Source organism: Ramlibacter henchirensis (assembly GCF_004682015.1).
Classification (GTDB): Bacteria; Pseudomonadota; Gammaproteobacteria; order Burkholderiales; family Burkholderiaceae_C; genus Ramlibacter; species Ramlibacter henchirensis.
This window is the reverse complement of sequence record NZ_SMLM01000002.1, coordinates 667298-894154: the sequence shown is the minus strand read 5'-3', so window position 1 is coordinate 894154 and position 226857 is coordinate 667298. Positions and strand designations below refer to the sequence as shown.

Sequence of the window (226857 nt, the reverse complement as noted above, 5' to 3'; positions counted from 1 at the left end):
ACGGGGGCCGGTGGACGCTGGAGACGACCGTCGGCACTCGCGGGCCTTTCGACGTCGTGATCACTGCGATGGGCATCCTGCGCCAGCCGGCACTGCCCGATATCCCGGGCCTGGACAGCTTCGCAGGAACCATGTTCCACACGCTGCACTGGCCCGCAGGCCTGCAGCTCGAAGGCAAGCGCGTCGGCATCATCGGCACCGGTTCCACCGCGACGCAGATCGTTTCAGCAATCGTCTCGAAGACGTCGAAGCTGTCGGTGTTCCAGCGCACGGCGCAGTGGATCATGCCGCTTCCCAACACCCCGGTTCCCGACGAGGAAAAGGAGCGCTTCCGCCGGGACCCGGTGCTGATGCAAAAGCGCTACGACGACCTTGCAGACGACTTCAACAACAAGTGGGCTGCCGCGATTGTCGGCCAGGCGCCGCGTGTGTACGCCCACATCGAACGCACCTGCCGCGAAAACCTGGAGCAAAGCGTCAAGGACCCGGTGCTGCGCGAAAAGCTGCGGCCGGACTACAAGGTGGGCTGCAAGCGGCTGGTTATGTCTGACAGCTTCTACAACGCCATACAGCAACCGAATGCCGAGCTGGTGACCGATCGCATCGAAGCAATCGAGCCCAACGGCGTGCGTACGGTCGACGGCCGCCTGCACGAACTGGACGTGCTGATCCTCGCCACGGGCTTCAACGCGCACGCAACCTTCGAGCCCATGAAGATCATCGGTCGCAACGGCCTGACGCTCGAAGATGCCTGGAAGGACAGCGCGCAGGCTTACCTGGCGGTGGCGATCCCCGGCTTCCCCAATTTCTTCATGATCGGTGGGCCGAACAGCCCGATCGGCAACTTCTCCTTCCTGATGACAGCCGAACGGCAGTGCGGCTACGCGACCCGCATGATCCAGCACATGGTGGTCACTGGCGTCAAGGCGGTGGCGCCGAAGGCGGACGCAACCCGCGAATTCAACGAGGCTGTCCGCAAGCAGATGGGCTCGACGATCTGGAGCAGCGGCTGCAGGAGCTGGTACATGGACAAGAAAGGGAACATCGCCTCCTGGCCGTGGACGTTCCAGCGCTTCGAGGACATGATGGGCATGCCCGAGCTCGATCACTACGAGCAGTACGACGAGGCCCACGCATGAGAACCGAAGCCGTCATGGCCACGGGCCCCGACAGCCCTTGTCCCTACCGTGGGACGACGCCGCCGCGTGACGAGTGCGTGCTGCGTGACCTGCTGCAAAAACGGGCCGAGACTCACCCCGACGCACCTTTCATCCGCACCGTGGACGGCGGCAAGATCAGCTACGCGGAGTTCGCGCGCCAGGTTCGCAACGCGGCGGCCGCGCTGCAGCGCCTGGGCGTGAAGCAGGGCGACACGGTCACGGTGTGGCTGCCCAACGGCACCGACATGCTGCGCGTGTGGTTTGCGATCAACTGGCTGGGCGCGGTCTACGTGCCGATCAACACCGCCTACCGGGGCGGCGTGCTGCAGCATGTGCTGGAAAACGCCGGCTCGCACCTCCTCGTGAGCTGCGCCGACTTGACGCCGCGTCTGCCCGGGCTGCAGCTGGGCGCGCTGCGCACGCTCGTCGAATTCGGTGACGGCGGCGTGTCGCTGCCGGACGTCGAGCGTCACGACGCGTCGGTGCTGCTGCAGGCGGGCGAGCCAGCCGACCCCGAACGGCCGATCGAGCCGTGGGACCCGCAGTGCATCATCTTCACCTCGGGCACCACGGGCCCTTCGAAAGGCGTACTCAGTTCCTACGCGCAGCTCTGGGGCACCAGCGGCAGCCGCAGCTTCTACATGCTGGATGGCAGCGACTGCGCACTGGTCTTCGGACCGTTGTTTCACATTGCCGGCACGGTCCCGGTGTACGCGATGCTGCAGCACGGGGGCAGCATCGCCCTCGCCGAATTCGTCACGAACCGCTTCTGGGACGATGTGCGCGCCACCAACGCCACCTTCACGATCCTGCTCGGGGTGATGTGCGACTTCCTGTGGAAGCTGCCGCCGTCGCCCGAAGATCGCTCGCACCCGCTGCGGAAGGTGATGATGATCCCGCGGCCCGACAATGCGCAAGCGTTCGCCGATCGGTTCGGTCTGCGCTTCTGGACCATGTACAACATGACCGAGCTCAACGTGCCGCTCATGTCCGAGCCCAACCCGGCAACACCCGGTGCGTGTGGCCGCGTGCGGTCAGGCACCGAACTGCGTATCGTGGACGCCTTCGACCGCGAGGTGGAGCCGGGCGCCACGGGCGAGCTGGTGGTGCGCTGCGACTCACCCTGGCGGCTGAACTCCGGCTATTTCCGCAACCCCGAGGCCACGGCTGCTGCGTGGCGCAACGGCTGGTTCCACACCGGCGACGCGATGCGGCGCGACGAACACGGGAACTACTTCTTCGTCGATCGCATGAAGGACGCGATCCGGCGGCGCGGCGAGAACATCTCTTCATTCGAAGTCGAAGTCGAAATCCTGGCGCACCCCGCGGTGCGCGAGTGCGCGGTGGTCGGCGTGCGCGCCGCCTCCGAAGACGAGGTGCTCGCCGTGGTTTCGACTGTGCCCGGCACCAGCCTCGACCCGGCCGAACTGCTGGACTTCTTGCGGCCGCGCCTCGCGCACTTCATGCTGCCGCGATACGTGCGCGTGCTCGAGGAATTGCCGCGCACGCCGACACAGAAAGTCGAGAAGTACCGCCTGCGCGACATGGGCGTGACACCCGACACATGGGATCGGGAGGCCAGCGGCATCAAGGTACAGCGGGACCGGATCAAGCTTTCATGAACGCTTCGACGGACGAAAGCGGGCCGCTCGCCGGCCTGAAGGTGCTCGAATTCTCGGGCCTGGGTCCTGGCCCCTTCGCGGGGATGCTGCTGGCCGACATGGGCGCCGACGTCGTGCGGGTGGACCGGCCCACTGGTCGCCAGGCTGACCCGGCGGACATCACGGGTCGCGGCAAGCGCTCTGTCGCACTCGACCTGAAGTCCGAGGCGGGCCTTGCCACTGCGCGCGGCCTGGCTGGCAAGGCCGACGTGCTGATCGAGGGCTTCCGTCCCGGCGTGATGGAGCGCCTGGGTCTCGGACCCGACGAGCTGCTGGCCGCGAATCCGCGCCTGGTCTACGGGCGCATCACCGGTTGGGGCCAGCACGGGCCGCTCGCGCACGTCGCGGGGCACGACCTGAACTACATCGCGATCACCGGCGCGCTGGACGCCATCGGCGAACGCGGCGGGCGGCCGGTCCCGCCGCTGAACCTAGTAGGCGATTTCGGCGGCGGCTCGATGTTTCTGCTCTTCGGCGTGCTGTGCGCGTTGCACGAACGGACGCGTTCGGGCCGTGGCCAGGTCATCGACGCGGCGATGACGGACGGGGTCATGGCGATGCTCGCACCGATCCTCGCGCTGCGCGCCGCGGGGCAGTGGGCCGGGCCGCGGGGCAGCAACCTGCTCGACGGCGGCGCGCCGTTCTACAACACATACCGCTGCGCCGATGGCAAGTACATCGCGCTGGGGCCGATCGAGCCGCAGTTCTACCGGTTGCTGCGCGAGAAGCTCGGCCTGCTCGATGCGCCGGAGTTCGATGACCAGATGGACACAGCGCGCTGGCCGAATCTCGCCCGGCGCCTGGAGCTCGTCGTCGCCACGAGGACGCGCTCCGAATGGACGGCGCTGCTCGAAGGCACGGACGTGTGCTTCGCGCCCGTGCTGGACTTCGAGGAGGCGCCCGGCCACCCGCACAACCGCGCGCGCGGCTCGCACTACGTCCAGGACGGCGTCACGCAGCCAGCGCCGGCACCGCGCTATTCGCGCACGCCGACCCGGCAGCCGCTGTCGCCTCGCGGCATCGGCGCAGACGCCGCCGCCGTGTGCGACGACTGGGGTTTGGAGAGACAGTCATGACAAACGAAGATCTTCCGCTGCTGGGCGACTTGCCCACGCGCGCCGCTGCGAAGTGGCCGCAGCAGCAAGCCCTGAAATGGGCGACAGGCGCGATGAGCTATGCCGAACTCGATGCGCACATCGACCGGGTGGCCTGCGGCCTGATGCGCAACGGCGTGAACGCCGGAGACAAGGTGGGCGTGCTGGTCAGCAACGGGCCGGAGTACGTGGAAGCCGTCTTCGCCCTCTGGCGAATCGGTGCCGTGGCGGTGCCCTTGAACCTGCGCTACCGCGAAGCGGACCTTGCCGACGTGGTGCGCCGTGGCGGCTGCAAGGTACTGATCTTCTCCGGCCGCGCGGGTCCCATCGACTTCGTCGGCCTGGTGCAGCGCAGCCTGGGCTCGGACCTGGAGCAGGGCAGCCTGCGCACGATCCTGGTCGGTGAAGGCAGCATGCCCGGCGCCACGACCTGGGCCAGCCTCGTGGACACCCAATACTCGCCGGCGGAGCAGCTGGCTCTGCGCGAGCGCCGCGCGGCTTGCAAGGCGAGCGACCTCACGCTCATCGTCTTCACCTCGGGGACGACAGGTCGCCCCAAGGGCGTGATGCACGACCACAGTTGCGTGCGCAGCGTGCGCGAGCGCGCGCTGCTCTGGAAGGTGCAGCCTGGCGAGGCCATGCTGAACTATCTGCCGATGTTCCACCTCTATTCGCTCAGCGAAGCGGTGCTGCAATGCGTGTACAGCGGCTGCCGGCAGGTCGTGATGGAGAACTTCGACGCGAACACGGCGCTTGACCTGATCGAGCACGAGTCGGTCAACATCCTCCATGGCTTCGAAACCCATTACGGCGACCTCCTGCGTGTGCAGGCCGAGCTCCCTCGCGACGTCGGCAGCCTGCGCTTCGGCACGCTGCCTTCGGGCCTCGAGACCTCGGCCGCGATCGCCGTCCAGGTGCAGCGCGTGTTCTGCCCCACCGTGACCGGAACGGGCATGTCGGAGTCCTGGGCCTGGATGTGCACCTGCGCCATCGACGAGCCCGAGGAAATGCGCTGCCACTCGTCGGGCCGACCGCTGCCCGGGATGGAGATGCGGCTGGCAGACCCCGACACCGGCAAGGACGTGCCGCAGGGCACGCCGGGCGAGATCCTGTTCCGCGGGTACTCGGTGATGAAGGGCTACTTCGAAGACCCCGGGGCCACCGCTGCCGTGCTGGACGCGGACGGCTGGCTGCACAGCGGCGACCAGGGGGTGATGCGGCCCGACGGCAGTATCCGCTTCACGGGCCGGTACAAGGAAATGCTCAAGGTCGGCGGCGAGAACGTCTCGCCGCAGGGCGTTGAACAGGAATTGAGCGCGTTGGTCCCCGACATCCTGCAGGTCGCCGTGATCGGCGTTCCCGAGCCGAGACTTGTGGAAGTGCCCGTGGCCTATGTGGTCCTGCGCCCCGGTGCGACGGCTACGGAAGAATCGATCATTGCCGCCTGCAAGGGCAAGATCGCGAGCTTCAAGGTCCCGAGACGGGTGGTCGTCGTCGCAGAGCTGCCGCAGACCGCCACCGGCAAGGTGCAGCGGGCGGTTATTCGCAAGGCGGCACTCGAGGGCGGTCTTCAATTGAAGACGGGAGCGCAATGAGTGCGGGTGAACGCCTGCCGGGCACGCCGCAACCGATGCACCGCTGGAGCGGCGCAGGCGGCGTCTCCATCGCGGGCGATGCCTGGGGCGATCCCCGAGACCCACTGGTGATCCTGCAGCATGGCGGCGGCCAGACGCGGCACGCCTGGAAGGGCACGGGCCGCGCGCTCGGCGCTGCGGGTTACCACGCGGTCGCTTTCGATGCGCGCGGCCACGGCGACTCCGATTGGGCAGAAGACGGTGCCTACAGCCAGGACGTGATGGTCCAGGACCTGCGTTGCGTGGTGCATGCACTGGGAGACCGGCCGTGCATCCTCGTCGGCGCCTCGATGGGCGGCGGCACGAGTCTTGTCGCGGCGGGGGAGGGGGCGGTGGATGCCCGCGCACTGGTGCTCGTCGACATCGCGCCGCGCATCGAGCCCGAAGGTGTTGAGCACATCCATGCGTTCATGTTCCGCAACCCCGACGGCTTCGCCTCGCTGGAGGAGGTGGCAGACGCCATCGCAAGCTACCAGCCGCATCGGCCACGCGCCGCGAACCTGCTCGGCTTGGCGAAGAACGTCCGCCGTCGTGAGAACGGCAGGCTCTATTGGCACTGGGATCCGCGCTTCCTGCTAGGGCACCGCAACCTCACGCGGCGCCAGCAGCGCCTCGAGGAATGCGCGCGTGCCCTCACGATCCCAACGATGCTCGTGCGGGGCGCCCAGTCCGACGTGTTGAGCGATGAAGGCGTCGAGCAATTCAAGGCGCTGGCACCCCATAGCGAGTTCCTAAGCATCTCGTCGGCCGGTCACATGGTGGCGGGGGACCGAAACGACGTGTTCGGCGACGCGGTCGTCAAATTTCTCGGCCGGACACTCCCGTCGGGCGCTCGTGCCGCAGGCGGCCTGCAGGCCACGCAAGACCGTCCCGGGCGCGAGTACCCCGACCTCAACGACATTCCCTGAGACACCTGGCTCCTTCGCGATGCTGCAAACCCACTTCTTGAGAAACGGCACGATGCCGCGACTGGATGCGACCGAAATCGACGCCAAGGCCCAGATCAAGGAATACAAGGAATCCTTGATCGTCGAGTCGGCCGCCAAGCTGTTCCATGAAAAGGGGTTCGAGCGCACGACCATCGATGACATCGCGGCCGAGCTGGGGTTCACGAAGCCGTTCATTTATACCTACTTCGCCTCCAAGGACAGCATCCTCGAACGGGTGTTCGACCGCATCTACGAAGAGGTGGTCTCCGCCGCCAGCACAGACCGTCTCGAAGAGGCCTCGCCAGACCAGCGCCTGCGGCATTTCGTTTCCGGATTCATCCGGAAGAACCTGGAACACCCGGAGTTCTCGGCGGTGCTGCTGGAGGACGAAAAGAGCCTCAGCGCCGGGAAGCTCGAAGACATGCGGATTAAACAGCGGCGCTTCCACGATCAGCTGACGGGGCTGATCAAGGATTGCGCCCGCGCGGCTGGTGCCGAGATGAATGAACCGGGGCTGGCGGCGCTGGCCATCGCCGGGATGGTCAGGTGCCTGCACCGCTGGTATTCGCCCAACGGGCGTTTGGGCATCGAACATGTCTGCGAGGAACTGACCGAGGTCGCGATGCGGATTGCCGGTATCGCGACACCTTCCGGATCCACTCTCCCCCATTCCCGTTGAAGAGGAATGACCATGCTTAATAGTCTCTTGGCAAAGATCGGCAGCATCGCCGTGTTGAACCGCAGGACCGGATGATGAGCGTGCTCGACACGCTGAAGCTGACCCGCATACCCGAGGAGGACGAGGCATTGCGCACCGAAGTGCGTGCCTTCCTCGCCGACGCGGTCCGCGATCTGCCGAAGCACGTGCGCGCCCGCTCCTGGGGCGGCTACAGCACGGAGTTGAGCCGCGAGCTGGGTCGCAAGGGCTGGATCGGCATTACCTTGCCGAAGGAGTACGGCGGCGGCGGGCGCAGCGCATTCGCACGTTACGTGCTGGTGGAGGAATACCTCAACAGCGGGGCGCCCGTGGGCTCGCACTGGATCGCCGACCGCCAGAGCGCGCCGCTCATCCTGAAGTACGGCACCGAAGCGCAGAAGCGTTTCTACATCCCGACAGTGTGCCGCGGCGAGGCTTTCTTCTGCATCGGCATGAGCGAGCCGGGCGCGGGCTCGGACCTTGCCAGCGTCAAGACGCGCGCCGTGCCGGACGAGCAGGGCTTCGTTCTCAACGGGCAGAAGATCTGGACCACCAACGCCCACCACTGCCACTACATGATCGCGCTCGTGCGCACCTCGGGCAGCCCTGAAGACCGGCACAAGGGACTGTCGCAGCTGATCGTCGACCTCACGCTCCCCGGCGTGACGGTGCGACCGATTCGCGACCTGTCGGGCGACAGCCATTTTTGCGAAGTCTTCTTCGACGATGTGCGGCTCGCCGCCGACGCCCTGATCGGCGCCGAAGGACAGGGATGGGAGCAGGTAACGGCCGAGCTGGCTTTCGAGCGCAGCGGGCCCGAACGGCTCTTCTCAAGCATCGTGCTGTTCGACCAGTGGCTGGACTGGGTCCGCACGCCTGCGGGCCGCAGCGATTCGGCGCAGCGGCTGGCCGGCAAGGTGCTGACGCAACTGGCGCCGCTGCGCGCGATGTCGGTCTCGGTGCAGGAGAAGCTCACGCGCGGCGAAAGCCCGATTGTCGAGGCCGCGCTGGTGAAGGAACTGGGCACTACGCTCGAGCAGTTCATCCCGGCCGCGATTGCCGACGACCTCTTTGCGCGCGACGAGGACGTGCCCGTGGAGCTGTTGATGACGCTGAAATATGTGACCGAAGCCTCGCCGTCGTTTTCGCTACGCGGCGGCACGCGCGACATCTTGCGCGGAATGATCGCGCGTGGCCTGGGCCTGCGCTGAGAGGATCAACCATGAACGACGACCTCTTTGCCGACGCGGCCCGCGAGGTTCTGGCCGACCAATGCACGCCTGCGGTGGTGCGCTCGATCGAAGAGGGCGGCCGCAGCGCCGCGGCCACCGCGGTGCTCTGGGAACAACTCGAAGCCACCGGCCTTGCAGACGCCTTGCTGCCCGAGGAACACGGTGGCGCGAGCCTGGCCTTGCCGCAAGCCTTCGGCATCCTTGAGCAGTGCGGCGCGCACGCGCTTCCGCTTCCCCTGGGCGAGACACTGATCGCGCGTGCGGTGCTGTTCGCTGCCGGCGTCGACCGGCCAGCCGGCAGCATCGCGTTGGCGCGGGCAGAGCGCAGCGAGGGCGGGGGGCTGCGTTGCGCGCTCGTCCGCAGTGGCGCGGTCGCGGTCTCGGTACTGGCGCAGGCCGGGGACCGCTGACATTTGCTACCGGTCGACGGCACGCAGGCAAAGCCTCAGGCACTGGCCTTGGACGCCGCACTCGAATGGACGGCGGCGCAGGTGCAGGACGCGCCGGGCCTCGAGTGCAAAGAAATCGAGCACGTGGACGTGCGCACGCTGCAGGCGGCCATAGTCGCCCCGCAGATGGCCGGGGCGCTGCTGGCGGTGTTCCAGCGGACGCTGCAGTTCGCCAACGAGCGCCAGCAGTTTGGCCGGCCGATCGGCAAGTTCCAGGCCATCCAGCACCAGCTGGCCGTGATGAGCGAGCACGTCTTCGCCGCACGCATGGCGGCGCAACTGGGCTGCAGTGGCGCCGGGGCGTGGCCCGACGCGCTGCGGGTCGCGACCGCGAAGGCGCGCTGCAACGAAGCCGCTCTGGCCGTTTCGGAGGCCGCGCACGCGATCCACGGCGCAATCGGTTTTACCGAGGAGTACGACCTCCAGCTGTTCACTCGCCGCTTGCATGGCTGGCGGCAGACTGCAGGCAGCGAAAGTCATTGGCACGACGTCGCAGGGCGGGCTCTCTTGGCCCACGCCGGCCTGACTCTGGACCTCGTGCGCCGCATCACCGACGTCGAAGCACAGGCTTGACCTAGCACCCAGGAGACCACGTGCCTTTCTTGAACATCCAGCGTGACGGCAGCATCGTCACGGTCACCATGGACCAGCCCGAGACGCGCAACGCGTTGACGGGAAACACCGCCGTGCAGGAGTTCGTGCAACTCTGTGACGACGTGCGCAAGGACACCGGCATCAAGGTGCTCATCCTCACCGCCTCGGGTGCGGTCTTCAGTTCCGGCGGAAATGTCAAGGACATGCGGCGCTTCTTCGACGACGCTCTCTTGCCCGACGTGATCCGCGAGGAGTACCGGCAGGGCATCCAGCGCATCCCACGCGCGCTGATGGAGCTCGACGTGCCGGTGATCTGCGCGGTGAACGGCCCCGCCGTCGGCGCGGGTCTGGATCTCGCGTGCATGTGCGACATCCGGATCTGCAGCGAGACGGCCACATTTGCTGAGAGCTTCGTGCGCGTCGGTATCGTACCCGGCGACGGGGGCGCGTGGCTGCTGCCGCGAGCGGTGGGCATGGCCAAGGCGTCCGAGATGGCCTTCACTGGGGAGGCCATCGACGCGCGAGACGCGCTGGCCTGTGGCCTGGTGAGTCGCGTGGTGCCGACCGAACAGCTGCTGCGGACGGCCCGCGCGCTAGCGGCGAAGATCGCCGCGAACCCGGGTGCCGTGATGCGGATGACGAAGCGGCTGCTGCGCGAAGGGGAGCGCGGAACGCTCGATTCCGTCCTCGAACTGTCGGCCGCCTGCCAGGCCATCGCCCACAAGACCGCGGACCATCGGGAAGCCGTCACTGCGTTCATCGAGAAGCGCACGCCGCGATTTTACTGAACACTCTGCGAATGGTCTTCAGACGTCGATCACTATTTCGCGCGGGCGTGCGATTCACGTCCGATATATGGGAGCGGTGCCGCGGCTGCCGCATCTTCCACGCCACCAGCGACCGGAAGCTGCTCAGCGCCGGCTTCCGACAGGTGATCGAGTGCCTTCGCGCGCCTGCTCCGCGGCTTCCGCAAGCGATTCTCAAAGGATAGCCGCGGCACTGCGCAGTTGCGCCCGCTCTTCAGCAGAGAAACCCCAGTCCGACAGAACCTGGTCGGTGTGTTCTCCTGGCCGTGGCGGTGGTCCCTGGATGGCGGAGGGTGTGCGTCCGAAGCGTGGAGCGGGTGCCGGTTGCACCACCTCGTCGATCTCGAGCAGGACGCCGCGATGGCGCAGGTGCGGATGAGCTCCAGCCTGCACTGGATCGAGAACTGGCGAGTAGCATGCGTCGCTGCCTTCGAACACCTCGTCCCAATGGGCGCGGCTCTTGCGGGCGAAGGCCGCGGCCAGCAGATTTCGCATGCGGGGCCAGCTCGCTCGGTCATCGCGATCGCGGAACAGGCGCTCGTCGAGCTCCAGGCGCCGGAGCAATTCCACGAAGAACGGCGGCTCGATCGCTCCGATAGCGACATGCAGGCCGTCCGCAGTTTCGTAGACGCTGTACCACGGTGCACCGCCATCGAGAAGATTGTCGGCTCGCTGGTTCGACCATTCTCCGCGGGCCATGGAGGATCTGAGCCCGGTCATCAGGGAAACGACTCCATCGATCATCGAGGCATCCACCACTTGGCCGCGCCCACTGTTGCGCGCTTCATAGAGCGCGCTGACGATGCCCAGGGCGAGATAGAGGGCACCGCCCCCATAGTCACCGACCAGGTTCAGGGGCGGCACGGGTGCTTCGCGCGAGCCGGTGATGTGCAGCGCGCCTGCAGCGCGATGTAGTTGATGTCATGTCCCGCACGCGGCGCGAGAGGGCCGTCTTGGCCCCAGCCGGTCATGCGCGCATAGACCAGCCGCGGATTTTCGCCGAGGCACGCGTCAGGACCCAGCCCGAGCCGCTCCATCACGCCGGGCCGGAATCCCTCGACGAGCACGTCGGCTTGTCGGGCAAGGCGGCGCACGGCAGCACGCCTGCAGGCGACTTCAGGTCTACCGCTGCGGAGCGTCGCCCCCGATTGATCAGGTCCAGGCGCGGATCCCGGGACGAGGGCCTGGATTTCGCGCGATCGATCCGGACAATCTCGGCGCCCATGTCCGCGAGGAGCATGCAACAGAATGGCGCCGGTCCGATTGCCCCAATTTCAACTACTTTCACTCCAGAAAGTGCGCCCATCGCTTAGCTTTCGGTCCACGCAAGCGTTGCCTCGCACGACAGGACGCCGCGGCAGACGGTCACGAATTCGGCGGACGGTTAAGGAAGCATTCGCCGACCGTACGGGCGGCGGCTTGGAAAGGCTTGGGCCAGTGAACCGGCCAGGCCAAGGAACAGGATAGCCGTGAGCTTTGTCATGGCATGCCTTCTTCAGTTGACCTGCGCGTTGGCACGCCGGATGAGATCGCCCCAGCGGGGAATGTCCTTCTCCAGAAAGCGAGTGAACTCGTCTGGTGTCATCGGCGCGGGCATGCCGCCAAGCGAGACGATCCTGCTGGTCACCGCAGGGCTCTTGATGATGTCCACGATGGTGGCGTTGAGCTTGTTGACGATTTCGCGCGGCGTCCCCCGCGGCGCGGCGATGGCGAACCACGAAACGATCTCGTAGTTTGGGTAGCCCGCCTCCGCCATCGTAGGCACCTCGGGCAGCATCGGGCTGCGCTTGGACGACGTCACCGCCAGCAGGCGCAGCTTGCCCGCCTGGGCCTGTGGGATCGCACTAACCAAGCTCGTGAAGGTCATCGGCACGTGGCCGGCAACCACGTCGGCAATGGCTGGGGCGTCACCCTTATAAGGGACGTGGTTGAGTTTCACGCCCGTCACCATCTGGAACAGCTCGCCCGAGAGGTGCTGGCCCGTCCCTTGCCCGCCAGACGCATAGTTATATTTTCCGGGGCTGGCTTGCGCGAGCTTGACCAGCTCGCCCACCGTGTTGACCGGCTGCGTTGGGTTAACCGCCAGGACCGATGGCGCAAAGGACACCATGGTGATCAGACTGAAGTCCTTCAGCGGGTCATAGCTCATGTTCTTGAACATGCTGACATTCGCGGCAAGCGGCCCTTGGTAGCCAAAGAGCAGCGTGTAGCCATCGGCCGGCGCCTTGACCACCATCTCAGCGGCAATCATGCCGCCCGCGCCGCCGTAGTTCTCCACCACCACGGTCTGGCGCAGCCGCAAGTACATCTCTTGGGCGATGAGCCGTGCCTGCACGTCCGAGGAGCCGCCGGCCGCTCCTGCGACGAGCATACGAATCGGCTTGGTTGGATAGTTCTGGGCGAAGGCACCGCTAGCGGCAAGGCAACCGGCCATCACCACGCCGACTAGGATCCGTTGAATGATGGCTGGACGCTTCATGTGACCAAGTCCCTTCGCATCGATTTCCGTGCCGATCCCCAAAGACAGCTTGCGCGTTTTCATCACTCTGTGTCTCCTCTTCTGCTATGCAGCACGCTGCACTCTATGCAAATTGCGCAACGAGGGCCAATAGTAATTGCTACGACCTGACATAACGAGCGCGAATGGCGAGCGCCAATCGGTCTGACTTTGGCGAAGCGGCGTGGGCCCGCTTCATTCGCTGTCGTTAAAGGTGTGGGCGCCGTGCCGCGCGGAAACTCGGAGGCCAGCACGAAGTCCGGCTGCGAGGTGGCTTCGGCTCCCCGCGCGGTCCGCGCCCATCCCCGCAAGGATTTTCTCGGTGATGATGTGGCCCATGGTCAGATGACTCCGTCAGCCCGCATGGAGGCCGTGTTCCGGTCCGTCAGGCCGAGCAATTCGCGCAACACATCATCCGTGTCTTCGCCCAACGTAGGCGCGGGCCGGATCTGAGGGCCGGGAGTGCCTGCCATGTGCGGCACCACACCCTGCATCCTCAACGGGCCGAGGCGCGGATGTTCGATCGTGGCGATCGTCCCCCGTGCTGCATAGTGCGGATCGTCCACGATGTCCTTCACACCGCACAGGGCCGTGGCGTAGATTCCGGGCTCGACGGCATCAAGCTGCGTGCGGAAGCAGCGCGGCGAGTACCTGTCGTTGTGGGCCGCCATTGAATCCTTGCGCCGCAGATTGGCTACGGTGGCCCAGGTCCAGACCTTCGCCGCGGTTATATCTGCTGACAACAATTGGTATTGGCGAGTCTGCGGCGAACGACATAGATTCGCCATGGTTCATTTTGTATTGGCCGACGTTCTTCACCCCAAGTACAGGGAACGAGGCAACATTCGCGCAAGCAGGCGGTGCAGTCAAGCTTCCGCGAGAAGTGCGTCAACAAGGATAGGAGAAATAAGTGATGTCGAAATTCGGTTTCGCTTTTCTGGCACTATTAATGTCGTGTCAAGCTGCAGCGCAAATCTCGGACGATGTGATTAGGATTGGCTTAATAACGGACCTGTCCGGGCCCTACGTGGATGTCGATGGTCCTGGGGGTGTCGAGGCAATTCGCATGGCCATTTCCGATCTTGACGGACAGATTTTGGGAAAGAAGGTCGAGCTGATCACGGCGGACCATCAAAACAAAACAGATATTGCCGTTAGCAAGGCGCGGGAATGGCTAGACACGCGGGCCGTCGATGCAATATTCGCAGGAGGCGCCTCAGCTGCCGTGCTGGGCATATCCCGGGTCACAGCGGAGAAGAGGGTTCCACTCATTGTGAATGGCGCGGGGAGCTCGCGATTGACAAACGAGGATTGCACGCCGTATACGGTCCACTATGCATACGACACTGTATCTTTAGCAAAGGTTGGGGGTGCGGCCCTTGTGCAGCTGGGTCTAAAGTCATGGTACTTCATTGCACTAGACACCGCATTCGGTGCTTCGACAGTGAACGACACAACGACCGTGATCAACGCAAGCGGCGGCAAGGTGGCTGGTGTGAGTAGACACCCGGCGAATTCGCCAGACTTTGCATCGTATGTGACTCAGGCAATTGCATCAAAGTCGCAAGTTCTAGCGCTGGCCAACGCCGGATCCGATGCTGTTAACGCGATCAAGAGCGCGAAGGAATTCGGCGCAACGAAGGCAATGAAGCTTGCGGGATTACTGTTATTCATCGGGGATGTCCATGGACTTGGCTTGGAGACCACACAAGGCATGTACTTGACTGACAACTGGTATTGGGATTTGAATGATCAGTCCCGCACTTGGTCGCGTCGCTTCTTCAGCATGATGAAGAAGATGCCTGCAGGCACTCAGGCTGCGCAATACTCTGCGGCGACGCATTACCTGAAAGCCGTCAAGGCTGCGGGGACTGACGCTGGCGAGAAGGTGATGGCAGCGATGAAGGCGGCGCCAATCAACGACATGTATGCACAAGGTGGGAAGATCCGCGAGGACGGTCGAATGGTCCACGAGATGTACCTCATGCAGGTGAAGGCACCAGCGGAATCGAAGTACCCATGGGATTACTACAAGATCGTGAAGCGGGTTTCGGGCGAGCAGGCGTTCACTACGAAGTCGGAGTCTAAGTGCTCCCTTTGGAAGTGATCACCCAAAGGAAATGCGTTGTGCATTCAGCCGGTGCCGCGTACCACCCTGTTTCCGGCGCTCGCGTGAGCCCACATCGGCTTCCCCCCATCTGCGCCACCCATACGCCCTCCGTTGCTGCGCCTGGCGCGTTTGACCTTCCGACGCCCGACGGTAGCGGGCACTGTGTGGAGGTGCGAGCGGGGAGGTTTGACGATGGTAGCCGCGGGCAACGTTGCGGTGAGCAGCAGGGGGTCCGGGCTACCCAGGGCGTGGCGCTCCGCTGCGTCCCGGGATGACCGTCGGGTACATCCCATCGTGCCGGCTGTTCAGCAAGCGGCTAGCCCGGATGTTTCAGCGACTTTCGCACAAGCAGGTCGGCACCGCCCTTTGTTCGCCCGTTAATCGGCCTTCGCCCCCGAAGCTTTCACTACAGGGCCCCACTGCTCGATCGCGACTTTAATCATTTGGTTCATCTGTTCCGGAGTGCTCGCGACAATGTCCATGCCGACCTCGACCATGCGCTTGCGGAACGCCGGCGACTTGCTGCCCTGAAGCGCCGCAGCATTCAACTTAGAAATGATCTCCTTCGGCGTGCCTGACGGCACGGCGAGGCCCATCCACACGGAGGCTTCGTAGCCGGGTACACCCGACTCGGCGATGGTCGGCACATCGGGCAGCAACGCCTCGCGCTTCTCACCGGAAACGCCAAGCGCGCGCATTTTGCCCGCCTTGATTTGTGCCAGCGTGCCGGGAATGTCACCGAACATCATATCCACGTGTCCACCGAGCAGATCGGCCTGAGCCGGTGTGCTGCCCTTGTAGGGAATGTGCGCGATGTCTACTCCCGCCATCTGCTTGAACATTTCTCCCGCCATGTGTGTCGTCGAGCCGCTTCCACCCGAAGCAAAGGTGAGCTTGCCCGGCTGCGCCTTAGCCAACTGGATGATGTCCTTCACCGAACGGGCATTCATGGTCGGCTTCACCAGGAGGACGTAGCGGTGCGCCACCAACACAACTACCGGTGCGAAGTCCTTGTTCGGGTCGTAGTTCAGCTTTGTGTAAAGCGCCGGGATGATGCCGTGCGTGCTGCTGGCGGTGAGGACCATCGTGTAGCCGTCGGGTGCGGATCTGGCCGCCATCTCGCTGCCGACGTTGGGGCCCGCGCCCACTCGATTTTCAACGATGAACGGTTGACCCAAAACTTCACTCATCTCTTGCGCTATGGCACGGGAAATAATGTCAGTGGATCCCCCTGCCGCGTAGGGGCAGATCAGTCGCACAGGCCTGGAAGGATAACCTTGGGATTGGGCGCTTACGATTTGCGGTAGCAGCAGGCCGGTAGATGCGGCGCCCAAGACGGCGGCACCTCGGGTAAGGACACGGCGGCGTGTGGTCATCTAGATGTTCTCCTGATTGATTCGGGTTGAGCTGTTTAAAGCTCAGTTGACGGATAAGCTCTTGCAATCAACAGATCGTTGACCGCGAAGGACGTCCAGTCTGGCAACGTGTCATATGCAAGGTACACAGGTGCCTGGCCTACCTGATTCCGAGTCGTTGACGTTCCGCGAACACAAAGTCTTCTTGATCCCGCCGTGCAACGGTCCATTGGGGCAGCATCTGCGGGCCATTCGGATCAACGTCGACGATGGTCCTCCACCCCATAACAACAGTCCGATGGATAATTTTCCAAAGGCCGTCGCGTCGTTCGAAGCGATCTATATATCGATGTGCCCCGAACATATCGCTCTCGCCGCCGGGCTTGCCCTCTGCCCCGCCAGACAATTGAGCTAAACTCGCTTTTCCATCAGCAGAATATCGCTGCACGCTCCAGATGTAAGTTTCGGCCAACGCACTATCCGGACTTGCAAACTCAATGAGCATGTTGCTTACTTGATGCATCGAGAACGGGATCTTCTCGTGACGCTGCCGGATCCATGCGACCAACCCCTCTACGTTGCCGGAGTAGATGCCGTGATCATCAATTGCGTCAGGGTGGAACACTTCTTTGATAGCCGAGAAGTCAAGTCTATCGACTGCTCGGCACCATCGAAACATTACGTCCTGGATGGCGAGTCGGTCGGCTACGCGCTCGGCTGAGTAATCGTCATTGATCCGTGTATCCATGTTGTCATCCAATAAAAAAAACGCGGTGGAGTTAGGGTGCGGGGGGCGGGGCACTCAATTCGCGACAGCCTCGCCGGTGGCGAGCAGTTGCACTGCCGTCGGTGCATCCGCATAGGCGTCGGCGCGCGGCGGAATGGACAGCGTCAGTACTTCGGCGCCGCCCTTGCCTGCGGCCATGCTCGCCGTTTCGCCCTGAGGCAGGAAGAAGTGTTCCCACTGTCCGTAGCTGCGGCCTTCATGCTCGAGCGTGCCGTTGATCACGAAGATGAAGCAGCCTTCGCTGCCGTCGACGTGGTGGACGGGATAGCTCGAGCCGAGCGGCATACGGTTCAGGCGCGCGCCCATGCCGGCTTCCGCCGGGATGACCACTTCTTCCGACATCGCGGTGCGCGCGGCGAGGGCCTCGGGCGTGGAGCGTTGCAGCGCGTCGGACGTGGCGTGCCGCTTGGGACCCCGCGGCATGCGCGTGCGCGCTTCGGTCGACGGAACCATGCCCATGTCGAAGCGGGAGCGGATGGTGAAGTACTTGAGGCCCTGCGGACCCGAATCGATCGGGCCGTAGCCTGTGAACGCGCCCGCATAGTGCACGACCACGGGGCCGAGCTCCCGCTTGCCGATGCTGCCGGCACCGTCGATGAAGAGCTGGAACTGGTTCTCGCGATGGAAGTGCGACTGCAGGTGGTAGTTGGCGGGTTGCTCGGCCAGGAACACGGTGGGCGTGACGCCGGGCTTCTGGCCCGAGTCCATCCATTCGCTCTTGTGAAACGTGCCGCCGTCGACCTGGACGGGGCGGCGCTTGGCTGTGCCCGAAGCCCGAGTGCCTGTGGTGATCATGCTGGTCTCCTCGGAACAACGCCGGCGCCACGCCAGCGCCTCGCAGAACGTCATTCCTTGATTTTCGAAATGGCGGTCATCTCGCTCCACGCGGTGACCTGGGCTTTGATGAATTCGCCGAAGGCAGCCGGGTCGAGGTATTCGACTTCCCAGCCGAACTTGCGGTTGATGGTGTCGACGGCATCGGCCTGGTTCAGAACGGTCCGGCAGGCACCGTCGAGCCTGGCGACGATGGCCGGGGCCGTGTCCGCGGGCAGGGCCAGCCCGGCCCAACCCGCGACGGAAAAGTCGTAGCCCGCTTCCTTCATCGTGGGGACGTTCGGCAGACCGGGCAGGCGCTTCGTGGACGACGTGGCTAGCGCGATGAGCTTGCCGGTCTGCACGTGCTGCGCCACCGACGAGACGGTTTCGAACACGATCGGCACGTGGCCGGCGAGCACGTCGGTGACCGCCGCTGCGGAGCCCTTGTACTGGACATTGAGGAGGTTGATGCCTGCCTTGTGCTGCAACATCTCCATGCTCATGTGGCTGCCGCCGCCGTTGCCGGGCGACGCATAGGCGAGGGGCTTGCTGCTGGACTTGGCCAGGTCGACCAATTCCTTCACGGTCTTCACGCCCAGCGTCGGCGAGACGGTGAGGATGTACGAGATCGTGCCGACAAGGCAGACGGGCTCAAAATCGTTGACGGGCGAGAAGGGCATGTTCTTGGCGCCGCCGGCGAACGCGTTGGAGCCCGCCCACACGAAGGTGTAGCCGTCGGGGCGCGACTTCGCGACGTAGTCGGTACCGACGATGCCGCCGGCACCGGCCTTGTTCTCCACCACGACCACCTGGCCGAGCAGGGCCGAGAAGCGCTCCGCCATCAGGCGCGCGGCTCCATCGCTCGAGCCGGCCACGGCAAAGGGCACCACGAATCTCAGCGGCCTGTTGGGGTAGGGCTGGGCTGCGATGCCGCATGCGAGTGAGACTGCGGCGACGCCAAATGCGATGCGAATGAAATCCATGCCTGTCTCCTTCGCTTGCGCCAAATCCTGCGTAAAACGCCCGCAATCGTTATGCGGAGGGCGGCTTGAAGTCCCCTTTGTAGCCGGGTAGTTGGATTCCCATTGCCGGATTTGATCCGACGATGCCCGCATTCTTCGGAAGGGCAGCAAGGACACCACGAGCGTGCGCATCGACCGTGTCAACGTCCCAGAACGGTTCATGAAACAGCTGATGTGTGGGCTGGCTCGTACCATAGATGGTCACCTTTGGTCCGTCGATGCCGATCAAACGCCCTGTCACGTGAGCAGCCGCTTCCGAGGCAAGCCATACGACCGGACCCGCTGCCTCATGGGGTTCAAAGAACCCAAGGTCGCGCGCGCTTGGCACCGCTGATTGACCCAATTCCTTAAGCTTGGCCCGCATTTTCTCGATCCTCGGCATGGTCGTTGCGGTGCGGACGCCCGCGCGGACGGCGTTGACGGTTACGCCGAACTCAGCCAATTCCAAAGCCCAACTGTAGGTCGCAGTGAGAACGGCACCCTTACCTGATGCGTAAGCGGAGGTGCCCGCCATCCCATAGAGTCCGGTTGCTCCAACCATGTTGATGATTCGACCACCGCCTCCCTGCGCAACCATTGCTCGCGCCGCAGCCCTGCACCCGTAAAAGACGCTGTTCAGCACGGACGCGATCCTTGAGTCCCAGTCCTCGTTCGTCATGTCCAGCAAGGAGGATGGCGCATTGCTACCGGCCGCATTGTTGATCATGATGTCGAGTCGCCCGAACTTCGAGCGCACAGTATCGATGAGTCGCTCTACCTGCGACACATCGGACACATCGGCGGGCACCCCGATGGCTCGACCACCGGCGGCGTTGATCTGGGACACGGCCTCATCGATAGCGGCTTGCTGACGGCCGTTGATCGCCACATACGCTCCTCGCTCGGCCAAGCATTCCGCAATACTGCGGCCCCACCCTGCGGCGGAACCGGTCACTATTGCTACCTTGCCGTCCAGCCGGACAGGCTTCCCTGGCGTCGCATCCTTAGTCATGTCCATAGACTCCATTCTTGTTTCCAGCAGATTCGGTAGAACGTCGAGGGGCGACAAGTCGTCACGGTGCTCCCTCGCTGAACAAAAAATGTAGGTTGGGACGCGACCGGTAGCAAATACCAAGTAATCCCAGCAGCTATAACCTGGCCTAATGGGACGACGGGACTCACACATCGACTGGACCCGCCGCCGAGGGAAAGCACTAGCTGACCGGGATGAATCGCGCAGCGAAGTGGATTTTCGGCGGTGCATTCCCAGGGCGGCGCAGGCTGGCGCTGAGAATGCGGTGAAAGGTCCGGACAGCGAAACTACAAACCGTCCTTGGGGGCTGTCTGAATTTTGTGTTGAAGGCGCTGGGACTTGCCCACGGGCGGCGAGCGTCGCTTGCTACGAGCGACGGACGCGGTAGCAAGTCGGTCTGCGTCTCATGCTGGTGTTTTCGTGAATCGCTCTTCGTAGAAGATCGCGAACTGGTTCGTTGCCTCTTTACAGTTTTGCGCCGCTCGCCCCCCGGCGGTTATGTTGCGCAACGCCACCAGGTCAGCTTGCTCGGCAAGCGTCATCGCTCGGGAAGTGCCCGCGTGACTTGATGATCTTGCGGAGCCTCGCGTTGATGCTCTTGATCGCATTTCGTGTGCATCACCCTCCGGATCTGACGGATCTGAGGCGGAACGCGAAAACGCAATCACTGGGCTCCGCGCACGTCGTCGCGAGGCGACCGTGCGTTCCATTAGGCTGGGTTATAGCTGCTGGGATTACTTGGTATTTGCTGCCGGTCGCGTCCCAACCTACACTTTTTGTTTAGCAAGGAACACCGTGACGCGATGCGCACGTTCGTGATGTGATTGCTGCCCTTCCGAAGAATGCGGGCATGGGTGGATCAAATCCGGCAATGGGAATCCAACTGCTTGCGGTCGGGTGGGATCGCGAACACATCACTCGCGTGGCCAGCAACATCGAAATGGGGCCGCGTGTGTCCTGGCTCCAGCCTGCGCCACAGGATCGCACTCTGCTTAGCCAAGGATGTGATGCACCGCGAACGTGACCCCTGCTCAGGAGAAGATGCTTGGACCATCCGACTGCTGTAAGCGAGCTCAACTTAAAGCTTTTCCACCGGTCGCCGGTCGGCAGCCTTGACTTGGAGATCCAATTCGGTCCCTGACCTGGAGACATAGATGCACAAACTAATCAAGATCGTTCTTTATCCCGTGGCCGTGGCGGCGGCTCTCGCCGTGGGCGTGGCCTCCGCGCTCGCGCAGAGCGACTACCCCAACAAGCCCATCCGCATGGTAGTGCCGGGCCCGGCCGGCGGCGCCACCGACCTGATGGCGCGCGACCTGGCAGCCAAGCTGTCGGAGTACCTGGCGCAGCCCATCGTGATCTTCAACCAGGCCGGCGGCGGCGGCATGATCGCCGCGACCACTGTGGCGAAGGCGCCCGCGGATGGTTACACCGTGCTGTTCGGCAACCAGGGCCCGCTCGCGGCCAACTACGCGCTGTACGACAAGGTGCCCTACAACGTGCAGACGGACTTCGCGCCTGTCTCCCGCTGGGCCATCATCCCGAACGTGCTGCTAGTGAACAACAAGGTTCCCGCCAGCAACGTGCAGGAGCTGATCGCCCTGATCAAGAAGGGCGACACGTCCTGGAACTACGGCTCCGGCGGTAATGGGACCGGTACACACATCGCGGGCGCGGTGTTCGTCAAGCGCGCGGGCGTGCGGGCCACGCACGTTCCATACAAGGGCACACCGCCCGCGCTGATGGACCTGATCGGCGGCCAGATCCCGATGGCCATGTCAAATACGGCGGACTCGCTGTCGCACATCACGGCTGGCAGCTTGAAGCCCCTTGCAGTGACGTCGCTGACGCGCGTTCCGGCATTGCCGAACGTGCCGACGCTCGCCGAATCGGGCCTGCCCGGTTTTTCCGTCGCGCCGTGGTTCGGCGTGGTCGCGCCCGCCGGCACGCCGCCGGACGTGATCGAGAAGCTCAACTCCGCCATCGCACGGGCCGGCAAGGTCCCGCAGCTGGTCGCAAAAATCAATGGCCTGGGCGGCTCGATCGCCACGGGTACCTCTGCCGAGTTCGCCGACTTCATGAAGAAGGACGTGGACCACTGGGCGGTTCTCATCAAGGAATCCGGCGCGAAACTCGACTAGACCTCCGCGGGTCCCGCCGCGTGAAAGCATTGATCTGCGGGCGCTACGGCCCGCCACGCGAGATGCTCGCCATCGAAGAGGTGGCGGCGCCGTAATCCCCCGCGCAGTTCAGCCCGGGCACCGAATTCGCGGGAACGGCCTCGCCTTCGGCGAGGGAGTGGACTCTTTCGCGATGGGGGACCGCGTGATCGGCTTCGACGGCCATGGGGGCCTCCCGCAGTATTGCGCCAAGGACGCCGGCAATGTCGTAGCGCTCGTTTCAATGGCGCGGATGCGTGCCGATAAACGAGTCATCACGGTACTGCGGTCACTGCACAGACCATCGGCGCTCATTGATCAGCCTCTCTCCGGAATAGCTCGCAGCAGAGCATGCCTCCGCCTTTAAGAGCCGAAGGACTCAGAACCCAGTAGCGTACTGCCGTTCCTCTTTAACGAACTCCTCCAGGCCGAGCACATGGTTGAGCTCGTGCAGGGTCATGACGTCCGGCCTGGAGTGGTCGTATCGGCCCGCGTCGCGTAGTTCGTCCAGGCATTCCGATACGGCTTGGGTGGCGCGCCGCATCGTGGTAAGAGGGTAGAGAACGAGTTGGTACCCCAGGGCCAGGAGTTCCTCGCTGGAGACGTCGAACGCCCAGCTGCCCATCGTGACCACCAACGGTCCTTGTACGGCTTCCCTGTAGCGCACCAGGTCGTCTCGGCTACGAGGTCCCATGACCATGATTGCGTCTGCCCCCGCTTCGCGATAACGGGCGCCGCGCTCGATAGCAGCTTCGAGCCCCTCATTGGGAATGGCATCGGACCGCGCAATGATTAGGAAATCCGAGCTGGCCCTTGCGTCGGCGGCCGCGCGCAACTTTCCGCACATCTCGCCCGCATCGATCAGCTTATGACCTTGCATGTGGCCGCATTTCTTGGGCAGCGACTGATCTTCCAAGTGGATTGCCGCAGCGCCAGTGCGCTCGAACTCGCGAACGGTCCTCATAGTGTTGAGCGCGTTGCCGTGACCGTTATCCCCGTCGACGATGACAGGTAAATCGACCGCAGCGCATATGCGTGCAGCCTGGTCTACCATCTCGTTCAATGTCACCAAGCCGATATCTGGGTAGCCGAATGTGGCTGCGACTTGAAAGCCGGACATTGAAACGCAGGGAAAGCCTGCCCGCGCCACCAAGCGCGCCGTCAGCGCATCGCCGACGCCTGGGGCCGTGATCAGCCCTCCTCGGTCCAACAATTCAGTCAACTTTGCGGCCATACCGTGCCTCTTTCTGTTGTTACATCGTGCGTTATTAGATACCTTGTCCCGCCGCACTCTGGCTATCTCGTCTTCGGACATCCCCAGCATGCGCGCGGACGGTTGACCACCGCAAGTGCGCCGAATGCCGAGAGCAGCGGACGAAGCGTCAGGTGACGATTTCGGCCGGCTGGGCCAACCGGCCCGACACCTCACCAAGTACCGTCGTTCGATAAAGACGGCGCGCGTATCCGAAGTCGTAGTCGTCCAGCGCCAAGTGAGTGGCGCTGCGGTTGTCCCAAATGATCAAATCTCCGGGAGCCCAACGGTGGCGATAGGTGAACTCCGGGCGCGATGTGTGCCGGAACAAGAAGTCGAGCAGCGGGCGCGACTCTTCCAGAGTCATGCCGACGATGCTTGCGGAGGCGAACTCGCTCACATACAAGGCCTTGCGCCCATTCTCCGGATGCACGCGTACGAGGGGTTGGGCGACCGGCGGCTGGCGCTTGCGCACTTCCTCGTACTTGCCAACATTGTGGCGTGCAATCGTGAGGTCGTGAATGCACCACAACGGATCGACGACCTTCTTCATCGTGTCTGAGAGCTCGTCGTAGGCGAGGAACATATTGCTGAACATGGTGTCGCCCCCGATCGGCGGAATCTCCTCGCAGCGCAGCAGCGAAGCTTGGGGTGGGTTCACCGAATGAGACAGGTCCGAATGCCACTGCGCACCGACGCGCAGGCGATTCTCTCCCGGAATGTTGAGCACAGGAAGAATCTCGTGGGCATCGGGATCCCGCAAGCGCGCAATCGCGTCATGGTTGTCTAGGGTGCCGAAGCGCCGGCTGAATGCCACATGCTGTTCGTTATTGAGCGTTTGGTTGCGGAACAACAGGATCACGTTGTCGGTCCACGCTTTGCGGATATCCTTGAAGGTGGCCTCGTCGATGTTCGACCTAAGGTCTAGGTCCAAAACTTCGACGCCGATTCCTGAGGAAAGCTGGCGCGTCTTGATTGGCACTTTTAAAGTCTCCTTGTACCGCATTCGCGGTAACTTCAGCTGTTGTGGGAAGCAAGCACTTTAGCTTCCTCCGTACGGCATGGCCAATAGAGTTCGCATCCGGTAGGTATAACCTCGAGTGATGGCGGCGCCTGTTCGCGCTTGCTTGTCGCGATCATGTCGACGGTCGGCCCGGAAGCTATGAGGCCGGTGAACTCAAATGACCCCAGTCAACGTTTCTTCTTAATCTGATCCGCGCGGCTCCCACTCCTTCGGGGCGTGTCAGGGGCTTGGGGCGACAACAGAGAAGCGCTTTCCGCTGAGGCCGAATGTTCCGAATGGCGGACGCGGGATTTCCCGCTGTTGAGGCGGCCTCCTGGTCTGCACTTGCAGGCCCCGCGGGAGCGCCGGCAGACATCATCAGACAGATAACGGGGAAGTTAATCGGACTGATTAAAGCACCCGAATTTCGCAATGAAGATGGTGGAGAGGAGGTCGACCGTTCACCGGAAAAATTCCAGAAATACATAGCCTTTGAGGTCAAGAAATGGGGCAAGGTTGCGCACAGCATCGGTCGCACCATCGACTGAACACTGGTCACCCTCGCACCGCCGTCCGCACACGACTCGACGAGATCGCCGTCAGGTCCATCAAGTCCGCCGCCCTACCGCTGCTGAATGTGTACTTGCTTTGACGGTGGCTGCGTCAGCTGTTTCGCCCCACGAGGCGCGCAGTCCAGGAGCCGGAGCGAACCTTTTTCGTGACTTCGGCGCGCAGCAGCTCGAGAACGACCTCGGCAGCGGGAGTAAGCGACCGAGTGCTCGAATAGCAGACGGAGACTTTCCAGCTGAGGGCAGGGTTGATGATGGGCAGTGCGACAACGTCCCCCGCGCGTTGCGCAACGTCTACCGACGCTTGCGGAAGAATGGCAGTACCCAACCCGCATCGGGCGAGCTCGACCATGACGGACGTCGCACTGACCTCAATGATATGAGGTTTGGTGAACTGCAGGCCATCCAGTAGGTCACGTAGCACGTGCGGCCTGTGCGGGAGAACCAACGGCGTCGATTGGAGCTCCTGCGCTTCCATAAAAGTCTGGCCGGCATTGATGCTCTTGACACTCCGTATCGCGCAAAGGTCTTCAACCAAGAGAGGCTCGTGCGTCAGGATCTTGCTAGGGCGCGGCTCGAAAAGGATCGCCAAGTCAAGGCTGCCGCTCAGCAGCCATTCATGAAGCAGTGCGCTAAAGCCCTCTGCAATCCGCACTTGCACCATGGGGTACGCAGTTCTCAGATCCTCCAAGAACTCGGCCGAGATGAAGCGGGTTGCAGGAACTGGCAAGCCGATACTGACGGCTCCGGAAGCAGTGCTGCTTTTGCCCTTCAACAAGAAGTCGTGCCGCAATGACTCGAAGTCGGCCAACATGCGCTGGCACCGCTCAAGAAAGTCTATTCCATCAATGGTGAGTTCCACGCCGTGCCCAAACCGGTGGAAAAGCTTCAAGTTGAGCTCTTCTTCCAGCAGTCGGATTTGCCGACTCAAGGCTGGCTGACTGACGTGCAGAAACGTCGCGGACCGCGTGAAGCTACGGAGTTCGGCAATATGGACAAAAGTGCGAATTTGACGGAGATCCAAGCATCTTCTCCTGAGCAGGCGTCACGTTCGCGCGGCATCACCCTTGGTTATACCGCATGCGACTTGTTCCATCGCCTCCTCAGCTGGCGACACCGCAGCAAGATGTCTAAGGCGCGCTACCGAGCCGGGAAATGGGCGACTGTGTCGCGGAAGTACTTCAGCACCGCAGATTGATCGGAACCTACGATAAAAAAGCTGATGCCCTCGCCCATGAAAGTCGAGCACTCGGAAGGGTCAGTAACGAAAATGCCTAGCGGCTTTCTCGCCTCCGCACATAGCCGGGCGACCCGGGCGACGGCCGCGCGAACCGGCGCGGCATCGATCGAAGTACAGCCGTAGGACACGGCAAGGTCCGCTCGACCGATGAGAAAAGCGTCCGCCCCGGGATGGGAGACAGTCTGCTCGAACGCGTCCACCGCAGCCGCGTCCTCGATCTGGCCAATGATCGCAATAGCGGCGTCTGCCTCGGCCAACAGCTGCGGCATCGGGCGCGTCCCATAGCCGCCCGCCCGCGGGGAGTTGGAGTAGCCACGGCTGCCTCCGTATGTGGAGGCGTGCCGTACAGCAGTGATTGTGTCGGCATCCGTGATGTGCGGCACGATGATGCCGTTCGCTCCCAGATCCAACACGTCCTGAATCGTGTGTGCAAGAGTGTTGGGCAGTCGCACGACCACGCCCAACCCCGCGGCTCGGCCCGCCATGACGCAGACATCCAACTGGGCACGGTCGAACGGCGCGTGTTCCGCGTCGAGTGCGACAAAGTCGAGGCCGGTCTTGCCCAAGACCTCAACGACGGCGTGCGCGGGCGTCTTTACGAAAGTCCCAACCGTGGGTAGCCGCGCGAGCAGCCGCGAGCGGAAGCCCTCTGCGCTCACCTGGACTCCTGTTGCTGAACTTGCCAAGTCACATCTTTGACCGTGCCTCGGTCGGCGCGGCGAGGGCGGCTTTCATTCGGTTCCTCGGTCACGTCTCTTGAGTTTGTTCGATTCATCCCCGGAAGGTGCGGCCATCGGATCGACGGCGAAAAATGCCCGTGACCCACCTACGGAGCCATGCAGCCATTCCCACCGGAGGATCGTTACGCACAGCATCATCGGTTGCGGTGGCGGTCTCCGCAGTGGACGACGCAGCCTCCGGCGGCCCCCCCAGCGCAGATTGAAGGTTCTGCGAAAAATCGTTGGCGATCCGCTCGAGGACAGGCACGGCCATCGCAGTCAACATTTTGCTCATGGACCCTGTGACCTCGGCGCTGAGGATCATGCGCATCGTCGTTCCCCCGAGCGCTGGCGATAGACGGAACGAACCTTCGCCGTGGAATGGCTCGTAGGTAGCCTTTAGCGTAAAGTCCGCACCTTCGCCCGGCAGCCATCGCGCGACATGCACCGCCAGCTCGACGGGGCGAGAGAAAGGGCCCATCTGAATGTCTAGCGTCCACAGCGAGTCGTCCGAGCCGCTTTCTTCATGCCTGACATAGCCGGGCATCTGGGCGGCCCAATTGCCGACCTCCTTCACGAAGTCCCATACTTCCGTCGCCGGGGTGCGGACAATGACCTCGCGTTGCGCGGAAATCATCGTTGGACCTTCGGGGCGAGCCGCTTCGCCTCTCTGGCCGCCTCGATACCGGCGATGTAGCCGAATGTCATCCCAGGTCCCAACGTGGCACCGCGACCGGGATAGCCGGGTCCCATAATGCTCGCTGCCACGTTGCCCACCGCGTACAGGCCGTCGATTGCCTGGCCGCGAACATGAAGCACTTGTGCGCGCGTGTTGGTGCGCGGACCGCCTTTTGTGCCGAGTGCGCCGATGTGGATCTGCACGGCATAAAAAGGCGCCTTCTCGATGGTTCCGAGGTTGGGAAACGTCGCCTCCTTGTCGCCCTGCGACTGGTCGTAGCGGCTCATACCTTTCTGGAACTTAGAGTCCCTTCCGCCGCGCACGTCAGCGTTCCACTGCTCCACAGTCGCCAGCAACTGCTTGCTGTCTATGCCGGTCTTCTGCGCGAGTTCCTCTATGGAGTCGGCTTTGATCAGCCACGGAGGATCGCGATCTTCCGGCATGGTGGTGCCTAGCACGTATTGGGCGCGGTACTGGCTGTCCATCACTGCCCAGGCGGGCAGGTTCTGGAACACTGGACCATCTGTTCGGATTTCGCGGAACACGCGGCCCAATGAGTTGTAATTTGCGGCCTCGTTCGCGAAGCGCCGTCCGCCCGCGTTGACCCAAATGACATGCGGCCCGTTTCGTTCCGCGAGCGTGGGGCGGCTGAGCGGCCTTCCCTCGTAGGTCTCGCCCGGAATCATCAACGAGGGGTAATGCCAGATCTCCGCCATGTTCGCGAGGTCTGCGCCCACCTCCATTGCCATCAAAAGGCCGTCGCCCTCATTGAAGGGGGGGGAATTCGGGCTCTCGATGGGTGACGGCAGGAATTGCGCCTGCAAGCGTGGATTCCACTCGAACCCGGCGCTCGCGAGGATGACGGCTGCGCGGGCACGCACGCTCATCTTACCGCCCGCGGCCTGCTCGCCCTCCACTCCAACGACCCGATCGCCCTCCATCAGCAACTTGCGTACCCGAGATTCGAGCAAGATCGGAATGCCGCGATCCAGCACGGCCTTGAGGAGCCCGGCCGCCAGTGCCTGGCCAATCGTGACGATGCCCTTCATCATGCGATCGGCGGCCAGATCCTGCGGCACAAGCCACGGCCGATAGAAAGCGTCGTATTCGCCGAAAGCTTCTTGCCGTGTTAGCGGAAACGAGAAAGAACTCGGCGGTCGCAGGCGCGTCTTCCACTCCCCGAGCAAGTTGGTGTCGAAAGGCTGGGGCTCCATAGACCTGCCGCCGAACTTGCCCCCAGGCAACTCAGGCTGGTAGTCGGTTGCCGTCATAGCGTCGAACACGAGCGGTGTATGGGCCTCAAGATACTTGATCATCGTCGTGGCCGTGTCGACGAAGGTCTCAAGCATCTTCGGGTCGGTAGTTCCCATGACCAGTTGATTGAGGTAGGTCAGGGCTTCCGCGCGCGAGTCGGAAAACCCGAGCGCACCCATCCGGTGATTCACGGGGATCCAGATGCCGCCTCCGGAAACGGCGGTCGTGCCGCCCACCTTATTCGTACGCTCGATGATCACGACCTCGGCACCATTGTCGTGCGCAAGGATCGCTGCCGTCATTCCCGCAGCCCCCGATCCGACGACTATGACATCCGTCTCCTGATCCGCGGGCGGGTGCCCCGTAACAGCGCGGTCGCTCATGCTCAATCCAGTAGGTAAATCACGATTTGAAATCCGCAGCCTGGTGCTCCACCAAGTGCTTGTAGTCGTCTCGCATCGGCGCAAAAACGTCCAGATTGAGCGCGACCTCGTCGCCCACCGGTTCCACGTAGTGCACCACACGCGGTGGAACACGCAGCATGCATCCTGGCGTCATGTAGAACACTTCATTGCCCACGTGGTAGTTGAATCTACCTTGTACGCAGACGACCAGTTGCTCGAACTCGTGCTGGTGCGGTCGCACATCAAGCCCCGGAGAGAGCCAGTTCATCACGAGGATGCTGTCCTCGCCGCGAAAACCGCAGCGCTCCACGCCCTGCCGCACCACTTCGCGCGGCATCTCGTTCCAGTTGTACATCGTCGCCATGTCAGAGCTCGTCTACGACGGCCGTTCCGAACCCTGCGGGCGACACGATCTCCAGCACCTCGAGGTCGTCGCTGTGGCGGATTTCCCGATGCTTCACGCCCGGTGGCTGGAATGCGGAATCGCCGGCTTCCAGCATGACCTTGCCGATGTCTTCGTACTCGAACTCGACCCAGCCTTTCAGCACGTAAAAGAGTTGGAAACCGACCGTATGGGTGTGCCAGGTAGGCTTCGCTTCCTTGCCTGGGATCGCACGGATCACATGCGCTCCGAACATCCCGCCAGTGGCGTCGTTGACTCCCGTATCACGGTATTCGAAGAATTCGCGCAGGCCGCGGTCGAAGCCCGTTCCGTCCCTGGGCGCATGTTTGATGGTCGTTTGAAGTTTCATGGAGGCTCCTGTCAAGCTTGCGTGGGCCACTCTGCGGCAAGCGCCTCGAGCGCCTCGTTCGCGGCGGGCCAGCCGCCGTAAAGTGCTGTGGTGAGGATACTTTCCTGCACCTCAACGCGAGAGAGGCCGATTCGCTTGGCAGCGCCCATCCAGCGCCGGGCCATCTTGATTCGGCCGATCACCGTGCTCATGACGATGACGGACAGCACCTTCGCACGCAGCGGGATTAAGTTGCGCTCCGTGAAGAGGTAGCCGAATACCCACGTTACCATCTGCTTTCGGAAGTTGTCTCCCTTCGGCAAGGAGATATCATCGAAGTCCCCGTCAGGATTACCAAACAGGGTCTCTGCCATCTTGCAGGCTTCAACGTAAAGGTCGCGGCGCGTTTCGCGGCTAGGTCCGGTGCCTGCCTGCTCGCCAGTGATGTTGCGTCGCTTCTCGAAGACTTCGTCCATCATCATCAAGGAACCGCGCGATACGGGGAAACCGCCCACATGGGAGATGACTGCACCAAGTTCTTTGAGTTGGTCTTCCGACCATCCGAGATTGCGGCACGCATTCGTCCATGTAGGCAGCACACCTTCGCGCATCAGCACGCCCAATGCGGAAACGACCAGAAGGCCGCGCGTCTTCAGGTCCAGCCCGTCACGTCCGTAGTACTGGCCGAAGATGTACACACTGCAGCGATCTGCGTAGATGTCGTTGCCCCCCTTTTCCCCGATCAGGCCCCACCTCCCAAACAACGGGTACTGCACCTGCTCAAGCGCCTCGTCCAAGAATTCGGGACTGAAGCCCTCGTTGTGCATGCTCCGAGATGTGACATGCGGGTTGTTGATGAAATCTGGGTCGAATTCGCCCACATAGAGGCTGTGAACATGATGACCTTGCGCCACCATTTCGGTCTTTGGTTTAACGACTGCCATTGTGTCCGCCTTCCTGCGATGTGATAAGCCGGGCGGTGCATTCGCACGGCTTGGACGTCAGGGACTGTAGGCGCGTAAGCTGCACGCTGCCAATATCAAGTGCCCCCACCTGCTATAACCAATTTCGATGGGGCGTCGCTGCGGACCTCTCGGTCGCGCACACGGCGGGGGCCCGAGCAATTTAGACAGCTCACATGCGGGGCATGCTCAGGTGATGCGCGACCATCGCGGCCGCCGTAGTTCCATAGTGGTCCAGCAGGTACGCCTCGCGGGTGCCGCTGCGCTGGCCCTCGAGAGCCTGCCGCACCGAGCGCTGCATCCGATTCCAGGCCTCCACCAGCTCGGGCGCGCGCGGCAAGCGTTTCCACGCGGCCGGCATGGGTCGTATGCGTCCATTCGCGCTGCCCACCGCGTCGTGCGTTCGTCGCAAGCGACGCTCGCCGCCGTTGACATTTCTGCACCCTTGGCAGCTTCACGGAATCCACTTAAAAATCCGGAAAAGCTTTTTAGAGAATCGGAGCCACTGCTCAGGTAAGTACGCGCGCGTCTTCACCAACGTGTCGCGACAATGTCGGTGGCGCCGTGCAGGGCGGCGCATCCTCACCGACTGGCCGGATCTCATCGCGGGCAACCTGTTCCATGGACGCGACCTGAAGCGGACGATCGCGCTCGACGCGCTGTCGCATCGACCTGCGCGGAGGGGTTCAAGCTCGACCCGGAGCGCACGGTCCGCGTGCTCTTTCCGGACCCCCGGCGCGTACGGCGGGCCGAAGCTTCTGCGCGTTTAGGCGACGCTCCTGGTTTCCCGAAGGTCACGTCGAGGGATCTGAACGGTGGTTCCTGCCGCACCCGTACGGGGGACCAAATTGAGGTTAGCGCGCCTTAGCTCTCCGCCGTCTCCAGGCTGGATCTGATTGTCTCTACTGCGGCGTCATCTCGACATCTGCCTTCGCCGACGCTGCCTTGAGACCGCGGACACGACATGGGGTGGAGTGCTTCTGGAGCCTGCAAGGACTGGCCATCCCGCCAGCGATTCGTGCGACAGCCAGCGCACCGGATCTTCGAGCACCGCCTACGTAAGAGCGTCGCACGCAGGACGGAAGTGTTCGGCTACCCGGCGGAGCAGAGGCCATTTGGTGTATCCAGTCACAAGGACTGCCTGCTTGGTGAGGCTGCCGCAGCGGAATAGTTCAAGTGGTGTCCATTAATCGTGGGGAGAGGCATTTGAGTGGGTCTTCCGGCTGTCAACGTATACCTGGGGCACGGACTCCATATGAGCGGTGTTCCATCAACACTCCGATGAGTGCTTCAGCATACGGCGGCAAGGCCTCGAAGCCCCTGGTGTAATCCTTGAGGTCGCTGCGCCGGGGTGCCTTGCGGCCTCTTGCGCCAGCAGAAAGGAACCCTTCAAATTCGTGTCGAACACGCGCTGCACTTGCTCGGGGTTCTGCGAGAGGAAGCGCTCGACGTAGATGATGCCCGCGCAATTGAGATCGGCACCTGACGCATGACCTCGGCGGCGGTCCCGTTTTCGTCGAGTTGGCTCGGCAGGCGCGAGCGGCGATTTCTACAACCTGCGGAGCGGGCGGCGGACGACCGCGAAGGCACGCTTGTTGGAGTGCTTCCGGCAACTGGACTCAAGAGATCAGGCGGCCGTTCTTACGTTGGCGACTGGACTTGCGAGCTGGTACTTACCTCTGCCGAGCACGCCTGATTGAGCTGACGAGCGCGCGCAGCCCTGCGGGGCACTCGGGGCACCGCGCCCTTGCCCCGGCTCGGAGCGAACCGCTCCAGCCTTCCGAGACGACGAGGCACTAGCCCTGGTTCGAACTGTCCGTGGTGGAACGAATTGGACGCACCTGCATCTCCGACGGGCGATGTGTGCAGGGTAGGGAGCACCGGAGCGTTCCCCGAGCTGTTCCCCTAAGGTGGCCGCGTCGAAGCTCCTGAGCCAAGACCTACGCATTGCGAGTCCGTCGGTGAGAGTCCGAGATTCACGGCGAACGTACTGCATCACGCTGCGGCCGCCGACGGCTGAAGTGCGGGTCACATCCAGGTGAGAAGCTGGCCCCCGTCGACCGGAATCACGGCGCCGGTGATGTACCGACCCGCGTCCGCTGCGAGCAGCAGGCTCGCTCCGTCCAGGTCACCCATGTCGCCGAAGCGCCGCTGCGGAATGCGTTGCCGGATGTGCTCAGCCAAGCCGGCGTCTTCGAACTGATCGTGCATGTCCGTCTCGATGTTTCCAGGTGCCAGTGCGTTCACGCGGACGCCCTTGGATGCGAGTTCGAGCGCCATGATCGAGGTGAGATGCAGGAGCCCCGCCTTGCTCGCGCCATAGCTTGCCAGCCGACCCGCCGCGCGCAAGCCCGACGTCGACGCGACATTGATGATCGAGCCCGACCCACGTTGCGCCATGTGCTTCGCAGCCTCTTGTGCAAGCAGGAACGCGCCCTTCAGGTTCGTGTCGAACACGCGTTGCACTTCCTCGGCGTCCTGCAGCAGGAATCGCTCCACGTAGATGATGCCTGCGCAGTTGAACAGGACGTCTATAGGGCTGCCGAGGAGCTGTTCAGCCTTGCCCCACGCCTGAAGGATGCTCGCCGGCTGTGTGACGTCGAGCGCCACGGGCCATGCGGCCAAGCCCTCACCACGCATGCCTTCAACGGCATGCGCGAGCTTGTCTTCGCGGCGGGCGGCGAGCACCACCCGCGCTCCCGCCCTGGCCAGCGTCCGAGCCGTGTGCTGGCCGATACCGCTCGACGCGCCCGAGATGAAGGCCGTCTTCCCGGAGAGGCTGAACAATTGTTCCTGGATGCTCATTTCTTCAGTCCTTCCGATGGAGTCCGGGTACCCGTACGTAGGGGGTCTTTGCCGGGTCCGGCGGGGCTGTCATGCACGATTCGGCCCGCGTCCAGCGTGTTGATCTTGTCGCCCGGGATGTCCATCAGGATCCGGCTGCGTTCGGGCGACAACAGGGCGGTCAGATGTTGGACGGGGCGCGCGTCCCGGTCGTGCATGAGGCGTACCAGCTTGATCAGTGGCGCGCCAAGCTCTACCTGCAGGTGCGCGGCCACGTCAGGGCTCGCCGCCTGGGCGGAGATCTCCTGAACAACGCGGCCGAACTGCACGCCGAGGTCTTGCATGATTTCGTACAGTGCCCCCTTGCGCATCGCAGCAGGAGTGATCCGCTTGCCCACGCTGCCGGGCACCCAGGCCTCGGTGAACATGATCGGCACCCCGTTGGAGCTTCGCACCCGGAAGACATGCAAGGCGGGCTCGCCAGCTGCCAGGCGCAGCAGCGCTGCAATGTCCGGAAAGGGAGCGACACGCTGGGTGTGCAGCACGCGAACCTCCGTTTCGACTGCCACCTTGCGCAGCGAATCCAGCACACCTAGGGTGGGCATCGAGCGCACCTGCTGTGGGCCGCCTGTGACGTAGGTGCCTCGACCGTGGCGCCGCTCTACCAGCCCGAGTACCGCCAGGTCAGCGAGTGCCCGGCGAACCGTGATGCGCGAGACCCCGAAGCGCGCGCAGAGGTCTTCTTCTTTTGGGAGCGCACCGGCGTCCGCATACACCCCGCGAGCGATCTCGTCGCGCAGCACCATGAACAACTGGCGATGGAGCGCCATTCCGGCGGAACGGGCCACGGCTGTCTCGCGGGAGGAAATGAACTGGTTCATGTTGAGGTGCAGGTGGCATCTGAGCAGCGATCAAGCTTAGCGAGGGCATTCCGAACCTGCGGATCTCGCCCTTGACTCCGACGGGAGTTAATAATACTATAACAACAGTACAACTTCAGCAAGAGAACTCCCGTGAGTCCATCTGCCTCGCTGCGCCAGCAGCTTGCCTCGCGCCGGATGCTCGTCGCTCCGGGCGCCTACGACGCCGTCGGCGCGCGGCTGATCGCCCAGGCTGGGTTCGGCGCCGTCTACATGACCGGCGCCGGAACCTCGGCCGCATGCGGCTTCCCCGACTTCGGTCTGCTCTCCATGAGTGAAATGGTGGAAAACGCCGCCCGGATGGCAGCGGCGGTGGAAGTGCCGCTGATCGCGGATGCCGACACCGGCTACGGCAACGAGCTGAACGTCACGCGCACGGTCAGAGCCTATGAAGCGCGTGGCGTGGCGGCAATCCACATCGAGGACCAGGAGTCGCCGAAGCGCTGCGGGCACCTCGACGGCAAGGTCGTGATTCCGCGAGAGGAGTTCGTTTCCAAGATCCGCGCCGCCACGGAAGCTCGGCGCTCGGCTGACTTCGTCATCATCGCGCGCACCGATTCGCGGGCAACGCTTGGCCTGGATGAGGCAATCTGGCGCGCGAATGCCGCGCTTCGCGCTGGAGCGGACATCGCGTTCGTGGAAGCCGCGCAGTCCCTGGAGGAACTCGCTGCCATCCCCACGCAGATCCAGGGCCCGTGTCTGCTGAACGTTGTCCAGGGCGGCAAGACGCCCGCCATCAGCATGGAACGAGCGGAAGAGATGGGATACAAGCTCGCCATCGTGCCCGGGCTCATGTTGATGGCGGCCGTGAAAGCCGGGGAAGCGGCACTCGCGCAACTGCGCTCGACGGGGCTGCCGCCCGACGCAGGCATGACAGTCGGCGAACTGTTTCAGCGCTTCGGCTCCGACGAGTGGAACGACTTGCGTGAACGCTTCAACGCGGGCGCGCGCAGCTGACATTACCGATCAACGCCTGCTCCCTAGGGCAGGGCTCTGCCCTCTAACAATTTGAAAGAGACAAACAGTGTTCGAATCCATTCGCCATCGAGTCCTCGCGCTTTTGCTGCCCACCCTTGCACTCATCGGGGTGCCCGCAATTGCGCAGCCAGTTTGGAAGCCTACCGGCCCAGTGACGATCGTCGTGCCGTACAGCCCGGGAGGTGGTACGGACGTCCAGGCACGCGCCGTGGCCAGGGAGCTCTCCAGCATCTGGGGGCAGTCGGTGATTGTCGAAAACGCGCCCGGTGCAGACGGTCTCATCGGTACGCGAAAGGTGATTGCCGCAAAGCCGGACGGCCAAACCTTGCTGGTCCAGACGTACGCAGTCACCCTATCGAAGCATCTCCCGGCAGCTAAAGGGTTCGATCCGATGCCGCAGCTCATTCCGGTGTCCGTGTTTTCACAGAGCCCCGGCGTGTTCGTCGCCAATCCGAAACTGCCCGGCAAGACGCTTGCAGAGGTCATTCGCCACTGCAAGACTGCTGCGAAGCAGTGCTCCTTCGGTACGACAGAAACCGTCGCTCGCCTGCAGGCCCAGATGATGCGGGCAGACATGGGACTTGACTTGGTGGTTGTGAACTACAAGGGCAGCGGTCAAGTGATCACCGATCTCGTAGCGGGCAACGTTGACCTTGCGATCATGGGTGTCACTGCTGCGCTGCCCCACTACAAGAGCGGCGGAGTCAAGGTGCTGGCGACTCTCGGGAGCAAGAGAACGTCGGCGACACCTGAAGTGCCATCGACCGTCGAAGCCGGGTTTCCCGCCCTGGATCAGGTCACTTGGTTCGGGCTGTTTGCGCCGAAGGGAACGCCCCAGACCGTGGTGGATGCTCTGGCCGCTGCAACCTCGCAAGCCATCAAGGGTGAGACTGCGGCCAGGACGTTCTCGACGCTAGGTGCCGACGTTCTGGACGCCTCTCCTTCTGAGTCCGCCTCGATGGTGCGCAGGGAGATCGAACGGATGGATGCTCTTGCAAAGCGTTTTCCGCTGACCGAGTAACGGGTCGCCACAAATGACTGCAAAGTTCGATGTTCAAGCTCGCCACACTCAGTTGATATGAGCGCGCAAACACTGTTCGACAAGCTCTGGACCGCGCACGTGGTACGCGAGTTCGGCGATGACTGGGCGCTGCTCCACGTCGATCGGCACCTGATGCATGACCTCGGTGGCGGTCCCGTTTTCGTGGAATTGGCGAAACGTGGGCTGAAGGTGCACAACCCGGAGCTCACCTTCGCCACGCCGGACCACGCCGTTGCAAGCACACCGGGCCGCGTCAGCACCACGTTTCCGCTCGGCGGGAAACTGCACGAAGCATTGCGCAGCGGTGCGCAAACCGCCGGCGTGCAGTTCTTCGACATCGGCGAACCGGGGCACGGGATCGTGCACGTGATGGCGCCGGAGCAGGGCATCGCGCTGCCGGGCCTGTCGGTGGTCTGCACCGACAGCCACACGTGCACGAACGGCGGCATCGGTGCGCTGGCGTTTGGGATCGGCACGTCCGAGAGCGTGCACGTGCTCGCGACGCAAACCGTTCGCCTGAAGAAGCCGGCGCAGATGCGGATCCGCTGCGAGGGTCGGCTCGCACCTGGGGTGACTGCCAAGGATCTCGCGCTCCACCTCATCTCGCGTTTGGGCGCCGCGGCCGGCACCGGGTACGCGATCGAATTTGCGGGCACCGCGGTCGAAGCGCTCGACGTCGAGGAGCGCCTGACGCTCTGCAATCTCGCGGTGGAGCTGGGAGCGCGCTTCGGCATCGTGGCGCCGGACGAGCGCACCCTCGCCTGGGTCCGCGGTCGGCCGAAGGCGCCGCAGGGCGAGACATTCGAAGCGGCGGCGAGCTACTGGCGCACCTTGCACACGGATGCGGATGCGGTCTTCGCGCGGGAAGAAGTCTTCGATGCCCGCGATGTGGCGCCCATGGTGACGTGGGGCACGAGTCCACAGGACGCCGTTCCCGTGACGGGCCGCGTTCCCGCGGCTGCTGCCGCAGCTGCGCCGGATGCGCAGGCAGGCCTCGAGTACATGGGGTTGCATGCCGGCACGCCGATCGCCGGCACGCCTGTGGATTGGGTGTTCATCGGCTCCTGCGCGAATTCGCGCCTGTCGGACCTGCGTGCTGCAGCGCTCGTCGCGCGCGGCCGGCATGTCGCGCCGGGAGTGACCGCATGGGTGGTCCCCGGCTCGGAATCCGTGAAGCGCGCCGCCGAGGCAGAAGGCCTGCGCCAAGTGTTCACCGATGCGGGCTTCCAGTGGCGCGAGCCGGGCTGCAGCATGTGCGTCGCCGCGAACGGCGAGCAGGTGCCGCCGGGCAAGCGCTGCGTCTCGACCTCGAACCGCAACTTCGTGGGACGCCAGGGGCCCGGCGCGCGCACGCACCTCGCCAGCCCGGCGACCGCTGCCGCGGCAGCGATCGCCGGCCGCATCGCCGACCCGAGGACCCTGCCATGAGCCCGTTCACACGCGTCACCGGCCCGGCCGCGCCTCTTCCGAGGGACAACGTTGACACGGACGTGATCATCCGGGTCGAACGCCTGGCCGCGCTCGACCGCGACCAGCTCGGCCCGTACGCCCTGGAGGCACTGCGCTTGCGGCCCGACGGCTCGGAAGATCCGGCGTTCATCCTGAACCAGCCCCCCTTCCGCAGCGCGCCCATCCTGCTGGCCGGCGCGAACTTCGGTTGCGGCTCATCCCGGGAAGCGGCCGTCTGGGCTCTCATGGGCCGCGGCATCCGCTGCGTGATCGCGCCCAGCTTCGGCGACATTTTCTTCAGCAACTGCTTCCAGAACGGCTTGCTGCCCATCCGGCTGCCGCTCGGACGCGTCCAGGCAATCGCGACGGCCGCTGCCGCTGGTGCCCCGTTCACGGTGGACCTCCAGCAGTGCACGATCAGTTCGCCCAGCGGAGAGGTTATCCCGTTTGAAATCGACGCCCAGAAGCGCGAAGCGCTGCTGCTCGGTCTGGACGAGATTCAGCTGACCCTGCGCGACGATGAAAGCATCCGGGCTTGGCAACATGAGGACCAGGATCACAGACCCTGGGCCTGGCTGTCGCACCCGGCACCCCGTCCCTCCCGGGCCTGAGCTCGGACCCTCTCACGTTCAAAGGAGAGAAACAGTGATCCAACTCATCAAGCGTCGCGCCGTCGCGCTCATCCTGCCTTCCCTCGCACTGGCGGCAGTTCCCGCTTTCTCACAGCAAACGTGGAAGCCCGACGGCCCCGTGACGATCGTCGTGCCTTACAGCCCCGGAGGCGGCACGGATGCCCTGGGTCGCGCTGTAGGCAAGGAGCTCTCGAGCATCTGGGGCCAGCCGGTGATTATTGAGAACGTGCCTGGCGCGGACGGTCTGATCGGCACGCGCAAGGTGATCGGTGCGAAGCCGGACGGCCAGACCCTGCTGCTCCAAACGTACGCAGTTACCCTGGCAAAGCATCTCCCCTCGGCCAACGGTTTCGACCCCATGCCGCAGCTGGTTCCGGTCTCCGTCTTCTCTCAGATTCCCGGCGTCTTCGTGGCCAATCCGAAATTGCCCGGCAAAACGCTTGCGGAGGTGATTCGTCACTGCAAGACGGCTGCGAAGCCGTGCTCCTTCGCTACCACCGAGAGTGTGGCCCGCCTGCACGCACAGATGCTCCGTGCGGATGAGGGGTTGCACAACCTGATTGTTGTGAACTACAAGGGTGGCGGTCAGGTGATCACCGATCTGGTTGCTGGAAACGTGGACATGGCGATCATGGGTATCACTGCCGCCATGCCGCACTACAAGAGCGGCGCACTCAAGGTTCTGGCGACTCTCGGAAACAAGCGAACTTCGGTTACTCCCGAGGTCCCGTCCACCGCCGAAGCCGGGTTACGTAGTCTGGACCAGGTCACCTGGTACGGCCTGTTTGCACCGAAGGGAACGCCGCAGAACGTGGTTGATGCGGTGGCTGCGGCAACGGCCCGGGCTGTCAAGGGCGAGGCTGCTACGAAGACTTTCTCGACTCTCGGTGCAGAGGTCCTGGAAACGTCCTCCGCCGAGTCGGCCTCGATCACCCGTAAGGAGATCGAGCGCATGGATGGTCTTGCGGCCCGCTTTCCACTGGATAAGTAACGCTGTCCGGTGACCAAGGAATTTCGATGACCACCACTACTTTCTCTCCGGCCGCCGTGCACCCAAAAGCGGCGTGGCGTCCCGCCGACCTTGAACGCGACACGAGCTGGATCACTCGGCTCGAAGGCGCCGACACGATGGACATGCTGCGTGTCCTCCAGGCCAGCCACGTTCCCGGCAAGTCTCTTCTGGAGTACCGGCGCAGCGATTTCTCGTTCGCAGCCACGACGCTGGCCCACATCCGGCGTACGTTCGACGAAGCGCAGCACGGCCGCGGTGTGGCCCTCCTGAAGGGATTGCCGCGCGAGGGCCTGTCGCCCGAGCAGTTTGAGCTTCTCACCTGGGCCATCGGTCTGCATTTCGGAGTGGCGCGGCCGCAGGACAAGCAGAGCCGCTACATGAACAAGGTGATGGACGTTGGCACCGTCTATCGGAGCGCGGGCGGCCGAGGCTACTCGTCCAATGCGGAACTGGATTTCCATGTGGACGGAAGCGACGTCGTGCTCCTGAGTTGCTACAACCAGGCACCGGTGGGCGGCGACAGCATGTGCAGCAGCGCGCTGACCGCGCTACAGCAGATGCGCCAGGAACGGCCGGACCTCGCGTCGGTGCTGTTCGAGCCGTTCTACTACAGCCGACAGTCAGAGCAAGCCGAGGGCAAGTCGCCAGTGATGGTGCTGCCGGTGTACGGCGAGCACGCGGGCAACGTGTTCTGCTTCTGGAACCGAAACCGAGTAGAGCAGGCGCAGAAGCTGCCCGGCGTGCCGAAGCTGACGGACAAGCAGCGCGAAGCCACTGACCTCCTGGATGACATCCTGCGCCGGCCCGACGTGATGTACTGCATGCGGCTCGAACCGGGAGACCTGCAGATTCTGAGCAACCATACGGCGTTGCACTCGCGCACCGAATTCCAGGACGACGCGGACCCGGCGAAGAAGCGGACGCTGTACCGGTTGTGGATTTCCACGCCGGACGGCCCGGTCCTGCCGCCGATGTGGTCTGAGTTCTATGGCGCGACCGCGGCAGGGATGGTGCGCGGCGGCATTCATGGCTTGGCCTATGACGAAAAATGCGTCGCCTTCGATGCGCGCCAGGCGCGCGATCTCGGCATGCACTTCGACCCGGCACTACGGCCCTGAGTGGCGGCGCGGGCTCGCTCCGAGATCAGAACTCGGGCTTGGTGCGGCCGGGAGCTTCGCGAAATCCTGCACGGAAGCAACCGTCCGAGTGTTCCGTGATACGGACAGGGCGGCTTCGCTTCCACGAAAGCTTCCATGCGCGCCAGAAGCTCGCCGAGCACTGCAACAAGGAGACGCACATGAACCGTCAGATCGTATTGACGTCACGTCCGGACGGAGTTCCGTGCCAGGAGAATTTCCGCGTTGTGGAGACTCCGCTCGACGAACCCGGCGACGGGCAGGTGCTCATCCGTCACACGTTCCTCGGGTTGGCGCCATCCGCGCGACTGCGCATGAGCGAGGAGTCTTCGTACGCGCAGCCCTTGGCTTTGGGCGACGTCGTGTATGGCCAGGCAGTCGGTGAGGTGGTGAAGTCGCACGCCCCCAGCCTCCGCGAAGGCGACACCGTGATGTCCGTGCGCGGCGGATGGCAGCAGTATTCAGTCGCCGCCGCTTCAGACCTGGTCAAGGTCGATCCGGAGGTCGCGCCGCCCAGCGTATGGCTTGGTGCGCTTGGCACTTCTGGCATGACCGCGTATGTGGGATTACTCGACCTCGGCAAGCCGCGCGAAGGCGAGACGGTGGTCGTGTCGGCTGCGAGTGGCGGTGTGGGGGCGATGGTGGGGCAGATCGCGCGACTGAAGGGATGCCGCGTCGTCGGAATTGCAGGGGGCGAAGCCAAGGCGCACCACGTAGTCGAAACACTCGGCTTCGACGCTGGCATCGATTACCGCAATCCTGATTTTGCGTTCCGCCTGAAGGCAGCCTGCCCTGACGGCGTGCATGTGTACTTCGAGAACGTGGGCGGGTCAGTGCGAGATGCGGTCTGGCCCTTGATGAACCAAGGCGGGCGAATCGTGGTCTGCGGATTGATAGCGGAGTACAACGAGGGGCGGCAAGCCGGCCCCGGCTGGTTCGGGATCTTGGCAAAGCGGCTCACGGTGCGCGGCTTCATCATGGGCGACCATTTGAATCGACGCGACGATTTTTTGCGGGATATGGGCGCCTGGTACCGCGCCGGCGACATCCACGCCCAGGAGGATGTGAGCGAGGGTCTGGACAGTGTCGTGCCGGCCTTCATCCGCATGCTGACCGGCGGCAACTTTGGCAAGACGGTCGTCAAGCTTTGAGGCCCTGCCGTTGCGGATGGCAGGCTGACTATTCGGCTCAATCCTGCGGGTACGCCGGCCCCCGTGCAACTCGGCTATTGCAAGCGCAGTTCCTCACTTGGTATCAGAGCGTTCAGGTCGTCAGGACATCGACCACCCGTTCATCCGGGTGGGCAGCCGCGCGGACTTCGAAGACATGAACCGAGCCATCGTCGCCAATAGGATCCGCCCGGTCATCGACGAAGTGTTCGAGCTGGAGCAACTCGCCAGCGCCTTGCAGGTTCTGAGCCAAGGCGGTGTCTTCAGCAAAGTCGGCATCCGCATCCGCTGACTACGAACGCGCGGGGGGAGGGCGTGGCCGCTCAGCCGCTCGTCCCGATGCCCCTTTGTGTGCCCAGCGACTGGAGCAATCTAGTCCGTGTCTCGTCGTGCGCCGAGCCGTTGCGCCGAGAGCTTGGTGTCCTGGCTGCTGTCGAGATAGCTCAGCAGCCAGGACCGGATCCTTGTCTGACGAGTGCCGCTGCTTGCTTCAGGTTCGGCAACTCGGTAAGATACCTAACAAGCGCTTGGTCCGGTCGAGCGTGGTATTCGAGAGGGGCCAATGTGTCGGTGGGACGTGGCGGGACACTGTCTACCGATGCCTGCCTTGTGATGCCCTTCGCAACTCCCAACATCAAGGGGCATGAAATGAAGTCCGAGATCGCCACAGACACCACCGACGAGCTGGAGGCCTTCCGCCGCACCACCCGCGAGTGGCTGGAGGCGAATTGCCCGTCTGAGATGCGACGCCCGGCAACGAGCGAAGCAGATATTTGCTGGGGCGGCCGCCGTTTCACCTTCCAGAGCGAGGCGCAGAAGCAGTGGATGCAGCGGATGGCGGAGCGCGGATGGACAGTGCCCACCTGGCCGCGGGAGTACGGCGGAGGCGGTCTCACGCGCGACGAGGCTGTCGTTTTGCAGCAGGAGATGGCCGCGCTCGGCTGCCGCCCGCCCCTTCAGAACAACGGCACCTGGATGTTCGGGGCGGCGCTGCTGAAGTACGGTAGCGAAGCGCACAAGCGCGAGCACCTGCCGCTGATTGCACGCGGCGAAATCCGATGGGCTCAAGGGTATTCGGAGCCCGGCGCCGGTTCGGACCTTGCTTCGCTCTCCACCCGGGCCGACGTGCATGACGATCACTTCGTCGTCAACGGACAGAAGGTCTGGACTTCGTTCGCCGATCAGTGCGACATGATCTTCTGCCTGGTTCGAACGGATGCTGCGCAGAAGCACACTGGCATCAGCTTCCTGCTGATCGACATGAACACCCCCGGCGTACGGACCCGGCCGATCCGGCTCATCTCCGGCAAGTCCCCGTTCTGCGAGACGTTCTTCGACGACGTGCGCGTGCCGCGCGCCAACCTCGTGGGCGACCTCAACGCCGGCTGGACCATCGCCAAGTACCTGCTCACGCACGAACGGGAGATGGTCAGCTCGATCTACGAACGCAGAGCACCGCCACCACTCGGACGCTTTGCAGTCGAACGCGTGGGCCGCGATGCCCTGAATCGGCTCGATGCACCAGCGCTGCGCACGGCGATTGCCCGCTTCGAGGTGGACGAGGCTGCATTCCGTGCATGGTTGGCGATGTTCGGCGCGCAGTCGGACATCGGCGAGGCAAACCCGGCGGTCCCGTCCGCGCTCAAGTACTACGGCTCGGAACTGGCCAAACGGCGCAACGACCTGATGATGGCTGCCGGCGGCAGTGACGCGCTGGAGTGGGAAAGCGACCGGTCCGAACAGGGTGTTCTCGCGCGCACCTGGCTGCACAGCAGGAAGGCCTCCATCGAGGGTGGGACCAGCGAGATCATGCTGAACATGATAGCCAAGCGGTTGCTGGGGTTGTCCGGCACTTGAGAATCGGGAGAGCGAACGATGTGGATCCTGAGCGACGAACGCCGCATGCTGCGCGACAGCGCGCGCGGGTTCCTGGAGGGGCAGGCACCGGCGAGCCACGTGCGCCAGTTGCGAGATGCGGAGGACCCGCGCGGATATGCACCCGCGTTGTGGCAGGCCTTTGCCGATCAAGGCTATAGCGCGACGCTGGTGCCGGAGGCGCATGGTGGCATCGGCCTTGGCGTGACGGAGGCCGGTCTCATCGCCGAGGAGTTGGGCCGCACGCTCAGGCCGACGCCCTTCTTCTCCACTGCCGTATTGGCGGCTTGGCTGCTGCGCGAAGCCGGCAGCCAGGCGCAGCAAGCGTGCTGGCTGCCGCGGATTGCGGCGGCCGAAACGGTGGTGGCGGTGGCGGTTGACGAGCACGCAATCCATCGGCCCGATCGACTGCGCGCGATCGCGAAGCGTGATGGCGATGGTTGGCGCGTCGACGGGCGCAAGCAGGCCGTGGTGGACGGACATGTGGCCGACGCGCTGCTCGTTGCTGCGCGATGCGAGGGTGGCATCGCCTGGCTCTTGGTGCCGCGCGATTCCGACGGTGTCACCGTGGAGCGCACCGTGATGGTCGATTCGCACAACGCCGCTCGCGTCCAGTTCGAGAACGTGCGACTCGGCGCGGATGCCTTGGTGGGCACCGTCGCCGGCGGCGCGGCTCTCCTCGATCGCGTGCTTGACGTGGGACGCGTAGTGGTGGCCGCTGAACTGCTCGGTATCGCCGACGAGGTGTTCACCCGCACCGTTGCCTACTTGAAGGAGCGCCGCCAATTCGGTCGATTCATCGGGGAGTTCCAGGCGCTGCAGCATCGTGCCGCGGAGCTCTGGTGCGATCTGGAGCTGACTCGCGCGATCCTGCGGCAAGCATTGGCGGACGTGGATGCGGGTGCACCCGAAGCCGCGCTTCATGTGGCGCAGGCCAAGGCGCGCGCTGCGCTTACAGCTGAACGTGCCGTGGCCGAGGGGGTACAGATGCACGGCGGTATCGGCGTGACCGACGAACTCGACATCGGCCTCTTCCTGAAGCGCGCTCGGGTGCTGCAGGCGCTGTTTGGCGACGCCTTCAGCCAGCTGGACCGGGTGGCGATCTTGACTGGTTATTGACTCCACGCTCACGGACAAAGAGCCAGGGTCATCGGTCGGCGCGCTCCTTACCTCCGCAGTGAGGCCCCGCATTTCTTCCCGCTTGCAATCCGCCAGAAACCCCCTAGAATACCAAGCAATCGCTAGGTTTGGAAAGCACCGCCGCCGGCGTGCGGCAACCACCAGGAGACAAAGTTGAGACGACACTTCCTACGCGCTCTGGCCGCAGCTGCTCTCGCTCCATACATCGGGTCGGCAGCCAGTCAAGGGAGCAGCAACCGCACCTATCGACTCATCCTGTCGATGTCCCCTGGCTCCGGCACGGATGCGTTGTACCGGGCGTACGCGAAAGTGCTCAGCGCAGAGCTGCAGGCCCCCGTGATTGTCGACAACAAGCCTGGCGCGGATGGTGGAATCTCCTTCCGCGAACTCGCGCGCGCTGGTGCGGATGGTCAGACATTGATCGCAGTGTCCGACTCGATGTTGAACCTCCTTCCTCTGGTGAAGCCGGGAAACTACGATCCGAAGTCCGTGCGGCCGCTGGTGAATCTCACCCGTTCGACCGCGATCATCGTCACGCGCGCGGACGCCCCCTACCGCAACCTCGAGGACCTGCTGAATGCCGCGAGGCAGAAGCCGGGAGAGTTGCCGTTCGGCACCTATGCGCTGTTCTACCGGATCACCCTGGCGCGCCTGGAGGAAGCATCGAGGACACGCTTCCGGGACATTCCGTACAAGGGAACTCCTACCAACACGCTGAACGACCTGCTGGGTGGCAGGCTGGAGGCCACGATTTATGAAGCTGGCGCGGCGGTACCGCTCATCGAGTCCGGCCGCATCAAGCCCCTCGCCATCCTCGGGACCGAACGCAGTCCGGTCCTGCCGGCAGTTCCGACCGTCGCGGAAAGCGGGTACCCGGGCTTCTCGATGCAAGTCCTCATTGGCGTCGGTGTGCACAGCGGCACTCCTGAGCCGGTGGTGCGGGCGCTGGAGGCGGTCGCTGTCAAGGCAGCGCGTGACCCCGCGATGGTGGAATTCGCCAACCAGCGTGGCGCCCAGAATCATGTGTTGGGCGCGGATGCGTACGCGGGAGTCATCGAGAAGGATGCCGCCGCCAACAGGGATTTCGTCGCGCGCTCCGGCGTCATGCAGCGTATCCGCGATGAGTGACGGACACAGGACTTCGCAGTCGCAATCGGGCGGAGCACTGGCGGGCGTGCGCGTGATCGACATGTCGACCATCGGCATGGGGCCGCTGGCGACGCAGATCCTCGGTGATGCGGGCGCCGACGTGATCAAGGTCGAGTCGGCCGCGGGGGACATCTTCCGCCACGTCGCCCCGCAGCGCCACGAGGCGATGAGCCATACGCACCTGAACTTCAATCGGAACAAGCGAAGCGTCGTGCTGGATCTCAGGGCCGAGGCCGGCCGCCGCGCGATGTTGCGTCTGCTCTCCGACGCCGACGTTTTCGTGTCGAACGCGAGACCGGCGTCGCTCGCGCGATTGGGCCTGGACTACGCCACCCTCGAAGCTTCCCATCCTCGCCTGATCCATTGCGGCTGCTATGGCTTCTCCGAGGAAGGGCCCTATGCCGGACGGCCCGCGGTGGACGACGTGATCCAGGCGGCCTCGGGGATGGCGTGGCTCCAGGGGTTGGGGCAGGACGCCCCGCACTATGTGAAAACGATCGTGGCCGACAAGGTCTGCTCGCTGCACGTCGTGAACGCGATTGGGATGGCGCTCTACGCACGCGAACGCAGCGGGCGGGGCCAGGCGATCGAGGTGCCGATGTTCGAGTGCCTCGTGTCGTTCGTAGTTCCTGAGCACCTCGCCGGCATGACCTTCGATCCACCGCAAGGCCCGGCCGGCTATCCGCGCCTCCTCGACCCCTACCGGAGGCCATTTCGCACATTGGACGGCTTCATGGGCGTAGTGCCTTACAACGAGGCGCACTGGAAGGCCTTCTTCGAGCTCGCGGGGAGCCCCGAATTCTTCGAAGACGAGCGCTTTTCGACGCAGACGCAGCGCAGCCTTCACTACAGCGACCTGTACCGTCTGGTGGAGGATACGCTGGCGGGGAAAACGACTGCGGAGTGGATTCGTCTGCTCTCCGAGGCCGACATCCCGTTCGCGCCGGTGAACTCCCTGGACGAGTTGATTGCCGATCCTCACCTCAACGCGATCGGTTTCTGGCACAGCGTCGAGCATCCTACCGAAGGACGGCTGCGCATGCCGGGCATCCCGGTGCGCATGTCCCGCACGCCCGGGTCGATCCGGCGTCACGCGCCCGGCCTGGGCGAGCACACCGCGGAAGTGCTGCGCGATATCGAGGCCGGCTGCAGCAAAGGAGCACGTCAATGACTCGACTGTCGGGCAAGACCGCGGTGGTGACCGGAGGCGGCGGCGGGCTGGGTTCTGCCATTGCCATCGCCCTGGCGGCGGAAGGAGCTCATGTGCTGGTAGTGGACCGGTACGGCGATGCGGCTGAAAGGGCTGCCCGGAATATCCTGGCTGCTGGTGGGTCAGCGGCCTTCGAGGCTCTGGACATCGGTGACCGCGCGGCCGTCATGGCCTTCGGTGCGCGGGTGGTCGAGAAGTACGGCACGCTCGACGTTCTGGTGAACAACGCCGGAATCTCACCGCGGATCCGGCCGGAGGACCCCGACCAGGCGGAGCGCTGGGACGAGACCATCAACATCAATCTCACGGGGCAGTGGGACGTCACGGTGTCCGTTCTGCCTGCGCTCAGGCATCCCGGGGCAAGCGTCATCTTCCTTTCGTCGATTGCCGCATTCAAGACGCCCAGGGCGAGTGCCGCATATGGCGCCGCCAAGGCGGGGGTCCGGTCTCTCGTTCAGTACTTCGCCAACATTCTCGGTCCCACCGGTGGCCGGGCGAACGGCCTCGCGCCGGGGCGCATCAAGAGCGGCCTGATGACGATCACCGGCGAGGGCAACGCGAAATACCTCGAGCGTGTGCCGCTCGGCCGTGTGGGTGAGACCAATGAGATTGCCGGCCCCGCTGTCTTCCTCGCCTCTGACATGTCGTCCTACGTCACGGGCATCACCATCCCGGTAGACGGCGGCTACCTGTACGCGTCCGAGTGAGCCGCTCACACCGCGAGACAAGCGACTCTGCCACAACGCCTCGGGGCAGTGCGTTCCAGACAAGTTTCGCCCCCCCGCGGCGAATGACAAAGGAAATCCCCGTGGCACATCAGCTCGACCCACTCCTCAATCCCAGATCCATCGCTGTCATTGGTGCAAGTGACAAGTCGAGCCGGATGGGCGGCATGCCGCTCGATCTCCTTGCGCATTTTCGTTTCGGTGGCAATGTCTATCCGGTCAACCCGAAGTATGAAGAGGCGTTCGGGTACCGCTGCTATCCGGACATCGAGTCCCTTCCGGAGTCGCCGGACGTAGTGGTCCTTGCCATACCGGCCGCGGAAGTCACTTCCATGCTCGAACGCTGCGAGCGCAAGGGCGTGCGCGCTGCGATCGTCTATGCCTCCGGCTTCGCGGAAGCCGGGGTTACCGGCGCAGCGCTCCAGGACAGGCTGGAGGAGTTCACCGCAAAGAGCGCGATGGTCGTAGCCGGACCGAACTGCGCGGGCTTCGCCAACCTGAACCTGAATGCGCACACGAGTTTCGCCATCAAGACATTCAAGAGTTCGCCTCCCCAGACGGAGCGTGGAAGAGTCACGCTACTCACCCAGAGTGGAAACGTGTGCGCCACCGTCTTCCCGTTGCTGCGGGAGCTTGGCGTGCCTGTCAGTCACTTCATCAACACGGGCAACGAGGCTGACCTGGAATTCAGCGAGTATCTGGAGTTCCTGGCGCAGGACGAGGACACCGAGTGCGTTGTCGGCTACCTGGAGCAGCTTCGCGATGGCAGGAGATTCATCAAGGTCGCACGTGATTTCGCGCGCCGCGACAAGCCCTTGATCCTGCTGAAGGCTGGCGATTCGGAGAAGGGATCCGAGGCCGTCCGATCCCACACCTCGGCCCTCGCCGGCAATCAGGCGCTGTATCGCGCAGCATTCCGCCAGCTCAACGTCATGGCCGCAGACGACTTCCAGCAGATGGCCGACCTGGCGTGGCTCACCCAGTTTCGCCAACGCGCTGGGGGTCCCCGAGTGGGCATCGTGACCGTGTCGGGGGCGGTCGGGGCGATCCTGGCCGACAAGCTGATTGGCGGCGGACTGGAGGTGCCGACCCTGCCGGAAACTGTTCAGCGCGCGCTGCGCACAGCGGTATCCGACTATGGAATGGTCACCAACCCGGTCGATGTCACGGGCAACATCGTGGCGGACATCAGTTCCGCCCAGACCGTGTTGTCCCAGATGGCGACCACCGAAGCCGTGGACACGGTCGTGATTTATGCCCCGAGCACGGTCCTGGATCGCATGGCGGACACGCTGGTCGAGGTGAGCCGCGCTCACAACAGACTGTTCGTCGTCATCGACACGGGTGGCGCCACTTGTCACCAGAGGCTTGCTGTCGCTGGCATCCCCGTGTTCTCGGACATCAGCCGCGCTGCACGGGCACTGATCCCCTACTGTCACTGGCTCGCCCGTCGCGAGTCCGTCAAGCGCTGGGACCTGCTGTGCGGGGAGGAGGCAGCCGAACCTGCCCTCGAGTCGAAGGCGCAGGTCGCCGATCTGAACGAACTGCAGGCCAAGCAGCTGTTGGCGGGCTTTGGCGTCACCCCGGTTCCCGAGAAAGCGGCTGCCGACGAAACAGCCGCTGTTGCGGCCGCGGAGACGCTCGGCTATCCCGTCGTCTTGAAAGTCCTCTCGCCAGACATTCCGCACAAGACCGAAATCGGCGGCGTCGCCCTCAACCTGGCCGATGAAAGCGCGGTTCGAAATTCCTACCGCGAGGTCACTGAACGTGCGCGAAAACAGGCTCCTCGCGCGCGTCTGCAAGGTGTGCTGGTTCAGAAGATGTCAAAGGGAATCGCGGAGCTGATCGTGGGAACGACCCGTGATCCTGTCTTCGGTGCCACGCTGACGGTAGGCTTGGGGGGAGTCCTGACCGAGATCTACAAAGACGTGAGCCACCGCGTGCTGCCGATCGACGCTGAAATCGCGCGGGAGATGTTGCACGAACTCAAGTCGTTCGTTCTGCTCGACGGCTTTCGCGGCAAGGAAAAAGCAGACGTGGACGCCGCTTGCATCGCCATCGCCGGCATGTCGCGCGCTGCAATGCAGTTGGGATCCGCCGTCCAGGAAATGGAAGTCAATCCATTGCAGCTCAAAGCGGGCACCGGCGGAGTCGCCGCGCTCGATGCCCTGATCCTGCCGCCCGAAGCGGCTGCCACCCCCCATCCTGGAGATTGAAAGATGACGTACCAGACGATCGAGATCGAACGCCATGACGCGGTTGCGCGGATTTTCATGAATCGGCCCGGCGCCCGCAATGCCCAGAACACCCAGATGCTGGACGAGCTGGACGCCGCCTTCGCGTCCCTGGGCGAGGATGCCACGGTGCGCGTGGTGGTGCTGGCCGGCCGCGGCGAGCACTTCTGCGCCGGTCATGACCTGAAGGAGACGCGCGAAGAAAAAGGAATGCTCAACACCGAGGGCCATTGGCAGTACGAAGAGCGCCGCTATGTCGGGTATTGTCTGAAGATCCTGGACTTCCCGAAACCGACGATCTGCCAGGTGCAGGGCGGCTGCATTGCCGCCGGCTTCGCGGTCGCCAACATGTGCGACCTGATCGTGGCCTCAGAGGACGCGTACTTTTCGGATCCCACCCTGGCTTCACTGTCGGCTGCGTCACTGGAGGTCCTCATCCACCCGTGGGTGCTGGGGATGCGGAAAGCGAAGGAGCTGCTGTTCACCGGCGAGCGCTTGGGAGCTGCGGAGGCGCTGCAGATCGGCATGATCAATCGCATGGTTCCCAAGCAAGAACTCGACGAAGCAACGATGGCGCTCGCCCACAAGATCGCGAAGAATGCGCCTTTCGCGACGCGGCTGACCAAGCGGTCGCTGAATCGCACGATGGAAATCCAGGGACTGAAGGCCGCCTTGTCTGCCCATTTCGATCTTCACCAGCTTTCACACACCACCGACGAGTTTGCCGAATTTCGCCGCAGAGGCGTCGCAAACGTCATCTCGCAGGTCGCAAAGAGCTGAAGATGCTGCGAGTGACCCGGGCCGAATGAATGGCCTGGCCATCCTGTGTTCCCCCACTTCGCTGAAGGTGGCGAAGCTTAGTCCCTGGCGACCTTGCCGGGCATGCACAAACCGGACAGGATGAGGATGACGCACTGCCGCGTCCAGCGGGCGATGGTCCATTTACCCTCAGGGTTGAACCACCTCGCGCCAGACAAGACGGCATCACGAACGATGTAGTAAGGCACGATCGGGTCGATCTCGGGGTTGAACACACCGGCGTCGATCCCCGACTTGACGGTGTTGCGCCAGAGCGCCTCGATCTTCGTCCCGACCTCATTCAGGTAGTTGAATCGCGGCTGCTGGGCGAGCCAGCGCCCGTCCTGCTGCAGCAAGAGCAACGCAGCCCGGTGCGAATGGACTGCATCCATCGCGGATTCAATCAGCTTCTGCAGCCGCTCCTTCGGATCGTCCGTCGTCGCAATGACTTCTTCATAATGCAGCAGGGCGTTCAGGACGTACTTGCCGAGCAGCTCGTCGACGATGTCGTCCTTCGAACCGAAATGATGGTAAAGGCTGCCGGATTGCACGTTGGCCGCTTCGGCAATCAGGCGCACGGTCGTCGCCTTGTACCCTTTCTCGACGAAGAGGTCGGCGGCGATCTGCATGATTTCCTCGCGCCGCGTCATCTCGCGGGGTTCCTGCGCCGTCCCAGGCTCCAGCGTGTCTACTTTCATGAGGCGGGAGTGTAACGGATGACTCGCGGACCAAGCGAGCGCTCGCATCGTTTTGAAACCAAGCGATTGCTAGGTTATCATGAGGGGGATCACTGGAGATGAAGGATGATCACCTTTGCGAGCCTTGCGGCGTCGGCTGGCGCGCGTTGCGAGCGCCGATCCGAAAACTTCCATGGGACCGTCACGCCCCTCCTCGGCGCGCACCCCGTCCCCGGTGTTCCGTGGGGCAGTGACGCGGGCCCGCAGGCCTACCTCGTCCAGCAGGACCCGGGCTGGTCGCTGGCTACCCACTATCACACCGAACACCAGTTCCAGCTCGTGTCCCGCGGCCGTGGGACGCTGGGACAGCATGCGCTCGAACCGCTCATGCTCCACTATGCTTCGCCCGAGTCGGGCTATGGCCCATTGGTGGCGGGCGAGCACGGGCTGGAGTACTACACGCTGCGTGCGCGCGGAACCCGTGATACCTGGTACCTGCCCCAGGCGCGTGAGCGGTTGCGGCGAGGCTTGAAGAAGAGACATGCGTACGGCGGCCCCGTTCATTCCAGCATGCCGGACGAGCGGGCGGGACGAAGAGCCCGTGCGGTGCAGCGCTTCATGGACGGCGCGGATGGCCTGGGGGCCTGGATGCTACGCCTGCCGCCCGGCGATGTCGTCGATCGCGAGGAAGAGCCTTGCGGCGGGGTTCGCTTCTATTACGTGGCGGCTGGCAGCTTGTCCTGGCGTGGGGAGTGCGCCCAGGCCGGCGATGTGTTCAGCGTGGACCAAGCGGATGAACACTTGGACGCGCAGGCTGGAGACAGCGGAGCTGAACTGATCGTGATGCGGTTCCCGGACGACTGCCTCACCTAGCAAGACTCGTGTCCTGTTCGCTTGCGGCACCGGAGCGGCGCCCACTGTACAAACAGGGCCGGCCCCATCATTTGACGAACTTCGCCGCCGCCGCGTAGACCGGCGCCTCTGCTTTCAGCACTGCCGCAAGTTCGTCCGGGGAAACCGGCCAAGGCACCGAGCCTTGCTGCTCCAGCTTGCTGCGCACATCGGGACGTTGCAACACGGCGGCCAACTTCTGGTGCAGCAGGTCAACGATCGCCCGGGGCGTTTTCGCGGGCGCAACGATCCCGAACCACGCCGTCTGCGTGAAACCATCGAGACCCCCCGCTTCCTTCACTGTCGGGACGTCTGGCATGGCGGGAGACCTGGTGCTGTCCATCACCGCCAGCGCACGCAGCTTTCCGGCTTTAACGTGGCCGGCGACGGTGGCGCCGACCGCCAGGGTGAAGTCGATTTCGCCGGAGAGGATGGCTGTCATCTGCTGGCCCGCCCCCTTGTAGGGAACGTGCAGGAACTTCGTACCTGCGGCTGCATTGAGGCGCTCGCCAGTGATGTGCGAGAGCGAACCGACGCTCGCCGAACCATAAGACAGCTTCGCGTTCGCCTCGCGGCCGCGCTGCAACAAGTCCCCCAGGGTGCGAACTGGCGAACTTGCCTGTACGACGAGGAACATTTGCTGGTTGGTGAGTCCGGACACCGGCGTGAAGTCGCTGGCAGAGAAGCCGGAGTCGGCGGTCAGCAGGGGCGTGAGCAGCAGTTGGGTGGCCGTTGTGAACAGCAGCGTGTAGCCGTCCGCGGGGGCAGTGGCAACCGCGCGGCTGCCGAGGGCGCCGTTCGCGCCTGGGCGATTGTCCACGATCACCGGTTGGCCCAAATCGGCAGAGAGTTCGGTGGCCAGCAGCCGCGCCTGCGAATCTCCTCCGCCGCCGGCCGGATAGGGAAAGATCAGGCGAATGGGCTTCTCGGGAAAGGTGCTTCCGTAGGCGCGATGCAGGGGCACAAGGAACGCCGCTGTGATGGTGAGGGCTTGACGGCGGGATGGCATGGACATGCAGTCTCCTTTTCTTTGCGGTTGACGGGACAGTCCGCGCCAGATGCCGTGGCAGACCTAAACCGAGCGCTTGTTAGGGTACACCAGCTGCCTGTGGGCGTCAACTCAGCGGTCGCCTAGATGGGGTGACGGAGTCATCGGGGCGAGTTGACGCCTTGGGAACGAACGGGTACCCCAGCAAGCGCTCGGTAATATGCCCCGTGGCGCATATGGCGTGGCGAGTCAGTTGACCTGACTTGCGTTCTGATTTGGAGACACCTAGTAGCCCGGCGACGCTCCTAAAGCGAGGATCGCCGGCTTATCAGCTGCGGGTCGCCCCACTCTCTGCAGCGAAGGGGCCCTGTTCAGCCGCGACGAAGGCGCCTGCGGCGCGTGCTGCCGCAATGCGGTCGCCCGAGTAGCCGAGCACATCCGTCAGGACCGCGGTGGTGTCGCTGCCAAGCACCGGCGCTGCGCGCGCCGCCGCCAGCGGCGTGTCCGACAGCGTCACGGGCAGCTTCACGTTGGGAATGGATCCCAGCGTCGGGTGCGAGATGGTCTCGACCAGTCCGAGGTGCTCCACCTCGCTGGAGGTCATGGCTTCACCGACGGTACGCACGGCGCCCGAGGGCACGCCGGCGGCCTGCAGCTTCTGGAGCCAGTGTTCCTGCGGCTGCGCAATAAAAATCTCCTGCATCACCGCGAGCAGCCGGGGTTGATGCTTCACGCGCTCTGCGTTCGTGCTGAAGTCAGGGTGGGCAGCGAGGTCGGGCCGCTCGAACGCCTGCACCATCAGGCGCTGGAAGGTCCGGTCGTTGGCGCACGTGATGTAGATCGGCTTGTCTGCCGTGTCGAAGTAGCCGATGGGCGCTGCCGTCACCTGCGAATTGCCCGCGCGGTGTGGGATGCGTCCTGTCGCAAGGTAGGTCGTGTTGAAGTAGCCGAGCATCTGCACGGCCATCCCGAAAAGCGACACTTCAACCTTCTGGCCGCGGCCGGTGCGGTAACGCGCGTGCAGGGCGGCCTGGATGGCATTGGCTGCCATCATGGCAGTACCCAGGTCCATGACGGAGGGCCCGGCGCGCGTGGGCTGCTGGTCGGGAAAGCCCGTCATCGACATGAAGCCGCTTTCGGCTTGCACCACCGAGTCGAAGCCCAGGCGATGCGCATGCGGCCCCTCGCGGCCGTAGGCGGAAATCGAGCAGTACACAAGCCGCGGGTTCAGCTCGGACATCTCCGGCCAGCCAAGCCCGAAACGCTGCATCACGCCAGTGGAGAAATTCTCCACCAGCACGTCCGCCTTGCGCACCAGGTCGACTGCCACTGCGCGACCGGCCTGGCTCTTGAGATCGAGCGTGACGCCCAGCTTGTTGCGATTGCCCCAGAGGTAGGGGACGCCTTCACCTTCGACAAACGGCGGAAACGCCCGGAACGCATCGCCTTCGGTGCTTTCGACCTTGATCACCTTCGCACCCAGGTCGCCCAGCACCATGGTGGCGTACGGCCCGGCGATGAAGTGCGAGAAATCCGCGATGACCAATCCGTCGAGCGGGGGCTTCTCCCGCGGTGCCTGGGATGCATCGCTGCTGTTCATCAAAGATCCTTGAGCAAGTGCTTGGTTGGGTGTATCATAACCGCACGGGCTGTCCCGCATCCACCCATGAATACAGGAGTCGACATGTCAGCTGAGTTCCGAGGAAAAACCGTCATCGTGACCGGCGCCGGCCGCGGCATCGGCCAGGGTATTGCCCAGCACATGGCGAGCCTGGGCGCAACCGTGGTGGCCGTCGATTCGGTCGAGCGCAGGCTCACCCGCGCGCAGGAGAGCCTCACGGCAGTGGAGGGCAAGGTCATCCCGCTGGTGACGGACGTCACCAGCGTCGCGGAGCTGCAGCGCCTGGTGGACACGGTCCTGCAAAAGTGCGGCTCCATCGACTACCTGGTCAACAACGCCGGCGTGGCGCGCCAGAAGCCGTTTCTGGAGTATGACGAGGCCGATTATGTGTTGCAGGTGGACGTGAACTACAAGGGAACGTTCTTCGCCACGCAGCTTTGCGCGCGCGAGATGGTCAAGCGCAAGAAGGGTGCCGTGGTGAACATCGCCTCCATCTCGGCGTGGCACTACACGATCCCGCACTCGATCTACTCGGGAGCCAAAGCAGCCGTGGTTACGTTCACGCGCGATGCCGCGTATGAGCTCGGACCGCACGGAGTGCGCGTCAATTGCGTCGCACCGGGTCCGATCGAGACGCCGCTGGCCGCGCAGATGGGCGCCAGCGAGAAGGCCGGCTACGACTCGGTGCTGCGCCTGGGCCGCTGGGGCCAGCCGCTGGACATCGCGCACGCGGTGGAGTTCCTGTGCTCCGAGCGCTCCGCGTTCATCACCGGGCAGACCCTGTCGGTGGCCGGCGGCGCCGACCTGTGCGTGCTGCCGGCGAAGGCGAAGCAATGACAGCCCGCATGCCACTCCTGGGCGAGTTCACCCCCGAACAGGCGGAGGTGCTCAAGACCGCGACACTGAAGAACGGCGCTGTACCGAACGCGTTTCGTGCCATGGGCCAGAACCTCAAGCTGGCCAAGGCCATCCGCAATCTCGGCGGCTACTTTTCAGTGTCCAAGCTGCTGCCGGAGCGCACGATGCGGCTCATCATCCTTCGCACGGCGCACCGGACCAGCAGCATCTACGAGTTCGCGCAACATCGCCAGATGGCCCTGGCCGACGGCCTGCTGACCCCCGCGGAGATTGACGCACTGGTGTCCGAGGGCGGTCGGTGGTCGCCGCAGGAGCGTGTCTATATCGATGCGGTCGACGAGACCATCACGCAGTTCCGCATCAGCGACCGCACGTGGCAAGCGCTGGTCGGCATGCATCCTGTGGAGACCGTCGAGGAAATCCTGCTGCTGATCGGCACCTACCTGAGCCTGGCAACGTTCCTCAATTCCGCCGCGGTGCCGCTGGACGACTTCGTGGTCGACCGAGAGTGGCCTGCCGCCCGCCAAGTGCCGGCACGCTGAATCTTCAAGGGGTATTCGGATCATGACAACGTACGAAAACGGAGTCGCTCTGGTGCTGGGCGGAACCGGCCACATAGGCGCCGGCATCGTGAGGCTCTTCGCGCAGCAAGGTGTGGATGTCGCATTCACGTACAGGCGCGAAGGCAAGCTTGTCGAGGAACTCGTCGGAACTGCCGGTGGCAGTTCCCGGGTGACCGCGCATCAGGCCGACCTTCTGCAGAGTGGCGCGGCCGCTGGTGTGCTGGAGACGCTCGCATCGCAGCAGCGAGTTCATACCGTCATTCATGCCGCGGGCATCGAGGTGCCGCAGCGCTACATGTCCCAGGTGCCGCGTGAAGAGTGGCTTCATGCAGTCAACATGGAGCTCACCGGTTTTTTCGATGCCATGCAAGCGGCCGTCAAGGTGCTGCGCAAGGGTGGCGGCGGAAGCCTGGTCGCGCTCACCTCGTCTGCCATTCATCGGTACGCCCCGAAAGACGGCCTGTCCGCCATCCCGAAGTCCGCCGTCGAAATGATGGTGCGGGCGGTGGCGAAGGAAGAAGGGCGCCATGGCATTCGCGCGAACTGCGTCGCGCCCGGGCTGATCGATGGTGGCATCGGGCGCCAAGTCATCGAAGAACTGGGCGTGCCGAACTTCGTATCCACCGCCGCTGCCGCAACCCCGTTGAAGCGCCTCATTACGGCGCAGGACATCGCTCACATGGCGGCGTTCCTGGCCTCCCGGGAAGCTTCCGGAATCACGGGTCAGACCATCGTGGTGGATGGCGGCTACAGCCTCTGAGCCGCAGTCCTGAACCAACTTCTCTTTGGAGTTCAAGCAGATGAATGGCCTACCGACGGAGCTCCAGGAGCAGGTGCAGTGGCTGGTCGACAGGGAAGCCATACGCGAACTCGTGTCGGCGTATACGCGCTGCGTCGACGAGCGTGACTTCGCCGGCTGGCAAGACCTGTTCGCCGAGGATGGCGTATTCATTGCGCCGAAGGGCCGGGTTCCCAAGAAAGACATGGCGGACGCGGTTGCCGACATCCTGAAGGACTACCCGTTGACATGTCACATGCTCGGGCAGCACTCGATCGAAATCGACGGCGATGTCGGCAAGGGCCGCTGCTATTTTGCGGCCTTTCATGGCCTCGATACGGGCGACCTGATGCGGCACGCCGACATCGGCGGCTGGTACCTGCACACCTACAAGCGGACAGCAGGCGGCTGGAAATTCCTGAAGGTCGGCGCAAGGATCATGTGGGCGTCCGGCGAGAAATTCCTGCCTTGAAGGCCCCTCATGACTGACAGGCGCGACACCCAGGACAGACAAAAGATGAACAACCCGCCTCGCGCCGCGGATCCATCCGCAAACGCCGCCGACTCCGTGACCGAGGACCTCCGCGACTCCGTCAGAGACGTTCTGCGCGAGCAATGCAGCCTTGGGCATGTTCGACGCATCGTCGACGGTGACCGCGAGCCTGAGCAAGCGCTGCTGCGAATCGCCGCCGAGTTGGGATGGATGGGCGTCGCCTTGCCGGAGGATCAGGGGGGCAGCGGCTTGGGATATGGCGCGCTCTGCGCGCTTTACGAGGAGTTGGGGCGGCACCTCGCTCCGCTGCCCCTTCTGCCCCTCGCGATGTGCATCGAGGCGCTGGCGACCTGCCATTCTCCGGAGCTGAAGCGGCACCTTCCCCCATTGGTGGCCGGCGAATGCAGTGCCACGGTGTCGTCCCTGGACCAGGCCTTCGATGCCCGGGCGGTGCGCCTGCGCCGGCTGGGCAGCGCGCTGCAGCTGCACGGACGCCTGAGCGGGCTTCAGGGTGCTACCGACGCGGCGCTCCTGCTGCTGTTTGCGCGCGACGAGGAAGGCGCCCTGCACGTGCTGCTGCTGGATCCGCGTCGGGACGGCGTCACGCTGGTGGACCGCGGTTCCAGCGATCTCACCCGCACGCTGTGCTCGGCAGACCTGGACGGGCTCGAGGTTTCTGCGGACCGTCTGCTGGTGGGGGTCGATGCGGAGGCTCTTGCCGAGCGCCTGTTGTCCCATGCCTGCCTGGCGCTCGCCAGCGATGCGATGGGCGGTGCGGCGGCAATCTTCGAGCTGACGGTCGACTACCTGCGCACCCGCCACCAGTTCGGACGCGCCATCGGATCCTTCCAGGCCATCAAGCATCGCGCGGCGGACCTCAAGGTCCAGATGGAGGCGAGCACTGGCCTGCTGCGTCAGGCGGTGGCCGCGGCCGATCTTGGCCAGGCGTCGGCCCCCCGGCTGGCGGCGATGGCGAAGTTCCATGCGTGCGACACCTATGCCCGGGTCGCGGCCGAAGCGGTGCAGATGCACGGCGGCATCGGCTTCACCTGGGAGCATCACTGCCACCTGTTCCTCAAGCGCGCCAAGCTCAACCAGCAACTGCACGGCCGTTCCGAGTGGCATCAGGACAGGATCGCCCGCTCGCTGTCCGCAAACGCACTGGAGGTGCTGTGATGACCGAAAGCACCGGCGAACGGCCCGTGGCCGACCCCTCGATCCTGGCCCTCAAGGACGACCTTCCGGCCTTCCGTGCTGCACTGCGCGCCTGGCTGGCGCACAACACGCCGCGCGACTGGGAGGAGCGCCTGGCGCGCGATTTCGACACTGAATTCGTCTCCGTGCAGAAGGACTGGCTGGCGGCGCTGGAGACGATTGGCCTGGCCGTTCCGCACTGGCCGCGGCAATGGGGCGGCCCGGACCTGAGCATCCGCCTGCAGGTCGCGATCTACCAGGAGTTCGCGCGGGCGAACACCCCCGGGCTCGGGATGTACAGCATCTCGCACAACCTTTTGCCGGCAACGCTCCATGATTGGGGGACTCCAGAGCAGGTTGCCCGCTACATGCCCGCCGCCCGCCAGGGCGAGATCTGGTGCCAGGGCTTCTCGGAGCCCGGTGCGGGCTCGGACCTGGCGTCCCTGCGGACCCGCGCAGTGCGCGATGGCGACCAGTACGTGATCAACGGGCAAAAGATCTGGTCGTCCGGCGCCAAGTTCGCGCAGTTCTACATGCTGCTCGCCCGTACGGATCCAGACGCGCCCAGGCACAAGGGCATCTCGATGCTGATCGTCGACCTGCGCAGCCCTGGCGTGCAGATTCGGCCGATCCGCCAGATCAACGGCAACGCCGAGTTTTGCGAGGTGTTCCTGGATAACGTGAAGGTGCCGGTGTCTAACCTCATCGGGCCGGAGAACGGAGGCTGGCGCGTGGCCCAGTCCACCCTGTCCACGGAGCGCGGACTGACCATCCTCAACTGCTCGGAGCGCATGCAGTTCCTGTTCGAGCGCATCCTCGAGCAGGTGCGCGCCGGCCGTGCGCCATGGTACGACGACGACCAGTGGCGGCGCGAATTTGTGCGCGCCTACACCGACCTGCAAGCGGTGCGGCAGGTGGTGCGGCAGATGCTGGAGAACGTGGAGCGCACCGGGGCCGTCGGAGACACGCCGCTGTACGTGAAGTTGCTGTATAGCGAAGTGCAGCAGCGTGCCACCGAACTGTTCCTGCGCATCGAAGGCATCGAGGGCCAGCACCTCGCAATGCGCCACGTCCGCGGCTATCCCACGGGCAGCTGGCTCTACGACTACGTGAGTTCCTGGGCCTGGACCATCGCCGGCGGGACCAACGAGGTCATCCGCAACATCGTTGCGGAGCGCCAGATCGGCCTGCCCCGCGAGCCTCGCTAAGCGCCCCCCGACGAGCCCTTTTCATGAATGCCAAAGGAGCAGTGACCCCATGCGCGCAATGATGATCCACGGCCCAGATTTCGATGGTGTGAGGCTCAATGAGGTCCCAGTCCCGGTCCCTGGCCCCCATGAAGTGCGTATTCGCATGCGCGCTGCCACCTTGAACTACCGTGATTTGACGCGCGTTTGGCTCTTCAAGCCGGGGGCCGCGCCGTTCGTCCTACTGTCCTGCGGTTGCGGCGAAGTCGAGGCCGTTGGCGACGCAGTGACTCGGTTCAAGGTAGGCGACCGCGTGGCGCCTACATTTTTCCCGGACTGGCTGGGCGGGCCCCAGGACAATGCCCTGCTGAAGCGCAACCTCGGCAATACTGTTCCGGGAACGGCGTCCGAATACATGGTCGTGGGGGAGCAAGCCGCCGTTCATGCGCCTGCGACGCTGGGCGACCTCGAGGTCGCAACGCTGCCATGCGCAGCGTTGACCGCGTGGCGGTCGCTGTTCTGCGTGCGCGCCACCCGGCCCGGGGATGTGGTGCTCCTGCTTGGCACTGGCGGCGTGTCGATAGCCGCGCTGCAACTTGCGAAGGCTGCCGGTGCGGTCACGATCATCACTTCGTCATCCGACGCAAAGTTGGCCCGGGCGCGCGCGCTCGGCGCGGACCTGACGATCAACTACCGCACGACGCCGCAGTGGGCGCAGCGGGTGCGGGAGCTCACGGGTGGCGCCGGTGCCGACGTCGTGCTCGATGTCGCCGGCGGCGAGACCACCGCGCAGGCGGCCGAGGCGCTGCGATCCGGCGGAACCATGGCCAACATCGGCCTGGTCGCGGGAGAGCGCGGAAAGTCCTCGGGGCGCCAGGACATCGACCACCCGTTCATCCGGGTTGGGAGCCGCGCGGACTTCGAAAACATGAACCGTGCCATCGTGGCCAACCGCATCAGGCCGGTCATCGACGAGGTCTTCGAGCTCGAGGAGCTTGGCCGCGCCATGAAGGTTCTGAGCGAGGGCAGGGTCTTCGGCAAGATCGGGATCCGCATCCGCTGACCGCAGGACGCCGCAAGCCTTCAAGTGAACGACAACGGCCCCTCCTCCTCCGTGCGCGATGCGGTACGCAGCCGCCAATCGGTACGCGCGTTTCTCGGCGATGCCGTGCCTACGGAGACACTGCGCGAGGTCCTGCAGGATGCCGCCCGCGCGCCTTCCGGCGGCAACCTGCAGCCGTGGCATGTGGACGTGTTGACGGGGGAGCGGCTCGTCGCACTCAAGACGCTGATGCAGGCGCGATTGGCGTCGGACGCCGAACCCGAAACGCCGGAATACGACATCTACCCGCCGTCGCTGCCCGCACCCTGGCGTGACCGGCGCTTCCGTGTCGGCGAGGGAATGTATGCGCTGCTGAAGATTCCGCGTGAGGACAAGGCGGCGCGGCGCCGCTGGTTCGCCAACAACTACACCTTCTTCGGTGCCCCGGCGGCGATGATCTGTTCGGTCGACCGGCTCATGGGTCCGCCCCAATGGTCGGACCTGGGAATGTTCCTGCAGACGGTGATGCTGCTCCTTCGCGAGCGCGGGCTGGACAGTTGCGCGCAAGAATCCTGGTCGATTTATCCGCAGACGATCAGCCGCTTCCTGGCCTGGCCCGAAAGCCGCATGGTCTTTTGCGGCATGGCTATCGGCTGGCGCGACCCAGCGCACCCGGTCAATGCGCTGGTCACGGAGCGCGCACCGCTGGACGAGTGGGCACGCTTCCACAGCACGTGAGCGCTTATGCCATCTTGACTGCGCATGGCATCGAATCGCGGAACCCTGCCGGCGCGCCGTACCTTAAACGACGGAAATCGAACACGCAGGGGGTAAGGCTTCTGTGCAGACGTGCCGCCCAGCTTGCATCTCGCCGAAAACCGTTTACGATACCAAGCAAGCGCTAGGTGTTGTCCGACCCAACCATCGGCCGCGAGTCAGCGGCGCCAACCAGGAGACGATTTTGAGAAGACAATTCATGCGCGCTGTGGCGGCTACTGTTCTCGCTCCGTACATTGGTACGGCAGACAGCCAGGGGCGCGATAACCGCCCCTATCGGTTGATCCTGTCGATCGGTGCCGGTTCCGGGATGGACACCCTGTTCAGGGCCTACGCGAAGGTGCTCAGCGAAGAGCTGAAGGCCCCCGTGGTCGTCGACAACAAGCCTGGCGCGGACGGTGCCATCGCTTTCCGCGAACTCGCGCGCGCCGGCACGGATGGCCATACGTTCATGGCAGTGTCCGACTCCATGTTGAATTTTCTTCCTGTGGTGAAGCCGGGTGTCTACGACCCGAAATCGCTGCGGCCCATCGTCAATGTCACCCGGTCGACTTCGCTGATCATCACGCGTGCGGACGCCAAGTATCGCAACCTCGAGGACCTGCTGAATGCCGCGAGACAGAAGCCGGAAACCGTGCCATTCGGCACGTATGCGCTGTTCTATCGAATCACCCTCGCGCGTCTCGAGGAAGCGACGAAGTCGAAGTTCAAGGACATTCCCTACAAGGGGACTCCTGCGAATGCGCTGAATGACCTGCTGGGTGGCACGCTGGATGCCATCTTTTACGAAGCTGGCGGGGCGATTCCGCTCATCGAATCCGGGCGTGTCAAGCCCCTCGCAATCGTCAGCGCCGAGCGCAGCCCGTCACTGCCGAAAGTGCCGACGGTCGCGGAAAGTGGATACCCGGGTTTTTCGATGTACTTCCTGCAGGGGATGGGCGTCCACAGTGGCACGCCGGAGCCGTTGGTCCGCCAGCTGGAAGCCGCCGCTGTCAAGGCGGCCCGCGACCCCTCCATCGTCGAGTACGCCAAGCAGCATGCCACGGAGCACTACGTGATGGGCGCGGATGCGTTCGAGAAGTACGTCGATAAGGATGCCGCCCTGTACAGGGATTTCGTCGCGCGCTCGGGAATCATGAAGCGTCTTAGTGAGTGAAGGGCGGATACGGTACTTCGCGGCCGCCGCGGTGAACTCGCTGGGCCCGCTCCCTACACCGACGGGGCCGGAGCATCCTCGTCAGGCGGGAGCGCGTAACGTACGTTTCTAGCGCGCGCGCCAGATCGGTGGACGCTTTTCGGTGAACGCTCTCGCGCCTTCCTTGGCATCCTCCGATTCGAACACTGCTGCCGTATAAGCCTTCTGGCGCTCGAACATCTCCGAATCGGGCCAGTCACGTGATTCGGAGACCACCCGCTTGGCCGCAACCAGTGCGAGCGGCCCGTTGGCCAGCAGTTTCGTCCCGAGGTCGAGCGCAGCTTCGAGCGCTTTACCTGGTTCGACCAATTCGTTGACCAGGCCCAGTCGCTCGGCGCGGTCGGCCGGCAGCATGTCCCCCGTCAGCACGTATTGCATCGCGACGTGATACGGGATGCGGCGCGGCAAGCGCATCAGCCCCCCGGCGGTGGCCGCGAGGCCACGCTTGACCTCCGGAAGGCCGAACCTGGCTTCGCGCGAAGCGACGATCAGGTCGCAGGACAGCACCATCTCGAAACCGCCGGCAAGCGCGTAACCTTCCACCGCGGCGATCAGCGGCTTCTTCGGTGGCGCCTGCGTCAGCGCGCCGAAGCCGCGTCCCTCGACGCGCGGCAACTCGCCGCGCAGGAACGCCTTCAGGTCCATTCCCGAGCAGAAGTGGCCGCCGGCGCCGGTCAATATGCCGATGCGAAGCGCAGGGTCACCCTCCAGCTGGTCCAGTGCCGCGGCGATCTCGTGCGCCAGCGCCTGCGTCATGGCGTTGCGCGCCTCTGGCCGGTTCATCGTCATCACAAGCACGCCATCGCGGCGTTCGACGAGCAGTTCGGTCATGTGGTCACCTCGGCTGCATGCGGATGGCGCCGTCGAGGCGGATCGTCTCACCATTGATCATGGCATTGTCGATGACATGCAACGCGAGCCTGGCGAATTCGTCCGGCACACCAAGCCGCGGCGGGTGTGGAACCGAGGCGCCGAGCGATGCCTTCACGTTCTCCGGCAGGCGCGCGAGGATGGGTGTGTCGAAGATGCCGGGCGCGATCGTCACGACGCGGATGGCGCGTTGGGCCAAGTCACGCGCGGCCACCAGCGTCATGCCGACGATGCCCGCCTTCGCCGACGCATACGGAATCTGCCCCACCTGGCCTTCCCACGCGGCAACCGACGAAGTCAGGATGCACACGCCCCGGTCGCCGTCCACGGGCTCGTTGCCTGCCATCGCAGCCGCCGCCAATCGCAGGGCGTTGAAGCTGCCGATCAGGTTGACGCGAACGATGCTCTCGTAGAAGTCGAGCGCACCCGGTTTTCCCTCCTTGTCCAGCACGCGCAACGCCCCGCCACGGCCAGCGCAGTTCACGAGGACGCGCAGCGGCGCGAGACCGAGGGCCGCGGCCACGGCTTCCTGCATTTGCGGCTCGCTGGTGACGTCGGCCGGCACGAAACGCACCGACGCGCCGAGTTGCGCCGCCACCTCGGCGCCATTGGAGGAGGGCAGGTCGGCGATGACCACCTTGGCGCGCTGTTCGACCAGGCGGCGCACAGTCGCCAGGCCAAGACCGGAGGCGCCGCCGGTCACGATGGCGCTGCTTTGCTCGATTCTCATGGAAGTGCCTCTGCTTCTAAGGGGTGCGAAGCGCTCAGACGCGCTCGAGGATCATGGTGTTCGCCATGCCGCCGGCTTCGCACATGGACTGCAGGCCATAGCGCAGGCCGCGTGCCTCCAGGTGATTCAGCAACGTGGTGGTCAGCCGCGCGCCCGAAGCGCCCAGCGGATGGCCCAGTGCAATCGCACCGCCGCATGGGTTCAGCCGCTCGGGGTCCGCCTGCAGTTCGCGCAGCCAGGCCAGCGGAACCGGCGCGAAGGCTTCGTTGATCTCGAATGCGTCGATCTGGTCGACCGTCATGCCGGCCTTCGCGAGCGCCGCGCGCGACGAGGCGATGGGCGCCGTGAGCATCATCATCGGGTCGTCGCCGCGCACATCGAACCCGACGAACCGGGCGCGCGGCTTGAGTCCCAGCCGGTTCGCCATGCGCTCGCTGACGAGCAGCACCGCGGCCGCGCCGTCGACCATCTGCGACGAGTTGCCGGCAGTGACTCGCCAGTCGGTGATCTCCGGAAAGCGTTCGCGCAACCGCTCGTCCGCGAACGTGGGTTTCAGCTGGGCGAGCTTCTCGGGGGTGCTGTCGGCGCGGATGGTCTCGTCGCGTTCGACCACGCCCCCGCCGGAGCGGATCGCGACGATCTCGCGCGCGAACCGGCCGCTGGCGTCGCTCTCGGCTGCGAGCCGGTGCGAGCGCGCAGCGTAGCGGTCCAGCTCGTCGCGCGACAGATTCCACTTCGCGGCGACGCGCTCTGCAGCCGCACCCTGCGAGATCTGCGCACCGTATCGCGCCGCGTACGAGGGCCCGAACGGGTTCTGGTCCATGCGAGCGCTGCCCATGGGCACGCGGCTCATCGACTCGACACCGCAGGCGATCACGATGTCGTGCGCTCCGGCGACGATGCCTTGGACACCGAAGGCGATCGCCTGCTGGGACGAACCGCACTTTCGGTCGATGGTGGTCGCCGGGACATGGTCCGGGAAGCCGGCGGCCAGCCAAGCCACGCGGCCGGGTGTCGCGGACTGCTCGCCGCTCTGGCTGACGCAGCCGGTGATCACGTCGCCGACTTGCCCGGGGTCGATGCCGTTGCGCTGGATGAGCTGCTGCAGCACCTGGCCCAGCAGTTCGGTCGGGTGCAGGTCAGTGAATGCGCCGCCGGCTTTGATGCGGCCCGACGGCGAGCGGATGGCGTCGACGATAAATGCGGTCTCTGACACGTGGGACTCCGTAACGTTAAAGGTGAGGCCGAAGATGCAACTGCAGCTCAGCCCCGGACGACTTTGCCCGGCGTGCACAAACCGGAGAGGATGAGGATGACGCACTGGCGGGTCCAGCGCGTCACGGTCCATTTCCCCTGGGGGTTGAACCACCTTGCGGCAGACATGACGGCATCCCGCACCATGTAAAACGGCACGATGGGGTCGATCTCGGGGTTGAACACGCCGGCGTCGATCCCCGACTTGACGGTGTTGCGCCAGAGCGTCTCGATCTTCGACCCGACCTCATTCAGGTAGCTGAATCGCGGCTGCTCGGCCAGCCAGCGGCCGTCCTGCTGCAGCAAGAGCAACGCGGCCCGGTGGGAGTGGACTGCATCCATGGCGGATTCGATCAGCTTCTGGACCTGCTCCTCCGGCTTGTCCGTCGTCGCAATGACTTCTTCATAACGCAGCAGGGCGTTCCGGACGTACTTGCCAAGCAGCTCGTCGACGATTTCGTCCTTCGACCCGAAATGATGGTAAAGGCTGCCGGATTGCACATTGGCTGCGTCGGCAATCAGACGCACGGTCGTTGCCTTGTACCCCTTGTCGACGAACAGGCTGGCGGCAATCTGCATGATTTCCTCGCGGCGCGTCATCTCCTGGGGTTCGACAACGGTGCCGGGCTCGAGCGCTTGTACCTTCATGAACAGGAGTGTAGCGATGAATCGAATACCAAGCGAGCGCTTGGGCAAAATCGCCACGATCGTGGTGTGCTCGAAGGCCTTCCCGTCGCCAGCAGCATCGAGAAAGGAGCGGGATGGCTCAGGGAATGTCCTCGAGGTCGGGGTACTGGCGCACGCGATGGCCTTGCGCGGGCTGCAGGCGGTCGCCAGCGCGGGCGCCCGACGGGAGCGTCCGGCCGAGGAATTCGAGGACTGCGTCGCCGAACGCGTCGTTGCGGTCCCCTGCCACCATGTGACCGGCCGAGGCAATGCTGACGAATTCGCTGTGCGGCGCCAGCGCCTTGAACTGCGCGACGCCTTCGTCGCTCAACACGTCGGAGTGTGCACCCCGCACGAGCAGGGTCGGAATCGTGAGCGCACGCGCGCATTCCTCGAGGCGCTGCTGGCGCCGCACGAGATCGCGATGCCCGAGCAGGAAGCGCGGATCCCAATGCCAGTAGAGCCTGCCGTTCGCTCGCTGGCGGACGTTCTTCGCCAAGCCGAGCAGATTGGCGGGTCGCGCCCGATGCGGCTGGTAGCTTGCGATGGCGTCCGCCACCTCCTCCAGCGAGGCAAAGCCATCGGGATTGCGGCGCATGAATGCCCTGATGTGTTCGATACCCTTGGTCTCGATGCGTGGCGCGATGTCGACGAGAACCAGCGCCCGGGCGCCCACCGACCGCTCAGCCGCCGCGACCAGACTCGTGCCGCCGCCCATCGAGGCGCCCACGAGGATGCAAGGCCCGTCTCCCAATGCTTGCACCACGCAGCGCAGGTCCTGCACCGTCACATCCTGGCTGTACATCCCGTCGTTCGCCCACTCCGAGTCGCCGTGGCCGCGCGCGTCGAAGGCGACCGCGTGGTAGCCCGCAGCGCCGAGCGCGCGACCGGTCCCCTTCCAGGCATGCCGCGTCTGGCCGCCGCCATGCAGCAGGATCACCAGTGGGTGGCGTGGATCGCCCCAGGCATCACCCGCGATCCACAAGCCGCCAGCGCCGCGCCAGCGGTGCATCGGTTGCATTGTCCCTGGCAGACGTTCACCCGCGCTCATTGCGATACCAGCTTGAGTTGAAGACCGGCCTCGAGTGCGGTCTTGCGGATGACCGCCCGCTGAACCTTGCCGGTGGCGGTGTGCGGCAACTCTGCGACGACGACCACCCGCTTCGGGACCTTGAAGCTCGCTATCTTGCCCTTGCAGGCTGCAATGATCGATTCTTCCGTAGCCGCCGCACCGGGGCGGAGGACCACATAGGCCACGGGCACTTCCACCAGCCTCGGCTCGGGAATACCAATCACGGCGACCTCCAGGATGTCCGGGACCAGTTCGCTCAATTCCTGCTCAACGCCCTGCGGCGAAACGTTCTCGCCGCCAACCTTGAGCATCTCCTTGTACCGGCCGGTGAAGCGGATGCTGCCGTCGGGCCGCACTACGCCCTGGTCGCCACTGTGCAGCCAGCCGTCCGCGTCCAGCGCGGCAGCGGTGGCCTCTGGGTCTTCGAAGTAGCCCTTCATCACCGAGTAGCAGCGGAACAGCATCTCGCCCGGCATGCCCGGCGGGACGTCCTTGCCCGTTTCGGGGTCGATCAGCCGCATCTCCATCCCCGGCAGCGGCCGGCCCGACGAATGGCAACGCAGTTCCTCGGGCTCGTCGATGGCGCAGGTACACATCCAGCACCAGGACTCCGACATGCCCGCGCCGGTCACGGTGGGGCAGAACACGCGCTGCACCTGCACGGCAATCGCGGCCGAGGTCTCGAGGCCGGATGGCAGCGTGCCGAAGCGCAAGCTGCCGACGTTGCGCGGGCGCTCGGCCTGGACACGCAGGAGGTCGGCGTAATGGGTTTCGAAACCGTGGAGGATGTTGATCGACTTTTGCTCGATCAGGTCCAGCGCCGTGTTTGCGTCGAAGGTCTCCATGACGACCTGCCGACAGCCGCTGTACATGCATTGCAGCACCGCTTCGCTGAGCGAATAGAGGTGGAACATCGGCAGGTAGTTCAGCATTGTCTCGCCAGGCTGCACCTTCCACAGGCGTCCGCGATCGCGCACGCTGCGCACGCAGCTGTGGTCGTGCATCACCCCCTTGGGGCGGCCCGTTGTCCCCGACGTGAAGACGATCAGCGCCAGATCGCTTGCCTTGCAGGCCGCACGGCGTTCGCACAGCGCCCGCTGTTCCGCCGGCGAATAAACGGCGTCTTCGAGGCTGGACCAGGAAATGGCGCCGGGCATGACGCCTTCCCCAACCAGGACCGTCCGCAGGCTGCCCCGCTCCAGGTCCGATCGCAGACTGCGCTGCACCAGGGCGACGAAGTCGATCGGCCCCGCACGGCCGGAGAAGATCAATACCTTGCAGCCCCCGCGGCGGACGACGTCGGCCAGGTCCGTTTCGCGATAGCGCAGGTTGAACGGCACCGCCGCGGCGCCGATGCGCCAGAGGGCGAAGATGGCCTCCACATACTCCGGCCCGTTGCTGACCAGGAGGCCGACTTTGTCGCCCGCGTTGACGCCGTTGCGCATCAGGCCGCACGCCACCCGGTCGATGCGCGCATCGAGTTCGGCGTAGCTCATTGCGCCGGTCGCCCATTCCAGGGCTTTCTGTTCCGGCCACTTGGCTGCGGCACGCGTGGGCAGTTCACCGAGCAGCGGAAGGTCTTTGTCCGTCACGGCTGTTTCTCCAGGCCCCAGTCGGCGCACACGGCGGCAGCGTCACCGCCAATGCCGCAAGGCGACGGCGGCTGCCTGGTCGGCGTGCGCGAATAGCGCGGCGCCGGCGCTGGCTGCGTCACGCCGTCCTGGACGTAGTGCGACTCGCGCGCGCGGTTGTGCGGGTGGCCGGGAGCCTCTTCGAAGTCCAGCACGGGCGCGAAGCACACGTCCGTGCCTTCGAGCAGTGCCGTCCACTCGGCACGCGTCTTCGAGCCGAAAACGGAGCCCAGGCGCCGGGCGAGATCCGGCCAGCGCTCCGTATCCATCTGGCCGTCGAACTCCCGTGCATCGAGCAGGCCGAGCTTCTCGCGCAGCAACTGGTAGAACTGTGGTTCGATCGGCCCTACCGCGACGTACTTGCCATCAGCGCAGCGGTACGTGTTGTAGAAGGGCGCTCCGCCGTCGAGCAGGTTGCCGCCTCGCTTCCCGGTCCACTGCCCCAAGGCGCGCAGGCTGAGAATCGGTGCGAGCATCGCGTTGACCCCGTCCGTCATGGCCGCGTCGATGACCTGGCCACGGCCCGAACGCGCCCGTTCGTGCAGCGCGCACAGCACGCCGAAGAGCAGGAACATCGAGCCGCCGCCGAAATCGCCCACGAGGTTCAGTGGGGGGACGGGGCGCCCACCGCGTTCGCCGATGGCTGCCAGCGCTCCGGTAATTGCGATGTAGTTCAGGTCGTGCCCCGCGACGTGCGCGAGCGGCCCGTGCTGGCCCCAACCGGTGATGCGCCCGTAGACCAGGCGCGGATTCGCGGCCAGCAGCTCGTCAGGTCCAAGACCGAGGCGCTCCATCACGCCGGGACGGAATCCCTCGATCAGCACGTCGGCCCTGCCAGCCAGCCCGCGCGCTGTCGCGAGGCCCGCCGCGGACTTCAGGTCGAGGACTAGCGAGCGTTTGCCGCGGCCGGTGATGTCCGCAGGGTCGGCGTGGCGACTGGGCGGCCGGTCCACCCGCACGACGTCCGCGCCCATGTCGGCCAGCAGCATGCCGGCGAACGGTCCGGGACCCAGGCCGGAGAACTCAAGCACCTTCAGACCCGCAAGCGGGCCGCGACCTTCATCGATATTTGCTTCGCCCTTCAAGCGTGGGCCTCGTCGAACTGCTCGTAGTGATCGAGCTCGGGCATGCCCATCATGTCCTCGAAGCGCTGGAACGTCCACGGCCAGGAGGCGATGTTCCCTTTCTTGTCCATGTACCAGCTCCTGCAGCCGCTGCTCCAGATCGTCGAGCCCATCTGCTTGCGGACAGCCTCGTTGAATTCGCGGGTTGCGTCCGCCTTCGGTGCCACCGCCTTGATGCCAGTAACCACCATGTGCTGGATCATGCGGATCGCGTAGCCGCACTGCCGTTCGGCTGTCATCAGGAAGGAGAAGTTGCCGATGGGGCTGTTTGGCCCACCGATCATGAAGAAATTGGGGAAGCCGGGGATCGCCACCGCCAGGTAAGCCTGGGCGCTGTCCTTCCAGGCATCTTCGAGCGTCAGGCCGTTGCGACCGATGATCTTCATGGGCTCGAAGGTTGCGTGCGCGTTGAAGCCCGTGGCGAGGATCAGCACGTCCAGTTCGTGCAGGCGGCCGTCGACCGTACGCACGCCGTTGGGCTCGATTGCTTCGATGCGATCGGTCACCAGCTCGGCATTCGGTTGCTGTATGGCGTTGTAGAAGCTGTCAGACATAACCAGCCGCTTGCAGCCCACCTTGTAGTCCGGCCGCAGCTTTTCGCGCAGCACCGGGTCCTTGACGCTTTGCTCCAGGTTCTCGCGGCAGGTGCGCTCGATGTGGGCGTATACACGCGGCGCCTGGCCGACGATCGCGGCAGCCCATTTGTTGTTGAAGTCGTCCGCGAGATCGTCATAGCGCTTCTGCATCAGCACCGGGTCGCGGCGGAAGCGCTCCTTTTCCTCTTCCGAAACCGGCGTGTTGGGCAGGGGCATGATCCACTGCGCCGTGCGTTGGAACACGGACAACTTCGACGTCTTCGAGACGATTGCTGAAACGATCTGCGTCGCGGTGGAACCGGTGCCGATGATGCCGACGCGCTTGCCTTCGAGCTGCAGGCCTGCGGGCCAGTGCAGCGTGTGGAACATGGTTCCTGCGAAGCTGTCCAGGCCGGGGACATCGGGCAGCGCCGGCTTCCGCAGGATGCCCATCGCGGTGATCACGACGTCGAAAGGCCCGCGCGTACCGACGGTCGTCTCCAGCGTCCACCGGCCGCCGTCGTAAGTGGCGGCCTTCACCTCGGCGTTGAAGACGACGTGGCGCTGGATGTCAAAGTCATCGTAAACGCGGCGGAGGTAATCCAGGATTTCGCTTCCTGAGGCGCAGACGTGCGTCCAGTCGGGGTTCGGCGCGAAAGAGAACCGGTACAGGTGCGACGGCACGTCGCATGCGATGCCCGGATAGCGGTTGTCGCGCCACGTCCCGCCAATCTCGGACGCGCGCTCGAAGACTTGCACGTCGGTCTGGCCGATCTCGCGCAACTTGATCACCGTCATGATGCCGGAGGCACCTCCGCCGATCACCGCAATCTTGAGTTTTCTCGTAATGTCCATTGTCTTTGTCCCTGGTGTGTCGTAGCGAGTGCGTCGCGACGTCCGGTGCGACGGGCCCCTAACCAAGCGCTTGATAGGCATGGTAAGGGATTACGCGGGCATGCGCAAGCGGGCTGGTCCGGCTCAGTCAACGCGACCAGGTCGGGTTGACGCGATCGGGAGAAAACAGTACCCTATCAAGCGCTTGGTATTTGAAGCCGGGCAAGCACAGGTGCGGACAGTGTCTGCACAGCCTTTTCCACTCGACCTGAGGACAGCGACATGCAAATCGATTCCCACCGCGTAGCGGACGCATCCTTTTCCCGTGAGCGCCGCCGCTTCCTGCGGTCGGGTGCGGCGCTGGGCGCAGCAGCAGCGGCCTCGCCCATGCTGGCGCGCGCCCAGCAGAACGCTCCCGTCAAGCTCATCATGGCGACGGCACCCGGCGGCGGAGGCGACGCGCTGTTTCGCGTCATGGAAGACAAACTGAGGCAGGCAGTCGGTGCTCCGGTGATCATCGACTACAAGCCCGGTGGCGGTGGCGCCCCTGGTCACCTGGAGGTCGCACGCGGTCCCAAGGACGGATCCATGCTGGGCTATGCCTTCAGCGGTCCGATGTCGACCATTCCGCAGCTCCGCAAGAACGTCGGCTACGACCCGCTGAAGGATTTCGAACCGGTGTCGCTCGTGATGCGCGCGCCAGCCGTTGTGATGGCCAGCATGCGCGTGCCCGGTGACGACATCGGCGCGCTCATGGCCTACGCCAAGACCAAACCCGAGGGCATCAACTCTGGCACCGCCGGCGTGGGAGGCGTCGGTCACCTCACTGGGGTGCTGTTGGGGCTGCAGGGCAACATGAAGATGCTTCACGTTCCCTACAAGGGCGGCGCGCCGGCAGTTCAGGCACTGATGGCGGGCGACCTCGACATCCTGGTGACTGTCGTGACCGAGACGGTGCTGTCGCTCGCGAAGGCCAAAAAAATCAAGCTCATCGGCGTGGCGTCGAAAGAGCCCTCCCCGCTGTTGCCTGGCGTTCCGACCGTTGCGAAGTTCCTGCCCGGATTCCATTCCGAGATCCTTCACGGCATCGTGCTGCCCGCGGGAACGCCTCGCGAGATCGTCGAACGGTACAACGCTGCGTTCGTCCAGGTGCTGAACGACAAGGACATTCAAGCCAAGTTCCTGGCCAACAACAGCATCGCATCGCCCAGCACGCCGAAGCAATATGGCGAGGCGATCGCGGCTGAATACGCGCAGTGGGCGCAGGTGATCAAGCGCGCCGGCATCACGGTGGATCAGGCGACCTGACCCGACCGCCCGGAAAACCCAGGAGATATGTTGAGCCGCCTTTTCTTCTGCCTCAGCCGCGTTTTCCGCCTTGCCAGCGGGAGCGCGGTCGTGGCTGTCGCGACAATCGCGACAGCACAGACGTATCCTTCGAAGCCCGTACGGATCATCAACCCTTATACAGCCGGCAGCACGGGCGACTCGATAGCGCGCATCGTCGCTGACGAACTAAAAGCGTCGATGGGCGGCACTTTCCTCGTTGAATCCAAGCCTGGTGCGGTGGGCCAAGTCGGCAGCGACTACGTGTCCAAGTCACCTGCAGACGGCTACACGCTCCTCGTCTCGTCTTCGGCGACGCATTCGATCGGACCGTGGTTGACCAAGGCGCTCCCCTACGATGCGCTGAAAGACTTCACGCACATCGCGCGGCTCGTAATGATCCCCTACATGCTCGTCGTCAAGGCGGAGAATGCGCCAAGTACAGCCGCGGACTTCGTTGCGGAGGCTCGTCGCAAGGGCAACATGTCGTACGGATACGGGTCGTCGACCGCACAGGTGGCGGCAATGGCCTTCGCTTCCTCGGCCAGGTTCCCCGCGCTTGGTGTTCCCTACAAGGGGCAGCCGGCGGCGGTGAACGACCTGATAGGGGGCCAAATCCAGTTCATGATGGCCGATCTGTCCGTTGCGGCGCCGCTTGTTCGTGCGGGCAAGCTGAAGGCTCTCGGCGTGACATCAACAACGCGGTCTGCCTTGTGGCCGGACATCCCGACGTTGTCGGAAGCAGGCTTCCCCGAAAACGACCTGGTGGCTTGGGTTGGTTTTGCTGGCCCGCCGAAAATGCCCAAAGACGTCGTCGATCGGCTGAGCGCCGAGATTGTGAAGCTCGGCCAAAAGCCGGAAGTTCGCCAGCGCTTCGCCGGGCTCGGGCTGGACTTTTCCCCGAACACATTCTCCGATCATGTCGAGTTCACCAAATCGCAGCTGAATGCGTGGGGCAGCCGCATCAAAGCCGCAGGGATCCAGCCGGAATGACAGCTGACATCGTGGAAGCGGTGGCAGCGATGAAGTGCGAGAAATCCGGGAACGGCAAATCCGTCGAGCAGGGCGGTTCCCCGAGTACTTGAGCAAATGCTTGGTTGGGTCTATCATGCATGTGGACTCGGGCGTAGGTATCCCCAATTTTTCGAACCATGGGTTTGTAGACCGGTCATCACTTCAGGAGAAATCATGAAACTTGCAACGAAGTCGCTGCTAAAAATCGCTTTGCTTCTCGCCACGCTGCAGTCAACCTATGTCGTGTGGGCGCAGGGCTCGGTGGACTGCAAAGACGAAGGCCACTTGGGATACATCTGCAGCTTGAACAACCCCGAGGACCTCATCCAGGTGGAGGGGAGTTCTTGGGTGATCACCAGCAACATGGGGGATAAGACGTGGAGCGGAGGAGGCTTCTATCTTGTCAGCACGCGTGACAAGTCGGTTCGGCCACTGAAGCCCGATCTCTCGGGCGCCAAGGCCGCGATCTACAAAGACTGCCCGGGACCGCCGGAGGCGAACAAGCTGCAGTCCCATGGCCTGAGCGTGCGCAATGAAGGCAATGGCAAGCACGTCGTCTACTCCGTGAACCATGGGGGACGACGTTCAGTCGAGATCTACGATCTTGACGTGACCGGGGAGCCGAAGCTGACATGGAAGGGGTGCGCCGTGGCGCCGGCACCGTTGTTCTTCAATTCCGTGGCGCACTTGCCGAACGAGGGCTTTGTAGCCACCGTCTTGGCAAATGCCGAAGATCCGAAGGCAGTCGAGCGTGCGATTGAAGGTTTGCCGAGCGGTTTTGTGCTGGAGTGGTCACCGGCGGCCGGTTGGACTACGGTCCCCGGTTCGGAGTTGCCCGGCAATAACGGCATCGTTGCCTCCCGCGATGGCAAGACACTCTATGTTGCCGGATACACCAGTCAGACCGTGAACAAGATTTCTCGCGGGCGCGTCCCTTATTCCAAGCAGGCAGTTCGCATCGGATTCCTGGTGGACAACCTTCGTTGGACTCCTGACGGGAAGATCTTGGCCGTGGGCCACGTGACGCAATTTAGCAAGATCCAGGAGTGCATTCGGAGCGACGCCGTGTGTCCAGTCACAACCGGAGTGGCGGTGGTTGATCCCGAGACGATGAAGGCTGAAACGCTTGTGGTTCAGCCGAACACGAAGAACTTCGGCGGCGGCACAAGTGCGATCGTGGTGGGAGAAGAGTTGTGGATTGGCGCCTTCCGAGCGCAGCGGATCGGCACGATCAAGCTCAAAGACCTCCCTCGGTTCTGACCCATACATTGACGAGAGCATCGGGCCACGGCTTCCTTAGCGAGGGTGCCGTGCGACCGAATCGGGCCGCGGGGAACCAGATGAGCGAGAAGATGCAGCCCGATTCCTGGCCTGCGATCGATGTCGAGGCGGAGATCGGAGGTATCCGCGAATGGACCACCGGCGCCGTGTTGGCGAAGCGCGCAGCGCTGTGCCCGGACCGCCTCTTCCTGCGCTTCGTGCCGGATGGCCGCAGCTACACCTTCCTGGATCTCCACCGCAGCACCAACGGAATCGCGCATCAACTGATGGCCCTTGGGATCGGCAAGGGGGCGCACGTCGCAATGCTGTCGCCCAACTGTCCCGAATGCCTGCTGGGCAACCTGGCTCTGGGCAAGATCGGCGCGGTCTCGGTGCCCGTCAACACCGCGGCCAAGGCTTCGCTGATGGAGTATTACCTCTCGCATGCGGATTGCACGGAGGCCATCGTGCACGAGGCGTGCATGGAGGAATTCGCGTCGGTGGCACCCCGCCTCCCGCAGTTGCGGCAGGTGGTCGTCATCGGCGACGTAGAGCGAGCTCGCCGCCTGTTGCAAGGCCTGCGGGTCCTCGTGGAAGCTTTCGATGCGTCGTCAGTCAGCGATGACCCCGTGGACAACGGCGTGCAATTCACGGACTTGGCCTATCTTTTGTTCACCTCGGGAACCACAGGCCCTTCCAAGGCCATCATGTACACGCATGCCGCAGCCTGGTACTGGGGCAAGCAAGGCGTGCACTACCGCTACCACTTGCCCGGCGACGTCGATTACGTGTGCATGCCGCTGTTCCATGCCAACGCACTGCTGATGGCCTGCGGCATGGCAATCGTGGCAGGAACCACCGTCGTGCTGGACGTGCGCTTCTCCGCTTCGCAGTTCTGGGGGCTCATTCGCAGCCACGGCGTGACGCGCTTCAATGCGATCGGCGCGATGGCAAATTTCCTGTGGTCGCAGCCGCCGTCGCCGCTGGACCGGGATCACAAGGTCCGGGTGTGCTCGGTGGCGCCCGCGCCGCCCTATGTGCATGAGTTCGCCAGCCGGTACGGGGTGGGAGTGCTCGCCGCCTACGGGCTCAGCGACTACGGGGTCGGCACCTCGCTGCCGTCGACTGCGCCGCCGGAGAAGGCCTTCAGTTGCGGCCAAGTGTGTGACGGTGTGTCCATGCGCATCGTCGACGACCATGACTTTCCGTTGCCGACAGGAGAGATTGGCGAGATCCTGATGCGCTTGGAACTGCCCTGGGCCGCACCCACAGGCTATTACAAGATGCCCGAGGCTACGCAGGCGGCTTGGCAAAACCTGTGGTTCCACACCGGGGACTACGGCTACCTTGACGCGGACGGGTACCTCTACCTCACCGGCCGCAAGAAAGACGCGATACGCCGTCGCGGCGAAAACATCTCGGCCTTCGAGGTAGAGTCCGCCATCGCATCGCACACCGCCGTGCGGGAGGTGGCCGTTTACCCATTGCCGTCCGAACACGGCGAGGACGAAGTCGCGGTCTCGGTCGTCCTACGAGAAGGGGCTACGCTGACGCACGCGGAGCTCATCGCCCACTGCGAAGCCAGTATGAGCCGACACATGATTCCGCGGTTTCTTGAGTTCGTGGAGGAGCTGCCGTTCACGCCCACGAACAAGATCGAGAAGTACAAGCTGCGCGAGCGCGCTCTGGACGATCCGGCGCGGATGTGGGACCGTGCAGGCGGGGGGCACACCGCGACCGACGAACTCCCGTCGGCTGCGAGCGGATCGACAGATCCGGCGTGCGCCCGCTGATCTCTTTGGTCGCGATGGTCGCCTTCACCAAAGTTTGATCCCAAAGCTGCACTCTAATGCCGCTGGCCTGCCGTTCCCAGGTGTCGTCCGTCACTCCCAGTTAGCGCAGGCGGTCCCGGCGCGGTCTTCTTCAAGGGGCGCCGAAGGCCCCGTCGGCTCGCGCCGTCGCAATGCGGTCGCCGGAGTAGCCGAGCACCTCGGCCAGCACTGCGTTCGTGTCGCTGCCAAGCACGGGGGCTGCGCGCGCGGCAACCAGCGGCGTGTCCGACAGCGTCACAGGCAGCTTCACGTTGGGAATGGATCCGAGCTTGGGGTGCGAAATGGTCTCGACCAGCCCGAGGTGCTCGACCTCGCTGGAGGTCATTGCTTCGGCGACCGTGCGCACGGCGCCTGACGGGACGCCGGCTTCCTGCAGCTTTTGCAGCCAGTGCTCCTGCGTCTGCGAAGCGAAGATTTCGGCCATCAGTGTCAGCAGTCGGGGTTGGTGCTTCACGCGCTCTGCGTTTGTGCTGAAGTCAGGGTGGGCAGCGAGGTCGGACCGCTCGAACGCCTGCACCATCAGGCGCTGGAAGGTCCGGTCGTTGGCGCACGTGATGTAGATCGGCTTGTCTGCCGTGTCGAAGTAGCCGATGGGCGCTGCCGTCACCTGCGAATTGCCCGCGCGGTGTGGGATGCGTCCTGTCGCAAGGTAGGTCGTGTTGAAGTAGCCGAGCATCTGCACGGCCATCCCGAAAAGCGACACTTCAACCTTCTGGCCGCGGCCGGTGCGGTAACGCGCGTGCAGGGCGGCCTGGATGGCATTGGCTGCCATCAGGGCAGTGCCCAGGTCCATGACGGAGGGGCCGGCACGCGTGGGCTGCTGGTCCGGAAAGCCCGTCATCGACATGAAGCCGCTTTCGGCTTGCACTACGGAGTCGAAGCCCAGGCGCTGCGCATGCGGTCCCTCGCGACCATAGGCGGAGATCGAGCAGTACACAAGGCGTGGGTTCAGCTTGGACATCTCCGGCCAGCCGAGCCCGAAGCGCTCCATCACGCCGGTGGAGAAATTCTCCACCAGCACGTCCGCCTTGCGCACCAGGTCGGCGGCCACTGCGCGACCGGCCTGGCTCTTGAGATCGAGCGTGACGCCCAGCTTGTTGCGATTGCCCCAGAGGTAGGGGACGCCTTCACCCTCGACAAACGGGGGAAACGCCCGGAACGCATCGCCTTCGGTGCTTTCGACCTTGATCACCTTCGCACCCAGGTCGCCCAGCACCATGGTGGCGTACGGCCCGGCGATGAAGTGCGAGAAATCCGCGATGACCAATCCGTCGAGCGGGGGCTTCTCCCGCGGTGCCTGGGATGCATCGCTGCTGTTCATCAAAGATCCTTGAGCAAGTGCTTGGTTGGGTGTATCATAACCGCAAGGGGTTGCCCCCGCATCTCATCCATTGATACAGGAGTCGACATGTCCACTGAGTTCCGAGGAAAAACCGTCATCGTGACCGGCGCCGGCCGCGGCATCGGCCAGGGTATTGCCCAGCACATGGCGAGCCTCGGCGCAACGGTGGTCGCCGTCGATTCGGTCGAGCGCAGGCTCACCCGCGCGCAGGAGAGCCTCACGGCAGTGGAGGGCAAGGTCATCCCGCTGGTTACGGACGTCACCAGCGTCGCGGATCTGCAGCGCCTGGTGGACACGGTCCTGCAAAAGTGCGGCTCCATCGACTACCTGGTCAACAACGCCGGAGTGGCGCGACAGAAGCCGTTTCTGGAGTATGACGAGGCCGATTATGTGTTGCAGGTGGACGTGAACTACAAGGGAACGTTCTTCGCCACCCAGCTTTGCGCGCGCGAGATGGTCAAGCACAAGAAGGGGGCCGTGGTGAACATCGCCTCCATCTCGGCGTGGCACTACACGATCCCGCACTCGATCTACTCGGGAGCGAAAGCAGCCGTGGTTACGTTCACGCGCGATGCCGCCTATGAGCTCGGACCGCACGGAGTGCGCGTCAACTGCGTCGCACCCGGGCCGATCGATACACCCCTGGCCGCGCAGATGGGTGCCAGCGAGAAGGCCGGCTACGACTCGGTGCTGCGCCTGGGCCGCTGGGGCCAGCCGCTGGACATCGCGCAGGCCGTGGAGTTCCTGTGCTCCGAGCGCTCCGCGTTCATCACCGGGCAGACCCTGTCGGTGGCCGGTGGCGCCGACCTGTGCGTGCTGCCCGCGAAGGCGACGACAACCCAATGACCGATGGCGAAGCGATCCGGTTGGACGGTGCCATTCCCAGGCAGCCGAGGTAACTCTTGAGCCAGTCTCCTGGCGCATTCACGGGCACTTCGGCAGGGACGGAATGCCATGATCCGCAAGACCGGCAAGAGGGCGCCTGCGCGGTTGATGCCGCGATCGCGAGCAGGATGTCCATACGCGCCTTCACGAGCCAACCGGTAGCGCGCGAGACGATCAAGGACATCCTCGCAGTTGCGAGCCGGGCCCCGTCCGGCACTAACACGCAGGCATGGCACGTCTACGTCGTCGCTGGCGCGGCGCGCGACTCGTTGGTGCAGAAAGCGTGCGCGGCGCACGATGCAATGCGCGACTCGCCCGACCTGGCTGCAACCTACCAGGAGGAATATGCGTACTACCCGAAAGAGTGGTTTTCGCCCTATATCGAGCGTAGGCGCGAAAACGGCTGGAGCCTCTACGCTCTGCTTGGGATAGCGCGAGGCGAAAAGGAAAAGATGCATGCGCAGCTGCAGCGCAACTACAAGTTCTTCGATGCTCCGGTCGGCCTTTTCTTCACGATCGACCGCAAGCTGCAAGGCGGCGCCCTCCTCGACTCCGGCATGTTCATCCAGAACGTCATGGTCGCCGCACGGGCCCGGGACCTCCACACCTGCCCCCAGGCTGCGTGGAACCGCTACGCCAAGATCGTCCTCCCCCACATTGGCGCGCCGGCGAACCAGATGCTGGTCTGCGGCATGGCGCTTGGCTTCGCCGACGAGGCGGCCATCGTGAACGAATTTCGCACGCCCCGCGTGCCTGTCGACGAATTCACGACGTGGGTTGACGCCGCCTGATCTCGAGCTCGCCAGAGGCGAGGTGCGGCCGTAGCCTGCGTCAGGCGGGCGCACCTTCCCAAACGGTCCGAACGAAATCGACTGACAGCCGGTGCGGGCTCTCGAGGACCAGCCGCCCCAGTAGCCGGTGCCAATGGGCCTCCGAGCCGTGCACCAGGCGCCACTCGTGCAGCCGGCGGGTGAAGAGCTGCAGATCGTATTCCTCGGTCACGCCGATCGCGCCGTGCACGGCATGGGCGATGGAGGCGACGAGCTGCGCGGCCTCGCTGGTGCGCGCCTTGGCCACCGCACAGGCCGGCAGCGTCGGCAATGCGTCGATGCCGAAGGCGGCCTCCGAGGCCATGCGAGCGGCCGCTACGTGTTCCGCCATCACGCTCAGCTGGTGCTGAACGGCCTGGAACTTGCCGATGGGTTTGCCGAACTGCACGCGCTCGTTGGCGTAGCCGATCGTGAGGTCGAAGCAACGCTTCATGGCCCCGGCGAGCAGGCCCGCATGGAGCAGCGCGCCAAGGTAAGGAAAGGCAGCAGCGGCGGTGCCCCCCTGCAAAACAGTCCCGGCATCGCCTGGCCAACACAGCGAGGCGCTCAGGCCGCCGTGGATGGCGCTGTGCGCGGAATGGGCCTGTGGGATCGACAGGAGCAACAACGCGCCCTCCACCAGGCCTACCACGTGCGAGGCAGTGGCCGCGCATGGCACCTGCGACGCCTGCAAAAAGCCGTCGGCGCGGCGCGTCAGTGCGGGCGCAAAAGTGATGAAGCCGGCAGGCAGCCCCTGCGGGTCGGCCGTGAGCAGCCGGGTGGCCATGGTCTGCGCGACGGGCAGCGGCACGGCGTAGCCGCCGCACAGCAGCACGACTTCGAAGAAGTCCCGCCAGCTCGCCCCGCCGCCGCCGTGGTCCTCAGAGGCGAGCAGTTCGAGGAAACCGGCGTCGGCCAGCGCGGCGGCCAGTGGCTGCGCGCTGGCGCCGCCCTCGATGGCACGGACCGCCGCGGGTGTGCAGTGATGGTCGAGAATCGAAGAGATCGCTTCTGCAAACATATGGTGCTCCTTCAGCGCAGGCCCAGGCCGCGCGCGATCATTCCGCGAAGGATCTCGCGGGTACCCCCTCGCAGCGAGAAGGTCGGTGCCATGTGGCTGACGTAGGCGAGGGTCCGCACCAGCTCCTCGCCGGGCGGGTCAGCCGGGTCGGCTCCGATGGCCGCCTCGATGATCGCGGGGACGGCCTGCTCGAACTCGGTGCCGAGGTCCTTCACCAGGGCGGCTTCGACCACGGGGCTTTCGCCTGCGGCCAGCTTGGCGGTGATCGCGACGGATAGCTGGCGAAGGGTGGCGAGATGCGCGGCAAACCGGCCGACGGTTTCCAGCTGCTGCTCGAAGCGCGCGCTCTCTCGCAGCCAGCCCAGCCAAGCGTCGAGCAGCACGATGCTCGAGTACAGGCGCTCCGGGCCGCTGCGTTCGAACGCGAGCTCCGCGTTCACCTGCTTCCAGCCGTCGCCCTCGTTGCCGATGAGTGCTTCAGGATCGAGTTCCACGTCATCGAAGAACATCTCGCTGAAATGTGCATCGCCCGTGAGGTCCACGATCGGCCGCACGGTGACGCCCGGGAGCTTCAGGTCGACGACGAACTGCGAAAGCCCTGCGTGGCGATCGGCAGGACTCCCGGAGGTGCGCACCAGCGCGATCGTGTAGTCGCACTTGTGGCCGTTGGTCGTCCAGATCTTGCGACCGTTGAGGCGCCACCCCTTGTCGGTGCGCACCGCCCGACTCGCCACGCTGGCCAGGTCGGATCCGGAATTCGGCTCGCTCATGCCGATGCAGAAGAAGATCTCGCCGCGGCAGATGCCCGGCAGGTAGCGCGCCTTCTGAGCGTCGGAGCCGAACTTCAGGATCAGCGGCCCGCTCTGGCGGTCGGCGATCCAGTGGGCACCGACCGGCGCACCGACGGCGAGCAGCTCCTCGACCAGGACGAAGCGGCTGAAGGCGTCGAGCTCGGCGCCGCCGTACTGCTTCGGCAGCGTGACTCCGACCCAGCCGCGGGCGCCGAGCTTGCGGCTGAATTCGGCGTCGAAGGCCAGCCAGGAGCGGGAGCGTACGTCGGCAGGGGTGGGCGGCAGTTCCTGCGCCAGGAAATGCTTCACTTCGCGGCGAAAGGCTTCTGTGTGAGGCGGCAGCGACGCCAGCTGCAGGTTGTCCAGGAGGTCGGCCATGACGTTGAGGTTCGATGAAGCGGGGAGGTTAGGGCGGACTGGCCGGGGCGTCCAATAGCGAATGAATGGCCGGCCATATGGAAATCGGATGGTGTCCGTGCGATTCGATATTGGACGCGCGCCGTGGCTGGGGCTAGCCTGACAATCTTTCGAGGAAAACCATGTCCGAGTTCCTGATCTACGAGCAGCAGGGCCCCGTGGTCACGCTGACCATGAACCAGCCGGAGCAGCGCAATCCGCTCACCGGTAATACCGCGGTCGCTGAATTCCTCGCGGCCATCGACCGCATCGACGCCGACAACAGCGTGCGCTGCGTGATCCTGACCGCCAACGGCCCCTCGTTCTCCGCGGGCGGCGATCTCCGCGAGATGAAGCGACAGTCCACCCCCGCCGTCAGCGAGATGGACATCCGCCAGGAATACCGGCGCGGCATCCAGCGGCTGCCGCTCGCGCTGTTCAACCTGGAGGTGCCGGTGATCGCAGCGGTGAACGGCCATGCCATCGGGGCGGGGCTCGACCTGGCCTGCATGTGCGACTTGCGCATCGCTTCCGACAAGGCGAAGTTCGCCGAGAGTTTCGTCAAGGTCGGCATCATTCCGGGCGATGGCGGTGCCTGGCTGCTGCCGCGCATCATCGGCCTTTCGCGTGCCTCGGAACTGGCGTTCACCGGCGACACCATCGATGCCCAGCAGGCGCTGGCCTGGAACCTGGTCTCGCGCGTCGTGCCGCATGCGGAACTGATGGATGCCGCCCGTGAGCTGGCCGGACGCATCACGGCCAACGCCGCCCACGCGCTGCGCCTGACCAAGCGCCTGATCCGGGAGGGCATGCATTCGCGGCTGGACACCGTGCTGGAGCTCTCATCAGTGTTTCAGGCCGTCTCGCACAAGACGCCTGATCACATGGAGGCGGTGAATGCTTTCCTGGAGAAAAGGAAACCGCAATTCGGCAGCTGAGGCTTGCTTGGCGACGGCTGCGCCAGCGCCATGATTTCAGTCAACAAGAAGGTGCAATAGGAATGAATACCCGTGAAGTCTTTGTCCTCTCTGCGGTCCGCACCCCGATAGGAACCTTCGGTGGCGGCCTCAAGGAGGTACCGCTGTCGAAGCTGGCGACGACCGTGGTGCGGAGCGCGGTGGAGCGGAGCGGCGCGCAGGCCTCCGACATCGGCCAAGTGGTGATGGGCAATGTCATTCCGACCGAGCCACGTGACGCCTACCTCTCACGCGTCGCAGCCATCGAGGCGGGCATCCCACAGGAGACGCCGGCCATGAACGTCAATCGCCTCTGCGGCTCCGGCCTGCAGGCCGTCATTTCCGCCGCGCAGTCCCTCCTCCTGGGCGATGCCGAGTTCGCGGTTGCAGGAGGTGCGGAGTCCATGAGCCGTGGGCCGTATCTCATGCCCGAAGCGCGTTGGGGCGCGCGCATGGGGGACGTGCAGGCGGTCGACTACACGCTCGGTGTTCTCAGCGATCCCTTCCACCGCATCCACATGGGCATGACGGCCGAGAATGTGGCGCGCCAGGAAGGCGTGACGCGCGAAGAGCAGGACAGGCTGGCGGTGGATAGTCACCGCCGCGCTGCGAGGGCGATCGCGGAACGGCGTTTCTCATCACAACTCGTGCCGGTCGAAGTTGTCAGCCGCAAGGGAACGACCCTGTTCGAAACCGACGAGCACGTGCGCGCCGATACATCAATCGAGCAGCTTGCCAAGATGAAACCGGCTTTCCAGAAGGATGGTTCGGTGACCGCGGGCAATGCGTCCGGCATCAATGATGGAGCCGGGGCATTGGTTCTGGCGAGCGCAGACGCGGTGCGCGCGCGCGGGCTGAAGCCGCTGGCCCGGCTGGTGAGTTATGCGCACGCCGGTGTTGATCCACGCGTGATGGGCCTCGGCCCGGTTCCGGCGTCGCGCCTGGCTCTTCAACGCGCAGGGCTCAACGCATCCAGAATGGACGTCATCGAGTCGAACGAGGCGTTCGCCGCGCAGGCCTGCGCTGTCACCCGATTGCTGGAGCTGGACCCGGGCAAGGTGAACCCGAATGGTTCGGGTATCTCGCTCGGACATCCCGTGGGTGCAACAGGGGCGATCATCGCCACGAAGGCGATCCACGAACTGCAGAGAATCGGAGGGCGCTACGCCTTGGTGACCATGTGCATCGGCGGCGGGCAAGGGATCGCTGCGGTGTTCGAACGCGTCTGAAGGGACAGGCGTGGCGACTTGCGAGACGCGGCGGGCGCCCAGAAGCACCCTGCTGAGGCTGGTGGAATGCAGCCTGGCACGCGGTGAGTACCAGATGGCTTGCCAGCGCCTGCTTATGATGGACGCTTGCCAGATGGACATACCCAGCGATCTGAGATCGGCTTGTTCCCTGCACCTGGGCAGTATTGCTCCGCGCGAGTTGCGGCGGATGCACGAAGAAGCGCGCGAGTTCGCACAATTCCTTCGCGATCGCTGGGGAGCGACTGCCATCAGCTGCTGCAGCAGCTCCCCAGCGGAGCGATCAGGTATTCTTGATCGCTGAGACCCCCGCCCATGGACCTGCGTCGCGTCCGCCACTTCAATGTGCTTGCCGAGACGCTCAACTTCAGTAGGGCGGCCGAGCGGTTGCACATTGCCCAGCCGGCACTGTCCGTCTCGATCCAGAAGCTGGAGAGCGAACTCGGTACCCGGCTGTTCGAGCGCACACCCACGGGCGTCCTGCTCACCCCCAGCGGCAAAGCCGCGCTCGTGGAAGCGCGGCGTCTGCTCTACCACGGTGAGCAGCTGCTGCGGACGGCGCGAGATTCCGCTGCCGGCACGGGAGGTCGACTGCGCATCGGCTTCGTGGGGTCGGCGATCTACCGCCTGATCCCCAGCCTCGTCCAGAACTTCCGCAGCCAGTACCCTGGAGTGGAACTGGTGCTGACGGAGTCCACGTCGGTTCGCATCATGGCGATGTTGCACGAGGAGGCGCTGGACATCGGCATCGTGCGTACGCCACTTCTCCAGTCCCACGCCGCGACGCTTCACACGCTTCAACGGGACCGCTTCGTGGTCGCCTTGCCTGCGGCGCACCCTCTCGCAGCTTCCACGTCCATCAGCTTGGCCCGCCTGGCTGGCGAGGCGTTCGTGATGTATTCGGCCGAGGAAGCGACAGGGCTGCACGCATCGGCCATGGCAGCTTGCGAGGCGGCGGGGTTTGTGCCCGAGGTGAGGCAGCTGGCGACCCAGGTTCCCACGATGCTGGGGCTGGTGGAAAGCGGGTTGGGCGTGGCGCTGGTTCCCGAAGTGGTGCGTGGGCAGCGCGCCCCCCACGTTGTGTACTGTGACCTCGAGGGGGACGGCGCAGGGCATGGCACTGAAACGACCCTGGCGCTGGCTTGGCACAGGGGCAGTGAAAGCCCCGCCGCGCAACGCTTCATCGACATGGTCAGTTCTGCCTCGCCCCATAGCGGAAGCAGATAGGGCATCGGCGAATCGGTATTGGACGGTAGGCGCTCCAATCCGTATCTTTCAATGCCATGAAGATCCTGGTACCCGTCAAGCGGGTGGTGGACTACAACGTGAAGGTCCGAGTGAAGTCGGACAACACGGGTGTGGACATCGCCAACGTCAAGATGAGCATGAACCCGTTTGACGAGATCGCGGTCGAGGAAGCCGTGCGGCTCAAGGAGAAGGGCGTGGCCACCGAGGTCATCGCCGTGTCCTGCGGTGTCCAGCAGTGCCAGGAAACCCTGCGCACCGCGATGGCCATTGGCGCCGACCGGGCGATCCTGGTCCAGACCGATGAAGAGCTGCAGCCGCTCGCGGTGGCCAAGATCCTGAAGGCGCTGGTCGACAAGGAACAGCCCGGCCTGGTGATCCTGGGCAAGCAGGCGATCGACGACGACGCCAACCAGACCGGCCAGATGCTGGCCGCGCTGGCCGACCTGCCGCAAGCCACCTTCGCCTCCAAGGTCGAAGTGGCTGACGGCAAAGCGACCATCACGCGCGAGGTCGACGGCGGGCTGGAGACGCTCGAAGTCACGTTGCCGGCGGTGGTCACCACGGACCTGCGCCTGAACGAGCCGCGTTACGTGACGCTGCCCAACATCATGAAGGCCAAGAAGAAGCAGCTCGACACTGTCAAGCCCGAGGACCTCGGCGTCGACATCAAGCCGCGCCTGAAGACGCTCAAGGTCGCCGAGCCCGCCAAGCGCGGCGCGGGCCAGAAGGTGCCGGACGTCGCGACGCTAGTGCAAAAGTTGAAGATGGAAGCGAAGGTGATCTAAATGACCTCCCTCGTCATCGCAGAACACGACAACGCATCCATCAAGGGCGCGACCTTCAACACCGTCACCGCCGCTGCCAAGTGCGGTGGCGACGTCCACGTGCTGGTCTCCGGCTCGGGCGCCGTCAAGGCCGCCGAAGCCGCCGCGCAGATCGCCGGCGTGGCCAAGGTGATCCACGTCGACGGCGCACAGTTCGAGCACGGCTTGGCGGAGAACGTCGCCGCCCAAGTGCTGGCGATCGCCTCGAGCTACAGCCACATCCTGTTTCCCGCCACCGCGTCGGGCAAGAACATCGCGCCGCGCGTGGCCGCCAAGCTGGACGTCGCGCAGATCAGCGACATCACCAAGGTCGACAGCCCCGACACCTTCGAGCGTCCGATCTATGCCGGCAACGCGATCGCCACCGTGCAGAGCGCCGACAGCGTGAAGGTGCTCACCGTGCGCACGACCGCCTTCGACCCGGCCCCGAGCTCCGGCGGCAGCGCGCCCGTGGAGAACGTGCCCGGTGCGGCCGACGCGGGCAAGAGCAAATTCGTCGGCCAGGAGATCGCGAAGAGCGACCGTCCGGAACTCACCGCCGCCAAGATCGTCGTCTCGGGGGGCCGCGCACTCGGCTCGAATGAGAAGTTCCACGAAGTGCTGGAGCCGCTCGCCGACAAGCTGGGTGCGGCCGTCGGTGCTTCGCGCGCCGCGGTCGACGTGGGCTATGCGCCCAACGACCTGCAGGTCGGGCAAACCGGCAAGATCGTCGCCCCGCAGTTGTACATCGCGTGCGGCATCAGCGGCGCGATCCAGCACCTGGCCGGCATGAAGGACTCCAAGGTGATCGTGGCGATCAACAAGGATCCGGAAGCGCCGATCTTCAGCGTGGCGGACTACGGACTGGAGGCTGACCTGTTCAATGCCGTGCCGGAGTTGATTGCGACGCTATGAGGACGGGATCCTGAATGGCACTCCTTCGTCACTGCCTCGCTGAGGTCCGTCGCCGCGATCCCGATTGGGACGTCGCGGATGATTGCCTGCTGGAGGCTGGTCACTCTCACCTGCGCGGCAGTCCGCTCCCGCCGAGAAGCGAATTCAAGTCTTCCGACCGGGCTGAACGGTCGCAACGGTTTCCGGATTCCCGGGCTGATATCGCACAAGCCTCGGAGCAGCAGGCCACTCGCTCTAGCGCATGAAGTAAGCGCGAGATAGGGGGTACCATTAGGGGTACCGAGTGAGCGGAATCGGACAAAGTTGTTCCGCGACCGGTACTTAGGCGCCCGATACTGCTGCCTCCTGCTCCCGCGCCCAAGTTGCGTCCATGGCTAACGCGAGCAAATTCCGCTTTATGTGAAGTTAGCCTCCAAACGGGCGCAATCGAGACTTCTGCGCTGGAATCGGGGCCACGGTTTCCATCAAGCGTCTCCGAGCACAGATGATCCTGTGCTGCCCGCCATCAATACGGCCGGATCAGTCGGGCGAGGGCATTGATGGCGAGCTGTTTGCGTTTCGCGCCGACGCCGAACCAAGTGTTGTTCAGGAGATCGGCGGGCGAACGCCTCTGTTCTCTCGCGTCACTTACTGCCGCAAGAGCGTAGAGCAGGTCAAGCGCAGTGAGGGGCGACTTGGAGCTTGATCTGCCTTCGCGAAGAGCCGACACGATGCTCCGCAACGTTTTGGCTGACGGCCTGTTCGGGTCATCGTCTCGCGGGCCGAATGTTGCCGCTGTGGCTTGCTTGATGTTCTCCTCTGAAACGGCCTGCTTCGCCAAGTCTCCGAGGAAGGTTGGGAAGGCGATGCATTCCCGCGTCAGCTCTCCTATTTCTGCCAAGTCGCTCGGGGTGAGGAACTCTGGGGACCGCGCAATGCGCGCGACTGATTGTGAGCCGATAGATGCGGGGGTCGCCAACGTGCCCGGCTCTAGAAGGCAGAGTGCAGTTGCTTGTGCGGCCAATGAACTATCGCAACACGTACTGAGGAGCAGGTATGTTGACGCGGAGCGATTGCGGGGCAACGCCGACTTGTAGCCGGTGTTCAGCAAGCCCCAAATTCTTAGACCTCCCTGCACGTATCCAACGCTTTCGAACGCGAGGCCATAGAAGGCGGCGATGCTGAGGTAGAAGTCAATCACTTCGCGTGGCTGCCAAACTCGGTGGCGCGACGAGACGATTGCCAGCTGCTGGTTGGTGTCACTGCGGTAGAGGACCTGATAACCCTCGATCTCTAGTTCTTGCAAACCTTTCGTGGGCTCGGGCGAAAACTTGATCGGTGCTTTGAGGATCAGCCAGGTGAGGTCGGCTGCCTCCAAAATCGTGTCGATCGGGTCTTTCTCTTGCGGCGCCTCGGTGTGGGCGCGGGTTGGTTGTTTGCGCATGATGTGCTCCCCGGCGGCTCAAAGAAGGGCGGTGAGCGGGTTGCACTCGAACGTGTTCAGCCCGCGGATGTAGCGATGCACAGTGCTTTCGGAGCGGTGGCCGGTTTGCCGCTGGATCGCCCACACCGGGACGCCAGCTTTGGCTGCGCTGGTGACGAGGCCGGCGCGGAAGCTGTGGGCCGTGTATCCCACGGTGGGGAGGCCATGAAGTGCGAGGCGCCTTCTGAGCAGCCAGCCGACTGAGGCGCCGTTCAGGCGATTGGCACGTGCGTTCCCGTGCCGGTCGATGCTGCAGAAGAGGGGCAGCTCAGGGCCTGGGTCTACTAGACCCTTCAGCGCTGCCATCGACGCGAGCCAGTTGCGGACGGCGCGTACAGGGCACTGTTGCGGCTCACGGGCCTTCGGGATAGCGACATGTCGGCCCCGCTGGTACTGGTCGGTCTTGCTGCTTCTCAGCTTTATGACGAGCCCTTGCTTGCTGAACGACAAGTCGCCGACCCGTAGCGAAGCGATTTCCGAGCGGCGGAACCCGCCTGCGAATGCAAGGAGGAAGAGGGCAGCATCACGCTGGTTTTGCGCCTCCGTGAGAGATCGGACAGGCCGGGCGACTTCCCTGACCAGCTCGGGCGTGACGGGCGTCGCTTGCTTTTGCGCCACACCCTTCGAGCGCCTTATGCCTCGCAGCGTCCGTCGCACGACCGCCGTTTTGGCCGGCGATGGTAGGCCTCGCTGTTCGTGCGCGTATGAGATTGCGGCCACTTGCCTGGCGAGAGTGCTTGGCTTCAGCTCCGCCGCGGCCGCTGCAAGATACCGGGCGACTTGGTCGGGCGTAGCAGGAATGCGACCGCCGTTCTGTTTGAAGCGCTCTATGTCCCGCGCGTAGGCTCTCAGCGTGTTGGGAGCTAATGAGTTGCTGAGAAAACGAGTCACCTCGGTTGAGCGGCGCGCCATCAGTACTCCCCCGGCAGAAGAAGAGTGGTGGCCGACCGATCCGCCTCTGTGATGATCCAGAGCACTTCGCCCTCGCCGCCGGGCCCCTCTGGGCCGGCGAGGTAACTTGAAATGATGCGCAGGCCTCTGCCGACTGCGATGTCGTTCGCTGCAGCGTCGTCGGGGTGCACTAGCCCCCAGTCGCCTCGCACGTGCCGGGAGAGGAGGGCGGTCGGGTCTTGCTTCCAACGTTTGAGCAGCTGGAGCGCGCCGGGCGTGGCATAGACCTTTCCGAGCGCAAATTTCGGGCGAGCTTCGCCCTGCCGTGAGTCCGACATTTCTGAGCCTTTCGTTTGGGCTCCGCACGCGCACGCCCACGGCCTAGAACTGGCCGCGACGGAGTAGAGGGTCTTGGGGGAAGCGGACCGGAGCTGTGTCCGGCTCGCGCGCAGCCTGCTTTGCGCTTGCTGCGTTGGGCGCGTGCCTCTAGTTTTGCTTCAGGCGCCCGGCTTTCCTACCGTTTTCTGGTCTTTTTCGGCCGGTTTTTGGGGCAGCAAGCGCCAGATTGTCTGTTTTTTCAGCAATTCTGGGGATCGAACCGGTGGAATTTGCGGCAACGAAGCTGCCCCAGTCGTCCATCAAATGGCGTCGCTTTTCCAGCATGTCTGTACGCATATACGAGCGGACCGTCTGATCACCGACCGTATGCGCCAGGGCAAATTCCAGCATCTCGTGCGGGTACTTCGTCTGCTCACTTCCCCACGTCCGAAAGCTCGCGCGGAAGCCGTGCATCGTGTACTCCACCCGCATACGTCGGAGCAGCTGCGTGAATACCATGTCACTCAGGGGAAGTCCTTGAGTGTTGGGAAAGATCAGACCCATCTCGGATGTCACAGACCCTTGGTCACGCAGTCGCTTCGCCTCGGCCAAGACTGCGGCTGCGTGGGCAGAGAGGGGCACATTGTGCGGACGGCCTGCCTTCATGCGTTCTTCTGGAATGTTCCAGCAAAGCCGGTCCTGGTCGATCTCGGTCCACAGCGCGCCCCTGGTCTCACCAGAGCGAGCAGCTGTCAGCACGGTGAACTCGAACGCAAGCTTGACAATCGCCGAAGATGGACCACATGCGACTTCCTTGAGTACGGATCCCACTAGCGGGTAAGGGCATGAATTGTGGTGCTCCGCCTTCCGAGCGCGCTCGTTTGGTCCAAGTGCGATCCTCACTTGCTGCCAGAACTCTGCGTCTTTCCCGGTGCTGTAGTCGCGTGCAGCTGCGAAGTTGAGGACAGTTCGAATCCTCTGAAGAAGGCGACTAGCGGTCTCCGCTTTGCTCTTCCATAGCGGCTCGAGGGCAGACACAATCTGGGTCTTGCCCACATCACCAACTGGAAGAGAGCCGAACTTCGGGAACACATACTGGGTCAGTGTGTTGATCCACTGCGCGGCGTGCTTGGCGTTCTTCCACTCGTCTGCGCTCGCCTCGTGATACTCGTGCGCGGCATCTTCGAATGTCTTTGCGCGGGCGCGTTCGGCAGTGCGATGGGCCGCAATGGCCTTCCTCTCTTCGGCGCGCTTATCGATGGGGTCGATCCCGTCAGCTAGGAGCTGCCGTGCACGCTGAGCGCGTTCCCGCGCTTGTGCCAGTCCGAACGCAGTGACCGACCCCAGGCCCATCTCACGGGTTTTTCCGTTCAGCGTGTACCTGAAGATCCAAGAGCGGGAGCCGGTCTTGCTCACCTGCAGGTACAGGCCATTGCCGTCCAAGTAGTACCCGGGCTTCTTGCTCCGGCTTCGAACTGCACTGTCCGCCAATAAACTGTGTCGAGTCATTACCCACATTCCTACCCACATTTGTAATTGTATTGCCATGCACGTGCATGGACAACCGTGGATTGGAGAGATGTCGGAATGCGGCGGCAGTACTAGGGAGCTTGCTATGGTGGACGACCTTGGACCTGCTTGGATGTGCGGGCATATGCCTCCTGCTCCGCCAAGGACCGCCGAATCCATCGACGGGTTTGGGAGTCGCCTGGATTTCGCTCGAGAGAGAGACTTCCAGGAGTCTTCAGGCTCCAGGGTCTTCTAGTCACTTCAGAGCAGCGCCGAAGTCGTTCTAGAAGACGCGGTTGTTGGACTCACCCGCGTGTCCGAACGCGATGCGCGCCAGGTAAGCGATGCGCGTGTTCGGTACAAGAAGGGCGGTCCGCAGCGAGGCCGGGGCGAGGTTTTCCTTCTTGGCCATGTCCAGCTGAGTTCGAACACTCGGCTCGCGCACTCCCTCAGCATGTCCGCGCTGGGCTTTCCTCGGATCCGCGCCACGATCACGGAGCCCACCGGCTCAACCCATATACGTTCGTCTCTCATGGTCTGATGCTAGCTTCAGCAACGCCGCTGCCAATTGCGCTTCGGCATGCCCAAGCCAGAAGCCGGGAACACGACTTACGGCTGGGCGGTCTCTGCGCACGCCTTCTTTCATAGCTTCCGGCGCAGCGCGCAGTAGAATGATTGAGCCAATGCCTCAATCGTCCGCCTTAGCCAGCTTGGAATTCGCCGCCATCGCGCCCGCTCGGGCAGTAGATGAGATCGCCGCGCAGGTTCGGGAGATGATCGCAACAGGCCGGCTGAAGCCCGGCGATCGGCTGCCTTCGGAGCGCGACCTCTCGGCGCGGCTGCACGTCAGCCGAAACACCTTGCGGGAGGCGCTACGTGCCCTGGAACATGCCGGCATCATCGAGATGCGCAAGGGTGCCACGGGCGGCGCCTTCGTGCGGTCGGGCAGCTCGGGTGTGATCGTCAATGGACTCCGAGACCTCTACCACCTCGGCGCCATCACGCCGGAGCAGCTGACCGAAGCTCGCGTCTGGATGAGCGAGATCGTGGTGCGCATCGCCTGCGAGCGCGCCACCGAAGAAGACTTCGCGGCACTGGACGCCAACATCGAAGCGGCGGCCAAGGCAGCGGACTTCGACGAACGCGCACGCCACAACCGCGAGTTCCACGTCATCCTGGCCCGTGCCACGCGCAACCCAATCATGGTCATCACGATGGAAAGCATCATGGCCGTGTTCGCGCACTTCATCGCCAAGATCGGGCCCAGTGACAACAGCTTCATCCTGCCTTCGCGGCGGCGCTTCATGAAGCACCTGCGCGCGCGCGACGCCGCAGCAGCCGCCGCCGAGATGAAGAAGGCGCTCGCGCGTCTCCAGACGAAGTACATGGATCAGTGGAGTGCCCGCTCCGCCGCGGCGGCAGGACGGTAAGGCGGCTTCAACCGCCCAGGTCGTTGAGAAGAACGACCTTGCCGAACTGCTCGCCGCGCTCGACGATGCCGTAGGCCTCGTTGGCGCGCGAGAGCGGCAGCGTCCTGTCCACTATGGGCCGGATTGCTTTCGATTCCACCAGTTCGACCATCGCATCAAAGTCGCGCCGCGAACCCATCTTGGTCCCGAGGATGCTGAGCTGTTTCCGGTAGATGGGCCGAACGTCCAGAGCAATGTCGCCGCCCGCAGTGAAGCCCAGGAATGCGATCCGGCCGCCCGGCGCGGCCAGCTCCAGGAGGTGCTGGAAGCCCGGCCCAACCGCGCTGTCGATAACCACGTCGAAGCCTTCAGGCACTTGCTCGCGCAGCACGGCCGGCCAGCTCGGATCGCGGTAATTCGCGGTACCGGACACGCCCATCCCGCGCACGCGCTTGGCTTTCTCATCCGAGCCGCTGGTGGCGTAGACCTTGGCGCCGAGCGCGAGTGCGAACTGCATGGCGAACAGCGCCACTCCACCGCCGATGCCGGTGACCAGCACGCGCTCGCCCCGCTTCGTCTTCGCGCGCGAACTCACCGCCCGGAAGGCCGTGACGCCCGACAGGGGCAGCGCCGCGGCATGGACCCAATCGAGATGCTTGGGCTTGTCCGCCAGCTGAATGGCGGGCACGTTGATCTTCTCGGCGAACGTGCCGTCCCGCGGTGATCCGAGGGGATAGAAGTCGGGCCGCGCCCAGTCTTCGCTCTCGCCCCAGGACAGGCCGGGATTGATGATGACCTCGCGCCCCATGAGCGCGGCATTCACGCCCTCGCCAACGGCCGTCACGACTCCGGCGCCATCTGCGCCCGGAATCACCGGGTACTTCAGCACGTGGTAAGTGCCCTTCTGGATCCACACGTCGCGGTGGTTCAGCGCGGCGCAGCGCAGCGCTACGGTGACTTCGCCCGCGGCCGGCGGTTCATCGGGCCGGCCGACGCAGGCGAGGGGTTCGCCGGGGCGCTGGAGCAGCATCGCTTTCATCAGGTTTGGACCCCCTCCGTCCAGCGTGCGAGCACGTCGCTGCTCCGCGTGGCTGCCGTCGCGACGGGCTTGGCTTGCGCGGGCGTACGCGAGAAGCGCGGCGCAGGCGCAGGCTGCGCCATGCCGTCCACTTCCGTGAAGGTCTTGCGCTGCGCGTTGTGCACATGGCGCGCGGCTTCGCTGAGCGAAAGAACGGGCGCCACGCAGCAGTCGCTGTCCTGCAGCAGTGCGGCCCACTGGTCACGAGTGCGCGTGCGGAAGATCGCCGCCATCTCCGTGCGCAGTTCCGGCCAGCGGGCGCGGTCGTTCTGCGCCGCCGGCCACTCGGGGGCGAGCCCGATCTTCTGGCAAAGCTCGGAGAAGAACTGCGGCTCGATGGCGCCCACGCTCACATGCTGCCCGTCCTCGGTCTCGTACACCGAGTACCAGGGTGCCGCGCCGTCGAGCATGTTGTTTTCGCGCTGCTCCACGAAATTTCCGCGCAGGCCCATGCCCACGAACTGCGTCATGAGGCTCGTCACGCCGTCAACGATCGCAGCGTCCACCACCTGTCCCCGGCCGGACCGCTGCCGCTCGAACAGCGCGGCGAGGATGCCGGTCACCAAGTACAGGCTGCCCCCGCCGTAGTCACCCAGCAGGTTGAGTGGTGCCACGGGCCGCTCGCGCGGGCCGATGGCATGCAGCGCTCCCGACAGGGCGATGTAGTTGATGTCGTGGCCGGCAGTGCGCGCGAGTGGGCCGTCTTGACCCCAGCCCGTCATCCGTGCGTAGACGAGGCCGGGATTTCGCTCTTGAGCCTCCACCGGGCCCAGGCCCAGTCGCTCCATCACGCCCGGCCGGAAACCCTCGACCAGCACGTCGGCGTGGTCCGCCAGTTCCCTGGCCCGGTCCCGGCCTTCGGCCGACTTCAGGTCCAACTGCACGACGGTCCGCCCGCGCTGCATCACGTTGCGGGAATCGCCGAAGCGGGCTTCCGGACGGTCGACGGTGACGACGTCGGCGCCCATGTCGGAGAGCAGCATGCAGGCGAACGGCGCGGGGCCCAGACCCGCGAACTCGAGCACCCGCAGGCCGCGGAGCGGGCCGGCCACGGTCACTCCATCTTGATGTTGGAGCGCTTGACGACCTCGCCCCACTGCGCCATCTCGTCTCGAATCACTTTCGCCATCTCCTGCGGCGACGTGGAGCGGGCCTCGATGTTGCGTTCGGCAAACATCTTCTGGACTTCGGGGCGGCTTACCGCGTGCACCACCGCCTCATGCAACTTGGCGGCGATGGGATCGGGCACGCCGGCGGGCGCCAGCACGCCGAACCAGGCCACGCTGCGGAAGCCCGGAACTTCCTCGGCAATCGCAGGCAGGCCGGGCACGACGTTCGTGCGCTGGGGGGTGGCCACGGCGAGGTACTTGACCTTGCCGGCCTGCAACATGCCGGCGCCGTCCAGGCCGGTGACGAACGCGGCCTGCAGGTGGCCGCCGCCGAATGCCGTCATCATCGGCGCTCCTCCCTGGAAGGGCACGTGAGTGAGCTTCAGGCCGGCCAGGGCATTGAAGTGCTCGCCGGTCAGGTGCGACAGCGAGCCATTGCCGACCGAGCCGAAGTTCCAGTCCTTTTGCCTGGCCTGCGCGACGAACTCCTTGAGGTTCTTCGCCGGGCTGTCGGCCGGGACGGCGAGGATCATCGGCGTGAAGGCGACAACGGAGATCGGGCGCAGGTCCTTCACCGGGTCGTAGGGGATCTTGCGCATCAGCGGCACGATGGCGTTCGGCCCCGAGTTGCCGAACACGATGGTGTAGCCGTCCGGCGCCGCCTTGGCGACCAGGTCGGTGCCGATGGTGCCGCCGGCCCCCGCCTTGTTGTCGACGATGACCGTCTGCTTCAGGAAGTCCTCCATCGGCTTCTGGATCGCTCGCGCGAGCTGGTCGGTGCTGCCGCCGGCCGCATAGGGGACGACGATGCGGATCGGCTTGGCCGGCCAGGCGTCCTGCGCCAGCGCGCCAAACGCGAGGGACGACAGGGCGGCCGCGGCAACAGCGTGCAGGACGTGGCGACGGGAGCGGGTCATGGGCTTGTCTCCTGGGACTTCGAGGTTGATGAAAAGGTCAATGTAGAACCACAGCCAACGGCGTCAAACGCGCGACTTGCGCGTGTGCAGGACGACCGGCTTGCCGCCGAACTGGCGCTTGCACATCCAGGCCGCCAGCGCGGAGTCGAGGTAGTCGGCATGGCCTGGGAACCAGCGCTCGAGCTCGGCGGCGAACGAACGGCCGACGGCCAAGTCACCGCGCGCCACGAGCTCAAGCACTTGCGCGGCGGACTCGAGCACCTTGCCGTGCTCCTCGATGTGGCAGTCGCCGGCAGGGAACGCGGTCTGCCGCATCCAGTCGTCCTCCTGGCCGAAGTGGGAGAGCAGGTGATCCTGCAGGCGCTCCAGGCAGGGCATGAGCTGATCGTCGGGGCACGCCAGTGCCTGATCGACGAGATCGTCGAACTCGGCATGCACCGAATCCATCGGAGCGTAGCCCAGCAGCTTGGAAGGAGTGTCCGCGTTCACAGGTCGACCACCAGTCGTGGAGAGAGCGAACCGGAGCAGCAGGGAATCAGCGCATCGTTCGCCGCCCGCTCGTTGTCGCTGAGATAGCCATCGCGGTGGTCGGGCTGGCCTTCGATCACGCTGAGCCGGCAGCTGCCGCACACGCCCTGCATGCAGGAGTAGGGCACGTCCACGCCTGCCTCGAGCAGCACGTCGAGGATGGACTTGCCGGGCGGCACGTCGAAGCAGCGTCCGTCCCGAGCCAGTTGCAAGGTGAAGCCGCCCTCCGTCGCCGGCGCCTCGGCCGAGGCGAACCGCTCGTAGTGCACTGTGTCGGGCGATCGGTGCCGCGCCGCCTCGACGAAGGCGTCGATCATCCCGGTCGGTCCGCAGCAATAGAGATGTGCGTCCGCGGCAGCCGAACCGACGATCGCCTGGATATCCGGGCGGCCCTGGCCCTCGGCCGAGAAATGCTTGACCACGCGGCCGCTCCCGGTAGCGGCGTGCTGTTCCAGGTGCGCCTCGAAAGGCATGGAGCGCCGATCCCGCGCGGCGAAGTGCAACTCCCACGAGCGCCCGAGGCTGGCCAATCGGCCGATCATCGACAGCAGCGGCGTGATGCCGATGCCGCCTGCGATGAAGACGCTGTGCGGCGCCTCTTCAGCCAGGCGGAAATCGTTCTTCGGAGGCGAGATCTCGAGCCGATCGCCCACGCGCGCCGATTCATGGAACCACCGCGAGCCGCCGCGTCCGTCGGCTTCGCACTTGATTCCCAGGTGATAGGTCGCGAACGCTCCGGGTGCTCCAACCAGCGAGTAGCTGCGCGTGCCGGCGCCCGGCAGGTGCACATCGACGTGTGCTCCGGCTTCGTAGGCCGGCAGGGCCGCGCCGTCGTCCCTTTCGAGCTCGACCGACAGGACGCCCGCGCTCTCCAGCCGCAGCTGGCGGATGAGGACGGAAAGAGAAGAGGCGGTTTGCATGGTGTGGACAGATTATCAGAAATCGTGGTACATTGCATCAATGGTTGGACCAATGGTGAGGTAAACATGCTGTCCCGCGAAGACAATGAACTGCTGGTGCGAGTCGGGCCTGAAGCGCCCATGGGCAAGCTCATGCGGCTGTACTGGATGCCGTTCCTGCTGGCCCGCGATGTTCCGGCCGACGGCCTGCCTTATCGCGTGCGGCTGTTGGGCGAGGAATTGGTCGCCTTCCGCGACAGCAGCGGCCAGGTCGGTCTGGTCGACCAGGCCTGCCCGCACCGCGGCGCGCCGCTCATGTTCGGCCGAAATGAAGAGGGCGGCCTGCGCTGCGTCTACCACGGCTGGAAGTTCTCGGTCGACGGCCGCTGCCAGGAGATGCCGGCCGAGCCAGAGAACACGCCGATGCTCAAGAAGGTCCGCGTGAAGGCCTACCCCGTGCGCGAGCGCAATGGCGTGTTGTGGACCTACATGGGGCCGGACGCCGAGCCGCCGCCGCTGCCCAGCATGGAATGGAACATGGTGCCGCAGGAGAACGCCCACGTTTCCATGCGGATCCAGGAGTGCAACTGGCTGCAGGCGCTGGAAGGCGAGATCGATTCGGCCCACGCCGCCATCCTGCACGGCCGTGTCGACGCGGGCGGCGCCATCGACGAGTGGAAACAGGCGGCCGACCTGCAGCCCAAGTTCGAGGTCGTGCAGCACGAGGCCGGCATGCACATCGCCTCGCGCCGCAAGATCGAGGGCGACAAGAACTACATCCGCGTCAACCAGTTCCTGATGCCGTTCTGGACGCTGGTGCCGCCTTTCTCCGAGTTCCCGGAGCTGAGCGGCCACGCCTGGGTGCCGATCGACGACGAGCACACGCTGTGCATCATGTTCTCGTACCACCCGGCCCAGCCGTTCTACGAAAAGACGCGAAAGCTGTTCAAGGAAGGGCACAGGGGTCGCGAGACCGGCCACCATTCCGAGAACGCGTATGAAAAGCGCGCCGTGACCGAGCCGTACCACACGTACTGGAGCAAGTTCAATCGCGCGAACGCCTACGGCTTCAACGAGGAGTTGCAGGAGAAGTACAACGCCGGCCTGCCTGGCCTGTGGCTGCAGGACGCGGCGTGCCAGTCAGGCGTGATGCCGATCTACGACCGCACGAAGGAGAACCTCGGCACCAGCGACAGTGGCGTGGCGCGTACTCGTCGCGTGCTGCTCGAAGCGGTGAGGAAGCTGTCGACGCAGGAGACCCGACCCGTGTCGACGCAGGATCCGGACAAGTTCCTGGTGCGGGCCATCTCCATCACCATTCCCGCAGGCGGCGACTGGATGGCGCACGGCAAGGAATTCATGCAGGCCCAGCCGGGCAAGGATTTCGGCTACCAACCCTGAGACACCGATGAGCCCCGACACTTCCCCGCTCGCTCGCGCGGCCGCCGAGTTCCCGCGCCACGAACCCCGCCCCCAAGGCGCGCCCACGGCGCTGCAGGGCATTCGCGTCGTCGACTTCACCCACTTCATCGCGGGCCCCCTGGCCACGATGATCCTGGCCGACATGGGCGCGGACGTCATCAAGGTCGAGTCGCCCGCGCGCGGCGACGAGCTGCGCTACTACCCGCCGGCGGTGCCGGGCTTGCAGTCGCAGGGCGGCCCCTTCGTCTGGAGCAACCGCAACAAGCGCAGTGTCGCGCTGGACCTCAAGTCCGCGGACGGCCTGGCGGTTGCACGCGACCTCATCGCGCAGGCCGATGTGGTGGTGGAGAACTTCTCCACCGGTGTGATGCAACGCTTCGGCCTGGACTGGGAGGCCTGCCGCAAGCTGAATCCACGTCTGGTCTACTGCTCGGTCTCTGCGTATGGCCGCGAAGGCCCGTTCGCCGACCGGCTGGGGTTCGACCCCGTGGTGCAGGCCGAGAGCGGCTTCGTCTCGATGAATGGCTACCCCGACCGCATGGGCGTGCGCGCTTCCTCGGCCGTCATGGACATCGGCACGGCCATGATGGTCTCGAACGCCATTCTCGGGGCCCTCGTCGCGCGTGAACGGCAAGGCGAAGGCCAGTTCGTCGAGGTCGGCCTGTTCGACACCGGCCTGCTGATGACCGGCTGGGCCACGATGCAGCACCTCGTCACCGGGATGGAGCCGCAGAGGAACGGCAACACCAGCCCGGACACCTGCCCTTCCGGCGTGTTCGAGGCCAGCGACAAACCGTTCTACATCAACTGCGGCAACGACAAGATCTACCAGCGGCTCGCCGCGCAGGTGCTGGAGCGGCCCGACCTCGCGAACGACCCCGTGCTGAAGGAACGCAACGGGCGGATCGAACGCAGGGATGAACTCTTCTACCACCTCAACGCCGAGTTCGGGCAGCACCCTTGGGCGTACTGGCAGGAGCGGATGCGGGCCGCGCAGATCCCTTGCGGACTGGTGCGCACCGTCGGCGAAGCGATCCGCTCGCCGGAGGCACAGGCCCGCAAGCTGGTGACGTCCATCGACCATCCCGAACTGGGCGCCGTCCCCAACATCGCGTCACCGATACGCTATGAGCGCACGCCCATCGCGGACCCGGTCCCGGCACCGTCGATCGGCCAGCACACGGCCGAAGTCCTGGCCGAGGTGCTGGGCTACGGCGCGCCGCGCATCGCCGAACTCGCCCGCGGTGGTGCGTTCGGCGAGCGGGTGCCCGCCGGCACGGAGCCGCCCGTCGCATGAACGCGCGCACGCTCCGGGGCAAGGTCGCCGTGGTCGGCATCGGTGAGACGACCTACTACAAGCACGGCCAGTCGCCCGACCCGGAGTTCAAGCTCGCGCTGAAGGCGATCCTCGCAGCGTGCAAGGACGCCGGCATCGAGCCGCGCCGCATCGATGGATTCGCTTCCTACAGCGACGACCGCAACGACGCCACGCGGCTGGCGGTGGCGCTGGGCCTGCCCCACCTGCGGTCCGCGACGATGCAGTGGGGCGGGGGCGGGGGCGGCTGCTGCGCGGCCGTGGCGAACGGCGCCGCTGCGATCGCGACCGGCCAGGCGGATTGCGTGGTGGTGTTCCGCTCGCTCAACCAGGGCCAGCATGGCCGCTTCGGGCAGGCTGCGGGCGCAGGGGCGGGTGCGGCCACGGTCAGTGGCGAGCGCTCCTATCTCGTGCCTTACGGCGTGATCTCGCCGCCGCAGCGCTTCGCGATGCGCGTGCAGCGCTACATGCACGAGCACGGCGTGCGCCAGGAAGCGCTGCGCGCGATCGCGATGGCGTCCTACCACCACGCGCAGAACAACCCGCGTGCGGTGATGCACGGCAAGCCGCTCGACGAAGCGAAGTACGACGCTTCGCGCTGGATCGTCGAGCCGTTCCACCTGTTCGACTGCTGCATGGAGAACGACGGCGCCGCCGCCCTGGTCCTGATGGACGCCGAGCGCGCGGCGGACTGCGCCCAGAAGCCGGTCTACCTGCTCGGCGCGGCGGCGGGATCGGGCTTGCGCTTCGGCAGCCATGCGCACAACTCGGCCGAGTACGCCTCGGCCAATTTCGGCGTCGTGGCCCCGGACCTGTACCGCATGGCCGGGCTTGGCCCGAAAGACGTCGGCGTGGTGCAGGCCTACGAGAACTTCACCGGCGGCGTGCTGATGGCGCTGGCGGAACACGGCTTCTTCGGACCGGAAGAAGCGAACGAATTCCTCCGGCTGGAGAACCTGGTCGCGCCGAGCGGTCGGTTGCCCCTGAACACCAGCGGCGGCAACCTGGCCGAGTGCTACATGCACGGCTTCGAGCTGCTGCTGGAAGCGGTGCGGCAGGTGCGCGGAACGTCGACCAACCAGGCGACGCGCAACGACGTCGCGCTCGTCGTCGGCGGGCCGATGGTGTCCCCCGTGAGCGACCTGCTGTTGGGGTCGAAGGCCGTCTTGTGAGCGGGCGATGAAGAACGAATCCTCCTATCTCCCCGCCGGCCTGCCGATTCCCGTGGCCGAGGCGGATGGACTCTCCGCGCCCTACTTGGCCGGCCTGCAGCAGGGACGACTGCTGGTGCAGCGCTGCACGCACTGCGGCTGCTGGCAATTCGGTCCCGAATGGATCTGCCACCAGTGCCATGCCTTCGACCCGGCTTGGGTGGAGGTGGCCCCCGAGGGACGCATCTACAGCTGGGAACGCGTGTGGCATCCGGTGCATCCGGCACTGAGGGAGCGCTGCCCCTACGTCGCCGTGCTGGTGGAGCTGCCACAGGCCGGCAACGTGCGCATGGTCGGCAACCTGCTGGGTGACCCGATGCAGGACGTGCGCATCGGGGCCGACGTGGTGGGCGTGTACGAGCACCATCCGGAGACGTCGCCGCCGCACTCGCTGCTGCAATGGCGACTGCGCTGAGCGGCAGCAACGACGAGTTCGACCTCGTCGTCGTGGGCGCCGGCGCGGGCGGCATGACCGCTGCGCTGGTCGCCGCGCTCGAAGGCCAGCGGGTGCTGCTGGCGGAGGCTTCCGACCAGGTCGGCGGAACGACCAGCACGTCCGCGGGCACGCTCTGGGTGCCAGGCAATCCACATGGCATCCGTGCCGGCCACCGCGATTCCGCGCAGCACGCCGCCATGTATCTCGAGGCGCTGATCGGGCCGGACGACGAGCGCGGCCGGCGCCGGGCCTTCCTCGACACCACGGCCGAAGCGCTCGAGTACCTGGAGCGGCGCAGCTCCGTGGTGTTCGCGAGCGCGGGCAAGCATCCAGACTACCTCTCCATCCCGGGCGCCGCCATCGCCGGCCGCGCCGTCGGGCCGCTGCCCTTCGACGGGCGAACGCTCGGCGAGGATTTCGTACGCATTCGTCCGCCTCTGCCCGAGTTCATGCTGCTGGGCGGGATGATGGTCGGCAAGGCGGACATCCAGGCGCTGATCCGCCGCTACCGCTCCTGGAGGGATTTCCTCCACAGCGCGAAGCTGGTGGCGCGATATGCATCGGACCGGCTGCGGCATCCCCGTGGCACCCGGCTGGTGATGGGCAACGCCCTGGTGGCACGCCTCTTCCAGAGCCTGCGGGCCTCGAAGGTGGATATCCGCTTCGGCTGGCGCCTGCGTGAGCTCGACCTGCGCGAGGGCCGTGTCGTCGGAGCTTCGTTCGTGGAGGAGGCCGGTGCCGTGCGCCAGGTCGCCGCGCGAGCAGGCGTGGTGCTCGCGACCGGCGGCGTCGGCCATGGCGCTTCGCTGCGTCGAGAACTGCACGAAGACGGCGATCGCATCTATTCGTTGGCGGCGCAGGACGTGCGCGGTGACGGCCTGCTCGCCGCGCGGCGTGTTGGCGCGAGCATCGAGACGCACAAGCTGGGCAACCTGTTCTGGCAGCCGGTCTCGGTGGTGCCCAACGCTTCCGGCAGGAGCGGTCTCTTCCCACACCTGTTCCTCGACCGGGCCAAGCCAGGGCTGATCGCAGTCAATGCCCAGGGCCGCCGGTTCGTGGACGAATCCGCTTCGTACCATCATTTCGTCGAGGGGCTGCTGCCGCAGGGGCGCGGCTGGCTGGTCTGCGACGCGGAGTTCGTGCGCCGCTATGGCCTCGGCGTGATCCCGCCGGGCACGCAGGTGCCGGGTCGCTGGGCACGCACCGGGTACATCGCGTGCGAACCCAGCCTGGATGCGTTGGCGCGCCGCGCCGGCATCGACGCGAACGGGTTGGCGCAGACAGTCGAGCGAATGAACGGCTTCGCGGCCACCGGCCGCGACCTCGACTTCGGCAAGGGTGAGTCCGAGGTGGGCCGGTTCAACGGCGATCCGGAGCACGCGCCGAATCCCTGCCTCGGGCCCATCGTCACGCCACCGTTCTGTGCGCTGGAAGTCCACGCGGCGGATGCCGCATCGAGTGCGGGCCTGGCCACGGATCGGGACGGACGGGTGCTGCGTGCCGATGGTGCGCCGATCCCGGGGCTCTACGCCTGCGGCAATGACGCCGCTTCCATCATGCAGGGCACCTACCCGGGTCCCGGCACTACGCTCGGGCCGGCGATCGTGTTCGGCTACCGCATCGGACGCAACGTGGCACGCGAGCAGGTCGACTCGCGCGGGCGCGGCCTGAGCGCGAGCTGAGCCCGCGCGCTTCTCAGCGCATGAAGAGCCCGCCGTTCAGGTCCAGCGTCGCGCCGACGAAGAATCCGCCCTGGTCCGAAGCCAGCAGGGCCGCGGCGGCTGCGATCTCCGAGGCCTCGCCGAAGCGGCCGATCGGGACCAGCTTCTCGACTCGCGCGATCTGCTCGTCCGACAGGCGGCCCTTTGCCGTCGAGATCGGCCCCGGGGAGATCGCGTTCACCGTCACGCCCGAGCCGGCCAGCTGCTGCGCGAAGTACTTCGACAGCATGGTGGCCCCCGCCTTCGCGGCCGCATAGTGGGCCGAGGCCACGGTGCCTCCGTTCTGTCCCGCCAGCGAGGTCACGTTCACGATGCGTCCCCAGCCGTTCGCGCGCATGTGCTCGGAGAACACCTGGCAGCTGAGGAACACGCTCTTCATGTTGATCGAGACGATGTCGTCGAATTCCTCCGGCGTGATCTCCTGGACCGGCGTGCGCTTGGCGTAGCCGGCGTTGTTGATCACGATGTCGGTCCGGCCCCAGGCCGCCGCGATCCGGTCGCGGGCGGACTCGAACGCTTCCTTGCGGCGCACGTCCAGGGTGAGCGGCATGGCGCTCGCGCCGGAATCGTCCAGGGCATTTGCGACCCGCCGTGCAGCGTCTCCGTCGACATCGCTCACGGCGACTCGGGCGCCTGACGCATGGAACAGGCGTGCGATCTCCTCGCCCACGCCCCGGCCGGCGCCGGTGACCAGCACCGACTGGCCGTTGAAATCAAAGCTCACGCTGCTCTTCTTCGTCGTCGACATGGTCGGCCTCATAGCTTGATGTTGTTCCTGGTGATGACAGGTTGCCACTGGCGGATCTCGCTCTGGATCAGCGCCTCGAGTTCTTGCGGCGTGCTGCTGCGGGGCTCGGCCATCTTGGCTTCGATCAGCTTGCGCACGTCGGGGCGCGCGACAGCCGTGGCGATCACCTCGTGCAGGCGCTTGACGATCGCGTCCGGGGTGCCTTTCGGGGCGAGCATGCCGAACCAGGCATTGCTCTCGAAGCCGGGGATGAACTCGGCGATCGCGGGCACGTCTGGCATCCAGCTCACGCGCTTGGGTGTGGCCACCGCCAGGTAGCGGGCCTTGCCCGAAGCCACCATGGCGGTGCCATCGAGCGGGTTCACCCATCCGGTTTCGACCTCGCCGCTGAGGATCGCGCCGCCCAGCGCGCCGCCACCGCTGTACGGCACGTGCTGCACGCTCAGGCCGCCGGCCTCGTTGAGGTACTCGCCCGTCAGGTGGGCCATGGAACCGATGCCCACCGAGCCGTAGTTGATCTGCACGCCCGGCTTCTTCGCGTAAGCGAGGAACTCCTTGAAATCGCGGACCGGCAGCTTGTTCGAGGCGACCAGCGCCAGCGGCACCATGGCCACCGTGGAGATCGGCCGGAAATCCTTCTGCACGTCGTACGGCAGCTTGCGCAGGAGGGACGCCACGGCGCTCGGCCCGGAATTGCCGAACACCAGCGTGTAGCCGTCCGGCGCGGCGCGCGCGACGATCTCCGCACCGATGGCACCGCCCGCGCCGGCCTTGTTGTCGATCACGACGGGCTGGCCGAGGGCCTCGGACATCGGTTGCTGGATGGCGCGGGCGAGCTGGTCCGTGCTGCCGCCGGCGGAGAACGGCACTACCAGGCGGATCGGTCGGCTGGGCCAGGTATCGGCCGCCGCCGCGAACGAGAGGGCGGCGCCGATGGCCACGGTGGCGAGGCGCAAGGCGCCGCGACGCGAGAGATTCATGTCGTGTCCAGTCAGGTGAAATGGCGGGGCGCCGGTCGGCCCGCGCCTAGAGGTCCAGCGTGAGCGAAGTGGTGCGGGCCCCGGAGCAGCACGCCATCACGGCGTTGTTGGCATCCCTTTCCGCCTGGGTGAGGAACTGGTCACGGTGGTCGGGCACGCCATCGACCACGGGCACGCGGCAACTGCCGCAGACCCCTTCGAAACAGGCGAAGCCGACGTCGACACCGGCGCCAAGCAGCGCGTCGAGCATGGATTCACCGGAAGCGACTTCGATCACCTTTCCGCTGCGCTTGAGCTGCAGCGTGTAGCCGCCGTCGCGGGCGAGCTCGGTATCGGCCGAGAAGTATTCGTAGTGCATCCGGTCGCCCAGCGGGCCGCCGTGCTCACGGAAGGCGGTGAGCATGCCGGCAGGGCCGCAGCAATACACGTGCGAGTCCGCCGGTGCCGAGGCGATCAGCGCCTTCAGGTCCAGGCGAGGCGTCTCCGGTTCGTCGTCGATGGTGACCTGCACGTTGTGCAGCCCTTCCAGGCGCTCCAGGAACGCGGCGCGGTTGCGGCTGCGCACCGCGTAGTGCATCTCCCAGGAGCGGCCCAGGCTCTCCAGCCGGGCCATCATCGACAGCATGGGCGTGATGCCGATCCCGCCGGCGATGAGGATGGAATGGCGCGCGTCTTCCTTGAGTGGGAAGAGGTTGCGGGGCTCCGACACCTCGATCACCTGGCCCGTGCGCCAGTGCTCGTGGATGTGCTGCGAGCCGCCGCGGCTCTCGGGATCGAGCTGCACGCCGATCTCGTACACATCCTGCTGCGAGGGATTGTTCAGAAGCGAATAACTGCGCTTCATGCCCGGCTGCAGCGTCACGTCGATATGAGCTCCCGCCGTGAACGCGGGGAAGTGCGAGCCCCGCAGCGGCTCCAGCCGGAAGCCGAGGATGTGGTCGGCCTCCCAGCGGATGGAGCGGATCCTGGCTTGCATGGTCGCGTCCTCAGGCCTCGGCCACGGCCTTGGCCTCGGGCTTCCAGCGCACAGCTTTCTCGAGCTGCTCGCGGTAGGCGTCGTCCAGCGACACCTTCGGGTCGTGCAGGAACGAGCCGGCGCGGGCACCCATGAAGACGTCAGGCTGGTGGGCGCCGGGCGGCAGCACGCCCTTGTCGCGCCAGGCGCGGGCGGCCATCAGCACGATGCGGCGGGTGCGCGCGATCATCTGGTCGGTAGGCGCCAGGTGCTCGTGGGCGTGGTCGGTGATCGGCCCCATGCTCTCGGTCACGGCCTGGTCCTGGATGGTGATGTTGGGGATGCCGGTGTACTGCGTCCCGTTGCGCTGCGACTCGCGGTCGAGGCCCCAGTCGTTGTGCTGGCGGTCCCGGCAGCGCCAGCGGCCGTACCAGTCCGTGGTGTTGGGCTCGTAGACGAACTTCTCGTACAGCGGCTCGCCCGTCTTGCGCTTGGAGATGTAGGCCGGGTTGCCTTCGTCGATGCCGCCGGAAATGTCGAACAGCATGCTGTGCTCGTCGTCCATCGGCACCCAGGCGCGTGCGATGGCGCGTGTCGAGAAGCGCGCGTTGGGGGTCTGCGTCCAGAACGGGAACATGAAGTGCGCGACACGCCAGGACATGTTGCCGTCGTCGTTCGGACGGAAGCCGCCATACATGGCACCCCAGTCGGTGCTGCGCACCTCGTACTCGGGCGTGCGGTTGACCACCGTCGGCCGCATCGGATGGTCTTCGTCCAGGTCTTCGGGCGAGAGCATGCCCACGTGCAGGAAGCCCACGTGCGAGGTGTCGATGTCGCCTTCAAGCGCCTGCAGCCAGTTGCATTCGCGTTGCAGGCACCAGATCTCGTTGTCCGGGATCAGGTTGGCCTCGATGTTCGGCAGCGGGGGAGGGGAGGCCTGCTGCCTGCCCATGTACACCCAGACCAGGCCGTTGCGCTCCGCGGTGCGGTAGGCCTTGGCGTGCACCTTGTCCTTGAAGTCCTGGCGCACCGGTACGTTGGGCATGTCGACGCAGCGCCCGGAGACGTCGAACTTCCAGCCGTGGTACACGCAGCGGATCCCGCTTTCCTCGTTGCGGCCCAGGAACAGCGACGCGCAGCGGTGCGGGCAGCGGTGGTCCAGGATGCCGACCCGGCCTTCCGAGTCACGGAAGGCGATCAGCTTCTCGCCCAGCAGCATGAGGCGTACCGGTTCGCCGTCGGCCTTCACCTCGGAAGACAGGGCCGCCGGCATCCAGTACTGCCGCATGAATTCGCCCATCACCGTGCCGGGCCCCACGCGCGTCAGGTCGACGCTGTCTTCGTGCTTCATCTTGTCTTCCTCGGGAGTTGCGGTGTTCGCCGCATGTAGGTGTGTGGTGGTGCTAGACGGTCGCTGCCGTCTCGCTCTTCTTCATGTCCTGCAGCAGCATGCGGGCGCGGTTGACCGCACCATCGCTGGCGATGCCCAGGAAGCGCATGTCAGGCGTGTCGCTGATGCGGCGCTGCTGGGCTTCCAGCGCGCGTTCGTCTTCACAGATCGTCTCGTAGAACTGATCGAACAGCACATCGGGCACCCCTGCCTCGCGGGGCGCGTTCGTGCAGATGGTCCAGATGTAGTGCGTGGTGGTCTCCGTCTCCGGCGTGACCCCGTGGATGTTCACCAGCACGAAGCCGTTGTCTCGGCGGCCTTCGTAAGCCCCGGTACCGACATCGCAGGCGCCCGCGTTCACGCGCAGGACGTTGCCGTTGCCCGGCTGGTATTCCACCTGCTGCCAGCGGTCGACCTTGCCCTTGAAGCCCCCCGCGGCGATGTACGTCTTGGGTGGCACCGAGTCCGGCATCTTGCGCAGGAGCGTGACCTTGCTGCCATCGAACTCCACGCTCACGTTCGCGCTGAAATGCGTCTGGGGGTTGCCTCCGATCGTGTTGGCGTGGATGTAGGCCACATGCGTGAGGTCCAGGATGTTGTCCACCAGCAGTTGCCAGTTGGACTTCACGTGCATGTAGTAAGGCCGCCAGCTCCAGGCCGGATCGCGGTGCTCCGGATTGCTGATGATCAGGGTGGTATCGGCCTTTTCCGGCTCGCCCATCCAGATCCAGATGAAGTCGTCACGCTCGCACACGGGATACGAGCGAACGCCGGCGGCCGCCGGAATGCGATCCTGGCCGGGGATGCGGGCGCAGGCGCCGGTCGGGCCGAACTCGAGCCCGTGGTAGGGGCAGCGGATGATCTCGCCGTCCACATGCCCTTCGCTCAGGGGCATCGCCCGGTGGCTGCAGCGGTCCATCAGCGCGCCGAGGACACCGGACTGCGTGCGGAACAGCACCACCGGTTCGTTGAGAAAGCGGCGGGCGAGGCACTTGCCCGGCTTGACGTCGGCCGAGTAGCCGGCCACGTACCACATGTTGCGCACGAACATCCTGTCTCCTGGTTCGTCTTCGAATCGGCGGCGATGTTAGGAGCGGACACCCGCGACGCGGATTCAAAGCGGCCGTGCCGCATTCAAGAACCGGAAGTCTCGCGGCCCCTGTCTTATAGTGGCCGCTGAACAGCGCAAACCCGAAAAATGGAAGAGCCGCAGCGCGAGTCGACTCCCGCCAACGGCGGGATGACGACGGCGTACCAGCTGAACCTGCGGCACCTGCGGGGGCTGCTGGCCGTGCACGAGCAGGGCAGCATCAGCGCGGCGGCGTCGGCGGTAAGCCTCAGTCAGCCGGCACTCACCCAAGGCATCCTGAAGCTGGAGCACCAGCTCGGCGAGGTGCTGTTCGAACGCCGCTCCGATGGGATCGTGCCCACCGCCGCCGGCGAGCTCGTGCTCGAGCGGGCGGAGGCGAGCATGCGGCACCTGGCAGCCGGCGGACGCCTGATCGCAGGTGCGGGCTTCGAGCCGGACCGTCGCCTGACGATGACCCAGCTGCGCGCCTTTCTCGGGCTCTTCAAGGCCGGCAGCTTCGCAGCCGCGGCCACGGAACTCGGTCTCTCGCAGGCAGCGGTGCACCGTGCCGTGCGTGAGCTGGAAGACGCGGTCGGGCGCAAGCTCGTGGAGCGCCGCGGCCGCGGCGTCCACATCAACTTCGGCGGCCGTCGCTTCGCTCGCAGCTGCCGGCTGGCCGTGGCCGAGCTCGAGGCCGCGCTGTCGGAGCTTGGCCTCGACCCGCACAACCCCACGATCTCGATCGGCACCACTCCCCTGGCGCGAGCCTTCCTGGTACCCGAGGCCATGTCATTGATGGTGGCCGAGCGCTTCCCGGCCGGCTTCCGGGTGCTGGAGGGGAGCTGGGGCGAACTGGTGGAGTCCTTGCGCGACGGCCTGATCGACCTGATCGTGGGCGAGCTGCCGACGGAGGCGATCCCGGACCTCGCGACGACAGCTTTCTACGCCGAGGCCCCGGTGATCGTCGCCGGACGGCAGCACGACCTCGTGGGTCAGCAGAACCCGTCAAAGGAGAAGCTGGCGGCGTATCCATGGATCATCGCGCCAGAGACTTCGCCGCTGCGGGCCGAATGGGAGCGCCTGTTCCCCAAGCGCCGGCCCGCGGTGCCGGTCGAGTGCGGCTCGATCATGATCATCGGCCGCCTGCTGACGAGCAGCGACATGCTCACGCTGGCCATGCCGGACCAGGTCGCGCTGCAGATCCGCAGCGGGCTCCTCGCGCGCATCGGCGAGCCGCTCACCGGCAGCATGCCGACGATCGGGGCGACGATGCGGCAGAGCTGGCGCCCGACGCGGGCGCAAAGGCGCTTCCTGGAGTTGCTGCGCCACGCCGCGGAAGGGCTGGGCGCCGATGCCAGCCACAAGCCACTGATCGAGTCCCGCTGGGTCTGAACGCGCCATCCCGGCGCGATCGGCCCGGTCCGCTCCGGACTTCAAACTTCCGGTTTCTGAATAGCCCGCCGACCTTTTGAATTCAATGGTTGGTCCAATGGGCTACATTGGCCCTACCAAGAGAACCGGTCCGCAGCGGCCGCGGCAGGAGACAAGCAAGTGAACGCGGCGGCACGCAGAGCCGCCGAGCCAGCCGGCAATCCCGGAGCCATCCCCATGCAAGACACGACCCAGCGGCCGCTTCCGGCCTTTCTCGGCCAGGGCCCCAGGCTCCTGTTCATCAATGGCAAGCATGTGCCGGCCCGGTCCGGCAAGACCTTCCAGACGATCAACCCTGCAACGGGCAAGGTGCTGGCCGAGGTGGCGCAAGCCGGCGCCGAGGACGTCGACATCGCCGTCAAGGCAGCGCGTCGCGCGTTCGAAGGTCCCTGGAGCAAGTGGCGGCCGGCGGAGCGGCAAGCCGCGATGCTCCGGCTGGCCGAGCTGGTCGAGCGCAACTATGACGAGCTCGCGCTGCTGGACACGCTCGACCTCGGCGCGCCGATCTCGCGCACGACCCTGGGCCGAAAGCGCGCAGGGGCGCTCCTGCGCTACTACTCGGGCCTCGCGACCTCCACCCATGGCGAAACGATCGAGAGCTCGTTCATGCCGCACGACTCGCTCACGTACACGCTCAAGGAGCCGGTGGGCGTCGTGGGCGCGATCAATCCCTGGAACGGCCCGATCGGAATGGCGATCTGGAAGCTGTGCCCGGTGCTGGCTTCCGGCTGCACGGTGGTGCTCAAGCCCGCTGAACAGGCGCCGCTCTCGCCCCTGCGGCTGGCGGAGCTGTGCATGGAAGCCGGCATTCCCGAAGGCGTGGTGAACGTGGTCACCGGCCTCGGTGACGCCGGAGCCGCGCTGGCCGAGCATCCCGGTGTCGACAAGGTCGCCTTCACCGGGTCCACCGAAGTGGGCCGCAAGATCGTGCGCGCCTCGGCAGGCAACCTCAAGCGGCTGTCGATGGAACTGGGCGGCAAGTCCGCCAACATCGTCTTCGCCGATGCCGACCTGGACCAGGCTGTGCCCGGCGCCGCGATGGCCGTCTACATGAACTCCGGCCAGATCTGCAGCGCCGGCACCCGGCTCTTCGTGCAGCGCCCGATCTACGACGAGTTCGTCCAGCGCGTCGCGGACTTCGCAAAGAAGCTGCGTGTCGGCGATCCGCTGGACCCCGAGACGCAGATGGGCCCCTTGGTGTCGGCCGAGCAACTCGACCGGGTCTGCAGCTACATGCAACTGGGCAAGGAGCAGGGCGCACGTGCGCTCGCGGGCGGTGCTCGCCTGACGGATGGGCCCCTCGCCAACGGCTTCTTCGTGCCCCCGACGCTGTTCGCCGACGTTCGCGACGACATGCGCATCGCACGCGAAGAGATCTTCGGTCCCGTCGTGGCAGCGCTGCCCTTCGACACCGTCGAGGAAGCGATCACACGAGGCAATGACAGCGAGTACGGCCTCGGTGGCGGCGTCTGGACGCGCGACCTCAACACGGCGCACCGCATCGCCAAGGGCCTGCGCACCGGAACCGTGTGGGTCAACTGCTACCAGGTGCTCGATCCCGCCGTTCCGTTCGGCGGCTTCAAGCAGAGCGGATTCGGTCGCGAGTCCGGCAACGAGCACATGCACGAGTACTTCGAGACCAAGGCGGTCATGGTCAAGTTCGACCAATAAGCCGCGCTTCTTCGTTCCCTTTCTTCCGCTGGAGACAACATGAGCCAAACCCTGAAATCCGTGTCCCGCCTGCGGCGCCTCGCCGCTGCCAGCCTGGTGCTCGCCGCCGCGTCCGCTTCGGCAGCCGAAGACCTGAAAGTCGGCACCGTCCTGTCGTTCTCCCAGGTGATGGGTGTGTACGGCAACGCGATCCTCGATGGCATGAACCTGGCGATCGAGGAAGCGGGCGGGCAGGTCGCCGGCCGCAAGATCGTGATCGTCAAGGAAGACGACAAGAACGATCCCAAGGTGGCGCTGCAGCTGGTGCGCCGCTACATCAAGGACGACAAGGTCAATTTCCTGGTCGGCCCGGTGGCTTCGCACGTGGCGGCGGCCATCCGCGACGAGGTGCACAACTCCAAGACTTTCCTGCTGATCGCAAACGCCGGCAACGATGAACTTACGCGGGAGCTGTGCAGCCCCTACGTGGTCCGCACGTCGTTCTCCAACTGGCAATGGAACTACCCGATGGGCGAATACGCGGCCGCCAACCTCGGCAAGCGCGCAGCCATCGTGGCGTCGAACTACGTGGCGGGCAAGCAGATGGGCGGCGCGTTCGCCGATGGTTTCAAGAAGGGCGGGGGCACCATCGTCGACGAGCAGTGGCCCGCCATGGGAACGGCGGACTTCGCGAGCGTGATGACCAAGCTGCGCGGCATGAACGACAAGCTGGACGTGGTCTGGAGCTTCATCCCCGGCAGCGGAACGGTCAACTTCATCAACCAGTATGCGCAGGCCAAGCTCAAGCCGCAGCAGGTCGGCCCCCAGAGCAACGCCGATGAATTCTTCTTCGACGCGCTGAAGGACAGCGCGGTCGGTGTGATCGGCTCCGGCCAGTACGTGCAAAGCATGAATACGCCGCGCAACCAGGCTTTCGTGGCGGCGTACAAGAAAAAGTACAACCGCCTGCCGACCGCCGTGGACGTGGGCGGGTACGACTCGATGCGCCTGATCATCGACGCGGTGAAGCGGCTCAACGGCAACACTTCGGACAAGAAGGCCGTCCGGCAGGCGATGGTCGCGGCGGAGATCGACAGCCCGCGCGGCTACTTCAAGATCGACGCGAAGGACGGCAACGTCGTCCAGAACATCTACATCACGAAGGTGGTCAAGCGCCAGGATGGCTCGTACGGCCACGAGGTCCTCAAGACCGCTGACAAGGTCCGCGACCCGGACACCTCCTGCAAGCTGAACTGGGACTGAGAGCAGGGATCGCGCGGATGAACACCGCAAGCCTCATCGAGTACGTCGTCAACGGGCTGCAGGCGGGGCTGCTGCTGTTCGTCATCTCCGCCGGCCTGACACTGAGCTTCGGCCTCATGCGGGTCGTCAACCTGGCGCACGGCTCGTTCTACATGCTCGGTGCCTTCGCCGGCCTGACGGTGGCCCAGCGCACCGGTTCCTTCGCGCTGGGTGCGGTCGTCGCGATCGTCGCGGCCGCGTTGACGGGCTGGCTCATCGAACGCACGCTGTTCCGCAGGCTCTATCCGCGCGGCCCGTTCTCCCAGATGCTCGTCTCCTTCGGCCTGATCTTCGTGTTCGACGAGCTGGTTCGCATCATCTGGGGCGGAGAGATCCGCAGCCTGCCCCGGCCGGAGGCGTTGAGCAGCTCCTACGAGTGGCTGGGTGCGAGCATCGAAGGCTATCGCCTCTTCCTGATCGGGTTCGGCATCCTGGTCAGCGCGGGCTTGTTCCTCGGCCTGGTGCGTACGCCGCTGGGCACCGCGGTCCGCGCAGCCGTGGACGATCGCGAAGCCTCGGAGCTGCTTGGCATGAAGGTGACCACGCTGTTCAGCCTGGTGTTCCTCGCCGGCGCAGGCCTGGCCGGCGCCGCGGGCTATGTCGCCATTCCGATCGTCAATGCGTTCCCCGGCATGGGTGACGACGTACTGGTCTCCTGCCTTGTGGTCGTCGTGATCGGCGGACTCGGCTCCGTCTTCGGCTCGCTGCTGGCCAGCCTGCTGATCGGCTACGCGCTGACCGTGGGACAGGTGCTCGTGGCGGGCTACGCGCCGGCCGTGATGTACGCGGTGCTGACGCTGGTCCTGCTGATGCGCCCGCATGGCCTGCTCGGAAAGGTGGAAGGCACATGAGCGCGTTCGTCAACGCCGCGCACATGCGCTGGGTCGTGCTGCTCCTGACAGCGGTGGCGCTGCTCTCCGTGCCGTTCTTCGCGGTCGGCTCGGGCACCGAGTTCACCGCCGACATCCTGATCTTCGCGATCATGGCGATCGGCCTGTACGTGCAGATCGGCTTGCTCGGGCTGGTCAACTTCGGCTTCAGTGCCTTCTTCGGGCTGGGCGGCTACCTCGGCGCGCTGCTGCTGATGCGGCTGTCGCCCTCGTTGCTGCCCTCGCTGGCGCTCACGGTCCTGGCGACCGCGGTGGTGGCTGGCGTCTTCGGCTGGATCGCACTCAAGACGCGGGAGATCGCCTTCACGATGATCACGCTGACGTTCGCACAGCTGCTCTACGTGCTGGCGGTTGCCGACGACAAATGGACCGGCGGCGTCAACGGTCTGAGCGGTGTGCCGCGGCCAAAGCTGCCCGGCTTCATCGCCGAGCCTCTCGGACTGACCCTCCGCGGCGATGCCGGCTTCTACTACTTCGTGCTCGTCATGTTCGCCCTGGTCGTCTGGTTCGTCCACACGCTGTCGCGCTCCCGGCTCGGGGCTGTGTTCGCAGGCATCCGCGAGAACGAGGAGCGCATGACGGTGCTGGGGTACTCGACGCAGCACTACAAGCTAGCGGGCTTCGTCATCTCGGGCGCGATCGGTGGCCTGGCCGGCTACCTGAATGCGACGCTGTTCGGCTTCATCGGCCCCGGCTCGTTGTTCTGGACGGTGTCGGGGGAAGCCATCCTGATGGTGATCCTGGGCGGTGCCAGTTCGCTGCTGGGACCGATCGTCGGCGCGGCCGTCTATGTGGGCATCTCGCATTACGCGGTCGCCTACACGGACCACTGGCGGCTGTTCGTCGGATTGGCGTTCATCGCACTGGTGCTGTTCGCCCCGGACGGCGTGGTGAGGATCCTGCGCGACCGCCTGCGGCTGCCGATCGGCAGGAAGACCGCGGAGCGCAAGAAAGTCGTGAGCGGCAAGGAACACGCGGCATGAACCACGCGATCGAACTCAAGGGCGTGACCAAGCGGTTCGGCGACTTCGGCGCCGTCAACGGGGTCGACCTGGCGGTGCCGCAGGCGCAGCGCTGTGCCTTGCTGGGTCCCAATGGCGCGGGCAAGACCACGCTGCTGAACCTGATCAGCGGCCGGCTGTCGCTCAGTGACGGCGAGATCCGGCTCAAGGGCCATGACGTGAGCCGGGCCAGTGCCCGCCGGCGCGCGCAACTGGGCGTCGGCCGCAGTTTCCAGAAGACCAACATCTTCCCCCAGCTCACCTTGCTGGAGAACGTGCGGCTGGGCGTGCAGAACCGCGAAGGCCGCAGGAACTGGAATCCGTGGAGGGCCGCCGATGGCGACGCGGCCCTGAACGAAACGGCCGCCCGCTGGCTGCGGCAGGTGAACATCCGCAGATCGCACGACGCGCGGGCGAGCGCACTTTCCTACGGCGAGCAGCGGCAGCTGGAACTCGCGATCACGCTGGCCACCGAGCCGCAGATCGTCCTACTCGATGAACCGACAGCGGGGATGAGCCATTCCGAGACCGCCGTGATCCTGGAGCTGATGGCCAAGCTGCTGGAGGGCCTGACGGTGGTGATCGTGGAGCACGACCTGAGCGTCGTGGACCGCATCGCGCACCGCGTGGTCGTGATGGAGCGCGGCGGCGTGATCTGCGACGGCACGCCCGCCGAAGTGAAGGCCGACACCCGGGTGCAGAGCGCGTACCTGAAGGGAGCGCATCGTGCTTGAGATCCGCAACCTCAGTGCCGGCTACTCGCAGTTCGGCGTGCTTGACAACGTCAGCCTCGAACTGGCGGAAGGCGGATTCCTCGGCATCCTGGGGCGCAACGGCGTGGGCAAGACGACGCTGCTGAAGTCGATCGCGGGGCCGGTGCGGCCGGTCTCGGGCGAAGTCCTCTTCGGCGGCGAGAACGTAGTGGGCTGGAGCACCTCCGATATCGCGCGCGCCGGGCTGGCGCTGGTGCTGGACCGCAAGGGCATCTTCCGAAGCCTCACGGTGCTGGAGAACCTGCGGCTGGCGGCGCGCCTGCACAAGGACAAGGAGCAGCGCTGGACGGTCGACGACGTGCTCCAGATGTTCCCGCGCCTCTCGGAGCGCTCCAAGGCGCCCGGAGGCGGGCTGTCCGGCGGCGAGCAGCAGATGCTTGCCATCGCGCGGGCGCTCCTCTGCCAGCCGCGGCTGCTGCTGCTGGACGAGCCCACGGAAGGCCTGGCCCCCAAGATCGTCGACGAAGTCGTCGACCTGCTGCAGCGCCTGCGCAAGAGCGGGCTCACGGCCATCGTCGTGGACCAGCGCCTCGAGACGGTGTTCGACACCTGCGACGAGGTGATCGTCATGAGCCGGGGCACGCCCGCCCTGCGCAGCACCTCCACCGAACTGCGGCAGCGGCCCGAGGTGCTGGAAGAGCACCTGGGCGTCTGAGCGCCCCCAACCCACCGGCAGGACTTCCATGCAAGGTTTCGACTTCATCATCGTCGGCGGCGGCTCCGCGGGCTGCGTCATCGCCAACCGGCTCTCGGCCGATCCGGCGGTCAAGGTGGCCCTGATCGAGGCCGGGCCCTCCGACCTGGGTTTTCCCACGCGGTTCAAGGCGACGCTTCCGATCGGCAACGTGTTCCTGCTGCCTCACGCGAAGTACAACTGGCAGTACGAGTTCACCGGCGGCGAAGGGGTGGGGAACCGGGCGATCCCGTGCCCCCGCGGCAAGATGCTCGGCGGTTGCAGTTCGGTGAATGGCTCGGTCTACATCCGAGGGCATCGCAGCGATTACGACGCGTGGCGGGATGCCGGCAACCAGGGCTGGGGCTTCGATGACGTGCTGCCCGCGTTCAAGCGCCAGGAGCGGCGCCTTTTCGGCGATCCCGCCTACCACGGCCGCGACGGTGAGCTGGACGTGCAGCAGCCGCGCGCGGTCAATCCCCTGACCAACGCGTTCGTCGCCGCCGCGGTCGCGGCCGGACACCGAAAAACGGACGACTTCAACGGGGCCGAACAGGACGGCTTCGGCGTCTGGGACGTGAACCAGCGCAACGGAACCCGCCTGTCGAGTTCGCGCGCGTTCCTGCATCCGGTGATGTCGCGGCCCAACCTCACGGTACTCACCGACTGCTTCGTCGAGCGCGTGGATGTTGCAAACGGCGCGGCGACCGGCGTGACGGTTGTCAGGGAAGGTCGCCGCGAGTCGATCACGGCCTCGCACGAAGTCATCCTCGCGGGCGGTGCGATCAATTCGCCGCACCTTCTGATGTTGTCGGGGATCGGCGCCGCCGGTGTCCTGGCACAGCACGGCGTGCGCGTCGTGCACGACCTGCCTGGCGTCGGGCGCAATCTGCAGGACCATCCGACCGCGCCCATCGCCATGCTGGACCGGAGTTCGCGGGCGTATGCGTTGTCCTGGCAGTCCCTTCCGCGCGTGGTCGCGAGCCCATTCCAGTACCTGATGGACCGCAGCGGCATGCTCGCATCCAATGCGGCGGAGGGTGGTGGATACATCCGCACCCGTCCCGGGCTCGATCGCCCCGACGTGCAGATCACGTTGTTGGCCGGCTTGAAGGGCACGGCGCGCGCGATCCCGCGTGAGCACGGCATCATGCTGCTCGTTTCGCTGCTCCGGCCGAAGAGCCGTGGCTGGGTGACGCTCGCGTCGCCCAGTCCGCAGGACCGTCCGGTGCTCCATCCCGCCTTCCTTGAGCAGCGCGAAGAAGTCAGGACGCTGATCGCGGGGGTGAGGGAAACCCGGCGCATCCTTTCGTTGTCTCCCATGGCCGAGCATCTCGGACTCGAGCGCACGCCCGGTCCGCAGTTCCAATCGGACGAGGAGCTGGAACGCGCAATTCGGGCCACGCTCTCGACGGTGTACCACCCGGTCGGCACCTGCAAGATGGGGCCGCCCACCGACGCGGAGGCAGTGGTCGATGACCGCCTGCGGGTGCACGGCCTTCAGCGACTGCGCGTGGCAGACGCCTCGATCATGCCCAACATCATCGGCGGCAATACCAGCGCGCCGGCCATGATGATCGGCGAGCGGGCCGCATCCTTCATTCTCGACAGGGAGGCTCCCGTGCAACGCCGGGCCGCCGTGCCGGAAGCTGCAAACGTGTAAGGCTGCAAAGGTTGCGAATGGCCGCCATGGAAACCTTCCGCGTCGAGATCGATGATGCCGTCGTCGAGCGAATCCGCCGTCGCCTGCTGGAAGCCCGATGGGCCGCCGAGCCCGATGACGACACGGACTGGAAGTACGGCACGCAGGCGCAGTGGCTGCGCGGGCTGGTCGAATACTGGACTTCCAGCTACGACTGGCGGGCGGCGGAACGCGAGCTGAACCGCTGGCCGCAGTACCGAGCCTCGGTCGCGGGACAGGACATCCACTTCTATCACGTGAAGGGCTCCGCGAGCCGGCCACGTCCCCTTTTGCTCACGCACGGCTGGCCAGGTTCGGTGCTGGAATTCCTCGGCTGCGTCGAGCGCCTCGCGTTTCCCGAGCGCAATGGCGGCAATGCGGAGGAGGGGTTCGACCTCGTCATTCCCTCACTTCCCGGCTACGGTTTTTCGGCGCGTCCGCCGCGTCCCATCGGTCCGCGCGCCGTTGCGAAGATCTGGCGCAGCCTGATGGTCGACGTTCTGGGCTACCGCGAGTTCGCGGCTCAGGGTGGCGACTGGGGCGCGGGGGTGACCAGCTGGCTCGGCATCGACCACGCGGATGTCACCAAGGCCATTCACCTCAACATGGTTCCGAGCTGGGTATTCGCTCCGGCCGAGCGTCCCGACGCAGAGGAAGCGCAATACCACGCCCGCGTTGCTGCCGTCCGCGCGGCGGAGTTGGGCTACTTCGTGGTGCAGAGCACCAAACCCCAGACCGTGGCGCTCGCGTTGACGGACAGCCCTCTCGGATTCGCCGCCTGGGTCTGCGAGAAGTTCCGGTCCTGGGGAGACACGCGGGGCGACATCCATAGCCGCTTCTCGCGCGACACCTTGATCACCAACCTGATGCTGTACCTGGTCAATGACGCGGTCGGCCCGGCGATCTGGATGTACCGAGGGCGGGCCGAAGAGAGCCCGCCGGGCAGCAAGGTGCCCCGCGTTGAAGTTCCGACGGGTGTGGCGTGCTTCCCGGCGGAATTCATTCCGTACCCGCCCAGGACAGTCGCCGAACGCGCGTATGCGGTAGCGCGCTGGACCGAGATGCCCGCCGGCGGGCACTTCGCGGCCCTCGAAGAGCCGCAAGCGTTCAGCGACGAGGTGCGCGCATTCTTTTCGCAAGTGAAGTTCTAACCCTGGAAGGAGAAAACCATGGAGACAGTCATCGACAAGATTCCCCACGTGGACGTGGACCCCTGGACGCCGGAGTTGATCGACGAGCCGTACGAGATGCATGAACTCGTGCGGGAGGCCGGGCCGGTGGCCTACATCCCCAAGTACGACCTTTTCGTCGTCGGGCGTCATGCCGAAGTGCAGGCCGTCCTGACGAACTGGGAGACCTTCATCTCCTCGGCCGGCGTGGGCCTGGCGAACTTCCGGCATGAAGCGCCCTTCCGCCCCAAGAGCATCCTGCTCGAGGCTGATCCTCCCGACCACACCGTCGTCCGGACGGTGATCTCGAGAATCATGTCCCCGAAGAATCTCCAGCAACTGCGAGACCTCTTCGAGGCCGAGGCAATAACCATGGTGGACCGCGTCCTGGAGAAGCGTCAGGTCGACGGCGTGAAAGACATTGCCGAATACTTCCCCCTGAAGGTGTTCCCGGACGCCGTCGGTCTGGAAACGGAAGGCCGCGACAACCTGCTGCTCTACGGCGACATGGTGTTCAACGCGCTGGGGCCTCGCAACGAGCTTTTCGAGCGTTCGATGGAGAAGCTCAAGCCCGTGTCCTCCTGGATCATGGACCACTGCACGCGCGAGGCGCTGCGTCCCGGGGGCCTGGGCCACCTCATCTACGAGGCTGCCGACAAGGGAGAGATCAACCAGGACCAGGCGGCGATGCTGGTCCGCTCGTTCCTGTCGGCGGGTGTCGACACCACCATCGGCGGAATCGCCAACATCCTGCTGACGCTCGCCCGGCATCCCGCCGAGTACGCGAAGCTGCATGCCAACCCGGCCCTCGCACGCCAGACGTTCGAGGAAGGCCTGCGGTATGAGTCGATCGTGCAGACCATCTTCCGCACGACCGGAAAGCCGGCGGAGATCGCGGGCGTTTCGATCGACGAAGACCGCAAGGTCCTGACGCTCCTCGGTTCCGCGAACCGCGACCCGCGCAAGTGGTCGGAGCCCAACCGATTCAACGTTGAGCGCAACCCCGTCGGGCACGTCACTTTCGGTGCCGGAATCCACGGATGCGTCGGCCAGATGATCGCTCGCATGGAGGGGGAAATCGTGCTTCGCGCGCTCGCCAAGAAGGTCAAGCGCATCGAGCTGACCGGCCGCCACAAGCGCCACCACAACAACTCGCTGCGGGCCATGCACAGCCTGCCGCTGGAGCTCGTTCCAGCCTGAGGGAAATCGACAATGCCGATCGTTCACATGACCGTGCCCAGCGGCAAGCGGATCGAACTCGAAGTCAAGACAGGGACGCCCATCATGCGGGCCGCCGTCGATGCCGGCACGGAAGGGATCATCGGCGAGTGCGGCGGCGCCGCGATGTGCGGGACGTGCCACGTGCTCGTCGATGAGGCCTGGCTCGACCGCCTCCCGCTGATGAGCCAGAACGAGGACGACATGCTGGAGTGCACCGCCGTGCCCCGCCAGGCGAATAGCCGATTGAGTTGCCAGCTTCGGATGACGGAGGAGCTCGAAGGCCTCGAGCTCACTCTCCCAGAGCGGCAACGCTGAGAGCTGGCAGCACCCCAGCCGGACTTCGGTCGCTACGTCCTCTCGAGCTCGAGAAGTGGAGCAAGGTGGTGCAGCTGTCCGGCGCCCAGGTGGACTGAGAAGCGATCGGACGCATGCTTCGATCCCTTCGCCCCCGCAGGAGGCGCCGCCACCTAGCCGCCGTATCGGCGGTCGAGTTCGTCGAACAAGGGCTTGTGCACCAGCGCCTGGCGCTCCCCGAAGGTCGCGACCAGCGCCGGATCCTCGTCGAGGATTCCTTGCTGCTGCAGCTGGCTCAGCGCGTTCGTCATGCCCCGCACCGCGCCTTGCAGGGCCGCGTTGGCATAGAGCACCATTCCGAAGCCCATGCGCGCGAACTCGGAAGCGGGCAGGGCGGGTGTCTTGCCGCCGATCACGACGTTCACGACCTGCGGAAGCGGTAGCTTCGCGACGCGCTCGAGCTCCGCGGTACTGGTTGGTGCCTCCACGAAGGTGACGTCGGCGCCCGCCTCCGCGTAGCGTTGCGCGCGCTCGAGCGCGTCTTCGAGCCCGTGCACGGCACGCGCGTCGGTCCGCGCGATCAGCAGGAAGTCTTCGGAGCCCCGCGCATCGGCCGCCGCCTGGATTTTTCCGACCATCTCGCCGGCTTCAACCACGGCCTTGCCCGCGAAGTGCCCGCACTTCTTCGGCATCACCTGGTCTTCCAACTGGATGGCGTTTGCCCCAGCCCGCTCCAGCGCGCGCACGGTCTGCCGCACGTTAAGCGCATTGCCGAACCCAGTGTCGGCGTCCACGATCAAGGGTAGCTGCACGACGTCTCGAATCGCGGCCGTGTGCTGCACCACATCGCCGAGATGCAGAAAGCCGAGGTCGGGAATGCCGTAGAAGCTGTTCGTGAGTCCAGCGCCACTGAGGTAGATGGCCTCGAATCCGAGGGTTTCGATCACGCGGGCGGCCAGGGCGTTGCCGCAGCCTGGCACGAGCAGGCCACGCCGCTCGTTGAGCTTCGCGCGCAGCAGCGCGCCGGGAGAGGTGTTCATCGCAGGATCCCGTCAGCGTCCGCGCGCTTCCAGCGCGGACTTGCGAAAAAAGGCATGCAGCTTGTCCAGGTGCCCCGCCATCAGCGCGACGGCTTCGTCGGCGTCCCGCCGCCGCAGGCAGCGAACGATCTTGCGGTGCGTCTGGATGGTCGTCGGGCGGGGGCCAATGTCGTACTCCGCCATGAGCTTGAGCACGAGGTCGGTGAGCACGGAGACCAGGATCACCATCACCTCGTTGCGGGTGGCCTGCCCGAGCAGCTGGTAGAAGTCCAGCAGCTGCACGCGCCGGCCCTCGTGATCCCCAAGGCGGCCGCGTTCCTCGGTGAGCGCGATGCTCGCTTCCATGCGGTCGAAGTCCGCATCCGTCCCGCGCTCGCAGGCCAGGCGCACGACCTCGCTCAGCACGATGGTCCGGCTTTCGGTCAGGCTCTCGATGGAGACGCCCCCGAAGGTGATGGCGTCGTTGAGCGATTGCGTGACCTGGCCGTGATCCGCCTGCCGGATGAAGGTGCCGCCCTTCGGACCCTTTCGCTGCTCGATGACACCGCCGCGCTCGAGGCTGCGCAACGCTTCGCGCACCGCGGGGCGCGACGCCCCGTAGTGCTCGGCCAGGTCACGCTCGGAGCTCAGCCTGTCGCCGGGCTTGAGCTGGCCGCTCGCAACGCGCGCGCGGATGTCTTCCGAGATGGACTCGAAGACGCGGGCCTCGCGGGGCACCGTGTTCATTCCGGGACGACGCCTGCGGCCTTGATCATCGCGGCGGTGTCCTTCACTTCCTGGGCGATGGCGCCGCGCAACTGCGCCCCGTCGCCGGCGACGACGGTCAGGCCCTTGGGCGCGACCTGCTGCTGGACGAACTGCGGATCGGACAGCACGGCGTGCACCGCATCGCGGATCTGCTTCACAACCGCCGGCGGCGTGCCGGCCGGCGCGAACAGGCCGTACCAGATCGAGACCTTCGCATACGGGAAGCCCTGGGCCGTGGTGGTCGTCACGCTGGGGAATTGCGCGATCGCAGCGTCGCCCGCCACGGCGATCGGCTTGATCTTGCCGGCCTGCACCAGGGGCGCGATCACCCCTGCACTGGCGGAACCGAGCTGCACGTCGCCCGCGGCCAGCGCGGTGAGGTTGGGCGTGATGCCGTTGTAGGGGACATGGAGCAGGTCGATCTTCTCGCGCTCGTTGATCATGGAGAACAGCAGGTGCGGCTGGCTCCCATTGCCGAACGAACCGTAGTTGAGGGTTCCCGGCTTCTTCCGCGCGAGCTCCACCGCTTCCTTCAGGGTGTTGGCGGGCAAGCGCGCGTTCGCGACGATCAGCTGGTCGGCGTTCACCATCATCGTGATGGGCTCGAAACTCTTGTCCGGATCGTAGGACAGGTTCTTGTACAGGAAGCGATTCCCGACCATCGTCTGGTTCACGGTGGCCAGCAGCGTGTAGCCGTCCGGTGCCGCCTTGGCCACCTGCGCCGTGCCGATGGACGAACCTGCGCCCGCCTTGTTCTCGACGATGACGGGTTGGCCCCAGCGTTCGGACAGCTTCACGCCGATGGCGCGGGTGAGCACGTCCACGCCGCCCCCCGGCGCGAAAGGCACGATGAAGGTGATGGGCTTGGCGGGATAGCCCTGGGCCTGCGCGAACAGCGACATGCCGGCGAGCAGGGCCGCGGCGGCGAGGGAGCGGAACTTCATGGGTGTGTCTCCAGTTGGGAATTCATGCGTACACGTGGCCGTCGAACAGGCGGCGGGTCGTGCGGTAGAACGAGCCGTGTTCGGCGCACCAGCCGGCCGGGCCCTTGCGGACGTCCGCAGCCACCGTGAGCACGCCCGAGGGCATGGCGATTCGCAACGCCGAGGCGTCGCGCCCGGGACGCGCAAGGCGGGCGGGCACCGTCCCGTCGATCTGCATCGCCACGGCGGTGCACAGTGAGCCCGTCAGTGGCAAGGCGCGGTGGGGCTGGCCGTTGGACAGCATGCGCACGACCAGGTCGACGGCGTCGGCTTCGACAACCTCGCCGTCGAGGGTCGTCGTGCGTTGCGGCGCGCTCACGAGGGCGATCAGCGGGATCATGCGTACGGAGGCCGCTGCTGCCAGGTCGGCGGCGATACCCATCGCGACCGATCCGTGCAGCCGCAGCCCCGCCAGCCAGCCCATCGCCTGCGCGTTGGCGCCGAGTTCGTCCGGCGATTCGGCGCCCGTGAGCCCAATGTCCCTGGCAGCCACGAACACGCAGGCGTTGGCTGCGTCGACCAGCGAAGCCGTGACGCCGGGAAAGCCAGGGACCTCGAGTGTTTGCGCTGCCTGGCCCGTCGGCAGCAGCTTGCCCGTCGACGCGCCGCCCGGGGACAGGAAGTCCAGGCGCACTGGCGCACCGGTTCCGTCGACCCCGGGAATCGCAAGCGAACCGGCCTCGACGCTCTGGCCGTCGCGCACTTCGAAACGCGCGGCGATGATCTTGCGTGTGTTGGTGTTGTGGATGCGGACGACGGCCTGGCCATTGCGCGGCGCAGGCACGAGCCCCTCATCGACGGCGAAAGGCCCCATCGCCGAGGACATGTTGCCGCAGTTGCCGCTGTAGTCGACCACCGCCTCCCTGACCTGCACCTGGGCGAACGTGTAGTCGATGTCCGCGCCCGGCACGGAGGGAGGGCCGACCACGCACACTTTCGAGAGCGACGAAACGCCGCCCCCCATGCCGTCGAGCTGCCTGCCGTAGCGGTCGGGCGTGCCCATGGCCTTCAGGAAGATCTCGTCCCAGTCGGCCCGCTGGGGCGGCAGGTCGCGGGCGTGGAACACGATGGCCTTGCTGGTGCCACCGCGGATGAAGGCAGCGGGGAAACGCCGGCGCATGCTGGGCATCCTCAGAACGGCCGCGGCGAGCGCATGTCGTACTCGCGTACCGGCAGGCTCATGCTGCCGATCCGTTCGATCTCGATGCGCACTTGGTCGCCGGGCTTGAACGGACCCACGCCTTCGGGCGTACCCGACGCGATGACGTCACCGGGCTGCAGCGTCAGCACGGAAGAGATCAGCTCGATCAGCTCCGCGATGCCGACGATGAGCTCCGAGGTGTTGGCGCTCTGCCGGACTTCGCCGTTTACCCACAGCTGGTTCCTGAGATTCTCCGGCTCCGGCACCTCGTCGGCCGTGACGATCCACGGGCCGAGCGGCGTGAACGTCTCGAAGGACTTGCGCATCGAACGCTCCTCCTCGAAGGTGTCCTTCTCGATGCGCAAGGTGGCGTCGATGAGGCAGGAATAGCCGAACACGTACTCCATCGCGTGCTCGCGCGGGACATTGCGTGCCTCTTTCGAGATGATCACGGCGAGCTCCGACTCGTGGTCGAACCGGCGCTGGGAGCCCCGCGGCAGGAACAGGGTGCCGCCGGCGCCGACCAGCGAACCCGGGGCCTTCAGGAAGAAGCCCTGCTCGCGCGCCGAGCGGCCGCCTTTCGTCACGACGCGCTCCCCGAGCTCGCCGATGTGCTTGCGGTAGTTGGCCGGCGCAGCGAAGAGGTGCTGCGGCGCGGGATTGGCGGCCAGCAGAGTGACGCTGGACAGCGGGAGGGGCTTGCCGGTCTCGAGATATCCCGCGAAGGCCGGTCGCAACTCGTTCCAGTGCGCAACCAGCCAGTTGACCCGCTGCCGGGGCAGCTGCTGCAGGAAATCCGGCAAGGCGGCGGTCATGTCATAGACCGTCGTGCCGTCGACGATGCCGACGCGGTGGTCGTTGAAGGATGCGATTTTCATGGGGTTCTCAGGCGACTTGCTGGTGCCCGCCGTTCCCGGTGAGCGGTTCTTCGAAGTAGTAGCCCAGCGCCGACATGGCAGGGATGTCGTTGACCTGGAACAGCAAGGCGTCGCTGGCCGAGGTATTCAGGTGCTCGTGCCACGCCCAGGGCTTCAGGGCCAGGAAGTCCCCGGCGCTCCAGTCGTAGCGCTGCCCGTCGACGATCGTGGAGCCCTCGCCGCGCACCACGTGGTAGAGCTTGCTGCCCGTGTGGCGGCGTGCCCGCGTGTGCGTACCGGCGCGCAGTGTCTGCAGCCGCATGCCCAGGGTGCTCATGGCCGCGCCCCCGTCCGTGGGGTTGCGGTACTCGAGCACGACGTCATCGAACGGGTCGGCCGGCAAACCTGCAGCCTGCTGCAACGCACCTTCGGCCATCGCACGCGGATACACGAGCAGCGGATTTCCGCCCCGGGGCTGCGGGCCCGGCGGGCCCATCAGCCCGCTGCCGTACTGGCGCCACGAGCGGTCCGGGATCGCATCCACCGGTTGCTGCATCTCCTTGCCGGGCTCGAAGAAGGTCGCGTGCATGGACCGCATCAGCGAGATGTCCAGCACGTCCAGCCAGATCATCGGCGTGTCGCCGTGGTACTCGTGGTCGTGCCACGTCATGCTGGGCGTGAGCACCAGGTCGCCTTCGTGCATCGGGTAGCGCTCACCGTTGACGGTGGTCGTGGCGCCGCCGCCCTTCATCACGAAGCGGAAGGCGTTCGCGGTATGCCGGTGGTTGCCCGCGATCTCGCCGGGCAGGATCACCTGGATCGAGGCCCAGAACGTGTGCGTGGTGCCGTAGGCGAGCCCGGGGTTGTGCAGGCGCAGCGTGCGCCGGTTGCCGCCAGGCTCCAGCGCAAGTTGGCGGCCCAGGCGGTCGAGGAGCGGCTCGAGGTCCGTCCACTTCCAGTGCACGGTCTGCATCGCGGAGTCCGGCGCACGCGTGAAGAGCGGCGGATCGTCCGGCTGCTGTACGCGGCAGTGGACCCTGGCGAGGTCCTCCTTCAGCGCGCGGCGCGCGGCTTCGTCGACCATGCTTTGCTGTTCGGCCATGGTCCTCAAGCCTCCGCGATCACGGCTTCGAACGAGATGGGCACCGGGTCGCCCGCCTTCGCACCCCGGACGATGTCGACCAGCAGCGAGGCGTCCTCCGGCGCCGCGTCCGAGCGCCATGCCACCTGTCCGTCGGGCCGCACCAGCACCAGCCGACGTTCGTAGAGCCGCGCGGCCTCCTGATCCTGCAGGTCCACCACTTCCAGCGGCAGGCCGACAGAGGCCGCCGCCTGCTTCAAGGCATCGACTGCCGGGGGATTGGTCCCGAACCGCAGCAGCACGAATCTTCGCCCGAACAGGTCGAGCGTCGAGCGGTTCTCGCCGATCCACGCGTGCGGCGCCCGCGAGCCGGGCCGCGCCGTGGGCGTGTAGCTCGACACTTGCAGGGGCGGGCGCGGCGTGCCGTCGGGGACGACGATGGGCGACCCCTCGTACACATAGCCCAGGTGCACACCGATGGAAAACCACTCGCGACGCATCATCTCCGTGTAGCGGGCGCCATACTCGCGGCGGGCCTCTTCGGCTTGCGGGTCGTCGGCGTCGAACATGCGCGGGTCCGGCGTCAGGATGCGCGGCGCCAGCATCCGGCGCAGGTTCTCCGTGGCCTCGCCGACGTTGCGCACGGCCACCGGCAACTGCTCCGCCTCGTAGCTCTCGAGGAGGTGTTCCCCGCCCCATCCTTGCAGCACGGCCGCGAGCTTCCAGGAGAGATTCACCGCATCCAGCAGCCCGGTGTTCATCCCGAAGCCGCCGGTGGGCGACGTCAGGTGCGCCGCGTCGCCGGCGATGAACACCCGGCCCTTACCGTAGTGGCGCGCCACCAGCTGTCGTCGCACCCAGGGGAACATGGAGAGGATCTCGAATTCGAACGGCTTTCCGACGGCGCGGACGATCGCGGCCCGCGCCTCCGCTTCGGTGACCGTGCGCTTCTCGGAATCCCCTATCAGCGAGAAGCGCCATTGGTCGCGCCCGTCGATCGCGACCATCGTCGCCCAGGTGCCTTCCGGTCCGATGAAGATGAAGCGATAGCCCGGCGCCTTGTCGTGCAGCCGCTCCAGGCCCTTGCAGCGGAAGATGATGTTGGTGGTGTAGGTGAGGACGGCGTCGCCCACCATGTCGATGCCCAGCGCTTGGCGCACCTTGCTCGCGCCGCCGTCGCAGCCGACGAGATAGTCCGCCTGCAGCGTGCTCGTGGCGCCGGTGTTGACGTCGCGGACCAACGCTTCCACGTGATCGCCGTGATCCTGGAACTCCAGCAACTCGGTGTTGTACGTGAGCGAGACGGTGGGCGAACTGCGCGCGAAGCGCTGCAGCACGGGGTCGAAGAAGTTCTGGGGGCAGCGCTCCCGCTTCTGCGGGCTGTGCACGGGCGGCTTCTCGTCCTGCGGAGCCGGGAAGACCTCGCGCCCGAACTCGTAGCCGTTGAGGCTCGTCACCCAGGCGCAGTCCTGCGGGTAGGCGCGGTTGTAGCCCGCGGACTCGACCCAGTCAACGATGCCCCAGCGGCGGCAGAACTCCATGGAACGGATGCCGATCATGTCCATCTTCGGCTGCACGACCTGGCCATCGCTCTTCTCGACAAGGGCGCAGCCGATGCCGCGCCAGCCGAGGTCGCCGGCGAGGGCCAGGCCAATGGGGCCGCCACCGACGACCAGCACGCCGGTCCGGTGGGGAGGAAGGGGAGGAGTGGCTGTCATGGGCAGTGCTCGATTTGGTCAGACCAACTTGGTAAGACCAGATTCTATGGCCAGGGTTGGCGCCGTCATCTCAATGCCCTTCGAGTCGTGGGGACGGGGCATCGCGCAGAGCTGCGAAGTCCCACCCGGCAGCCGGGCATTGCCAGTTGCGTTCCGATCGCCTGCCGTTCTTCTAGAGGCGCAGTTCATCGGCCCGCGCAGCGCCATGCATCGCGGGTGGCGTGCTCGCGCAACGGAATCTGCGAAGCGGCCCGGCGTGCGCAGCAGCAACGTGGGGCCATGTCCGCTGCGGGTCGGAAGCGGACATCGACCGACGGATTGTTCATCCGTCGGTCATTCACCGTCACGGAGCGCGAGCTGCCGCCGCGCGAACTCCTTCCTGGAGCACGGAGGCATCGAACTTCTGGGGATCCACGAACCACCGTCCCGTGATCATTAGCAACGCGCCTGCTCCAATCAGTTCTCCCATGTGCTGCCTCACGAACCATGTCATCGACGACTTGGACGGGAAAACGTGCGTTCGGCTGGCCCCGTACTCATGCAGGGGTTGTAGCTGATGGAGATCGCCAACCATCTTCTCGGCATGGTGTGGGAGCTTCTGGGAGCGGCCGTGGCGAAGCTGAGAGCATCGAAGTTGCACCTTTTGACGTGTACGCCAGGTGCAGACCGAGCGAGGGTGATCACACAGACGGAGGCGGGCTATTGCTGCGGTCCGTGGAACTTCCTCGAGCTGGGTGGGCTCGCGCGCAGCCTTTCGAACGGGGCGCGCGACCAGTTGGCGCAGGGCAAGGATCCCATCACCGAGCGTGACCGAGCACGGCGGGCGGAAAGAGATGCGGAGGCACTGGACCGAGTGCGGCGGGCAGCAGTCCCTCACGCTCGGGCGCGTCGCCCGCGACGACCACGCGCGTGCGATTGAACCTCATCCGCCCGCCGGCGCTCGCGGCGCCGTGCCGCTACGCCGCGGAAGGCCTGACGCCGGCCTCGTGCATCAGGTAAGCCTGCAGCGCAAGCGCCTGGTCCGCGCTCTCGATCAGCTTTTCGAGCATCACGGAGAGCTGCTCGAACTCGCGCCGCGAAAGGCAGCCGAATCGAACGTCGTTGACCTGTCGCTGGATCGGGCCATGGGCGTCGAGGACGGCGCGTCCCTTGCTCGTCAGCCACAACGAGACCCGCCGGCGGTCGATGCTGTCCGTGTCCTTGTTCACGAGCCCCGCCTTGACCAGCTTGCCCACGGTCGTCGTCGCGAATGCGCCGCTCACGAAGAGGTGGTCCGCAAGCATCTTCACGTTCACACTGCCTGCTTCCTGCAGGTAGCCCAGGGTCACGAGGCAGGTGTATTCCGGGCCCGACAGGCCCAGCAGCGCGCCGTGGTTGCCGCGAATGGCTTCGTGGCGCAGCGTCAGCACGAACATGTTGTGCACGAGGCGGCGGAATCCGGCATCCGAGCCGTCCACCAGCAGCTCGGGGCGGGTGGTGATGGCGCGGTCCGGCGCGTGAGCGCCTTTGCGCAAGGGGCGGGTTGCGGTGGCTTTCGCGAGAGTCATGTCGTGAACGGCTGTCCTGCTGCGGCGCTGCATCGCCGTAGCGCAGATTGTCACACGGAGCCCAGCCGGCGAAGCCGAATCGCCATGGTGTTTTACCTAATATAAGCAGCTAACTGACGAAGGTATCTTTGTGCGCATCCAGCGACCTCGTGCCGCTTCGCAGCACGGGAAACCAGAGCAACATTCCAAGGAGACTGCATGCGCTCGAGCAAATGGATGGGACTGCTGGCCGCCCTCGGCTTTGCAGTCGGGACGGCGGTCAGCGCCGGCGCCCAGACCGTGAAAGACTTTCCGAATCGACCCGTCAAGCTGGTCGTGCCTTTCAGTCCCGGCGGCAGCGTGGACCTCACCGCGCGATCGATCGAATCGAAGCTCGCCGAGCTGCTGAAGGTGCCCGTGCTGGTGGAGAACAAGCCGGGCGCGGCCGCGGTGCTGGGCACGCAGGCCGTCGTCACCGCGCCGCCGGACGGCTACACGCTGCTGGTCGGCTCCACCTCGATGAGCATCCGGCCGCACCTGAAGCCGCCGCCGCCCTACGATCCCGCCAAGGACCTGCTGCCGATCACGCTGGCCGCGAAGGTGCCCCACGTCCTGCTCGTTCCGCCCAGCCTGAACGTCAAGAGCGTGGCGGACCTGTCCAACCTGTACAAGACGAAGAAGACCCCGATCATGTACGGCGACGTCGGCCAGGGTTCGCTGCACTACCTCGCGGGGGACCTCTTCAAGGCGGGCTCCGGCATCGACATCACCCACGTCAGCTACAAGGGCACCAGCAACGTCGTGGCCGACCTGCTCGGCGGCCATGTCCAGCTCGGTTCGGTGGAGCTGTCGGTCGCCGGCCCGTACATGGCCAGCGGCCAGCTGGTCGCGATCGGGCTGTCGGTGCCCACCCGCCATCCGGAGTGGCCGAACCTTCCCACGATCGCTGAACAAGGCGTGGCGGACTACGACATCAGCTCCTGGTTCGGCTTCTTCGCACCCGCCCGCACACCGCCGGAAATCATCGACCTCCTGAACCGGGAAATGGTCAAGGCGCTGTCCGATCCGGGCGTGAAGGCGACCTATGCGAAAGCCGGGCTGACTCCCGTCGGCACTTCCGTCGCCGAGTTCCGCAAGCAGCTCGAGAAGGAGCACGTGAAGTGGGGCGCCGCCGTGAAGATCTCGAATCCGCAATGAGGCCGGCCAATACACACCCTGAGGATTGCTGCACTTGACCGATCTCCGGAACCCCAACGACCACGGCACCGTCGCCGAGCGTTACCTGGCGCGCCTGCGCGAGCACGGCATCCGCTACCTGTTCGGCAATGCCGGCACCGACTTCCCGCCGCTGATCGAGGCGCTGTCGCGCGGCGACACCGGCATCGAGCCGGTTCTGGTGCCGCACGAGAACGTCGCGGTCGCCATGGCCTACGGCCACGCGATGGTCACCGGCCAGCCGCAACTCGTGATGGTGCACGTGGGCCTGGGCACCGCGAATGCGCTGTGCGGCCTGTTCAATGCGGCACGCCAGCACGTGCCGCTGCTGCTCACGGCCGGCCGCTCGCCCTGGCTGGAGCACGGCCGCCTGGGCGCCCGCAACAACTACATCAACTGGGCGCAGGAGATGTTCGACCAGAGCGGCATGGTGCGCGAGCTGGTCAAGTGGGAATACGAGCTGCGCGACCCGGCGCAGGTCGAGGCGGTGGTCGACCGGGCGCTGGCGGCCGCGTGTTCGGCGCCCCAGGGGCCCGCCTACCTGGTCCTGCCGCGGGAGGTGCTCGCCGCACCGGCCCTGCCTCGCAGGGATGGTGGCACCGGCATGCAGGCTCCGGTGCGCGCGGGGATGCCGTCCGCGCAGGACCTGGACACGGCGGCCCGGTGGCTGGCCGGCGCGCAGCGACCGCTCATCATCACCGCCGACACCGGCCGAACGCGCGAGGGCTTCGACGCCCTGACCGCGCTGGCGCATTCGCGCGGCATCCCGGTCGTGCAGTACCGGCCCCGCTACCTCAGTCTGCCGTGCTCGTCGCCGTCGAATGCGGGCTACGACCCGACGCGGCTGCTGCCCGAGGCCGACCTGGTGCTGGCGATCGATGTCGACGTGCCCTGGCTTCCCGAGCACTGCGCGCCGCAAGAGGGCGCGCGCGTGGTCCACATCGGGGTGGACCCGCTGTTCATGGCCTACCCGATCCGCGGCTTCCGCTCGGACCTCTCGCTCCAGGGGGACACCGCGTCGATCCTGCAGGCGCTGCAGGGCGCCACACGCGGCGCGCCGGTGGACACGGCCGGATGGCTCGACCGCGCCACGCGCGCCCACCGCGCGGCTGTCGCGCCCGCCCGGGACGAGGCGAAGCTGACGAACCGCTACGTCTCGCGCTGCATCGCCGAGGCGATGGACGAGCGCAGCGTGCTGATCAACGAGTACACCTTCGCGCTGGAGGAGCTGCGCCAGGAGACGCACGGCAACTACTTCGGGCACAGCCCGGCCGGCGGGCTGGGCTGGGGTGTCGGCGCTGCGATGGGCGTGCGGATGGCGCGTCCCGATGCGACGGTGTTCGCGGCCGTGGGCGACGGCACCTACATGTTCAGCAATCCGACGCCGGCGCACTACGTAAGCGCGGCGCGCGGCCTGCCGTTCATCACGGTGATCTACAACAACCGCCGCTGGGCCGCCGTGCACCGTGCGACGCTGTCGATGTATCCCGATGGCGCGGCCGCGAAGTCGGACAAGCCGGTGTTCGCGACGCTGGAGCCCGAGATCGCGCACGAGCGCATCGTCGAGGCGTGCGGCGGGCTCGGACTGCGGGTGGACCGGGCCGAGCAGCTGCCGGAGGCGATCGCGCGCGCGGTCCACGCCGTCCGGCATGAAGGCCGGCAGGCGGTGATCAACGTCCTCACCGACGTGAGCTATACGCGCACGAGCTGACCACCGCCAGGGAGAAGACCATGAAAACCCAAGTAGGGATCATCGGCGCCGGCCCGGCGGGCCTGATGCTGTCGCACCTGCTTCACCTGCACGGCATCGACTCGGTCATCCTCGAGTCGCGCAGCCGCCAGTACGTGGAGGGCCGCGTGCGCGCAGGGGTGCTCGACAGCGACGTCAGCAGGCTGTTCCAGGTCACCGGCATCGGCGATCGCATGATGCGCGAGGGCATCGAGCAGGAGCAGATGGAGATCCGCTTCGAGGGCAAGCAGCGGTTCATCAACTGGTTCCAGCTCGCCGGCGGCCGCAAGAACATGATCTACGGCCAGCAGGAGGTGGTGCGCGACCTGATTGAGCGCCGCCTGCGCGACGACGGCCGCATCCTCTTCGACGCCGAGGCGCATTCGATCGACGGCGCCGGCACCGATCGGCCGTCGATCCGCTTCCGCTGCAACGGCGAGGACGCGACGCTGGCCTGCGACTTCATTGCGGCCTGCGATGGGTTCCACGGCATCGGCCGGCAGGCGATCCCGCCCGACCGCATCCGCCTGTACGAGCACAAGTACCCGTTCGCCTGGCTGGGCATCGTCGCCTGCGCCCAGCCTTCGAGCCCCTGGCTGGTGACCGCGGCGCACGACCGCGGCTACGCGATGCAGAGCATGCGGTCGCTCCAGGTCAGCCGCAACTACATCCAGATCGCGCTGGAGGACACGCTCGAGGACTGGCCCGATGCACGCATCTGGGACGAGCTGCACCAGCGGCTGGACATCCCCGGCTGGACGCTGCGCGAAGGCGAGATCGTCGAGAAGGCGAAGTTCGACCTGCGCAGCTTCGTCTGCGAGCCGATGCAGTACGGCCGCATGTTCCTGGCCGGGGACGCGGCGCACGTGGTTCCGCCGACGGGCGGCCGCGGGCTGAACCAGGCGATCGCGGACGTCTGCGTCCTCGCCGACGGAATCCGCGACTTCTACCGCGACGCCAGCGAGGAAGAGCTGAATCGCTATTCCTCGATCTGCCTGGAGCGCGTGTGGCACGCGCAGCAGTTCACCTGGCGCCAGACCAGCATGCTGCAGCGGCACGATTTCGGCAACGAGTACATCCGCAAGCAGCAGCTCGCCCAGCTCGAGTACTTCACCAGCAACAAGGCGGCGGCGACGAGCCTCGCCGAATGCTATGCAGGCTCGCGGCTGAGGACGTCCTTCCTGAACCAGGACGGGACCGAGGACCCGAGGATCGCCTGACCGATGCCGCACTCGATGGACGACAGTGCGAACGACGCGGGCGCCTTGCACTTCGGCCGCCGCGTCCCTTTTCTGAGCACGCTGGGCCTGAAGGCGGGCCAGATGCGCCAGGACGAAGCCACGGTGCAGCTGCCGTTCCGGCCGGACCTGGCCAACAGCGCCGGGGCCCTGCACGGGGGCGCCTTGATGGGCGCGCTGGACTTCGCGATGAGCGCCGCGGCGCGCGCCCATGATCCGGGCGTGATGGTCGCCACGATCGACATGCGCACCAGCTTCCTGCGGCCGGCGCAGCAGGACACCTCGATCGTCGCCCACTGCGTGCAGCGCGGCCGCTCCATCGCGTTCTGCGAGGCGCGAGCCTGCAACGCCGCCGGCGAGCTGGTCGCCACGGCGAGCGCCACCTTCAAGCTGACTTCCGCATCGTGATGGCCATGCAGACGCCTTCCCCGCTGCGCCCCGACGGAACGCTCGTGCCGCCGGAGCGCTTCAACTTTGTCTCGGACGTGCTGCAGACGAGGGCGCAGGCCACGCCGGACGCCGTCGCCGTGATCGGAGTGGGCCGCTCCCGCGAGGTCGACACCTGGAGCTACGGCCGCATGGCGCAGGCTTGCGGGCGGGTCGCGGCCGCCCTGGTGGAGCACGGCGTCAAGCGCGGCGATCGCGTGCTCATCTTCATGACGCGCACGCCCCTGTGGCACGTGGCGATGGCGGCTTGCCTGCACATCGGCGCCATCCCGGTGCCCTGCGTCACGCAGGTTTCCGCGAGCGAAGTGCGTTATCGCGCACAGCAAAGCGGCGCGCGCGCCGCGATCGCGAGCGCCGAGCTCACCCCCAGGTTCGAGGGCTGGCAGGCCGAACTGGAAGTGCGCATCGCCACCGGCGCCGTGCCGGGCTGGCTGGACCTGCGCGCGCTGATCGAGCGGCCCGTGGCAGCGCCACCCGTGGCCTCGATGCCCGCCGAAACGCCGGCACTCATGTACTTCACGTCCGGGTCCTCCGGACTGCCAAAGGCGGTGGTGCATGCAGCGCGCGGGGTGTACGTGCGCGGCTGGCAGCCGTGGCACCAGCTCGGCGCCGGCCCGGGCGACGTGATCTGGACCACCAGCGACACGGGCTGGACCCGCGCGGGCAGCTGCCTGATGTTCGGCGCGTGGACGCATGGCGCGACCGCGCTGATCGTCGAGCCGCAGCTCGACGCGGACGAGCGGGTGGAGATGCTGCGGCGCCATCGCGTCACGATCTTCGGCGCGGTGGCGACGGAACTGCGGCAGATCATCGCGGAGGCACAGCCCAGGCCGCTGCCGGACCTGCGCTGGACGCTGTCGGCGGGGGAGGCGATGACGGCCGAATTGTCCCAGCGCTGGAAGGCCTTCTCGGGCACGCCGCTCGTGGTCGGCTACGGCCAGACCGAAACCCCCACCTCGACCCTGACCGACCCGGAAGGCGAGGCGGTCAACGGAATGATCGGCCGGCCGATGGCGGGCAACCCGCTCACGGTGCTCGACGCGGACGGCAAAGCGGCCGCTCCGGGAGTGGTCGGCGAGATCGCGTTCGCGGGCGACCATCCGGGGCTCATGCTCGGTTACTGGCAGGACGGACAGGTCGTGCGAACCTTCGAGCGCGACGGCTGGCACATGACGGGCGATACCGGCTCGCTCGATGCGCAAGGCAACCTGTTCTTCGTCGGGCGATCGGACGACATCATCAGTTCGTCGGGCTACCGGATCGGTCCGACCGAAGTCGAGAACGCGCTGACACGCCACCCCGCTGTGCTCGAGTGCGCCGTCACTGCGAGCCCGGACCCGATGCGGGGCGAAGTGGTCAAGGCGTTCGTCATCCTGCGGCCGGGCCATGCCGCCGGCGAGCGGCTGACGGAGGAACTCCAGGCATTCGTGCGGCAGGAGATCGCGCCGTACAAGTACCCGCGGCGCATCGAGTACGTCGCAGACCTGCCGCGGACGTCGTCGGGCAAGATCTCGCGGCGCCTGCTGCGCGACGCCGAATTCGCCAGGGGCGCTGACCGAAAGGGGCCGCAGGGATGACAGACGCGCTCGAGGACCTCCCGATCCATTTCGAGGACCTTGCCACCGGCCAAAGCTTCACGACGGGCGGACGCACCGTGACCGAGGCCGACGTGGTCAACTTCGCCGGGCTCTCCGGCGACTTCCACTCGCTGCACATGGATGAGACGTTCGCGGCGGGCACCCCGCATGGCCGCCGCATCGCCCACGGCATGCTCATCGTCTCGATGACGGCCGGGCTGGTGGCGCGGCTGCCGCTGATGCGCGGCCTCGAACGCACGACCATAGGCCTGGCGAGCGTCAATTGCCGGTTCCTGCGGCCGACCTTCATCGGCGACACCATCCGGGTCCGCGTCGAAGTGCAGGAAAAGCAGGAAGGCCGCAAGCCCGACCGCGGCTCCGTCGTCCTGCGCCGCAGCGTCACGAACCAGAACGACGAAGTCGTCGTCGAAGGCCTCTGGACGCTGGCGGTGCGCCGCCGCACGGCCGCCTAAGACCCGGAGATGGCGGGCCCGCCGCGCTCCGCGGAACGGTTGCTCCAGGGACGGGAGGCTGTCGGCCTGTTCGCCGTCTTCGGGTTCACGTACTTCTTCGCCGCCCTCCTGCGCGCGGTGACCGCCACGCTGGCGCCGACGCTCGCGGAGGACCTGGACGTGGGCCCCGGCGCGCTGGGCCTGCTCACCGGGGCGCTCTTCATCGGCTACGCGATCACGCAGCTGCCGCTCGGTCATTGGCTGGACCGCTTCGGGCCCCGGCTGGTGCTCGCCGGCTCCCTGGCGATCGCGGTGATCGGCTGCGTCGCGTTCGCGCTGGCCGGCGGTTTCGCCGGCCTGGCATTCGCGCGCGTGCTGATGGGCATCGGGCTCAGCGCCTGCCTGATGGCGCCGCTCACCGCGTTCCGGCGCTGGTACGGTCCGGCCGCGCAGTTGCGCGCCAACTCGTGGATCCTCATGAGCGGCGCCTTCGGCATGGTGGCGTCCACCGTGCCGGTCCAGATGCTGGTGCCGGTGATGGGGTGGCGCGGAGTGTTCGTCGCGGTGGCAGTGGTGTTCGTGCTGGCGATCGCAGCGGTGCTCGCCCAGGTCCCGCGCGAAAGCGTCCGCGGCCCTGGCGCATCTTCGCCTGGGGCGTCGGGCGGCTATCGGGAGATCTGGCGGCAGCGGACGTTCCGCTCATATGCCGGCCTGGCATTCGTCAACTATGCCGGGCTGATGGCGATGCAGACGCTGTGGATCGGTCCCTGGCTGGTGAACGTCGCGGGGCATACGCGCGGCGGCGCGGCCGCCGGCCTGTTCCTCGTCAACGCCTGCATGCTGGCCGCGTTCTTCGCCTGGGGTTTCGCAATGCCGCGGCTGACGCAGGCGGGGTGGACTGCGGGCCGGCTCATCGCCTGGGGCACGCCGCTCAGCGTGCTGGTGCTGGCGTTGATCGTGGTGCTGGGTCCGCAGGCCGGCGCCGGGATGTGGGCGCTCTACTGCCTGAGTTGCACGTTCATGTCACTGGCGCAGCCCCTGGTGGGCCGCTCGTTTCCGGACGCGCTGGTCGGGCGCGCATTGTCGGCCTACAACCTGCTCTTTCTCTCGGGCGTCTTCGTGCTGCAGTGGAGCATCGGTCTCGCGATCGACCTGTTGAGGTCGTTCGGCGCGGACACGGCCCAGGCGTATCGCGGCGCGTTCGCCCTGTACGCAATGGTGGCGCTGGCGACGTATCTGCTCCACTTGCGCGACTACCGCCGCGATCGACCTCCCGCGCGGGTGATCGCTGCCGGGGACGAAACCAGCGACGTCAGCCGTGCCGGCTCAGCGCATGGGCCGTCTCCGCCGCCAGGGGTCCGAACTTCTTCTCGAACTGATTCGGCGTGAACTCGCTGAGCGACCCGGCGATGTGTACCGCCGCCAGCGGCATCCCCCGTGGGCCGAGGATGGCGCCCGCCACGACCTGTTCGCCGAGCACGGTTTCCTCCGCCGTCAACGCATAGCCTTTCTCCCTGGCCTCCGCGATCCTGGCGCGGATGCGCGCCGGCTCGTGGATGGTCCTGGGCGTGAGGGGCTTGAGCGTGCATCGCTTCAGGATGTCGTTCACCTCCTCCCTGGGCAGGTGGGACAGCATGATGCGGCCGCCCGAGGTGCACCAGACCGGCATGCGGCGGCCGATCAGCGACGAGTAGTAGTACTCGCGCTTCGAAATCTGGCGGATGGCGTAGATGATCCAGGTGTCGTCGAACAGGCTCAGGTTCACCCGCTGGCCGGTGGCCTTCTGGAGATCGAGCAGCACAGGCGAGGCGGCCTCGATCAGCGTGTTGGCCCGCAGGTAGTTGAACGAGAGTTCCAGGACGCGCTTGCCCAGCGAGAAGCGCTTCGTGTCCGGACATTTCTCCAGGTAGCCCAACTGCACCAGCGTGTGCGTGAAGCGCTGGGCGGCGCTCTTGTCCATGCCGCACGCCTGGCCGATCTCGCGCAGCGTCTTGAACTGCTCGCCGCCGCCGAAGGCGCCCAGCACGCGCAGCCCCTTCTCGAGGGACCCCACGTACAGCGCATCCTCGCGCGCGTCGCTGTTGCGTTCGCTTGCCTTCGTCACGGGCGAACCCTGATTGCACGCCGCGGGAGCGCGGACCTATAGTCGTCGAATAGCAATACGGCCATATTGCATTGTAATACGGACACCACCGCATGACTCAGAAACCACCCACGGTCGTCGTCACCGGCGGCAGCAACGGCATCGGCGAGGGCATCTGCCGCCATTTCCTCGGGCAGGGTGCCACCGTCGTCAACATTGACATCCAGCGGCCCAGGCAGGACGAGAGCGCCGGCTACCGCTTCGTGCAGTGCGACCTGGCGAACGCCGGCGCCGCGCGGGAAGCGGCGGCGAAGCTGGCGCGCGAGTTCCAGGTCGACTGCCTCGTGAACAACGCCGGCTCGCCCACCCCGGGCGATCTCGAGCAGGTGAGCGAGGCCCAGATCGACACCGGCGTGAACCTGTGCATCCGCACGCCCGTCATCCTTGCGCAGGCCTTCACGCCGGGCATGAAGCAGCGCCGCTTCGGCCGCATCGTCAACATCTCGTCGCGCGCCATCCTGGGCAAGAAGGCGCGCACCGTCTACTCCTCCACCAAGGCCGCGATGGTCGGCCTCACGCGCACGTGGGCGATGGAGCTGGGACCGCATGGCATCACCGTGAACGCCATCGCGCCCGGCCCGGTGCTCACCGAACTCTTCAGGAAGAGCAACCCGCCCGAGGTGGCCGCGAAGCTGGTGGAGCACGCGATCGTCGGGCGCGCCGGCACGCCCGACGACATCGCGCGCGCGGTGGCCTTCCTGGCGGACCGCGAGAACGGCTTCATCACCGGGCAGGTGCTGCACGTCTGCGGCGGCTCCAGCCTCACCCTCAACTGGTAGCACCTTCATCCCTGGAACGGAGACACCATGAAACGCTGGCTCTCGCCCCTGCTCGTCGCCTTTGCGGCTTTCGCGGTTCCGGCCGCGATGGCGCAGCAGGGGCCTTACCCGAACCGTCCCATCAAGATCGTGGTGGCCAACCCGCCGGGCGGCCAGACGGATGTGGCCTCGCGCATCATCGCGCAGGAGATGTCCAACATCCTCAAGCAGCCGGTCGTCATCGAGAACAAGCCCGGCGCGAACAGCAACCTGGGCGCGGAGTACGTGAAGAACCAGCCGGCGGACGGCTACACGCTGATCGTCACGGCGATCAACAACTTCGGCTCCAACCCGGCGCTGATCAAGAACATGCCGTTCGACCCGCTGGGCGACTTCAGGATGATCGTGCAGACGATCGCCAGCCCCAACGTCCTCGTGGTGGCGCCGGAGTCCAGGTTCAAGACGCTGCAGGACATCCTGTCCGCCGCCAAGGCGGAGCCGGGCAAGCTCACGTACGGCTCCGCGGGCGCGGGCTCGTCGATGTTCCTGTTCATGGAGCTGCTCAAGTCGCTGACCAAGGTGGACATCCGGCACGTGCCGTACCAGGGGAGCGCGCGCGCCAACGTGGACCTCATGGGCGGCCAGATCGACATGCAGTTCGACTCCATGCCCGGCGCGTCGGCGCTGATCGAGGGCAAGAAGCTGCGTCCCATCGTCATCTCCAGCGCGAAGCGGTCGCCGGTGCTGCCCGACGTGCCCACCGTGCAGGAGTCGGGCGTCGCCGGCTTCGAGGCCGAGTCCTGGCTGGGCTTCGGCGCCCCGAAGGGCACGCCCGACGAGGTGATCGCCATCCTCAACAAGGCGGCCAACCAGGCGCTGCAGACGCCCAAGGTGCGCGACCAGCTGCTCGGCATGGGCACGCGTCCGGTAGGAGGGACGCCGCAGGAGTTCACCGCCTTCGTGCAGAAGCAGATCGCCATGTGGAAGAAGGTGGTCGCCGACAACAACCTCCAGAACTGAAGGAAAGAACGTGGCCGTTTTGTCCCCTGTCGATCCGGCGAGCGACCCGGAACTCAAGAAGGTCTATGACGAGATCGCCGCCAGCCGCGGCTGGATCTCCAACGCCATGCAGTCGCTGGCCAATGCGCCCGAGGGGCTGCGCCGCTTCGCGCATTTCGGCGATTACGTTCGCTACCACACCGCACTCACGGAGCGCGTGCGCGAGCTGGTGATCGTGACGGTTGGCCAGAAGGTCCGCTACGCCGCGACCCACCACGCGGGCCTGGCCATCCAGGCCGGCATCCCGAAAGAAGCCGTCGACGAGATCCTGGCCGGCAAGGTGCCCGCCGCGCTGCCTGACAGCGAGCGCATGGTGGTGCGCTACGTGCTCGAGTTCGTCTCCAGCGATTCCGTGAGCGACGACACCTTCACGGAGATGCGCAAGCACTACGGCGAGCGTTCCATAACCGACGTCACGCTGCTCGCGGCGTACTACCTGGCGTACGGCACCATGATCAAGTGTCTGCGCGTCGAGCTCGAGTCCAAGGACAAGCTGGATGTCGAGCTGCGCTGGCAGAAGGCCCAGGCGGAAAAGGCGTGAACACCGACGTCCGCACCGCCGTTCGCGGCTGGCTCGCCGCCCGCCGGGGCGAGATGCTGGAGCTGCTGGAGGCCGCCGTCAACATCGACAGCGGGAGCTCGCACAAGCCCGGCGCCGACCGCATGGCGAGCCTGATGGAGTCCTTCCTGCGGGATGCCGGCCTGGCGACGCAGCGGCATCCACTGGCCGACCACGGCGACTGCGTGTCCGCCACGCTGGCGGGCCGGGCGGGCGCGCCGCACGTGCTGCTGCTCGGCCACATGGACACGGTTTTCCCGGTGGGCACCGCGCAGCGGCGGCCTTTCCGCATCGACGGCGACATGGCCTATGGACCCGGCGTCGCCGACATGAAGGCGGGGCTGGTGATGCACGCCTTCGTGGCTCGCGCCCTGGTGGAGCTCGCACCCGAGGCGGCGCCGATCCGCGTGCTGTTCACCGGGGACGAGGAGGTCGCGTCGCCATCGTCGCGGCAGATCACGATCGAGAAGGCCCGCGGCGCCCGCGCCGTGTTCAATGCGGAGCCCGGCCGCCCGAGCGGCAACGTGGTGACCGGGCGCAAGGGCGCGTTCTTCATCGACTTCGAGGTGAAGGGCGTGGCCGCCCATGCGGGCGTGGCGCCGGAGAAGGGCGCCTCCGCCATCGAGGCGCTCGCGCGCAAGGTGGTCGAGCTGCACGAGCTGAACGACCGGTCGCTGGGACTGTCCGCCAACGTGGGAACGGTCCGTGGCGGCATGACGGTCAACACCGTTGCCGATCATGCCCAGGCGCAGCTCGACGTGCGCTACCCGGGCAACGTGGACCACCAGGAGCTGCGCGAGAAGATCCTGCGCATCATCTGCCGCGAGTCCGTGTGCAACACCCATGCGCACGTCACGCACGAGGGCATCTTCCTGCCGCTCGTGGCCTCCGAAGCCGGCCAGCGGCTGCTGGCGAAATACCAGGAGAGCGCGAAGAAACTCGACATGAAGGTGGACGGCGAATTCACCGGCGGGTCCGCGGACAGCGGCCTCACGGCGTCCGTCGGCGCCCCGACGCTCTGCGCGACGGGCCCGGTCGGCGGCGACGTCCACACCGATCGCGAGTGGCTGCGCGTGGACAGCATCGTGCCCCGCGCGCAAGCGCTGGCCTTGACCATCCTTGACCTATGAACAGACACCTTGCCTGCGTTACCTTCGACGTCGATGCCATGTCCGGCCTGGTGGCGCGCGGACTGACGAGCCCCACGCCGGTTTCGCGCGGCGAGTTCGATGCCGTCGCCATCCCGCGCATCCTCAAGCTGCTGGACCGCTACTCGATCAAGACCTCGTTCTTCATCCCGGGCGTGGTGGTCGATACGTACCCGGCGATGTGCGAGGCCATCGTCGCGGCGGGTCATGAGATCGGCCACCACGGCTGGACGCACGTTCCGCCGGCCAGCCTGAAGCCCGAGCAGGAAGAGGCCGAGCTCGTGCGCGGCATCGAGCGGCTCAAGCAGCTCACGGGCAAGGTGCCGGTGGGGTACCGCTCGCCGTCTTGGGACCTGAGTGCCGACACGGTGCGGCTGCTGCTCAAGTACGGCTTCTACTACGAGAGCAGCATGATGGGCGACGACCACACGCCGTACCGTGTGCGCCAGGGCGACAAGGTGCATGCCGACCGCGGCATGGAATTCGGCGCGCCGACGCCGCTGATCGAGCTGCCCATCAGCTGGTCGACCGATGACTTCCCGCATTTCGAGTACATCCGCATGCCCACCAGCGTCACGCCCGGCCTGATGAATGCGCGGCTGGTGCTGCAGAACTGGCTGGATGACTGGGAGTACATGATCCGCACCGAGGAGTGGGGCATCTTCACCTACACCTGCCATCCCTACGTGATCGGGCGCGGCCACCGCATGCTGATGCTGGAGGGGCTGCTGGAAGGCCTGGCGAAGAAAAGCGCGGTGTTCACCACGCTGGAGGCCGCGGCCCGCGAGTACGACGAGCGCGCACCGTTCAAGGCTGCGTGATGCGCTACGTCCGGTTGGGACAGGCCGGGGCGCAGGTCTCGCCGCTCGCGCTGGGGATGATGGGGATGGGCGCCGCCAAGTGGCGTCCCTGGGTGCTGGGGGAAGACGAGGCCCGGCCCATCGTGCGACGTGCATTGGAACTCGGCATCAACTTCATCGACACGGCGGACACGTACTCGGCGGGCGAATCGGAGAAGCTGGTCGGCAAGCTCGTGCGCGAGTTCGGCCGGCGCGACGAACTGGTGATCGCGACCAAGGTCTACAACCCGGTTTCGTTTGACTTCAAGTCCGGGCAGGACCTGGCGTCCCTCGAGAAGGCCCGCCGCCCCAACATGCAGGGGCTCTCGCGAAAGCGCATCTTCGCGGCGATCGATGCTTCGCTGCGCCGCCTGCAGATGGACTACGTGGACATCTACCAGATCCACCGGTGGGACTACGAGGTTCCGGTGGAGGAATTCATGGAGGCGCTGCACGAGGTGGTGAAGGCCGGCAAGGCCCGCTACATCGGCGCGTCCAGCATGTGGGCCTGGCAGTTTGCCAAGGCGCAGCAGGTTGCGCAGCGGCATGGCTGGACGCGGTTCACGACCATGCAGAACCACTACAACCTGGCGTACCGCGAGGAGGAGCGCGAGATGCTGCCCCTGCTGCGTGACCAGGGGGTGGCCTGCGTGCCATGGAGCCCGCTCGCGCGCGGCTTCCTGACCGAAGACCCCGACGCGCCTGCGACCCTGCGCCGCGAGCACGATCCGCTGCGCAAGCAGTACTACGGCAGCCCGGCGGACCTGGCCATCGCAGCGGAAGTGGGAAGGGTGGCGAAGGAGCGCGGCGTCACGCGGGCGCAGGTGGTGGTGGCGTGGCTGCTCTCACCGCATGCCGCGGCCGGCGGCGTCACCGCGCCCATCGTCGGCCCGCAGAGCGTGCAGGAGGTGGAAGACCTGGTGGCCGGCACCGCACTCTTGCTCACGCCCGAGGAAGTCCGGCGGCTGGAAGCGCCCTACCAACCCAAGCGCGTCCTGGGCCACCTCTGACACGCCCGCGAAGCTTCAACGTCAACGTTCGCCGGCAGGCGGCGTGAGGCCCGCCGCGGCCATGATCTCGAAGCACTCGGCCAGTTCGGCGGGCGTGGGCTCGCCCATCGGTGCGCGCGCGGGGCCGCCGCGCAGGCCCAGGTGTGTCGACAGCTGCTTGAACAGCGCCACGTGGTGGAAGCCCTGGGCGAAGTACCGGCTCTGGAGCTTGTCCGCGATGCGCATGATGTCCCTCATGTGCCGCGCCGCCTCGACGTAGTCGCCCGCGAGCGCCGCGGCGAGGAAGTCGCCGCAGCGCGGGTGCGAATGGTTCTGCACCAGCAGCGGCCGTGAAGCTCCCATCAGGAAATCGGGTGCGCGCTCCCCGAAGCCGAGCTTGCCGAACAGGAAGGTTTCCTCCAGGGAGGTCGACACGCAGATCCTGTCGCCCACGCGCTCCATCATCGCGGCGTATCCCGACGGGCTCGCCACCGTGCTCTGGACGCCGCAGACGTTGGGGATGTCCAGCAACGTCTCCACCATATCGGGCGTGAGGTAGAAGCCCAGCTCCGACAAGGTCGTGCTGTATACGAACAGGCCGATGTGGGTGCGCGCGGCGACGTATTCGTGGAAATCGCGGACGCCCGAAGCCGTCTTCGGGCCGTAGTACGGCGGCCAGACCATGACCGCATCGGCCCCATGGGCGGATGCATGGTTGGCGAACTCCACCACGTTTCTCGCGCTGGTGTCCGAAACGCCGACGATCACGGGCTTGCGGCCGGCGACGGTCTGCAGCACCACCTCCGTCACCCGCATGCGCTCGGCATCCGTCAAGGTCCAGAACTCCTGGTGGATGGAGTGCACCGACAGGCCGCCGACGCCCGGCAGGGAGAGCGTCAGCTCGGTGTTGTGGCGCAGGGCCGCTTCGTCGATGGCGCCGTCGGCGCCGTAAGGCGTGTACAGCGCGACGAAGTAGCCGCGGAAGCTGGAGCGGATCCATGCGCGCGCGTCACCCTTCGCGTACTTCGGCATGTCCGCTCCTTCGGATCAGTAGGCGCTTCGGCCGCCGTCGGCGGGGATCGCCGCGCCGGTGATCATCCGCGACTCGTCCGACGCCAGGAACAGCGCGACGTTGGCGATGTCCTCCGGTTCGCCGAACCAGAAGGGGTAGGTCTTGAGCACCTCGTCGATGTTCACGTCGCCCGGCTTCGGGTTCCCCGGAACGCCATAGGTGCGCCGGATCCGCTCGGTGTTGATGCGCCCGGCGCAGATGGCGTTCGCGCGCACGTTGTGCCGGGCGTAGGTGCCGGCGATGTTGCGTGTCACGGCGACGACCGCGCCCTTGGCGGCCGCATAGATGTGGGCCTTGCCCGAACCGCGAAGCGCGGCGCCGGACGACATGTTCACCACGGAGCCGCCTCCCGCCGCGACGATGTGCGGGATGGCATGGCGGCAGGCGAGCAGGGTGCCGCGCACGTCCAGGTTCATGGTGCGGTCCCACACCGAGAAATCCACCTCGGTCACGGGCGCATCCGCCGGCAGCGACCCGCCCACGCAGTTGAACAGCACCTGCAGCCTGCCGAACTGCCGCACCGCGCTGTCCACGGCGGCGCGCACGCTCTCCTCGCTCATCACGTCGGCGGCGATGGCGACCGACTGCCCGCCGGCCGCGACGATGGACTGCGCGACCTGCGATGCCGCTTCGTGCTGGATGTCGGCGACCGCCACGGCCGCTCCCTCGGCGGCGAACAGGCGGGCGGCACAGGCGCCGATGCCGGTGCCGCCGCCGACGATCAAGGCGACCTTGCCCGCGAGACGTCCGGGACGCTGGCGATCATTCATGACAGGTTTTCCTTCGGTGCTCACCACGCGACCGGAAGCGACTCGAGACCATAGATCGCCAGGCCGGTATGGAAGGGGAGCTGTTCCAGCGGAACGAGAGGCCGCAATCCGGGAAGACGCTGCACCAGCGTAATGATCGCGATCTGCAGCTCCATGCGGGCGAGCGGCTGGCCGATGCACATGTGGATGCCGCTGCCGAAGGCCAGGTGCAGCCGCGCGTTCTTGCGCGTGATGTCGAACCTGTGCGGGTCCTCGAACACGGCCGGGTCGCGGTCGGCGGTGGGCTGGTGCATGATGATCGCGTCGCCCGCGCGGATGGTCACGTCGCCGATCTGGATGTCCTCGCGCGCGGTGCGCAGGCGGCCCGAGTGCGTGACGTCGGTGAAGCGCAGGATCTCTTCCACCGCATTGCGGATCAGCGAGGGGTCGCGCCGCAGCAGCTCCAGCTGGTCGGGGTGGTACAGCAGCGCGGCCAGGCCCACGCCCAGCGTGCCGGTGGTGGATTCGTGGCCCGCCGTGAGGAACAGGCGCGCCAGGCTCACCACCTTGCGCTCCGTGATCCTGCCGGGCTTCATGTGGTTGACGATCAGCCGGCTCAACAGGTCGTCGCCGGGGTCGGCCGCCTTGCGGCGCACCAGCTCCGTGAGATAGCCGTCGCAGAAGTCCTTGATCATGTCGGCGGCCTGCTGCTGCGGCGTGCCGAGGGAGGAAATCTGCCGCGCCCAGTCTTGGATCGCGCCGTGGTCCTGCTCGGGCACGCCCAGCAGCGTGCAGATCACTTCGCACGGGAGGGGACGCGCGTAGTCCTCGACCAGATCGGCCTGCCGCTCCCTGGCCGCGATGCGATCGACAAGCCGGTCCACCAGCGCCTGGACCTTCGGCCGCATCAGTTCCACGTTGCGGACGGAGAACTCTTCACCGACCAGCCGCCGCTCTTCCGTGTGATGGGGCGGATCCATCTGGGCGAACACTTGGTAGTCCCTGCGCACGATGCTGAGCGCCGGCGTCTGCGCCGGGTAGGCGGGATGCGCCGCATCCGCGCTGGTCCGCGGGTCCATCAGGAGGGCGCGCACGTCCGCGTGGCGGGTGACGAACCAGGCTTCGCGCCCGTTCCACTGCACCACGCGGCGCACGGGGTGCTCCGAGCCGAGGTCCTCGTAGGCCGGCGGCGGATTCATCGGGTGCGAGCGTGGCAATGGAAAGCGGTGGGCCGGCTGCTGGCTGAACGGGCAGCGGGGCTCCTGCGCTCCGCTGGTGGCGTCGGGGGTGGCGGCTCGGAGGGCTTCGGGGTTCATGCGTGGTGCAAGGCAGGTCGGGCGACGGGCTCGATGTTAGTTTTGGACCCACGCGGCAGACTGTCCGCTTCCGCACATTCCCTGGCGGCCGCGCGCCGCAGTGCCGAATGTGATGTGGATGACATTCACGGGCACGCGCCGTTCCTACGATGCGTGCACGACTTTCCACTGGAGCGCCGTCATGAGGCTAGTCAACTTCCTCTTTGGCCTGTTCTGCAGCGTCGTGGCCATGACCGCGGGCGCCCAGACCTACCCGAACAAACCGATCCGGCTGATCGTTCCGTATCCGCCCGGGGGCGCGACGGACGTGCTGGCGAGGCAGCTTTCGGTGAAGCTCGGGCCCGCGCTCGGCCAGACGGTCGTGGTCGAGAACCGGTCCGGTGCTTCCGGCAACATCGGTTTCGATTACGTGGCCAAGGCGCCGGCCGACGGCTACACGCTGCTGATGGGAACCGCCAACATCACGATCGGCCCGGCGTTCAGCAAGCTCCCGTTCAACGTGCTGACGGATTTCGCACCGGTCACCACCATCGTGTCGTCGCAGAACCTGCTGGTCGTGCGGCCCTCGCTGCCGGCGCGCAATCTCAAGGAGCTGCTCGCCTTCGCGAAGGCGAACCCGGAGAAGCTGACCTACGGTACGTCGGGCATCGGCACCCCGCTGATGACGATCGAACTGATGAAGGCGATGGCGGACGTGAAGCTCATGAACGTGCCCTACAAGGGCGACGCGCCCGCCATCAACGACCTCCTGGGCGGCCAGATCGACATGTACGCCTCCACGGTCACCGGCCTGATCGAACACGTGAAGGCGGGCAAGCTGCGCGCGATCGGCGTCACCGGCACCAAGCGTGCCGCATCGCTTCCGGACGTCCCGACGATGGCGGAAGCGGGCATCCCGGGTTATGAGCTGGTGAGCTGGTACGGCATCCTCGCGCCGGCCGGCACTCCCAGGGAGATCGTGCAGAAACTCAACGAGACGATCGTCAAGGTGGTCGCCACGCCGGAGATGCAACAGCAGATCGTCGCCGGCGGATCGGACCCGTGGACGCAGACCCCCGAGGAGTTCACCGCCCTCATCCGCCGCGACGTGGCCAAGTTCAGCAAGCTGGTGAAGGACTTCAACATCCGGGCCGAATAGCCCGCATCGAGGGCGAGGCCCAAGCGTAAAGCGGGCCGTCAGAGCTCGAAGATGCGTTGCGTGGCGCAGAGTTCGTGCAGGTGCTCGTAATCGAGCACCGTCACGCCGCCGTACTGGCGCTCGACCAGTCCCTCGCGCTCCAGCACCGCGAGCTCGCGGTTGACGCTGGGACGCGTGGCGCCGACCAGGTTGGCGAGTTCGTCCTGCGTCACCGAGATGTGCCGCTTCTCCGCGGGAAGCTCGGTGGCGAGGGTGCAGAGCTGGCGTGCCAGGCGCTGGCGCAGCGTGGCGAGCGCCAGGTCGTCCACCGCGCTGTACGCCTTGCGCAGCCGGTAGCAGAGCATCTGCGTCACCGGCTTGTAGAGGGCAGGGTCCCGATCCAGCATGTCGCGCACCAGCCGGGTGGGAAAGACGATCAGCTCCGTCGGTCCGCTGACGCGCGTCTCGTGCACGGCGCCCGCGCCGTCCAGGACGGCGACAAGGCCCCAGAGACCGCCCGGCTTCACGAGCGAGAAGGCGATCTCGCGGCCTTCCGCGGAGAAGTTGCTGCTGCGGATCGCCCCGCTCACCACCAGTGCCAGGCCTTCGGGCTGCTTGCCGCGTCCGGCGATCAATTCGCCGTCGGCCAGGCGGCGCCGGCGTGCTCCGGCGGCGAGTTCAGCCGTTGCATCGGCGGGCAGTTGGGCGAGCCACTTGTTGCGGCGCAAGATTTCGAGGATGTCCCGCTCCGGGGCGTTGGCCGTCATATGAGGTCGCGAAATGTAGCCCGGAACACAGTCTGCGCCGGATCGCGTCGCTAGGATATCGGACGATGAGTTTCTCCCCCGATGAGCTCACCAGCCGGCCGTGGAGAGACCACTGGACATGGATCCCATGAGCGCTGCCCACCGCCTCGACGAGACGCTGCCGGCCTGGGTCGCGGGGCTGAGGATCGAAGACATCCCCGCGCAAGCGGTGGCGTGCGCGAAGCGGACCCTGCTCGATACGCTGGCCGTGGCGTGGGCCGGTTCGGCCGCGACGGGCGTCGCCCCGGTGTTGGAGATGCTCGCCGGCCAGGGCGGGGCGCGCGAGGCCTCGCTGTGGACGGATGAGGTCCGTCTCCCCGCGGCTTCAGCGGCGTTCGCAAACGGCCTGCTCGCTTCCGCCCTGGACTTCGACTCCGTGCACGACGAGGCGACCATCCACCCCGACATCGTGATGGTGCCCGCCCTCCTGGCACTGGCGGAACGCGGCGGCTTCGGCGGGCGGGAATTCATCGCGGCCCATGTCGCCGGCAGCGAGATGGCGGTGCGGCTGGGGCTCGCCGTGCAGTCCCACCCCGGATGGTTCTACAGCTCGGTGCTCGGCGTGATCGCCGCCGCGGCGGCGTCCGCGCGGCTGCTCGGGCTCGGTGTCGACGGGGTGCGCACCGCCGCTGGGGTGGCCTTGAGCCGCGCCGCGGGCAGCCAGCAGGCACTGGTCGAAGGCAGCTTCACCAAGCGGCTGCAAACCGCGTTCGCCGCGCGCGACGGCGTCGAGGCCGCGCTGCTGGCGCAATGCGGGATCACCGCCCCCAGGCAGCTGTTCGGCGGGCGGGCCGGGGTGGAGGCGCTGTACACCGGATTCGACGCCGACAAGGCACTGTCCGGCCTCGGCCGCGACTGGCGCTTCACCGGGCTCACGATCAAGAACTACCCGAGCTGCTTCTGCAACCATGCCGCCATCCTGGCCGCGCAGGAGATCGCGCGGGACCTTCCGCTCACCGCGGCGCAGGTGCGTTCCTGCACCGTGACGCTGACGCCGTTCTCCGCCCGGCTCGTCGGAGGTGCCTTCACGCCCGAGGCGAATCCCCAGGGCGCCGCGCAGTTCAGCGTCCGGTACTCGGTGGCGAGCGTGCTGCTGCGCGGCGACTTCCGGCTGGCCCACATCGATCCGGGGGCGGTGATGGATCCCGAGGTTCTTGCGCTCGCGCGCCGGATCGAAGTGGTCACGGATGCTTCGGCCACCGGCAAGTTCACCCCGGCCACCGTCGAGGTGCGCCTGGCAGACAGCGCGGAGCGCCGCGTCCGCATCGATGCCATCCCGGGCACGCCCGTGCAGCCGCTCGACGCCGAGGCAGTGCTGAAGAAGGCGCAGGCGTGTTTCGCCGCCGGCGTCCGCCCGCTGCCGCCGGCCCGGGTCCAGCAGCTGGTCGAGCGCATCGACGGGCTGGAAACGCTCGACAGCCTGTCCGGTCTGTGGAAATTCGACTGAAAGGAAGCCCCATGGCCTCGTCATCGTTGCTGACCCGCCGCGCTTTCGCCGCGTCGCTGGCACTCGCCGCGCTTTCCGCACGGGCGCAGAAGTTCCCGGAACGTCCGATCAGGATCGTGATCCCCTACGCGCCGGGCGGCGGCACCGACAACCTGGTCCGCGCCATCGCTCCCCAGGTGGGCGCTTCGCTCGGCCAGCAACTGGTCATCGACAACAAGCCTGGCGCGTCCACGATGATCGGCACCGAGATCGTGGCCAAGGCGCCGCCGGACGGCTACACCCTGCTCGCCACGGACTCGGCGCTGCTGGTCAATCCGGGGTTGTTCAAGGCGCGCATGCCGTTCGACACGCTCAAGAGCCTGCAGGGCGTGACCATGATGGCCACGGCTCCGGTGATCCTGATCGCCCATCCGAGCCTGGGGGCTGCCAGCCTGCCCGAGCTGCTCGCGCTCGCCCGCGCGAAGCCGGGAGCGCTGAACTACGGCTCCGGCGGCTCCGGCACCGCGCCGCACCTCGCGGGTGAGCTGCTCAAGATCGCGGCGAAGGTCGACATCCAGCACGTTCCGTACAAGGGCACCAGCCAGGCGATGAACGACCTGCTGGCCGGACAGGTGCACATGATGTTCGGAGGCATCAGCACCGCGCGGCAGCACGTCGAGTCCGGCCGGCTGCGTGCGATCGCGCTCACGGGGAACAGCCGCAATCCGGCCATGCCCAACGTCCCGACGTTCGCCGAACACGGCCTGAAGGTGGAGGCCGACTCGTACTGGGGCGTTTACGCTCCGGCCGGCGTGCCGAGCCAGTTGGCCGACCTGGTCAGCGGGCATTTCGCCCGTGCCTTGAAGGACCCGGCCAACGCGGACAAGCTGGCCGGCCTCGGCTACATCCCGATCGCCAACACGCCGGCCCAGCACACGCAGCAGATGCGCTCGATGGTGCAGGCCTGGGCCGACGTGATCAACGCCGCCCGGATCCAGGTGGAATGAGCACGGCCACGCGGCCGCTTGGGTTGGGATGCCGCCTTGGGAAGCTGCATGAGTGAAGACGAGTACATGCGGCACGATGGCCTGGGCCTCGCCGCGCTGCTGGCCGGCGGCGAGGTGAGCAGCGCGGAACTGATGGCCGCTGCGGTCTCCCTGGCGAAGCAACGCGCGGCCGGCCTCAACCTCCTGGTGCAGGAGCGCTTCGAGGAGTCGCTGCAGCTCGCGCAACGCTGGCAGCCGCGCGGCGTCTTCGGCGGCATTCCGTTCCTGCTGAAGGATTCCGGCATCGCGGCCACGCGTTTCCCCACGACGCTCGGCTCCAGGCTCTTTCGCGGCACGGAGCACCCGCGCAATGCGACCCTGGTGGACCGGTTCGAGCAGGCCGGGCTGATCCCGTTCGCGCGAACGGCCGTGCCGGAATTGTGCATGGCGCCCACCACCGAAGCGGCGGCGAACGGCGGGCCGACGCGCAATCCCTGGGATCCGGAGCGCTCCGCAGGCGGTTCGAGCGGCGGTTCGGCCGCCGCGGTGGCAACCCGCATCGTGCCCATCGCGCATGGCACGGACGGCGGCGGTTCGATCCGCATCCCGGCAGCGTGCTGCGGGGTGTATGGCCTGAAGGCCTCGCGTGGACTGCTGCCGGAAGGGCCCCTGCGTGGTGAAGGCTGGGGCGGCCTGTCGTCGCAAGGCGTTCTGACGCGATCCGTCCGCGACTCCGCGGCGGTGCTGGATGCCGTCGCCGGGCGGGAGACGGGCGCGCCGTACGCCGCGCCCGGCGACCCGGGGAGTTATCTCGACGCGGTGCGCAAAGGGCCGGGCAAGCGCCTGCGCATCGCCGTCTGGCGGGAAGGCTGGAACGCACTGCCGATCGATGGCGTGCCGCAAGCCGCGGTGGACCACGCGGCCCGCCTGTGCCGCGAGCTCGGCCACGAAACGATGAACACGCCGCTGCCGCAGGGCGTGGACTACGACGGCTTCATCGAGGCGCTGATCGACGTCATGGCGACCAACATCGCGGTGTCGTCGGACGCGCGCCTGAACGCGCTCGGGCGGTCGCTGCAGCCCGGCGACCTGGAGCCCGCGATGATGGAGGGCTACGAGCGCGGCAAACGCTTGACGGCGACGCGCTACGTCGAGTGCATCTCGCATTTCCACGCCCTCGGCCGCGTGCTGGAGGGCTTCATGGCGGAAGGCGGCTTCGACCTCGTGCTCACTCCGGCGCTGGCACGCCTGCCGGCCTGCCTCGGCGAGCTGTCGATGCGCGGCCCGTCGTTCGCCGACTTCCGCAGGAACGTCGCGCGGTACACGCCCTTCCTGGCGGTCATCAACGCCGCGGGCCTGCCGGCCGCTTGCCTGCCGCTGTCGTGGACCGAAGCTTCGCTGCCGGTGGCGACCCAGCTCATCGGGCGCTTCGGGCGCGAGGACCTCCTGCTGGCGATCTCGGCTCAACTGGAGCAGCTCGCCCCCTGGTCGGGCCGCGTGCCGCCGACCCATCGTCGTTGGAAGCCTCCGACGATAAATTTCCCCTTCGCCATGGACAGTAAATCATGAACGACTTCATCACCCGCGACGGCCTGAAACTGGCTTACTACGTCGACGACTTCACCGACCCCTGGCGCAAGCCGGACACGCTGCTGCTCCTGCATGCGGCCATGGGCAATGCACAGCGCTGGTTCCAGTGGGTTCCGAGGCTCGCGCGCGACTGGCGTGTCGTGCGCCTCGACCTGCGCGGCCACGGCCGTTCGCAGATCCCTGCGGCCGACATGGAGTTCTCGCTGTCCCAGCTGGTGGGCGACGCGCTGGCCGTGCTGGACCGGGTGGGCGCCGAGCGGGCGCATATCGTGGGCAACTCCGCGGGCGGCTACGTTTCCCAGCAGCTTGCGATCCACCATCCGGAGCGGGTGAAGACGCTGGCGCTGTTCGGCTCGACGCCGGGCCTCAAGCAGAGCCACGCGCCCACCTGGATCCCCAAGATCCAGCAGGTCGGGCTGAAGAAGTTCCTGGCCGACACGATCGACGAGCGCTTCGACGGGAACGCCGACCCCGCGCTGGTGAGGTGGTTCATCGAGCAGGCGGGCTCCAACGATCCGGCCTTCATCGCCCGATTCGTGACCCACATGACGACGCACGACTTCATGGACGAGGTCTCCCGCATCCAGGCGCCCACCCTGATCGTCGCCGCCGGCAAGGAGCGGATCGGCCATGCGGACGCGTACGAGGAGATGCACCGCCGGATCAAGGATTCGGAGGTGAAGTACATCGACACCGGCGCGCACAACATCTGCGATGGGTACGCGCTGGACTGCGTGGAGATGCTGCGGGATTTCCTCAAGCGGCGCGGATAGAGCCCGGGCCGCCCCAGGTCTCGCACTCAGCTGCGCATGAGGCTCGCGCGTTCGGTGTAGATCTGCGCTATGCGCCGGTGTGTCGCCTCGATGATCTCGTCGAGCCTGCGGCTGATGTGTTTCTGCAGCAGGCCGGCGCATGCCTCGGCGTCGCGCTGCCGCAGCGCCTGGATGACTGCCCGATGATCCTTGTGCGTTGCGCGTTTGGAGAGCTTGTCGACGTTGATCCAGCGCACGAACTGGATGCGCGCATTGATGTTGAGGACGACTCGTGACATCTCCGAGTTGCCCGCAAGAGCGATGAGCCGCGAGTGGAACGCCTCGTCCGCCGCGATCAGGTCGGAGACTTCGCAATCCTCCTGTGCCGAGGCGTCTTCCACCATCTTTGCAAGCGCGTTCACGTCCTCGGTAGACGCACGCTGGACGGCAAGTCGCACGGCCGCGACCTCGATGGCCGCCCTCAGCTCATACAGGTCGAAGATCTCCTTGGGGTCGAGCTCGCGGAAGAAGAAGCCCTTGCCCGGGATGGAGCGCAGGAACCCTTCCGTGGTGAGCCGATTGAGCGCTTCGCGCAGCGGCGTGCGGGAGACGCCGAACTCCCTGGCGAGTTCCACCTCGTTCAGGCGCTCACCGGGGAGGAAGTCGTGGCCGATGGCCTTCACCCGCAGTTTTTCATAGACCGCCAGGCCGATGTTGTCGGAGTTGGAGGCCGCCGGGCCGGAGTTAGGCCGTTCAACGGGTTTGGGGATCGACTTGGCCGTCGCCATCGTGCCTGCACTGGGCGTCTGCATACAGGGGAGTGTACAGCACGCGCGAACAGCTTCGAGTCTGATGAGCTTAGCTGGCCTGTAGCGGGTTTCCGAGGGTATACAAGGCGCGCGCCTCCAGCGAAAAAAGCGCTTGCGCATGCGCCTTTCCTGCTACAGAATCCAGCCCTGTCGACAGACCGATATTCAGAAACGCGACTTTATGGAACTCCCCCGCGGCGGCCACATCCGCGCGAATGGCATCCGGCAGCACTACCTGCATTTCGGGAAGCGGGGCCCGCGACTGGTGATCGTCCCGGGAATCGTGAGCCCGGCCATGCTCTGGGCGCACGTCGGCGAATGGCTCGCGGCGTGCAGCGAGTGCTTCGTGCTCGACGTCCGCGGACGTGGACTGTCCGAGGCGGGAGCGCATCTCGGATATGGGCTCGACGCGTGCGCCCAGGACCTCTCTGCTTTCGTCCGCGAGATGAAGCTGGGGCCCGCGGTCGTCGTCGGCCATTCCATGGGCGCCCGGATCGCCGTGCGGGCGGCCGCACGCACGGCCGAACTCTACCGATCGCTCGTGCTGTTGGACCCTCCTACGAGCGGGCCGGGCCGCAGGGACTATCCCATCCCCGCCGAGCGAACGCTCAGCCTCTTGCGCGCAGCGCACCGGGGCGAAGCGGCGGCGGCAATCGGTTCGGGCGCCGGTACGAAGTGGCCTGAACAACTCCAGCGGCTGCGTGCCGAATGGTTGTCCACGTGCGACGAGCGTGCGGTGCTCGCGGCGTACGAGGATTTCCACGGCCAGGACATGTTCGGGGATCTCGCAAGAGCGCAAGTGCCGGCGTCGCTGATCTGCGCAGGCGAGGGCGGGGTGGTTTCGGAGGACGACGTCGCTGAGATGCGGCGGCTGCGCCGCGATCTGGATGTGGTTCGCATTCCGGGCGTCGGCCACCAGATGCAGGCGGAGGACTTCGGCGCGTTCCAGCGGGCGCTGGCCACGGTCCTGCGCCGTCACGATCAGGCCTTTGAAAGGATCGACCAGTGAAGCTGGATGCGGAAGTGCTGGACCTGTTCACTCGCGAGCTGACGCTGTGCGGGGTCAGGCAGGGCGAAACCGTCGTGGTCCTCACGGCGGACGACGAGTGGGCCGAGAACGCCCATGCGTTCATGGCGGCCGCGGGCCAGCTGGGCGCCACCACGTTCAACCTCAATGTCCGACGGGGGCAGCGAAACGCGGTCGGGGTGCAAGGGCGCCATCCGCTCGTCGGCAATGAGCTCGCGCTTCGTACGCTGAAGTCGGCGAGCATGGTGATCGACATGGTCGGCCTCCTTTTCTCGCGCGAGCAGGCCGAGATCCAGGCCGCAGGCGTGCGCGTCCTGCGAGTGATGGAGCCCTTCCACGTGCTCAAGCAGATGTTCCCGACGGAGGACCTGCGCCGGCGCGTCGAACTCGCCAAGGGCCTGCTCGAGCAGGCACGGCAGCTGCGCTTCACGTCCGATGCCGGCACCGACATCGTCTACCAGCTTGGCCAGTATCCGGTGATCTCCGAATACGGCTATACCTTCGAGCCGGGTCGCTGGGACCACTTTCCGTCCGGCTTTGCGTTCACGCAGGGAAACGACGGCGGAGTCGATGGCCACGTCGTGCTGCAGCCGGGCGACATCCTCTGCGCCTTCAAGCAGTACGTGCAGACGCCCGTGACGCTGCGCATCGAAAAGGGCATGGTCGTCGACATCTCGGGGCAGGGGATGGACGCGCAGCTGATCAAGAGCTACATCGACAGCTTTCACGATCCCCGCGCGTATGCCGTCTCGCACATCGGCTGGGGACTCAACGAAAAGGCGCGGTGGTACCAGTTTTCGGTGTCTCGCCAGTTGCCGAGCGAGCACGTCATGAACGCGCTGTCGTTCTACGGCAATGTGCTGTTCTCGCTCGGGCCCAATCTCGAACTCGGCGGAACGAATGACACGGCCTGCCACCTGGATTTGCCGATGCGCCGCTGCAGCCTGTGGCTCGACGATGTGCAGATCCTGAGCGATGGCGACGTGATCCACCCCGGGATGCGGGTGGAGGCGACAGCCTGACGGCGTTTCGTGCGTAGCCGAGTTAGTTCAACCCAAGGAGTTAGATGCATGCGTATCTGGAAGAACTTGTTGTCCGCCCTCTCCGCCCTCTGCCTGGCTGCCGCGGTGCAGGCACAGGGTTTCCCGAGCAAGCAGATTTCGATCGTCGCTCCGTACCCCCCGGGCGGAGCGACGGACCTCTATGCGCGCTCCCTGGCGAACGGCCTGGCCGAGCTCGGCCAGGCGACGGTGGTGGAAAACCGGGCAGGTGCCTCCGGCATGATCGGTGCGGAACACGCGTCCCGCCAGCCCGCTGACGGCCACACGCTGCTGATCGGCGCTTCGTCCATGTTTTCCGTGCTGCCGCTGCTGAGCGACCGCATGAAGAACGTGTACCAGAACATCCAGCCGGTCTCGCTGCTCGGCTTCAATCCCTCGTACGTCGTCGTTCCCGCGGACCTGCCGGTCAACACGGTCCAGGAACTGGTCGCCTACCTCAAGGCCAACCCGGGCAAGTTCGGCTATGCCTCGGCCGGCAAGGGCACCTCGCAGCACGTCTTCATGGAACTGTTCAAGCAGCGCGCGGGCGTCGACGTGTTCCCGGTCCAGTACAAGGGCAGCGGTCCGATGGTGATCGACCTGATCGCCGGCCGCACTGTCATGGCCATCGAGCAGGGCCCTGCCGTGCTCACGCACATCAAGTCCGGAAAGCTGAAGGCACTCGCTGTCACCACCGCGAAGCGCTCGCAGGCCCTGCCCGCCGTGCCGACGCTCGCCGAGACCGTGCTGCCCGGCTTCGAGGCGGTCACCTGGTTCGCCGTCTACGCGCCGGCGGGTACCCCCAAGGCGGCGCTCGACAAGCTGGTCCCGCAGATCGCCAAGACGATGGCCTCCACGGAGGTCAAGGAGCGCCTGCACGCTGTCGGCGTGGAGCCGACCGCCAGCACGCCGGACGAGGTCGCGAAGCGCCAGGCGGCCGAGACGGCCATGTGGAAGGACGTGATCGCGCGCTCGAAGATCTCGCTCGAAGACTGAAGGTCGTCCGGTTCCGCGCATGCATTCGCCGACGCATCTGCCGCTCCACAAGGAGCCGAGGGCCGACTACGTCCAGAAGGTGACGGGCACCGCCACCTTCGCGAGCGACATCGAGGTTCCCGGCATGCTGCACGGGAAGATCCTGCGCAGCACGGTCCCGCACGCGCGCATCCGCAGGATCGACGCGAGCGCGGCGCTCGCGATGCCGGGCGTCGTCGCCGTGCTGACAGGTGAGGACCTGAAGCACCTGCCCGGCTCCACGACCCGCTGGGGCCTGTCTCTGCGGGACCGTCCGGTGATTGCGCTCGAGAAGGTGCGATACGTCGGTGACCCGGTCGCGGCCGTGGCTGCGATGGATGAACGCACCGCCGAGGAGGCGCTCGAAGCGATCGTCGTCGATTACGAGACCCTGCCTTACGTCACGACCGCCAGGGAGGCGCTGGCCGAGGGCGCTCCGCTTGTTCATCAAGACATGGACAAGCTCAAGGACTACTACTTCCGCGGCGAATGCGCACCCGTTCCGGGAACCAATCAGTTCCAGCAGTGGAACTACGAAAGCGGAACCGTCGAGGAAGTGTTCGCGGGCGACGTGCGCGTGTTCGAGGACACCTTCACGTTCCCCATGGTCTTCCATTACGCGATGGAGCCGCACGTCTGCGTCGCGCATTGGAAGCCGAACTCGCTGGAGATCTGGAGCGGCGGCCAGACGCCGACCGCGATCCAGCGCGTGTGTTCCGAGATCCTGGGTGTCCCGCTCGCCTGCGTGCGAGTGCACTCGCCCTACGTGGGCGGCGGCTTCGGCGGCAAAGCCTCGGTCAAGATCGACCCGCTGGTGGCGTCGCTGTCGTGGAAGGCGCGCGCGCCCGTGCGCGTCTGCCTTTCGATCCCCGAATCGATGCTCACCTGCCGGCGCCTCGACGCTGAACTCACGCTCAAGACGGCAGTGAACGCGCAGGGGCGCATCGTCGCGAAGTCGGTGCGCGCCGTGCTCAACGGCGGCGCCTACGCGGACACCGGTCCGTCGATCGCCGTCAAGGCTGCAATCCGCGCGATCGGCCCGTACCACATTCCCAACCTGAAGCTGGAAGCCGTCGGCGTCTACACCAACACGGTCCCCGGCGCCGCCTTCCGCTCGATCGGCGGGCCGCAGGCGGTGTGGGCCACGGAATCGCAGATGGACATCATCGCGGCGGCGCTCGGGCGCGATCCGGTGGAGTTCCGGTTGCTGAACATGGCCGACAAGGGGCAGACCGTCAAACCGGACCTGCGCCCGATGGATGTGGACATGCGCCGCTCGCTGCGCGAGGCGATGCGCTCCCTCGATAGCCTGCCCGAGGCGAAGCACGCAGGCCGCCGCGGTCGCGGCGTCGCAGTCGGCGCGAGCGACCCGGGGATCATGCCGATCGGTGGCGCGATCGTGCGGCTGCGCGCGGACGGGTCGGTGAACGTCTCGGCGAACACGGTCGAAATCGGGCAGGGGAGCCGCGGCGTGCTGCGCATCATTGCGGAGAAGGTGCTGCGCCAGCCCCTGCGGATGATCGCCGTGGCGGAGCCCGACACCCTGCAGGCCCCCTACGACTGGGGCACGGGCGCGAGCCGGTCCACGGTGATCATCGGGCTCGCCGTCCAGATGGCCTGCGAAGACGTGATCCGGCAGGTCGCCGACACCGCCGCCGAGGTGCTCGGTGGCGCCCCCGAGGACTACCGCATCGAGGAAGGCCGGATCGAGGGACCGGACGGCTCGATCTCGTTCATGGAACTGCTGCGCCGCTTCAACGGCATGGCGGCCGGGGAGTTCCTGGGGGTCGGGCGGGTGAACGCGAACACGAAGGACGGCGCGTTCAAGCTCGCACCGCTCTTCTGGGAAACGGGCGCGAATGCCTGCGAGATCGCACTGGACGAGGGGACGGGGGCGATCCGCGTGCTGCGTGTCGGCGGCGCCGCGGACCTCGGATACGTCATGAACCGCAAGGCCGCCGAAGGGCAGGACGAGGGCGCCATGGTGATGGGCCTCGGCCACACGCTTTCGGAGGAGTACATCTACGAGGACGGCCAGGTCGTGAACGGCACGCTGTTCGACTACAAGGTTCCCAACATGGAAGACGTGCCCCTGCACGTCGGAACTACGCTGATCGAAAGCGGCGACGGACCGGGTCCGTTCGGTGCGCGCGGCGGGGGCGAGGGCGCGATCCTGCCCGTGGCCCCCGCGGTCGCGAACGCGCTGTTCCAGGGCTGGGGCATCCGCATCAAGGAACTGCCGCTCACGCCCGAGCGCGTGTGGCGCGCCCTCGAGGCCGCCAGGGCCGGGCGCGAAAGAACAACCGACAAGAACTAGCCCATGGATTTCAGAATCGACGCGACCCTGCCGGCCACGGCTTCGGAGCTTTGGAAGATCTTCTTCGACGTGCAGCGGGTTGCCGCGCTCATCCCGGGCTGCGAGAACGTCGTGGAGGTCGAACCGCTCAGGGAATACTCGGCCGTGATGAGGCAGAAGATCGGGCCGTTCAAGCTCGAGGTTCCCTCGCGAATCGTGATCGAGTCGCACACCGTAGAGCGGCAGGTCGTGCTCAGGGCAGCGGGCAGCGACAAGTTCACGGGCACCACCATCGACGTCCGCATGGACGTCGAGCTGGAAGAGCAGCGCAGCACGACGAACACGGAGTGCAAGCTTGGCGTGGATGCCAGCATGCAGGTGGCGGGGCGGCTCGCTTCGCTCGGCTATCCGATCGTCAAGAAGCGGTCGGAGGAGCTGTTCGCGGAATTCGAGCGGCGGCTGCGGGCGGAGCTTGCCGGGGTGGGCGTTGCGAAGACTGCGGCTCCCGGCTCCAACGCGGCGCCGGCGCAGGCCTCGCCGAGCGTGGTGCCGCTGGCTGCAGCCGTGAGCGCGCCCGCAGCCGCGGTCACGTCGCGGGTGGAGGCTCAACAAGCGCAGCCGTACGCGGCGCAGCCTGTGCAACCGCAAGCGTCAACCAGCCGGCGCCGCACCGAACTCGTGTTCGTGTGGCCGCGCGTCGGCATCAGTTGCGCAGTCGCCATCGCGGTCGCGCATGGTGCCGTAGCGTTCGGCCAGTCCCCCTGGTGGTGGCTCGTGGCCCCGATGCTCGGCGTGGCCGCTGGCCTGGACCGGAGACAGGACTGATGCGCCCGGCGCGATTCATCCTGCACCGGCCGACCAGCCTGCAAGAGGCACTGGAGCTCAAAGCTCGCCATGGACCCGCCGCAACTTTCCACGCCGGTGGCACCGAGCTGCTCGTCGCCTTGAAGGCGCGTGTCCTTCGATACGAGCACGTGATCGACATCAAGCAACTGCCCGAGCTGCGCCACATCCGCGTGCGTTCCGACGGCACGCTGTCGATCGGCGCCCTGTGCACGCACCACCGGATCGCCAACGATCCGGTCGTGCGCGAGTTGCTGCCCGGCTATGCGGAACTGAGCGAGCAGGTGGCCAACATCCGCGTGCGCGTCGCCGGCACGATCGGCGGCGTGCTGTGCTTTGGCGAGCCGCACGCCGATGCGCCCACGATGCTCTGTGCGCTCGATGCATGGGTGGTGCTCGTAGGACCCAGCGGTGAGCGGGAAGTGCCTCTTCGCGACTTCCACTTGGGCGAGTTCTCGACGGCGCGCGAGGACGACGAGATCCTCGTGTCGATCGAGGTGGCGCCGCAGTCGTCCGGCACGCGATCGGCGTACCGGTGCTTCGGCCATGCGGAGCGCCCCGCGGTCGGGGTGGCCGCGGTGTGGTCGACCGACAACCCGCAACGCCTGAGCCTCTGGGCCGGCGCGATCGCCGCCGCGCCGCTGCGACTGGCGCAGGCCGAGGAGGCTGCGGACCGGCTTGCGCCCGACCTGCCAGGCGATTCGGTCTGGCAGAACCTGCGGGACCCTGTCGCCGCCGACGCGGCGCGGATCGACGCCCACGACGATCTCCACGGCGGCGCCGACTACAAGCGCCACCTCGTCTCCGTCCTCGCGCAACGCGCGCTCGAAGCGTGCCTGCCATGACTCAAGACATTCGCGAGTTCCCTCTCATGCGAGTGGACATGACCCTCAACGGCAGCGAGGCGTCGGTCGAGATCGAGCCCAGCGAGCTCCTGATCGACGTGCTGCGCGACCGGCTGCGCCTGAAGGGGACCAAGCGCTCCTGCGACGTCCAGGTGTGCGGAGCCTGCACCGTGCTCGTCGATGGCCTTCCGGCGTCGAGCTGCAGCACGCTCTGCGCCGACGTCCACGAGCGCAGCATCACCACCATCGAAGGTGTCGCGAAGGCAGGAAAGCTCGACCCTGTCCAGCGCGCCTTCATCGCCCACGGTGCGCTTCAGTGCGGCTTCTGTACCCCGGGGATGATCCTCGCGGTCAAGTCGTTGCTCGAGCTGGACCCGCATCCGTCGGAAGAGACCATCCGCCACTACCTGCGCGGCAACATCTGCCGCTGCACCGGCTACGTCAAGATCCTCGAGGCCATCCTCGATCTTGTGCAAAACCCATCCAGATACCAAACGGAGACCCAATGAGTAATTCGCAAGGGAAAGGCAGGCCGCACGTTCTCATCGCCGGCGCCGGCATGGGCGGCCTGACGCTCGCGGCGGCCTTGCTGCAAAAAGGATTCGATGTCGACGTGTATGAGCAGGCACCCGAACTGCGCGAGGTGGGCGCGGGCCTGTGGATCTCGGCCAACGGCGCGCGCGTGCTCGACGCATTGGGGCTGAAGAGGGTCATCGAGGCGATCAACCTCCCGCCGCAGGACCGCGTGGTGCGGTTCTGGAAGACCGGCGAGGAACATTCCGTCTACACGCGCAATTCGGACTCGAAGGCGGACCATACGCTGATCCAGGTGCTCCGGGCGGAACTGCAGCGCGTCCTCCATGACGCCGTCGTGAAGCTCAAGCCGGGCGCCGTGCATTTTGGCGTCCGGTCCGTCGGCGTGGAGAACGTGAGCGGTCGCGCCCGTCTCCTGCTCGAGGACGGAACAGCGGTCGAAGGTGATGTCGTGGTGGGATGCGATGGCGCGCACTCCCGCATCCGCCAGTCGATCTTCGGGCCCGCGCCCGCACGCTACACCGGCGCGAACGCCTGGCGCGGTCTCGCGCCCATGGAAAAGCTCAAGCCCCAGCACCGCCGGCCGCTCGCGTCGACCTGGGTGGGCCCGACCGCGCATGTGACGACCTATCCCGTCCAGCGCAACGGCGAAGAGTTCGTCAGCTTCTCGGGCCAGGTGGACAGCGAGACCTGGCAAACCGAATCGTGGTCCGAGCGCGGCGAGCTCGCCGACGCGCTGAAGGACTTCGAAGGTTGGCACCAGGACATCCTGGACCTCTTCATCCACTCCGAGAACCTTTTCCGCTGGGGCATCTTCGTGCGGGACCCGCTCGACCGCTGGTCCAAGGGCCGCGTCACGCTCGTGGGCGATGCCTGCCACTCGATGACGCCTTACCTCGGAATGGGCGTGAACCTGACGTTCGAAGACGCCTACGTGCTCGCGCGCTCCCTGGAGAGCACGCCTGGCGACGTGGAGGGCGCGCTGAAGCGCTACGACGCGGCGCGCATCGAGCGCGCCAACCGCACCAAGGCCAAGTCCCTCGAGATGCTTCCGATCTTCCACAACCCGGAGCTCGCGCGCAGCGAGACGGCCTGGCCGTATATCCAAAGTCAATGGTCCGAGGAGGCGGTGCGCGCTCGCTATGACTGGCTCCTCGCCTACGATGCAACCACGGTGGAAATCCGATGACCTCCGCCGCCGAACGCCGCGCCCGGCCATGGGACGGCATCATCCCCGAGGAAGAACTCGAGATCTACCGCCTGGCAGGCTGGGGCACCCCCAGTGGAATCGGCCGCTGGCCCGCGCTGCTCGTCATCGACGTGCAGTACCGCTCCATGGGGGAGAAGCCGCTGCCTATCCGGGAGGCCATTGACAAGATGCCCACGAGCTGCGGTGAGTACGGCTGGCGCGCCGTACCGCATATCGCGCGCCTTCTCGAGGTTTTCCGTGATCTGGGCGCTCCGGTGCTCTATCCCCATGTCGCGCCCAAGTCCGCGTACAACCGGGGGCAGTTCGAAACCAAGGTTCCCGGGGTGATGGACGTACCACGCCGCGGCTACGACTTCGTCGCGGAGGTGAGCCCGCGGCCCGAGGAGATCACCATCCCGAAGTTCCAGGCCAGCGCCTTCCATGGCACCGCGCTCACGAGTTATCTGGTGGGGCTCGGCGTCGACACCGTGGTCGTCACGGGATGCACGACCAGTGGCTGCGTGCGAGCGACCGTCGTCGACGCCTGTGCGCTGAACTTCAAGGTGGTGGTGCCGCAGGATGCCGTCTACGACCGCTCGCAGACCTCGCATGCCGTCAACCTGTTCGACATGGCGAGCAAGTACGCGGACGTACTGCCAACGGACGAACTCGTCCAAGTGCTGCGGGGGAAGACAGCGCCGCGGACCTAGCCTGGTCCCGTGCGTCGGTCCCACGGCTGCCCGAGCCTATGGGCGTGCATCAACGCTAAAACAGGCAAACCCGAGTGGTGCCTGCGAAATAAGCAATCCATCGGAGGGCCGCCATGCACGGGCCTTTCTCTCGCGGCAGGATCTGCTTTCCCACATGGTTGTCCACAGCGCTTGTGGGTTGCTTCCTACCGCCTCGCTCTCCGAAGCTGTGCTCATTGGGGGGCTGCAGGAGCCGCCGGCCGCGTCAGCAGGCGCAGCGCGAACGGAAGCGGCCATTCACCGTCGACTCCCGCCGCTGCCTCGCTGCGCAGATCGAGCAGCGGCCACGCGCGCGGGCCAGCCCAGAGTTGGTTGTTCGCCGCGCGCACGCAATGCGTCGGGTAGCTGTCGACACCGCCGAGATCGAGGAAGAGCCCGAGGTTCGGCAAGGACTCGCGCGGGTTGCCCCACTCGTGCAGGTACGCGGCTCCAAGCGCGCGGCATGTTGCCGACATGATGGTGTAGCGATCATTCCCCGCGCCGTCGACAAAGAGGCCGGTGCTGTTGGCGTGCGCAACCCCCAGGCTCAGCTGGCCGACGGTGTACTCGTCGTCCCCGCCCTCGTCCACGAACACGCCGACCGACAGGTCGTTCGCGGAGCCCAGCGCGATCTCGTGGGTCGAGCGGTAGACGTCTCTCCCGGCGCCGCGCTCGAGGAAGATCCCCGCGGCGTAGTGGACCCCTGCGCCCATCGCGTACCAGGCCGATTCGAAGCGGTCGTTGCCGCCGTCGTCCAGCAGCATGCCCAGGCCCTCGTGGTAGCCGACGCCCTGCGCGAAGACCTGCGCGTCATAGCGATCGTTCCCGGCCAGATCCAGCAGCATGCCGATCCCTCCGGCGGTGGAGCGGCCGTCGAAGAAATCCCCGCGCATCCCGTAGCCGGCGCCTTGCCCCATCGACGTGTTGCGGTCCGGCAGCTGCGGAGAAGGCCGCACCAGCGGCACGTTGCCCAGCGTGTAGCGATCGTTGCCGCCGGTGTCGACCAGCACCGCGACGCCCCGCGGGCCGCCGGTCGCCTGCGAGTAGGTTTGCGCGCTGAACTCGTCGTTGCCGCCGGCGCTGACCAGCACCGCAAGGCCGCCGATCCCGTGGGCCTGCGAATGGCTGCTCGCCACGAAGCGGTTGCTGCCGCCGCCATCGACCAGCAACGCCGCGCCGAAGAGCGCGGAAGCCTGCGCTTGCTGGGTTCCCTGGTAGCGGTCGTCGCCTTCGGTATCCCAGAGGAGGCCGTAGCCGAGCGTCGCGCTCGACGGGTCTGCGCCCGGTGCCGCCGCCCTATACCTGTCGTTGCCGCGATGGTCCAGGAGCACGCTGATCGTGTGCGTGTCGCCCTGCGCCAGGAACTCGTAGTCGTCGTCGCCGCCGACATCCAGCACCAGCAATGCATCCTTCAGCTGGTGGCGGTTGTGGCGGCCGGTGGTGTCGACGACGATCCAGCCGAAAGGCGTCTGCAGCGACCACGCAACCGAAGGCAGCGCCGCTTCGTTCTTCACGAAAGCTTGCAGGCGTTCGACGGCGCCAACCAGATCGAGCATGCCCGCGAGGACGGCTTCGCGCTCCACAAGCGGGAGCAGCTGCCGATAGTCCGGTGTCTCGAACAGGGAGAGCCGGCCCTCCAGCGCCTGCCGGCGCAGCAACTGCGGCGTCACACCGGGAGGAAAGCGCTCGAACGCGCGTTGCAGGAATTGGTGCGACTGCGACAGGGCGGCGAGAACTCGCGCGAGTTCGTAGCGCAAGGGGTTGGGCAGTTGCGCGTGATCGGGCAGCACCGGCACCCAGCCGGCGCCGACTTTCGTCGAAGCCATCCACGCAAGGCCGGCCGCGAGCGGGTCGGGCGCCGCGCGCAGCCGCGCTTCGATGGCGGCCATTCCGGAATCGACCGGACGGCGCAGCCGCGCGCCCGAGAGCGCCCCTGCCAGGCCGATCAGTTCATGCGGTGATCCGGCCGCGCTTCGGAAGGAATCTCCCAGCACGCCGGCACGGTACGGCGCATCCAGCGGCGCGGCCATCACCGCCCGAAAGAGCGGCAGCTGCTGGTCGCGTGTCGGGGAGGCGTCGAGCCCCGTCAGGTCGGGGGTGCCGCGGCTGTTGGCGGCGCCCGCCCGCTGCAGCAGCTCCGGCAACGGCGGCCGGTCCTGCGTTTGCGCCCGGGCAGGCCCTCCCAGCGCGAGTGCGATCAGGAGGGCGGCCGAAAGTCGATGCATCGACCGCTACTGTAGCAACAGGGCCTACAGCTTCACGTACTCGTATTCCACCGGATTCGCATCGATCCCCCGGTGCGGCGGCGCGGTCGGACAACGTCATCCACGAACGGGAATGACGGCGAGGGACGACGTCGCGTTCGCGATGGTCCGGGAGCGCTCCGGGTCGTAAAGCTTGGCGTGTGCGAACGCGATCTGCCGACCAACCCTGTCGACCCCTGCCACGGCAAGGAAGTGACCTTGCTGCCCGGCACTCTGCATGTTCACGGCCAGGCTGATCGTCGCGCACGTGTAGCCAGGCTTCAGGCGTGAAAGCACGGCCATCGCCATTGCGAGGTCCAGCATGCTCGCCAAGGTCCCGCCGCCGACCACGCCGTTGCCCTGCGTCGCGCTCTGGGGTGCGGTAAACCGGATCACGAGCTCGCCATCGCGCGCCTCCACCAGGAGAGCCGAGAGGCTGGCCAGAGCCGGGTTGACTTCCAGCGGCACGTTCCGGCGGCCGGCAGACACCGCCTCGGCCACGTACGCTCGCGTGGGATTGTCGTCAAGCAAGGATTCCGACATCTCCAGTTCCCTCACGCGTCAAGCCAGCAGGGTGGCGCGCGCCTGGTCGGCCGTCGCGACTTCGTACCCGAGGTCCTGAATGATCCTGGCAGCCTTGGCCACGAGGTCCGCGTTGTCACGGGCGAGCTTTCCCGGCGCGACATACAGGTTGTCTTCCAGACCGACTCTCACGTGACCCCCCAGGATGGCTGCGATGGCCACCATCGGGAACTGGTCCGGGCCGATGCCGAAGGCGCTCCAGCGCGCGCCGGCCGGCAGCAGGCGCTGCATCTCGGCGACCACGGTTGGCGTTCCCGGCGCGCCCCAAGGCACGGACATGCAAAGCTGGAAGTACGCTGTGGTCGGGATGGCGCCGGTTGCAATGAGGTGGCTGGCCAGTCGGGCATGGCCGAAGTCGAAGACCTCGAGCTCCATGGTGACGCCCGCCGCGCGGATGTCCGTCGCCATCTCGCGCAGATGATTGGCCGGATTCACGAAAGCGGCTTCGCCAAAGTTCATCGTCGCGACGTCGAGACTGCAGATATCGGGCTTCAACCTGACCACGTGGGCGACCCGCTCGCGCGGCGTCATGAGTTCGGCGTCCGGAATCGATGCCACACGGAACGGAGCATCGGTGGGCACGGTCATCATCGTGCCGGGGCCGGTGGTGAGATTGATCAGCACGTTGCAGTCGGAGGCGCGGATGCGTTGCACGACCTCCTCGTAATAGGCGAACTTCGTGGATGACTTGCCCGTTTCGGGATCACGCACATGGATGTGGACGACCGAAGCCCCTGCGCGGGCGGCATCGACAGCCTGGTCGGCGATCTCGCGCGGCGAGGCCGGGACCGCCGGATTCCTGGATCGGGTGTCGCCCGCGCCGGTCAGGGCACAGGAAATGATGACGGGAGGGCGCTTGCTCATGGTCTGGATGCGAGTGGTGGAAGGCGATCGGCTGAAGCAGCAGCGCAGCGCCGTCCTGATTGCGAGACGATACGTATCGTGATGCATAATAGGGGCGCCGCGGCCTCACGTCAATCCTTTCAGCTGCATGCTCAGGAGTGGGAGGGGCTAGGGAAAACACCAAAAGCTCGATAGAATCGAGACGACTAGTATCGAAATATCCTTTCCCCCGGAGTCGCTGTGAAACTCGGAAGATTTCTCGTCCAGGGCCTCGACGGCCCGGTTCATCGCATCTGCATGGTGCTCCCGGAGCAATCCCGCGTGGTTGATCTACGGGCTGCCGAAGTTCTTCGGCAGCAGGCGCGCGGCGCCAGCCGCGAAGCGGCCCTGCGGTTCGCCTCGGCGGTGTTCCCCGAAAGCATGTCGGCGGCCATCGCACTTGGCGAGCAGTTCCTCGAGACTGCGAACGAGGCGGCGACTCGCTACGGCGACGATGCTTCGTGCCCCTTCGAAGGACTGCAATGGGCTGCCGCCTGCGACCCGTCCATCGTGCGCGACGGCCTCACCTTCGTGAAGCACATCCGTCAGTTCCACGAGCGGATGAAGCTCACGCCGGCGCCTGCGCTCCTGCAGGTCCCTGGCTACTTCAAGGGTTCGCCCTGGACCGTCATCGGGCATGAGGCCGAGGTGCCGTGGCCGGCCCGGGCCGAAAAGATGGATTACGAACTGGAGATCGGCTGGGTCATCGGGCGCACGGCCCACGACATCACTCCCGAAACCGCCCGCTCGCATCTGTTCGGCGTCACGATCTTCAATGACTTCTCGGCCCGGGACCTGCAGGCCAACGAGTTCGCGATCGGCATGGGGCCGACCAAGAGCAAGGACTTCGCTTACGGCATCGGGCCGTGGATCACGACCATCGACGAGTTCTCCCGCCTGGACCGCATCCGCATGGCGGTGCGGGTGAACGGGGAGACCTGGGGCGAAGGCGACACGTCGGAGATGCTCTGGAGCATCGACGAGCTGATCGCCTACGTCTCGCTGGGCGATCACGTGCAGCCCGGCGACGTGATCGGTTCGGGGACCATGGGCAACGGTTCGGCGCTGGAACTTGGGCGCAGCCTCAACCCGGGCGATGTCGTCGAGCTGGAGGTCTCAGGTGTCGGGGTTCTGCGTAACCGCATGGGCCAGCGGCAGCAGGGCACCTGGTGGCCGACCGCCCGCAAGCCGTTCATGTAGATCGCAATGAAATTTTCGCTGGGCACCTTCTCGCAGGACGACGGCGGCCGATTCGCCGCGTTGTGCGTGGGCGAATACGCGTTTGCGTTGCGCTCGGTTCATGCGGACGCTGTCAGATCCGGTGCACGCTGGTCGAAGGAGGCATCGGTCCTGGACCTGCTGCAGGACTGGGATCGCAATCTGGCGGTTCTTCGCGAGATGGCGGAGCCCCTCGCGGCGCAGCAGGCCGGTGCGATACACATGTCACGGCTGCGGGTGCATCCGCCTGTGGACCTGCCTCGCCAGGTGCTGTGCACCGGGGCCAACTACCGCAAGCACGTGGTCGACCTCACGCTGGACATGGGCGTCGGGCCGCAAGGCCTGCAAGGCGGGGCACTGCGAAAGTGGGCCGAGGACATGATGGACGAACGGGCCGCTCACGGGGAACCTTACGCGTTCCCGAAGCTGCCTTCCTCCATCACGGGCCCCTTTGATCCCGTCCTGCTTCCCGCTACGACGGAAAAACCGGATTGGGAACTGGAGCTCGCGGTCGTCATCGGTCGGCCCGCCCGCAACGTGCGCCGTGAAGAGGCGCTCGACTATGTTGCCGGCTACTCGATCGTGAACGACGTTTCGGCGCGCGACCTGATCGCCCGCACGGACTACAAGATGCTGGGCACGGACTGGCTGAGGTCGAAGTCCCCGCCGAGCTTCATGCCGTTCGGTCCCGCGCTCGTTCCCGCGTGTTTCGTAAGGGACCCGCAAAGCCTGCGGATCACCCTCAAGCTGAACGGCCAGACGATGCAGGACGAGTCCACGGGCGACATGCTGTTCGACGTGGCGCGGCAGATCGAGTACATCACCTCCCATGTGCAGCTCTGGCCCGGCGACCTCATTGCGACCGGCTCTCCCGCGGGCAATGGAACCCACTACAACCGGTTCCTGCGGGACGGCGATGTCATGGAAGCGGAGATCGAGGGACTCGGCCGGCAGCGCAATGCCTGCGTGAGGACGCCGCGGTCCGACAGCAGCGCTGCGTGACGCTCGCCAACCAATTGCGAATCGACGCGAATCATCTCCATCGGAAAGGGATCCTGGCGTGAACTCTGAAGCAAGCATCCATGCAGAAAAAGCCAGGACGGGGCCCGGCCCGCGGCCGGTACGGCGCATCGTCACGGGCGAGAACGCGCAGGGCAGATCCATTTTCGTGCTGGATGGGCCCGCGCCGAACCACACGACGGACCCCGGCTCGCCGCCCGCCCAGGTGATCTGGGTGACAGGCGAGGCGGCTGCGCCCGGGCCCGACCCGGCTCCGGCCGGGAAAGAGTTCGGCTTCCACTCCAAGGGCGGCTCCCTTTTGCGAGTGGTGGACTTCCCGCCCGACGACAGCTACGACCAGAAGCAACTGGCGCGGTTTCTCGACGACCACGGCGTGCGGGACGAGGGCAGTGCCCGACATTTCTGGTTCCACAAGACGCAGTCCATCGACTACGCGATCGTCCTCGAGGGGGAAATCCACGCACTCATGGACGAGGGCGAGACGCTCATGCGCGCCGGCGACATCCTGATCCAGCGCGCAACCAATCACAGCTGGTCGAATCGCTCCGGCAAGCCCTGCCGCATGGCCTTCGTGCTGCTGGATGTCGAGCCCGGGGCGAGGCTGTGAGGCGTCCGGGGCGGCTCATGGCGAAGCGTCCACGCAACGCCGGCGGGCGCACTTGCTCTGCACACGGCCATTCTGGAACGCCAAGTCTCGGATAATGGGGTCGCCGAAACAGCCGTCCGAAAACCCTTTGCCGACCAAAAAAAACCCCTCCCAACAAGCGCCAGCCAAAGCTGGTGGCCGCTCCCCCGCGCGGTCGGCTTCAACCAGCACCGCGGCCGCAGCGGGCGCTGCCGCGCTGCGCCCGCGTTCGCCGGGGCGAGTGCGCAGCGACGCATCGCGGGTCGCCATCCTGGCCGCCACGTTGAAGTTGCTGGAAAGCACGCCGCTGCAGCAGATTTCGATCGAGTCGATCGCGCGCGAGGCAGGCGTGGGCAAGGCCACCATCTACAGGTGGTGGAACTCGAAGGCTGCCGTGGTCATCGAGGCGTTTCTGCATACGCACGTGAGCCACACCCCCATGCCGAAAGGGGGCAGCCCGCGCGATGCACTCACCCGGCACATCCACCTGCTCGTCGAGGAGTACAGCGGCTGGTCGGGCAGGATCGTTGCGCAGATCATGGCCGAGGGCCAGGGCGACCCGGACGTGCTGCGCGAATTCCGCGAGCGGTTCTGGTACGGGCGGCGCGCCGTCGTCCGGGAAGTTGTCGAGGATGCGAGGCGGCGAGGGGAGTTCCGCACCGACATGGACACGGAACTGCAGATGGACATCCTGTACGCCCCGATCTACTTCCGGCTGTTCATGCGGCACCTGCCGCTGGACAGGAAATTCGCCGATGCGCACTGCGAGGCGATGATGCAGGTCCTGGCACCCATCGACGAAGGCGTCGCGGCGCCGTCCAAGCGGCGCAAGACCGCCTGAGCCTTCGAGCCCAACGGCCTCAGCCGTCGGGCAGCAGCGACGAATCGACCAGCTCTTCATAGGTCGTGTCGCCCCCGGGCAGGCCAGCCGTGCGGCGCTGCTCGATGAGCAGTTCCACGCCCGCACGGTCCGGCCGCAGCGAGGCTGGGGCACTGCGGACCATCGCATCCACCGCGGAAGCCGGGAAGCCGGCGAGCTCCAGAGCTTGCCGTCCGGCTTCCGGATTGGCGGCCATGCGCTGCCGCGCAGCCTCCAGGCCGCGAAGCCAGGCGGAAAGAGCGGGGCGCAGCCGCTCGATGGCCGCGGCACTGACAACGAGACCTTGTCCCGGAAAAGCCGGATACCACTCCTGCACGCTCGCCATCCGGCTCAGGCCTGCCTGCAGTGCCATGGCATCGAACGGCGGCCCAAGCAGCGTGGCATCGCCAAGCCCCGCCAGCAACGCGTTGAAGCGCTCCTTCACGCCACCAACTGGCTCCAACGCGTAGTCAGCCGGCTGGAGGCCAGCCTCGGCAAGCATCGCGCGCAGCGCCACGATGAAGCCGTTGCGTGGCGAGTCGACGAGGATCCTCGCGCCGCGCAGCTGCGCGATGTTCGCTGCGTTTTTCTGCCCGACCAGGGTGAGAGGCGTCGTACGTTCCAGTTGTCCGACCAGGCGCAGGTCCCGTGGTCCTGGTCGCAGGTTCCAGTCCATCACGTTGTCCATGGCGGTCACGACCGCATCCACCTTGCCCGACGCCAGTGCGTCGAATTGGGCGTCTGAAGAGGGGTTGCGTTCGGCCCGCACGGTGATGCCTCGCGTCAACTCGAACGCGTCTGCGATGACGGCCACAGGGGCCGGAACGAACCAGAGGAGTCGCAGAGTATTCATATCCTTGCGGTGGTTCGTCAGTCGTCGGTCCGCGCGGCTTCGTGGCCGCCATGCTCGCCGCACCGGCGCGCGGCGTCCAGCGCCTGCTGCAGCACTGCCAGCGATCCGACCTGGTTGGCAAGCAGCAGCACCAGCCTTGCGTTGAGGGCGTGGCTCTCCGCCGTGCTCAGGCCGCGATGTGCGTCGATGAGGGCCTGGTAGAAATCGTCCGGCGATTCCAGCTGCGGATCCGTAACGAGTCGAGCGACCATCGTGTTTGCCTTTGTCTCAGGGGTGTCCCAGCGCGCGTCGCATGGCAGAGCCGATGGCATCGGGCGTGGGGGACCGCCAGCGGGCGCACACATGCTGGTCGGGCCGCAGCAGATAGGCGGTGCCGGGCCGAGCATCAAAGCGGAGCGCCGCAAGACCCTGGGTGTCGCCCAACATACGTGCGCCCGGCACTTCCCGCTCACCGACCAGGAGCACTTGCAAGCGGGCGAGGCCTTCGCAGGCGAAGCGCGCCGCGCGCACCAGTGAGTCGGCATCAGGCGCGTCGAACACGAGCAGCGTGAAAGCGCCGGACTCGAGCTGGCGCAGCAGCCAGCCCGGTCGGCCTTCGACCCCAACGGGTGCGTCGGCAGCGGCGGCACCGGGCCGCATGCTGCCCTCGAACGAGTCCAGATCCGGCGTGTTCAGCTCCGACGCGTCAAGCGTGCACGGAACGGACAGGCGGCCGCTGTTGACGAGTCCGCGGGCGAATGCGTGTTCGCGGGCCAGCAGCAGCGTCGCATCGCGGAAGAGGCGGCTGATCTCGCTCTTGGGGGTGATGAAGTCGGTAGCGCGGGTGGAGTTCAGGATGTTTTCGTCCGCCGCCTGGATCCGTTCGGTGTCGTAGCTGGTCAGCAAACGCGGCCCGGCCTTGCCTCGAAGGACACAGGCCAGCTTCCACGCGAGGTTCTCCGCGTCCTGGATGCCGGAGTTGGCACCGCGGGCGCCGAAGGGTGACACGCCGTGGGCAGAGTCGCCGGCGAAGAACACGCGACCATGGCAGAAGCTGTCCATTCGCAGGCACGAAAAGGTGTACACGCTGGCCCACTCCAGCTCGAATTCGGCATCCTTCATCGCCGTATGTGCCAGCAGCGCGCGCACCCGCGGCAGGATGTTCGCCGGCTGCTTTTCCGCATCCGGGTCCGCGTCCCAGCCGAGCTGGAAGTCGATGCGCCAGACGTCGTCGGGCTGCTTGTGCAGCAGCACGCTCTGGTTCGGATGGAAGGGCGGATCGAACCAGAACCAGCGCTCCGCAGGGAAATCCGCCTTCATCTTCACGTCCGCGATGAGGAAGCGGTCGCGGAATGTGTGGCCGTGGCTTTCCTGCCCGCAGAGGCGCCTCAGCAGGGACCGCGCTCCGTCGCAAGCGGCAACGTATTGCGCCTCGATGGTGTAGACGCCATCAGGCGTCTCGACCGTCAATTCGGTGTGATCGGGATGCTGCACCAGGCCGGTGACTGCGTTCTTCCAACGCAAGTCGATCAGCGGCAGCTCCCGGGTGCGCTCGATGAGAAAACCCTCGACGTAGTACTGCTGGAGATTGATGAAGGCCGGCCGCTCGTGGCCCGGCTCGGGCAGCAAGTCGAAGCGGTAAACCATTTCGTCGCCCAGGAAGACCTTGCCGACGCTCCAGGACACGCCCTTGTCCACCATCCGCTGACCGCAGCCGAGCCGATCGAAGATCTCGAGCGTCCGCTTGGCGAAACAGATCGCTCGGGAGCCGCTGGACAGCCGATCGTCGTTGTCGAGCAGCACGACCGGTATGCCCTGCTGGGCGAGGTCTGTCGCAAGCGAAAGCCCCACGGGCCCGGCGCCGACCACGACGACCGGATGTCGGGGCGGGCGCGGCGCGGACTGGTCGGCCGTGCGGCGGTACTCGAACGCGGTTTTCTGGAAATCGAGCGTGTTCATCGTGCTCCGTGCCTGAATGCCCTCAGCCTTCGAGCGTTTCCCACATCTCGCGATCGCGCTCGGCCGTCCAGATGCGCGGGTCGGGGTAGCGCGTCGCCTCGTCGTAGCAGCGGGTCACGTCGAAGGGCATGCAGTGGTCGAAGATCACCCAGTGCCCGTACTTGGGGCGCAGCCGCCCGTAGGCCTCCTCGTAGATGGCGTTCAGGTCCTTGCCGGCATCGACGCCGTGCTTTACGGAGGACCAGAGGTCGGCGATGAAGGCTCGTGTACCGGCGGCTTGGGACGCGAAAGCTTTGTTCATGAGGGTGGGCAAGAAAAGATAGCGGGGCGTGGTACGCGCTCAGAGGTCCAGGACCAGTTCCCCGTCGAGCGCGCGCGAGACACAAGGGATGATCGAGCTGTTTGCCGCACGTTCTTCGTCGCTCAGCACGAAGTCGCGGTGATCGGCCCTGCCCGCGAGCAAGGGCGTTTCGCACGTGCGGCACAGGCCCTCGCGGCAGGAGCAGGGCAGCGCGATGCCGTTGTCTTCCAGCGTCTGGAGGATCGAGCGGCCCGCCGGCACCATGTAACTGCGGCCCTGGCGGCGGAGCGTCACGCGGAAGGCGCCATCGGCTGCGGCATCTGCCGGTGCGCCATCCGCCGAGAAACGCTCGAAGTGGACCGCCAGCGGGGACAGGCCAGCAGCTGCCGCATGTCGCCCAACCGCGTCCATCAGCGGAGTGGGCCCGCAGCAGTACACGTGCGCGCCCGGGTCGAGGGATTTCAGGAAGCCCTGGATGTCCGGCAGCGCGTCCCGTTCCTCATCGACGTGCAGGTGCACTCGGCCGTGATGGGGCGCGAGTCGCCACAGGTAGGCCGCTCTGGCGCGCGAGCGGACGCAATACAGCAGGCGCCAGTTCTGGCCCGCGATCTCGCTGGCCTCGATCATGCTCAGGATCGGCGTGATGCCGATGCCGCCCGCGATGAAGACGTGTTCCGCCGCATGCGGAGTCAGCCCGAAGAGGGAACGCGGAGGGCTGACCTGGAGGCGGTCGCCCACTCGAAGTTGTTCGTGCACGTGCCTGGAGCCGCCGCGCGAGTTCTGGGCCAGTCCGATGCCCAGGCTGTAGAGGTCCGATCTCGCCGGCCCGTTGGTCAGCGAATACTGCCGGCACAAGCCACCCGGCAGGTGGACGTCCACGTGCGCGCCAGCCGCAAATGCCGGAAGCGCAGCGCCATCCGCGGCACGGAGCTCGCACCCGATCACACCCTCTGCCTCGTGCGTGAGGCGGGATACCACCACGTCGCGCATGCTCAGATGGGCTCGCGGTGCAGAGTGACGGGTTGCGGCACGCGGGCCGCTGCGGCTTCAGCGGCCTCCTGCTCCAATCGCCGCGTAACCGCCCATCGGAACTGCGACAGCGCGGCATCCATCGCGAACGGCACCATCTTGAATTCGGGATCGATGGCGAGATTCTTCTGCTGCGCCGTGATGATCGCGCGGTCCTCCTCGAAGGCCTTCACGATGTTCTGATGGATGGACTTGGTCACTTCCGGGTTGTCGATCGAGAAGTTGTGGGGCTGCGCGAAAAAGTAGTGAGTGGAGTTCCCGGTCTCGGGCGTGATCGCCTGGCAGCCCCTGAATTCCACCGCATCGACGCGGCGGCCCTCTGGCGCGCCCGTTCCCGCAGGCGCATTTCCCGAGTCCATGATCAGGACGGCAGGAAGCGTGAAGTTGTAGATGTTCCAGCGGTCCACCTTCTTGCCGACCCATTCCTTTCTGACCGCCTTGACGAAAGCAGGGGGCTCGGTATCGAGCGCCCAACGTGTGACGCGCACGCCGTTGTCCAGCCGTTCCACCTTGGGAGGAAAGGAAGCGTAGTCAGTGCCGCCCCCCAGCGTGGTGGGGTGGACGAACGGCAGGTGCGAGAAATCCAGCAGGTTGTCGCAGATCAGCAGGTAGTTGACGTCGTAGTGGATGTACCCGTCCAGGCTGCGCCAGTCCGGGTGGTCCAGCCACGGTGTCTGCGGGATCAGGCCGGCGTCCGCCTTCGCGGGATCGCCCATCCAGATCCAGATCCATCGATGCTGCTGCACCACGGGGAAGGTTCGCACCTTCGCCTGCGGCGGGATCCGGGGCTGCGCCGGGGCCTCCACGCATTGGCCGGTCGCGTCGAATTTCAGGCCGTGATACATGCAGCGCACGCAGTCGCCGTCGCGCTTGCCGATCGAGAGCGGCGCCCCGCGGTGGCAGCAGCGGTCTTCCATGGCGACCAGCTTGCCGTCCTCCGTCCGGTACATGAGGACCGGCACGCCGATGACGGTGCGCGAGAAGAGGCCGTCGCCCGTCACTTCCTTGTCCCAGGCGATGACGTACCAGGTGTTCTTGATGAACATGCGTTTCTCCGAAATGCCCCGCCGTGAAGGGCGGCGTTCCGGATAACGATACGACACGACTCGTAATCAGTCAAGCGCCATCGGCGTCTCGTGGCGCAAGCCCTCGCGGCGAGCTTCAGAGCTCGAGTTTGATCCCGGAGCGCTTGACCACTGGAATCCACTTGTCGCGTTCGGCGCGGATGTAGGCGGCGAACTCGGCCGGCGTGCTGCCGACCGGCTCGCCACCGTACTCGTGGTATCGCTGCGCGACCTCGGGCTTCCGGGCGACGGTCGCGCACGCGGAAGCCAGCTTGTCGAGCACCGGTTTCGGCGTGCCCGCGGGAGCAAGAAGCCCGAACCAGGTCGAGGCGTCATAGTCCCTGATGCCGAGCTCCTCGAACGTCGGAACGTTCGGCAGGAGCGGATGGCGGGTCTTGCCCGTGACGGCGAGCGCCTTCAGCTTGCCCGCGCGGACATTGCTCATGGAAGCCGCGAGGGCGTCGAACTGGACTTGTGTTTCGCCGGCGAGGAGCGCCGCGTAAGGGCTGGTGGTGTTGTAGGGGACGAATTTGTAGGTCGTCCCGGTGAGCGCACCGAACCATTCACCAAGCAGGTGCTGGAAGGTGCCGACTCCGACTGTTCCTGCGTTGATGGCCCCGGGCTTGGACTTGGCCAGCGCGACCAACTCGGAGGCGGTGGAAGCCGGCAGGCTGGGGTGTGCGACGACCGTGGCTCGCAAGGTGGTGAGTTGACTGATCGGGTCGAAGTCGGTGGGCTTGTACGGCAGCTTCGTGTAGAGCTCCGACATGTAGCACAGCGAACTGGGGATGCCCATCAGCAACGTGTAGCCATCGGGAGACGCCTTGGCGGCGAGCGCCGTGCCGATCGTCGTCGCGCCGCCCGGTCGGTTTTCGACGAACACCGACTGCCCGAGTGCGGCCGTCAGTCCGGCGGCCCAGAAGCGCGTATCCGCGTCGAGTCCTGATCCGGGCGGGTTCGCGACGATGATGCGCACTGGCTTGTTGGGATAGTCCTGCGCCAGGGCTTTGCCGGCAACGGCGGTCATCAGCATGCCCGCGCCGGCGCCCAGCGCCTGTCTTCTCGAGATTTCCATGGTCGGTCTCCGTAGGGATAGCGCTGCCGCGCAGCGCACAGAAGGTGATCTCCCCAGAATACAAATACGCGCCGTTCTGGATAGATCGGGATTACCCCTGCTGCTCGCGGCAGGCGGCCCGCCAGGTCATCAAGGGTTTCCACCTAAAAGAGAAACGAGACGGAGCGTATAGTATATCGGCGCGTTTGACTCTCGCGAAGGAGCGAGCATGAACATCCTGGGGCCTGACTCCCTGGTCTTCGGTGTGGACGATGTCCCCGCCTGCGTCCAGTACTTCACCGATTTCGGGCTGGCGCCGGTGGGCGTCAGCGAAACGGGTGGGCGCTTCGAGGCCGTCGACGGCACGTCCATCGTGATCGCGCGGCGGGACGATCCTTCACTGCCGCCCCCGATGGAAACCGGCACGATGCTGCGCAAGACGATCTACGGCGTCGCGGACCGTCGGACGCTCGACGCCATCGCGGTCGAGCTCGGCCGCGACCGCGAGGTCAAGCGGCTGCCCGACGGCTCGATCGAAGCGTGCGACGACATGGGCTTCGTTCTCGGGTTCCAGGTTTCGGTGCGGCGCAAGATCGATGTGCCTGGCGAAGCCGTCAACACGCCCGGCAACAAACCCGGGCGCGGACCCAACATGCTGGGGGCGAGTGCGAACGCGGAGTTCCGGCCGCTGACGCTTTCGCATGTCGTGTACTTCGTGCCCGATCAAGAGCGGGCGTCCAAGTTCTACATGGACCGGCTCGGCTTCCGCTGTACCGACCGGTTCACCGGCGCAGGGTCCTTCCTGCGGCCCGCCGGAACGCTGGACCACCACACCCTGTTCCTGATCCAGACGCCCCCCTTCATGAAGGGCGTGGAGCACTTCACCTTCCACGTCTCGGGGCCGACCGCCGTGCTGCAGTGCGGCTACCGGTTCGCCGCAAAGGGCTACCAGTCCTTCTGGGGCCCGGGACGGCACAAGTTCGGATCCAACTGGTTCTGGTACTTCAACAGCCCGGTGGGATGCCGGGTGGAATACGACGCGGACATGGACCTGCACGACGACAGCTGGGTGGCTCGCGAGGCGCCGATGCAGGTGGATGAATCCCAGATCTTCCTGTTCCAGCACCGCGAGAAGTGGGCTCCGGGTGGTCCGCCTCCTGCGGGCGAAGCGCATTGAAGACGCGCAAGTGCGAACCTACCTCTGCAGCGCTGACGACCTCCCGGACGGGTCGGCGCGCGGGTTTGAACCCGCAGCCGTTTCCGGCCACCGGATGTTCGTTGTCCGTCGCGGCGACCGCGTCGAAGGATGGCTGGACTCCTGCCCGCACGTGCCCGGTGCGCCGCTGGCCTGGCGCAAGGACGCTTACTTGAGCGCGGACCGCCAGTCCATCGTCTGCTACGGGCACGGCGCGGTTTTCAACATCGACACGGGGGTCTGCACGAGCGGGCCCTGTCTCGGGCAGGCGCTGACCCCCGTGCCGGTCGAGCGCGACCCGCGCGGCGCCCTCTGGGCGATTTTCCCGAACGCTTCCAACTGACGACAGCTTTTGTCAAGGAGACTGCAATGACTTCGACGGAGAACCTGCGCTCGCGGATCGCCCTCATGGCGGCGCACTGCGCCGGGATGGTGGACATCGTCGCACTGCCTGTCTGGGTGGGTACGCTGATCGCGCGCTTCGGCTTCGACCCACAGCAGGCGGGCGCACTTGCCACGCTGTTCCTTCTCGGCGCGGTGACGGCCAGCCTCGTGCTCGCGCCGCGATTCCACCGCCTGCAGGGACGCTGGATCGTTCCCATGGCTTACGCCGCAGCGTGTGCTGCCTTCGTCGCGTGCACGCGGACCGACCAGTTCGGAACGCTCGCGCTGCTTCATGCGCTGGGCGGCCTGGCGACCGGAGTCGGGCTGAGCATCACGCACGGCACCGTTGCCCTCACGAGCAACCCGCACCGGCTTTTCGGCTTCATGCAAGTCGCGATCGGTGTTTTCGGCATCGCGTACATGGTGGCGGCGCCCCAGGTCATTGCCGCCGTCGGCGGTCCCGGACTCTTCGCAGTCTTCGGCGCAATCATGCTGGTGGCGTGCGTGATCACGGCGCTGGCGTTTCCGAACGCCCGGCGGGCACCGACCGAGCCTCACGTGCGAGCTCCCGCCGCGGGGCCTTTGCCGAAAGCAGCGTGGTGCGCCATGGCGGGCATCAGCCTGATGAACGTCACCCAGGCGATGGTGTTCAGCTTCCTGGAGCGCATGGGGGCCGACCGCGGGTTCACCGCGCCCGACCTCCACATCCTGCTGATCGTGGTCGGCGTGGTGAACCTTGCTCCCGGTGCCATCGCGGCTTTCCTGCAGCACCGGCTCGACGCTCGCAACGTGGTGCTCGCCGGCGCAACGGCCCAGGCCGCCTTGGCCCTTGCGCTCGTGTCGAGCACGGCGTTCCCCGCCTATGCGGCGGCCGGCGCGGTCTTCGTGTCCGCGGTGATCTTCACGCACATCTTCACCTTCGGCCTGCTGGCCAGGCTGGATCCGTCCGGGAGAGCCGTCTCGGCGACGCCCGCCATGATGATGATCGGCGCGGCGGTCGGACCCATCCTCGGCGGCACGCTGGTCAAGTTCTTCGGATACGGCGCCATCGGCTGGGCAGCCCTGGCCATCGACGTGGTGGCGTTCTGCTTCTACCTGCAGCTGCGCGGCCGGCCCGTACCCATCGGCGCAAAGGCGGCGTGAGTACACCAGGCAAAGAGTGACGGAAAAGGAGACGAATCATGACCAGAGTGAACCGGGTGCTCGTGGTGGGCAGCGGCATCGGCGGTGCGACTGCGGCCTACACGCTTGCCAAGGCCGGCCTGGAAACGCATTGCATCGACATCCAGCCGGTCCGCTCCACCGTGGGCTCGGGAATCTGCCTGCTGCACAACACGATGCGCGCGTTGTCCGAGATCGGCCTGGCTGAGCCCTGCCTCGACAGCGGCCTGCGGTTCGAGGTGTTCAAGCAGTATGACGCGACGGGGCGGCCGCTCATGTCGAACCCGACTCCGCCCGGCATCGGGATTCGTCGTCCGGAGCTTGCGCGAATCCTCGAGACCGCGGCGAGCCAGGCTGGAGCGAAGATGGAACGCGGCCTCTCGGCGAGCGCCGTCACGGACCGGGGCGATCGGGTGGAAGTCACCTTTTCGGACGGACGTGAGGCGGCCTACGACCTGGTCGTCGCCGCAGACGGTGCCTACTCGAAGCTGCGCGAGCAGTTCTTCGGCCCGGAGCACCGGGTCTGGTTCGCCGGGCAGAGTGCATGGCGCTTCAATGCGCCTCGCCCCCCGGAGGTCGACGGCTTCTGCCTCTATCGATCTCCCGACGGAAAGCGCGTCGTCGGCGCGCTGCCGACCTCGAAGGAAACCTGCTACCTGTTCTTCCTGGAAAACAGTGCCCAGCACCTGCATTGGCCGGACGACCAATTGCACATCCTCGTGCGCGAGCGGCTATCCGCCTTTTCCGCGCCGGTCGTCCAGGATGCACTGGCGCAGGTCACGAGGCCGCAGCAGGTGCTGGTGCGTCCGTTCGACATCACGCTCGTGCCGGCACCGTGGCATCGCGGGCGCGTCGTGCTCCTGGGCGATTCCGCGCATTCACCCACGCCGCAGATGACATCCGGCGGCGGCATGGCGATCGAAGATGCCGTGGTGCTCGCGCGCTGCGTGAAGGAGCAGGCCAGTGTGCAGGACGCACTGGCGGCCTACTCGAAGCGGCGCTTCGAGCGGGTGAAGACGATATGGGACGCGTCGCTGCAGCTGTGCAAGTACGAGCAGGAAGAGGTGTCCAACCCGCAGCGGTCCGCCGCACTCCTGCTGCAGACTTACCAGTACCTGGGCCAGCCCATGTAGGCGTGGGTGTCTCGCGGCTTCATGGGGCCACAATCGCGCCCGTGAAGCCCATCATCGACGCCGGCTGGCACCACTTCGTCAAAGTGGCGGAGTTGGGTTCCATCTCGCGTGCAGCCCTCGCCGCGGATGTGCCGCAGTCGGTCGTCAGCAGGCACATCTCGCTCATCGAAGGTGACGTGGGCTCCCCCCTGTTTCGCCGGACGGGCCGCGGCGTTGTCCTGACGGAACTCGGGCAGCAGCTGTATCCCCGCATCAAGCAGCTGATCGCCGAGACGCAGAGCCTTGCCGACGAGATGCGCGCGAGCCGCGGAGTGCCCGTGGGCGACGTACGCCTCGGACTCCTGCCATCTACCGTGCCCGCGCTCGCGGGAGCCCTGTACCAGCGTGTACTGAAGGAATATCCGCGCGTGCGGCTGCACCTGACGGAGGGTTCAAGTTCGCAGTTGCAGGAGTTGCTGGATCAGGGTCGCCTCGATCTCTCGCTGCTGCTGCGCGACGGCGGCCAGGCCGCACCCGATGAACCGGTGCTGGTGGAGGGGGCGCTGTGCCTCGTTGTGGCAAGCAGCGACCCGCTGGCACGTCGCCATGAGATCCGCTTCGAGGAAGTCGGGGGCCTGCCGCTGGTTCTCCCCGGCGAACCTCACCCGTTGCGCGAGCGCCTGGCTCTGCTCGCGCGCAAGCACGGGCTGAGCCTGCGGATTGCGGCGGAGGCGAATTCCATCCGCTTGCAGCATGAGATCGCGGCGTCCGCCGCCGGTTATGCGATCACCGCCGAGTCCATCGCTGCGTACGACCGCAACCGGCTCGTCGCGGTGAAGATCGTGGAGCCGGTGCTTGCGCGAGCCATCGTGCTCGCCGTCGCACGCCATCGGCCGCACACGCTGGCGACGCGCGAGATCCGCGCGCTCCTGCTTTCCATCGCACCCGCCATCCTTGCGCAAGGCGATGGCACAACTCGCGGTTTCGCCTGAGCGCATAGCTGCTATCGCGCTCGCCCTCTCGCTGCGTCAGGGCGGGAAACCTACAGTGTTCCCGGTCCCCGCCGCGGCTGCCTGCATGCGGCGCCCTTCACCAGAGACTCCATACCACCATGCTTCCTTACAAGCGCGCAGATGCCCGGGCCTGGGCCCGTGAAAACCTGATCGGCTGCTCGGCCGTGACGATCCCCAGCTACTCGGCCGACCTCAAGCGGTTGAACGAGCGCGGCATCCGCCATGACGTGGCGATGGCCAAGGAGCTCGGATTCAAGCACACGCTTTTGTGCGCGGAAGTGGCGATCACGCCCGAGGAGAACGCGCAGTTCACCGCGTGGGCGGCCGACACCGCCGGCGCGGGATTCGGCCTCTTCTTCCACGCCGCCTTCAACACGCTGGCGGAGAACATCGAGGCGGTGAAGCTGGCGGAAGCGGCCGGCGCCACCATGGTCCTGCTGTCGTACCCCGCGCAGTTCTGGCCGACGACGGAGCAGCAGGTGTATGACTACACGAAGCAGCTCTGTGATGCAACCAACCTGGCGGTGATGCTCTTCCCGCTGCCCGCGTGGGGCTTCGAGCGCATTCACCCCGCGGGCATGCCGGTGCCGCTCGTGCGGCGGCTGCTCGACGCCTGCCCGAACATCGTCGCGATCAAGTCCGAGCAGGGCTTCCCGCTTCCGGCCGGCATCTGCGAGATGTACCACCACTTCCGGGACGAAGTGGTCATCAGCTGCCCCATCGAAGGCGACGCCATCCCGCTCATGAGCGTGATGAAGATGCAGTTCTCCGGCACCAGCAACACGCAGTGGATGAGCCACTACTACCCGCGTGCCTTCGAACTCGCCCGCAAGGGGGAGTGGGAGAAGGCCATGCAGATGTACTGGAAGGTCAATCCGGCACGCGGTGCCAACGGGGCGGCCACGCAGGCCTACATCGCCGGCACCAACGTCCTGAACCGCACCATGTGGAAGTACCAGGACTGGCTGGCCGGCTTCAACGGCGGTCCGCTGCGTGCGCCGGCCATGCGCATTCCCGATCGCTTCATGAAGATGCTTCGGCAGGGGCTGGTGGCATCCGAGCTTCCCGTGACCACCGATCCGGATCAGGCGTTCATGGTCGGGCGTCATCCCTGCTGATCGCCGCACGGGAACCGGAGTCAACAGCATGACACTTCTCGCTCGTCGTGCATTTCTTGGCGGCGTAGGCTGCTTCCTGCTTTCCTCCACGCGCGCCGCCGACGTGCTGCGCGTGGTCGTGCCCTATGCGGCGGGCGGCATCACCGACATCGGAGCCCGCGTCATCTGCGAACAACTCGGGAATGTCTTGGGGCAACCGGTGATCGTGGAGAACCGGCCCGGGGGAGGGACCCGGATCGGGACATCCGCCGTTTTCGCAGCGAAGCCGGATGGCAACACGGTGCTGCTCACCAACATCGCCTACAGCATCCTTCCGCTGGTGGATCCGTCGGTGAAGTACGACGCGCTCACGGCGGCCGCACCGGTTGGCATCGCATCCGTGTACCCGATCGCGATCGTCGTCAACGCGTCGCTGCCGGTGAAAACGCTGCGCGAGTTCGTCGAGTACGCCAGGAAGAATCCAGGCAAGCTGAGTTATGGCAGCGCCGGGCCGGGCAGTGGCGCGCACCTGGGCGGCGAACTTTTCAAGTCCCTGACCCGCACTCACCTCGTCCACATTCCTTATCGGTCGACGTCCGCCGCGCTTCTCGAGGTCGCGGCGGGTCGGGTAGACCTGACTTTCGACGCGACCGCGTTCGAGCTCGCCAGGACCGGAAAGGTGAAGATCCTTGCCGTTTCGGGCACACAGCGGGACCCGCGCATGCCCGACATCCCCACCGTCGCCGAGGCGGGCCTGAAAGGCATGGAGACGAACTCCTGGCTGGGCCTGTTCGCACCTCTGGGCACGCCGCAGCCCGTGATCGACCGCCTGAACCAGGCGCTGAGTGTCGCTTTGCAGAACGACGGGCTGAAAGCGCGTTTCCGGGAACTCGGGATGGTCCCCACGTCCGGGCCACCGACTGCACTGACCGATCAGGTGCGCCACGACACCGACCTTTACCGACGCGTCATCAACGAAGCCAGGCTGAAATTCGAATGAGCTCCTCACACCTGAATCCGCCCACGACATCCGCAGCCGACGCGCCCCGGTTCGTCTCTTGCGAAACGGCGGCCGCCGTCTTCCAGTGGCTGCCCGCGATCCGGGCCCTGCAGGAGACCTACGCACGCACGCAAGGGCCCCTTGCCGTTCCCCGGCGCACGATCGCCGCAGGGCAGGCGGAGCGCGCTTCGCTTCGGACGATGACCGCAGTGCCGCCGGGATCGCGTTACTACGGCGCCAAGTTGATGGGCATGGCGTTCGGGCCTGCTGGTCGGCAGCTCGAATACGTGGTCGTCCTCTTCGACGCCACGACAGGATCGCTCGCTGCGATCCTGGACGGGAATCTGGTCACCGCCTATCGCACTGCGGCGACGTCCGCGGCCGCCCTGGACCGGATGGCACCGCCGGGAGCTGCCCGCCTTGCAGTGCTGGGCAGCGGCCTTGAGGCCCGCATGCACACGCTGGCGATTGCCTCGGTGCGCGAGCTCAACGAGATCACGGTCTACAGCCCGACGCCGGCCAAGCGCGCCGCGTTTGCGCAGGAGATGCGAACACAGTTGGGAGTCAACGTGCGCGCGGTCGATTCTCCCGCCGAGGCAGTCGGCGGAGCCGACATCGCGCTGGCGGCAGCGCGTTCCTACGGGGAAAAGCCGATCCTGCAGGGTGCATGGCTGAAAGCCCACGCTACCGTCGTGTCGATCGGATCGACCCTCCCCGACCAACGGGAAGTCGACAGCAGTGTGGTGGCGCGCGCGGGCCTCATCGTCTGCGACAACGTCGAGGAAGTGCTGGAGGAATCCGGCGACATGCTTGCCGCGCGGCAAGACGGTGTGGACCCCGGCGCGAAGTGCTTCAGCCTCAACGACCTGATGTCCGGCAAGGTGGGCCGCGCCGGCGGGCTCGCCATGTACAAGTCGGTGGGCTCCGGCCTGCAGGACGTGGTCGTCGCGGGAATGATCCTCGACCTCGCCCGGTCCGCCGGATCGGCCGAGCCTCTCCCTATCTGGTTTGAACCGAAGCGCATCGGCTGATGCAGCACGTGGTCGCGCACACGATGAAACACCTCCTCAGCGATCCCGAGCTGTTCCGCGCCGCCGCGTTCGTTGGCGGAGAGTGGATTTCAGCCTCGCCGCACGGCACATACACCCTCCGCAATCCGGCCGACGATACGCACCTTGTCGACCTGCCGCGCTTCAAGGAAGCTGAAACCGCGAACGCGATCGAGGTCGCGCACAAGGCTTTCCTGGTTTGGCGCCAGACCACGGCCAAGCACCGTTCCCAGGTGCTGCAGCGCTGGTACGAACTGATGATCCAGCATCGCGACGATCTGGCGACGGTGATCACGCTGGAAGAGGGCAAGCCGGTGGCCGAAGCAAAGGTGGAGATCGACTATGCGGCTTCCTTCGTGCAATGGTTCGCGGAGGAAGCCAAGCGCGTGCGCGGCGACGTCATTCCCGCTCCGCGCGACACGGCGCGCATCGTGGTGCTGAAGGAGCCGATCGGTGTCTGCGCCGCCATCACGCCCTGGAACTTCCCTGCGGCCATGATCACGCGCAAGGCAGGCCCGGCACTGGCGGCGGGTTGCAGCATGGTGGTGAAGCCTGCGAGCCAGACGCCGCTGACCGCGCTGGCACTGGCGGAACTCGCCCGTCGAGCGGGCGTGCCCCCCGGCGTCTTCAACGTCGTGACGGGCAACGACACACGCGCGATCGGCAACCAGCTCACGACGCATCCGCTGGTGCGCAAGATCACCTTCACCGGGTCCACCGAAGTGGGCCGCGTGCTGCTGGCCCAGGCCGCAGCAACGATCAAGAAGTGTTCCATGGAGCTGGGGGGCAATGCGCCCTTCATCATCTTCGACGATGCGGACCTGGACGCAGCCGCCGACGGCGTGGTGGCCGCCAAGTTCCGCAACACCGGGCAGGCCTGCATCAGTGCCAATCGCGTGCTGGTCCAGGCGGGCGTCTACGACGTCTTCGCCGCCAAGCTCGTGGAGCGAGTGGCGAAGCTGCGCGTCGGCAACGGCCTCGAACCGGGCGTGCAGCTGGGGCCGCTCGTCGACGACGCGGCGGTCGCCAAGGTGGAGCAGCACATCGCCGATGCCAGGGCCGCAGGGGCCACTGTGCTGCACGGCGGCAAGCGCCACGCCTTGGGTGGCCGGTTCTTCGAGCCCACGGTGATCGCCGGCGCCACCACGCACATGGCGGTGGCCCGGGAGGAAACCTTCGGGCCCGTAGCGCCCCTGTTCCGGTTCGAGCGCGACGAGGATGCCTTCGCGGTCGCCAACGCGACGGAGTTTGGTCTCGCTGCCTACTTGTACAGCCGCGACGCCGCGCGCATCTGGCGCGCGTCTTCTGCCATCGAGTCCGGGATGATCGGCATCAACTGCGGACTGATCTCCAACGAAGTTGCCCCATTCGGCGGCGTGAAGCAGAGCGGGTTGGGACGCGAAGGCTCTCACTACGGCATCGAGGAGTTCCTCGAGACGAAGTATCTCTGCTGGGATGGCCTCGCTCCGGCGTTCAGTTAGCTCGAGAACGCCGTCACCCCCTGGCTGGATGGGAGCGTGAAGGTCCGGGGCTCAACAAAAGCGGCCCACGTTCGCCGAACCCTTCCGCGCCCCAGCGACACCGGCGGATTGCGAGCCGCACTTGACCCGCCGAACTTTTCGCTTGACCGCCGCGCAATAGTCTATAGAATATTGAAAATAGACAAGGAGAGAGCATGGCGTTGTTTTTGAACGAGAAGCAGGTTGACGAGCTGTTGTCGCTGAAAGAGGCCATCGACGCGCTGGAGCAGCCCATCAGGGAGCAGGGTCTCGGGTTGGCGTTCAACAAACCGCGCACCATCGTCAAGGGCGGCAAGGGCTCCGTCTCGGTCCTGCCTGCTGCGATCCCCAGCATCGGCAGCATGGGATTCAAGACGTACACCGTCGGTCCGGAAGGCGCCCGGTTCTGGTTGATGCTGTTTGCGGAGACCGGTGAACTGCAGTCGCTGATGGAGTCCGAGAACATCAGTCGCATCCGCACCGGCGCCGCGACCGCGATCGCGACAAAGTACATGAGCCGTGCGAACAGCAAGGTCGCTGCGATCCTGGGCACCGGGCACCACGCGCCGACACAGCTGGAAGCCGTCTGCGCCGCCCGCCCGATCGAGCGGGTCTACGCGTGGAGCCGGACGCCCGCCAACGTCGTCGCGTTCTGCGAAAAGATGACGCGCAAGCTGGGGATCCCGGTGGAACCCGCGCCCACCGCGCGCGATGCCGTTCGCGAAGCCGACATCGTGACGACGATCACGTCGAGCATGGAGCCCGTGCTCTTCGGCGACTGGTTGCGCGCCGGCACCCACGTGAACCTGGTGGGCGCCATGAAGATCACCTGCCGTGAAGCCGACAGCCGCGTCCTGGAGCGCGCCGACGTGCTCGCCGTCGACGACGTCGAGCAGTCCAAGGCGGAAGCGGCTGAGTTCGTGCTTGCCGTCAAGGAAGGCAAGCTCAAGTGGCAGGACGTGCTCGAACTGAGTCAGGTCGTCGCCAGCGACACGCCGAAGCGTACGAGCGCTGACGCGATCACGGTGTTCAAGTCGCACGGTATCGGCCTGTGGGACGTGGCCGCGGCCGCGCGCGTTTACCAGCTCGCAAAGCGGCAGTCCGTCGGGGTGCACCTGCCGATCGAGCAGCCCGTGGTGGTGCTCGGTGGCGGCGATCCGTCCCGCATCAAGGTCTGAGCGGAGCACTGCGATGCCCAAACCGGAGATCGCCAAGAACACGCTGAGCGACCAGGTCTACACCTGGATGCGGCAGCAGATCATTTCCGGGCAGATCAAGCAAGGGGAGCACCTGAGCGAACAAGCGGTGTCGGAGACGCTGGGCGTCAGCGCCACGCCGGTGCGCGAGGCGCTTCGTCTCCTGAACGGTGACGGCCTCGTGGAGCTGGAAGGCAGGCGCGGTGCGCGGGTGATCGAACCGACAACTGTCGACATCCGCGCCTGCTTCCAGGTCCGGCGTGCCCTGGAGTGCCTTGCGCTGCGCGAGGCGTGCCAGCGGCTCAGCGCCAAGGACATGGAGCAACTGACGCGGATCCATCAGTTGCTGGAACGGGCCGAGCTCACCGCGCCTGGCGGCTTCATGGATGCAGACCGGGCGTTCCACGGCTTCTTCCTGGAGCGGGCAAGGAACAGCTGGCTGGAGCAGTTCCTCTCCACGCTGACTGACTTCCTCTACGTGGTACGTCAGCCGCTGCTGCAGACCTCGACGCTGGAGTCGGCGCGGCAGGAGCACCTGGCGATCACGCGCGCGGTGCTGGACGGCCGCATCGACGAAGCGGAGCGACTGCTGGGCCGCCATATCGACCGCGTCTGCGAAGACGTGATCCGGCAGAGGGAGCAGGCAGCCCAGCGCAAGGCCAACGAGGCAGTGCCCGCGGGAGCGCTGGCGAAATGAAGCCGCGGATCGGGCGCATGGTGCTGGGGACGGTGAACGTCACCGTCATGGGATTGATGCTGCTCCCGGTGGTGTTCGTGGCCTGGTCTGCGTTCTACGACAGCACCTTCCTCACCTTCCCGCCGCCGGGGTACACGGTGCGCTGGTTCGAAGCTGCGCTGAAGCGCGAAGCCTTCGTGTCCGGGCTGGTGACAAGTGCGAAGGTGGCCCTCATGGCCGCATGCGCGGGGGTGATCATCGGCACCGCCGCGAGCCTCGTGCTCCAGCGCAGCCGGTTGCCGGGCACGCAATTCCTGCAAACCCTGCTGGTATCCCCTCTGATGGTGCCGAATATCGTGCTGGGCATCGCGCTGTACCTGTTCTTCCTGTCCATGGCCGACCACACGGGCCTGGACCTGTCGCAGGGGCTCGGTGGTCTCACGCTGGCGCACACGCTGCTGACGCTGCCCTGGTCTGTGCGGCTGATCTCCGCGAACCTGACCGGGCTGGATCGCTCGCTCGAGGAAGCTGCGATGAACCTCGGCGCATCCCCGTTGCGCACCTTCTTCATGGTGACGCTGCCCCAGCTGCGCGCCGGAATGATCGCCGCGGTGCTGTTCAGCTTCATCATTTCCTTCGAGAACCTCGAGATATCGCTGTTTCTCGTGGGCCCCGGGGCGAGCACCTTCCCGATCGCGCTGATGCAGTACCTGGAATTCAACATGGATCCCACCGTCGCCGCGGCCAGCACGTTGCAGGTGGTGCTGATCGCCACGCTGCTGGTGATCACCGACAAGTACGTCAAATTGAGCAGGGTGGTGTGATGAGCACATTGAGCTTGCAGTCGCTCGAAAAGCGCTATGGCGCCGCGCCCGCCGCAGTCGACAAGGTGTCGCTGGAAGTGGGCCAGTCGGAATTCGTCGCCTTGCTCGGCCCGAGCGGATGCGGCAAGACGACGATCCTGCGAATGATCGCTGGTTTCGTGGAGCCCACGTCAGGTCGCATCCTGGTGGACGGCCGCGACGTGACGCGGGCGCCGCCGCACAAGCGGAACACCGCGATGGTGTTCCAGAGCTATGCGCTCTTTCCCCACATGACGGTGGCGCAGAACGTCGGGTTCGGCCTGCGCATGCGCCGCGCGGATCCGGCGGAGATCGACAGGCGTTCGGTGGAAGCGTTGCGACTCGTGCAACTGGAGCACCTTGCGCAACGGTACCCACGAGAACTGTCGGGCGGGCAGCAGCAGCGGGTGGCGGTGGCGCGCGCCCTGATCGTGCGGCCCGACGTCTTCCTGCTGGACGAGCCGCTTTCCAACCTCGATGCCAAGCTGCGCCAGAGCGTGGGCCTCGAGATGCGCACCCTGCAGCAATCGCTCGGACTCACGACGGTATTCGTCACCCACGACCAGGCCGAGGCACTTGCGCTGGCCGACCGGCTGGTGATCCTGAGCGAAGGCAAGGTTGCGCAGGTCGGCTCGCCCGCAGAGGTGTACAGCAAGCCCGCCAATGCGTTCGTGGCCAACTTCCTCGGCCGCGCCAACCTGCTCGGGGGCCGCATCGCTGGCGACAGGGAGTTCCAGTCCGACGCCGGGATCTCGATTGCGTGCGACACCTCCGGCTGGTCGGCCGGTGAGCGGGCCATCCTCTGCCTTCGCCCTGAGAACATCGTCATTGGCGAACGCTCGGCACAGGTGCGCAACACGTTCACCGCCGTTCGGCGTTCGCGCACTTACCAGGGCGCCAGCACCGAGCACGTGGTGCAGCTGCCTTCCGGGCTCGAGCTCTCCGTGAGCGCGCCGAGCGGAATCGACGAGACGAACCCCGTTTTCGACGCGACCGGCAACTGCCGCATCGGCTGGGCGCCGGAAAGCGTGCGTCTGCTCCCCGAACACTGACCCACCCACCACGAGGTATTGCGATGATCCACTCCCCCTCCAGAAGACAGGTCCTCCAGTTTGCCGCGGGCTTCGGCGCCGCGGTGGCGGCGCCGTGGAGCCGCGCCGCCGGCGGCCCGGTGGTTCTTGGCACGTGGGGCGGCGACACCGAGCGGCTGCTGATGCAGATGGTGAAGACCGTCAAGGACGGCAACAGCATCGACGTCAAGCTCGATGTGGGCACGCCCGCCGCCCGCAAGACCAAGATGCTGTCCCAGCTGAATCGGCCGCAGAACGCGATGGACATCACGTTCCTGGTGGATTCAGACGTCTACCTCATGAGCCAGGCCAATGCCCTGCGCCCGCTGGATCCCGCGCTGATACCCGGCTACGCCAACCTGCTGGAGGAATTCCGCAAGCCGCATTCGCTGCCGACGATGTACAGCGCCCTGGTGCTGGTCTACAGCGACAAGGTGAAGGCGCCGACGGCGATCGCCGACCTCTGGCGCGCCGAATACAAGGTCGGCCTGGCCGACCTCTCCTACGACAAGGTGATCCCGATGGCCGCTGTGGCCCACGGCGGCAGCACCTCCAACTTCGCGCCTGGCTACGACGCGCTGATGAAACTGAAGCAGCAGGGCATGCGCGTCTACTCCTCGAACGAGGCGGTGGGCAATGCGTTCAAGAGTGGCGAAATCAATGCGGCCATCATGTGGAAGGGCCGTGCCTACCAGTGGATGGAGGCTGGCCTGCCGGTCCGCTACGGAATGCCGAAGGAGGGGGCCTACCCGGTGAACTTCGAGATGGCCGTCACGCGCAACTCCGGCTTTCCGCGCGAGGCGCACCAGGTGCTCGGCGCGGCTCTGCTGCCGGAAATCCAGCGCTCGATGGCGCTCGGCCTGGGCCAGGTGCCGACCACGAAGAATGCGGGCATGCCCCCCGACGTCGCGGCAAAGGTCGGCTTCACCGACCAGGAACGGGAGCGCTTCATGAAGCCCGACTTCGCGCACAACGCGGCGAAGGCAAGCGAGATGCTGGACTTTTGGAACCAGCGCTTCAAGGGGTAAGGAGTCTTGGTCCTGTCGTTTCCCCGCAGCGCAGCCGGCCTGCCTACCCGGGCGCTGGGCCTCGGCCCGGCGCTTCTTGTGGTCGGGCTGCTGCTGGTGGTGCCGCTGGTCACGCTGTTCCGCTACAGCTTCAACCGGTTCACCGCGCAGCAGCTGATGACGGAGGCGTTCACGCTCGAGAACTACATCCGCTTCGCGAGCGAGCCCTATTACCGGGCGGTCCTCGCCACTACCTTCGGTGTTGCCACACTCTGCGTACTGACGACGCTGGTGCTCGGTTTTCCGCTGGCCTATCACCTGGCGCGAACCCGCTCCCGCTGGAAGAGCATGCTCGTGGTGCTGGTGCTGTTTCCCTTGCTCGTCGGCAACGTGGTGCGGGCCGCAGGCTGGATGGCGGTGCTGGGGCGGCAAGGCTTCATCAACGTCTCGCTGCAGACGCTCGGCGTCATCGATCAGCCGATCGAGCTGCTGTACACGCCGCTGGCGGTCTATCTGGGCATGGTGGGTGTGCTTCTGCCGTTCATGGTGCTCACCCTGCAAGGCGTGCTGGAGAGCATCGACTTCACGTTGGCTGACGCGGCGCAGAACCTTGGTGCCTCACCCGCGGTGGCATTCCTGAAGATCGTGCTGCCCCTGTCGCTGCCTGGCGTCGCGGCTGGCGCGATCCTCGTGTTCACCGTCGCGATGAATGCCTACGCCACGCCATTCCTCCTCGGTGGCCCCAGTTTCAAGATGATGGCGCCCGTGCTCTACAAGCAGATCGCCGTGGCATCGAACTGGCCCTTCGGCGCCGCCATGGCCTTCATCCTGATCGCCGTGACCTTCCTGGTGTCCATCCTCGCCACCTACATCCTGACCAAGCAGTACAAGGCCAAGTGAGCATGAAGCATCTCCTGAAGGACGCCGCGCTGTGGCGGACCGGCGCCTGCATAGACGGGCAGTGGTTGACGTCCACGCCGCATGGTCACTACGCCCTGCACAACCCGGCCACCCGCGAGAAGCTGGTCGAACTGCCACGCTGCCACGAGGCGGAAGCTGTGGCGGCCATCGAAGCCGCCGATCGGGCCTTTCGGCTCTGGCGCGCACGGACCGCGAAGGAGCGGTCGGAAGTCCTCCATCGCTGGTACCAGCTCACGCTGGAACACCGCGATGACCTGGCGACGCTCATCACGCTGGAGCAGGGCAAGCCTCTCGCCGAAGCGCGTGGCGAGATCGACTACGCCGCGTCCTTTCTGCAGTGGTTTGCGGAAGAGGCGAAGCGCGTTCGCGGCGACGTGATCCCTGCACCCCGGAGCACGCAGCGGATCGTCGTCCTCAAGCAGCCCATCGGCGTGTGCGCCGCGATCACCCCCTGGAACTTCCCGGCGGCCATGATCACCCGCAAGGCGGGCCCGGCCCTGGCCGCGGGTTGCTCGATGGTCGTGAAGCCGGCTACCCAGACGCCGATGACGGCGCTCGCCTTGGCCGAACTGGCGTTGCGCGCCGGCGTGCCAGCGGGCGTGTTCAACGTGCTCACCGGCAACGACACGCGGGCGCTCGGCGGCGTGCTCACCTCGCACGCGCTCGTTCGAAAGTTGACGTTCACCGGGTCCACCGAGGTGGGGCGCACGCTGCTGCAGCAATCGGCGGCGACCATCAAGAAGTGCTCGATGGAGCTGGGCGGCAATGCTCCCTTCATTGTGTTCGACGATGCGGACGTCGATGCCGCCGTCGAAGGCTTGATCGCCTGCAAATTCCGCAATACCGGCCAAGCCTGCATCAGCGCGAACCGGGTACTTGTCCAGAACGGCATCTACGACGCGTTCGCGCAGAAGCTTGCGGTGCGCGTGCGGCAATTGAAGGTCGGCGATGGCCTGGAAGCTGGCGTTCAGCAGGGGCCACTGATCGACGACGCGGCTGTCGCGAAGGTGGAATCCCACCTGGAGAACGCACTGCGGGGCGGCGCCAGGGTGATCTGCGGCGGTAAGCGCCATAGGCTTGGCGGCTTCTTCTTCGAGCCCACGGTGCTGGTCGATGTGAAGCCGGGCATGGCGATTTCCTGCGAGGAGACCTTCGGTCCCGTCGCGCCGCTGTTCCGCTTCCACACCGAGGCCGAGGTCGTCGCGATGGCGAACGACACAGAGTTCGGGCTCGCGGCGTACCTGTACAGCCGCGATCACTCCCGGATCTGGCGTATTGCCGAAGCGCTGGAATCGGGGATGGTCGGCATCAACTGCGGCCTGATCTCCAATGAGGTGGCGCCGTTCGGCGGCGTGAAGCAAAGCGGCCTGGGCCGCGAAGGCTCGCAGTACGGCATCGAGGAATTCCTCGAAATCAAGTACCTCAGTTGGGACGGCGTCGCCGCGGAGCGTCTCAACGCCGCCGCCGACGATCCCAGCGCGCGCGAAGCGCGGCATCCAGCGCGAGCTGCACCCAAGGCCGCATGAGCGCCGGCGAATCCATCGCCTCGGCCGGCGCGGTCCAGAATGCCAGGCCCTGCAGCTTTCCCTGCCGCCTGTACTCGAACCGGTGGCCGCCCGCCGCCTCGAAGCGAGGCCGGGTCTGTTCGTCGGCCTTGAGGTACAGCGCGTCGCCCGCGATGATCGCGACGAACACGTCGTCGACATACAGGCCGTACCCACCGAACATGCGCTTGCAGCGCACTTCACCGGCAGGCGCCAGCAGCTCCGTGCAATACGCTGCGAAATCGGCCTGGGCACTCATCCTTCGAATGGTAGTCATCAGCACGCTCGCCCGCCGGCTCCACCTCAGCCGATGCCGGTGACCCTCCAGCGGAGCGCCTTGACTTCTGGGGTTCGCGGACTACGGTTCGCGTCGCCACGCAAGGAGGTGCGCCATGGAGAACGTGCGACCGGACCCGACCTTCCATCCATCGCCCCGCCTTGCCATGCAGGCGGAACCGGAACACCTCGCGTACACGGCCCTGCTGTCGTCCGACCGCTCGCGACCCGACGCGCTGGCGGTGGTCGACGTCGACGAGCGTTCCGCCACGTACGGAACGGTGCTGAACCGTGTCGAACTGCCGAACCGCGGCGACGAGCTCCACCATTTCGGATGGAACGCGTGCAGCTCGGCCCTGTCGCCTCTCTCGTGCAATGCGTTCGTGAAGCGGCGCTACCTGGTCGTGCCCGGCATGCGCTCGTCGCGCATGTACGTGTTCGACACCGAGCCGGACCCGCGGCAGCCCAGGCTGGTCAAGACGATCGAGCCGGATGAGATCCGCAGCAAGACGGGGTATTCACGTCCGCACACGGTGCACTGCGGCCCGGAAGGCATCTACGTCAGCACGCTCGGCGGCGGCGGAACCAGCGGCACGCTCGGCCCGCCGGGGATCTTCGTCATGGACTGCCAGACCTTCGAGGTGCTGGGCCGGTGGGAGATCGACCGCGGGCCGCAGCAGCTGCACTACGACTTCTGGTGGAACCTGCCGCGCGACTACATGGTGTCGAGCGAGTGGGCCCTGCCGCCGCAGTTCGAAAACGGCATCGTCGCCGAGGACCTGCTGGGCAACAAGTACGGCCACAGCCTGCATTTCTGGCAGCTGCGCGACCGTCGCCACGTGCAGACGATCGACCTGGGCGCCAACCACCAGATGGTGCTGGAGATCCGGCCAGCGCACGACCCGAGCCGCGACTACGGTTTCGTCGGCGTCGTCGTCGACACGACCAACCTGGAGGCGTCGATCTGGACCTGGTGGCGCGAAGGCGGGAAGTTCCACGCGCGCAAGACCGCGACCGTGCCGCCCGAGCCGGCGGACCCCTCGCAACTGCCCGACCTGCTCAAGGGCTTCGCGGCCGTTCCGCCTCTCATCAGCGACATCGACCTGTCGATGGACGACCGTTTCCTGTACGTGGCCTGCTGGGGCACCGGCGAACTGCGGCAGTACGACGTCACGGATCCCTTCAAGCCGACCTTGTCGGGAAGCGTGCGCCTCGGCGGCATCGCCGGGCGCCAGAAGCACCCCAATGGCCGTGCCTTCGGCGGCGGTCCGCAGATGACCGAGATCAGCCGCGACGGCCGCCGCGTGTTCTTCACGAATTCCCTGTACAGCACATGGGACCGCCAGTTCTATCCGGACGGGATCCCGGGCGTGCAGGTGATGTGCAGGACCACGCCGCAGGGCGGGCTCGAACTCGACCCGGACTTCTACGTCGAGTTCGGCGACGGCTACGGCGCGCACCAGGTCCGCCTGCAGGGCGGCGACTGTTCCACCGATTCCTTCTGCTACCCCTCGGCTTGAGCAGCACCGCGGCGCTCTGGCTCACCGTCGTCGCGCTCGGCATCTACCACGGCCTCAACCCGGCGATGGGTTGGCCGCTGGCGGTCGCGAACGGGCTTGCCGAGAAAGCGGACCGCGCCGTCTTCGCGACCTTGCTGCCGCTGGGCGGCGGACACCTCGCAGCCATGTCGGTCGCGCTGGTGCCGTTCGCCTGGCTCGCGGGCTATGTGTCCTGGAGCCGCACGATCCAGCTGGGCGCGGGCGCATTGGTCCTGCTCTACGGCATCTACCGCCTCGTGCAGCGGCGGCATCCGCGGGCGCTGGCGCGCATCCGCCCGACGCAACTGGCCTGGTGGTCGTTCTGGATGGCGACCGCGCACGGCGCCGGGCTCATGCTGCTGCCCTTCACGCTGGGGCTCTGCGAGCCGTCCTCTGCCGATGGCAGGGCGGCCGCGGCCCATGCGACCGTCGTTCGCGCGCTGGGGTCGTCGAACGTCGCCACCGCGCTGGCGGTGGCCACCGTGCATACTGTGGCGATGCTGCTGGCGGGCTTGCTCATCGCCTGGGCCGTCTACCGGTACCTGGGCCTTGGTTTCCTGCGGCGGGCGTGGTTGAACCTCGACGTCGTCTGGGCGGGAAGCCTGGTCGTGGCGGGTGCGGCGGGTGTGATCTACGCGATCTGAGGCGCTCAGGCGATCCACGGCCAACTTGGCTCCAAAGGGCTACGTTTTCTGCGCATCGCGCAAATTTCGCTGGCTTCGAAGGCTCGGGGCCGCAACACTCGCAGCCCCGGTTCCAAAGCACGGAGACCTGCATGAGCCTTCTTTCCCGCCGCCAGTTCCATCGCGTCGCCGCGTCCGCCGCCGTGGCCGGACTCAGCCCGCTGGCCGCGCTGGCGCAGGCGCCGGTGAAGATCCGTGCCAGCGTCGTGCCCATCATCGACACGGCCGCGCTGCATGCGGCGATCCAGAAGGGCTTCTTCGCCGCGGAAGGGCTCGAGGTCGACCTGACGCCGACCGCCGGCGGCGCGGTGGGGCTGCCTGCATTGGCGGCGGGCCAGGTGCAGGTGGCCTTCAGCAACATCGTCTCCACGGCCCTGGGCGCGGCCCAGGGTCTCGGGTTCAAGATCATCGCGCCCGCAGCCAACGCACCGGATGCGCCGCCGGAGGGCACGGCGCTGGTGGCAGCCCGGGGCAAGGGCTTCAAGACCGGCAAGGACCTCGAGGGCAAGCGCGTCGCGGTGAACAACCGTTCCAACGTCATCTGGCTGTATTCGCGCGCCTGGGTCGAGGCCACCGGAGGTGACCCGTCCCGCGTGACCTACGTGGAGGTGCCGTTTCCCCAGATGACGGACGCGATCAAGGGCGGGCAGGTCGATGCCGGCGTGCTGGTCGACCCGTTCCTGTCCACCGGCATCGACAGCGGAGCGCTGGAACTCGTGGGCTGGCCCTTCCACAGCGTGCAGAAGGGCATGTCGATCTCGCAGTACGTCGCAACGGAGTCCTTCATCAAGTCCAACCCGAAGACGATCGACGCGTTCGTGCGCGGACTGGACAAGGGCATCGACTGGATGAACTCCAACGCCGGCTCGCCGGAATGGGTCAAGCTGATCGCCAGCTTCACGAAGCTGCCGGAGGATCGGCTCAAGAAGCTGCACGTCGCGCCTTTCAAGAAGACGGTGGATCCCAGGTCCGTGGATGCGTCGCTGGCGCTGATGCGCAAGCACGGCATGCTCACTGGCCCGCTGGCGTCGAAGGACCTGCTGCACGTTGCGGCCAGGTAAGCGGCACGGGATGGCATGAGGGGCCGACCGTGACAGATCAGATCGAGGCCTACGTTAACGCGGCCGCAGCAGTCTTCGGGACGCCCCATGCGGACCGCGCGCCGCTGTGGTCGCAACGATTGGCCTCTGCGCTGCCGGATTTGCAGCGGCTGGCCAACGCGGACACCGGCGACGACTGCCCGCCGATCGGGCCTGCCACCGCAGGTGCATTGCCGGCGGGCACGGCGCCGCATTCAGGCAGCCTGTACCGGTTGGCGCAGGATGTGAGCCGCGGACGGACCGATCCCGTCGCTCGCGTCGAAGCGGCGCTGGCTGCGACCGACGCGGGCGCCGCGCTCAACGCCATGCGCCATGTCGATGCGATGGGCGCGATCGAGCAGGCCAGGGCGCTCCGGGATCGCGCCGCACGCGGCGAGCGGGTGGGCCGCCTGGCGGGCGTGCTGGTGGCGGTGAAGGATTGCCTTGCAGTCGCGGGCATGCCCCTGACGTTCGGTACCCGATCCCTTCCTGTGCAACGGCCCGCATCCAGCGCCGAATGCGTGCAGCGGCTGCAACGCGAGGATGCGATCGTGGTCGGCATGACGACCATGCACGAACTGGCCTACGGCGCGACGACCGACAACCCGCACGATGGCCGTGTGCGGCATCCCGGACGTGGCGAGCGCCTTGCGGGCGGATCCAGCGGCGGATCGGCCGTCGCCGTGGCCACCGGCATGGCCGACATCGCATTGGGCACCGACACGGCCGGCTCGGTGCGCATGCCGGCAGCGCTGTGCGGCATCTCCGGCTTCAAGTCCAGCTTCGGCCTGATCCCGCTGGAAGGCGTGCTGCCGCTGGCATGGTCGCTCGACCACGTCGGCACCTTCGCCAAGTCGGCGCTGGACCATGTGCTGCTGACCGAGATCATGGCGGGCCTGCCCGAAGGAGCGCTTGCGCGCCCGGCTGCCGCGGACCTGCGGGCGTTCGCCGTGTCGAACTACTTCCTGGATCCCATCGATCCGGAAGTGCGGGAGATCTACGAGGCCGCCCTCGACAAGCTTCGACGCGCGGGCGTGTCCATCGACGCAGGCGCTGTCGACGCGGTTGAACTGGCGCCCACCCTGCAGTTCTTCACCATCTGCGCCGAAGCCGCGCAGGTCCACATGGACAGGGGGCTTCGCCGTCCGGAAGGTCTCGGCGACGAGGTCCGCGTGCGGCTGGAGACCGGCCAGTTCCTTCGCGCGGTGGACTACATCAAGGCGCAGCGGTTGCGCGGCACGCTGCGCTCGTCGCTGCACGCCCCGTTGCAAAAGGGCGCCGATGTCCTGATCACGCCGGCGGTCGTCACGCCCGCGCCCGAGCCGGGTCCGACGGTGGAGATCGGCGCAGGCACCTTTCCCATCCATCCGGCACTGACGCGCTGCACGCTGCCGTTCAACCTCACCGGGATGCCCGCCATCACCGTTCCGTGCGGCCGCACCCAGTTGGGCCTGCCCGTCGGCTTGCAGTTGGCCGGCACGTGCGGCGATGACGCGCAGCTCCTGGCAGCTGCGGCGCGGTTCGAAACCATCCTGGGCGCCTAGCGCAGCCGGTGAGACCTGCGGTCAGGCAGTCACGACGCGTCGTGCGTGGCGAACCAGCTGCCAGCCGCACCAGGCCGCGGGGAGCGCCAATGCGAGGTAGCCGGCGCGGTAGCTGTCGAATGCGCCCGACAACAGGCCGAACAGCACCGGCCCGAGCACCACGCCCAGGAACGTCACCGCGAGCGAGCCGCCCGTGGCCGCGCTCGCATGGCCTGCCGGTGCGAGCCGGGCGACTTCGGCGAGGTAGACGCCGTTCCAGCCCGTCGCCGAAGCACCGAACACCACCATCAGCGCGAGCAGCAGCGGCATGGGGCTGCCGGCCTGCAGGGCGGCGGTGGCACCGCAGCACAGGGCCATCAGGCCGGCCAGCACCGCCAGCATGAGGCGGGGAGCGAGCCAACGGTCCGCGATGTAGCCCCACACGATCCGGCCGATGACGCCGCCGACCTGCGCCGTCGAAAGGACCGCGCCGGCCGCCACCAGGCCAAAGCCCAGCGCCGAATGCAGGTAGGTCACGAGGTACGTGGCCAGGCACATCTGCACGGCGGAGAAGATGAACGAATACGAGGCCAGGCGCGCCAGGTCCGCATGCGACGCGACCAGGCGCAACGGCCCGACCAGGCTCGTGAAGCTCAGGGGGCGCCCCGGCTCCCGGTCCGCATCGAGCGGCGGCCGCATCGGTTCGGCGATGAGGGCGCACACCAGGTTGCCTGCGGCCACGGCCAGCAGGGCAGCTTCGGTGCCGCCGGCGATGAGCAGGGCCGGAACGAACGCGCCCGCCATCACGCCGCCCAGCGGCACGCCGGACTGCTTGATGGAAAAGACCAGGGACGCGCGATGGGCGGGGGTGGTCCTGGCCAGCAGGTGCGAACTGGCGGGCGTGATGGGCCCGTAGCCGACGCCGATGAGGAACGCGCCGATGAACGCGGCGGGGAGTGCGGGCGTGAGCGCGAGCAGGGCGAGCCCCGCGGCGCAGACCACGAGCCCGAGCTGGCTGATGCGGATCGCGCCGAAGCGCACAACCAGCGGCCCGGCCATCAGGCTCGCGATCATGGCGCCGCTGTAGACGACCGCGATGTACGCGCCGATCAGCGTGGCCGACACGCCGAGCGACTGCGCCATGGCCGGCGCCATCGCCGGGACGGTGAGGACCGCCATCGACACCAGGGCCTGCACGGCTAGCGTGATGGCCAGCGCGGTCCAGGCGCCGGTGGGACGCGGCGTCATTCAGTCGTCGTAGGCGCCGTCGATCTCTTCGACCTGCATGCGCGCATAGATCTCGGCGGCGCCGCTCAGGTCCCACACGGCAGCCCCGGCGCGCACCTTCTCCGCGGCCTCGTCTTCCTTGCGCATCTTCCCTTGCGCCGCGGAGACGACGCGCGAGGCCTCGCCGCGCGGCACGCAGATGACGCCGTCGCCGTCCGCGATGATCAGGTCGCCCGGTCGCACGTTCACGCCTTCGCACACCACCGGCGCGTTCACGAATCCGTGTCCCGACTTGTCGGGATGGATCGGCCAGATGTGGGTGGACCACACCGGCAGGCCTAGCGCGCGCACCTGGTCGACATCGCGCGCGCAGCCCTGGACCACGACGCCGGCCAGGCCCTTCTGCAACGCGTAGCGGGTGGCGAGGTCGCCCCATTGCGCGCCCGACAGCTCGGCCTGGCAGACGACCACCAGCACGTCGCCGGGCTGCGAGAGGTACAGCGCGCGGTGCATCATCAGGTTGTCGCCGGGCCAGCAGAACGCCGTGACGGCCGGCCCGGCGATCTTCTGGCCATCCTTGAGCGGGCGCATCCGCGCCGACATCAGCGCCGCGCGGCCGGGCGGGCCCATGGCTTCGTGCACGTCGGCCACGGTGACCTCGCGCGCCTGGGCCACGATCTCGGCCGCCACGCGGTTGACCTTCAGGTAGACCTTGGAGGGGCTCATCTCGGGCCTTCAGTCGACGGACGCGCCGGACGCCTTGACCACCTGGCTCCATTTGGCGATATCCGCCTTGAGCACGCCGGCGAACTGCTGCGGGTCGGTGATGTAGGGCTCGGCGCCCTGGGCGGAGAACTTGTCGACCACATCCTTTGACTTGAGCACTTCGTTCACGTCGGCGTTGATCTTGCGGACCACCTGCGGCGGCACCTTGGCCGGCGCGAACAGCCCGAACCAGGGGTTGACGTCGAAATCCTTGAAGCCGGATTCGGCGATGGTCGGGATGTTCGCGAACGAGCCTGCGCGTTTGGCGCTGGTGACCGCGATGGGATGCAGCGTGCCCTGCTTGATGTGGCCCGAAACCGAGGGCAGGCTGGTGAACACGACGTTGATCTGTCCGCCCATCAGGTCCTGCATGGCGGGCGCCGCGCCGCGGTAAGGCACGTGCACCAGCTTCACGCCCGCAGCCGCGTTGAACATCTCGCCCAGCAGGTGGTTCACCGAACCGTTGCCCGCGGAGCCGTAGGTGAGCTGGCTCTTCTTCGCCGCCGCGACCAGTTCCGGGAGGGTCTTGAACGGCGCATCCGACTTGACGACCACGACGAACGGAAGCGTGGCGAGCGTGGCGACCGGCGCGAAGTCCTTTTCCGGATCGAAGGGCAGCTTCTTGTAGAGCGAGCCGTTGATCGCGTGCGTGCCCACGTAACTCATGAGGAGCGTGTAGCCGTCCGCCGGCGAATTGGCCACGACCTCCATGCCCACGTTGCCGCCGGCCCCGGCACGGTTCTCCACGACCACGGGCTGGCCCCATTTCTCGGCCAGCTTCTGCGCCACGATGCGCGCCAGCGAGTCCGAAGCGCCACCCGGCGTCTGCGGCACCAGGATCTTCACCGGCTTGTTGGGAAACTCCTGCGCGTGGCCGGCGAGCGCGAAGGAGGCCAGCGCGAAGAGCGCGGCCCAGCGGCGGATCTGCTTGAGCATGGTCTTGTCTCCTGTTGTCAGTGGGTCGTGGAGAGCCTGCGGATCTCCTGCAAGGCTTGTTCGAGCTGCTGCTCCAGCGGCGCCTCGAGCGTCTTCGCATCGAGCGATGCGACCGCGTCGGCCGCGCGTCGCTCGATCAGCCGCCGCAGGCGATAGCGCGCGCGAGCCTGCAGCAGCGCCGCGCGCCTGTCGGACTCGGCCAGCCAGGCCTGGTGCCGGTCGATCGCCGCCGACAGCGCTGACACGGTCTCCGGTTTCATCGACGACACCAGCAGCACGGGCGGCCGCCACGCATCTTCGGGGCGGCGCGAAAGGGCGCTGATGCGCTGGATGTCCGTGGCCATCTTCTGCGCCGCGGGCAGGTCGGACTTGTTGACGACGAAGATGTCGGCCATCTCCATGATGCCGGCCTTCATCGCCTGCACCACGTCGCCGCTTTCGGGCAGCAGCACGAGCGCGAGCGTGTCCACTTGCGCGCGCGCGGCGTACTCGGCCTGGCCCACGCCCACCGTTTCGAGCAGCACCTCGTCGAAGCCGAACTCGTCCATCACGTCCAGCATCTCGGGCAGGTTGTCCGAGAGTCCGTCGCTCGCGGAGCGCGATCCGATCGAGCGGATGTAGATCTCGGAGCTGCCGGCCAGTTCGTCCATGCGGATGCGGTCGCCCAGGATGGCGCCGCCGGACTTGGGGCTGCTCGGGTCCACGGCGAGCACTCCGAGCCGCCGGTCTCGGCCGCGATGCAACGCGAGGTGTCCCGCCAGCGTGCTCTTGCCCGCGCCCGGCGGGCCCGTCAGGCCGATGCGCCGGGCCGGATTCGCGCAGGGCTCCAGCCGCTGCAGCTGCACCAGGTCCGCCGTGCTGGCGTTCGCCAGTTTGGAGAGGCGCCGGCCCAGGGCGTGGCGGTCCAGCGGCGGCTTGCTCACGCGATCGCCTTCCCCAGCACTTCCTGGTGATGCTCGTCCAGCAGCGGCGGCATCCCGTAGCCGGGCGAGAACCCGTCGAACTTCACCGGCGCGCCCACAGCGCGCAGTCCCGACTTCGCGTCGCCCAGCGGGACCACCAGGTCGCGCGACTTCGCGAGGTCGCCTTCGAGCGCCTGCGCCAGGGTTCCCACTTCGGAGACCACGATGCCCAGCGGCGCCAGGCGTCGCACCCATTCGGCGGCGCCGGCCTGCATCAGCACTTCGCCGATGGCCGCCAGCACGCGCGAGCGGTTCTCGCGGCGCGCCGCCATGGTGGCGAACACCGGATCGCTCGCCCACTCGGGCCGGCCGATCTCGGTGCAGAACTTCTGCCAGAACTTGTCGTGCGTGATGAACAGCGTCAGCCAGCCATCCTTCGTCGGGAAGATCTGCGCCGGCACCATGTACGGATGGGAGGAGTTGGCCAGCCGCTCCACCGTCTCGCCCGCATTGAGCGACGCGCCCGCCAGGTAGTTCAGCTGCGACATCATCACGTCGTACATGGCGACGTCGACCTGGCCGCCGCGGCCTTCGACGATCTTGGCCAGCAGGCCCATGGCGGCCATGATGCCCGCCGAGTTGTCGACGGCCGAGTAGCCCGCCTTGGTCGGCGGCGAAGACGGATCGCCCGTCAATGCCATCACGCCCGTCAATGCCTGGATCACGTAGTCGTAGGCCGGCGCCTCGGAGTAGGGGCCTTCGAGGCCATAGCCGGTGAGCGCAACGCAAACGATCTTCGGGTTGCATTCCTTCAGGCTGGCGTAGGTGAGCCCGAGCTTCTTGATCGCCGACGGCCGCAGGTTGGTGATCAGCGCATGGGACGTCGCCGCGAGCGATTGCAGCTGGGCGCGGCCCTCGCTGCTCGCCAGGTCCAGCACCACGCTTTTCTTGTTGCGGTTCAGGCTCGCGAAGTAGGCGTTGTGCGGGCCGATGAAATGCGGGCTGACCTTGCGTGCGATGTCGCCTTCGGGCGGCTCCACCTTGATCAGCTCGGCTCCCATGTCGGCCAGCAGCAGCCCGCAGTAAGGTCCTGCCAGCATGTGGCCGACCTCGATGATGCGGATGCCGGCCAGCGGCCCGTTGCCCTTCATGCCAGCTCCGCCGCCAGTTGCGAGACGACCCTGTCCAGCGGCATGTCGGCGGTGAAGACGGCCGCCACGCCCAGTTCGCGCAGCGCGGCGTGGTCCTCGCCGGGGATCGTGCCGCCGACGAACACCTTCACGTCGCCCGCCTTGTGCGCGCGCAGCTCGGAGATGACGTCGCCGACCAGCTCCTTGTGGCTGCCCGAGAGGATCGAGAGGCCGACCGCGTCCACGCCCTCGTCGACAGCCACCTGCGCGATCTGCGCGGGGCTGCGGCGCAGGCCTGTGTAGATCACCTCGGCGCCGGCGTCGCGCAGCGTGAGCGCGACGATCTTGGCGCCGATGTCGTGGCCATCCAGGCCCGGCTTGCCCACCAGGATCCGCTTGCCCGCCAGAGGCCTGGCTTCCTTCACATCGTTCATAGGTTCACCGGCTCCTTGAATTCGCCCCATTCCTTCTTCAGGCACGCGACCATCTCGCCCACCGTCGCGTACGCATGGCAGCAGTCCACCAGGTAAGGCATCACGTTCTCGCTGTCCTTCGCGGCCGCGGTTGCCAGCTTCGCGAGGGACGCATCCACCGCCGACTGGCTGCGCGTGTCCAGCACGCGCTGGAACTTCTCCAGGGCCCGCTGCGCCACGGTCGGGTCAAGCTTGAAGATCTCGCGGACGCCGATCTGCTCGCCCTCCTTGCGGAAGTGGTTCTGGCCGACGATCACGTTCTTGCCCGAGTCGGTGTCCAGCTTGCGCTCCAGCCCGCGCTCGGCCAGGCGCAGCTGGATCCAGCCGTCCTCGATGGCCGGGGTCACGCCGCCGTAGGCGTCGATCTCGTTCATCACCTTGAGGATGGCCTCCTCCATGCGATCGGTGTGCTGCTCCAGGAAGTAGCTGCCGCCCAGCGGGTCGACCGTGCGCCCGATGCCCGATTCGAAGGCGATCATCTGCTGCGTGCGCACCGCCAGCTCCGCCGAGAACTCGGTGGGGATCTGGAAGGCTTCGTCGAATGCGCAGGTGAAGATCGACTGCGCGCCGCCGAACACCGCCGCCATGGTTTCCACCGCGACCCGCACCACGTTGTTGTACGGCTGCGGCGCGACCAGCGAGGAGCCGCCGCACACCACGCCGAAGCGGAAGTGCTGCGCCTTCGGATCGTTGGCGCCGTAGCGCTCCTTCATGAAGCGCGCCCACAGGCGCCGGCCGGCGCGGAACTTCGCGATCTCGTCGAAGAAGTCCATGTGCACGTAGAAGAAGAACGAGAGCCGCTTGGCGAACTTCTCGACGTCGCCGCCGCGGCGCTTCAACTCCTCCACGTACGCCAGCCCGTTGGCCAGCGTGTACGCCATCTCCTCGGCGGCGGTCGCGCCCGCGTCGCGCACGTGCGCGCCCGCGATGCTGATCGGGTTGAAGCGCGGCGTGACGTCGTTGGAGTACAGGATCGAGTCGGCGATCAGGCGCATCGACGGCCGCACCGGGAAGATCCAGGTGCCGCGCGCCACGTACTCCTTGAGGATGTCGTTCTGGATCGTGCCGGTGAGCTTGCTGCGCGGAACGCCCTGCTTGTCGGCCACGGCCAGGTACATCGCGTAGATGATCGCGGCCGTGCCGTTGATCGTGAACGAGGTCGAGATCTTCGAGAGGTCCAGGTCCTTGAACAGGATCTCGGCCTCGCTCAGGTTGGACAGCGACACGCCGACCTTGCCGATCTCCGGCCGGGCCATGGGGTGGGTGGGATCGAAGCCGCACTGCGTGGGCAGGTCCAGCGCCACCGACAGGCCGGTCTGGCCCTGCTGCAGCAGGAACTTGTAGCGCTCGTTCGATTCCTCCGCGGTGCCGAAGCCGGAGTACTGGCGGATGGTCCACAGCCGGCCCTGGTAGCCGTCGGGGAAGATGCCGCGCGTGAACGGGTATTCGCCGGGCTTGCCGATGTTCTCGGGCTTGACGGCGCTCGCGTCGACGGCGGTAGGCACGGGAATGCCGCTGCGGCTCACCGGCCCCAGCACGGGTTCGGCCAGTTCGGCCGGCGGATTCGGGTCTCTTGCGTTCATCTCAGGAACCTTTGGACAAAAGCTTTTCGGAGGCGGCCCAGTGGTCGTCGTGCAGCCAGGTGCGGACCAGGTGCTGCTGTTCGACGGCGCGGTGCGCCTTCCAGCCCGCGCCCTGGCGCGCCGCGATGGCCTGGGCCTTGATGCCGCGCAGCACCTGCGGCGCGCAGGCGTCCAGCGGCTCGAGGAAGGCCTTGAGGTCATCGCCTCCGGCACCGTCGCGGATCACGGCGTCCGCCAGGCCCCAGGCGAGCGCCTGCTCGGCCCCCACCAGTTCGCACCGGCTCATCATGCGCATCGCATGGGCCGGGCCGATGAGCTGGAACAGGTCGGGGCCGCCGCCCCAGGCCGAGGTGATGGCCAGCTTGGCCTGGATGTAGCCGATGCGCGCATGGGCGGACTGCAGGCGCATGTCGCAGGCCAGTGCGAGTTCGGCGCCGCCCCCGATCGCGTCGCCGTTGAGCAGCGCGATCACCGGGACGGGGCAGTGCCGGATCGCGTCGAGCGCCGCGGCGGCTTCTTCCATCATCGCCATGACGGCCGCTTCGTCGCGCACGTTGGCGAGATCGCGCAGGTCGCCGCCGGCCGCGAAGTACTTGTCGCCCGCGCCGGTGACGACGATGTAGCGCACGTCCTCGCGTGCGCCCGCGCTGCGCACGGCGGTGGCCAGCTCGTTGAGAACGGGGCGGGCGAGCGCGTTGTGTTTCTGGGCGCGGTCGACGGTGATCCAGACCGCGCCGCTGCGCTCGTCGATGCGGACGTTCTCGCCGCTGCCTTGCTTCGTGGAGGCTTGCATGGCGGTCATGCTAGATTCGCCGCGATTCGGTGAAAAGAACTGTTGTTCGGCATTTCGAACAACTTGCATCGGGCAACCCTTCCGGATCAAAGCACGAGGAGATTTGTTCAGCGGGCTGAACGAAGCCAAGGATGAGCAACGTCGCCGTCACCGCCGTCGAGCGTGTGCTCGACATCTTCGAAGCGTTCGACAAGGTGCAGAAGCCGTTGTCGCTGACGGACCTGGCGGAGATGACGGGCATCCCCAAGAGCAGCTGCCACGCGATCGTGGGCACGCTCACCGCTCGCGGCTACCTGTACTCGCTGACGCGCCCGAGGGCGCTGTACCCGACGCGACGCTTCTTCGACCTGGCGCGCTCGATCCACGAGAAGGATCCGTTCGTCGAACGCGTCATGCCCATGCTGGAGCGGCTGCGCGACGCCTCGCGAGAGACGGTGATCCTGGGCAAGCGGCAGGGCGACGCGGTGATCTATCTCCAGGTGGTGGAGAGCCCGCACTCGATCCGGTACTCCGCCAAACCGGGCGAGTTCAAGCCGCTGCATTCCAGCGCCATCGGCAAGGCGCTCCTGGGCAGCCTCAAGGAGGCCGAGCTGCGCGCGCAAATGTCGGGCCGCGCGCTGCCGGCGATCACGGGCGCCACGCTGACCGACCAGGAAGCGCTGATCGCCGACATCCTGGAGAGCCGCCGCCGCGGCTACTTCCTCACGCGCGGCGAGAACGTGCCCGACGTGTGGGCCGTTTCCGCCTTCCTGTCGGTGCACTCGGAAACGCTGGCCGTCGCCGTCGCCGGCCCGCGTCATCGGATGGAGGCCAACGTGACGGAGCACGCCCAGCTGCTGCTGGCCACGTGCGGGTTCATCGCGAGGCAGTGGACGAAGGCTTAGCCGTCATCCCGCATGGGGAACGAAACGGATCACTGCTTGTAGGAAGGATCGCGCCGGTCGAGCGTGCGAAGCATCGCCGGCCACTCCAGCAGGCCGTGCGGACGCCGCACGTGCGGCTTGTAGAGGTGGCAGGTCTTGTCCACGACGTCTTTCGGCGGGATCAGCAGTTCCGCGTTGCACGCCATCGCGTTGACCTGCGCGCGGCAGGCCATCTCCAGCCAGTACATGGTGTTGAAGCACTGCGGCACGTCGGCGCCCACGGCCAGCAGCCCGTGGTTGCGCAGGATCATGGCGCTCGCATCGCCGAGGTCGCGCACCAGCCGCTCGCGCTCGGCCTCGTCGATGGCCGGCCCCTCGTAGTCGTGGTAGGCGATGTCCGCGAAGCGCATCGCCGTCTGCGTCAGCGGCAGCAGCCCGCACTTGAGCGCCGAGACGGCCATGCCGGCGCGCGAGTGCGTGTGCATGGCGCAGCCCACGTCGTGCCGCGCCATGTGCACCGCGCTGTGGATCACGTAGCCCGCCGCGTTGATGCCGTGGTCGTCGTGCGGGTTGAAGACGACGTTGCCGGCCAGGTCGATCGTCACGAGGCTGGACGCCGTGATCTCCTCGTACAGCCAGCCGTACGGGTTGATCAGGATGCGGTCGTCGGTGCCCGGTACGCGCGACGTGATGTGGTTGTAGATCAGGTCGCTCATGCCGTAGAGCGGCATGAGCCGGTAGCAAGCCGCGAGCTCGACGCGGGCCTGCCACTCCTGCTCGGAGACCAGGTCGCGCACCGCGGCGTCGCGCTTCATGGCTGCGGCACGCAGTAGTCGGCGGCGGACAGGCGGAACGTGGTGCGCTTCATCAGGCGCGGCTGGTCCAGCCGCATCTCGTCGCGGCGGTGCATGGTGCAGCCGTTGTCCCACATCAACAGGTCGCCGTTGTGCACCTTGTGCCGGTACACCAGCGACGGATGTCCGCCCGTCTCGAACAGGATCGGCAGCACCCGCTCGTTCTCCGCCTTGGAGAGGCCTTCGATCTCCACCAGCGTCGTCGGGTCCGCATACAGCGCCTTGCGGCCGGTGCGCGGATGCGTCAGCACCACCTTGTGCTTCGCATCGGGCAGGCTGAGCATCGCGTTGGCCTTTTCCTTGTCCTTGAGCTCCAGCGCGTTGAGCATCGCGTAGCGTTTGGCGTAGCGGTAGACGCCGGTCCTGCCCTCGATCAGCTGCTGCACGTCCCGGGGCAGGCGGTCCCACGCGCCGTACTGGTCGGCCCAGTAGATGTCGCCGCCGTCGCGCGGGACTTCGGTGCCGAACAGCATGGCGCCGGTGGCGGGCCGCACCTGGTAGGTCTGGTCGGAGTGCCAGTCCACGTCGTCGCCGCCCGCGAAGCCGCCCACGAAGCGGCCGTCCGCGTACTTCAGCGTGCTGAAGTAGATGATCTGCTCCTGGTAGGGCGACTGGATGTCCTTGCGGCCGGTGGTCTCGCAGCGGCCGAAGTGCTCCGTGAAGCGCACCAGCTCCGATTCCTCCAGCGACTGGCGGCGGAAGATCATCACGGGCGACTTCTGCCAGAGGCTTTTCAGTTCCTCGATCGCGTCGGGATCGTCCACCAGGTCCATGACCTGGGCGTGTACCTGCACGGCGAAATTGCTGTGCAGCGGGGTGGTGCGGATCTTGGCCATGGGGTGTCTCACTCGGGCTTCATCTGGGCGGTCTTGATGGTCTGCGCGTAGCTGCGGCGCTCCTCCCGCAGCCAGGCATTGAGTTCGTTCGTGTTCATCACGGGCGCGCGCTCGAAGCCGAGGTCCGAGAGGGCCTTCTGCGTCTCGGGCAGGTCCAGGATTTTGCGCATCTCGGCGGACAGCTTCGCCTGGATCTCGGGCGGAACGCCCTTGGGCGCCATCAGCGCATTCCACGCGGCGATGTTGAAGTTGGCCAGGCCCTGCTCGCTGGCCGTCTTCACGCCGGGCATCGACGCCATCGGCTGGGCCGTGGTCACCGCCAGCACGTTGATCTTGCCCAGCTGGGTGCGCGTGGCCGCCACGGTGTCGATGAGCACCGACACATGCCCGCCGAGCGTGGCGGTCATCGCATCGGCCGAGCCCTTGAACTTCACGCCGAACAGCGGCACGTCGCGCTGCTTGAGCATCTCCAGCACGAGCTGCCCCGTGACGCTGGGGATGGCCGTGTCGACCTTGCCGGGCGTCTTGCGCGCCAGTGCGATCAGCTCGCTGAGGGAGTTGATGTTGGCCTTGGGACCGGCGGAGATGGCGAACGGAATCAGCGCCGTGAGCATGATGGCGTCGAAGTCCTTCTCGGCATCGAAGCCCGGGTTCTCGAACAGCGCCGGGTTCATCGCATGCGTGCCGGAGGCGCCCATGATCAGCGTGTAGCCGTCCGGCGCCGATCTGGCTGCCACCGCGGTGCCGATGTTGCCGGACGCGCCGGGCCGGTTCTCCACCACGAAGCTCTGGCCCAGCGCCTGCGTCAGCTTCTGCGCGAAGTAGCGCGTGGCGATGTCGGTGCTCTGGCCCGCCGGGTAGGCCACGATGATCTTCACCGGCCGGTTGGGATAGTCCGATTGCGCCAGGGCGGCGGGGGCCAGCAGCGCGGCGGGTGCGGCGGCGAGCAGTGCGAGGACGGACCTTCTGCCGAAAGTATTCACGTCTTGTCTCCTTGTCTTTCTGGAACCGGACACGTTAGCGACGGGAGTGCGTCAAGGAAAGGGAACGGCCACCCGTTGTTCCACATGTTGGACTTCCGGTGCGGGCGCCGCGCGGGTGGCGTGCGGCGTCCCGGGCGACCAGAGGAAACCCGGATGCAGCTGGTCGAAGGAAGCACAACCGATCTGCGCCAGCACCATGTCGACCTCGTTGCGGACGATGCGGATCACGCGCTCGATGCCCGCTGCCCCTGCGGCCGCCGCGCCGAACAGCGTGGGCCGGCCGAAGATCGAGAACTTCGCGCCGAGGCAGCGGGCGATCACGATGTCGGAGCCGCGGCGCACGCCGCTGTCCAGGATGAGCTCGACGTCGTCGCCGACGGCCGCGCGGATCGCGGGCAGCACTTCCAGCGGCGAAGGCGCGGCGTCCAGCTGGCGGCCGCCGTGGTTCGACACCACCAGCGCATCGACACCCAGCCGCACCGCGTGCGCCGCGTCTTCCGGATGCATCAGGCCCTTGACCACGAGCGGGCCGGGCCACGCATCGCGGATGCGCTGCAGGTGTCCCCACTGCACCATGGGCGCCGGCGTCAGCGTGCCGTACAGGTCCGCGACTTGCGCGGCGGTCGCTCCTGCGGGCGCATACGGCGCCCAGTTGCGCATCATCGGGATGCCCCCGGTCTGCAGGTAGCGCAGCACCCAGGCGGGGTGGGCGAGGGCTTCCAGCACCACGCCGGGCGTCATGCGGAACGGCCGCGAAAAGCCGTTGCGCTTGTTGCGCTCCCGGTTGGAGTTCACCGGCACGTCGACCGAGACCACCAGAACGCGCACGCCGCTGGCGCGGGCACGCCGCACGAGGTCGGCGTTGATCTTCTCGTCGCTGGTGCAGTACATCTGGAACCACACGTGCTCCGGCGCGACCTGCGCGATGTCTTCCAGCGCGCCGTTGCTGGCGCTCGAGAGCAGGAAAGGGATGTTCGCTTGCGCGGCCGCCTGGGCGAGCAGCCGGTCCGCGTCGGGACAGAACAGGCCCGCCAGCCCGGTGGGCGAGATGCCGAACGGGCTCGAATAGCGGCGGCCCAGCAGCACCGTGGACTGGTCGCGCTTGGAGACGTCGACCAGGTAGCGTGGCAGCAGCCGGTGCTGCTGGAAGGCCTCGCGGTTGCGGCGCAGGCAGAGCTCGTCGTCGGCACCGCCGTCGATGAAGTCGAAGGCGATGCGGGGGAGTTTGCGGCGCGCCATCTGCCGCACGTCCTCGAGGTTGTGCGCGGACTGGATGTTCATGGCCGCAACCTTATCGGCGCGGCGCGCGCGGCCCAAGAGAGGCCGCGCGCGAAGTTTCACATGTTGGACTTAAGGTTCAGCGCCGTGCCACAGCAGCGCGGCCGCATCCTTGCGCAGCTCACCCGCCATGCGCGTGAGCTCATCGCGGATCTCGTCCACGCGCGAAGCCGGGAAGCGCTCGGCCGTCCCGATCAGGCACAGCGCCGCGAAGGCCGATGCGTCAGGCCCGGCGATGGGCACGGCGAAAGCGTGCACGCCGCTGACCACATCGCCCAGGTTCACGCCGAAGCCGTGGCGCGCCGACTCCTGGCGCATCCTTTGCAGCGCCTCCAGGCGGCCCTCGCCCCGCTTGGCGACTTCCTGCTCGATGTTGTTGGCGAGGACTTCACGCGCCTCTTCGGCAGGCAGCGTCTGCAGGATCGCCACGCCGCCCACGGAAGTGAAGAGCGGGCGCCGCGTGCCCTGCTCGACCATGAGCCCGGGCAAGCGCGCCGGGCCGACGCGCACGCTGCAGACATATTCGAAGCCGCTGCGCAGGAGCAGCAACGCGCTGGCCTCCATGCGGCGGGCCCAAGGCGCCAAGCGCGCCTGGGCCGCCGCCTGGAATGCATGCTGACCGTGCACCGACAGGCCCAGTTCGTAGAGCAGGGGCCCCGGAAGGTAGCGGCGGTCGCCGGCGCGCTGCTGCACGAGGCGTTCCTTCAGCAGCGCGGCCAGCATGCGGTGCGCGGTGCTCTTGTCGAGTTCGCATGCGACCGCCAGGTCCGACAGCCGCCAGCCGATCTCGCCCCGGGTAGCGAGCACGCGCAGGAGCCGGATGCTTCGGGAAAGGCTCTGGGTGCCGGTCGGCATGTCCATGAGCCGATTGTCCGGCTGTTTCCATGACGCGTGCCGATGGCCGGCAATGACAGGCCGTCACACGCCCAGGTAGCGGTGCCACAGCTCGCGGTCGGCGCCGAGTGCCTGCGAGCTTCCGGTCCATGCGACGCGGCCCTTCTCCAGGATGTAGTGGCGGTCGGCCAGGCCGACGAGGCGCTGCACGTACTTGTCCACCACCAGCATGGAATGGCCGGCCTCGCGCAGCACGCCCAGCACGCGCCAGATCTCCTCGCGGATCAGAGGCGCGAGTCCCTCGGTCGCTTCGTCCAGCAGCAGCAACTGCGGATTCGTGACGAGCGCCCGCGCCATGGCGAGCATCTGCTGCTCGCCTCCCGACAGCTGCGCGCCCATGTGGCCGCGCCGCGAGGCGAGGGTGGGGAACAGCTCGAACAGCGTGGCGGGCGTCCAGCGGCCGGGACGCGCGAACGCGGTGAGGTGCTCCTCGACGGAGAGGTTGGGGAACACGCGCCGGCCCTCCGGCACCAGCGCCAGGCCGCACCGCGCCAACCGGTGGGGCGCGATGCCGCGCAGGTCCTGCCCCGCGAACGTCATGGCGCCCGACATCGCCGGCAGCAGCCGCATCACCGTGCGCACCAGCGTCGTCTTGCCCATGCCGTTGCGGCCGAGCAGCCCGACGATCTCGCCCTTGCCGATCTCCAGCGACACATCGAACAGCACCTGGCTGCCGCCGTAACCGGCGCACAGGTCGCGCACCTCCAGCAGCTTGCTCATGCCGCGCCCTCGCCGAGGTAGGCGGCCAGCACGCCGGGATCGCGCCGGACCGCGTCGGGCGGGCCGCTGGCGATGACGGCGCCGTTGACCAGCACCGAGACGCGGTCGGCCAGCCGGAACACCGCGTCGACGTCGTGCTCGATCAAAAGCACCGCGCACTCCCCGCGCAACTGGCCGATGCGCTCGGTCATGGCGGGCGTCTCCTGCGCGCCGAGGCCGGCCATCGGCTCGTCCAGCAGCACCAGGCGCGGCGCGCTCGCGAGGGCGAGTCCGACTTCCAGGGCGCGCTGCTCGCCATGCGACAGCTGCTCCGTGCCATGCGCCTCGCGGCCGGCGAGCCCGACTCGCTCCAGCGAGTGACGCACGGCGGAGGCGGACGTTTCCTGCCGCGCAGCCCGCAGCGCGAACGCCATGTGCTCGGCCACGGACAAGCTGCGGAACAGGCGGGTGATCTGGAACGAGCGCACCAGGCCGAGCCGCGCCCGTGCATGCATCGGCAGCCGCGTGATGTCGCGCCCGTCGAGGAACAGTGCGCCCTGGTCGCTGGGCAACTCGCCGGAGAGCTGCGCCACGAGCGTCGTCTTCCCGGCGCCGTTGGGCCCGATCAGGGCGTGGATCTCGCCCGCGCGCACGTCCAGGTCCACGCCGTCGGTGACCCGCAGGCCGCCGAACCGCTTGCGCAGGCCGCGCGCCTGCAGCAGCGGGGCGGTCATGGCCGCCTCCTGTCGAACAGGCCCGCCAGGCCTTGGCGCGCGAAGAGCACGACCGCGAGCAGCACCCAGCCGACCCAGAAGGCCCAGTACTGCGTCTGGGAGGAGAGCAGTTCCTCCAGCAGGAGCAGCACCGCCGCCCCCGCGATGCCGCCCCACAGCCGCCCCGCGCCGCCCAGGATCACCATCACCAGCAGCGTGCCCGACTGCGTCCAGTGCAGGTTGTTCGGGCTGACATAGCCCTGCAGGTTGACCGAAAGCAGGCCGGCCACCCCCGCCACCAGCCCGGAGACGACGAAGACCGCCAGCTTCCAGCGGAAGGTGGGCAGGCCGACCGCCTCCGCGCGCAATTCGTCGTCGCGCATCGCGCGCACCGCCAGCCCGGCGCGCGAACGGGCGAAGCGCGCCAGCGCCCAGACACAGGCGACCAGCACCGCGAGGGCCACGAGGTACAGCGTGGTGCCGTCGCGCAGGTCGGCGCCGCCGGGCAGCAGCACGCGCGGACGCACCCGCAGGCCCTCGTCGCCGCCGTAGCCCTTGAGCGAGTTGGCCAGGTAGAACAGCATCTGCGCAAACGCGAGCGTGATCATGATGAAGTACACGCCGCGCGTGCGCAGCGAGATCGCGCCGATCACGAGCGCGGCGACGCCCACCACGACCACCAGCGCGAGCAGGTGCGCCCACAGGGCCTGCTGCCCTTCGCTGAGCAGCACGCCGCCGACGTAGCTGCCCAAGCCGACGAATGCCGCGTGGCCGAGCGAGACCATGCCCGCGTACCCGAGGAGCAGGTTCAGGCTGGTCGCCGCGACGGCCGCGATCAGGATGCGGCTGGCGAGGCTCAGGTAGAAATCCCAGCCGGCCGCGCGCAGCAGCCACGGCAGCGCGACGGCCGCAACGAGCAGGAGGAACGTGGCGACGCGCGCCGGCGTCATCGGCCGCGCACCGGCAGCAGCCCCTGGGGCCGCCAGACCAGGACCGCCGCCATCAGCACGTAGACGGCCACCGAGGCGAGCGCCGGGCCGGCCGCGCTCGCCCACTGCGGCGGCAAGCCTTCGCGCAGCACCTGCTGCAGCAGCGTGCGGCCGAGCGTGTCCACCACGCCCACGAGCAGGGCGCCGACCAGCGCGCCCCGGATGGACCCGATGCCCCCGATCACCACGACCACGAAGGCCGGGATCAGGATGTTCTCGCCCATGCCGACCTGCACCGCGAGCAGCGGGGCGAGCAGGGCGCCGGCGACCGCGCACAGTGCGGCGCCGAGCCCGAAGACAGCCGTGAACAGGCTGGGCACGTTCACGCCCATCGCCGTGCTCATGTCCCGATCGGAGGCGCCCGCACGCACCCAGGCGCCGACCCGCGTCTTCTGCACCAGCACGTACAGCGCGGCGGCCAGCGCCAGGCCCACGCCGATGATCACCAGCCGCCAGGCCGGGTAGTGCAGGCCGAAGGGAAGCGCCACTGGCCCGTCCAGTCCGGCCGGCGCCGAGAGGGGCCGGTCATTGCCGAACACCATGCGCACCGCGTCGTTGAGGATGAGGATCAGCGCGAAGGTCGCCAGCACCTGGGAGAGGTGGTCGCGGCGGTACAGGCTGCGCAGCAGAGTGCGCTCCAGCACCATGGCGCCGGCCGCGGTGAGCACGACGGCGCCGCCGAGCGCGAGCCAGAAGGAGCCGAGCAGGGGCGCCAGCCACGCCGCCAGGAACGCCCCGGCCATGTAGAGCGAGCCGTGCGCGAGGTTGATCATGTCCATCACGCCGAACACGATCGTCAGCCCCGCCGCCAGCAGGAACAGCATCAGGCCGTACTGCAGGCCGTTGAGGGCCTGCTCGAGGAGGAAGGTGCCGGTCACTTCATCTGGCACTGCTGCACGTAGGCGTCGCCGTGGTCGCGCAGGATCGGCTCGTTGAAGGACTTGTTGACCAGCCCGCCCTTGCCGTCGTTGCCGATGCTGCGCACGTAGTAGTTCTGGATCGGGTACTGGTTCTTGTTGAACTTGAACGGCCCGCGGACGGACTCGAACTTCGCCGCGCGCAGCGCGTTGCGGAACGCCTGCCGGTCCTCCACCTTGCCCTTGGCGTCGCGCACGGCCGCGTCGATCAGCAGCGCGGTGTCGTAACCCTGCGAGGCATACAGGGTGGGCAGCCGGTTGTACGCCTTCTGGAACTCGGCGACGAACTTGCGGTTGGCCGGGTTGTCCAGGTCGGGCGACCAGTGCGCGGTGTTGAACAGGCCGGCCATCGCCGGGCCGACGGCGCTGATCACGTCCTGGTCGGCGGAGAAACCGGGCAGCAGCAGCATGGTGTCCTTGGACAGGCCCGAGCCGATGAACTGCTTGATGAAGTTGATGCCCATGCCGCCGGGCAGGAAGATGTAGAGCGTCTGCGGCTTGGCGGCGCGGATCTCCGCCAGCTCCGCCGCGTAGTCCAGCTGCCCGAGCTTGGTGTAGGTCTCGCCCACCACCTGGCCCTTGAACGTGCGCTTGAAGCCGGCCAGCGAGTCCTTGCCGGCCTGGTAGTTGGGCGCGATCAGGTACGCGTTTTTCAGCCCGCGTTGGGTGGCGAAAGCGCCGGCCGCCTCGTGGTACGCATCGTTGGGCCAGCTTGCCGCGAAGAACATCGGGTTGCAGTCCTTGCCGGCGATGGACGACGGCGCCGCGTTCGGGCTGATGTAGACCACGTTGTTGTCGACGGCCTCGGGCAGCGCGGCCAGCATGATGTTGGAGAACACCACCCCGGTCATCACGTCGACCTTGTCCCGCTTGACGTAGCGCTCGAAGGCCTGGCGCCCGACGTCGGGATTGAACTGGTCGTCGGTGATGAGCACCTCGGCCGGCAGGCCGCCCAGCTTGCCGCCGTTCAACCTGACGGCCAGCATGAAGCCGTCGCGGATGTCGACGCCCAGCGCGGACGACGGCCCCGACAAGGTGCTGACGAAGCCGACCTTCACGCGGTCGGCCGCGTGGGCCAGCGTGGCGGCTGCGAGGCATGCAGCGGCCGCAAGCGGCAGGAGGAAGGCGCGGGCTCGCAAGTGGTTCATGGAAGGCTCCTGGAAGGACGCGGGGATCAGACCCAGATCTGCAGCACGTAGTCGTACGGCGCCTGGCTGTTGAACAGGTCGACGCGCTGCAGCCGGATGCGCAGTCCGCCGGGGCCGCGCACCAGCGTGTGGCGGTAGCGGCCGCCGAAGTGGCGCACCTCGTCGCGGCGCAGCTCCATCATGTGGAAGCGGGAGCGCACGACGATCTGCTGCGCATCGGCGGACTCGATGGCCACGTGGCTGACCAGGTGGCTGGTCTCCCACATCGGGGCCTGCGACCATGCGTTCGGGTGCGTCACGCGGCCCTTGCGGATCTCCATCATCAGCCTGTCTTCCGCGAAGATGGAGGGCGACCCCTCCCACTCCGTCTGGTCGGGCGTGACCGGCATCCAGTAGACGCCCTGGTCGTCGAAGAGGTCGATGTACTCCTGCCAGTGCTTGCCGTCCAGCAGCTCGGCCTGGCGGTAGAGGAACTGCTCGACCTGGCGCTGCAGGTCGGCGCCGGCCTCCAGCAGCGCCGGCGCGGGCAGGCCGGTGGCGGCATGCGCAGCGCCCGCCTGAGGCGCGCGCGGGGAGTGGTCGGGCTCGACGGACTCGGCACCGGTCGTGGCGCCCTGGCCCGCTTCGATCACGACGTCCTGGCCGAGCAGGTGCGCGAAATCGGGGCCGGCGCTGGGGATGGTCTTGCTCGTGGTCATCCGGGGCTCCTCAGGCGGCCATGTACTGGGTCCAGGCGCGGAACTGGTTGCGCATCACCACCTCGGACGTGCCGTGGTTGGAATAGGCGACGCCGTTCTCCTCGCGGTCGTCGCCGTGCCAGCGATGGAAGCTGACCCAGTCGCCGCCCCTGGACTGCAGGCCCCATTGCCCCTTGGTCCAGTTCTCCAGGTCGTCCGCGTTGATCATCGTAGCGGGCGAGTTGACGAGGTTGTAGTACCACAGGCTTCGCCGGTAGATGGCCTCCGGTGCGCCCTTCAGGCGGAAGTGCCAGATCTCCGAGAGCGTCTTGTCGGGCGCGATGGGCCGCAGGCAGCGCAGTTGCTGCAGCGGGCTCTGCACCGAGAGGTAGGGATAGACGAGCACGTGGTGGATGCTGCGCGAGAGGTACTCCTCCATCTTCTGCTTGCCGTATGCCTTCTCCAGCAGGGCCTCGTACTCGCGCGTTTCCGGGTCGCTCGGCCGCAGCCCCATGTAGGCCTTGAGCAGGCCGTGCCCGCGCGGGAAGTTGATGGTCTGGACGCTGTCCCACTGGTCGAAGCTGGACGCGAAAGTGGACAGGTAGTGGTAGTACAGCGGGGCCGCGCCCCGTTGCTCCTTCAGGCGCTTCTCGACCCGCCCGGCCGAGATGCCGGTGGACTGGTGCGTCACCGAAGGATGCAGCGCGTCGAGCTGGTTCTCCATGAAGAACTTCCAGTTGGAGCGCTGGATCACCCGGTGGCAGACCGGCACGACCTCCACCTCGCCGACGGGGGAGCGATCGCACATGTCGTCGAAGGCGATCCGGGCCTCGCCCAGGAACTCCTGCAGGCTGGGCCCGTCCGGCGACAGGCTGGCGAAGACGAAGCCGCGGTAGCTGTCCACGCGCGGCGCCCGCTTGACGTTGCAGTCCGGGTTGTCGCGCGTCATGCGCGTGTTCTCGTAACCCTTGGCCAGCGGGATGGCGCGCACGCTGCCGTCGAGGTGGAAACTCCACGCGTGGTACGAGCAGACGAAGGCGCTGCCGGTGTTGCCGCTGCGGTTGCCGACGAGCTGCACGCCGCGGTGGGGGCAGCGGTTGTGCAGCACCTGGATGCTGCCGTCCTTCTGCCGCACCATCACCATCGGCTGGCGCCCGATCGTCACGGCCCAGTAATCGCCGGGCGCCTTCACCTGCGACTCGTGGCCGCAGTAGATCCAGATGCGCTCGAAGATCTTCTCCATCTCGGCATCGAAGATGGCCTGGTCGGTGTAGACGGTGCGGTGCACGCGATCCGGTTCGACGAGGTGGTCGACTCGCATGGGGCTCTCCTGAAGCGGATTCGAAAATCCTAGGCTTCCCCCGTGCAAGCCAGCTATCCATGCGGGCCGAACTGCCATAGATTGCAGTGATGGCTCACCCCGAGCAGGCCGACGACTTGTTCCGCACGCTGGACACCCGGCGCCTGCGGCACCTGCGCGCCGCGGTGGCCGAAGGCAGCCTTTCGGCGGCAGCGGATGTGCTGGGGCTCTCGCAACCCGCGTTGAGCGCCAGCGTCAAGTCACTCGAAAGCGACCTGGGCGTCACCCTGCTGGAGCGGCACCGCTTCGGCGTCAAGGGCACGGCTTATGCCGAGACGCTGCTCGACCATTTCCGGCGCGTCGAAGCGGAGCTGCAGGCCGCCTGGACGCGGGTGGGGCGGCTGCGCCAGGACCGGGCCGTGGACCTGCAGGTCGGCTGCGGCCCGGCGGAGGCCACGCGCCTGCTGCCGCGCGTGCTGGAGACGCTTCGCCAGACTCATCCGCACCTGCGCATCTGCGTGGAGTACGGGCTCAACGAGCGCCTGATGCCGCTGGTGCGTCACGGCGAGATCGACTGCGCGCTCTCATCCGTGCCGAAGAGCACGGCGCATGCCGGGCTGCGCCACGAGGTGCTGTACGTCGACGAGGCGGTGGTCATCGCGCGCGCCGACCATCCGCTGGCGCAGCGGCGGTCGGTCCATGCGGCCGACTTGGCGCGCTATCCCTGGGTGCTGGCGCGGCGCTGGGAACTGGAACGCAAGGCGCTCGACGAGCTGTTCGCCGATGCGGGCGTCGAGCCGGTGCGGGCGACGGTCGAGACCACTTCGGCCGTGCTGATGAAGACGCTGGTGATGCAGGGCGACTGGCTGAGCTTCGTGCCGCTGGAGATGGTGCACTGGGAGCAGCGGGCCGGCCTCATTCGTCCCCTGCGCGCCGTGCATTCGTCCTGGCAGCGCCAGGTGGGCCTGACCACCCGCGCCGACGGCGTGCCCGGCGAGGCGCTGGCGACGTTCATGGACTGCCTGTGCGCGACCGCGCGCACGGCCGGGCCCGCGCAGAAGGAGCACTAGCCGGGGCGCGCTGCGCGCGCCAACCGCGCTCTACCGGATCAGTCCGTATCGCCGCGCCAAGGACACGGCTTGCGTCCGGTTCTGCGCCCCCAGCTTCATGTTGATGTTGCGCAGGTGCGTGCGCACCGTGCTGTCGGAGACGAACAGCTTCTCCGACATCGCGCTGTTGGAGTAGCCCTCCGCCAGGAGCTTGAGCACCTGCAGTTCCTTCTGGGTGAGCGGCTCGACCTGCCAGGGCACCTCGGCGGTGGCGGGAGCGGGCTCGGCGGCCAGCGCCTCCGGTCCCAGCGCATCGAGCAGCCGCTGCGCGTACTCGATCAGGATGGGGTCGGACTGCTGGGGCGCGGCTTTCAGCGGCGCGAGCACCGCCTGGATCGGCCCGGCGACGGCCGGTCCTTCGTCGACCACCAGCCGCACGAACCCTTCGCGGCTGCCCTCCTGCAGGATCCCGCGCATCACCTCGGCGGCTTCGTCGGCCGACTTCAGGCGCCACAGCGCCATCGCCTTGAGAACGCGCAGCTTGCGGCTGCGGCGCACGCGCGCCTCGGCGTCGACCGCGGGCAGGTCGTCGTCGATGCGCCGCACGGCCGCGGCGGTGTCGCCGAAGTGCACCTGCCATCGCAGCCGGGCGATGCCGATGTCCAGGACGTCGTGGGCCGGCAGGCGCTGGCGCGCCACCCGTTCCCAGACGGCCGGGTCGTCCGCCCGGTCCAGTTCCTCGCGCGCGCCGTACGCGTTGCCCTGGCGGATGAGCATGCGCGCGCGCTCCAGCTTGGCCGTGGCCACCACGCGCGGCAGCTTGCGCAAGTGGCCCAGTGTCTCGAGCTCGGTGAGCACGCGCGAGGCGCCGTCGACGTCGCCGTGCCAGAACAGCAGGCGCGAACGCATCGCGTAGCTGGAGATCATGTGATCCGGCAGGCCGACGTCGCGCGCCAGCGGCAGGTAGACGTTGAGCAGCCGGTCCACGACGTCGAGCTCGTCGGCCTCGTACATGGCCGCCGCGTACAGCACGCCCGCCCAGGCGTTGCCGCCGGTGTGGCTGTAGTCGGCTTCGCGCGTGGTCGCGTCCACCGCGATCCGGAAGCGCGCCGTCGCCTGGCGGAAGCGCCCCCGCTCGAAATCCAGCAGGCCCTCGGTGGACTCGGTGTACATGCGGTTGAACACGCTGCTGCTCTGCGTGCGCCGCGCGGCATCCAGCAGGCGCTGCGCCTCGCGCTTCTCCCCCAGCACGGAGGTGATGTGGGCCATGCAATTGGTGAGCGCCGTGTCCGCGAAGGGCACGGCCGTCGGCAGGCGTGCGAGCCCCGCGCGGCCGACCTCGTTCGCTTCGTCGTAGCGGTCCTGCATCGCCAGCAGCAGGGGGCGCAGCGCGTTGACGTGTGCGCGGATCACCGGGTCCTCGCTCGCCTCGATGCCGCTGCCGGCCAGCAGCGCCATCCCTTCGGTCGCGCCCTGCGTGAAGAGCACGGCCCACACGTAGATCGCCTGCATCAGCGGGTGTTCGCGCAGCGTCGCCGCCGGAATGGCCGCGAACCAGCGCGCGAGCAGCCGGATTCGGCCTTGCTCCAGGAAGCGCTGTGCGTGCTGCTCCAGCAGCGACAGCGCATGCGGGTGGTCGCCGCCCTCGATCGCATGGTCGATCGCCGGCACCGGCCGGCCGACCGACTCGTACCAGGCCGCCGCCGCAAGATGAAGGCGCAGCAGCTCCTCGGGATGCTCGCGCTGCAGCTGCGTGCGAAGGAAGTTCGCGAACAGGCTGTGGTAGCGGAAGTTCGGCTCGCTGCCCTCGGCTTCGACGGGCAGCAGGAACAGGCTGGAGGCGTTGAGCCGCTCGAGCATCCGGGCGCAGTCGGTGCGGGGCACCAGCACCTGGCACAAGGGCGCGCTCAGCTGGCGCAGGATGCTGGTGCGCAGCAGGAACTCTCGCGCGTCCGGCGGCTGGCGCCCGAGCACGTCCTCCGCCAGGTATTCGGCGATCGCGCCGCTGGAGCCCGAGAGCCGGTGGATGAAATCGGCGGCGGCCGCGTGCCGGTCCAGCGCCATCGACGCCAGCAGCAGCGCCGCGATCCAGCCTTCGGTGCGCGCGTGCAGCTGCTCCAGCGCGTCGCGCGGCAGGTCCGGCAGTCCGCGCAGGCGCAGGAACTCCGCGGTCTCGTCCACGCTGAAGCGCAGCACGTCGACGCCGATCTCCAGCAGCTGGCCGCGCACGCGCAGCCGCCCCAGCCCCAGGTCGGGCAGGCTGCGCGAGCCGAGCACCAGCCGGCCGTTGCGCGGCAGGCGTTCGATGACCTCTCGCACCAGGCCCACGACGGCCGGCGCCTGCAGCACCTCGAATTCGTCGAGGAAGAGCGCGAAGGCTGGGCCTTCGCGTTCGAGCAGGGCGATCGCTTCGGCATCGGCGCCCGAGCGCGCCTCGTCCGCGATGTGCAGCCGCGCCACCGCCTCGGCCAGGCAGCTGAGGAAGCGCGGCACGTCGTTGTCCGCGGCATCGAGCGTGATCCACGCCGTGGCCGTGCCCTCCGCTTCGAGCTGTTCGTGGATCTGGCGCAGGGCCGTCGTCTTGCCGAAGCCGGCGGGCGCGCGCACCAGCACCAGCTTGGCCGACGCCGCGCGCTCGATGCGCTCGGTGACGGATTGCCGGCGTACGAACGCCGCGTTGGTGCCGGGGAGGTTGAACTTGCTCGACTGCGCCATCACCCGGCTGCGAAGCAGCGGGGCGGACGCGGGTGCGGCAGGGGAGGTGTTCATGTAACGGCGGCGGAGCGCGACGGCTCCGCGGCCATTCTACGAACGCACTGCCGCGGTGGGGGACGAGGGCGCGGCGGTGGGCCGGCCCGGTGCGGGAGCGCGCTCACCGGCGTAGTCGTCCACCAGCAGCTCCACCGGGATGTCGAGCTGCCGCGCGAGCAGGAATTCGCCCAGCGCCTTGCCCACCTGGTCGGCCTGCAGGTTGGTGGAGCCGCCGCGTCCCAGGTGGCCGCGCACGATGAAGTGCACGGCGCGGATGTTCGGGAACTCGTGGCGCACGATCTCCAGGTCCTGCGCCTGCGGCAGCAGCCGGCGCAGCATGTCCGTGGTGAGCGTCTCGCGCAGCCAGGGCCAGGCCTTCGGTTGCGCCGCCCACAGGCCGACGTTGCTGTTGCCGCCCTTGTCGCCGGACCGCGCGTACGCGATGCGCCCGAGCGGTGCACGCTGCATTGCGCGGCGGGAGTCGGTGGCCGAGCGCCCGGGCTCCGGATGCACGGGCTGCGACACCGCCGGCGCCGCTTGCGGATGGGGCGGCATCTCGAGCGTGCGGCCGTCTTCCAGCGTGACCCTGTGCGACAGCTGCGAGACGTGCAGCAGCGCGGGCCAGTACTCGATACGGCGCTGCGGCTTGAGCGCCCGCTCCGCGCCCGAGTCGGTGTGGAAGCCGGGCACGCTCCACAGGTACAGGCTGTTGAGCTTGAGGAAGAACTGCTCTTCGGTGAGCTGGTCGCGCTCGCTCGCGCAGGCCGCGATTCGCACCGCGACCGTGGCCTCGGCCTGCGACTCGGGCTGCGCGGCCGGCGTGCCGAAGGCCGTCACCTCCAGCTGGTCGACGCTGCCGGCCAGGAGCGAATGCAACTGCGCGCGCAGCAGCGCCAGCTTGCGATCGACGTCGATGCCGGTGACGAAGGCCCAGGAGACGATCTGCCAGCCCTCGGTCGCGAAGATCGCCACCTTCGTCGTCTCGGGCGGCGGTGCGCCGCGGGCGCCGCTCACTCGGATGCGGTCGGGGCCGACCGATTCGCAGCGGACGTCGCCGAGGTCCACCGTCACGTCCGGGTTGAGGTACATCGGACCCTGGATCTCGTAGACCAGCTGCGCGGTGACGGTGTCGGTTGTCACGGCGCCGCCGTCGCGCGCGTGCTTGGTCACGACACAGCTGCCGTCGGCCGCGAGTTCCGCCATGACGAAGCCGGGATAAGTGATGGCGGGCAGGACGGCGAAACCGCTGAAGTTGCCGCCGGTCGCGTGCGGGCCGCATTCGATGATGTGGCCCGCGACCACGCCGCCGGCGAGGCGGTCCCAGTCGGCCTGCTGCCAGCCGTGCCACCACGCGGCGGGGCCCAGCGTGAGCGACGAATCCGTGACCCGCCCGCACAGCACGATGTCCGCGCCCTCTCGCAGCGCCGCGGTGATGCCCCACGCGCCGAGATACGCATTGGCCGAGATTGGCGTGCGGCCCCAGGCCGAGAGCGGCTCGCCCGTGTCCAGGTGGCTCAGCGGGTGCCCGGCGGCCTGCAGCATCCCGAGTCGATCGAGCACGTTGTCGCCTTCCACGCAGGCCACCTTGAGCGAGAGGCCGGCTTCGCGGATCAATCCGCGAAGCACGTCCGCCAGCCCGCGCGGATTCAGGCCGCCTGCGTTGGTGACGAGCTTGATTCCGCGCGCCGCGATGGCGGGAAGATGCGGCTGCACCTGGCGCACGAAGTAGTCGGCGTAGCCCTGCGTCGGGTCCTTGCGGTAGCGCGCGGAAATGCCCGCCAGCGTGATCTCGGCCAGGTAGTCGCCGATGAGCACGTGGATCGGGTCGCCCGCCATGGCCTCGTCCAGCGCAGTGATCCGGTCGCCGTAATAGCCCGAGAAGCTGGCCACCACCAGGGGTTCGCGCCGTACAGGTTCGCTCATTTGCATGGCTGGCATGGTCCGGCCGCGGGGGGCGCGGCGGATCGTCGCTTACGACGATTCGCGCCGACGGGCCGCTGCCTAGAGTGACCGCGCATCCGGCCCTGTGGCCGCCACCGACCTGAGCACACCCGATGGACTTCAGCCATTCCCCCAAGACCCTGGAACTGCGGGAGCGCGTGCGCGCGTTCATGGACCGGCACATCTACCCGTCCGAGAAGGAGTTCTACCAGGAGAACCGCGCGAATGCGGAAGCAGGGAAGCTCTGGACGCCCTCGAAGCTCATCGAGGACCTGAAGCCGAAGGCGCGCGAGGCGGGACTGTGGAACCTGTTCCTGCCGCTGCACACGAGCGAGAAGTCGGGGGTGATGGGCGCCGGTCTCACCAACCTCGAATACGCGCCGCTCGCGGAGGAGATGGGCAAGGTCTCGCACTGCAGCGAGGTCTTCAACTGCTCGGCGCCGGACACCGGCAACATGGAGACGCTGGCGCTGTACGGATCGGCGGAGCAGAAGGAGCGCTGGCTCAAGCCCCTGATGGACGGCGCGATCCGCTCCGCGTTCGCGATGACGGAGCCGGAAGTCGCCTCCAGCGACGCGACCAACATCTGCACCCGCATCGAGCGCGTGGGCGACGAGTACGTGATCAACGGCCGCAAGTGGTGGACGTCGGGCGCGGGCAACCCGCGCTGCGCCGTGTACATCGTGATGGGCAAGACCAACCCCGAGGCGCCCAAGCACGCGCAGCAGAGCATGGTGCTCGTGCCCGCCGACACGCCCGGCATCAAGGTGCTGCGCCACCTGGAGCTGCTCGGGTTCAGCGACGCGCCGCACGGGCACATGGAGATCGTGTTCGAGAACGT

213 protein-coding genes and 4 pseudogenes (2 of these 217 only partly in view) are annotated in these 226857 nt (G+C 66.5%); 119 read left to right on the top strand and 98 right to left on the bottom strand.

Annotated elements, in window-relative coordinates; translation table 11 throughout:
- The 9 genes and pseudogenes from EZ313_RS17015 to EZ313_RS16975 all read left to right on the top strand — a co-directional run.
- Positions 1 to 1139 carry the 3' portion of a flavin-containing monooxygenase gene (locus tag EZ313_RS17015; protein ID WP_240788685.1) on the top strand. Its footprint begins 349 nt before the window's first position, so the window shows 1139 of its 1488 coding nt (coding positions 350–1488); its start codon lies beyond the left edge, outside the window; the stop codon is at positions 1137 to 1139.
- Positions 1136 to 2782, top strand: coding sequence for an AMP-binding protein (locus tag EZ313_RS17010; RefSeq protein WP_240788684.1), 1647 nt, complete (start codon positions 1136 to 1138; stop codon positions 2780 to 2782). Before EZ313_RS17015 ends, EZ313_RS17010 begins: the two co-directional genes overlap by 4 nt.
- Positions 2779 to 3897: a CaiB/BaiF CoA transferase family protein gene (locus tag EZ313_RS17005; protein ID WP_135264454.1), complete on the top strand. Its 1119-nt coding sequence runs from the start codon at positions 2779 to 2781 to the stop codon at positions 3895 to 3897. Before EZ313_RS17010 ends, EZ313_RS17005 begins: the two co-directional genes overlap by 4 nt.
- Complete coding sequence (locus EZ313_RS17000) at positions 3894 to 5510, top strand: class I adenylate-forming enzyme family protein (protein ID WP_135264453.1); 1617 nt, start codon at positions 3894 to 3896, stop codon at positions 5508 to 5510. The genes EZ313_RS17005 and EZ313_RS17000 overlap by 4 nt, the downstream gene beginning before the upstream one ends.
- The gene (locus EZ313_RS16995) at positions 5507 to 6457 is read left to right on the top strand and encodes an alpha/beta fold hydrolase (protein WP_135264452.1); all 951 of its coding nucleotides are present in this window, start codon (positions 5507 to 5509) and stop codon (positions 6455 to 6457) included. The genes EZ313_RS17000 and EZ313_RS16995 overlap by 4 nt, the downstream gene beginning before the upstream one ends.
- 19 nt (positions 6458 to 6476) lie before the next feature.
- Positions 6477 to 7157, top strand: coding sequence for a TetR/AcrR family transcriptional regulator (locus EZ313_RS16990; protein ID WP_135264451.1), 681 nt, complete (start codon positions 6477 to 6479; stop codon positions 7155 to 7157).
- A 74-nt stretch (positions 7158 to 7231) separates the two neighbouring features.
- Entirely contained in the window at positions 7232 to 8386 is a 1155-nt protein-coding gene (locus tag EZ313_RS16985; RefSeq protein WP_135264450.1) for an acyl-CoA dehydrogenase family protein, read from the top strand.
- Positions 8387 to 8397: 11 nt separating this feature from the next.
- Positions 8398 to 9429: pseudogene (locus EZ313_RS16980) on the top strand (acyl-CoA dehydrogenase family protein).
- Between the two features lie 20 nt (positions 9430 to 9449).
- Complete coding sequence (locus EZ313_RS16975) at positions 9450 to 10238, top strand: crotonase/enoyl-CoA hydratase family protein (RefSeq protein ID WP_135264449.1); 789 nt, start codon at positions 9450 to 9452, stop codon at positions 10236 to 10238.
- 192 nt (positions 10239 to 10430) lie between these two features.
- Here EZ313_RS16975 and EZ313_RS16970 read toward each other — a convergent pair.
- The 3 genes and pseudogenes from EZ313_RS16970 to EZ313_RS16960 all read right to left on the bottom strand — a co-directional run bounded on the left by EZ313_RS16970 (position 10431) and on the right by EZ313_RS16960 (position 13424).
- A pseudogene (locus tag EZ313_RS16970) lies at positions 10431 to 11562 on the bottom strand (CaiB/BaiF CoA transferase family protein).
- A gap of 189 nt (positions 11563 to 11751) precedes the next feature.
- Complete coding sequence (locus EZ313_RS16965) at positions 11752 to 12798, bottom strand: Bug family tripartite tricarboxylate transporter substrate binding protein (RefSeq protein WP_240788683.1); 1047 nt, start codon at positions 12796 to 12798, stop codon at positions 11752 to 11754.
- A 296-nt stretch (positions 12799 to 13094) separates the two neighbouring features.
- Positions 13095 to 13424 (bottom strand): CoA transferase, encoded by a 330-nt coding sequence (locus EZ313_RS16960; RefSeq protein ID WP_240788682.1) that lies wholly within the window; start codon positions 13422 to 13424, stop codon positions 13095 to 13097.
- A gap of 242 nt (positions 13425 to 13666) precedes the next feature.
- Here EZ313_RS16960 and EZ313_RS16955 point away from each other — a divergent pair, with 242 nt between their 5' ends.
- Entirely contained in the window at positions 13667 to 14860 is a 1194-nt protein-coding gene (locus tag EZ313_RS16955) for an ABC transporter substrate-binding protein (RefSeq protein WP_135264696.1), read from the top strand.
- A gap of 380 nt (positions 14861 to 15240) precedes the next feature.
- Here the strand turns inward: EZ313_RS16955 and EZ313_RS16950 are convergent, their stop codons facing one another.
- The 6 genes and pseudogenes from EZ313_RS16950 to EZ313_RS16925 form a co-directional block, all read right to left on the bottom strand.
- Positions 15241 to 16239: a Bug family tripartite tricarboxylate transporter substrate binding protein gene (locus EZ313_RS16950; protein ID WP_135264447.1), complete on the bottom strand. Its 999-nt coding sequence runs from the start codon at positions 16237 to 16239 to the stop codon at positions 15241 to 15243.
- Between the two features lie 139 nt (positions 16240 to 16378).
- Entirely contained in the window at positions 16379 to 16966 is a 588-nt protein-coding gene (locus EZ313_RS16945) for a nuclear transport factor 2 family protein (protein ID WP_135264446.1), read from the bottom strand.
- Between the two features lie 54 nt (positions 16967 to 17020).
- Positions 17021 to 17800 carry a cupin domain-containing protein gene (locus tag EZ313_RS16940; protein WP_135264445.1) on the bottom strand — a complete coding sequence of 260 codons (780 nt, stop codon included), beginning with the start codon at positions 17798 to 17800 and terminating at the stop codon, positions 17021 to 17023.
- A gap of 50 nt (positions 17801 to 17850) precedes the next feature.
- On the bottom strand, positions 17851 to 18804 hold the full coding sequence (locus EZ313_RS16935; RefSeq protein WP_167772627.1) for a Bug family tripartite tricarboxylate transporter substrate binding protein: 954 nt from the start codon (positions 18802 to 18804) through the stop codon (positions 17851 to 17853).
- Between the two features lie 49 nt (positions 18805 to 18853).
- The gene (locus EZ313_RS16930) at positions 18854 to 19840 is read right to left on the bottom strand and encodes an SDR family NAD(P)-dependent oxidoreductase (RefSeq protein WP_167772626.1); all 987 of its coding nucleotides are present in this window, start codon (positions 19838 to 19840) and stop codon (positions 18854 to 18856) included.
- A 419-nt stretch (positions 19841 to 20259) separates the two neighbouring features.
- A pseudogene (locus EZ313_RS16925) lies at positions 20260 to 20470 on the bottom strand (IS256 family transposase); the annotation flags it as partial.
- 539 nt (positions 20471 to 21009) lie between these two features.
- On the opposite strand from EZ313_RS16925, the gene EZ313_RS16920 reads away from it, so the two are divergent.
- A complete protein-coding gene (locus tag EZ313_RS16920; RefSeq protein WP_135264442.1) occupies positions 21010 to 21996 on the top strand; it encodes a Bug family tripartite tricarboxylate transporter substrate binding protein in 987 nt (328 codons plus the stop codon).
- 43 nt (positions 21997 to 22039) lie between these two features.
- On the opposite strand, the gene EZ313_RS23325 is transcribed toward EZ313_RS16920, so the two are convergent.
- From EZ313_RS23325 to EZ313_RS16910, 3 genes are all read right to left on the bottom strand, one after another.
- Positions 22040 to 22201: a hypothetical protein gene (locus EZ313_RS23325; RefSeq protein ID WP_167772625.1), complete on the bottom strand. Its 162-nt coding sequence runs from the start codon at positions 22199 to 22201 to the stop codon at positions 22040 to 22042.
- A gap of 192 nt (positions 22202 to 22393) precedes the next feature.
- Positions 22394 to 23248 (bottom strand): isocitrate lyase/PEP mutase family protein, encoded by an 855-nt coding sequence (locus EZ313_RS16915; protein WP_167772624.1) that lies wholly within the window; start codon positions 23246 to 23248, stop codon positions 22394 to 22396.
- A 148-nt stretch (positions 23249 to 23396) separates the two neighbouring features.
- On the bottom strand, positions 23397 to 24272 hold the full coding sequence (locus EZ313_RS16910; RefSeq protein WP_135264440.1) for a TauD/TfdA dioxygenase family protein: 876 nt from the start codon (positions 24270 to 24272) through the stop codon (positions 23397 to 23399).
- 293 nt (positions 24273 to 24565) lie between these two features.
- Here EZ313_RS16910 and EZ313_RS16905 point away from each other — a divergent pair, with 293 nt between their 5' ends.
- Positions 24566 to 24817, top strand: a complete 252-nt coding sequence (locus EZ313_RS16905) for a type 2 periplasmic-binding domain-containing protein (RefSeq protein ID WP_205960417.1) — start codon at positions 24566 to 24568, stop codon at positions 24815 to 24817.
- A gap of 115 nt (positions 24818 to 24932) precedes the next feature.
- Here the strand turns inward: EZ313_RS16905 and EZ313_RS16900 are convergent, their stop codons facing one another.
- From EZ313_RS16900 to EZ313_RS16855, 10 genes are all read right to left on the bottom strand, one after another.
- Positions 24933 to 25862 carry a LysR family transcriptional regulator gene (locus tag EZ313_RS16900; protein ID WP_135264438.1) on the bottom strand — a complete coding sequence of 310 codons (930 nt, stop codon included), beginning with the start codon at positions 25860 to 25862 and terminating at the stop codon, positions 24933 to 24935.
- A gap of 116 nt (positions 25863 to 25978) precedes the next feature.
- Positions 25979 to 26737: an HpcH/HpaI aldolase family protein gene (locus EZ313_RS16895; protein WP_135264437.1), complete on the bottom strand. Its 759-nt coding sequence runs from the start codon at positions 26735 to 26737 to the stop codon at positions 25979 to 25981.
- A gap of 112 nt (positions 26738 to 26849) precedes the next feature.
- Complete coding sequence (locus tag EZ313_RS16890) at positions 26850 to 27434, bottom strand: SRPBCC family protein (RefSeq protein WP_135264436.1); 585 nt, start codon at positions 27432 to 27434, stop codon at positions 26850 to 26852.
- On the bottom strand, positions 27431 to 29113 hold the full coding sequence (locus tag EZ313_RS16885) for an FAD-dependent oxidoreductase (RefSeq protein WP_135264435.1): 1683 nt from the start codon (positions 29111 to 29113) through the stop codon (positions 27431 to 27433). The genes EZ313_RS16890 and EZ313_RS16885 overlap by 4 nt, the downstream gene beginning before the upstream one ends.
- Positions 29114 to 29132: 19 nt before the next feature.
- Entirely contained in the window at positions 29133 to 29498 is a 366-nt protein-coding gene (locus EZ313_RS16880; RefSeq protein ID WP_135264434.1) for a cupin domain-containing protein, read from the bottom strand.
- A gap of 1 nt (position 29499) precedes the next feature.
- Entirely contained in the window at positions 29500 to 29886 is a 387-nt protein-coding gene (locus tag EZ313_RS16875) for a cupin domain-containing protein (protein ID WP_135264433.1), read from the bottom strand.
- Positions 29887 to 29897: 11 nt separating this feature from the next.
- On the bottom strand, positions 29898 to 30809 hold the full coding sequence (locus tag EZ313_RS16870; RefSeq protein ID WP_135264432.1) for a carboxymuconolactone decarboxylase family protein: 912 nt from the start codon (positions 30807 to 30809) through the stop codon (positions 29898 to 29900).
- A 190-nt stretch (positions 30810 to 30999) separates the two neighbouring features.
- Positions 31000 to 31188, bottom strand: coding sequence for a hypothetical protein (locus tag EZ313_RS16865; protein WP_135264431.1), 189 nt, complete (start codon positions 31186 to 31188; stop codon positions 31000 to 31002).
- 1667 nt (positions 31189 to 32855) lie between these two features.
- Positions 32856 to 33632, bottom strand: coding sequence for an SDR family NAD(P)-dependent oxidoreductase (locus EZ313_RS16860; RefSeq protein WP_135264430.1), 777 nt, complete (start codon positions 33630 to 33632; stop codon positions 32856 to 32858).
- Positions 33629 to 34492 carry a GntR family transcriptional regulator gene (locus EZ313_RS16855; protein ID WP_135264429.1) on the bottom strand — a complete coding sequence of 288 codons (864 nt, stop codon included), beginning with the start codon at positions 34490 to 34492 and terminating at the stop codon, positions 33629 to 33631. Before EZ313_RS16855 ends, EZ313_RS16860 begins: the two co-directional genes overlap by 4 nt.
- A gap of 132 nt (positions 34493 to 34624) precedes the next feature.
- Between EZ313_RS16855 and EZ313_RS16850 the strand changes: the two genes are divergently transcribed.
- The 15 genes from EZ313_RS16850 (at position 34625) to EZ313_RS16780 (ending at position 51062) form a co-directional block, all read left to right on the top strand.
- Positions 34625 to 35488, top strand: coding sequence for an isocitrate lyase/PEP mutase family protein (locus EZ313_RS16850; protein ID WP_135264428.1), 864 nt, complete (start codon positions 34625 to 34627; stop codon positions 35486 to 35488).
- A 67-nt stretch (positions 35489 to 35555) separates the two neighbouring features.
- Positions 35556 to 36530, top strand: a complete 975-nt coding sequence (locus EZ313_RS16845; RefSeq protein WP_135264427.1) for a tripartite tricarboxylate transporter substrate binding protein — start codon at positions 35556 to 35558, stop codon at positions 36528 to 36530.
- A 57-nt stretch (positions 36531 to 36587) separates the two neighbouring features.
- Positions 36588 to 37979 (top strand): 3-isopropylmalate dehydratase large subunit, encoded by a 1392-nt coding sequence (locus EZ313_RS16840; protein ID WP_135264426.1) that lies wholly within the window; start codon positions 36588 to 36590, stop codon positions 37977 to 37979.
- A complete protein-coding gene (leuD, locus tag EZ313_RS16835; protein WP_135264425.1) occupies positions 37976 to 38611 on the top strand; it encodes a 3-isopropylmalate dehydratase small subunit in 636 nt (211 codons plus the stop codon). The genes EZ313_RS16840 and leuD overlap by 4 nt, the downstream gene beginning before the upstream one ends.
- Before the next feature lie 34 nt (positions 38612 to 38645).
- A complete protein-coding gene (locus EZ313_RS16830) occupies positions 38646 to 39623 on the top strand; it encodes a Bug family tripartite tricarboxylate transporter substrate binding protein (RefSeq protein ID WP_135264424.1) in 978 nt (325 codons plus the stop codon).
- A gap of 26 nt (positions 39624 to 39649) precedes the next feature.
- Complete coding sequence (locus EZ313_RS16825) at positions 39650 to 40762, top strand: TauD/TfdA family dioxygenase (RefSeq protein ID WP_135264423.1); 1113 nt, start codon at positions 39650 to 39652, stop codon at positions 40760 to 40762.
- Positions 40763 to 40941: 179 nt separating this feature from the next.
- Positions 40942 to 41931, top strand: a complete 990-nt coding sequence (locus EZ313_RS16820) for an NADP-dependent oxidoreductase (protein ID WP_135264422.1) — start codon at positions 40942 to 40944, stop codon at positions 41929 to 41931.
- 97 nt (positions 41932 to 42028) lie between these two features.
- Positions 42029 to 42241 carry a zinc-binding dehydrogenase gene (locus EZ313_RS16815; RefSeq protein ID WP_240788681.1) on the top strand — a complete coding sequence of 71 codons (213 nt, stop codon included), beginning with the start codon at positions 42029 to 42031 and terminating at the stop codon, positions 42239 to 42241.
- Between the two features lie 356 nt (positions 42242 to 42597).
- Positions 42598 to 43806, top strand: coding sequence for an acyl-CoA dehydrogenase family protein (locus EZ313_RS16810; protein ID WP_135264420.1), 1209 nt, complete (start codon positions 42598 to 42600; stop codon positions 43804 to 43806).
- A gap of 18 nt (positions 43807 to 43824) precedes the next feature.
- Positions 43825 to 44943: an acyl-CoA dehydrogenase family protein gene (locus EZ313_RS16805; protein WP_135264419.1), complete on the top strand. Its 1119-nt coding sequence runs from the start codon at positions 43825 to 43827 to the stop codon at positions 44941 to 44943.
- A gap of 174 nt (positions 44944 to 45117) precedes the next feature.
- Positions 45118 to 46092: a tripartite tricarboxylate transporter substrate binding protein gene (locus EZ313_RS16800; protein ID WP_135264418.1), complete on the top strand. Its 975-nt coding sequence runs from the start codon at positions 45118 to 45120 to the stop codon at positions 46090 to 46092.
- A complete protein-coding gene (locus EZ313_RS16795; protein ID WP_135264417.1) occupies positions 46085 to 47284 on the top strand; it encodes a CaiB/BaiF CoA transferase family protein in 1200 nt (399 codons plus the stop codon). The genes EZ313_RS16800 and EZ313_RS16795 overlap by 8 nt, the downstream gene beginning before the upstream one ends.
- Positions 47281 to 48030, top strand: coding sequence for an SDR family NAD(P)-dependent oxidoreductase (locus tag EZ313_RS16790; RefSeq protein WP_135264416.1), 750 nt, complete (start codon positions 47281 to 47283; stop codon positions 48028 to 48030). Before EZ313_RS16795 ends, EZ313_RS16790 begins: the two co-directional genes overlap by 4 nt.
- 101 nt (positions 48031 to 48131) lie before the next feature.
- Positions 48132 to 50264 (top strand): acetate--CoA ligase family protein, encoded by a 2133-nt coding sequence (locus tag EZ313_RS16785; RefSeq protein WP_205960416.1) that lies wholly within the window; start codon positions 48132 to 48134, stop codon positions 50262 to 50264.
- Positions 50265 to 50267: 3 nt separating this feature from the next.
- Positions 50268 to 51062, top strand: coding sequence for an enoyl-CoA hydratase (locus tag EZ313_RS16780; protein WP_135264414.1), 795 nt, complete (start codon positions 50268 to 50270; stop codon positions 51060 to 51062).
- Between the two features lie 77 nt (positions 51063 to 51139).
- Here the strand turns inward: EZ313_RS16780 and EZ313_RS16775 are convergent, their stop codons facing one another.
- Positions 51140 to 51778: a TetR/AcrR family transcriptional regulator gene (locus EZ313_RS16775; RefSeq protein WP_167772623.1), complete on the bottom strand. Its 639-nt coding sequence runs from the start codon at positions 51776 to 51778 to the stop codon at positions 51140 to 51142.
- A 105-nt stretch (positions 51779 to 51883) separates the two neighbouring features.
- Between EZ313_RS16775 and EZ313_RS16770 the strand changes: the two genes are divergently transcribed.
- The gene (locus tag EZ313_RS16770) at positions 51884 to 52630 is read left to right on the top strand and encodes a hypothetical protein (RefSeq protein WP_135264412.1); all 747 of its coding nucleotides are present in this window, start codon (positions 51884 to 51886) and stop codon (positions 52628 to 52630) included.
- A gap of 67 nt (positions 52631 to 52697) precedes the next feature.
- On the opposite strand, the gene EZ313_RS16765 is transcribed toward EZ313_RS16770, so the two are convergent.
- On the bottom strand, positions 52698 to 53663 hold the full coding sequence (locus EZ313_RS16765; RefSeq protein ID WP_135264411.1) for a tripartite tricarboxylate transporter substrate binding protein: 966 nt from the start codon (positions 53661 to 53663) through the stop codon (positions 52698 to 52700).
- A gap of 301 nt (positions 53664 to 53964) precedes the next feature.
- Positions 53965 to 55236, bottom strand: coding sequence for a CaiB/BaiF CoA transferase family protein (locus EZ313_RS16760; protein WP_205960415.1), 1272 nt, complete (start codon positions 55234 to 55236; stop codon positions 53965 to 53967).
- A gap of 84 nt (positions 55237 to 55320) precedes the next feature.
- Here EZ313_RS16760 and EZ313_RS16755 point away from each other — a divergent pair, with 84 nt between their 5' ends.
- From EZ313_RS16755 to EZ313_RS16715, 9 genes are all read left to right on the top strand, one after another.
- Positions 55321 to 56094, top strand: a complete 774-nt coding sequence (locus EZ313_RS16755; RefSeq protein WP_167772622.1) for an SDR family NAD(P)-dependent oxidoreductase — start codon at positions 55321 to 55323, stop codon at positions 56092 to 56094.
- Positions 56091 to 56657, top strand: coding sequence for a carboxymuconolactone decarboxylase family protein (locus EZ313_RS16750; RefSeq protein ID WP_135264408.1), 567 nt, complete (start codon positions 56091 to 56093; stop codon positions 56655 to 56657). The genes EZ313_RS16755 and EZ313_RS16750 overlap by 4 nt, the downstream gene beginning before the upstream one ends.
- Positions 56658 to 56679: 22 nt before the next feature.
- The gene (locus EZ313_RS16745) at positions 56680 to 57438 is read left to right on the top strand and encodes an SDR family NAD(P)-dependent oxidoreductase (RefSeq protein ID WP_135264407.1); all 759 of its coding nucleotides are present in this window, start codon (positions 56680 to 56682) and stop codon (positions 57436 to 57438) included.
- A 25-nt stretch (positions 57439 to 57463) separates the two neighbouring features.
- Positions 57464 to 57928, top strand: coding sequence for a nuclear transport factor 2 family protein (locus tag EZ313_RS16740; protein WP_135264406.1), 465 nt, complete (start codon positions 57464 to 57466; stop codon positions 57926 to 57928).
- A gap of 45 nt (positions 57929 to 57973) precedes the next feature.
- Complete coding sequence (locus tag EZ313_RS16735; protein ID WP_167772621.1) at positions 57974 to 59125, top strand: acyl-CoA dehydrogenase family protein; 1152 nt, start codon at positions 57974 to 57976, stop codon at positions 59123 to 59125.
- Entirely contained in the window at positions 59125 to 60351 is a 1227-nt protein-coding gene (locus EZ313_RS16730) for an acyl-CoA dehydrogenase family protein (RefSeq protein ID WP_135264404.1), read from the top strand. Before EZ313_RS16735 ends, EZ313_RS16730 begins: the two co-directional genes overlap by 1 nt.
- A gap of 49 nt (positions 60352 to 60400) precedes the next feature.
- Entirely contained in the window at positions 60401 to 61393 is a 993-nt protein-coding gene (locus EZ313_RS16725) for a zinc-dependent alcohol dehydrogenase family protein (RefSeq protein WP_135264403.1), read from the top strand.
- Positions 61394 to 61417: 24 nt separating this feature from the next.
- Entirely contained in the window at positions 61418 to 62110 is a 693-nt protein-coding gene (locus tag EZ313_RS16720) for a nitroreductase family protein (protein ID WP_135264402.1), read from the top strand.
- A gap of 223 nt (positions 62111 to 62333) precedes the next feature.
- Positions 62334 to 63305, top strand: a complete 972-nt coding sequence (locus EZ313_RS16715; protein WP_135264401.1) for a tripartite tricarboxylate transporter substrate binding protein — start codon at positions 62334 to 62336, stop codon at positions 63303 to 63305.
- Between the two features lie 108 nt (positions 63306 to 63413).
- On the opposite strand, the gene EZ313_RS16710 is transcribed toward EZ313_RS16715, so the two are convergent.
- The 8 genes from EZ313_RS16710 to EZ313_RS16675 form a co-directional block, all read right to left on the bottom strand.
- Positions 63414 to 64175: a crotonase/enoyl-CoA hydratase family protein gene (locus EZ313_RS16710; RefSeq protein ID WP_135264400.1), complete on the bottom strand. Its 762-nt coding sequence runs from the start codon at positions 64173 to 64175 to the stop codon at positions 63414 to 63416.
- Between the two features lie 4 nt (positions 64176 to 64179).
- The gene (locus EZ313_RS16705; RefSeq protein WP_135264399.1) at positions 64180 to 64944 is read right to left on the bottom strand and encodes an SDR family NAD(P)-dependent oxidoreductase; all 765 of its coding nucleotides are present in this window, start codon (positions 64942 to 64944) and stop codon (positions 64180 to 64182) included.
- 34 nt (positions 64945 to 64978) lie between these two features.
- Positions 64979 to 66160, bottom strand: coding sequence for a thiolase family protein (locus EZ313_RS16700; RefSeq protein WP_240788680.1), 1182 nt, complete (start codon positions 66158 to 66160; stop codon positions 64979 to 64981).
- 47 nt (positions 66161 to 66207) lie between these two features.
- Positions 66208 to 66903: a TetR/AcrR family transcriptional regulator gene (locus EZ313_RS16695; protein WP_135264397.1), complete on the bottom strand. Its 696-nt coding sequence runs from the start codon at positions 66901 to 66903 to the stop codon at positions 66208 to 66210.
- Positions 66904 to 66964: 61 nt separating this feature from the next.
- Positions 66965 to 67876 carry an alpha/beta fold hydrolase gene (locus tag EZ313_RS16690; RefSeq protein WP_338106323.1) on the bottom strand — a complete coding sequence of 304 codons (912 nt, stop codon included), beginning with the start codon at positions 67874 to 67876 and terminating at the stop codon, positions 66965 to 66967.
- Positions 67877 to 67911: 35 nt separating this feature from the next.
- On the bottom strand, positions 67912 to 69528 hold the full coding sequence (locus EZ313_RS16685; RefSeq protein ID WP_167772619.1) for a class I adenylate-forming enzyme family protein: 1617 nt from the start codon (positions 69526 to 69528) through the stop codon (positions 67912 to 67914).
- Positions 69525 to 70652 (bottom strand): CaiB/BaiF CoA transferase family protein, encoded by a 1128-nt coding sequence (locus EZ313_RS16680; protein ID WP_240788679.1) that lies wholly within the window; start codon positions 70650 to 70652, stop codon positions 69525 to 69527. The genes EZ313_RS16685 and EZ313_RS16680 overlap by 4 nt, the downstream gene beginning before the upstream one ends.
- Positions 70649 to 72202 (bottom strand): flavin-containing monooxygenase, encoded by a 1554-nt coding sequence (locus EZ313_RS16675; protein WP_240788678.1) that lies wholly within the window; start codon positions 72200 to 72202, stop codon positions 70649 to 70651. The genes EZ313_RS16680 and EZ313_RS16675 overlap by 4 nt, the downstream gene beginning before the upstream one ends.
- 180 nt (positions 72203 to 72382) lie before the next feature.
- On the opposite strand from EZ313_RS16675, the gene EZ313_RS16670 reads away from it, so the two are divergent.
- The 4 genes from EZ313_RS16670 (at position 72383) to EZ313_RS16655 (ending at position 77493) form a co-directional block, all read left to right on the top strand.
- Positions 72383 to 73408: a Bug family tripartite tricarboxylate transporter substrate binding protein gene (locus tag EZ313_RS16670; protein ID WP_135264394.1), complete on the top strand. Its 1026-nt coding sequence runs from the start codon at positions 72383 to 72385 to the stop codon at positions 73406 to 73408.
- 30 nt (positions 73409 to 73438) lie between these two features.
- Positions 73439 to 74419 (top strand): Bug family tripartite tricarboxylate transporter substrate binding protein, encoded by a 981-nt coding sequence (locus tag EZ313_RS16665; RefSeq protein WP_167772618.1) that lies wholly within the window; start codon positions 73439 to 73441, stop codon positions 74417 to 74419.
- 195 nt (positions 74420 to 74614) lie between these two features.
- On the top strand, positions 74615 to 75700 hold the full coding sequence (locus tag EZ313_RS16660) for a hypothetical protein (RefSeq protein ID WP_135264392.1): 1086 nt from the start codon (positions 74615 to 74617) through the stop codon (positions 75698 to 75700).
- An 80-nt stretch (positions 75701 to 75780) separates the two neighbouring features.
- On the top strand, positions 75781 to 77493 hold the full coding sequence (locus tag EZ313_RS16655; protein ID WP_240788677.1) for an AMP-binding protein: 1713 nt from the start codon (positions 75781 to 75783) through the stop codon (positions 77491 to 77493).
- A 130-nt stretch (positions 77494 to 77623) separates the two neighbouring features.
- Here EZ313_RS16655 and EZ313_RS16650 read toward each other — a convergent pair whose 3' ends face one another.
- Positions 77624 to 78853, bottom strand: coding sequence for a CaiB/BaiF CoA transferase family protein (locus tag EZ313_RS16650; RefSeq protein ID WP_135264391.1), 1230 nt, complete (start codon positions 78851 to 78853; stop codon positions 77624 to 77626).
- Between the two features lie 87 nt (positions 78854 to 78940).
- Here EZ313_RS16650 and EZ313_RS16645 point away from each other — a divergent pair, with 87 nt between their 5' ends.
- The gene (locus EZ313_RS16645; protein WP_135264390.1) at positions 78941 to 79720 is read left to right on the top strand and encodes an SDR family NAD(P)-dependent oxidoreductase; all 780 of its coding nucleotides are present in this window, start codon (positions 78941 to 78943) and stop codon (positions 79718 to 79720) included.
- Between the two features lie 167 nt (positions 79721 to 79887).
- Positions 79888 to 80550: a nitroreductase gene (locus EZ313_RS16640; protein WP_135264692.1), complete on the top strand. Its 663-nt coding sequence runs from the start codon at positions 79888 to 79890 to the stop codon at positions 80548 to 80550.
- Positions 80551 to 80590: 40 nt separating this feature from the next.
- Here the strand turns inward: EZ313_RS16640 and EZ313_RS16635 are convergent, their stop codons facing one another.
- Positions 80591 to 81589 (bottom strand): acyl-CoA dehydrogenase family protein, encoded by a 999-nt coding sequence (locus tag EZ313_RS16635; protein ID WP_135264389.1) that lies wholly within the window; start codon positions 81587 to 81589, stop codon positions 80591 to 80593.
- An 11-nt stretch (positions 81590 to 81600) separates the two neighbouring features.
- Positions 81601 to 82758 carry an acyl-CoA dehydrogenase family protein gene (locus EZ313_RS16630; protein ID WP_135264388.1) on the bottom strand — a complete coding sequence of 386 codons (1158 nt, stop codon included), beginning with the start codon at positions 82756 to 82758 and terminating at the stop codon, positions 81601 to 81603.
- Between the two features lie 161 nt (positions 82759 to 82919).
- On the opposite strand from EZ313_RS16630, the gene EZ313_RS16625 reads away from it, so the two are divergent.
- The 5 genes from EZ313_RS16625 to EZ313_RS16605 all read left to right on the top strand — a co-directional run bounded on the left by EZ313_RS16625 (position 82920) and on the right by EZ313_RS16605 (position 87945).
- The gene (locus tag EZ313_RS16625) at positions 82920 to 83714 is read left to right on the top strand and encodes a crotonase/enoyl-CoA hydratase family protein (protein WP_135264387.1); all 795 of its coding nucleotides are present in this window, start codon (positions 82920 to 82922) and stop codon (positions 83712 to 83714) included.
- Positions 83715 to 83776: 62 nt separating this feature from the next.
- Complete coding sequence (locus tag EZ313_RS16620) at positions 83777 to 84961, top strand: acetyl-CoA C-acyltransferase family protein (RefSeq protein ID WP_135264386.1); 1185 nt, start codon at positions 83777 to 83779, stop codon at positions 84959 to 84961.
- Between the two features lie 333 nt (positions 84962 to 85294).
- Positions 85295 to 86206: a LysR family transcriptional regulator gene (locus tag EZ313_RS16615; RefSeq protein WP_135264385.1), complete on the top strand. Its 912-nt coding sequence runs from the start codon at positions 85295 to 85297 to the stop codon at positions 86204 to 86206.
- A 56-nt stretch (positions 86207 to 86262) separates the two neighbouring features.
- Entirely contained in the window at positions 86263 to 87012 is a 750-nt protein-coding gene (locus EZ313_RS16610; RefSeq protein ID WP_135264384.1) for an electron transfer flavoprotein subunit beta/FixA family protein, read from the top strand.
- On the top strand, positions 87013 to 87945 hold the full coding sequence (locus tag EZ313_RS16605; RefSeq protein WP_135264383.1) for an electron transfer flavoprotein subunit alpha/FixB family protein: 933 nt from the start codon (positions 87013 to 87015) through the stop codon (positions 87943 to 87945). It abuts the gene before it with no gap.
- A gap of 505 nt (positions 87946 to 88450) precedes the next feature.
- Here EZ313_RS16605 and EZ313_RS16600 read toward each other — a convergent pair.
- From EZ313_RS16600 to EZ313_RS23710, 5 genes are all read right to left on the bottom strand, one after another.
- Positions 88451 to 89368 (bottom strand): DUF932 domain-containing protein, encoded by a 918-nt coding sequence (locus tag EZ313_RS16600; protein ID WP_135264382.1) that lies wholly within the window; start codon positions 89366 to 89368, stop codon positions 88451 to 88453.
- 18 nt (positions 89369 to 89386) lie between these two features.
- Positions 89387 to 90319 carry a tyrosine-type recombinase/integrase gene (locus EZ313_RS16595; RefSeq protein ID WP_135264381.1) on the bottom strand — a complete coding sequence of 311 codons (933 nt, stop codon included), beginning with the start codon at positions 90317 to 90319 and terminating at the stop codon, positions 89387 to 89389.
- Positions 90319 to 90636 carry a hypothetical protein gene (locus tag EZ313_RS16590; protein ID WP_135264380.1) on the bottom strand — a complete coding sequence of 106 codons (318 nt, stop codon included), beginning with the start codon at positions 90634 to 90636 and terminating at the stop codon, positions 90319 to 90321. The genes EZ313_RS16595 and EZ313_RS16590 overlap by 1 nt, the downstream gene beginning before the upstream one ends.
- Before the next feature lie 148 nt (positions 90637 to 90784).
- A complete protein-coding gene (locus tag EZ313_RS16585) occupies positions 90785 to 92125 on the bottom strand; it encodes a tyrosine-type recombinase/integrase (protein WP_167772617.1) in 1341 nt (446 codons plus the stop codon).
- A gap of 283 nt (positions 92126 to 92408) precedes the next feature.
- The gene (locus EZ313_RS23710; RefSeq protein WP_276606966.1) at positions 92409 to 92537 is read right to left on the bottom strand and encodes a hypothetical protein; all 129 of its coding nucleotides are present in this window, start codon (positions 92535 to 92537) and stop codon (positions 92409 to 92411) included.
- 259 nt (positions 92538 to 92796) lie between these two features.
- Between EZ313_RS23710 and EZ313_RS16580 the strand changes: the two genes are divergently transcribed.
- Complete coding sequence (locus EZ313_RS16580; protein ID WP_338106322.1) at positions 92797 to 93555, top strand: FadR/GntR family transcriptional regulator; 759 nt, start codon at positions 92797 to 92799, stop codon at positions 93553 to 93555.
- Positions 93556 to 93562: 7 nt separating this feature from the next.
- Here EZ313_RS16580 and EZ313_RS16575 read toward each other — a convergent pair whose 3' ends face one another.
- From EZ313_RS16575 to EZ313_RS16555, 5 genes are all read right to left on the bottom strand, one after another.
- On the bottom strand, positions 93563 to 94564 hold the full coding sequence (locus tag EZ313_RS16575; protein WP_205960414.1) for a quinone oxidoreductase family protein: 1002 nt from the start codon (positions 94562 to 94564) through the stop codon (positions 93563 to 93565).
- Positions 94565 to 94572: 8 nt separating this feature from the next.
- The gene (locus EZ313_RS16570) at positions 94573 to 95664 is read right to left on the bottom strand and encodes a CaiB/BaiF CoA transferase family protein (RefSeq protein ID WP_135264376.1); all 1092 of its coding nucleotides are present in this window, start codon (positions 95662 to 95664) and stop codon (positions 94573 to 94575) included.
- 2 nt (positions 95665 to 95666) lie between these two features.
- Positions 95667 to 96638, bottom strand: a complete 972-nt coding sequence (locus tag EZ313_RS16565) for a Bug family tripartite tricarboxylate transporter substrate binding protein (RefSeq protein WP_135264375.1) — start codon at positions 96636 to 96638, stop codon at positions 95667 to 95669.
- A 63-nt stretch (positions 96639 to 96701) separates the two neighbouring features.
- Positions 96702 to 97127 carry a hemerythrin domain-containing protein gene (locus EZ313_RS16560; RefSeq protein ID WP_205960413.1) on the bottom strand — a complete coding sequence of 142 codons (426 nt, stop codon included), beginning with the start codon at positions 97125 to 97127 and terminating at the stop codon, positions 96702 to 96704.
- On the bottom strand, positions 97124 to 98086 hold the full coding sequence (locus EZ313_RS16555; RefSeq protein WP_135264374.1) for a PDR/VanB family oxidoreductase: 963 nt from the start codon (positions 98084 to 98086) through the stop codon (positions 97124 to 97126). Before EZ313_RS16555 ends, EZ313_RS16560 begins: the two co-directional genes overlap by 4 nt.
- Positions 98087 to 98152: 66 nt before the next feature.
- Between EZ313_RS16555 and EZ313_RS16550 the strand changes: the two genes are divergently transcribed.
- The 5 genes from EZ313_RS16550 to EZ313_RS16530 are packed head-to-tail and all read left to right on the top strand — an operon-like array spanning position 98153 to position 104131.
- Positions 98153 to 99466 carry a Rieske 2Fe-2S domain-containing protein gene (locus tag EZ313_RS16550; protein WP_135264373.1) on the top strand — a complete coding sequence of 438 codons (1314 nt, stop codon included), beginning with the start codon at positions 98153 to 98155 and terminating at the stop codon, positions 99464 to 99466.
- A gap of 7 nt (positions 99467 to 99473) precedes the next feature.
- The gene (locus tag EZ313_RS16545) at positions 99474 to 100784 is read left to right on the top strand and encodes a CaiB/BaiF CoA transferase family protein (protein ID WP_135264372.1); all 1311 of its coding nucleotides are present in this window, start codon (positions 99474 to 99476) and stop codon (positions 100782 to 100784) included.
- Positions 100781 to 101974 carry a thiolase C-terminal domain-containing protein gene (locus tag EZ313_RS16540; protein ID WP_135264371.1) on the top strand — a complete coding sequence of 398 codons (1194 nt, stop codon included), beginning with the start codon at positions 100781 to 100783 and terminating at the stop codon, positions 101972 to 101974. The genes EZ313_RS16545 and EZ313_RS16540 overlap by 4 nt, the downstream gene beginning before the upstream one ends.
- Before the next feature lie 7 nt (positions 101975 to 101981).
- Positions 101982 to 102428 carry a Zn-ribbon domain-containing OB-fold protein gene (locus tag EZ313_RS16535; RefSeq protein WP_135264370.1) on the top strand — a complete coding sequence of 149 codons (447 nt, stop codon included), beginning with the start codon at positions 101982 to 101984 and terminating at the stop codon, positions 102426 to 102428.
- Positions 102413 to 104131, top strand: a complete 1719-nt coding sequence (locus EZ313_RS16530) for an FAD-dependent oxidoreductase (RefSeq protein ID WP_135264369.1) — start codon at positions 102413 to 102415, stop codon at positions 104129 to 104131. The genes EZ313_RS16535 and EZ313_RS16530 overlap by 16 nt, the downstream gene beginning before the upstream one ends.
- 13 nt (positions 104132 to 104144) lie before the next feature.
- Here the strand turns inward: EZ313_RS16530 and EZ313_RS16525 are convergent, their stop codons facing one another.
- Genes EZ313_RS16525 through EZ313_RS16505 form a run of 5 tightly spaced genes read right to left on the bottom strand, consistent with a single transcriptional unit; the run spans position 104145 to position 109294 of the window.
- Positions 104145 to 104918, bottom strand: a complete 774-nt coding sequence (locus tag EZ313_RS16525) for an SDR family NAD(P)-dependent oxidoreductase (protein WP_135264368.1) — start codon at positions 104916 to 104918, stop codon at positions 104145 to 104147.
- 8 nt (positions 104919 to 104926) lie between these two features.
- Positions 104927 to 105898, bottom strand: coding sequence for a Bug family tripartite tricarboxylate transporter substrate binding protein (locus tag EZ313_RS16520; protein ID WP_240788674.1), 972 nt, complete (start codon positions 105896 to 105898; stop codon positions 104927 to 104929).
- Positions 105899 to 105944: 46 nt separating this feature from the next.
- Positions 105945 to 106874 carry a PDR/VanB family oxidoreductase gene (locus EZ313_RS16515; protein WP_135264367.1) on the bottom strand — a complete coding sequence of 310 codons (930 nt, stop codon included), beginning with the start codon at positions 106872 to 106874 and terminating at the stop codon, positions 105945 to 105947.
- A 10-nt stretch (positions 106875 to 106884) separates the two neighbouring features.
- The gene (locus tag EZ313_RS16510) at positions 106885 to 108204 is read right to left on the bottom strand and encodes a Rieske 2Fe-2S domain-containing protein (RefSeq protein WP_205960412.1); all 1320 of its coding nucleotides are present in this window, start codon (positions 108202 to 108204) and stop codon (positions 106885 to 106887) included.
- 52 nt (positions 108205 to 108256) lie between these two features.
- Positions 108257 to 109294, bottom strand: a complete 1038-nt coding sequence (locus EZ313_RS16505) for an aromatic ring-hydroxylating oxygenase subunit alpha (RefSeq protein ID WP_135264366.1) — start codon at positions 109292 to 109294, stop codon at positions 108257 to 108259.
- 147 nt (positions 109295 to 109441) lie between these two features.
- Here EZ313_RS16505 and EZ313_RS16500 point away from each other — a divergent pair, with 147 nt between their 5' ends.
- From EZ313_RS16500 to EZ313_RS16450, 11 genes are all read left to right on the top strand, one after another.
- Complete coding sequence (locus tag EZ313_RS16500; RefSeq protein WP_205960411.1) at positions 109442 to 110704, top strand: LysR family transcriptional regulator; 1263 nt, start codon at positions 109442 to 109444, stop codon at positions 110702 to 110704.
- 216 nt (positions 110705 to 110920) lie between these two features.
- Positions 110921 to 112414 (top strand): aldehyde dehydrogenase family protein, encoded by a 1494-nt coding sequence (locus EZ313_RS16495; protein WP_135264365.1) that lies wholly within the window; start codon positions 110921 to 110923, stop codon positions 112412 to 112414.
- A gap of 39 nt (positions 112415 to 112453) precedes the next feature.
- Positions 112454 to 113656 carry an ABC transporter substrate-binding protein gene (locus EZ313_RS16490; RefSeq protein WP_135264364.1) on the top strand — a complete coding sequence of 401 codons (1203 nt, stop codon included), beginning with the start codon at positions 112454 to 112456 and terminating at the stop codon, positions 113654 to 113656.
- Between the two features lie 17 nt (positions 113657 to 113673).
- Positions 113674 to 114546, top strand: coding sequence for a branched-chain amino acid ABC transporter permease (locus tag EZ313_RS16485; protein WP_135264363.1), 873 nt, complete (start codon positions 113674 to 113676; stop codon positions 114544 to 114546).
- Entirely contained in the window at positions 114543 to 115568 is a 1026-nt protein-coding gene (locus tag EZ313_RS16480; protein WP_135264362.1) for a branched-chain amino acid ABC transporter permease, read from the top strand. The genes EZ313_RS16485 and EZ313_RS16480 overlap by 4 nt, the downstream gene beginning before the upstream one ends.
- Positions 115565 to 116320: an ABC transporter ATP-binding protein gene (locus tag EZ313_RS16475; protein ID WP_135264361.1), complete on the top strand. Its 756-nt coding sequence runs from the start codon at positions 115565 to 115567 to the stop codon at positions 116318 to 116320. Before EZ313_RS16480 ends, EZ313_RS16475 begins: the two co-directional genes overlap by 4 nt.
- Complete coding sequence (locus EZ313_RS16470; protein ID WP_167772616.1) at positions 116313 to 117014, top strand: ABC transporter ATP-binding protein; 702 nt, start codon at positions 116313 to 116315, stop codon at positions 117012 to 117014. The genes EZ313_RS16475 and EZ313_RS16470 overlap by 8 nt, the downstream gene beginning before the upstream one ends.
- Positions 117015 to 117042: 28 nt before the next feature.
- Positions 117043 to 118695 carry a GMC family oxidoreductase gene (locus tag EZ313_RS16465; protein ID WP_135264359.1) on the top strand — a complete coding sequence of 551 codons (1653 nt, stop codon included), beginning with the start codon at positions 117043 to 117045 and terminating at the stop codon, positions 118693 to 118695.
- A gap of 17 nt (positions 118696 to 118712) precedes the next feature.
- A complete protein-coding gene (locus EZ313_RS16460) occupies positions 118713 to 119864 on the top strand; it encodes an epoxide hydrolase family protein (protein WP_135264358.1) in 1152 nt (383 codons plus the stop codon).
- A gap of 18 nt (positions 119865 to 119882) precedes the next feature.
- Complete coding sequence (locus EZ313_RS16455; RefSeq protein ID WP_135264357.1) at positions 119883 to 121082, top strand: cytochrome P450; 1200 nt, start codon at positions 119883 to 119885, stop codon at positions 121080 to 121082.
- Positions 121083 to 121094: 12 nt separating this feature from the next.
- Positions 121095 to 121418, top strand: coding sequence for a 2Fe-2S iron-sulfur cluster-binding protein (locus EZ313_RS16450; protein WP_135264356.1), 324 nt, complete (start codon positions 121095 to 121097; stop codon positions 121416 to 121418).
- Positions 121419 to 121570: 152 nt separating this feature from the next.
- On the opposite strand, the gene EZ313_RS16445 is transcribed toward EZ313_RS16450, so the two are convergent.
- From EZ313_RS16445 to EZ313_RS16410, 8 genes are all read right to left on the bottom strand, one after another.
- Positions 121571 to 122437: an isocitrate lyase/PEP mutase family protein gene (locus EZ313_RS16445; RefSeq protein ID WP_135264355.1), complete on the bottom strand. Its 867-nt coding sequence runs from the start codon at positions 122435 to 122437 to the stop codon at positions 121571 to 121573.
- Positions 122438 to 122449: 12 nt separating this feature from the next.
- Positions 122450 to 123163: a FadR/GntR family transcriptional regulator gene (locus EZ313_RS16440; protein WP_135264354.1), complete on the bottom strand. Its 714-nt coding sequence runs from the start codon at positions 123161 to 123163 to the stop codon at positions 122450 to 122452.
- Entirely contained in the window at positions 123160 to 124128 is a 969-nt protein-coding gene (locus EZ313_RS16435) for a Bug family tripartite tricarboxylate transporter substrate binding protein (RefSeq protein WP_135264353.1), read from the bottom strand. The genes EZ313_RS16440 and EZ313_RS16435 overlap by 4 nt, the downstream gene beginning before the upstream one ends.
- Positions 124129 to 124150: 22 nt before the next feature.
- A complete protein-coding gene (locus EZ313_RS16430; RefSeq protein WP_205960410.1) occupies positions 124151 to 125287 on the bottom strand; it encodes a 2-methylaconitate cis-trans isomerase PrpF family protein in 1137 nt (378 codons plus the stop codon).
- 11 nt (positions 125288 to 125298) lie between these two features.
- Entirely contained in the window at positions 125299 to 126186 is an 888-nt protein-coding gene (locus EZ313_RS16425; protein WP_135264351.1) for a fumarylacetoacetate hydrolase family protein, read from the bottom strand.
- 7 nt (positions 126187 to 126193) lie between these two features.
- Positions 126194 to 127267 carry a cupin domain-containing protein gene (locus EZ313_RS16420; RefSeq protein WP_135264350.1) on the bottom strand — a complete coding sequence of 358 codons (1074 nt, stop codon included), beginning with the start codon at positions 127265 to 127267 and terminating at the stop codon, positions 126194 to 126196.
- 5 nt (positions 127268 to 127272) lie between these two features.
- Positions 127273 to 128964, bottom strand: a complete 1692-nt coding sequence (locus EZ313_RS16415) for an FAD-dependent oxidoreductase (RefSeq protein ID WP_135264349.1) — start codon at positions 128962 to 128964, stop codon at positions 127273 to 127275.
- Between the two features lie 956 nt (positions 128965 to 129920).
- Positions 129921 to 130478: a MarR family winged helix-turn-helix transcriptional regulator gene (locus tag EZ313_RS16410; RefSeq protein ID WP_167772615.1), complete on the bottom strand. Its 558-nt coding sequence runs from the start codon at positions 130476 to 130478 to the stop codon at positions 129921 to 129923.
- A 231-nt stretch (positions 130479 to 130709) separates the two neighbouring features.
- On the opposite strand from EZ313_RS16410, the gene EZ313_RS16405 reads away from it, so the two are divergent.
- The 7 genes from EZ313_RS16405 to EZ313_RS16375 are packed head-to-tail and all read left to right on the top strand — an operon-like array spanning position 130710 to position 138537.
- Positions 130710 to 131687 (top strand): Bug family tripartite tricarboxylate transporter substrate binding protein, encoded by a 978-nt coding sequence (locus EZ313_RS16405; RefSeq protein ID WP_135264347.1) that lies wholly within the window; start codon positions 130710 to 130712, stop codon positions 131685 to 131687.
- A gap of 34 nt (positions 131688 to 131721) precedes the next feature.
- A complete protein-coding gene (locus tag EZ313_RS16400) occupies positions 131722 to 133416 on the top strand; it encodes a thiamine pyrophosphate-requiring protein (RefSeq protein ID WP_167772614.1) in 1695 nt (564 codons plus the stop codon).
- 20 nt (positions 133417 to 133436) lie between these two features.
- Positions 133437 to 134654 (top strand): 4-hydroxybenzoate 3-monooxygenase, encoded by a 1218-nt coding sequence (locus EZ313_RS16395; RefSeq protein WP_135264345.1) that lies wholly within the window; start codon positions 133437 to 133439, stop codon positions 134652 to 134654.
- 15 nt (positions 134655 to 134669) lie between these two features.
- Positions 134670 to 135080, top strand: coding sequence for a PaaI family thioesterase (locus EZ313_RS16390; protein ID WP_135264344.1), 411 nt, complete (start codon positions 134670 to 134672; stop codon positions 135078 to 135080).
- Positions 135081 to 135085: 5 nt separating this feature from the next.
- Entirely contained in the window at positions 135086 to 136696 is a 1611-nt protein-coding gene (locus EZ313_RS16385; protein WP_167772613.1) for an acetate--CoA ligase, read from the top strand.
- The gene (locus EZ313_RS16380) at positions 136693 to 137169 is read left to right on the top strand and encodes a MaoC/PaaZ C-terminal domain-containing protein (RefSeq protein WP_135264342.1); all 477 of its coding nucleotides are present in this window, start codon (positions 136693 to 136695) and stop codon (positions 137167 to 137169) included. Before EZ313_RS16385 ends, EZ313_RS16380 begins: the two co-directional genes overlap by 4 nt.
- Positions 137170 to 137178: 9 nt before the next feature.
- Positions 137179 to 138537, top strand: a complete 1359-nt coding sequence (locus EZ313_RS16375) for an MFS transporter (protein ID WP_135264341.1) — start codon at positions 137179 to 137181, stop codon at positions 138535 to 138537.
- On the opposite strand, the gene EZ313_RS16370 is transcribed toward EZ313_RS16375, so the two are convergent.
- Positions 138461 to 139252 carry an IclR family transcriptional regulator gene (locus EZ313_RS16370; RefSeq protein ID WP_135264340.1) on the bottom strand — a complete coding sequence of 264 codons (792 nt, stop codon included), beginning with the start codon at positions 139250 to 139252 and terminating at the stop codon, positions 138461 to 138463. The two genes, EZ313_RS16375 and EZ313_RS16370, sit on opposite strands and share 77 nt — an antisense overlap.
- 92 nt (positions 139253 to 139344) lie before the next feature.
- Here EZ313_RS16370 and EZ313_RS16365 point away from each other — a divergent pair, with 92 nt between their 5' ends.
- Genes EZ313_RS16365 through EZ313_RS16340 form a run of 6 tightly spaced genes read left to right on the top strand, consistent with a single transcriptional unit; the run spans position 139345 to position 144664 of the window.
- Positions 139345 to 140070 (top strand): SDR family NAD(P)-dependent oxidoreductase, encoded by a 726-nt coding sequence (locus tag EZ313_RS16365; protein WP_135264339.1) that lies wholly within the window; start codon positions 139345 to 139347, stop codon positions 140068 to 140070.
- 27 nt (positions 140071 to 140097) lie between these two features.
- Complete coding sequence (locus tag EZ313_RS16360; protein ID WP_135264338.1) at positions 140098 to 141069, top strand: Bug family tripartite tricarboxylate transporter substrate binding protein; 972 nt, start codon at positions 140098 to 140100, stop codon at positions 141067 to 141069.
- 10 nt (positions 141070 to 141079) lie between these two features.
- Positions 141080 to 141649: a carboxymuconolactone decarboxylase family protein gene (locus EZ313_RS16355; RefSeq protein ID WP_135264337.1), complete on the top strand. Its 570-nt coding sequence runs from the start codon at positions 141080 to 141082 to the stop codon at positions 141647 to 141649.
- Positions 141646 to 142797 (top strand): M20 family metallopeptidase, encoded by a 1152-nt coding sequence (locus tag EZ313_RS16350; RefSeq protein ID WP_240788673.1) that lies wholly within the window; start codon positions 141646 to 141648, stop codon positions 142795 to 142797. Before EZ313_RS16355 ends, EZ313_RS16350 begins: the two co-directional genes overlap by 4 nt.
- A complete protein-coding gene (locus EZ313_RS16345) occupies positions 142794 to 143636 on the top strand; it encodes a polysaccharide deacetylase family protein (RefSeq protein ID WP_135264336.1) in 843 nt (280 codons plus the stop codon). Before EZ313_RS16350 ends, EZ313_RS16345 begins: the two co-directional genes overlap by 4 nt.
- Positions 143636 to 144664, top strand: a complete 1029-nt coding sequence (locus EZ313_RS16340; RefSeq protein WP_135264335.1) for an aldo/keto reductase — start codon at positions 143636 to 143638, stop codon at positions 144662 to 144664. The genes EZ313_RS16345 and EZ313_RS16340 overlap by 1 nt, the downstream gene beginning before the upstream one ends.
- A 21-nt stretch (positions 144665 to 144685) precedes the next feature.
- On the opposite strand, the gene EZ313_RS16335 is transcribed toward EZ313_RS16340, so the two are convergent.
- From EZ313_RS16335 to EZ313_RS16325, 3 genes are read right to left on the bottom strand one after another with little or no spacing between them, the layout of a single operon-like run.
- A complete protein-coding gene (locus EZ313_RS16335) occupies positions 144686 to 145675 on the bottom strand; it encodes a dihydrodipicolinate synthase family protein (protein WP_135264334.1) in 990 nt (329 codons plus the stop codon).
- 15 nt (positions 145676 to 145690) lie between these two features.
- Entirely contained in the window at positions 145691 to 146485 is a 795-nt protein-coding gene (locus tag EZ313_RS16330; RefSeq protein ID WP_135264333.1) for an SDR family NAD(P)-dependent oxidoreductase, read from the bottom strand.
- A gap of 20 nt (positions 146486 to 146505) precedes the next feature.
- Positions 146506 to 147780 carry a cytochrome P450 gene (locus EZ313_RS16325; protein ID WP_135264332.1) on the bottom strand — a complete coding sequence of 425 codons (1275 nt, stop codon included), beginning with the start codon at positions 147778 to 147780 and terminating at the stop codon, positions 146506 to 146508.
- 181 nt (positions 147781 to 147961) lie between these two features.
- On the opposite strand from EZ313_RS16325, the gene EZ313_RS16320 reads away from it, so the two are divergent.
- Positions 147962 to 148918 carry a tripartite tricarboxylate transporter substrate binding protein gene (locus EZ313_RS16320; protein ID WP_135264331.1) on the top strand — a complete coding sequence of 319 codons (957 nt, stop codon included), beginning with the start codon at positions 147962 to 147964 and terminating at the stop codon, positions 148916 to 148918.
- A 38-nt stretch (positions 148919 to 148956) separates the two neighbouring features.
- Here EZ313_RS16320 and EZ313_RS16315 read toward each other — a convergent pair whose 3' ends face one another.
- A complete protein-coding gene (locus EZ313_RS16315; RefSeq protein ID WP_135264330.1) occupies positions 148957 to 149664 on the bottom strand; it encodes a Crp/Fnr family transcriptional regulator in 708 nt (235 codons plus the stop codon).
- Positions 149665 to 149791: 127 nt separating this feature from the next.
- Here EZ313_RS16315 and EZ313_RS16310 point away from each other — a divergent pair, with 127 nt between their 5' ends.
- The 4 genes from EZ313_RS16310 to EZ313_RS16295 are packed head-to-tail and all read left to right on the top strand — an operon-like array spanning position 149792 to position 154478.
- Complete coding sequence (locus EZ313_RS16310) at positions 149792 to 151150, top strand: MmgE/PrpD family protein (protein WP_167772612.1); 1359 nt, start codon at positions 149792 to 149794, stop codon at positions 151148 to 151150.
- Positions 151151 to 151161: 11 nt separating this feature from the next.
- On the top strand, positions 151162 to 152136 hold the full coding sequence (locus tag EZ313_RS16305) for a tripartite tricarboxylate transporter substrate binding protein (protein WP_135264328.1): 975 nt from the start codon (positions 151162 to 151164) through the stop codon (positions 152134 to 152136).
- A 48-nt stretch (positions 152137 to 152184) separates the two neighbouring features.
- Positions 152185 to 153684 carry an amidase gene (locus tag EZ313_RS16300; protein ID WP_135264327.1) on the top strand — a complete coding sequence of 500 codons (1500 nt, stop codon included), beginning with the start codon at positions 152185 to 152187 and terminating at the stop codon, positions 153682 to 153684.
- The gene (locus EZ313_RS16295; RefSeq protein WP_135264326.1) at positions 153681 to 154478 is read left to right on the top strand and encodes an alpha/beta fold hydrolase; all 798 of its coding nucleotides are present in this window, start codon (positions 153681 to 153683) and stop codon (positions 154476 to 154478) included. The genes EZ313_RS16300 and EZ313_RS16295 overlap by 4 nt, the downstream gene beginning before the upstream one ends.
- 26 nt (positions 154479 to 154504) lie before the next feature.
- On the opposite strand, the gene EZ313_RS16290 is transcribed toward EZ313_RS16295, so the two are convergent.
- A complete protein-coding gene (locus EZ313_RS16290; protein ID WP_135264325.1) occupies positions 154505 to 155245 on the bottom strand; it encodes a GntR family transcriptional regulator in 741 nt (246 codons plus the stop codon).
- Between the two features lie 202 nt (positions 155246 to 155447).
- Here EZ313_RS16290 and EZ313_RS16285 point away from each other — a divergent pair, with 202 nt between their 5' ends.
- Genes EZ313_RS16285 through EZ313_RS16245 form a run of 9 tightly spaced genes read left to right on the top strand, consistent with a single transcriptional unit; the run spans position 155448 to position 164764 of the window.
- The gene (locus EZ313_RS16285) at positions 155448 to 156275 is read left to right on the top strand and encodes an alpha/beta fold hydrolase (RefSeq protein ID WP_167772611.1); all 828 of its coding nucleotides are present in this window, start codon (positions 155448 to 155450) and stop codon (positions 156273 to 156275) included.
- Positions 156272 to 157315, top strand: coding sequence for a 2,5-dihydroxypyridine 5,6-dioxygenase NicX family protein (locus EZ313_RS16280; RefSeq protein WP_205960409.1), 1044 nt, complete (start codon positions 156272 to 156274; stop codon positions 157313 to 157315). The genes EZ313_RS16285 and EZ313_RS16280 overlap by 4 nt, the downstream gene beginning before the upstream one ends.
- 48 nt (positions 157316 to 157363) lie before the next feature.
- Positions 157364 to 158329, top strand: coding sequence for a Bug family tripartite tricarboxylate transporter substrate binding protein (locus EZ313_RS16275; RefSeq protein WP_135264323.1), 966 nt, complete (start codon positions 157364 to 157366; stop codon positions 158327 to 158329).
- Positions 158330 to 158348: 19 nt separating this feature from the next.
- Entirely contained in the window at positions 158349 to 160664 is a 2316-nt protein-coding gene (locus EZ313_RS16270) for a xanthine dehydrogenase family protein molybdopterin-binding subunit (protein WP_135264322.1), read from the top strand.
- A gap of 3 nt (positions 160665 to 160667) precedes the next feature.
- Positions 160668 to 161468, top strand: a complete 801-nt coding sequence (locus EZ313_RS16265; protein WP_135264321.1) for an SRPBCC family protein — start codon at positions 160668 to 160670, stop codon at positions 161466 to 161468.
- Positions 161468 to 162331: an FAD binding domain-containing protein gene (locus EZ313_RS16260; protein WP_135264320.1), complete on the top strand. Its 864-nt coding sequence runs from the start codon at positions 161468 to 161470 to the stop codon at positions 162329 to 162331. The genes EZ313_RS16265 and EZ313_RS16260 overlap by 1 nt, the downstream gene beginning before the upstream one ends.
- A 38-nt stretch (positions 162332 to 162369) precedes the next feature.
- Entirely contained in the window at positions 162370 to 162840 is a 471-nt protein-coding gene (locus EZ313_RS16255) for a (2Fe-2S)-binding protein (RefSeq protein ID WP_240788672.1), read from the top strand.
- Positions 162837 to 164054: an FAD-dependent oxidoreductase gene (locus EZ313_RS16250; RefSeq protein WP_135264318.1), complete on the top strand. Its 1218-nt coding sequence runs from the start codon at positions 162837 to 162839 to the stop codon at positions 164052 to 164054. The genes EZ313_RS16255 and EZ313_RS16250 overlap by 4 nt, the downstream gene beginning before the upstream one ends.
- Positions 164051 to 164764, top strand: coding sequence for an isochorismatase family protein (locus EZ313_RS16245; protein ID WP_135264317.1), 714 nt, complete (start codon positions 164051 to 164053; stop codon positions 164762 to 164764). Before EZ313_RS16250 ends, EZ313_RS16245 begins: the two co-directional genes overlap by 4 nt.
- 212 nt (positions 164765 to 164976) lie before the next feature.
- Here EZ313_RS16245 and EZ313_RS16240 read toward each other — a convergent pair whose 3' ends face one another.
- The 3 genes from EZ313_RS16240 to EZ313_RS16230 form a co-directional block, all read right to left on the bottom strand.
- Complete coding sequence (locus tag EZ313_RS16240) at positions 164977 to 167007, bottom strand: hypothetical protein (RefSeq protein WP_135264316.1); 2031 nt, start codon at positions 167005 to 167007, stop codon at positions 164977 to 164979.
- A gap of 96 nt (positions 167008 to 167103) precedes the next feature.
- Positions 167104 to 167583: a PaaI family thioesterase gene (locus EZ313_RS16235; RefSeq protein ID WP_135264315.1), complete on the bottom strand. Its 480-nt coding sequence runs from the start codon at positions 167581 to 167583 to the stop codon at positions 167104 to 167106.
- Positions 167584 to 167586: 3 nt separating this feature from the next.
- Complete coding sequence (locus EZ313_RS16230; protein WP_135264314.1) at positions 167587 to 168471, bottom strand: beta-keto acid cleavage family enzyme; 885 nt, start codon at positions 168469 to 168471, stop codon at positions 167587 to 167589.
- 300 nt (positions 168472 to 168771) lie between these two features.
- Here EZ313_RS16230 and EZ313_RS16225 point away from each other — a divergent pair, with 300 nt between their 5' ends.
- From EZ313_RS16225 to EZ313_RS16210, 4 genes are all read left to right on the top strand, one after another.
- On the top strand, positions 168772 to 169689 hold the full coding sequence (locus EZ313_RS16225; protein WP_240788671.1) for a fumarylacetoacetate hydrolase family protein: 918 nt from the start codon (positions 168772 to 168774) through the stop codon (positions 169687 to 169689).
- 6 nt (positions 169690 to 169695) lie between these two features.
- Positions 169696 to 170709: a fumarylacetoacetate hydrolase family protein gene (locus EZ313_RS16220; protein ID WP_135264313.1), complete on the top strand. Its 1014-nt coding sequence runs from the start codon at positions 169696 to 169698 to the stop codon at positions 170707 to 170709.
- A gap of 58 nt (positions 170710 to 170767) precedes the next feature.
- On the top strand, positions 170768 to 171334 hold the full coding sequence (locus EZ313_RS16215) for a cupin domain-containing protein (protein WP_240788670.1): 567 nt from the start codon (positions 170768 to 170770) through the stop codon (positions 171332 to 171334).
- A 94-nt stretch (positions 171335 to 171428) separates the two neighbouring features.
- Entirely contained in the window at positions 171429 to 172193 is a 765-nt protein-coding gene (locus EZ313_RS16210) for a TetR/AcrR family transcriptional regulator (RefSeq protein ID WP_135264312.1), read from the top strand.
- Between the two features lie 19 nt (positions 172194 to 172212).
- Here the strand turns inward: EZ313_RS16210 and EZ313_RS16205 are convergent, their stop codons facing one another.
- From EZ313_RS16205 to EZ313_RS16175, 7 genes and pseudogenes are all read right to left on the bottom strand, one after another.
- Positions 172213 to 173064 (bottom strand): ABC transporter substrate-binding protein, encoded by an 852-nt coding sequence (locus tag EZ313_RS16205; RefSeq protein ID WP_135264311.1) that lies wholly within the window; start codon positions 173062 to 173064, stop codon positions 172213 to 172215.
- 17 nt (positions 173065 to 173081) lie between these two features.
- Positions 173082 to 173315 carry a DUF2783 domain-containing protein gene (locus tag EZ313_RS16200; protein WP_135264310.1) on the bottom strand — a complete coding sequence of 78 codons (234 nt, stop codon included), beginning with the start codon at positions 173313 to 173315 and terminating at the stop codon, positions 173082 to 173084.
- Between the two features lie 16 nt (positions 173316 to 173331).
- Positions 173332 to 175002 (bottom strand): FAD-dependent oxidoreductase, encoded by a 1671-nt coding sequence (locus EZ313_RS16195; RefSeq protein ID WP_135264309.1) that lies wholly within the window; start codon positions 175000 to 175002, stop codon positions 173332 to 173334.
- A gap of 22 nt (positions 175003 to 175024) precedes the next feature.
- A pseudogene (locus EZ313_RS16190) lies at positions 175025 to 175288 on the bottom strand (MBL fold metallo-hydrolase); the annotation flags it as partial.
- 54 nt (positions 175289 to 175342) lie between these two features.
- Positions 175343 to 176182, bottom strand: a complete 840-nt coding sequence (locus tag EZ313_RS16185; RefSeq protein ID WP_338106320.1) for a PDR/VanB family oxidoreductase — start codon at positions 176180 to 176182, stop codon at positions 175343 to 175345.
- Positions 176183 to 176295: 113 nt separating this feature from the next.
- A complete protein-coding gene (locus EZ313_RS16180; RefSeq protein WP_135264307.1) occupies positions 176296 to 177378 on the bottom strand; it encodes an aromatic ring-hydroxylating dioxygenase subunit alpha in 1083 nt (360 codons plus the stop codon).
- 115 nt (positions 177379 to 177493) lie between these two features.
- A complete protein-coding gene (locus EZ313_RS16175) occupies positions 177494 to 178471 on the bottom strand; it encodes a Bug family tripartite tricarboxylate transporter substrate binding protein (RefSeq protein WP_135264306.1) in 978 nt (325 codons plus the stop codon).
- Positions 178472 to 178679: 208 nt separating this feature from the next.
- Here EZ313_RS16175 and EZ313_RS16170 point away from each other — a divergent pair, with 208 nt between their 5' ends.
- The 16 genes from EZ313_RS16170 to EZ313_RS16095 all read left to right on the top strand — a co-directional run bounded on the left by EZ313_RS16170 (position 178680) and on the right by EZ313_RS16095 (position 195198).
- A complete protein-coding gene (locus EZ313_RS16170) occupies positions 178680 to 179627 on the top strand; it encodes a VOC family protein (RefSeq protein ID WP_135264305.1) in 948 nt (315 codons plus the stop codon).
- Positions 179548 to 179988 (top strand): Rieske (2Fe-2S) protein, encoded by a 441-nt coding sequence (locus EZ313_RS16165; protein WP_135264304.1) that lies wholly within the window; start codon positions 179548 to 179550, stop codon positions 179986 to 179988. Before EZ313_RS16170 ends, EZ313_RS16165 begins: the two co-directional genes overlap by 80 nt.
- 26 nt (positions 179989 to 180014) lie before the next feature.
- Positions 180015 to 181172, top strand: coding sequence for an MFS transporter (locus EZ313_RS16160; RefSeq protein ID WP_135264303.1), 1158 nt, complete (start codon positions 180015 to 180017; stop codon positions 181170 to 181172).
- Between the two features lie 38 nt (positions 181173 to 181210).
- Positions 181211 to 182323 carry an FAD-dependent monooxygenase gene (locus EZ313_RS16155; RefSeq protein WP_135264302.1) on the top strand — a complete coding sequence of 371 codons (1113 nt, stop codon included), beginning with the start codon at positions 181211 to 181213 and terminating at the stop codon, positions 182321 to 182323.
- A 41-nt stretch (positions 182324 to 182364) separates the two neighbouring features.
- Complete coding sequence (locus tag EZ313_RS16150; RefSeq protein ID WP_240788668.1) at positions 182365 to 183294, top strand: LysR family transcriptional regulator; 930 nt, start codon at positions 182365 to 182367, stop codon at positions 183292 to 183294.
- Between the two features lie 119 nt (positions 183295 to 183413).
- Positions 183414 to 184433, top strand: a complete 1020-nt coding sequence (locus EZ313_RS16145; protein WP_135264300.1) for a dihydrodipicolinate synthase family protein — start codon at positions 183414 to 183416, stop codon at positions 184431 to 184433.
- Positions 184434 to 184461: 28 nt separating this feature from the next.
- Entirely contained in the window at positions 184462 to 185412 is a 951-nt protein-coding gene (locus EZ313_RS16140) for a Bug family tripartite tricarboxylate transporter substrate binding protein (RefSeq protein ID WP_135264299.1), read from the top strand.
- Positions 185409 to 186443 (top strand): ornithine cyclodeaminase family protein, encoded by a 1035-nt coding sequence (locus EZ313_RS16135; RefSeq protein WP_135264298.1) that lies wholly within the window; start codon positions 185409 to 185411, stop codon positions 186441 to 186443. The genes EZ313_RS16140 and EZ313_RS16135 overlap by 4 nt, the downstream gene beginning before the upstream one ends.
- A gap of 23 nt (positions 186444 to 186466) precedes the next feature.
- Complete coding sequence (locus EZ313_RS16130) at positions 186467 to 187942, top strand: NAD-dependent succinate-semialdehyde dehydrogenase (RefSeq protein ID WP_135264297.1); 1476 nt, start codon at positions 186467 to 186469, stop codon at positions 187940 to 187942.
- Positions 187943 to 188136: 194 nt separating this feature from the next.
- The gene (locus EZ313_RS16125) at positions 188137 to 189138 is read left to right on the top strand and encodes an ornithine cyclodeaminase family protein (protein ID WP_135264296.1); all 1002 of its coding nucleotides are present in this window, start codon (positions 188137 to 188139) and stop codon (positions 189136 to 189138) included.
- 13 nt (positions 189139 to 189151) lie between these two features.
- On the top strand, positions 189152 to 189853 hold the full coding sequence (locus EZ313_RS16120) for a GntR family transcriptional regulator (protein ID WP_135264295.1): 702 nt from the start codon (positions 189152 to 189154) through the stop codon (positions 189851 to 189853).
- Positions 189850 to 190656, top strand: coding sequence for an ABC transporter permease (locus EZ313_RS16115; RefSeq protein ID WP_135264294.1), 807 nt, complete (start codon positions 189850 to 189852; stop codon positions 190654 to 190656). Before EZ313_RS16120 ends, EZ313_RS16115 begins: the two co-directional genes overlap by 4 nt.
- Positions 190656 to 191726 (top strand): ABC transporter ATP-binding protein, encoded by a 1071-nt coding sequence (locus tag EZ313_RS16110; RefSeq protein WP_135264293.1) that lies wholly within the window; start codon positions 190656 to 190658, stop codon positions 191724 to 191726. The genes EZ313_RS16115 and EZ313_RS16110 overlap by 1 nt, the downstream gene beginning before the upstream one ends.
- Positions 191727 to 191749: 23 nt before the next feature.
- Positions 191750 to 192772, top strand: a complete 1023-nt coding sequence (locus EZ313_RS16105; RefSeq protein ID WP_135264292.1) for an ABC transporter substrate-binding protein — start codon at positions 191750 to 191752, stop codon at positions 192770 to 192772.
- A 6-nt stretch (positions 192773 to 192778) separates the two neighbouring features.
- Positions 192779 to 193651 carry an ABC transporter permease gene (locus EZ313_RS16100; RefSeq protein WP_240788667.1) on the top strand — a complete coding sequence of 291 codons (873 nt, stop codon included), beginning with the start codon at positions 192779 to 192781 and terminating at the stop codon, positions 193649 to 193651.
- 2 nt (positions 193652 to 193653) lie between these two features.
- Positions 193654 to 195198, top strand: coding sequence for an NAD-dependent succinate-semialdehyde dehydrogenase (locus EZ313_RS16095; RefSeq protein ID WP_135264291.1), 1545 nt, complete (start codon positions 193654 to 193656; stop codon positions 195196 to 195198).
- On the opposite strand, the gene EZ313_RS16090 is transcribed toward EZ313_RS16095, so the two are convergent.
- Positions 195125 to 195475, bottom strand: a complete 351-nt coding sequence (locus EZ313_RS16090; RefSeq protein WP_135264290.1) for a TfoX/Sxy family protein — start codon at positions 195473 to 195475, stop codon at positions 195125 to 195127. The genes EZ313_RS16095 and EZ313_RS16090 overlap by 74 nt on opposite strands.
- Positions 195476 to 195608: 133 nt before the next feature.
- Between EZ313_RS16090 and EZ313_RS16085 the strand changes: the two genes are divergently transcribed.
- The 4 genes from EZ313_RS16085 (at position 195609) to EZ313_RS16070 (ending at position 200336) form a co-directional block, all read left to right on the top strand.
- Positions 195609 to 197012, top strand: coding sequence for a selenium-binding protein SBP56-related protein (locus tag EZ313_RS16085; RefSeq protein WP_135264289.1), 1404 nt, complete (start codon positions 195609 to 195611; stop codon positions 197010 to 197012).
- The gene (locus EZ313_RS16080) at positions 197009 to 197674 is read left to right on the top strand and encodes a hypothetical protein (protein WP_135264288.1); all 666 of its coding nucleotides are present in this window, start codon (positions 197009 to 197011) and stop codon (positions 197672 to 197674) included. Before EZ313_RS16085 ends, EZ313_RS16080 begins: the two co-directional genes overlap by 4 nt.
- A 131-nt stretch (positions 197675 to 197805) precedes the next feature.
- Positions 197806 to 198774, top strand: a complete 969-nt coding sequence (locus tag EZ313_RS16075) for an ABC transporter substrate-binding protein (protein WP_135264287.1) — start codon at positions 197806 to 197808, stop codon at positions 198772 to 198774.
- A gap of 29 nt (positions 198775 to 198803) precedes the next feature.
- On the top strand, positions 198804 to 200336 hold the full coding sequence (locus EZ313_RS16070; protein ID WP_167772610.1) for an amidase: 1533 nt from the start codon (positions 198804 to 198806) through the stop codon (positions 200334 to 200336).
- Between the two features lie 21 nt (positions 200337 to 200357).
- Here the strand turns inward: EZ313_RS16070 and EZ313_RS16065 are convergent, their stop codons facing one another.
- The 8 genes from EZ313_RS16065 to EZ313_RS16030 are packed head-to-tail and all read right to left on the bottom strand — an operon-like array spanning position 200358 to position 208124.
- Complete coding sequence (locus EZ313_RS16065; RefSeq protein ID WP_135264285.1) at positions 200358 to 201563, bottom strand: MFS transporter; 1206 nt, start codon at positions 201561 to 201563, stop codon at positions 200358 to 200360.
- A complete protein-coding gene (locus EZ313_RS16060) occupies positions 201564 to 202268 on the bottom strand; it encodes a 4-carboxy-4-hydroxy-2-oxoadipate aldolase/oxaloacetate decarboxylase (protein WP_135264284.1) in 705 nt (234 codons plus the stop codon).
- A 9-nt stretch (positions 202269 to 202277) separates the two neighbouring features.
- Complete coding sequence (locus EZ313_RS16055; protein WP_135264283.1) at positions 202278 to 203243, bottom strand: Bug family tripartite tricarboxylate transporter substrate binding protein; 966 nt, start codon at positions 203241 to 203243, stop codon at positions 202278 to 202280.
- A gap of 17 nt (positions 203244 to 203260) precedes the next feature.
- Positions 203261 to 204166, bottom strand: a complete 906-nt coding sequence (locus EZ313_RS16050; protein ID WP_135264282.1) for an ArgK/MeaB family GTPase — start codon at positions 204164 to 204166, stop codon at positions 203261 to 203263.
- Complete coding sequence (locus EZ313_RS16045) at positions 204163 to 205296, bottom strand: CaiB/BaiF CoA transferase family protein (RefSeq protein ID WP_135264281.1); 1134 nt, start codon at positions 205294 to 205296, stop codon at positions 204163 to 204165. Before EZ313_RS16045 ends, EZ313_RS16050 begins: the two co-directional genes overlap by 4 nt.
- Positions 205293 to 205709, bottom strand: coding sequence for a cobalamin B12-binding domain-containing protein (locus tag EZ313_RS16040; RefSeq protein WP_135264280.1), 417 nt, complete (start codon positions 205707 to 205709; stop codon positions 205293 to 205295). The genes EZ313_RS16045 and EZ313_RS16040 overlap by 4 nt, the downstream gene beginning before the upstream one ends.
- Positions 205706 to 207331, bottom strand: coding sequence for an acyl-CoA mutase large subunit family protein (locus EZ313_RS16035; protein WP_135264279.1), 1626 nt, complete (start codon positions 207329 to 207331; stop codon positions 205706 to 205708). Before EZ313_RS16035 ends, EZ313_RS16040 begins: the two co-directional genes overlap by 4 nt.
- A 1-nt stretch (position 207332) precedes the next feature.
- Complete coding sequence (locus EZ313_RS16030) at positions 207333 to 208124, bottom strand: enoyl-CoA hydratase/isomerase family protein (protein ID WP_135264278.1); 792 nt, start codon at positions 208122 to 208124, stop codon at positions 207333 to 207335.
- Positions 208125 to 208255: 131 nt separating this feature from the next.
- Here EZ313_RS16030 and EZ313_RS16025 point away from each other — a divergent pair, with 131 nt between their 5' ends.
- Positions 208256 to 209008 (top strand): IclR family transcriptional regulator, encoded by a 753-nt coding sequence (locus tag EZ313_RS16025; RefSeq protein WP_135264277.1) that lies wholly within the window; start codon positions 208256 to 208258, stop codon positions 209006 to 209008.
- 29 nt (positions 209009 to 209037) lie between these two features.
- Here EZ313_RS16025 and EZ313_RS16020 read toward each other — a convergent pair whose 3' ends face one another.
- The 12 genes from EZ313_RS16020 to EZ313_RS15965 form a co-directional block, all read right to left on the bottom strand.
- On the bottom strand, positions 209038 to 209802 hold the full coding sequence (locus EZ313_RS16020) for a class II aldolase/adducin family protein (protein WP_135264276.1): 765 nt from the start codon (positions 209800 to 209802) through the stop codon (positions 209038 to 209040).
- Positions 209799 to 210677: a TauD/TfdA dioxygenase family protein gene (locus tag EZ313_RS16015; protein WP_135264275.1), complete on the bottom strand. Its 879-nt coding sequence runs from the start codon at positions 210675 to 210677 to the stop codon at positions 209799 to 209801. Before EZ313_RS16015 ends, EZ313_RS16020 begins: the two co-directional genes overlap by 4 nt.
- Before the next feature lie 8 nt (positions 210678 to 210685).
- On the bottom strand, positions 210686 to 211660 hold the full coding sequence (locus EZ313_RS16010; protein ID WP_167772609.1) for a Bug family tripartite tricarboxylate transporter substrate binding protein: 975 nt from the start codon (positions 211658 to 211660) through the stop codon (positions 210686 to 210688).
- Positions 211661 to 211711: 51 nt separating this feature from the next.
- Positions 211712 to 212941 carry an alpha-hydroxy acid oxidase gene (locus EZ313_RS16005; protein WP_135264273.1) on the bottom strand — a complete coding sequence of 410 codons (1230 nt, stop codon included), beginning with the start codon at positions 212939 to 212941 and terminating at the stop codon, positions 211712 to 211714.
- 69 nt (positions 212942 to 213010) lie between these two features.
- Complete coding sequence (locus EZ313_RS16000; protein WP_135264272.1) at positions 213011 to 213799, bottom strand: IclR family transcriptional regulator; 789 nt, start codon at positions 213797 to 213799, stop codon at positions 213011 to 213013.
- Between the two features lie 57 nt (positions 213800 to 213856).
- Positions 213857 to 214543 carry an ABC transporter ATP-binding protein gene (locus EZ313_RS15995; protein ID WP_135264682.1) on the bottom strand — a complete coding sequence of 229 codons (687 nt, stop codon included), beginning with the start codon at positions 214541 to 214543 and terminating at the stop codon, positions 213857 to 213859.
- A 5-nt stretch (positions 214544 to 214548) separates the two neighbouring features.
- The gene (locus tag EZ313_RS15990; protein WP_135264271.1) at positions 214549 to 215265 is read right to left on the bottom strand and encodes an ABC transporter ATP-binding protein; all 717 of its coding nucleotides are present in this window, start codon (positions 215263 to 215265) and stop codon (positions 214549 to 214551) included.
- The gene (locus tag EZ313_RS15985; protein WP_135264270.1) at positions 215262 to 216194 is read right to left on the bottom strand and encodes a branched-chain amino acid ABC transporter permease; all 933 of its coding nucleotides are present in this window, start codon (positions 216192 to 216194) and stop codon (positions 215262 to 215264) included. The genes EZ313_RS15990 and EZ313_RS15985 overlap by 4 nt, the downstream gene beginning before the upstream one ends.
- Positions 216191 to 217111, bottom strand: coding sequence for a branched-chain amino acid ABC transporter permease (locus EZ313_RS15980; RefSeq protein WP_135264681.1), 921 nt, complete (start codon positions 217109 to 217111; stop codon positions 216191 to 216193). Before EZ313_RS15980 ends, EZ313_RS15985 begins: the two co-directional genes overlap by 4 nt.
- Positions 217108 to 218298 (bottom strand): ABC transporter substrate-binding protein, encoded by a 1191-nt coding sequence (locus EZ313_RS15975; RefSeq protein WP_135264269.1) that lies wholly within the window; start codon positions 218296 to 218298, stop codon positions 217108 to 217110. Before EZ313_RS15975 ends, EZ313_RS15980 begins: the two co-directional genes overlap by 4 nt.
- A gap of 26 nt (positions 218299 to 218324) precedes the next feature.
- On the bottom strand, positions 218325 to 218996 hold the full coding sequence (locus EZ313_RS15970) for an aromatic-ring-hydroxylating dioxygenase subunit beta (RefSeq protein WP_135264268.1): 672 nt from the start codon (positions 218994 to 218996) through the stop codon (positions 218325 to 218327).
- 10 nt (positions 218997 to 219006) lie between these two features.
- Complete coding sequence (locus EZ313_RS15965; RefSeq protein WP_167772608.1) at positions 219007 to 220296, bottom strand: Rieske 2Fe-2S domain-containing protein; 1290 nt, start codon at positions 220294 to 220296, stop codon at positions 219007 to 219009.
- Between the two features lie 89 nt (positions 220297 to 220385).
- Here EZ313_RS15965 and EZ313_RS15960 point away from each other — a divergent pair, with 89 nt between their 5' ends.
- Positions 220386 to 221345 (top strand): LysR family transcriptional regulator, encoded by a 960-nt coding sequence (locus tag EZ313_RS15960; RefSeq protein ID WP_135264266.1) that lies wholly within the window; start codon positions 220386 to 220388, stop codon positions 221343 to 221345.
- 30 nt (positions 221346 to 221375) lie between these two features.
- Here EZ313_RS15960 and EZ313_RS15955 read toward each other — a convergent pair whose 3' ends face one another.
- Together EZ313_RS15955 and EZ313_RS15950 are read right to left on the bottom strand one after the other, a co-directional pair.
- Positions 221376 to 224093, bottom strand: coding sequence for a winged helix-turn-helix domain-containing protein (locus tag EZ313_RS15955; RefSeq protein ID WP_240788666.1), 2718 nt, complete (start codon positions 224091 to 224093; stop codon positions 221376 to 221378).
- Positions 224094 to 224129: 36 nt separating this feature from the next.
- Entirely contained in the window at positions 224130 to 225998 is a 1869-nt protein-coding gene (locus tag EZ313_RS15950) for an acyclic terpene utilization AtuA family protein (RefSeq protein WP_135264265.1), read from the bottom strand.
- Positions 225999 to 226129: 131 nt separating this feature from the next.
- On the opposite strand from EZ313_RS15950, the gene EZ313_RS15945 reads away from it, so the two are divergent.
- Positions 226130 to 226857, top strand: the 5' portion of a protein-coding gene (locus tag EZ313_RS15945; protein WP_135264264.1) for an acyl-CoA dehydrogenase family protein. The gene runs 529 nt beyond the window's last position; 728 of the gene's 1257 nt are visible here — the first part of the coding sequence; it begins with the start codon at positions 226130 to 226132; its stop codon lies beyond the right edge, outside the window.

Bases quoted from the DNA above. Each gene is read 5' to 3' on its own strand.
- EZ313_RS17010 (WP_240788684.1), top strand. From the start codon at position 1,136: ATGAGAACCGAAGCCGTCATGGCCACGGGCCCCGACAGCCCTTGTCCC.
- EZ313_RS17005 (WP_135264454.1), top strand. From the start codon at position 2,779: ATGAACGCTTCGACGGACGAAAGCGGGCCGCTCGCCGGCCTGAAGGTG.
- EZ313_RS17000 (WP_135264453.1), top strand. From the start codon at position 3,894: ATGACAAACGAAGATCTTCCGCTGCTGGGCGACTTGCCCACGCGCGCC.
- EZ313_RS16995 (WP_135264452.1), top strand. From the start codon at position 5,507: ATGAGTGCGGGTGAACGCCTGCCGGGCACGCCGCAACCGATGCACCGC.
- EZ313_RS16990 (WP_135264451.1), top strand. From the start codon at position 6,477: ATGCTGCAAACCCACTTCTTGAGAAACGGCACGATGCCGCGACTGGAT.
- EZ313_RS16985 (WP_135264450.1), top strand. From the start codon at position 7,232: ATGAGCGTGCTCGACACGCTGAAGCTGACCCGCATACCCGAGGAGGAC.
- EZ313_RS16965 (WP_240788683.1), bottom strand. From the start codon at position 12,798: ATGAAAACGCGCAAGCTGTCTTTGGGGATCGGCACGGAAATCGATGCG.
- EZ313_RS16960 (WP_240788682.1), bottom strand. From the start codon at position 13,424: ATGGCGGCCCACAACGACAGGTACTCGCCGCGCTGCTTCCGCACGCAG.
- EZ313_RS16955 (WP_135264696.1), top strand. From the start codon at position 13,667: ATGTCGAAATTCGGTTTCGCTTTTCTGGCACTATTAATGTCGTGTCAA.
- EZ313_RS16950 (WP_135264447.1), bottom strand. From the start codon at position 16,239: ATGACCACACGCCGCCGTGTCCTTACCCGAGGTGCCGCCGTCTTGGGC.
- EZ313_RS16945 (WP_135264446.1), bottom strand. From the start codon at position 16,966: ATGGATACACGGATCAATGACGATTACTCAGCCGAGCGCGTAGCCGAC.
- EZ313_RS16940 (WP_135264445.1), bottom strand. From the start codon at position 17,800: ATGATCACCACAGGCACTCGGGCTTCGGGCACAGCCAAGCGCCGCCCC.
- EZ313_RS16935 (WP_167772627.1), bottom strand. From the start codon at position 18,804: ATGGATTTCATTCGCATCGCATTTGGCGTCGCCGCAGTCTCACTCGCA.
- EZ313_RS16930 (WP_167772626.1), bottom strand. From the start codon at position 19,840: ATGGACATGACTAAGGATGCGACGCCAGGGAAGCCTGTCCGGCTGGAC.
- EZ313_RS16920 (WP_135264442.1), top strand. From the start codon at position 21,010: ATGCACAAACTAATCAAGATCGTTCTTTATCCCGTGGCCGTGGCGGCG.
- EZ313_RS23325 (WP_167772625.1), bottom strand. From the start codon at position 22,201: ATGGCCGTCGAAGCCGATCACGCGGTCCCCCATCGCGAAAGAGTCCAC.
- EZ313_RS16915 (WP_167772624.1), bottom strand. From the start codon at position 23,248: ATGGCCGCAAAGTTGACTGAATTGTTGGACCGAGGAGGGCTGATCACG.
- EZ313_RS16910 (WP_135264440.1), bottom strand. From the start codon at position 24,272: ATGCGGTACAAGGAGACTTTAAAAGTGCCAATCAAGACGCGCCAGCTT.
- EZ313_RS16905 (WP_205960417.1), top strand. From the start codon at position 24,566: ATGGCGGACGCGGGATTTCCCGCTGTTGAGGCGGCCTCCTGGTCTGCA.
- EZ313_RS16890 (WP_135264436.1), bottom strand. From the start codon at position 27,434: ATGATTTCCGCGCAACGCGAGGTCATTGTCCGCACCCCGGCGACGGAA.
- EZ313_RS16885 (WP_135264435.1), bottom strand. From the start codon at position 29,113: ATGAGCGACCGCGCTGTTACGGGGCACCCGCCCGCGGATCAGGAGACG.
- EZ313_RS16880 (WP_135264434.1), bottom strand. From the start codon at position 29,498: ATGGCGACGATGTACAACTGGAACGAGATGCCGCGCGAAGTGGTGCGG.
- EZ313_RS16875 (WP_135264433.1), bottom strand. From the start codon at position 29,886: ATGAAACTTCAAACGACCATCAAACATGCGCCCAGGGACGGAACGGGC.
- EZ313_RS16870 (WP_135264432.1), bottom strand. From the start codon at position 30,809: ATGGCAGTCGTTAAACCAAAGACCGAAATGGTGGCGCAAGGTCATCAT.
- EZ313_RS16865 (WP_135264431.1), bottom strand. From the start codon at position 31,188: ATGCCGGCCGCGTGGAAACGCTTGCCGCGCGCGCCCGAGCTGGTGGAG.
- EZ313_RS16860 (WP_135264430.1), bottom strand. From the start codon at position 33,632: ATGAGCATCCAGGAACAATTGTTCAGCCTCTCCGGGAAGACGGCCTTC.
- EZ313_RS16855 (WP_135264429.1), bottom strand. From the start codon at position 34,492: ATGAACCAGTTCATTTCCTCCCGCGAGACAGCCGTGGCCCGTTCCGCC.
- EZ313_RS16840 (WP_135264426.1), top strand. From the start codon at position 36,588: ATGAGCGCGCAAACACTGTTCGACAAGCTCTGGACCGCGCACGTGGTA.
- leuD (WP_135264425.1), top strand. From the start codon at position 37,976: ATGAGCCCGTTCACACGCGTCACCGGCCCGGCCGCGCCTCTTCCGAGG.
- EZ313_RS16825 (WP_135264423.1), top strand. From the start codon at position 39,650: ATGACCACCACTACTTTCTCTCCGGCCGCCGTGCACCCAAAAGCGGCG.
- EZ313_RS16820 (WP_135264422.1), top strand. From the start codon at position 40,942: ATGAACCGTCAGATCGTATTGACGTCACGTCCGGACGGAGTTCCGTGC.
- EZ313_RS16810 (WP_135264420.1), top strand. From the start codon at position 42,598: ATGAAGTCCGAGATCGCCACAGACACCACCGACGAGCTGGAGGCCTTC.
- EZ313_RS16805 (WP_135264419.1), top strand. From the start codon at position 43,825: ATGTGGATCCTGAGCGACGAACGCCGCATGCTGCGCGACAGCGCGCGC.
- EZ313_RS16795 (WP_135264417.1), top strand. From the start codon at position 46,085: ATGAGTGACGGACACAGGACTTCGCAGTCGCAATCGGGCGGAGCACTG.
- EZ313_RS16790 (WP_135264416.1), top strand. From the start codon at position 47,281: ATGACTCGACTGTCGGGCAAGACCGCGGTGGTGACCGGAGGCGGCGGC.
- EZ313_RS16780 (WP_135264414.1), top strand. From the start codon at position 50,268: ATGACGTACCAGACGATCGAGATCGAACGCCATGACGCGGTTGCGCGG.
- EZ313_RS16775 (WP_167772623.1), bottom strand. From the start codon at position 51,778: ATGAAAGTAGACACGCTGGAGCCTGGGACGGCGCAGGAACCCCGCGAG.
- EZ313_RS16770 (WP_135264412.1), top strand. From the start codon at position 51,884: ATGATCACCTTTGCGAGCCTTGCGGCGTCGGCTGGCGCGCGTTGCGAG.
- EZ313_RS16765 (WP_135264411.1), bottom strand. From the start codon at position 53,663: ATGTCCATGCCATCCCGCCGTCAAGCCCTCACCATCACAGCGGCGTTC.
- EZ313_RS16760 (WP_205960415.1), bottom strand. From the start codon at position 55,236: ATGAACAGCAGCGATGCATCCCAGGCACCGCGGGAGAAGCCCCCGCTC.
- EZ313_RS16755 (WP_167772622.1), top strand. From the start codon at position 55,321: ATGTCAGCTGAGTTCCGAGGAAAAACCGTCATCGTGACCGGCGCCGGC.
- EZ313_RS16750 (WP_135264408.1), top strand. From the start codon at position 56,091: ATGACAGCCCGCATGCCACTCCTGGGCGAGTTCACCCCCGAACAGGCG.
- EZ313_RS16745 (WP_135264407.1), top strand. From the start codon at position 56,680: ATGACAACGTACGAAAACGGAGTCGCTCTGGTGCTGGGCGGAACCGGC.
- EZ313_RS16735 (WP_167772621.1), top strand. From the start codon at position 57,974: ATGAACAACCCGCCTCGCGCCGCGGATCCATCCGCAAACGCCGCCGAC.
- EZ313_RS16730 (WP_135264404.1), top strand. From the start codon at position 59,125: ATGACCGAAAGCACCGGCGAACGGCCCGTGGCCGACCCCTCGATCCTG.
- EZ313_RS16725 (WP_135264403.1), top strand. From the start codon at position 60,401: ATGCGCGCAATGATGATCCACGGCCCAGATTTCGATGGTGTGAGGCTC.
- EZ313_RS16710 (WP_135264400.1), bottom strand. From the start codon at position 64,175: ATGACCGAACTGCTCGTCGAACGCCGCGATGGCGTGCTTGTGATGACG.
- EZ313_RS16705 (WP_135264399.1), bottom strand. From the start codon at position 64,944: ATGAGAATCGAGCAAAGCAGCGCCATCGTGACCGGCGGCGCCTCCGGT.
- EZ313_RS16690 (WP_338106323.1), bottom strand. From the start codon at position 67,876: ATGCACCGCTGGCGCGGCGCTGGCGGCTTGTGGATCGCGGGTGATGCC.
- EZ313_RS16675 (WP_240788678.1), bottom strand. From the start codon at position 72,202: ATGCCTATCAAGCGCTTGGTTAGGGGCCCGTCGCACCGGACGTCGCGA.
- EZ313_RS16670 (WP_135264394.1), top strand. From the start codon at position 72,383: ATGCAAATCGATTCCCACCGCGTAGCGGACGCATCCTTTTCCCGTGAG.
- EZ313_RS16660 (WP_135264392.1), top strand. From the start codon at position 74,615: ATGAAACTTGCAACGAAGTCGCTGCTAAAAATCGCTTTGCTTCTCGCC.
- EZ313_RS16655 (WP_240788677.1), top strand. From the start codon at position 75,781: ATGAGCGAGAAGATGCAGCCCGATTCCTGGCCTGCGATCGATGTCGAG.
- EZ313_RS16650 (WP_135264391.1), bottom strand. From the start codon at position 78,853: ATGAACAGCAGCGATGCATCCCAGGCACCGCGGGAGAAGCCCCCGCTC.
- EZ313_RS16645 (WP_135264390.1), top strand. From the start codon at position 78,941: ATGTCCACTGAGTTCCGAGGAAAAACCGTCATCGTGACCGGCGCCGGC.
- EZ313_RS16640 (WP_135264692.1), top strand. From the start codon at position 79,888: ATGTCCATACGCGCCTTCACGAGCCAACCGGTAGCGCGCGAGACGATC.
- EZ313_RS16635 (WP_135264389.1), bottom strand. From the start codon at position 81,589: ATGTTTGCAGAAGCGATCTCTTCGATTCTCGACCATCACTGCACACCC.
- EZ313_RS16630 (WP_135264388.1), bottom strand. From the start codon at position 82,758: ATGGCCGACCTCCTGGACAACCTGCAGCTGGCGTCGCTGCCGCCTCAC.
- EZ313_RS16625 (WP_135264387.1), top strand. From the start codon at position 82,920: ATGTCCGAGTTCCTGATCTACGAGCAGCAGGGCCCCGTGGTCACGCTG.
- EZ313_RS16620 (WP_135264386.1), top strand. From the start codon at position 83,777: ATGAATACCCGTGAAGTCTTTGTCCTCTCTGCGGTCCGCACCCCGATA.
- EZ313_RS16615 (WP_135264385.1), top strand. From the start codon at position 85,295: ATGGACCTGCGTCGCGTCCGCCACTTCAATGTGCTTGCCGAGACGCTC.
- EZ313_RS16610 (WP_135264384.1), top strand. From the start codon at position 86,263: ATGAAGATCCTGGTACCCGTCAAGCGGGTGGTGGACTACAACGTGAAG.
- EZ313_RS16605 (WP_135264383.1), top strand. From the start codon at position 87,013: ATGACCTCCCTCGTCATCGCAGAACACGACAACGCATCCATCAAGGGC.
- EZ313_RS16600 (WP_135264382.1), bottom strand. From the start codon at position 89,368: ATGCGCAAACAACCAACCCGCGCCCACACCGAGGCGCCGCAAGAGAAA.
- EZ313_RS16595 (WP_135264381.1), bottom strand. From the start codon at position 90,319: ATGGCGCGCCGCTCAACCGAGGTGACTCGTTTTCTCAGCAACTCATTA.
- EZ313_RS16590 (WP_135264380.1), bottom strand. From the start codon at position 90,636: ATGTCGGACTCACGGCAGGGCGAAGCTCGCCCGAAATTTGCGCTCGGA.
- EZ313_RS16585 (WP_167772617.1), bottom strand. From the start codon at position 92,125: ATGACTCGACACAGTTTATTGGCGGACAGTGCAGTTCGAAGCCGGAGC.
- EZ313_RS23710 (WP_276606966.1), bottom strand. From the start codon at position 92,537: ATGGCCAAGAAGGAAAACCTCGCCCCGGCCTCGCTGCGGACCGCCCTT.
- EZ313_RS16580 (WP_338106322.1), top strand. From the start codon at position 92,797: ATGATTGAGCCAATGCCTCAATCGTCCGCCTTAGCCAGCTTGGAATTC.
- EZ313_RS16575 (WP_205960414.1), bottom strand. From the start codon at position 94,564: ATGCTGCTCCAGCGCCCCGGCGAACCCCTCGCCTGCGTCGGCCGGCCC.
- EZ313_RS16565 (WP_135264375.1), bottom strand. From the start codon at position 96,638: ATGACCCGCTCCCGTCGCCACGTCCTGCACGCTGTTGCCGCGGCCGCC.
- EZ313_RS16555 (WP_135264374.1), bottom strand. From the start codon at position 98,086: ATGCAAACCGCCTCTTCTCTTTCCGTCCTCATCCGCCAGCTGCGGCTG.
- EZ313_RS16550 (WP_135264373.1), top strand. From the start codon at position 98,153: ATGCTGTCCCGCGAAGACAATGAACTGCTGGTGCGAGTCGGGCCTGAA.
- EZ313_RS16545 (WP_135264372.1), top strand. From the start codon at position 99,474: ATGAGCCCCGACACTTCCCCGCTCGCTCGCGCGGCCGCCGAGTTCCCG.
- EZ313_RS16540 (WP_135264371.1), top strand. From the start codon at position 100,781: ATGAACGCGCGCACGCTCCGGGGCAAGGTCGCCGTGGTCGGCATCGGT.
- EZ313_RS16535 (WP_135264370.1), top strand. From the start codon at position 101,982: ATGAAGAACGAATCCTCCTATCTCCCCGCCGGCCTGCCGATTCCCGTG.
- EZ313_RS16530 (WP_135264369.1), top strand. From the start codon at position 102,413: ATGGCGACTGCGCTGAGCGGCAGCAACGACGAGTTCGACCTCGTCGTC.
- EZ313_RS16525 (WP_135264368.1), bottom strand. From the start codon at position 104,918: ATGTCGACGACGAAGAAGAGCAGCGTGAGCTTTGATTTCAACGGCCAG.
- EZ313_RS16520 (WP_240788674.1), bottom strand. From the start codon at position 105,898: ATGAATCTCTCGCGTCGCGGCGCCTTGCGCCTCGCCACCGTGGCCATC.
- EZ313_RS16515 (WP_135264367.1), bottom strand. From the start codon at position 106,874: ATGCAAGCCAGGATCCGCTCCATCCGCTGGGAGGCCGACCACATCCTC.
- EZ313_RS16510 (WP_205960412.1), bottom strand. From the start codon at position 108,204: ATGAAGCACGAAGACAGCGTCGACCTGACGCGCGTGGGGCCCGGCACG.
- EZ313_RS16505 (WP_135264366.1), bottom strand. From the start codon at position 109,294: ATGTTCGTGCGCAACATGTGGTACGTGGCCGGCTACTCGGCCGACGTC.
- EZ313_RS16500 (WP_205960411.1), top strand. From the start codon at position 109,442: ATGGAAGAGCCGCAGCGCGAGTCGACTCCCGCCAACGGCGGGATGACG.
- EZ313_RS16495 (WP_135264365.1), top strand. From the start codon at position 110,921: ATGCAAGACACGACCCAGCGGCCGCTTCCGGCCTTTCTCGGCCAGGGC.
- EZ313_RS16490 (WP_135264364.1), top strand. From the start codon at position 112,454: ATGAGCCAAACCCTGAAATCCGTGTCCCGCCTGCGGCGCCTCGCCGCT.
- EZ313_RS16485 (WP_135264363.1), top strand. From the start codon at position 113,674: ATGAACACCGCAAGCCTCATCGAGTACGTCGTCAACGGGCTGCAGGCG.
- EZ313_RS16480 (WP_135264362.1), top strand. From the start codon at position 114,543: ATGAGCGCGTTCGTCAACGCCGCGCACATGCGCTGGGTCGTGCTGCTC.
- EZ313_RS16475 (WP_135264361.1), top strand. From the start codon at position 115,565: ATGAACCACGCGATCGAACTCAAGGGCGTGACCAAGCGGTTCGGCGAC.
- EZ313_RS16465 (WP_135264359.1), top strand. From the start codon at position 117,043: ATGCAAGGTTTCGACTTCATCATCGTCGGCGGCGGCTCCGCGGGCTGC.
- EZ313_RS16460 (WP_135264358.1), top strand. From the start codon at position 118,713: ATGGCCGCCATGGAAACCTTCCGCGTCGAGATCGATGATGCCGTCGTC.
- EZ313_RS16455 (WP_135264357.1), top strand. From the start codon at position 119,883: ATGGAGACAGTCATCGACAAGATTCCCCACGTGGACGTGGACCCCTGG.
- EZ313_RS16450 (WP_135264356.1), top strand. From the start codon at position 121,095: ATGCCGATCGTTCACATGACCGTGCCCAGCGGCAAGCGGATCGAACTC.
- EZ313_RS16445 (WP_135264355.1), bottom strand. From the start codon at position 122,437: ATGAACACCTCTCCCGGCGCGCTGCTGCGCGCGAAGCTCAACGAGCGG.
- EZ313_RS16440 (WP_135264354.1), bottom strand. From the start codon at position 123,163: ATGAACACGGTGCCCCGCGAGGCCCGCGTCTTCGAGTCCATCTCGGAA.
- EZ313_RS16435 (WP_135264353.1), bottom strand. From the start codon at position 124,128: ATGAAGTTCCGCTCCCTCGCCGCCGCGGCCCTGCTCGCCGGCATGTCG.
- EZ313_RS16430 (WP_205960410.1), bottom strand. From the start codon at position 125,287: ATGCGCCGGCGTTTCCCCGCTGCCTTCATCCGCGGTGGCACCAGCAAG.
- EZ313_RS16425 (WP_135264351.1), bottom strand. From the start codon at position 126,186: ATGAAAATCGCATCCTTCAACGACCACCGCGTCGGCATCGTCGACGGC.
- EZ313_RS16420 (WP_135264350.1), bottom strand. From the start codon at position 127,267: ATGGCCGAACAGCAAAGCATGGTCGACGAAGCCGCGCGCCGCGCGCTG.
- EZ313_RS16415 (WP_135264349.1), bottom strand. From the start codon at position 128,964: ATGACAGCCACTCCTCCCCTTCCTCCCCACCGGACCGGCGTGCTGGTC.
- EZ313_RS16405 (WP_135264347.1), top strand. From the start codon at position 130,710: ATGCGCTCGAGCAAATGGATGGGACTGCTGGCCGCCCTCGGCTTTGCA.
- EZ313_RS16395 (WP_135264345.1), top strand. From the start codon at position 133,437: ATGAAAACCCAAGTAGGGATCATCGGCGCCGGCCCGGCGGGCCTGATG.
- EZ313_RS16390 (WP_135264344.1), top strand. From the start codon at position 134,670: ATGGACGACAGTGCGAACGACGCGGGCGCCTTGCACTTCGGCCGCCGC.
- EZ313_RS16385 (WP_167772613.1), top strand. From the start codon at position 135,086: ATGCAGACGCCTTCCCCGCTGCGCCCCGACGGAACGCTCGTGCCGCCG.
- EZ313_RS16380 (WP_135264342.1), top strand. From the start codon at position 136,693: ATGACAGACGCGCTCGAGGACCTCCCGATCCATTTCGAGGACCTTGCC.
- EZ313_RS16375 (WP_135264341.1), top strand. From the start codon at position 137,179: ATGGCGGGCCCGCCGCGCTCCGCGGAACGGTTGCTCCAGGGACGGGAG.
- EZ313_RS16365 (WP_135264339.1), top strand. From the start codon at position 139,345: ATGACTCAGAAACCACCCACGGTCGTCGTCACCGGCGGCAGCAACGGC.
- EZ313_RS16360 (WP_135264338.1), top strand. From the start codon at position 140,098: ATGAAACGCTGGCTCTCGCCCCTGCTCGTCGCCTTTGCGGCTTTCGCG.
- EZ313_RS16345 (WP_135264336.1), top strand. From the start codon at position 142,794: ATGAACAGACACCTTGCCTGCGTTACCTTCGACGTCGATGCCATGTCC.
- EZ313_RS16340 (WP_135264335.1), top strand. From the start codon at position 143,636: ATGCGCTACGTCCGGTTGGGACAGGCCGGGGCGCAGGTCTCGCCGCTC.
- EZ313_RS16335 (WP_135264334.1), bottom strand. From the start codon at position 145,675: ATGCCGAAGTACGCGAAGGGTGACGCGCGCGCATGGATCCGCTCCAGC.
- EZ313_RS16330 (WP_135264333.1), bottom strand. From the start codon at position 146,485: ATGAATGATCGCCAGCGTCCCGGACGTCTCGCGGGCAAGGTCGCCTTG.
- EZ313_RS16325 (WP_135264332.1), bottom strand. From the start codon at position 147,780: ATGAACCCCGAAGCCCTCCGAGCCGCCACCCCCGACGCCACCAGCGGA.
- EZ313_RS16320 (WP_135264331.1), top strand. From the start codon at position 147,962: ATGAGGCTAGTCAACTTCCTCTTTGGCCTGTTCTGCAGCGTCGTGGCC.
- EZ313_RS16315 (WP_135264330.1), bottom strand. From the start codon at position 149,664: ATGACGGCCAACGCCCCGGAGCGGGACATCCTCGAAATCTTGCGCCGC.
- EZ313_RS16310 (WP_167772612.1), top strand. From the start codon at position 149,792: ATGAGCGCTGCCCACCGCCTCGACGAGACGCTGCCGGCCTGGGTCGCG.
- EZ313_RS16305 (WP_135264328.1), top strand. From the start codon at position 151,162: ATGGCCTCGTCATCGTTGCTGACCCGCCGCGCTTTCGCCGCGTCGCTG.
- EZ313_RS16300 (WP_135264327.1), top strand. From the start codon at position 152,185: ATGAGTGAAGACGAGTACATGCGGCACGATGGCCTGGGCCTCGCCGCG.
- EZ313_RS16295 (WP_135264326.1), top strand. From the start codon at position 153,681: ATGAACGACTTCATCACCCGCGACGGCCTGAAACTGGCTTACTACGTC.
- EZ313_RS16290 (WP_135264325.1), bottom strand. From the start codon at position 155,245: ATGGCGACGGCCAAGTCGATCCCCAAACCCGTTGAACGGCCTAACTCC.
- EZ313_RS16285 (WP_167772611.1), top strand. From the start codon at position 155,448: ATGGAACTCCCCCGCGGCGGCCACATCCGCGCGAATGGCATCCGGCAG.
- EZ313_RS16275 (WP_135264323.1), top strand. From the start codon at position 157,364: ATGCGTATCTGGAAGAACTTGTTGTCCGCCCTCTCCGCCCTCTGCCTG.
- EZ313_RS16270 (WP_135264322.1), top strand. From the start codon at position 158,349: ATGCATTCGCCGACGCATCTGCCGCTCCACAAGGAGCCGAGGGCCGAC.
- EZ313_RS16265 (WP_135264321.1), top strand. From the start codon at position 160,668: ATGGATTTCAGAATCGACGCGACCCTGCCGGCCACGGCTTCGGAGCTT.
- EZ313_RS16260 (WP_135264320.1), top strand. From the start codon at position 161,468: ATGCGCCCGGCGCGATTCATCCTGCACCGGCCGACCAGCCTGCAAGAG.
- EZ313_RS16255 (WP_240788672.1), top strand. From the start codon at position 162,370: ATGACCCTCAACGGCAGCGAGGCGTCGGTCGAGATCGAGCCCAGCGAG.
- EZ313_RS16250 (WP_135264318.1), top strand. From the start codon at position 162,837: ATGAGTAATTCGCAAGGGAAAGGCAGGCCGCACGTTCTCATCGCCGGC.
- EZ313_RS16245 (WP_135264317.1), top strand. From the start codon at position 164,051: ATGACCTCCGCCGCCGAACGCCGCGCCCGGCCATGGGACGGCATCATC.
- EZ313_RS16240 (WP_135264316.1), bottom strand. From the start codon at position 167,007: ATGCATCGACTTTCGGCCGCCCTCCTGATCGCACTCGCGCTGGGAGGG.
- EZ313_RS16230 (WP_135264314.1), bottom strand. From the start codon at position 168,471: ATGAGCAAGCGCCCTCCCGTCATCATTTCCTGTGCCCTGACCGGCGCG.
- EZ313_RS16220 (WP_135264313.1), top strand. From the start codon at position 169,696: ATGAAATTTTCGCTGGGCACCTTCTCGCAGGACGACGGCGGCCGATTC.
- EZ313_RS16210 (WP_135264312.1), top strand. From the start codon at position 171,429: ATGGGGTCGCCGAAACAGCCGTCCGAAAACCCTTTGCCGACCAAAAAA.
- EZ313_RS16205 (WP_135264311.1), bottom strand. From the start codon at position 173,064: ATGAATACTCTGCGACTCCTCTGGTTCGTTCCGGCCCCTGTGGCCGTC.
- EZ313_RS16200 (WP_135264310.1), bottom strand. From the start codon at position 173,315: ATGGTCGCTCGACTCGTTACGGATCCGCAGCTGGAATCGCCGGACGAT.
- EZ313_RS16195 (WP_135264309.1), bottom strand. From the start codon at position 175,002: ATGAACACGCTCGATTTCCAGAAAACCGCGTTCGAGTACCGCCGCACG.
- EZ313_RS16180 (WP_135264307.1), bottom strand. From the start codon at position 177,378: ATGTTCATCAAGAACACCTGGTACGTCATCGCCTGGGACAAGGAAGTG.
- EZ313_RS16175 (WP_135264306.1), bottom strand. From the start codon at position 178,471: ATGGAAATCTCGAGAAGACAGGCGCTGGGCGCCGGCGCGGGCATGCTG.
- EZ313_RS16170 (WP_135264305.1), top strand. From the start codon at position 178,680: ATGAACATCCTGGGGCCTGACTCCCTGGTCTTCGGTGTGGACGATGTC.
- EZ313_RS16165 (WP_135264304.1), top strand. From the start codon at position 179,548: ATGAATCCCAGATCTTCCTGTTCCAGCACCGCGAGAAGTGGGCTCCGG.
- EZ313_RS16160 (WP_135264303.1), top strand. From the start codon at position 180,015: ATGACTTCGACGGAGAACCTGCGCTCGCGGATCGCCCTCATGGCGGCG.
- EZ313_RS16155 (WP_135264302.1), top strand. From the start codon at position 181,211: ATGACCAGAGTGAACCGGGTGCTCGTGGTGGGCAGCGGCATCGGCGGT.
- EZ313_RS16145 (WP_135264300.1), top strand. From the start codon at position 183,414: ATGCTTCCTTACAAGCGCGCAGATGCCCGGGCCTGGGCCCGTGAAAAC.
- EZ313_RS16140 (WP_135264299.1), top strand. From the start codon at position 184,462: ATGACACTTCTCGCTCGTCGTGCATTTCTTGGCGGCGTAGGCTGCTTC.
- EZ313_RS16135 (WP_135264298.1), top strand. From the start codon at position 185,409: ATGAGCTCCTCACACCTGAATCCGCCCACGACATCCGCAGCCGACGCG.
- EZ313_RS16130 (WP_135264297.1), top strand. From the start codon at position 186,467: ATGAAACACCTCCTCAGCGATCCCGAGCTGTTCCGCGCCGCCGCGTTC.
- EZ313_RS16125 (WP_135264296.1), top strand. From the start codon at position 188,137: ATGGCGTTGTTTTTGAACGAGAAGCAGGTTGACGAGCTGTTGTCGCTG.
- EZ313_RS16120 (WP_135264295.1), top strand. From the start codon at position 189,152: ATGCCCAAACCGGAGATCGCCAAGAACACGCTGAGCGACCAGGTCTAC.
- EZ313_RS16115 (WP_135264294.1), top strand. From the start codon at position 189,850: ATGAAGCCGCGGATCGGGCGCATGGTGCTGGGGACGGTGAACGTCACC.
- EZ313_RS16110 (WP_135264293.1), top strand. From the start codon at position 190,656: ATGAGCACATTGAGCTTGCAGTCGCTCGAAAAGCGCTATGGCGCCGCG.
- EZ313_RS16105 (WP_135264292.1), top strand. From the start codon at position 191,750: ATGATCCACTCCCCCTCCAGAAGACAGGTCCTCCAGTTTGCCGCGGGC.
- EZ313_RS16095 (WP_135264291.1), top strand. From the start codon at position 193,654: ATGAAGCATCTCCTGAAGGACGCCGCGCTGTGGCGGACCGGCGCCTGC.
- EZ313_RS16090 (WP_135264290.1), bottom strand. From the start codon at position 195,475: ATGAGTGCCCAGGCCGATTTCGCAGCGTATTGCACGGAGCTGCTGGCG.
- EZ313_RS16085 (WP_135264289.1), top strand. From the start codon at position 195,609: ATGGAGAACGTGCGACCGGACCCGACCTTCCATCCATCGCCCCGCCTT.
- EZ313_RS16075 (WP_135264287.1), top strand. From the start codon at position 197,806: ATGAGCCTTCTTTCCCGCCGCCAGTTCCATCGCGTCGCCGCGTCCGCC.
- EZ313_RS16065 (WP_135264285.1), bottom strand. From the start codon at position 201,563: ATGACGCCGCGTCCCACCGGCGCCTGGACCGCGCTGGCCATCACGCTA.
- EZ313_RS16060 (WP_135264284.1), bottom strand. From the start codon at position 202,268: ATGAGCCCCTCCAAGGTCTACCTGAAGGTCAACCGCGTGGCGGCCGAG.
- EZ313_RS16055 (WP_135264283.1), bottom strand. From the start codon at position 203,243: ATGCTCAAGCAGATCCGCCGCTGGGCCGCGCTCTTCGCGCTGGCCTCC.
- EZ313_RS16045 (WP_135264281.1), bottom strand. From the start codon at position 205,296: ATGAAGGGCAACGGGCCGCTGGCCGGCATCCGCATCATCGAGGTCGGC.
- EZ313_RS16040 (WP_135264280.1), bottom strand. From the start codon at position 205,709: ATGAACGATGTGAAGGAAGCCAGGCCTCTGGCGGGCAAGCGGATCCTG.
- EZ313_RS16035 (WP_135264279.1), bottom strand. From the start codon at position 207,331: ATGAACGCAAGAGACCCGAATCCGCCGGCCGAACTGGCCGAACCCGTG.
- EZ313_RS16030 (WP_135264278.1), bottom strand. From the start codon at position 208,124: ATGCAAGCCTCCACGAAGCAAGGCAGCGGCGAGAACGTCCGCATCGAC.
- EZ313_RS16025 (WP_135264277.1), top strand. From the start codon at position 208,256: ATGAGCAACGTCGCCGTCACCGCCGTCGAGCGTGTGCTCGACATCTTC.
- EZ313_RS16020 (WP_135264276.1), bottom strand. From the start codon at position 209,802: ATGAAGCGCGACGCCGCGGTGCGCGACCTGGTCTCCGAGCAGGAGTGG.
- EZ313_RS16015 (WP_135264275.1), bottom strand. From the start codon at position 210,677: ATGGCCAAGATCCGCACCACCCCGCTGCACAGCAATTTCGCCGTGCAG.
- EZ313_RS16005 (WP_135264273.1), bottom strand. From the start codon at position 212,941: ATGAACATCCAGTCCGCGCACAACCTCGAGGACGTGCGGCAGATGGCG.
- EZ313_RS16000 (WP_135264272.1), bottom strand. From the start codon at position 213,799: ATGGACATGCCGACCGGCACCCAGAGCCTTTCCCGAAGCATCCGGCTC.
- EZ313_RS15990 (WP_135264271.1), bottom strand. From the start codon at position 215,265: ATGACCGCCCCGCTGCTGCAGGCGCGCGGCCTGCGCAAGCGGTTCGGC.
- EZ313_RS15985 (WP_135264270.1), bottom strand. From the start codon at position 216,194: ATGACGCCGGCGCGCGTCGCCACGTTCCTCCTGCTCGTTGCGGCCGTC.
- EZ313_RS15975 (WP_135264269.1), bottom strand. From the start codon at position 218,298: ATGAACCACTTGCGAGCCCGCGCCTTCCTCCTGCCGCTTGCGGCCGCT.
- EZ313_RS15970 (WP_135264268.1), bottom strand. From the start codon at position 218,996: ATGACCACGAGCAAGACCATCCCCAGCGCCGGCCCCGATTTCGCGCAC.
- EZ313_RS15965 (WP_167772608.1), bottom strand. From the start codon at position 220,296: ATGCGAGTCGACCACCTCGTCGAACCGGATCGCGTGCACCGCACCGTC.
- EZ313_RS15960 (WP_135264266.1), top strand. From the start codon at position 220,386: ATGGCTCACCCCGAGCAGGCCGACGACTTGTTCCGCACGCTGGACACC.
- EZ313_RS15955 (WP_240788666.1), bottom strand. From the start codon at position 224,093: ATGAACACCTCCCCTGCCGCACCCGCGTCCGCCCCGCTGCTTCGCAGC.
- EZ313_RS15950 (WP_135264265.1), bottom strand. From the start codon at position 225,998: ATGAGCGAACCTGTACGGCGCGAACCCCTGGTGGTGGCCAGCTTCTCG.